Annotated in this window: 189 protein-coding genes, 4 tRNA genes and 1 other RNA gene (2 of these 194 only partly in view); 95 read left to right on the forward strand and 99 right to left on the reverse strand. The window is 59.2% G+C overall.

The features are described from left to right. On the reverse strand, nucleotides 1–885 hold the 5' portion of the coding sequence (locus SCM96_05805; GenBank protein ID MDW7760136.1) for a citrate (Si)-synthase, eukaryotic. Its footprint begins 432 nt before the window's first position; only the first 885 of its 1,317 coding nucleotides appear in the window; it begins with the start codon at nucleotides 883–885; the stop codon falls past the left edge of the window. A 221-nt stretch (nucleotides 886–1,106) separates the two neighbouring features. On the opposite strand from SCM96_05805, the gene SCM96_05810 reads away from it, so the two are divergent. The 15 genes from SCM96_05810 (at nucleotide 1,107) to frr (ending at nucleotide 14,143) form a co-directional block, all read left to right on the forward strand. Continuing rightward, complete coding sequence (locus tag SCM96_05810) at nucleotides 1,107–1,661, forward strand: LemA family protein (protein ID MDW7760137.1); 555 nt, start codon at nucleotides 1,107–1,109, stop codon at nucleotides 1,659–1,661. Nucleotides 1,662–1,769: 108 nt separating this feature from the next. Continuing rightward, on the forward strand, nucleotides 1,770–2,660 hold the full coding sequence (locus SCM96_05815; GenBank protein ID MDW7760138.1) for a M48 family metallopeptidase: 891 nt from the start codon (nucleotides 1,770–1,772) through the stop codon (nucleotides 2,658–2,660). Between the two features lie 421 nt (nucleotides 2,661–3,081). After that, a tRNA-Asp gene (locus SCM96_05820) sits at nucleotides 3,082–3,159 on the forward strand. A 92-nt stretch (nucleotides 3,160–3,251) separates the two neighbouring features. Continuing rightward, nucleotides 3,252–3,598, forward strand: a transfer-messenger RNA (tmRNA) gene (ssrA, locus tag SCM96_05825). 12 nt (nucleotides 3,599–3,610) lie between these two features. Further along, a complete protein-coding gene (locus tag SCM96_05830; protein MDW7760139.1) occupies nucleotides 3,611–4,828 on the forward strand; it encodes an N-acetylmuramoyl-L-alanine amidase in 1,218 nt (405 codons plus the stop codon). Between the two features lie 15 nt (nucleotides 4,829–4,843). Continuing rightward, complete coding sequence (locus tag SCM96_05835; protein ID MDW7760140.1) at nucleotides 4,844–5,437, forward strand: GerMN domain-containing protein; 594 nt, start codon at nucleotides 4,844–4,846, stop codon at nucleotides 5,435–5,437. Beyond that, the gene (gene der / locus SCM96_05840) at nucleotides 5,438–6,769 is read left to right on the forward strand and encodes a ribosome biogenesis GTPase Der (protein MDW7760141.1); all 1,332 of its coding nucleotides are present in this window, start codon (nucleotides 5,438–5,440) and stop codon (nucleotides 6,767–6,769) included. A gap of 92 nt (nucleotides 6,770–6,861) precedes the next feature. Then, nucleotides 6,862–7,848, forward strand: a complete 987-nt coding sequence (locus SCM96_05845) for a tetratricopeptide repeat protein (GenBank protein ID MDW7760142.1) — start codon at nucleotides 6,862–6,864, stop codon at nucleotides 7,846–7,848. 35 nt (nucleotides 7,849–7,883) lie between these two features. Further along, nucleotides 7,884–10,442, forward strand: coding sequence for an alpha-L-rhamnosidase C-terminal domain-containing protein (locus tag SCM96_05850; protein ID MDW7760143.1), 2,559 nt, complete (start codon nucleotides 7,884–7,886; stop codon nucleotides 10,440–10,442). A gap of 99 nt (nucleotides 10,443–10,541) precedes the next feature. After that, a complete protein-coding gene (gene rplM, locus SCM96_05855; GenBank protein ID MDW7760144.1) occupies nucleotides 10,542–10,970 on the forward strand; it encodes a 50S ribosomal protein L13 in 429 nt (142 codons plus the stop codon). An 8-nt stretch (nucleotides 10,971–10,978) separates the two neighbouring features. Further along, nucleotides 10,979–11,383, forward strand: coding sequence for a 30S ribosomal protein S9 (rpsI, locus tag SCM96_05860; protein ID MDW7760145.1), 405 nt, complete (start codon nucleotides 10,979–10,981; stop codon nucleotides 11,381–11,383). 14 nt (nucleotides 11,384–11,397) lie between these two features. Next, entirely contained in the window at nucleotides 11,398–12,195 is a 798-nt protein-coding gene (gene rpsB / locus SCM96_05865) for a 30S ribosomal protein S2 (GenBank protein MDW7760146.1), read from the forward strand. Nucleotides 12,196–12,208: 13 nt separating this feature from the next. Beyond that, entirely contained in the window at nucleotides 12,209–12,805 is a 597-nt protein-coding gene (tsf, locus tag SCM96_05870) for a translation elongation factor Ts (protein ID MDW7760147.1), read from the forward strand. Between the two features lie 33 nt (nucleotides 12,806–12,838). Further along, on the forward strand, nucleotides 12,839–13,561 hold the full coding sequence (gene pyrH / locus SCM96_05875; GenBank protein MDW7760148.1) for a UMP kinase: 723 nt from the start codon (nucleotides 12,839–12,841) through the stop codon (nucleotides 13,559–13,561). Nucleotides 13,562–13,585: 24 nt separating this feature from the next. Next, nucleotides 13,586–14,143: a ribosome recycling factor gene (gene frr, locus SCM96_05880; GenBank protein MDW7760149.1), complete on the forward strand. Its 558-nt coding sequence runs from the start codon at nucleotides 13,586–13,588 to the stop codon at nucleotides 14,141–14,143. Nucleotides 14,144–14,158: 15 nt separating this feature from the next. On the opposite strand, the gene SCM96_05885 is transcribed toward frr, so the two are convergent. Genes SCM96_05885 through SCM96_05900 form a run of 4 tightly spaced genes read right to left on the reverse strand, consistent with a single transcriptional unit; the run spans nucleotide 14,159 to nucleotide 16,966 of the window. Beyond that, entirely contained in the window at nucleotides 14,159–15,106 is a 948-nt protein-coding gene (locus SCM96_05885; GenBank protein MDW7760150.1) for a hypothetical protein, read from the reverse strand. Between the two features lie 2 nt (nucleotides 15,107–15,108). Then, entirely contained in the window at nucleotides 15,109–15,681 is a 573-nt protein-coding gene (locus SCM96_05890; GenBank protein ID MDW7760151.1) for a zf-HC2 domain-containing protein, read from the reverse strand. Beyond that, nucleotides 15,678–16,235 (reverse strand): sigma-70 family RNA polymerase sigma factor, encoded by a 558-nt coding sequence (locus SCM96_05895; protein ID MDW7760152.1) that lies wholly within the window; start codon nucleotides 16,233–16,235, stop codon nucleotides 15,678–15,680. Before SCM96_05895 ends, SCM96_05890 begins: the two co-directional genes overlap by 4 nt. 23 nt (nucleotides 16,236–16,258) lie before the next feature. Further along, nucleotides 16,259–16,966: an outer membrane lipoprotein carrier protein LolA gene (locus SCM96_05900; GenBank protein MDW7760153.1), complete on the reverse strand. Its 708-nt coding sequence runs from the start codon at nucleotides 16,964–16,966 to the stop codon at nucleotides 16,259–16,261. A 139-nt stretch (nucleotides 16,967–17,105) separates the two neighbouring features. Between SCM96_05900 and SCM96_05905 the strand changes: the two genes are divergently transcribed. Genes SCM96_05905 through SCM96_05915 form a run of 3 tightly spaced genes read left to right on the forward strand, consistent with a single transcriptional unit; the run spans nucleotide 17,106 to nucleotide 20,061 of the window. After that, a complete protein-coding gene (locus SCM96_05905; GenBank protein ID MDW7760154.1) occupies nucleotides 17,106–18,521 on the forward strand; it encodes a sodium:solute symporter family protein in 1,416 nt (471 codons plus the stop codon). 48 nt (nucleotides 18,522–18,569) lie between these two features. After that, the gene (locus SCM96_05910; GenBank protein ID MDW7760155.1) at nucleotides 18,570–19,247 is read left to right on the forward strand and encodes a lysophospholipid acyltransferase family protein; all 678 of its coding nucleotides are present in this window, start codon (nucleotides 18,570–18,572) and stop codon (nucleotides 19,245–19,247) included. 22 nt (nucleotides 19,248–19,269) lie between these two features. Continuing rightward, nucleotides 19,270–20,061 carry a hypothetical protein gene (locus tag SCM96_05915; GenBank protein MDW7760156.1) on the forward strand — a complete coding sequence of 264 codons (792 nt, stop codon included), beginning with the start codon at nucleotides 19,270–19,272 and terminating at the stop codon, nucleotides 20,059–20,061. 20 nt (nucleotides 20,062–20,081) lie between these two features. Here SCM96_05915 and amrA read toward each other — a convergent pair whose 3' ends face one another. Then, nucleotides 20,082–20,651: an AmmeMemoRadiSam system protein A gene (gene amrA, locus SCM96_05920; protein ID MDW7760157.1), complete on the reverse strand. Its 570-nt coding sequence runs from the start codon at nucleotides 20,649–20,651 to the stop codon at nucleotides 20,082–20,084. Nucleotide 20,652: 1 nt separating this feature from the next. Then, nucleotides 20,653–21,051: a hypothetical protein gene (locus tag SCM96_05925; protein MDW7760158.1), complete on the reverse strand. Its 399-nt coding sequence runs from the start codon at nucleotides 21,049–21,051 to the stop codon at nucleotides 20,653–20,655. A gap of 85 nt (nucleotides 21,052–21,136) precedes the next feature. Here SCM96_05925 and SCM96_05930 point away from each other — a divergent pair, with 85 nt between their 5' ends. The 3 genes from SCM96_05930 to xerD are packed head-to-tail and all read left to right on the forward strand — an operon-like array spanning nucleotide 21,137 to nucleotide 23,508. Next, a complete protein-coding gene (locus SCM96_05930) occupies nucleotides 21,137–21,973 on the forward strand; it encodes a methyltransferase domain-containing protein (GenBank protein ID MDW7760159.1) in 837 nt (278 codons plus the stop codon). 15 nt (nucleotides 21,974–21,988) lie between these two features. After that, complete coding sequence (locus tag SCM96_05935) at nucleotides 21,989–22,609, forward strand: MBL fold metallo-hydrolase (protein MDW7760160.1); 621 nt, start codon at nucleotides 21,989–21,991, stop codon at nucleotides 22,607–22,609. After that, a complete protein-coding gene (xerD, locus tag SCM96_05940; GenBank protein MDW7760161.1) occupies nucleotides 22,606–23,508 on the forward strand; it encodes a site-specific tyrosine recombinase XerD in 903 nt (300 codons plus the stop codon). Before SCM96_05935 ends, xerD begins: the two co-directional genes overlap by 4 nt. 1,004 nt (nucleotides 23,509–24,512) lie before the next feature. On the opposite strand, the gene SCM96_05945 is transcribed toward xerD, so the two are convergent. After that, nucleotides 24,513–25,190 carry a hypothetical protein gene (locus SCM96_05945; GenBank protein MDW7760162.1) on the reverse strand — a complete coding sequence of 226 codons (678 nt, stop codon included), beginning with the start codon at nucleotides 25,188–25,190 and terminating at the stop codon, nucleotides 24,513–24,515. A gap of 83 nt (nucleotides 25,191–25,273) precedes the next feature. Between SCM96_05945 and SCM96_05950 the strand changes: the two genes are divergently transcribed. The 3 genes from SCM96_05950 to SCM96_05960 are packed head-to-tail and all read left to right on the forward strand — an operon-like array spanning nucleotide 25,274 to nucleotide 30,831. Next, nucleotides 25,274–26,626 carry a TolC family protein gene (locus SCM96_05950; protein MDW7760163.1) on the forward strand — a complete coding sequence of 451 codons (1,353 nt, stop codon included), beginning with the start codon at nucleotides 25,274–25,276 and terminating at the stop codon, nucleotides 26,624–26,626. A 12-nt stretch (nucleotides 26,627–26,638) separates the two neighbouring features. Continuing rightward, on the forward strand, nucleotides 26,639–27,757 hold the full coding sequence (locus SCM96_05955; GenBank protein MDW7760164.1) for an efflux RND transporter periplasmic adaptor subunit: 1,119 nt from the start codon (nucleotides 26,639–26,641) through the stop codon (nucleotides 27,755–27,757). Then, nucleotides 27,754–30,831, forward strand: coding sequence for an efflux RND transporter permease subunit (locus SCM96_05960; protein ID MDW7760165.1), 3,078 nt, complete (start codon nucleotides 27,754–27,756; stop codon nucleotides 30,829–30,831). The genes SCM96_05955 and SCM96_05960 overlap by 4 nt, the downstream gene beginning before the upstream one ends. 44 nt (nucleotides 30,832–30,875) lie before the next feature. On the opposite strand, the gene SCM96_05965 is transcribed toward SCM96_05960, so the two are convergent. The 9 genes from SCM96_05965 to SCM96_06005 form a co-directional block, all read right to left on the reverse strand. After that, nucleotides 30,876–32,417: a serine/threonine-protein kinase gene (locus SCM96_05965; GenBank protein ID MDW7760166.1), complete on the reverse strand. Its 1,542-nt coding sequence runs from the start codon at nucleotides 32,415–32,417 to the stop codon at nucleotides 30,876–30,878. A gap of 5 nt (nucleotides 32,418–32,422) precedes the next feature. Then, nucleotides 32,423–33,019 (reverse strand): roadblock/LC7 domain-containing protein, encoded by a 597-nt coding sequence (locus SCM96_05970; protein ID MDW7760167.1) that lies wholly within the window; start codon nucleotides 33,017–33,019, stop codon nucleotides 32,423–32,425. After that, nucleotides 33,016–33,594, reverse strand: a complete 579-nt coding sequence (locus SCM96_05975) for an ADP-ribosylation factor-like protein (protein ID MDW7760168.1) — start codon at nucleotides 33,592–33,594, stop codon at nucleotides 33,016–33,018. Before SCM96_05975 ends, SCM96_05970 begins: the two co-directional genes overlap by 4 nt. Beyond that, the gene (locus SCM96_05980; GenBank protein ID MDW7760169.1) at nucleotides 33,591–34,049 is read right to left on the reverse strand and encodes a roadblock/LC7 domain-containing protein; all 459 of its coding nucleotides are present in this window, start codon (nucleotides 34,047–34,049) and stop codon (nucleotides 33,591–33,593) included. The genes SCM96_05975 and SCM96_05980 overlap by 4 nt, the downstream gene beginning before the upstream one ends. Before the next feature lie 18 nt (nucleotides 34,050–34,067). Next, on the reverse strand, nucleotides 34,068–35,156 hold the full coding sequence (locus SCM96_05985) for a hypothetical protein (protein MDW7760170.1): 1,089 nt from the start codon (nucleotides 35,154–35,156) through the stop codon (nucleotides 34,068–34,070). Further along, nucleotides 35,153–35,557: a hypothetical protein gene (locus SCM96_05990; protein ID MDW7760171.1), complete on the reverse strand. Its 405-nt coding sequence runs from the start codon at nucleotides 35,555–35,557 to the stop codon at nucleotides 35,153–35,155. The genes SCM96_05985 and SCM96_05990 overlap by 4 nt, the downstream gene beginning before the upstream one ends. A gap of 115 nt (nucleotides 35,558–35,672) precedes the next feature. Then, nucleotides 35,673–36,044: a hypothetical protein gene (locus SCM96_05995; GenBank protein ID MDW7760172.1), complete on the reverse strand. Its 372-nt coding sequence runs from the start codon at nucleotides 36,042–36,044 to the stop codon at nucleotides 35,673–35,675. A gap of 156 nt (nucleotides 36,045–36,200) precedes the next feature. Continuing rightward, a complete protein-coding gene (locus tag SCM96_06000) occupies nucleotides 36,201–39,641 on the reverse strand; it encodes a hypothetical protein (protein MDW7760173.1) in 3,441 nt (1,146 codons plus the stop codon). Between the two features lie 84 nt (nucleotides 39,642–39,725). After that, nucleotides 39,726–40,871 (reverse strand): hypothetical protein, encoded by a 1,146-nt coding sequence (locus SCM96_06005; protein MDW7760174.1) that lies wholly within the window; start codon nucleotides 40,869–40,871, stop codon nucleotides 39,726–39,728. A gap of 181 nt (nucleotides 40,872–41,052) precedes the next feature. Between SCM96_06005 and SCM96_06010 the strand changes: the two genes are divergently transcribed. Together SCM96_06010 and SCM96_06015 are read left to right on the forward strand one after the other, a co-directional pair. Continuing rightward, nucleotides 41,053–41,139: transfer RNA gene (locus SCM96_06010), tRNA-Leu, on the forward strand. Between the two features lie 92 nt (nucleotides 41,140–41,231). Continuing rightward, nucleotides 41,232–42,170 carry a GWxTD domain-containing protein gene (locus SCM96_06015; GenBank protein MDW7760175.1) on the forward strand — a complete coding sequence of 313 codons (939 nt, stop codon included), beginning with the start codon at nucleotides 41,232–41,234 and terminating at the stop codon, nucleotides 42,168–42,170. Here the strand turns inward: SCM96_06015 and SCM96_06020 are convergent. From SCM96_06020 to tatA, 4 genes are all read right to left on the reverse strand, one after another. Beyond that, nucleotides 42,159–45,230, reverse strand: coding sequence for a carboxypeptidase-like regulatory domain-containing protein (locus SCM96_06020; GenBank protein MDW7760176.1), 3,072 nt, complete (start codon nucleotides 45,228–45,230; stop codon nucleotides 42,159–42,161). The two genes, SCM96_06015 and SCM96_06020, sit on opposite strands and share 12 nt — an antisense overlap. A gap of 92 nt (nucleotides 45,231–45,322) precedes the next feature. Further along, entirely contained in the window at nucleotides 45,323–46,237 is a 915-nt protein-coding gene (locus SCM96_06025) for an ROK family protein (GenBank protein ID MDW7760177.1), read from the reverse strand. Continuing rightward, nucleotides 46,234–47,301 (reverse strand): methyltransferase domain-containing protein, encoded by a 1,068-nt coding sequence (locus SCM96_06030; protein ID MDW7760178.1) that lies wholly within the window; start codon nucleotides 47,299–47,301, stop codon nucleotides 46,234–46,236. Before SCM96_06030 ends, SCM96_06025 begins: the two co-directional genes overlap by 4 nt. Nucleotides 47,302–47,303: 2 nt before the next feature. Then, entirely contained in the window at nucleotides 47,304–47,507 is a 204-nt protein-coding gene (tatA, locus tag SCM96_06035; protein MDW7760179.1) for a twin-arginine translocase TatA/TatE family subunit, read from the reverse strand. A gap of 146 nt (nucleotides 47,508–47,653) precedes the next feature. Between tatA and lepA the strand changes: the two genes are divergently transcribed. The 3 genes from lepA (at nucleotide 47,654) to tsaD (ending at nucleotide 51,590) form a co-directional block, all read left to right on the forward strand. After that, nucleotides 47,654–49,444 carry a translation elongation factor 4 gene (lepA, locus tag SCM96_06040; protein MDW7760180.1) on the forward strand — a complete coding sequence of 597 codons (1,791 nt, stop codon included), beginning with the start codon at nucleotides 47,654–47,656 and terminating at the stop codon, nucleotides 49,442–49,444. A 78-nt stretch (nucleotides 49,445–49,522) separates the two neighbouring features. Further along, a complete protein-coding gene (gene mtnA, locus SCM96_06045; protein ID MDW7760181.1) occupies nucleotides 49,523–50,566 on the forward strand; it encodes an S-methyl-5-thioribose-1-phosphate isomerase in 1,044 nt (347 codons plus the stop codon). Nucleotides 50,567–50,585: 19 nt separating this feature from the next. Continuing rightward, the gene (gene tsaD, locus SCM96_06050; protein ID MDW7760182.1) at nucleotides 50,586–51,590 is read left to right on the forward strand and encodes a tRNA (adenosine(37)-N6)-threonylcarbamoyltransferase complex transferase subunit TsaD; all 1,005 of its coding nucleotides are present in this window, start codon (nucleotides 50,586–50,588) and stop codon (nucleotides 51,588–51,590) included. 324 nt (nucleotides 51,591–51,914) lie between these two features. On the opposite strand, the gene SCM96_06055 is transcribed toward tsaD, so the two are convergent. After that, nucleotides 51,915–54,266: a hypothetical protein gene (locus SCM96_06055; protein MDW7760183.1), complete on the reverse strand. Its 2,352-nt coding sequence runs from the start codon at nucleotides 54,264–54,266 to the stop codon at nucleotides 51,915–51,917. Nucleotides 54,267–54,371: 105 nt separating this feature from the next. On the opposite strand from SCM96_06055, the gene SCM96_06060 reads away from it, so the two are divergent. From SCM96_06060 to SCM96_06070, 3 genes are all read left to right on the forward strand, one after another. Continuing rightward, a complete protein-coding gene (locus SCM96_06060) occupies nucleotides 54,372–55,118 on the forward strand; it encodes a glycosyltransferase family 2 protein (GenBank protein ID MDW7760184.1) in 747 nt (248 codons plus the stop codon). Nucleotides 55,119–55,222: 104 nt separating this feature from the next. Beyond that, nucleotides 55,223–56,779, forward strand: a complete 1,557-nt coding sequence (locus SCM96_06065; GenBank protein ID MDW7760185.1) for a TolC family protein — start codon at nucleotides 55,223–55,225, stop codon at nucleotides 56,777–56,779. Nucleotides 56,780–56,818: 39 nt separating this feature from the next. Then, nucleotides 56,819–57,637: a phosphatase PAP2 family protein gene (locus tag SCM96_06070; GenBank protein MDW7760186.1), complete on the forward strand. Its 819-nt coding sequence runs from the start codon at nucleotides 56,819–56,821 to the stop codon at nucleotides 57,635–57,637. On the opposite strand, the gene SCM96_06075 is transcribed toward SCM96_06070, so the two are convergent. Further along, on the reverse strand, nucleotides 57,630–58,181 hold the full coding sequence (locus SCM96_06075) for a hypothetical protein (GenBank protein MDW7760187.1): 552 nt from the start codon (nucleotides 58,179–58,181) through the stop codon (nucleotides 57,630–57,632). The genes SCM96_06070 and SCM96_06075 overlap by 8 nt on opposite strands. Nucleotides 58,182–58,291: 110 nt before the next feature. Here SCM96_06075 and SCM96_06080 point away from each other — a divergent pair, with 110 nt between their 5' ends. Further along, the gene (locus tag SCM96_06080) at nucleotides 58,292–60,334 is read left to right on the forward strand and encodes a S9 family peptidase (GenBank protein ID MDW7760188.1); all 2,043 of its coding nucleotides are present in this window, start codon (nucleotides 58,292–58,294) and stop codon (nucleotides 60,332–60,334) included. Between the two features lie 13 nt (nucleotides 60,335–60,347). On the opposite strand, the gene arsB is transcribed toward SCM96_06080, so the two are convergent. From arsB to SCM96_06135, 11 genes are all read right to left on the reverse strand, one after another. Further along, a complete protein-coding gene (gene arsB, locus SCM96_06085) occupies nucleotides 60,348–61,436 on the reverse strand; it encodes an ACR3 family arsenite efflux transporter (protein ID MDW7760189.1) in 1,089 nt (362 codons plus the stop codon). Nucleotides 61,437–61,469: 33 nt separating this feature from the next. Further along, nucleotides 61,470–62,249: an NAD(P)-binding domain-containing protein gene (locus tag SCM96_06090; protein MDW7760190.1), complete on the reverse strand. Its 780-nt coding sequence runs from the start codon at nucleotides 62,247–62,249 to the stop codon at nucleotides 61,470–61,472. A gap of 24 nt (nucleotides 62,250–62,273) precedes the next feature. Further along, entirely contained in the window at nucleotides 62,274–62,963 is a 690-nt protein-coding gene (locus tag SCM96_06095; protein ID MDW7760191.1) for a cytochrome c biogenesis protein CcdA, read from the reverse strand. A 15-nt stretch (nucleotides 62,964–62,978) separates the two neighbouring features. After that, nucleotides 62,979–63,464, reverse strand: a complete 486-nt coding sequence (locus SCM96_06100) for a thioredoxin family protein (GenBank protein MDW7760192.1) — start codon at nucleotides 63,462–63,464, stop codon at nucleotides 62,979–62,981. Nucleotides 63,465–63,494: 30 nt separating this feature from the next. After that, complete coding sequence (locus SCM96_06105) at nucleotides 63,495–63,737, reverse strand: thioredoxin family protein (GenBank protein MDW7760193.1); 243 nt, start codon at nucleotides 63,735–63,737, stop codon at nucleotides 63,495–63,497. A 21-nt stretch (nucleotides 63,738–63,758) separates the two neighbouring features. Beyond that, nucleotides 63,759–64,931 (reverse strand): permease, encoded by a 1,173-nt coding sequence (locus SCM96_06110; GenBank protein MDW7760194.1) that lies wholly within the window; start codon nucleotides 64,929–64,931, stop codon nucleotides 63,759–63,761. Next, a complete protein-coding gene (locus SCM96_06115; GenBank protein ID MDW7760195.1) occupies nucleotides 64,928–65,326 on the reverse strand; it encodes a metalloregulator ArsR/SmtB family transcription factor in 399 nt (132 codons plus the stop codon). Before SCM96_06115 ends, SCM96_06110 begins: the two co-directional genes overlap by 4 nt. Continuing rightward, on the reverse strand, nucleotides 65,317–66,648 hold the full coding sequence (locus SCM96_06120) for an SPASM domain-containing protein (protein ID MDW7760196.1): 1,332 nt from the start codon (nucleotides 66,646–66,648) through the stop codon (nucleotides 65,317–65,319). Before SCM96_06120 ends, SCM96_06115 begins: the two co-directional genes overlap by 10 nt. Before the next feature lie 111 nt (nucleotides 66,649–66,759). Next, nucleotides 66,760–69,864: an efflux RND transporter permease subunit gene (locus tag SCM96_06125; GenBank protein MDW7760197.1), complete on the reverse strand. Its 3,105-nt coding sequence runs from the start codon at nucleotides 69,862–69,864 to the stop codon at nucleotides 66,760–66,762. Continuing rightward, nucleotides 69,861–73,001, reverse strand: coding sequence for an efflux RND transporter permease subunit (locus SCM96_06130; GenBank protein ID MDW7760198.1), 3,141 nt, complete (start codon nucleotides 72,999–73,001; stop codon nucleotides 69,861–69,863). The genes SCM96_06125 and SCM96_06130 overlap by 4 nt, the downstream gene beginning before the upstream one ends. Beyond that, nucleotides 72,998–74,188 carry an efflux RND transporter periplasmic adaptor subunit gene (locus SCM96_06135; GenBank protein ID MDW7760199.1) on the reverse strand — a complete coding sequence of 397 codons (1,191 nt, stop codon included), beginning with the start codon at nucleotides 74,186–74,188 and terminating at the stop codon, nucleotides 72,998–73,000. Before SCM96_06135 ends, SCM96_06130 begins: the two co-directional genes overlap by 4 nt. Before the next feature lie 146 nt (nucleotides 74,189–74,334). On the opposite strand from SCM96_06135, the gene SCM96_06140 reads away from it, so the two are divergent. From SCM96_06140 to menC, 4 genes are read left to right on the forward strand one after another with little or no spacing between them, the layout of a single operon-like run. Beyond that, a complete protein-coding gene (locus SCM96_06140) occupies nucleotides 74,335–75,108 on the forward strand; it encodes a glycosyltransferase family 2 protein (GenBank protein ID MDW7760200.1) in 774 nt (257 codons plus the stop codon). Continuing rightward, nucleotides 75,089–76,204 (forward strand): glycosyltransferase, encoded by a 1,116-nt coding sequence (locus SCM96_06145; GenBank protein MDW7760201.1) that lies wholly within the window; start codon nucleotides 75,089–75,091, stop codon nucleotides 76,202–76,204. The genes SCM96_06140 and SCM96_06145 overlap by 20 nt, the downstream gene beginning before the upstream one ends. After that, nucleotides 76,179–77,024, forward strand: coding sequence for a GNAT family N-acetyltransferase (locus SCM96_06150; GenBank protein ID MDW7760202.1), 846 nt, complete (start codon nucleotides 76,179–76,181; stop codon nucleotides 77,022–77,024). Before SCM96_06145 ends, SCM96_06150 begins: the two co-directional genes overlap by 26 nt. Nucleotides 77,025–77,042: 18 nt before the next feature. Further along, a complete protein-coding gene (gene menC, locus SCM96_06155; GenBank protein MDW7760203.1) occupies nucleotides 77,043–78,152 on the forward strand; it encodes an o-succinylbenzoate synthase in 1,110 nt (369 codons plus the stop codon). A 17-nt stretch (nucleotides 78,153–78,169) separates the two neighbouring features. Here menC and SCM96_06160 read toward each other — a convergent pair whose 3' ends face one another. Both SCM96_06160 and SCM96_06165 read right to left on the reverse strand, forming a co-directional pair. After that, on the reverse strand, nucleotides 78,170–80,299 hold the full coding sequence (locus SCM96_06160) for a response regulator (protein ID MDW7760204.1): 2,130 nt from the start codon (nucleotides 80,297–80,299) through the stop codon (nucleotides 78,170–78,172). Between the two features lie 131 nt (nucleotides 80,300–80,430). After that, nucleotides 80,431–82,026, reverse strand: coding sequence for an AbgT family transporter (locus tag SCM96_06165; protein MDW7760205.1), 1,596 nt, complete (start codon nucleotides 82,024–82,026; stop codon nucleotides 80,431–80,433). Between the two features lie 354 nt (nucleotides 82,027–82,380). On the opposite strand from SCM96_06165, the gene SCM96_06170 reads away from it, so the two are divergent. Continuing rightward, nucleotides 82,381–82,456 (forward strand) — tRNA-Ala (locus SCM96_06170). A gap of 15 nt (nucleotides 82,457–82,471) precedes the next feature. Beyond that, nucleotides 82,472–82,948 carry a Mut7-C RNAse domain-containing protein gene (locus SCM96_06175; GenBank protein ID MDW7760206.1) on the forward strand — a complete coding sequence of 159 codons (477 nt, stop codon included), beginning with the start codon at nucleotides 82,472–82,474 and terminating at the stop codon, nucleotides 82,946–82,948. Nucleotides 82,949–82,954: 6 nt separating this feature from the next. Here the strand turns inward: SCM96_06175 and SCM96_06180 are convergent, their stop codons facing one another. Both SCM96_06180 and SCM96_06185 read right to left on the reverse strand, forming a co-directional pair. Continuing rightward, complete coding sequence (locus SCM96_06180; protein MDW7760207.1) at nucleotides 82,955–84,667, reverse strand: calcineurin-like phosphoesterase family protein; 1,713 nt, start codon at nucleotides 84,665–84,667, stop codon at nucleotides 82,955–82,957. A gap of 56 nt (nucleotides 84,668–84,723) precedes the next feature. Then, complete coding sequence (locus tag SCM96_06185) at nucleotides 84,724–87,867, reverse strand: glycosyl hydrolase (protein ID MDW7760208.1); 3,144 nt, start codon at nucleotides 87,865–87,867, stop codon at nucleotides 84,724–84,726. 159 nt (nucleotides 87,868–88,026) lie between these two features. Between SCM96_06185 and SCM96_06190 the strand changes: the two genes are divergently transcribed. From SCM96_06190 to SCM96_06200, 3 genes are read left to right on the forward strand one after another with little or no spacing between them, the layout of a single operon-like run. Continuing rightward, entirely contained in the window at nucleotides 88,027–89,121 is a 1,095-nt protein-coding gene (locus SCM96_06190; protein MDW7760209.1) for an AIR synthase-related protein, read from the forward strand. A 9-nt stretch (nucleotides 89,122–89,130) separates the two neighbouring features. Beyond that, on the forward strand, nucleotides 89,131–90,261 hold the full coding sequence (locus SCM96_06195; protein MDW7760210.1) for an AIR synthase-related protein: 1,131 nt from the start codon (nucleotides 89,131–89,133) through the stop codon (nucleotides 90,259–90,261). Then, entirely contained in the window at nucleotides 90,258–91,001 is a 744-nt protein-coding gene (locus SCM96_06200) for a heparan-alpha-glucosaminide N-acetyltransferase (protein MDW7760211.1), read from the forward strand. Before SCM96_06195 ends, SCM96_06200 begins: the two co-directional genes overlap by 4 nt. Nucleotides 91,002–91,044: 43 nt before the next feature. On the opposite strand, the gene SCM96_06205 is transcribed toward SCM96_06200, so the two are convergent. Beyond that, on the reverse strand, nucleotides 91,045–91,743 hold the full coding sequence (locus SCM96_06205; GenBank protein ID MDW7760212.1) for an aspartate/glutamate racemase family protein: 699 nt from the start codon (nucleotides 91,741–91,743) through the stop codon (nucleotides 91,045–91,047). A 218-nt stretch (nucleotides 91,744–91,961) separates the two neighbouring features. On the opposite strand from SCM96_06205, the gene SCM96_06210 reads away from it, so the two are divergent. Beyond that, nucleotides 91,962–94,382 carry a glycosyltransferase family 39 protein gene (locus SCM96_06210; GenBank protein MDW7760213.1) on the forward strand — a complete coding sequence of 807 codons (2,421 nt, stop codon included), beginning with the start codon at nucleotides 91,962–91,964 and terminating at the stop codon, nucleotides 94,380–94,382. Here SCM96_06210 and SCM96_06215 read toward each other — a convergent pair. The 7 genes from SCM96_06215 to SCM96_06245 all read right to left on the reverse strand — a co-directional run bounded on the left by SCM96_06215 (nucleotide 94,379) and on the right by SCM96_06245 (nucleotide 104,925). Then, nucleotides 94,379–95,134: a glycosyltransferase family 2 protein gene (locus SCM96_06215; protein MDW7760214.1), complete on the reverse strand. Its 756-nt coding sequence runs from the start codon at nucleotides 95,132–95,134 to the stop codon at nucleotides 94,379–94,381. The two genes, SCM96_06210 and SCM96_06215, sit on opposite strands and share 4 nt — an antisense overlap. Before the next feature lie 4 nt (nucleotides 95,135–95,138). Continuing rightward, a complete protein-coding gene (locus SCM96_06220; GenBank protein MDW7760215.1) occupies nucleotides 95,139–96,098 on the reverse strand; it encodes an NAD-dependent epimerase/dehydratase family protein in 960 nt (319 codons plus the stop codon). An 87-nt stretch (nucleotides 96,099–96,185) separates the two neighbouring features. Further along, nucleotides 96,186–97,145, reverse strand: a complete 960-nt coding sequence (locus SCM96_06225; GenBank protein ID MDW7760216.1) for a polysaccharide deacetylase family protein — start codon at nucleotides 97,143–97,145, stop codon at nucleotides 96,186–96,188. Beyond that, entirely contained in the window at nucleotides 97,142–98,848 is a 1,707-nt protein-coding gene (locus SCM96_06230) for a carbamoyltransferase (protein MDW7760217.1), read from the reverse strand. The genes SCM96_06225 and SCM96_06230 overlap by 4 nt, the downstream gene beginning before the upstream one ends. A 169-nt stretch (nucleotides 98,849–99,017) precedes the next feature. Continuing rightward, the gene (locus SCM96_06235) at nucleotides 99,018–102,344 is read right to left on the reverse strand and encodes an efflux RND transporter permease subunit (protein ID MDW7760218.1); all 3,327 of its coding nucleotides are present in this window, start codon (nucleotides 102,342–102,344) and stop codon (nucleotides 99,018–99,020) included. 29 nt (nucleotides 102,345–102,373) lie between these two features. After that, a complete protein-coding gene (locus SCM96_06240) occupies nucleotides 102,374–103,528 on the reverse strand; it encodes an efflux RND transporter periplasmic adaptor subunit (protein MDW7760219.1) in 1,155 nt (384 codons plus the stop codon). Between the two features lie 11 nt (nucleotides 103,529–103,539). Beyond that, nucleotides 103,540–104,925 carry a TolC family protein gene (locus SCM96_06245; GenBank protein MDW7760220.1) on the reverse strand — a complete coding sequence of 462 codons (1,386 nt, stop codon included), beginning with the start codon at nucleotides 104,923–104,925 and terminating at the stop codon, nucleotides 103,540–103,542. 189 nt (nucleotides 104,926–105,114) lie between these two features. Here SCM96_06245 and SCM96_06250 point away from each other — a divergent pair, with 189 nt between their 5' ends. The 5 genes from SCM96_06250 (at nucleotide 105,115) to SCM96_06270 (ending at nucleotide 114,407) form a co-directional block, all read left to right on the forward strand. Next, nucleotides 105,115–106,290: a gamma-glutamyl-gamma-aminobutyrate hydrolase family protein gene (locus SCM96_06250; protein MDW7760221.1), complete on the forward strand. Its 1,176-nt coding sequence runs from the start codon at nucleotides 105,115–105,117 to the stop codon at nucleotides 106,288–106,290. Between the two features lie 240 nt (nucleotides 106,291–106,530). Next, nucleotides 106,531–108,669 (forward strand): DUF5916 domain-containing protein, encoded by a 2,139-nt coding sequence (locus tag SCM96_06255; protein MDW7760222.1) that lies wholly within the window; start codon nucleotides 106,531–106,533, stop codon nucleotides 108,667–108,669. 346 nt (nucleotides 108,670–109,015) lie between these two features. Continuing rightward, nucleotides 109,016–112,453, forward strand: a complete 3,438-nt coding sequence (gene mfd, locus SCM96_06260) for a transcription-repair coupling factor (GenBank protein MDW7760223.1) — start codon at nucleotides 109,016–109,018, stop codon at nucleotides 112,451–112,453. Then, on the forward strand, nucleotides 112,435–113,445 hold the full coding sequence (locus SCM96_06265) for a peptidyl-prolyl cis-trans isomerase (protein MDW7760224.1): 1,011 nt from the start codon (nucleotides 112,435–112,437) through the stop codon (nucleotides 113,443–113,445). Before mfd ends, SCM96_06265 begins: the two co-directional genes overlap by 19 nt. Beyond that, a complete protein-coding gene (locus tag SCM96_06270) occupies nucleotides 113,442–114,407 on the forward strand; it encodes a peptidyl-prolyl cis-trans isomerase (GenBank protein MDW7760225.1) in 966 nt (321 codons plus the stop codon). Before SCM96_06265 ends, SCM96_06270 begins: the two co-directional genes overlap by 4 nt. Nucleotides 114,408–114,410: 3 nt before the next feature. Here SCM96_06270 and SCM96_06275 read toward each other — a convergent pair whose 3' ends face one another. The 15 genes from SCM96_06275 to SCM96_06345 form a co-directional block, all read right to left on the reverse strand. Then, on the reverse strand, nucleotides 114,411–114,962 hold the full coding sequence (locus tag SCM96_06275) for an arginine decarboxylase, pyruvoyl-dependent (protein MDW7760226.1): 552 nt from the start codon (nucleotides 114,960–114,962) through the stop codon (nucleotides 114,411–114,413). Continuing rightward, entirely contained in the window at nucleotides 114,959–115,525 is a 567-nt protein-coding gene (locus tag SCM96_06280) for a hypothetical protein (GenBank protein MDW7760227.1), read from the reverse strand. The genes SCM96_06275 and SCM96_06280 overlap by 4 nt, the downstream gene beginning before the upstream one ends. Before the next feature lie 66 nt (nucleotides 115,526–115,591). Further along, nucleotides 115,592–116,536, reverse strand: a complete 945-nt coding sequence (locus tag SCM96_06285; GenBank protein ID MDW7760228.1) for a divergent polysaccharide deacetylase family protein — start codon at nucleotides 116,534–116,536, stop codon at nucleotides 115,592–115,594. Between the two features lie 5 nt (nucleotides 116,537–116,541). Next, complete coding sequence (locus SCM96_06290; protein MDW7760229.1) at nucleotides 116,542–117,681, reverse strand: S41 family peptidase; 1,140 nt, start codon at nucleotides 117,679–117,681, stop codon at nucleotides 116,542–116,544. 23 nt (nucleotides 117,682–117,704) lie between these two features. Next, nucleotides 117,705–118,865 (reverse strand): peptidoglycan DD-metalloendopeptidase family protein, encoded by a 1,161-nt coding sequence (locus SCM96_06295; protein MDW7760230.1) that lies wholly within the window; start codon nucleotides 118,863–118,865, stop codon nucleotides 117,705–117,707. Beyond that, nucleotides 118,862–119,833, reverse strand: coding sequence for a lysylphosphatidylglycerol synthase transmembrane domain-containing protein (locus SCM96_06300; GenBank protein MDW7760231.1), 972 nt, complete (start codon nucleotides 119,831–119,833; stop codon nucleotides 118,862–118,864). The genes SCM96_06295 and SCM96_06300 overlap by 4 nt, the downstream gene beginning before the upstream one ends. A 2-nt stretch (nucleotides 119,834–119,835) precedes the next feature. Further along, nucleotides 119,836–121,692 carry a DUF2207 domain-containing protein gene (locus SCM96_06305; protein ID MDW7760232.1) on the reverse strand — a complete coding sequence of 619 codons (1,857 nt, stop codon included), beginning with the start codon at nucleotides 121,690–121,692 and terminating at the stop codon, nucleotides 119,836–119,838. 15 nt (nucleotides 121,693–121,707) lie between these two features. Beyond that, on the reverse strand, nucleotides 121,708–122,337 hold the full coding sequence (locus SCM96_06310) for a CDP-alcohol phosphatidyltransferase family protein (GenBank protein ID MDW7760233.1): 630 nt from the start codon (nucleotides 122,335–122,337) through the stop codon (nucleotides 121,708–121,710). Then, nucleotides 122,262–123,581, reverse strand: a complete 1,320-nt coding sequence (locus SCM96_06315) for a tetratricopeptide repeat protein (GenBank protein ID MDW7760234.1) — start codon at nucleotides 123,579–123,581, stop codon at nucleotides 122,262–122,264. The genes SCM96_06310 and SCM96_06315 overlap by 76 nt, the downstream gene beginning before the upstream one ends. Beyond that, nucleotides 123,575–124,843: a GTPase HflX gene (gene hflX / locus SCM96_06320; protein MDW7760235.1), complete on the reverse strand. Its 1,269-nt coding sequence runs from the start codon at nucleotides 124,841–124,843 to the stop codon at nucleotides 123,575–123,577. Before hflX ends, SCM96_06315 begins: the two co-directional genes overlap by 7 nt. Before the next feature lie 7 nt (nucleotides 124,844–124,850). Further along, complete coding sequence (gene miaA, locus SCM96_06325) at nucleotides 124,851–125,750, reverse strand: tRNA (adenosine(37)-N6)-dimethylallyltransferase MiaA (GenBank protein ID MDW7760236.1); 900 nt, start codon at nucleotides 125,748–125,750, stop codon at nucleotides 124,851–124,853. Nucleotides 125,751–125,837: 87 nt separating this feature from the next. Further along, on the reverse strand, nucleotides 125,838–126,947 hold the full coding sequence (locus tag SCM96_06330) for a hypothetical protein (protein MDW7760237.1): 1,110 nt from the start codon (nucleotides 126,945–126,947) through the stop codon (nucleotides 125,838–125,840). A gap of 57 nt (nucleotides 126,948–127,004) precedes the next feature. Continuing rightward, the gene (locus tag SCM96_06335) at nucleotides 127,005–127,712 is read right to left on the reverse strand and encodes a YIP1 family protein (GenBank protein ID MDW7760238.1); all 708 of its coding nucleotides are present in this window, start codon (nucleotides 127,710–127,712) and stop codon (nucleotides 127,005–127,007) included. A gap of 2 nt (nucleotides 127,713–127,714) precedes the next feature. Next, a complete protein-coding gene (locus SCM96_06340; GenBank protein ID MDW7760239.1) occupies nucleotides 127,715–128,413 on the reverse strand; it encodes an ABC transporter ATP-binding protein in 699 nt (232 codons plus the stop codon). Then, on the reverse strand, nucleotides 128,410–129,642 hold the full coding sequence (locus SCM96_06345; protein ID MDW7760240.1) for an efflux RND transporter periplasmic adaptor subunit: 1,233 nt from the start codon (nucleotides 129,640–129,642) through the stop codon (nucleotides 128,410–128,412). The genes SCM96_06340 and SCM96_06345 overlap by 4 nt, the downstream gene beginning before the upstream one ends. 120 nt (nucleotides 129,643–129,762) lie before the next feature. Between SCM96_06345 and SCM96_06350 the strand changes: the two genes are divergently transcribed. Together SCM96_06350 and SCM96_06355 are read left to right on the forward strand one after the other, a co-directional pair. Next, nucleotides 129,763–130,569 carry an inositol monophosphatase family protein gene (locus SCM96_06350; GenBank protein MDW7760241.1) on the forward strand — a complete coding sequence of 269 codons (807 nt, stop codon included), beginning with the start codon at nucleotides 129,763–129,765 and terminating at the stop codon, nucleotides 130,567–130,569. Further along, nucleotides 130,566–131,111, forward strand: a complete 546-nt coding sequence (locus SCM96_06355) for a hypothetical protein (protein MDW7760242.1) — start codon at nucleotides 130,566–130,568, stop codon at nucleotides 131,109–131,111. The genes SCM96_06350 and SCM96_06355 overlap by 4 nt, the downstream gene beginning before the upstream one ends. Here the strand turns inward: SCM96_06355 and accC are convergent. Then, nucleotides 131,059–132,423 carry an acetyl-CoA carboxylase biotin carboxylase subunit gene (gene accC, locus SCM96_06360; GenBank protein ID MDW7760243.1) on the reverse strand — a complete coding sequence of 455 codons (1,365 nt, stop codon included), beginning with the start codon at nucleotides 132,421–132,423 and terminating at the stop codon, nucleotides 131,059–131,061. The two genes, SCM96_06355 and accC, sit on opposite strands and share 53 nt — an antisense overlap. A gap of 6 nt (nucleotides 132,424–132,429) precedes the next feature. Then, the gene (accB, locus tag SCM96_06365) at nucleotides 132,430–132,942 is read right to left on the reverse strand and encodes an acetyl-CoA carboxylase biotin carboxyl carrier protein (protein MDW7760244.1); all 513 of its coding nucleotides are present in this window, start codon (nucleotides 132,940–132,942) and stop codon (nucleotides 132,430–132,432) included. A gap of 341 nt (nucleotides 132,943–133,283) precedes the next feature. Between accB and ffh the strand changes: the two genes are divergently transcribed. The 9 genes from ffh (at nucleotide 133,284) to SCM96_06410 (ending at nucleotide 140,710) form a co-directional block, all read left to right on the forward strand. Beyond that, complete coding sequence (gene ffh, locus SCM96_06370; protein MDW7760245.1) at nucleotides 133,284–134,609, forward strand: signal recognition particle protein; 1,326 nt, start codon at nucleotides 133,284–133,286, stop codon at nucleotides 134,607–134,609. Between the two features lie 7 nt (nucleotides 134,610–134,616). Next, nucleotides 134,617–135,681 (forward strand): lipid A deacylase LpxR family protein, encoded by a 1,065-nt coding sequence (locus SCM96_06375; GenBank protein MDW7760246.1) that lies wholly within the window; start codon nucleotides 134,617–134,619, stop codon nucleotides 135,679–135,681. A gap of 98 nt (nucleotides 135,682–135,779) precedes the next feature. Next, nucleotides 135,780–136,043, forward strand: coding sequence for a 30S ribosomal protein S16 (gene rpsP / locus SCM96_06380; GenBank protein MDW7760247.1), 264 nt, complete (start codon nucleotides 135,780–135,782; stop codon nucleotides 136,041–136,043). Between the two features lie 19 nt (nucleotides 136,044–136,062). Then, the gene (locus SCM96_06385; GenBank protein ID MDW7760248.1) at nucleotides 136,063–136,296 is read left to right on the forward strand and encodes a KH domain-containing protein; all 234 of its coding nucleotides are present in this window, start codon (nucleotides 136,063–136,065) and stop codon (nucleotides 136,294–136,296) included. Continuing rightward, nucleotides 136,286–136,807 (forward strand): ribosome maturation factor RimM, encoded by a 522-nt coding sequence (gene rimM, locus SCM96_06390; protein ID MDW7760249.1) that lies wholly within the window; start codon nucleotides 136,286–136,288, stop codon nucleotides 136,805–136,807. The genes SCM96_06385 and rimM overlap by 11 nt, the downstream gene beginning before the upstream one ends. Continuing rightward, nucleotides 136,797–137,510 (forward strand): tRNA (guanosine(37)-N1)-methyltransferase TrmD, encoded by a 714-nt coding sequence (gene trmD, locus SCM96_06395; GenBank protein MDW7760250.1) that lies wholly within the window; start codon nucleotides 136,797–136,799, stop codon nucleotides 137,508–137,510. Before rimM ends, trmD begins: the two co-directional genes overlap by 11 nt. After that, the gene (rplS, locus tag SCM96_06400; protein MDW7760251.1) at nucleotides 137,507–137,848 is read left to right on the forward strand and encodes a 50S ribosomal protein L19; all 342 of its coding nucleotides are present in this window, start codon (nucleotides 137,507–137,509) and stop codon (nucleotides 137,846–137,848) included. Before trmD ends, rplS begins: the two co-directional genes overlap by 4 nt. Before the next feature lie 79 nt (nucleotides 137,849–137,927). Next, nucleotides 137,928–138,602: a ribonuclease HII gene (locus SCM96_06405; protein ID MDW7760252.1), complete on the forward strand. Its 675-nt coding sequence runs from the start codon at nucleotides 137,928–137,930 to the stop codon at nucleotides 138,600–138,602. After that, the gene (locus SCM96_06410) at nucleotides 138,599–140,710 is read left to right on the forward strand and encodes a tetratricopeptide repeat protein (GenBank protein ID MDW7760253.1); all 2,112 of its coding nucleotides are present in this window, start codon (nucleotides 138,599–138,601) and stop codon (nucleotides 140,708–140,710) included. The genes SCM96_06405 and SCM96_06410 overlap by 4 nt, the downstream gene beginning before the upstream one ends. Nucleotides 140,711–140,731: 21 nt before the next feature. On the opposite strand, the gene SCM96_06415 is transcribed toward SCM96_06410, so the two are convergent. Both SCM96_06415 and SCM96_06420 read right to left on the reverse strand, forming a co-directional pair. Then, complete coding sequence (locus SCM96_06415) at nucleotides 140,732–142,480, reverse strand: alpha-L-fucosidase (GenBank protein ID MDW7760254.1); 1,749 nt, start codon at nucleotides 142,478–142,480, stop codon at nucleotides 140,732–140,734. Nucleotides 142,481–142,484: 4 nt separating this feature from the next. Continuing rightward, a complete protein-coding gene (locus tag SCM96_06420; protein MDW7760255.1) occupies nucleotides 142,485–143,111 on the reverse strand; it encodes a GWxTD domain-containing protein in 627 nt (208 codons plus the stop codon). On the opposite strand from SCM96_06420, the gene SCM96_06425 reads away from it, so the two are divergent. Together SCM96_06425 and SCM96_06430 are read left to right on the forward strand one after the other, a co-directional pair. Beyond that, on the forward strand, nucleotides 143,110–144,543 hold the full coding sequence (locus tag SCM96_06425) for a sigma-54-dependent Fis family transcriptional regulator (GenBank protein MDW7760256.1): 1,434 nt from the start codon (nucleotides 143,110–143,112) through the stop codon (nucleotides 144,541–144,543). The two genes, SCM96_06420 and SCM96_06425, sit on opposite strands and share 2 nt — an antisense overlap. 65 nt (nucleotides 144,544–144,608) lie before the next feature. Beyond that, a complete protein-coding gene (locus SCM96_06430) occupies nucleotides 144,609–144,881 on the forward strand; it encodes a hypothetical protein (protein MDW7760257.1) in 273 nt (90 codons plus the stop codon). Nucleotides 144,882–144,891: 10 nt separating this feature from the next. Here SCM96_06430 and nhaC read toward each other — a convergent pair whose 3' ends face one another. Further along, nucleotides 144,892–146,319 carry a Na+/H+ antiporter NhaC gene (gene nhaC / locus SCM96_06435; protein MDW7760258.1) on the reverse strand — a complete coding sequence of 476 codons (1,428 nt, stop codon included), beginning with the start codon at nucleotides 146,317–146,319 and terminating at the stop codon, nucleotides 144,892–144,894. A gap of 268 nt (nucleotides 146,320–146,587) precedes the next feature. Here nhaC and SCM96_06440 point away from each other — a divergent pair, with 268 nt between their 5' ends. From SCM96_06440 to SCM96_06450, 3 genes are read left to right on the forward strand one after another with little or no spacing between them, the layout of a single operon-like run. After that, nucleotides 146,588–147,796, forward strand: a complete 1,209-nt coding sequence (locus tag SCM96_06440) for a glycosyl transferase (protein ID MDW7760259.1) — start codon at nucleotides 146,588–146,590, stop codon at nucleotides 147,794–147,796. A gap of 22 nt (nucleotides 147,797–147,818) precedes the next feature. Next, complete coding sequence (locus SCM96_06445; protein MDW7760260.1) at nucleotides 147,819–148,589, forward strand: lysophospholipid acyltransferase family protein; 771 nt, start codon at nucleotides 147,819–147,821, stop codon at nucleotides 148,587–148,589. Then, nucleotides 148,586–149,278, forward strand: coding sequence for an HAD family hydrolase (locus tag SCM96_06450; protein ID MDW7760261.1), 693 nt, complete (start codon nucleotides 148,586–148,588; stop codon nucleotides 149,276–149,278). The genes SCM96_06445 and SCM96_06450 overlap by 4 nt, the downstream gene beginning before the upstream one ends. A 14-nt stretch (nucleotides 149,279–149,292) precedes the next feature. Here SCM96_06450 and SCM96_06455 read toward each other — a convergent pair whose 3' ends face one another. Then, complete coding sequence (locus tag SCM96_06455) at nucleotides 149,293–150,492, reverse strand: radical SAM protein (GenBank protein MDW7760262.1); 1,200 nt, start codon at nucleotides 150,490–150,492, stop codon at nucleotides 149,293–149,295. A gap of 174 nt (nucleotides 150,493–150,666) precedes the next feature. Next, complete coding sequence (locus SCM96_06460) at nucleotides 150,667–152,571, reverse strand: hypothetical protein (GenBank protein MDW7760263.1); 1,905 nt, start codon at nucleotides 152,569–152,571, stop codon at nucleotides 150,667–150,669. A 123-nt stretch (nucleotides 152,572–152,694) separates the two neighbouring features. Here SCM96_06460 and SCM96_06465 point away from each other — a divergent pair, with 123 nt between their 5' ends. Beyond that, nucleotides 152,695–154,794, forward strand: coding sequence for an adenosylcobalamin-dependent ribonucleoside-diphosphate reductase (locus SCM96_06465; GenBank protein ID MDW7760264.1), 2,100 nt, complete (start codon nucleotides 152,695–152,697; stop codon nucleotides 154,792–154,794). A 247-nt stretch (nucleotides 154,795–155,041) separates the two neighbouring features. On the opposite strand, the gene SCM96_06470 is transcribed toward SCM96_06465, so the two are convergent. Together SCM96_06470 and SCM96_06475 are read right to left on the reverse strand one after the other, a co-directional pair. Next, nucleotides 155,042–156,121, reverse strand: coding sequence for a uroporphyrinogen decarboxylase family protein (locus SCM96_06470; protein ID MDW7760265.1), 1,080 nt, complete (start codon nucleotides 156,119–156,121; stop codon nucleotides 155,042–155,044). Nucleotides 156,122–156,137: 16 nt separating this feature from the next. Continuing rightward, nucleotides 156,138–157,568, reverse strand: coding sequence for a helix-turn-helix domain-containing protein (locus SCM96_06475; GenBank protein ID MDW7760266.1), 1,431 nt, complete (start codon nucleotides 157,566–157,568; stop codon nucleotides 156,138–156,140). A 60-nt stretch (nucleotides 157,569–157,628) separates the two neighbouring features. On the opposite strand from SCM96_06475, the gene SCM96_06480 reads away from it, so the two are divergent. The 7 genes from SCM96_06480 (at nucleotide 157,629) to SCM96_06510 (ending at nucleotide 164,619) form a co-directional block, all read left to right on the forward strand. Continuing rightward, nucleotides 157,629–158,285: a hypothetical protein gene (locus SCM96_06480; GenBank protein ID MDW7760267.1), complete on the forward strand. Its 657-nt coding sequence runs from the start codon at nucleotides 157,629–157,631 to the stop codon at nucleotides 158,283–158,285. Nucleotides 158,286–158,288: 3 nt separating this feature from the next. Next, nucleotides 158,289–159,650, forward strand: a complete 1,362-nt coding sequence (locus SCM96_06485; protein ID MDW7760268.1) for a (Fe-S)-binding protein — start codon at nucleotides 158,289–158,291, stop codon at nucleotides 159,648–159,650. A 109-nt stretch (nucleotides 159,651–159,759) separates the two neighbouring features. Beyond that, complete coding sequence (locus tag SCM96_06490; GenBank protein MDW7760269.1) at nucleotides 159,760–160,227, forward strand: Fur family transcriptional regulator; 468 nt, start codon at nucleotides 159,760–159,762, stop codon at nucleotides 160,225–160,227. Then, on the forward strand, nucleotides 160,224–161,411 hold the full coding sequence (locus SCM96_06495) for an aminotransferase class I/II-fold pyridoxal phosphate-dependent enzyme (GenBank protein ID MDW7760270.1): 1,188 nt from the start codon (nucleotides 160,224–160,226) through the stop codon (nucleotides 161,409–161,411). The genes SCM96_06490 and SCM96_06495 overlap by 4 nt, the downstream gene beginning before the upstream one ends. A 108-nt stretch (nucleotides 161,412–161,519) precedes the next feature. Then, nucleotides 161,520–161,780: a hypothetical protein gene (locus tag SCM96_06500; GenBank protein ID MDW7760271.1), complete on the forward strand. Its 261-nt coding sequence runs from the start codon at nucleotides 161,520–161,522 to the stop codon at nucleotides 161,778–161,780. A 219-nt stretch (nucleotides 161,781–161,999) separates the two neighbouring features. Then, a complete protein-coding gene (locus SCM96_06505; protein ID MDW7760272.1) occupies nucleotides 162,000–164,027 on the forward strand; it encodes a glycoside hydrolase family 127 protein in 2,028 nt (675 codons plus the stop codon). A gap of 208 nt (nucleotides 164,028–164,235) precedes the next feature. Further along, nucleotides 164,236–164,619: a desulfoferrodoxin gene (locus SCM96_06510; protein ID MDW7760273.1), complete on the forward strand. Its 384-nt coding sequence runs from the start codon at nucleotides 164,236–164,238 to the stop codon at nucleotides 164,617–164,619. A gap of 10 nt (nucleotides 164,620–164,629) precedes the next feature. Here SCM96_06510 and SCM96_06515 read toward each other — a convergent pair whose 3' ends face one another. Both SCM96_06515 and SCM96_06520 read right to left on the reverse strand, forming a co-directional pair. Continuing rightward, nucleotides 164,630–165,271 (reverse strand): bifunctional 4-hydroxy-2-oxoglutarate aldolase/2-dehydro-3-deoxy-phosphogluconate aldolase, encoded by a 642-nt coding sequence (locus tag SCM96_06515; protein MDW7760274.1) that lies wholly within the window; start codon nucleotides 165,269–165,271, stop codon nucleotides 164,630–164,632. 12 nt (nucleotides 165,272–165,283) lie between these two features. Continuing rightward, nucleotides 165,284–166,312 carry a sugar kinase gene (locus SCM96_06520; GenBank protein ID MDW7760275.1) on the reverse strand — a complete coding sequence of 343 codons (1,029 nt, stop codon included), beginning with the start codon at nucleotides 166,310–166,312 and terminating at the stop codon, nucleotides 165,284–165,286. Between the two features lie 269 nt (nucleotides 166,313–166,581). Between SCM96_06520 and SCM96_06525 the strand changes: the two genes are divergently transcribed. From SCM96_06525 to xylB, 3 genes are all read left to right on the forward strand, one after another. After that, on the forward strand, nucleotides 166,582–168,291 hold the full coding sequence (locus tag SCM96_06525; GenBank protein ID MDW7760276.1) for an amidohydrolase: 1,710 nt from the start codon (nucleotides 166,582–166,584) through the stop codon (nucleotides 168,289–168,291). Nucleotides 168,292–168,305: 14 nt separating this feature from the next. Then, nucleotides 168,306–170,003, forward strand: coding sequence for a M20/M25/M40 family metallo-hydrolase (locus SCM96_06530; protein ID MDW7760277.1), 1,698 nt, complete (start codon nucleotides 168,306–168,308; stop codon nucleotides 170,001–170,003). A gap of 167 nt (nucleotides 170,004–170,170) precedes the next feature. Then, a complete protein-coding gene (gene xylB / locus SCM96_06535) occupies nucleotides 170,171–171,667 on the forward strand; it encodes a xylulokinase (protein MDW7760278.1) in 1,497 nt (498 codons plus the stop codon). 282 nt (nucleotides 171,668–171,949) lie between these two features. On the opposite strand, the gene SCM96_06540 is transcribed toward xylB, so the two are convergent. The 4 genes from SCM96_06540 to SCM96_06555 form a co-directional block, all read right to left on the reverse strand. Continuing rightward, the gene (locus tag SCM96_06540; GenBank protein ID MDW7760279.1) at nucleotides 171,950–173,014 is read right to left on the reverse strand and encodes a polyprenyl synthetase family protein; all 1,065 of its coding nucleotides are present in this window, start codon (nucleotides 173,012–173,014) and stop codon (nucleotides 171,950–171,952) included. Continuing rightward, nucleotides 173,011–173,868: a phytoene/squalene synthase family protein gene (locus tag SCM96_06545; protein ID MDW7760280.1), complete on the reverse strand. Its 858-nt coding sequence runs from the start codon at nucleotides 173,866–173,868 to the stop codon at nucleotides 173,011–173,013. The genes SCM96_06540 and SCM96_06545 overlap by 4 nt, the downstream gene beginning before the upstream one ends. A gap of 207 nt (nucleotides 173,869–174,075) precedes the next feature. Then, nucleotides 174,076–174,930, reverse strand: a complete 855-nt coding sequence (ispH, locus tag SCM96_06550; protein ID MDW7760281.1) for a 4-hydroxy-3-methylbut-2-enyl diphosphate reductase — start codon at nucleotides 174,928–174,930, stop codon at nucleotides 174,076–174,078. Continuing rightward, nucleotides 174,927–175,403 carry a sterol desaturase family protein gene (locus SCM96_06555; protein MDW7760282.1) on the reverse strand — a complete coding sequence of 159 codons (477 nt, stop codon included), beginning with the start codon at nucleotides 175,401–175,403 and terminating at the stop codon, nucleotides 174,927–174,929. Before SCM96_06555 ends, ispH begins: the two co-directional genes overlap by 4 nt. 360 nt (nucleotides 175,404–175,763) lie before the next feature. On the opposite strand from SCM96_06555, the gene SCM96_06560 reads away from it, so the two are divergent. From SCM96_06560 to SCM96_06575, 4 genes are all read left to right on the forward strand, one after another. Then, nucleotides 175,764–176,342: a rubrerythrin family protein gene (locus SCM96_06560; protein MDW7760283.1), complete on the forward strand. Its 579-nt coding sequence runs from the start codon at nucleotides 175,764–175,766 to the stop codon at nucleotides 176,340–176,342. Nucleotides 176,343–176,386: 44 nt separating this feature from the next. Then, nucleotides 176,387–177,307, forward strand: coding sequence for an EamA family transporter RarD (gene rarD / locus SCM96_06565; GenBank protein MDW7760284.1), 921 nt, complete (start codon nucleotides 176,387–176,389; stop codon nucleotides 177,305–177,307). A gap of 231 nt (nucleotides 177,308–177,538) precedes the next feature. After that, nucleotides 177,539–178,264, forward strand: coding sequence for a PaeR7I family type II restriction endonuclease (locus tag SCM96_06570; GenBank protein ID MDW7760285.1), 726 nt, complete (start codon nucleotides 177,539–177,541; stop codon nucleotides 178,262–178,264). A gap of 4 nt (nucleotides 178,265–178,268) precedes the next feature. Beyond that, the gene (locus SCM96_06575; protein MDW7760286.1) at nucleotides 178,269–179,177 is read left to right on the forward strand and encodes a site-specific DNA-methyltransferase; all 909 of its coding nucleotides are present in this window, start codon (nucleotides 178,269–178,271) and stop codon (nucleotides 179,175–179,177) included. A gap of 2 nt (nucleotides 179,178–179,179) precedes the next feature. Here SCM96_06575 and hutH read toward each other — a convergent pair whose 3' ends face one another. The 4 genes from hutH to SCM96_06595 form a co-directional block, all read right to left on the reverse strand. After that, nucleotides 179,180–180,691, reverse strand: a complete 1,512-nt coding sequence (gene hutH, locus SCM96_06580) for a histidine ammonia-lyase (protein MDW7760287.1) — start codon at nucleotides 180,689–180,691, stop codon at nucleotides 179,180–179,182. A 140-nt stretch (nucleotides 180,692–180,831) separates the two neighbouring features. Beyond that, on the reverse strand, nucleotides 180,832–182,199 hold the full coding sequence (locus SCM96_06585) for a permease prefix domain 1-containing protein (protein ID MDW7760288.1): 1,368 nt from the start codon (nucleotides 182,197–182,199) through the stop codon (nucleotides 180,832–180,834). Further along, entirely contained in the window at nucleotides 182,196–182,543 is a 348-nt protein-coding gene (locus SCM96_06590; GenBank protein ID MDW7760289.1) for a helix-turn-helix transcriptional regulator, read from the reverse strand. Before SCM96_06590 ends, SCM96_06585 begins: the two co-directional genes overlap by 4 nt. A gap of 348 nt (nucleotides 182,544–182,891) precedes the next feature. Further along, nucleotides 182,892–182,964, reverse strand: a tRNA-Val gene (locus SCM96_06595). Nucleotides 182,965–183,062: 98 nt separating this feature from the next. Between SCM96_06595 and SCM96_06600 the strand changes: the two genes are divergently transcribed. Continuing rightward, nucleotides 183,063–184,223 (forward strand): zinc ribbon domain-containing protein, encoded by a 1,161-nt coding sequence (locus SCM96_06600; GenBank protein ID MDW7760290.1) that lies wholly within the window; start codon nucleotides 183,063–183,065, stop codon nucleotides 184,221–184,223. A 256-nt stretch (nucleotides 184,224–184,479) separates the two neighbouring features. On the opposite strand, the gene lptB is transcribed toward SCM96_06600, so the two are convergent. The 9 genes from lptB to SCM96_06645 form a co-directional block, all read right to left on the reverse strand. Next, entirely contained in the window at nucleotides 184,480–185,211 is a 732-nt protein-coding gene (lptB, locus tag SCM96_06605; GenBank protein ID MDW7760291.1) for an LPS export ABC transporter ATP-binding protein, read from the reverse strand. 70 nt (nucleotides 185,212–185,281) lie between these two features. After that, nucleotides 185,282–186,415 carry a glycosyltransferase family 4 protein gene (locus tag SCM96_06610; protein MDW7760292.1) on the reverse strand — a complete coding sequence of 378 codons (1,134 nt, stop codon included), beginning with the start codon at nucleotides 186,413–186,415 and terminating at the stop codon, nucleotides 185,282–185,284. Further along, on the reverse strand, nucleotides 186,412–187,395 hold the full coding sequence (locus tag SCM96_06615) for a radical SAM protein (protein MDW7760293.1): 984 nt from the start codon (nucleotides 187,393–187,395) through the stop codon (nucleotides 186,412–186,414). The genes SCM96_06610 and SCM96_06615 overlap by 4 nt, the downstream gene beginning before the upstream one ends. Beyond that, nucleotides 187,392–188,618: a glycosyltransferase gene (locus SCM96_06620; GenBank protein MDW7760294.1), complete on the reverse strand. Its 1,227-nt coding sequence runs from the start codon at nucleotides 188,616–188,618 to the stop codon at nucleotides 187,392–187,394. The genes SCM96_06615 and SCM96_06620 overlap by 4 nt, the downstream gene beginning before the upstream one ends. Beyond that, nucleotides 188,615–189,871 carry a polysaccharide pyruvyl transferase family protein gene (locus SCM96_06625; protein MDW7760295.1) on the reverse strand — a complete coding sequence of 419 codons (1,257 nt, stop codon included), beginning with the start codon at nucleotides 189,869–189,871 and terminating at the stop codon, nucleotides 188,615–188,617. Before SCM96_06625 ends, SCM96_06620 begins: the two co-directional genes overlap by 4 nt. A 6-nt stretch (nucleotides 189,872–189,877) precedes the next feature. Then, entirely contained in the window at nucleotides 189,878–190,618 is a 741-nt protein-coding gene (locus SCM96_06630; protein ID MDW7760296.1) for a metallophosphoesterase family protein, read from the reverse strand. Between the two features lie 3 nt (nucleotides 190,619–190,621). After that, entirely contained in the window at nucleotides 190,622–191,530 is a 909-nt protein-coding gene (gene lipA / locus SCM96_06635; protein MDW7760297.1) for a lipoyl synthase, read from the reverse strand. Nucleotides 191,531–191,584: 54 nt separating this feature from the next. Beyond that, the gene (gene rpsU / locus SCM96_06640; protein MDW7760298.1) at nucleotides 191,585–191,791 is read right to left on the reverse strand and encodes a 30S ribosomal protein S21; all 207 of its coding nucleotides are present in this window, start codon (nucleotides 191,789–191,791) and stop codon (nucleotides 191,585–191,587) included. A 62-nt stretch (nucleotides 191,792–191,853) separates the two neighbouring features. Beyond that, nucleotides 191,854–192,573, reverse strand: coding sequence for an amino acid racemase (locus tag SCM96_06645; GenBank protein MDW7760299.1), 720 nt, complete (start codon nucleotides 192,571–192,573; stop codon nucleotides 191,854–191,856). A gap of 101 nt (nucleotides 192,574–192,674) precedes the next feature. On the opposite strand from SCM96_06645, the gene pgeF reads away from it, so the two are divergent. From pgeF to SCM96_06685, 8 genes are all read left to right on the forward strand, one after another. Then, nucleotides 192,675–193,394, forward strand: a complete 720-nt coding sequence (gene pgeF / locus SCM96_06650) for a peptidoglycan editing factor PgeF (protein MDW7760300.1) — start codon at nucleotides 192,675–192,677, stop codon at nucleotides 193,392–193,394. A 111-nt stretch (nucleotides 193,395–193,505) separates the two neighbouring features. Further along, nucleotides 193,506–194,399: a phosphoribosylaminoimidazolesuccinocarboxamide synthase gene (locus SCM96_06655; protein ID MDW7760301.1), complete on the forward strand. Its 894-nt coding sequence runs from the start codon at nucleotides 193,506–193,508 to the stop codon at nucleotides 194,397–194,399. Then, the gene (locus tag SCM96_06660; protein ID MDW7760302.1) at nucleotides 194,396–195,283 is read left to right on the forward strand and encodes a PHP domain-containing protein; all 888 of its coding nucleotides are present in this window, start codon (nucleotides 194,396–194,398) and stop codon (nucleotides 195,281–195,283) included. Before SCM96_06655 ends, SCM96_06660 begins: the two co-directional genes overlap by 4 nt. Beyond that, nucleotides 195,280–195,825: a CvpA family protein gene (locus SCM96_06665; protein ID MDW7760303.1), complete on the forward strand. Its 546-nt coding sequence runs from the start codon at nucleotides 195,280–195,282 to the stop codon at nucleotides 195,823–195,825. The genes SCM96_06660 and SCM96_06665 overlap by 4 nt, the downstream gene beginning before the upstream one ends. Continuing rightward, nucleotides 195,809–196,051 carry a helix-turn-helix domain-containing protein gene (locus SCM96_06670; GenBank protein ID MDW7760304.1) on the forward strand — a complete coding sequence of 81 codons (243 nt, stop codon included), beginning with the start codon at nucleotides 195,809–195,811 and terminating at the stop codon, nucleotides 196,049–196,051. The genes SCM96_06665 and SCM96_06670 overlap by 17 nt, the downstream gene beginning before the upstream one ends. A 115-nt stretch (nucleotides 196,052–196,166) precedes the next feature. Continuing rightward, a complete protein-coding gene (locus tag SCM96_06675) occupies nucleotides 196,167–196,457 on the forward strand; it encodes a co-chaperone GroES (protein MDW7760305.1) in 291 nt (96 codons plus the stop codon). Nucleotides 196,458–196,468: 11 nt separating this feature from the next. After that, nucleotides 196,469–198,088 carry a chaperonin GroEL gene (groL, locus tag SCM96_06680; protein MDW7760306.1) on the forward strand — a complete coding sequence of 540 codons (1,620 nt, stop codon included), beginning with the start codon at nucleotides 196,469–196,471 and terminating at the stop codon, nucleotides 198,086–198,088. 158 nt (nucleotides 198,089–198,246) lie between these two features. After that, complete coding sequence (locus tag SCM96_06685) at nucleotides 198,247–200,604, forward strand: LptF/LptG family permease (protein MDW7760307.1); 2,358 nt, start codon at nucleotides 198,247–198,249, stop codon at nucleotides 200,602–200,604. Between the two features lie 481 nt (nucleotides 200,605–201,085). On the opposite strand, the gene SCM96_06690 is transcribed toward SCM96_06685, so the two are convergent. Continuing rightward, nucleotides 201,086–201,571: a bifunctional nuclease family protein gene (locus tag SCM96_06690; protein ID MDW7760308.1), complete on the reverse strand. Its 486-nt coding sequence runs from the start codon at nucleotides 201,569–201,571 to the stop codon at nucleotides 201,086–201,088. 506 nt (nucleotides 201,572–202,077) lie between these two features. Between SCM96_06690 and SCM96_06695 the strand changes: the two genes are divergently transcribed. Continuing rightward, the gene (locus SCM96_06695) at nucleotides 202,078–205,116 is read left to right on the forward strand and encodes a TonB-dependent receptor (protein ID MDW7760309.1); all 3,039 of its coding nucleotides are present in this window, start codon (nucleotides 202,078–202,080) and stop codon (nucleotides 205,114–205,116) included. A gap of 232 nt (nucleotides 205,117–205,348) precedes the next feature. Here SCM96_06695 and SCM96_06700 read toward each other — a convergent pair whose 3' ends face one another. From SCM96_06700 to SCM96_06725, 6 genes are all read right to left on the reverse strand, one after another. After that, the gene (locus SCM96_06700) at nucleotides 205,349–207,490 is read right to left on the reverse strand and encodes a sulfatase-like hydrolase/transferase (protein MDW7760310.1); all 2,142 of its coding nucleotides are present in this window, start codon (nucleotides 207,488–207,490) and stop codon (nucleotides 205,349–205,351) included. A gap of 17 nt (nucleotides 207,491–207,507) precedes the next feature. Further along, complete coding sequence (locus SCM96_06705) at nucleotides 207,508–208,491, reverse strand: tetratricopeptide repeat protein (protein MDW7760311.1); 984 nt, start codon at nucleotides 208,489–208,491, stop codon at nucleotides 207,508–207,510. A gap of 49 nt (nucleotides 208,492–208,540) precedes the next feature. Further along, complete coding sequence (locus tag SCM96_06710; protein MDW7760312.1) at nucleotides 208,541–209,449, reverse strand: GWxTD domain-containing protein; 909 nt, start codon at nucleotides 209,447–209,449, stop codon at nucleotides 208,541–208,543. Further along, entirely contained in the window at nucleotides 209,446–211,533 is a 2,088-nt protein-coding gene (locus tag SCM96_06715; GenBank protein ID MDW7760313.1) for a GWxTD domain-containing protein, read from the reverse strand. Before SCM96_06715 ends, SCM96_06710 begins: the two co-directional genes overlap by 4 nt. A 137-nt stretch (nucleotides 211,534–211,670) precedes the next feature. Continuing rightward, nucleotides 211,671–214,034, reverse strand: a complete 2,364-nt coding sequence (locus tag SCM96_06720) for a sulfatase-like hydrolase/transferase (protein ID MDW7760314.1) — start codon at nucleotides 214,032–214,034, stop codon at nucleotides 211,671–211,673. A 252-nt stretch (nucleotides 214,035–214,286) separates the two neighbouring features. Then, nucleotides 214,287–217,061, reverse strand: coding sequence for a carboxypeptidase regulatory-like domain-containing protein (locus SCM96_06725; GenBank protein MDW7760315.1), 2,775 nt, complete (start codon nucleotides 217,059–217,061; stop codon nucleotides 214,287–214,289). A gap of 495 nt (nucleotides 217,062–217,556) precedes the next feature. On the opposite strand from SCM96_06725, the gene SCM96_06730 reads away from it, so the two are divergent. The 6 genes from SCM96_06730 (at nucleotide 217,557) to SCM96_06755 (ending at nucleotide 228,049) form a co-directional block, all read left to right on the forward strand. After that, a complete protein-coding gene (locus tag SCM96_06730) occupies nucleotides 217,557–219,587 on the forward strand; it encodes a GWxTD domain-containing protein (protein ID MDW7760316.1) in 2,031 nt (676 codons plus the stop codon). Continuing rightward, nucleotides 219,584–220,495, forward strand: coding sequence for a tetratricopeptide repeat protein (locus SCM96_06735; GenBank protein ID MDW7760317.1), 912 nt, complete (start codon nucleotides 219,584–219,586; stop codon nucleotides 220,493–220,495). Before SCM96_06730 ends, SCM96_06735 begins: the two co-directional genes overlap by 4 nt. Nucleotides 220,496–220,785: 290 nt before the next feature. Continuing rightward, nucleotides 220,786–223,950, forward strand: coding sequence for a carboxypeptidase regulatory-like domain-containing protein (locus tag SCM96_06740; protein ID MDW7760318.1), 3,165 nt, complete (start codon nucleotides 220,786–220,788; stop codon nucleotides 223,948–223,950). Nucleotides 223,951–224,069: 119 nt separating this feature from the next. Next, nucleotides 224,070–224,993 (forward strand): tetratricopeptide repeat protein, encoded by a 924-nt coding sequence (locus tag SCM96_06745; GenBank protein MDW7760319.1) that lies wholly within the window; start codon nucleotides 224,070–224,072, stop codon nucleotides 224,991–224,993. Between the two features lie 37 nt (nucleotides 224,994–225,030). Continuing rightward, entirely contained in the window at nucleotides 225,031–225,933 is a 903-nt protein-coding gene (locus tag SCM96_06750; GenBank protein ID MDW7760320.1) for a GWxTD domain-containing protein, read from the forward strand. Between the two features lie 40 nt (nucleotides 225,934–225,973). Beyond that, entirely contained in the window at nucleotides 225,974–228,049 is a 2,076-nt protein-coding gene (locus SCM96_06755; protein MDW7760321.1) for a GWxTD domain-containing protein, read from the forward strand. A gap of 356 nt (nucleotides 228,050–228,405) precedes the next feature. On the opposite strand, the gene SCM96_06760 is transcribed toward SCM96_06755, so the two are convergent. The 3 genes from SCM96_06760 to ruvX all read right to left on the reverse strand — a co-directional run. Then, the gene (locus SCM96_06760; GenBank protein MDW7760322.1) at nucleotides 228,406–229,440 is read right to left on the reverse strand and encodes a hypothetical protein; all 1,035 of its coding nucleotides are present in this window, start codon (nucleotides 229,438–229,440) and stop codon (nucleotides 228,406–228,408) included. 162 nt (nucleotides 229,441–229,602) lie between these two features. After that, a complete protein-coding gene (gene mltG, locus SCM96_06765; protein ID MDW7760323.1) occupies nucleotides 229,603–230,613 on the reverse strand; it encodes an endolytic transglycosylase MltG in 1,011 nt (336 codons plus the stop codon). Beyond that, nucleotides 230,594–230,686 carry the 3' end of a Holliday junction resolvase RuvX gene (ruvX, locus tag SCM96_06770; GenBank protein ID MDW7760324.1) on the reverse strand. The gene runs 348 nt beyond the window's last position, so 93 of the gene's 441 nt are visible here — the last part of the coding sequence; its start codon lies off the right edge, out of view — the gene reads right to left on this strand; the stop codon is at nucleotides 230,594–230,596. The genes mltG and ruvX overlap by 20 nt, the downstream gene beginning before the upstream one ends.

Genomic DNA, 230,686 nt, shown 5'->3' on the forward strand with positions numbered 1-230,686 from the left:
GGTCGGAACGCCGCCGAGGTCTTTCATCAGGTCCATGATCCAAAGGAGAACTTCCTGGTTGGCCAGGCCGTGAAGCGGTCCGGCCAAGCCGTTCATGCCGGCGGACAGGGAGTAATAGGCGTCGGATAGGGCCGAGCCGACGAGGTGGGTCGTGTGGGCCGAGACGTTGCCGCCCTCGTGATCGCTGTGGATGACCAGGTAGAGCCGCATGAGTTCCTTGAAGGCCGGGTCGTCGGTGATGCCCAGCATGTGGGCCAGATTGCCGCCCCAGTCGAGCTTCGGATCAGGAGCGATATGCTTGTCATCCATGTACGTTCTGCGGAAAATGTAGGCGCAGATGTTGGGAAGCTTGGCCAGGAGGTTCATGACGTCTTCAAACGTGGCATCCCAGTAGTCCGTTTTGGCCATTTTTTCGCGATAGCGCTGGGCGAAGACCGATTCCTTCTGGAGCTGGAGGATGGCCAGTGAGAACTGGGTCATCGGGTGGGTGTCCTTCGGGACGGCGTTCATGAAGTCGATGAGATACTGAGGGAGTACACCGCGCTTCCGCCATTCTTCGGTGACGGCGGCGCAGTCTTCCTCCGTCGGGACTTCACCCATGAGGAGGAGATAGAAAATTCCCTCAGGCAGGGGTTCCTTGCCGCCGGGGGCCTTGGGGAGCTTTTCACGAAGCTCGGGGATGGTGAATCCGCGGAAACGGATGCCCTCAACCGGATCGAGGTGGGAACAGTCCCAAAGCATGGAAATAATGCCGCGAGCGCCGCCGATAACCTGGCCGACGTTGGCTTCGCTGACTTTGACGGTCCCGAATTCCTTGTTGAGCTTGCGGACGCGATCCTGCATCGGTCCGAGTTGGGCCGCAAATTTTTCTTTCAGGGATGGCATGAAACAGAACCTCCTAAATTGATTATAAGGGTGAGCTAAACCCTTCAAAAACCTTATATCACGCCGTTTGACTCCATGTCAATCTCTATCTCAATCCCTTCTCTTGATTTTCACCCCAATGACCGATATGCTTATCAGCGGTTTCTTAACGGCTGATTTGGTTGATTCCGGCGCCGCGGATCAAGGCGTCGATCGGACTTGAAACAAAGGAGAGAGCCGAAATGGGAGCTTTAGTCATCTTTCTTATCATCGTCGGCGGGGTGATTCTGTTTGCCGTCGGCATTTATAACAGTCTGGTCACCCTGCGGAACCGCTGCGAAAACGCCTGGTCCCAGGTGGATGTCCAGCTCCGGCGCCGTTACGACCTCATCCCCAACCTGGTCGAAACCGTCAAGGGCTATGCCAAGCACGAGCGCGAAGTTTTCGAGAAGGTCACCCAGGCCCGGAGCCAGGCCATCGGCGCCAAGACCGTGGGAGAACAGGGCCAGGCGGAGAACATGCTGACCGGCGCCCTGAAATCCCTTTTCGCCGTCTCGGAAAACTACCCCGATCTCAAGGCCAACCAGAATTTCCTGATGCTTCAGGAGGAACTGGCCGGAACCGAGGGCAAAATCGCCTATTCCCGGCAGTTCTACAACGACAACGTCATGAAATTCAACATGAAGCAGCAGGTCTTCCCTTCGAATCTCATCGCCGGGATGTTCGGTTTCAAACTGCGGGAATACTTCGAGATCGAAGAGCCCGCAGCGCGCGAACCGGTCAAGGTCAGCTTCTGACGCCGCTGAACGATTTTCCCGAAGCTGAAGATAGGATGCGGATCCCGGGGAAGCTGTTGAAGATCGGATTCCGACCCGGCCGTGAGTTTAGAAATCGGGGAATAGGGAATGTATGAACAGATAACCCGGAACAAGTGGAAATCATTCGCTCTGGTGCTGTTCTTCATGGCTTTCATCTTTCTCCTGGTTCTGGTGTTCCGTCTGGCCACGGGCTTCGAGGGCGGATGGGTGATCCCGGCGGTCGTCATCGCCACGGTGATGGCGGTCGGCGGCTATTACAACAGCGATAAGATCGTTCTGGCCATCAGCCGGGCCAAACCCGTAACCAAAGAGGAATACCCCTATCTGGCCAATGTTGTCGAAGGCCTGTCTATCGCAGCCGGGATTCCGGCGCCGCGATGCTATGTCATCCAGGATTCCGCACCCAATGCTTTCGCCACGGGACGAAACCCGAAGAACGCCGTCGTCTGCGTCACGACGGGTCTTCTCGAGAAGCTGAACCGGGTGGAACTCGAAGGCGTCATCGCCCACGAACTGTCCCACATTAAAAATTATGACGTCCTCCTGCAGACCGTGGTCGTCGTTATGGCGGGCGTCGTTGCCCTTTTAAGCGACTGGATTCTCCGCAGTTTTCTCTGGGGCGGCCGCCGAAGAGGCCGCAGCCGCAGCGGGGGCAAGGCCGACGCCGTGTTCATCGCCGCCGGACTTGCTCTGGCTCTCCTGGCGCCGGTTGTCGCCAAGATCATCCAGCTGGCCGTGTCCCGAAAAAGGGAATATCTGGCCGATGCGAGCGCCGCCCTCATGACGCGATATCCTCCGGGTCTGGCCTCGGCTCTGAGAAAAATCTCCGCCGATGCCGAACCTCTCAAGGCGGCGAACAAAGCCACGGCCCACCTTTACATCGTCAACCCGCTCCGAAACACGAAGGGCTTTGCCAACAAGCTTTTCAGCACGCATCCGCCGATTGAGGAGCGGATCGCCGCCCTCGAAAAAATGTAACTCATGGCCGGGGCTGTGCGTTAAAAGAGCCGGGTATTAACTTCTTCTCTTATTCCGGCTCTTTTAACCCTTCGGGCGAGCCGATCTCACCACATCGATTTCGTCCCGGCCTGCTCGACGTAGCTGAACTACGCCTGCGCAGTCCGAGACTCATCGCTGCGGCAACCTCGACTCGCGCACAGCCCCGGCGCCTCGGCTGTGCGGAAGAAGCGCTGAATTTTCTCTTTTCTTACAGCGCTTCTTCCCCTACGGGCGAGCCGATCTCACCACATCGATTTCGTCCCGGCCTGCTCGACGTAGCTGAACTACGCCTGCGCAGTCCGAGACTCATCGCTGCGGCAACCTCGACTCGCGCACAGCCCCGACACTTGATTTTTAAGAATGGAGTGGATATAATTTCCGAGCCTTTCGGCAGTGCTGCGGGGCCGTAGTTCAGTTTGGTTAGAACGCTGGCCTGTCACGCCAGAGGTCGCGAGTTCAAGTCTCGTCGGCCCCGCCACTTTAATCCTTCCCCTCTTCGGATTCATTCAAAGGCCTGCGAGTTTGACAACTCTCGCGGCCATTCCCTATAATGACATTGTGAAAGGAGTTGGGGGCGAACTGGTTTCGACGGAGGCAATGAGTCGGAAGCCGCACGCCGAGGTCCCACCCACCTCGTTAATCCGGTGGACAAACAACTAACTGCAGAACCTTTCGCAGTCGCTGCTTAATTAGAGCAGCCGTTTTCCGGGATCTCTCCCGCGGGTCCCGGAAAGCGCCGACCAGCGGGATAGCGAACCGGATCCGCCCCGATACCGGCTAGCGAAGTTAATGGGGCTGGCTGCGCGGCCGCCTTCCTTTTCGGGGACCGCGCGGCGAGATAAACGAAAAGGATAAGCGTGTAGACGTTTCACGGCGAATGTCTTCGGACGCGGGTTCGATTCCCGCCGCCTCCACCATGGATTTCAATGATGTTGAGAATACGCCCGGTCGCTCTGATCGCCGCCGCAACGGCGTTCTTTTCGTTTTTCGGCGTCCCTGCCGCCGCGGCCCAATCGAGGGCCGCCTTGAGGCTGGCCGTCAAGGATTATCCCACATTCAGCCGGGCGACCCTGTCCGCCTCTTTCCCGCTGGCCTACACCCTTGAAAAGAAAGGGGCGTCCGTCATCGTTCACATCGAAACCCGGTCTTCATTCCGCGTTCAGAGAGAACCCCCTCAAAGCCGGTTCATCAAGTCCGTGAGTTGGGCCAAGGAGACAAAGGGCTACAGGGTCATGATCGACACACTTGACGAACGCTTTCATGTCGACCACTATGCCTTGAACAATCCCTATCAAATCGTCATCGAGGTGAGACGGGAGGCCGAGCGGCTCACTCCGGAAATCGAGACGGAGGACGCCCCCCCCGTATTGGAAACCATCGATAAGACTGCCGCCGCAGAGGAAAAGGACCCTCCCGTTGTGGATGCCGCCGTTCCCGAACGATCTCCGGCCGTTCCGACCCGGGAACGGATGAGGACCATTGTCATCGATCCCGGGCATGGGGGCATGGAAGCCGGAGCCAGAGGCCGGTTCGGGGCCCTGGAAAAGGATGTGACCCTGGGAATCGGCCTCAAGCTCAAGGCGGCGATCGAGAAGTCTCTGGCCTTCCGGGTCTTCATGACCCGGGAGCGGGATGTCGAGGTCTCGCTCGAGAACCGTTCGGCTCTGGCCAACACGCATAACGCCGATCTTTTCGTCAGCATTCACGCCAACAGCTCGCGCCGGAATAATGCTCAGGGATCGGAGACGTTTTTCCTGAGCCTGAACGCCACGGACGAAGAGGCGCGCCGTCTGGCATACCTTGAAAACAACGCCGGAGCCATCGAAGAGCAGGTCGATCACGGCAGCCTTGACGACATCAAAATGATTCTCTGGGACATGGCCCAATCCTCTTACATCAAGCAAAGCAGCCGGCTGGCCGAAATCATTCAGGGGGAATTGAACAGTCTTCTCGGCACTCTGAATCGCGGCATCAAGCAGGCGCCGTTCAAGGTGTTGACCGGCGTCGCCTGTCCGGCCGTGCTTGTGGAGGTGGCGTTCATTTCCAACCCCGAGGAAGAGAAAAAACTGGTCAGCGACAATTTCCAGCAGAGCGTGGCGGAGGCGATTCTCCGCGGAATCGTGAAGTATCTCCAGATGTATTCCTGACGGCGAGGATTTCCGATGACCCGAAAAAAAAAGAGCAACCCGAAAGGCCTGTTCCTGGTCGGACTGACGGCCGCTTTGATCCTTCTTGCGATCGTTTTCTTCCGGGGCGGCGGCGGTGAAAGACTCCGCCATCTGACTGACCCTCTTCCGATCCATCCTGCGGATTCGGACGAGGAGGCTCCCGAGCTGAAGACCGTCACTCTTTTCTTCCTGTCGGAGGACGACAGTCTTCTTCACGCCGAAGAACGGATCATCCGGAAAGGAGACAATGCGGTTGTTGAAATGCAGAGTCTGGTGGAAGAACTCATCAAAGGCTCCCGAAGCCGATTTCTGGCGCCCCTGCCCCCGGAAACCCGAGTGAGGCAGGTTTTTTTAACCCGGGATGGAACGGCCTATGTGGATTTCAGCTCGGACGTCATCGACAAATACGCCTATGGGTCCTCCTCGGAACTGACGACCGTCTATGCCGTCGTAAACACGCTGTCTTTCAATTACCCCGAGGTCAAGACAGTCTGTATTCTCGTCGAGGGGGCGGAAAAGGAAACGCTGGGCGGCCATATCGATCTCAGTCGTCCTTTCGTTCCCCAGCTTTCTCTGGTCGCCAGGTAGATGCGGGCGCACGCTTCCTCTCCGCGCTTGGTCATCATCGGCTTTCCGAATGTCGGGAAATCCACGCTCTTCAACCGGCTTCTCGGCAGGCGGAAAGCCCTTATCCATTCCCTGCCGGGGATGACTCGGGACATCGTGTCCGCGCCGGGTGTGATCGAAGGGAAGCCGTGCCTTCTGGTCGACACCGGGGGGATTTTCGGCGCCGCGGATGAACCGCTCTCCGCCGAGGTCCGGGAAAAAGCCTGGGAAGCGGCCCGCGAAGCCGATGCCATTCTGTTTATGCTGGACGGGAAACGGGGTGCAGCACCGGCCGAGGAAGAGCTTTACCGCGATCTCAAGAAGCTGGGAAAACCCCTTTTTCTGGTTGTCAACAAGATCGACGGTCCGGGCCGCGAGCACGAGGCGGCCGAATTCCACCGCTTGGGAGAGGAGAGGGTTTTCGCGATTTCGGCCGAACACAAATTCAACATGGATGCTCTCATCGATGCCGTGGCCGCCATCCTGCCTGAAGCCGATTCCCAAACAGCGACCCCGGCCGAAGCCTCAGCCCTGCGTCTGGCCGTTATCGGCCGTATCAATGTCGGCAAATCCTCCCTCATCAACCGTCTCTGCGGGGAGGACCGGCTTCTTGTGAGCGAGGTTCCCGGAACCACCCGCGACAGCACGGACACCCTCATCTCCCGAAACGGCCGGATGTTCTGGCTGGTGGATACGGCGGGGATCCGGAAGTTCGCCGGAACCCGGGACGACAGGGAAAAAGCCGGGATTCTGCGGGCGAAACGCAACATTCGGGATGCCGATGTTCTGGTCCTCGTTCTTGACGCAACGGAATTTCCCACGCGCCAGGACGCCCATATCGCCCACCTGGCCGCCGAATCGGGCAAGCCTCTGGTTCTGGCCCTCAACAAATGGGACCTTGTGGATAAAACGCCTGTCCGTCCAGCGGATGTCCGGACTCATGTCCATTCCCGGCTTGAATTCGTCTCCTATGCGCCGGTGCTGCTTGTTTCCGCGAAATCAGGACAACGGGTCGTCAAGATTCTGGACGAAGCCCTGAAAGCCCGGGCTTCGAGTGAAATCCGGGTGGATACGGCGCGCCTGAACCGATTTCTCTCCCGGGTTGCGGAGGCCCATCCTCCCCGTTCGAAGAGCGGCGCCCCCATGAAAATCAAATACATGACCCAGGCCGACATCCTCCCGCCGACCTTCATTCTCTCAGCCCGGGGCCGGGGATCTCTGGCCCCGGCCTACGAAAAGTTTTTTCTAGCCCGGATTCGGGAAGAATTCGGCTTTTCCGGCACCCCCCTCCGCCTCTTTCTTAAGAAAAGGTAAGCCCTCTTTATCTTGACATTCCCGGCGGCATCGTTTATAAAATAGGTCTCATACATCCGCAAGAAGACCGCAACGGACGATATAAGGAGGTCATGATGTTCAGAGGAAAGATCAACGGCTTGATGGCAGTCGCACTCGCCGTCGTTCTTGTTTTCGCCTTGACCGGCTGTGAAAAGCTGCGTATTGAAAACCTGAGGGCCAACTATCACTTTGAGAGAGCCAACCATCTGTTTACGGAAGGCAAATACCGTCAGGCCATTACGGAGTATGAAGCCGTTCTGCAACAAAACCCTGATTTGGTCCAAGCCTACAGATTCCTGGGAGAGAGCTACAAGAGCATGTACCGCCCGGGAGTCGACTCCGCTCTCAACAAAGAGCTTCAAGTCAATGCCCTCAATGCCCTTAACAAGGCCTATGAATTCGAGCCCAACAACAAGGAAATCATCTTTTCTCTGGGCGACATGTACGACAAGATGAGGGATTTCGAGCAGGCGGAAAGACTCTATCTGCGGATCCTCGAACTCGAACCCGAAGTCATGGACAACTATTATGTCCTGGCCGAGTTCTACAAGAGATATGCCGTCGAGAAGGAAGAGCTGGCCGAGAAGGCCGAGTCCATGTACCTGCGCCGCATCGAAACCGATCCGGAGAATCCTCAGGGCTATGCCTATCTGGCCAGTTACTACGAAGGTATCCTTCCCGTTCCCGAGTTCGACAAGGCCCATGCCATCCATGACAAGAGAATTGCGCTTCAGCCGGAAAACGCCGAAGTCTGGCTGGCCAAGGGCATCAACCGCTGGTCCAAGTCCTATCGTCTGGCCAACCTTCCGACTCCGGAGCGGTTGGCGTTGGCCCGTGAGAGCCTGGCGGCCTTGGAAAAAGCCCGGGATCTCGATCCGAACTATCCCGAACCCTACAGCTGGTTGAGCGTTCTGTACCAGAGCGTTCTGGCCAAACTCGAGCCGGAAAGAGAAGCCCGCTACATCGAGGAAGGCCGGCGGAATATCGAAAGATTCCAGGAATTGAGAAAGAGAGCCCTCGAACGGAAGAGGCTCGAGGAAGAGCTGAAGAAAATCTGACGCTCGGCCGCCGGTCTCGCGGCCCGGTGTTCTGAATGACGCGGCGGCCCGATTTTCCCCGGCGAATCCGGGCCGTCTTATGCCTTGCGGTTGCCGTTCTCTGCGCGGTTCGTCAGGCCGGGTTTTCCGGAGAGACGGCCTGGGAGGAAAGCCCGCGACAGGCCCGGCTCGGCCTGGCCTCCATCGCCCAGCCGTATCCCTATTTGCACGGCGGCGACTTCACCGATCCCGCCGTTCCCGAGTCTCCCGATCCTCTGGTCTCCTATCGCTGGGAGGAAACCTCAGCTTCCGACGGATTGCAGGTCTATTTTCTTGAACCCGCATCCGTCCGGACGGATCCGCCTCAATCGTTTCGAAATGCGGAATCGCTGACCGGCGAAAACCCCCGTGTGGACGTCGTCGGAACGGGCTCGATCCGTTTGGACTTCGGCGTCGTCAGCGCCGCCTGGCTGGAAATGGACAGCCCGGATCTCTCCGGCGACGTCGAAATGAGCATCAGCGAATACAATGAACCCGCCGTCGTGAATTTCGGGCCGCCGAACCCGGTCAAGACGCGAAAACCGGAAAAATACGGGAACGTTTACCGGCTGGAACTCAACAATCTGCTTTATGAGGGCGTGCGTTTCGGCTGGATTCATGTCCGGTCTTTCAGCCGGCCCTGGACCATCACCGGCATCCGTCTTATCTGCCAGATCAAACCCGCCAATTACAACGGCCGGTTCTCGAGCGCCGATCCCTTGTTGACACGGATCTGGTACACGGGCGCCTATGTCGTCAAGCTCAATCAACTGAAGGATCAGTTCGGCGCCATTCTCATGGACAGGGGAGACCGGCATTCCTGGACGGGAGACGCCTATCCGTCCCAGGCCGCAGCTCTGGCGGCCTTCGCCAACTATGATTTTGTGAAGATGAATCTCGAAAGAACGGCCGACGACGACAACGGCATTGAGAGTTACTCGCTCTACTGGATTCTCAGTGTCGTCGATTATTACAGATACACGGGCGATCACGCGACGATCAACCGTTTCATTCCGAATATTCAAGGCAAGCTCGACCGGGCCCAGGCGATCTATGACAATCTCCCGAACCTGGTGTTTTTCGGTTGGGACGAACGCCTGGGCGCGGGATTCGAGAATCCGAACACCGAGGAAAGCCGGAGAGCCTATCGCATGGTTTTCATCCGGGCTTGCCTCGAGTTCGCCTGGGCGATGGACCAGGCCGGACGGCCGGACCTCGCCCGTCATTATGAGGAGATGGCCCGGGACCGGATGGAAGGATTCCGAAACCGGCCGCGATGGCATGAGGATTTCGGGCTCCATGCCGGCGCCGATGCCGTCAACACCGGGCTTCTCAACAGCGAAGAGCAACGGGAGATCTTCGAGCGGGAATTCACGGGCCCGGTCCATCACATGTCCTATTCGCCGTTCAATCAGTACTTTGTCATTCAGGCTCTGGCCCGAATGAACCGGCATGATGAGGCCTTGGATCTGATCCGGGCTTACTGGGGAGGACAAATCGATCTGGGCGCCACGACGTATTTCGAAGTCTATCGTCCGGATTGGAACACCGTTCTCGGCCGAAACGATCCCGTTCCCAATAACCAGTGCGGATATACCAGCCTGGCCCATCCCTGGGGGGCGGGGGTCACGAAGTGGCTGACCGAGGAAATTCTGGGGATCAAACCTGTCGAACCCGGCTTTTCCCGCTATTCCATTCTCCCCCGTTTGGGTTCCGGTGCGACCGCCCTGGAGGGCCGCGTATCGACGCCTCATGGAGAAATCAGGGTGTCTTACAATCTGTCGACGGGGAGAGGACGTATCCTGTCGCCTCCCGGTACCACAGGAAGGATCGGAATTCCCAAGGCGGGAAAGCAAATCACCTCGATTCTGGTTGATGGAGAGGTGATTTGGGAAGGAGAAGAGGACGGGGATTATGTCTATTTCGACTCCGTGAAACCCGGACAGTACGAGTTTTCCGTCGCCTATACCGGATCATCCGCCGCTGTGAATAACCCGATCTCCTTCCCGGCCAAATTGATCGGCTTGGACTCCACAACTCAAGGCAATTGGGGCGGCGTCTACGGCAAGGACGGCCATATTCTCTGTAACTACCACGGCACCGGAATGGATGTCAGAAATCTGCCTTCCTATGTCAGCTTTGTGACCGAAGGAAAGACCAGACATGCTCAGTGGTCGGACAAGACATATGATCCTCGGGCGCCGGCACCCGATCCGTCCAACGAATTCCCCCGCAAAGTTGGTTGTTATCACACAGGAGATCCCATCGCGACCTATCAGACCATGACCGTGGATATCGGGCTGACCCACGAAAGGGAATTCCAGGTCGCGCTCTATTTCATCGATTGGGACGGCGCCGGCCGCCGGTCGGCCGTGGAAGCTTTCGACTATCAAACAAAAAAGCTCGTCAGCCCTCTCGCCGTCGTTTCGCATTACCAAAACGGTGTCTATCTTGTTTATTCCTATACCAAATCCCTCCGATTACGAATCAATCAGATCCGAGGGCCGAACGCCGTTCTCAGCGGAATTTTTTTCGACAGCTCTCCCGGAACGGGCCTGATCCATGGGAACCGATGATCATGATCCGGGAATTCCGGCCGGAAGTTGACAATTTCTCCGGGATTTAGTATTTTAAAGCATCTCTAAGTCCATTTTTGTTTATTAAGGTTGGAACGCATGAAGACGTATACTTTGAAAAAGGGCGATATTGAAAGACAGTGGTGGCTGTTTGATGCCGACGGCAAGGTTCTCGGGCGGCTGGCCACGGAAATCGCCGTCATTCTTCGGGGCAAGAAGAACCCCCGGTTCGTCCCTCACATGGATTCCGGAGATTTCGTCGTCGTCATCAACGCCGAGAAAGTCCGGGTGACGGGCCGGAAGACCGACGATAAGGTCTATCATTCCCATTCTCTCTACCCCGGAGGCTTGAAAACGGAAACCCTGAAAGATCTCCTGGAGAAAAAACCCGAGGAGGTCATCCGCCGGGCCGTCTGGGGGATGATTCCCAAAAACAAACTCGGACGAGCCGTTTACAAGAAGCTCAAGGTCTACAGCGGTCCCCACCACCCGCACGAAGCTCAAAACCCCCGGGAATACCGGTTTTAGGAGGCACATTGAGTCTCATTCAATACTACGGAACGGGAAAAAGGAAAACGTCCATCGCCCGGGTCTTTCTCAGATCCGGAAAAGGGGATGTCACCCTTTTCGTCAATCAGCGGTCGCGCCCCTTCAGTGACTATTTCAGCCAGGATGCCTATAAATATATCATCCGGCAACCCCTGATGATTACCGAGATGGAAAACAAGTTCGATCTTTTCCTCCGGGTCAGCGGCGGCGGCGCTCATGCCCAGGCCGAAGCCATTCGCCTGGGGATCGCCCGGGCGCTCGTGGAGTTCAACAGGGAACTCAAGCCGGTCCTCAAGGCGGCCAGCCTGTTGACGCGGGACGCCCGCATCAAGGAACGCAAAAAGTACGGTCTGCTCGGCGCCCGCAAGTCCCCGCAGTACCACAAGAGATAGACAGGGAGGACATGTTGGTTTCCGTCACAATGAAAGAACTTCTCGAAGCGGGGGTCCATTTCGGCCACCAGACCCGGCGATGGAATCCGAAGATGAAGGAATTCATCTTCGGGCAGAGAAACGGCATCTACATCGTCGACCTTCAGAAAACCATCAAGAACTTCAAGGAAGCCCTTCAGTTCATCCGCTCCGTGGCCGAAGCCGGCCGGGGCGTTCTGTTCGTCGGCACAAAAAAACAGGCTCAGGATATTATCCGCGACTATGCCTTGAAATGCGAATCCTGGTATGTCAACCAGAGATGGCTGGGAGGACTGCTGACGAATTTCAACGTCGTGCGCAGCAGCGTCGATCGTCTGGTTGAGCTCGAGGAAATGCGCGAGGATGGGCGTTGGGACCTGTTGTCCAAAAAGGAACAGTCCCGGATGGAAAAGGTCTTCAGGAAGCTGTCCAAAAATCTGGGCGGCATCAAAAATATGTCCGAAACCCCGGGCGCCTTGTTCATCATCGATTCGTCCAAGGAAGGAATCGCCATCAGCGAGGCCCGGAAAATGGGCATTCCGATCGTCGCGGTGGTCGACACCAACGGCGATCCCGATGAAATCGATTATCCCATACCCGGAAACGATGACGCGGTCCGGGCCATCGAACTGTTCACCTCCAAGGTGTCCGAAGCCATCCTCGACGGCCGGAAGAACCGGATGGAAAAGGACCTCCTTGATGAAAAGGCGGCCCAGGACGATGCCGCCGTTGAGGGACAGGAAGACATGGGATTCGTCCCCGACATGGAACTCCCGGCCGAAAAGCCGGAGTGAAAAGGATACGGTCATGGATATATCCGCTGAACAGGTCAAGGAACTTCGCCTCAGGACGGGAATCGGCGTCATGGAGTGCAAGGAAGCTCTTGCGGAAAGCGGCGGAGATGCCGAAAAAGCCATCGAGATCCTGAGGAAAAAAGGGTATGCCCGCGCTCAGGACAAGGCCGGGCGCGCGGCTTCCGAAGGGATCGTCGGGTCCTATATTCATATGAACGGAAAAATCGGCGTTCTTGTCGAACTCAATTGCGAATCCGATTTTGTGGCCCGCAATGTGGAGTTTCAGGAGTTGGCCAAGAACATCGCCATGCAGATCGCCGCTTCCAAGCCGAAATACGTCTCCCCCGATGATGTGCCGGCCGATGTTCTCGAAAAAGAGCGGGAGATCATCCGGGCCCAGATGCAGGACACCAAAAAGCCGCCCGAGATCATGGACAAGATTGTCCAGGGAAAGCTTTCGAAATATTACGAGGACGTCTGCCTCCTGGACCAGCCGTATATCCGGGACGACAAAATGAAAGTCCGGCAGCTCATTGCCGCCGCCGTCGCCCGGATCGGGGAGAATATCAAGATCGGTCGTTTCGCCAGGTTTGAAATCGGACAGCCCTGAGTCTGCCGGACTCCGGGGAAAGGGGAACCGGATATGCCGCAACGGAAGCCCGTTTATGAGCGCATCCTCCTGAAAATATCCGGCGAAGCCCTTCTGGGAAACCGCGCTTACGGCATCGATCCGGAAAAACTGGAAGCCGTCGCCCGCGAAATCAAGGACGTTCATGATCTGGGTGTCGGCATCGCCGTCATGATCGGCGGCGGGAATATTTTCCGCGGCATGGTCGGCACCCGGGCCGGGATGGATCGGGCCTCCGCCGACCAGATGGGCCTCCTGGCCACGGTTATGAACGGCATCGCCTTGCAGGATGCCCTGGAGAGGGAGGGCGCCGTCACGCGCCACATCTCGGCCGTCGAAATCCGTTCCATGGCCGAGCCCTTCGTCCGCCGCCGGGCGCTCCGGCATCTGGAGAAGAACCGGATCCTCATTTTCACCGCGGGCATCGGCAGCCCTTATTTTACGACCGACACCGCCGCCGCGCTGCGGGCCCTTGAGATGCGGGCTCAGGTCATTCTCAAGGCCACCAAAGTCGACGGCGTTTACTCGGCCGATCCGATGACGGATGCCTCGGCCCGCAAGTTCTCGACCATCAAGTACATCGATGTCATCAAAAAAGGTCTCAAGGTGATGGACATGACGGCCATATCCCTGTGCCGTGACAACGACATGCCCATCATCGTCTTCAATTTGAATGTCAAGGGAAACATCCGCAAGGCCGTTCTCGGCCTGAGCGTCGGCACGAAAGTGTCTTCCTGAATCCATCCGACGGGAGGGACGGACATGGTCAAAGATGTTTTAAAAGAGGCCGAAAAAAAGATGAAGGTTTCCCTGGAGCACTTTCGCAGGGAACTCAGCAAGCTCCGGACCGGCCGGGCCAATATCGGCATTTTCGAGGATATCAAGGTTCAGGCCTACGGAAGCCTGATGCCCATCAATCAGGTGGCGACGCTCGGCGTTCCCGATCCGACGCTGATCTCCGTCCAACCCTGGGATCCTTCGATCTTGGAAGCCATCGACAAAGCCATCCGGGGCGCCGACCTCGGATTCAACCCCATCAATGACGGGAAAACGCTCAAAGTTCCCATTCCCCCCCTGGATGAAGAGCGCCGCCGGGAAATCGCCCGCAAGATCGGCCGCATGCTGGAAGACGAAAAAACCGCTCTGCGCAACATGCGCCGGGAAAACAAGGATTTTATCGAGGAACTCGAAAAAGCCAAGGACATCACCGAGGACGAAAAGTTTTCCGGATTGGAGAAACTCCAGGGGTTGCTCGACGACCTTGTCCGCCAGGCCGAGGACATGGCCAAGGCCAAGGAAAAAGACATTCTCGGCCGCTGACGCGGCTCTCTTCCCTCAGGATTCCGAAAGTCCGTCGACGGCGGGCTTTCTCTGAAACCAGTTTTCCGTCGTCCCGAACTTCGTCCGGAGGACGATGCCCCAGCCGATGACACTCAGGACGAACGACAGCAGAAATCCGATGACCGGGATGATTCCGCCCAAAGTGACGAAAACCAGACCTGCCAGGGAGGCTGCGGCCACGCTGATTTTTTTTGCGCCGACCGCGCGGAAAAAGCTTTCACCGAGAAAATAGAAAATGACAAGCCGTCCGAAGATCTTGACGGCCAGCCCGGCCGTGATCAGGGCCAGCAGGATGGGAATGCCGATGATCAAAAAGCTCAGGAGAGCCGAAAAAAGAACCAGGGCGGTGAAAACGACGATGGAGGCCAGGCCGACGGCGAAGACCGGCCAAAAGGACTTCCGGATACCCCCGGCCGCAAAGACGATCTGACGGGGAAAAAGAGCGGAGCCGGCCAGGGCGGCGAAGGCCCAGAGAATGAAGGACATGAGCTTGACGACAATGAGAAACGGGAACAGGGACAGGGAGAAAGCGCCTTTCAGCCAGCCGTCCTTGAGCACCTTTTGGCTGAATTCCGATGTTCTGAAATAGACCGTATCTCCCGCAATCAGCGATCCGGGTTCACGATCCAGGCTGCCGCCGAGAGCGATGACATCCCCGGTGACACTCGCGGTGCTTTTGAGGGTGACGGAGGATCCGATGCCGACGACGTCTTCGCCGACCCGGCCGGAAATGACGATCGACCCGCCCACCGCGACGACGCTTTGCCGGACGACGCCTTCGATAAAGACCGAACCGCCGATCACAAAAACGTTTTCCTGGGTTTCATCCGGGGCGACATGGACGTCTTTCTGGACGGACAGAGTTTGTCCTTGAAGGAACAGGGCGCCGGACGAGAACAGCAAGAAGAAAAGACAGGGGATCGCGAAGCGACGGGTGATCATGATTATTCTCCCGGAAGATATCGTTTTCGAAGTCCATAGGCCAGGAGCCCGGAGAGAACCAGGGCCAGCGCGGCCAAGGCCGCGATTTCGTCGGAGAAAGATAGGGCCAGAGTTGAAAAGCCGGCGAGAAAATGTGCGACAAGGTCACCGGTCAGGCTGAGAACGGCCGCGGCGGTCTTGAGGATTTTGACGCCCAGAACCAGGCCGTGGCTGAAGAGGCCGAACAGAGACCGATTCAGTCCGGTGACGAGGGACACCTGAACCGTTCCGACGAGGCCCAGGGCCCCGAAGACAACCACGGAAAGAGCGCCGAGAGCGGAAAGCCCGGCGACGATCCATGACCAGAGTTTGGGCCGGGACTGGGTCGAGATCCGGCGCATGACCGTCGAGGCGAAATCCGAAGGCACATCGAAGGGCGGCAGCGCCGTCCAGGCCGCCTCGAGGGTTTTCCGTTCGTCGAGAGCCTTTCGGCAGGCCGCACACTCCGCTGTGTGGGTTTCGATGTCCCGCCGTTCTCCGCCGGTCAGTCCGCCCTCCAAAAAGGCGTAGATTTGCTCCGGCTGAAGATGTCTCATGTTTCTCCCTCCAGAAGGGTCCGGACGGCTTCCTTGGCCTGAAAAACTCTGTTTTTGATCGTTCCCACGGGCAGGCTCTTGATGGCGGCAATGTCCTCGTAGGAAAACTCATTGACATGTCTCAGGATGAAAAGCTCCCGGAGGGATTCCGGGATTCGGCGCAGGGCGTTTTCGATTTTTTTTCTCAATTCGGCCAGTTCGTAGGCGCGGATGACGGAAGGGCCCGGGTCCGGAGCCTGGGGAGTCGCCCCGTCCTCGTTGAGACTCCGATCGAGGGATATGGCCGGGATTTTCTTTTTCCGCCAGAAATCGATCATGTGGTTGGAGGCGATGCGGAACAACCAGGTGCTGAACTTGTATTCCTCGCGGTAACTGTTCAGGGATGAGTAAGCCTTCATAAAAACGTCCTGGGCGAATTCCAGAGACTGTTCCCTTTCTCCCAGCATGCGTCCCAGGTAATTGAGCAGCGGCTGCTGATATCTTTCCACAATCGCGGCGAAGGCCTCCCTCTCTCCCTGGAGTACGCGCCGGACAACGAGTTTGTCATCATGCATGGAGGACATCCGCCCTCGGGTTGTTATACGGTTTCCGCGGCAAAGGGTTTAACCGGGCTGCGGATGATGTCGTCTTCTTCGAGAATCTCGGTTCCCGGGGGAACGTCAAGAATGAAGGTCCCTTCGGGAAAGCGTTGGTTGGTCCGGATGCGCCGGAAACGGAATTCCTGCTTGGTCCCGGCCCAGTCGAATAGAACGGCTTTGAGAATGTTCCGGGTTTTGCGATCGGTTTCGAGCAGAAGATAAGCCAGTTCCCCGTCGTCTTCGAGCGGCGTCAGCATGATTTGGTCCGCGCCCCGGTTCTCGGTGGGAAAGCCGGCCTCTTCAATGCGGTAGGTTTCGGTGAGGCGCCGTGTTCCCGTGAAAAGGGCCAGAATTTCCGACTCGAATCTCTCCCGGGAGACACGGCTTCGGATCAGACGGTTTTCATCGGGGATATAGAATTGGAAGACGCCCTCCGCATAGAGAAACACCTGTTTTTCGGGCTCCTCGTATTCCCAGCGCATGAGGTCGGGTTTCTGAAAATAAAAACTCCCCTTTCCGCGCATGGGCACGGAGACGCTCATGGAAAAATGGAGTTGTTCGAATTCGGCCTGGATGGATGACACCGCCCGGAGCTTCTGTTCGACGGCCCGGGCGGTCGCCTCGGGCGTCTCTCCGGCCGCTCCGGGACCTATAAACACCAGGCCGGCCAAAGCCGCCGCAGCGAGGATTTTCCACCTTTCGATCATAAGCGCCATTATAACACGGAGGACGTGTCCATTCGATCAGCTTCCGCTTTATGGGCTCGGGTGAATCCTGAAGCAAGCCGCCGGTTCTTGTCAGAGATGGGTCCATCTGATATTCTGGCGGGACACCGGATGATCCGCAATGACCGAAGTTCTCCTTCTTCTCGGGGTGTCCGCGGTCCTCGTGCTGGCCGCGGGAATGCTGTCCGTCCGCAAAGCGGATGATCTTGAGGCGTTTTTTCTGGCGTCCCGTTCTCTGCCCTCCCTTCTTGTCGCCCTCTCGCTTTGCGCCTCCTGGATCGGGGCCGCATCGGTCCTCGTTTCGGCGGATTCGGCCTATGCGGACGGCCTCAGCGCATTCTGGATCATCGGTCTGCCGGCCCTGCTGACGCTGGCCGTTTTCGGATTCGTCCTGGCCCGGCCCATCCGGTCTCTGCCGTTCATCAGCCTGCCGGATCTCCTGGAAATCCGGTACGGACGGACGGTCCGTCATATCGCGGCCGTCCTCATTATCGGGTATATGGCGCTTTTGGCGGCGTCCCAGATGGCCGCGGCCGGCCTGTTTTTCAAGTCTTTCCTGGAGTGGCCCTACGCCGCGGGCGTTGTTCTGGCGACCGGACTGGTGATCGTCTATGCGGCGGCCGGGGGTTTTTTCTCCGTTGTGGTCACGGACGGGCTTCAGTTCATTCTGATCTCGACGGGCATCCTGGGAATTTTTGCGTCTTTGGGCGGATTTTCCAGGTTGGACGAGGCGGCGGCCGCCGCGGCCCGGGCGGGCCGGGACGGTTTCCTGGATTTTTTCAGTGGATGGGAAAAAAACATCCTCATGGTTTTCTCTTTCACTCTGGCCTGGATCATTTCTCCCATCGTCTGGCAGAGAATTCAGGCGGCCCGAAGTGTGGGCGGCGCGAAGAAGGGTCTCCTGTTGGCCGCGATATTTCTTCTGGCCTTTTATGGATTCATCGTGATCTCGGGCATGAACTTCCGGGCCGTTTTTCCTGAAGGCTTCCAGGATCACAATCTTCTGGCCGCCTATGCAAGAACATTCGCCGGACCTCTTCTCCGGGCCGTGGTGTTCGCGGCCGTCGCGGCGGCGGTGATGTCCACCATGGACACGGCGATCAACGCCGGCGCCCTGTCTCTGACACGGGATGTCTATCAGGTGCTTGATCCCGGAGCGGCGCCGAAAAAGGTTGTCATGGCCGGACGGGTCTCCACACTGATTGTGGCCGGCGCCGCCATGGCCGCGGCCTTCGCTTTCCGGGATATTCTGAAAATATTGGGCTTGGCCTCGGCCGTCATGGCCCAGGGACTTTTCATCCCCGGCGCGGCCATGATTCTCTTCCCCCAACGCCGTCCGCGCGCCGGTCTCTTCGCCCTTTTGCTGGGCGGCGGGTATGCGGTCGCCGGCGTTCTGGGTGAGGCGCTCGGTTTGAAGATCGGCATTCCCGAATGGCCGCATTCCGTTCCCGCGGGCGTCGGACTCAGCCTGCTCGGCTATTTCGTCGGTTTTGGGCTTGACCGAAAATCAGCGGCCGGGTCGCCGGAGATCCGTTGATTCCGGAAGCGCTTTATTCGCAGGACGGATTAGGATATCATGGGCGCCGTGACAAAAGGAATCGGAGTTCGGGGCGAGGCCGTCGGCATTTTCGGCAAGGCGATCCTCGGCTTGTGGGCCTGGACCCTGCGATTCCATGTCCGGGGCGAGGATCATTACCGGGATCTGAGGAAAGCCCGGCGTCCGGTGGTCTTTCTTATCTGGCACGGCCGCATTTTTCCGGCCCCCTATTTCTTCAGAAAAAGGAACATCATGCCCCTTGTCAGTCCGAGCGGAGACGGAGAAATCCTGGCCCGTATTCTTCACCGTTGGGGATACAAGGTTCTGCGGGGATCCGGATCCCATTCGGTGGTCGATGCCTGGAAGGGCATGACCCGGGAGCTTCAGGCGGGAGGGGAATTGATCATTGTTCCCGACGGACCCAAGGGGCCTGAGAGGAAACTGAAGGCCGGCTGCCTGAAGCTGGCTTCGGAAACCGGTGCGGCCCTCGTTCCCGTGGCCTTCGCGGCGGCCCGTGGAAAACATCTCACGAGCTGGGACCGCTTTCTGATTCCCCGTCCGTTCACACGGGTCGCCGTCATTCTGGGGCGGCCCGTCGAAGTGGCGCCCGGACTGCGGGGCCGGGATCTGGAGGACAAACGGCTGATCGTCGAAAACGAGATGCTTCGGCTGGAAGCCGAGGCCGATCGGATATGCGCATCGCCGAAGTCGCGGAGCGCAAGCTAACCTCATGAATCGGGAGGGAAAAATGAGAATCGGAAAGGGAATTGTGGGTGGACTGGCGATGATGGTTTTGGCGGCGGGAATCTGCGCCGGCCAGGATGCCGCGGAACATCTCCGTATGGGCGACGAATTTTATGCCCGGTTCGACGATGTCCGGGCCCTTGAAAACTACCGATTGGCCCTGGAAGCCGATCCGGACAATTATGAGGCATTATGGAAAGCGGCCCGAGCGTCGATCGATATCGCCGATGTTTTGGATCCCAAAGCCAAGGATACACCCGCGATGCAGACGAAATATTTCACTGAAGCCGAAGCTTTCGCCCGGAAAGCCGTCCAAGCCGACCCCGGCGATACCTGGGGGCATTTCTACCTGTCTTCGGCCATGGGGAAGCGGGTCCTCCTGCTCGGCAAAAAAGAGCAGATCAACGCGTCCAGGGAAATCAAGGGCATTGTCGACAAGGCTCTCGAACTCGATCCCGAAAATGACCTGGCCTGGCACGCTCTCGGCCGCTGGCACAGACGAATGGCCGAAATCGGCGGCGCCAAGCGCGCCCTGGGCAGCATTCTTTACGGATCGATTCCCCGGGGATCGATGGAAGAGTCCGAGCAATACCTGAAAAAAGCCGTTGAGCTGCATCCCGAACTCCCCATTCATCATCTGGAGCTGGGACGGACTTTTGCGGCGTTGGGCAAATATGCTCTGGCGGCCGGATCTTTTCAGCAGGCTCTTGATCTTCCCAAGATCACATCAAAAGACGACATGGTGAAGAAGGAGGCCGCGGCCGAGCTCGCCGATGTCTCCAGAAAAATCAAGTAACCCCGACGATCGGCGTTGTTTCAGGATCCACCCGGTTCCACGGAAGTCTCCGAAAAAACCCGGGCGGTGAAGACTTCGATCCGGGCGTCCCGGGTCCAGGCATCCGGCGGCAATCCGGCTTTGAGGCAACCGTGACGGAGGAAGGTCTCGCGGTCCCAGCCGTGCTCCTCGGCGACTTGAGGAAGAAGAAGACCTTTGGCCCCTCCTCGGGAAATGATGATGCCGTGGCGCCCCGGCTCGACGTCGTCCGATGAGTGGACGGCGCAGGGCGGGCTGAGAACGGAGATTTCTATCGTCGTATTGGAAAGCTCATCCGGCGTCAGAGGTGCGAAGCGGCCGTCCCGGCTGGCGGCCGCGACGGCCATTTCAACCACGGCCTCGTTCAAAGGCTTGACGGGCAGGGGATAGCCGATGCATCCGCGAAGCTTGCCCGCCGTCTTCAAGCTGACGAAAACTCCCCGAGCCGCCCCGAGGTCCGGGCGGAGAGGGGATTCGTCGAGCATTTCGCCCGTCTCAAGGTAATGCTTGATGGCCCGGCGGGCCAGACTGAGCAAATGAACGTCGTCTCCGGGTTTCAGGATATCGGTCATGTCAGAAATCCGCCGGGGGTCCGGCCAACGGGATGGCGGTCAGGCGGAAACGTCCCGTGAACTCCACGTTGAAAGCCCGGATGGGACGCCGGGTGCGCGAGCCGGATCGAATTTCCAGAACGAGTCGTTCGGTGCAGGCCGGGGCCAGAAAGCGTTTTTTATCCTTATCGGCGGGGTTGAACAGGAAGAACCCCAGGATGCGGCCGTCAAAAACCGTCTCAATATCTTGAAGCCGGGACAAGAGCCCGGCTGAAGACGATCCGGCCGGAAGAATGCTCTCGACAATCCGCCGTCCCCCCCGGATATGTCCGATGAGATAGCCTTTCATCTTCCGACCGCCTGAGGTCAGGGCGAGAGCTTTGAGGTGGTGGGCGGCTTCCGGCGCCAGCCAAGCATCCATGACCGTATTATAATCCAACCCGCCGGGCCCGACAACCCGATCGCACTCCTTGTCTTTTTAAAAGGGACCTCCTATAATCCGGAGAATGACGGAAACGCCCTGGCAGCTCAAAGTTCTGAAAAAATCGCTGAAAAAAAAGGAAAAAATCCGGATCCTGGACCGGATCCTGTCTGAGAATCCCGGCCGCACCGCGCTCGATCTGGGGTGCGCCCAGGGCACATTGAGTTTTTTCCTTCGCCGGAAGGGCGGGTTCTGGGTCAGCACCGATCAGGATTTCGTCAATCTCGAAACATCCCTGCCCCTTCTCGGTGATAACCTCGTTCAGATGCCTCCGGATGTCCTGCCTTTCCGGACGGAGTGTTTTGATGAAGCGGCCTGTCTGGATTATCTGGAACACGTCGAAAATGACGAGGCCTGCCTGGCCGAAATCGCCCGTGTTCTCAATCCGGGGGGAGAATTGATTCTGATCACGCCGCGCACGGGGAAATACGTTCTCATCCACAAATTGAGAGCGGCTTTGGGTTTGACCCTGGATTATTTCGGCCACAAGAGGGAAGGATATGTTCCCGAGGAGCTCGATCAAAAGCTTCTTCGGGCCGGACTGCGGCCTTTCCATCGGACATCCTACTCCAAGTTTTTTTCCGAATTTTTTGAACTTCTTCTGAATTTTGTCTACATCCGGTTTTTTTCAAAGGCGCCGGCGGCCGGACGCCGCGACGGCCGCATCAAGCCGTCCACGAAAGAGGAATATGCCGCGCAAGCCGGGAATCTCCGGGCCTATGCCGCGGCCTATCCTTTCCTCTGGCTGTTTTGCCGGATGGATCATCTTCTCTTTTTTCACAAAGGGAATGCCCTGGTTGTCCGGGCAAGAAAGACGGATCCGGCCGGCCTTGACAGCCCGGCGGAGGGAAGATTATCATAATGGCCGGGGCCAACCATGAATTATGAAACCGTCGTTGTCGGAGCGCTCGAAACAAATTGCTACCTGATGTTTTGTGATGAAACCCGGGAATGTGCCGTCATCGATCCCGGAGCCGAACCCGAAAAGATCTTGTTTGCGCTGTCCTCCATGGATTTGAAGCCCGTTGTGATGCTCAACACGCACGGCCATGTGGATCATATCGGCGCCAATGCCGATATCAAGGAGAAGTATGGCATCCCTCTGGGGCTCCATTCCGCCGATCTCCTCATCTTCGAAGCCGGCCCCGGCATGGAGTTGGGCCTGATTCTGTCCGCCCGGCCCTCCCCGGCTCCCGATCGATTTCTTGAGGCCGGAGACACGATTGAAGTCGGGCGCAAAAAGCTCCGCGTCATCCATACCCCGGGGCATTCGCCGGGGAGCGTGAGTTTCCTGGGTGACGGAATTTTATTTTCCGGAGACACCCTGTTTTCCGGCGGCGTCGGCCGGACCGATCTCCCCGGGGGATCCCAGAGGGTTCTGGAATCGTCCATCCGGGAAAAAATATTCACCCTGCCGGATGACACGGTTGTCCTGCCCGGTCACGGTCCCAAGACCACGGTGGTCGAAGAGCGGGAATCGAACCCCTTCCTTCTATGATGCGCGGATCCTCCTCCGCCGGGAGCGTTCTCTCCGAATTTCTGGATTACCTGGCCGTCGAAAGAGGTCTGTCCCGAAACACCCTTCTGGCCTACGGCCGGGATATTGAGCAACTCCTGGTTTTTCTCAGCCGCGAAAAAACACCATGGATCGGGGCGACCGAAGAGCTTCTGGCTCGATTTGTCCGCAGCCGGAGCCGCGCCGGAGCGTCGGCCCGGTCACTGGCCCGCCAGGTTTCGGCCGTCCGGGCTTTCTATAAGTACGGATTAATGGAAGGCCGCATTTCGGAAAATCCGGCGGCTTCTCTGGAAACGCCCGCGGCCTGGATGCCGTTGCCCAAAGTTCTGTCCTTTCGCGATGTCGAGTCCCTGATTTCCAAGGCGGACGGAACGGATCCGCTGTCGATCCGCGACCGGGCCATGCTGGAAACCCTCTATGCCTCAGGATTGCGGGTTTCAGAACTTGTCTCGCTGAAAATGGGCGACATCAATCTCCGGGAAGGATTCCTCATCTGCCGGGGAAAAGGGGGGAAAGAGCGCATTGTCCCGGTCGGGGCCTCCGCCCGAACCGCCGTGGATCGCTATATCCTGGAGGCGCGTCCGCTTCTGGAAAAGCGATCGACGGATGTCCTGTTTCTCACGCGCCGCGGCCGGGCGTTCACGCGGCAGGGCGTCTGGAAGATCTTCCGGCGCTACGCCCGGGAATCCGGACTTCCGGACAAAACCAGTCCGCATGTCCTCAGGCATTCCTTCGCCACCCATCTTCTGGAAAGAGGAGCCGACTTGCGATCCGTCCAGATCATGCTGGGGCACAGCCAGATCACGACGACTCAAATTTATACGCATGTTTCGAGGGAGAGGTTGCGGGTTATCTACAACAAGTTCCACCCCCGCGCCTAGCATGATCCATTCATCATAATGCCGGACTGGCTTTCTTTTTCTATTATCCGGCATTATGACCCTCCGGGCGAGGCGATCCGGCCGTATCTGCTGCGTTGCGCAGGGTTCGCAGTACCTAAGAGTACAGCTTCACCCTCCGCGCCTTGCATCTACAACCGTCTCGACTCGTGAATGAATCATGCTCCGGGGCTGTGCGTGAAAATGCCCGAATTTGCTCTTTTTCCAATCGGGCATTTTCACCCTCAGGGCGAGCCGATCTCACCATTCCGACATCGTTGCAGCCTGTTCGACGTAGCTGAACTACGCCTTCACAAGCTGCTTCCTCGCCGAAACGGCAATCTCGACTCGCGCACAGCCCCTCCTACTGAAGGAATCCGGCATTATGACCCTCCGGGCGAGGCGATCCGGCCGTATCTGCTGCGTTGCGCAGGGTTCGCAGTACCTAAGAGTACAGCTTCACCCTCCGCGCCTTGCATCTACAACCGTCTCGACTCGTGAATGAATCATGCTCCGGGGCTGTGCGTGAAAATGCCCGAATTTGCTCTTTTTCCAATCGGGCATTTTCACCCTCAGGGCGAGCCGATCTCACCATTCCGACATCGTTGCACCTTTATGTTTCTTGCGAGGAGGCATCCGCGGGGCCGGTCGGGAACGGCTGCAGCGACCATGGGCGGGTTTAGCCTTCCCTCGCCGTTCCGGACGGAAACCCGGATTTTGGGCGCCGAGGATGTCTGAGCTTGAACAATCTTGGGGGTAGGCTCGGAATGTGAGGAACGTTCCGCAGAGTAACAATCCGCCGTGCGAGTTCCGCAGGCGCCGAACGGAACGGTGAGGGAACGGCGTTAAAAACCCGAGCGGAAGCCAGGCCGTTTTCGAACGGCCCCATACGGAAGCCGACGAAGCATGTACGGCAATCTCGACTCGCGCACAGCCCCTCCTACTGAAGGAATCCGGAATCATGATGAATGAATCATGCTCCGGGGCTGTGCGTGAAAATGCAGGCTTCAGCGAAGATGAGCGATGGTGACGGTCACCTCGGCTTCGTGCCGGGAAAAGAACTCCACGGTGCGATCCCGCAGGGGCAGCCAGTCATGCCTCTGCCATGTCCAGGCGAAGGATTTCTTTTTGTCGGGAGCTTTCAAGTCTCTGTTCCGCAGAAAGATCCGGTTCGAACCCTCGACAATCGCTGCGTCATAGGCGGCTTTGGGCAACCGGTTGGAATCCGCGCGGGATGACGGCAGCGGGAGCGCGAAGGACACGTCCGCGGCATGGAGAGGGACCTCGAATCCGTGGACGGACAGGCGAATGTCGACAATGTCGCGATCCCGGAGAATATAGCTGATGTTCAGAGCGGGTCTTTCCGGAATGTCGTTTTCCGTTAGATAGGACGGCGTGGGATTTTCTGATGCCTGTTCCCGGATGGTCCAATCCAGAACCTCGGATTGCGCATGGATGAGAAGAAAATCGCCGTCATCGTCCTCGAGAAAGCCGCTCCAGGACAGAACCCCGGAAAAATCGCCGTGGACGGCGGCCGGACCCAATCGAACGGTATACCGGCCTTGCATCTCAACCTGAATGTCGATCTTCCAACGGCCGCCGGATGCCGAAATGAAATTCGGGGAGAGGACCGCCAGAATCGCCGCCGCCGAGGCGGAAACTTTCAAGGCCGTTTTACGTATCATATATCTATTTTATCCTCACCCGAGGCGATTGACAACGGAGAAGAGAAAAGCGCCGTTTCTCGATATGATCAAGGAGCAAAACGATGAGAAGAATCCATGCCGTCGGCCTGATGGCCGGGTTCGCCGTTTTTCTTGCGGCCGCCGGATCGACTGTTGCCGCCCCGGAAAAAGCCGTTCTGACACTCGATACCTGTCTGGATCTGGCCCTGTTGCGGAATCCCCAACACCTGGCCGTCCTCGAAAGAGAAACCGCCGCCGAAATGCAGGTCCGGGAAGCGGCCGCCCGGTTTTTTCCATCCTTGAACGCCCAAGGGACGCATATCCTCGACGAAAAGCTTTTCACTCTGGAGTTCCCGTCATTCATTCCGGGAGAACCTCCGCAAAGAGTCCAGGTCCGCTTCACCAAGGATTACCAGTTCAATGTGAATTTTTCCCTTCCCCTGTTTGCCGGGGGACGGGTGGTCTCCGGCTACAAGGCCGCCTCTTTCGGTCTTGATGCCGCCAGGGAAACCGTCAGGGAGTCCCGTCACGAAACCCTTTTTCGAGTCAAACAGGCTTTCTACGGTTATCTCCTGGCCCGCGATTTTGAAGCGGTGGCCGGAGAGGCCCTGGCCCTGGCTGAAAAACACCTGGCCAATGTCCGGGCGCTTCATGAGGTGGGCATGGCTTCGCGGTTCGACCTGTTGAGAGCCGAGGTTCAGGCTTCCAATCTCAAGCCCCAGGTCATCCGGGCCCGCAACAGCCTGCAGATCGCCGATCTCGGCTTGAAAACGGTCATCGGCCTCGATCTGGACCGGGACGTCGAATTCAGCGGAAATCTGACCTTTGCGGAACTCGATAGGGACGCCGAGGCCGCCGTTGCCGAAGCGCTGTCCCGTCGCCCGGAAATCCAGCGCCTCGCTTATCAGCATCGCATGGCCGGGGAGATGGTGAAGACCGCCCGGGCCTCCCGCCTCCCGACGTTGGCTCTCGGAGGAGCCTACAACATCTGGGCCGACCGATTCGACTTTTCCAAAAAGACCTGGCAGAATTTCTATTCCATCAATCTGGTGGTGAATATCCCCCTTTTCAACGGCTTGTCCTCGCATGCCGAAGTCGGCCGTTCCCGAGCCATGCTCCGTGAGCTTGAACACCTGCGCAAAGGACTGTCCGATTTGGTTCGGTTCGAAGTGCGGCAGGCGCTGTCGAATTACTCCCAGGCGAAAGAAACTCTTCTTTCCCAGGAAATGAACGTCGAGCAGGCCCGAGAAGCCGTCCGGATCGCGGAACTGAATTATTCCGAAGGCTTGGCCACAAGCCTTGATGTGAGCACGGCCCAAGTGGCTTTGAGCCAATCTCTGACCCATCGATCCCAGGCCCTCTATGACTGTGCCGTTTCCCTGGCACAATTGGAAAAGGCCGTGGGCGCCGGGCGCGAAGAGAAGCCCCGGAAATAATGGAGGATCCCCATGACATCGCATAGCAAGTCCGGAATGTTCGCCGCCGCCGCAGGACTCTGTCTTCTGATTGCGGCCGGCGCCTGCCGAAAGGGAGCTGATCGCCCTGAGGATCGGGAGGAGTTTTTGGCGTCGGCGCCCGTCAAGGCCGTTCGGGCGGCCCGCGACACGATCTCCGAGCGGCTGAAATACACGGGAACCGTTGAAGCACGGAAAAGCATCACCATCACCCCCGATGTGGGCGGAAAAATCGCGCGGATCCATGTTCAGGAGGGCGACAGGGTCTCGCGGGGTCAAATCCTGGCCGAGCTCGAAACCGAAGCCCTCCGGCTCCAGCTCAAACAGGCGGAGGCCGGAACGGCCGTCGCCGAAGCCGGATTCAACGACGCTTTGAAAAACAAGGAAAGGATGGACCGCCTGCTCAAGGAAAATGCCGTTTCCGATCAACAGCACGAAAAAGTCCATCTGGCCTATGAGGCGGCGGAGGCTCAGAGACGTCAGGCCCAGGCCGCCCTCAGCCTGGCCCGTCATGCCCTCGATATCTCCATTATGCGTGCGCCCTTTGACGGCATCGTGGCTTCCAAAAACGCCGATGTCGGTGATGTCATCAATCCGATGATGGGAGGATACGGGGCGGCATCGGGCGTGCTGACGATCGTGGACTTTTCTCAGGTCAAAATCGTTGTCGATGTCATGCAGACCGACGTCGTGAGGCTCCGCAGAGGCCAGGCGGCCTCTCTGACGGTGAGCTTCGCGCCGGGCACATCTTTACCGGGAGAAATCTCGGTTGTCAACATGGCTGCGGATCCGATGACGAAGAAGTTCCGCGTCGAGGTCACGGTCAACAATCCCGGCTTGGTCGTTCGCCCGGGAACCTTCGGCGAGGTCTTTTTTGAAGTCACCACGCATGAGAACGCCCTGGTGGTGCCCCAGAGAGCCGTCGTGGATAATGCCTATGTCTTCGTGATTGAGAACGGCCGGGCGGTGAAGCGAACCGTTTCTCTGGGACTCGAGAATTCCCACCGCGTCGAGATCCTTTCCGGCCTCGTCGAAGGGGAGTGGGTCATCGTGGAAGGCAATTTCGGTCTGGAGGAGGGAACGCCGGTCGTGTTTGAGGAGGGGAGGTCATGAAACTCCCGGAATTCGCCGTTTCCAAAAAAGTCACGGCCACGATGATGGCCATGATTCTGGTCGTCATCGGGATGATCTCCTTTTCCCGGCTTGGCCTGGATTTCTTTCCCGACCTCGAGTTTCCGACGGTTTCGGTTGTGACGACCTATCAGGGCGCCTCGTCGGAGGATATCGAGAATACCCTGACCAAGCCCCTCGAGCAGGTGGTGAGTTCGGTCAACCGCGTCAAGAAAGTCAGTTCGATGACGTCCGAAGGGGTGTCCGCCATCATGGTGGAATTCGAATGGGGAACGAACCTTGATTTCGCAGCCCAGGACATCCGGGACCAGATCGGGCTTTACAAGCAGTTCCTTCCGGAAGCGGCAGCCGATCCCCTGGTCTTCAAATTCAACCTCGGGCAAATGCCCATCATCTTCTACGGCATCACTGCGGACATGCCGATCAGAGAATTGAAGAAACTCATCGAGGACGAGATCGTTCCCCGGTTGGAACGGCTGGACGGAGTTGCGGCCGCCCAGGTTTGGGCCACCGATGAACGCGAGATCCTGGTGGCTGTCGATAAATCCGCCCTTGAGGTCATGGGATTGTCTCTTGACCGGGTCCTGGGGGCGCTGGCTGCGGAAAACATCAATCTGCCGGCCGGAAGCCTTGTCGAGAGACACTCCGACATCCTCGTCCGGACTCTCGGTGAATTCAAGACGCTGGACGACATTCGCCGGACGGCCGTCGGAGCGACGCCCCAGGGGATTCCCATCACCGTCGGCGACATTGCGGACGTCCGGGACACGCTGAAGGAAACCCGATCGGAAGGCCGGATCCAGCGCCAAAAAGGCGTGTATCTCATCATCAATAAGCGGTCCGGGGCCAACACGGCCATTGCCGGCCGATCCGTGAAAAAAGAACTGGACAAGATCCGGACCACTCTCCCGGCCGATGTCGAGTTCCATGTCGCCATGGACCAGTCGGAAATGATCCAAAGCGTAACCCGGGGAACGACGCAGAACGCACTGCTCGGAGGAATCTTCGCCATCGGCCTGATCTTTCTTTTTCTCCGCAACTGGCGGCCGACACTGATCGTCGCTCTGGCCATCCCGCTGTCCGTCATCACCACATTCATCGCCTTTTATCTTGCCGGATACACGTTGAACCTTCTGACGCTGGGCGGTCTGGCCCTCGGCGTGGGAATGCTGGTCGACAACGCCATCGTCGTGATCGAAAATATTTTCCGACATATCGAGGAAGGCAAGGAAGCCGATGCCGCGGCGAGCGGCGGAGCCTCCGAGGTCGGCATGGCCATCACGGCCTCCACCCTGACGACGATCGCCGTGTTCTTCCCGATGGTCTTCGCCTCGGGCATCACGGGAAAAATGACCCAGGGCTTGGCTCTGGCCGTTGCCTTCTCTCTGATTTCATCTCTTTTTGTCGCCTTGACCCTCGTCCCCCTGTTTTCCTCGATCCTCTTCGGCTCGCGACACGGAACGAAAATCATGGGGAGAGGCCGGGAAACCGGGCGGTTTGTCCGTTTCCGCGATGCCTACCGACGCCTTCTCGAGACGGTTCTGCGCCGGCGCCGCCTGGTCCTGTGGGGAACCCTGGCGGTTTTTATCCTGTCTCTGGCCCTCATCCCGTTTATGGGAACGGAGTTCATGCCCGAATCGGACAGAGACATGATCCTGATGAAGGTGAAAATGCCGGTTGGGACGTCTCTTGAAGAGACCGACCGCGTCGTGGCCGTGATCGAGGACCGCCTGGCTCGCGAACCCCACGTGAAGATCGTCGCCGCCCAGGTCGGGTCTCAGGCCGAGCAGGACGCCTCGGATGCGGCCTCGCCCATGGCCAACTCGGGCACGCATGAGGCCATCCTCTGGGTGGGTCTCGATTCTCAGGATGAGCGCGATGTCACGGACAAGGAGATCCTGGAAAGGATTCGGGCCGACCTGCCGAAACTGCGGGACGTCAAATACGAGTCCATCGATATCAGCCAGTCCTTCTCGGGGACCACATCTCCCGTCGAGATCAAGATCTTCGGCCGAGACCTCGACATGCTGAAGGAAGTCGCCGACGGCGTTACGGCCAGCATTCGGGATGTCGAGGGTTTGCGCGACCTGACCCACACCCTGGCCGAGGGCAAGCCGGAATACCATATCCGCGTCGACCGCGAGAAGGCCTACCGGATGGGCCTGTCCGTTTTCCAGATTTCCGGCGCCGTGCAGACGGCGACCCAGGGCCGTGTGGCCACGCGCTATCGAGATGGAAGCGAGGAAGTCGATGTCCGCGTCCGCCTCCAGGAAAGGTTCCGGAACTCGATGGACGAGTTGAGAACGCTGCCTCTGCTCAATCCGGCCGGCCGGATGGTTCTTCTGGACCAGGTGGCGGAGATCGAATCCGGCGCAGGTCCGATTCAGATCACGCGGGATAACCAGGCCCGCCGCGTTTCCGTCACGGCCAACATCGTCGGCCGGGACCTGGGAAGCGTCGTCGGGGAGATCAAAAAAAGGCTCGGTCCCATGGAACGCCGGCTTCCGCCCGGGTATTTCATCGAGTATGCCGGCGCTTACGAGCAGATGCAGGAAGCCTTTGTCATCATGATCGGCGCCTTTGCCCTGGCCGCGCTTCTCGTGTACATGGTCATGGCCTCCCAGTTCGAATCCCTTCGCCATCCGTTCATCATCATGTTCACCATTCCCCTCAGTTTGGTCGGCGTCGTTCTGGGATTGTTTCTGGCCGGCCGGGCCATCAGCCTGCCCGTTCTGATCGGTTTCATCGTCCTGTCGGGCATTGCCGTCAACAACGGCATTGTCATGATCGACTACATCAATCAGCTCATTCGGCGGGGTGTGGAGGCCCGCGAGGCGATTCTGCAGGGCGCGGCGACGCGTCTGCGTCCGGTCCTGCTCACGGCTCTGACAACCATCCTGGGGATGTTGCCCATGGCCCTGTCCACGTCGGCGGGATCGGAGTTTCGGGCCCCGATGGCCGTCACCGTCGTGGGGGGGTTGATGGCCACGACGTTCCTGACCTTGTTTATCATCCCCGGCGTCTACAGCCTCGTCAACCGCGTCAAGTTCAAGTGAATCGGCATGCCGCCGCGGCGGCGCCGGGAAGGACGCGACTCCGTTCAGACGGGCGGAATCAACAGCTGGCGCGTTTTTTCTGCGAGATCCACGGACTTGACGGGCATCTGGACGAGAAGATCGTAATTGAGGAGATTGAGACGGCGGTCGTCGACTTTTTCGAATTCCTTGCGGATCAGAACGACCTTGGTTTCTTTGAGGTCGGAGCTTCGCTTGATGACGTCGCAGAGATCGTAGCCGTTGATGTTCGGCAGATCGATTTCGAGGATGACGGCATCCGCCTTCGTCCTCAGGGCGGCTTCCAGCACGTCCCGTCCGTCGGCGACGATCTCGCTCTCGAAGTCCTCCCGATTGAAGGCCATTTTTACGATTCTCTGGGTGAGCGCGTTTTGAATGCCGATGACCACCCGGTGTTGCGTGGGCAGCACCTCCAAACCCGCCTCTTCGGGCGGAGGAGCGGGTTCCGGCTCGACCTCGGCCGGCACCGGAGCTGCGCTTTCGGCTTCAGGCGGAGAGGTTTCGTCGAAACCTGCCGTCAAGAACTGCGACGTCTCCGTCTTGTCCCAAGGCTCGCCGGCTTCTTCCAGCAAATGGCGTTTCAATTCCTGCCGGAAATGATCCAGGGAGGCATGGCGTTCGCTGGGATCGTAACGCAGGGCCTTCAGAATGCCGTTCTTGAAAATCTCCGGGGCTTCGAAATCCGTGCTGAAGACAGGGATGACCTGCCCATTAAGGATCTTGGCAACAAGAGAAAGGCCGCTGTCCCTGGGAAAAACCGGATCGCCGCCGGCCATCTCGTAAAGAACGGCCCCCAGAGCATAAATATCGGCCCGAAAGTCGATCTCTTCACCACGGGCCTGCTGGGGCGAGAGATAGGCGATTTTTTTCCTCAGCAGTCCGGGTATCTTGCCATATAACGTCTTGGCGGTCCTGAATAAGCTGAAATCCGTGAGCTTGACCTTGCCGGAGAAGGAAATTAAAAGATTGGAGGGAACGATGTTGCCGTGAACCTCCCCGGCCGCAGTCAGGGCGTCGCAGACCCGGATGCCGATATAGGCCAGAAAAGGAAACGGGAGGCGGCGGTTCAAAGCCCGGAGCCGGGCCGAGAGAGATTCGAGATCCATCCCGTCGACGTATTCCTTGACGAGGTAAACGTAGTCGTTGATTTTGCCGTAATCCGTTACGGCGACGATATTGTCATGGTGAAGCCGGGAAACCCGTTTCACGTCTTCCAGGAAAACCCGGGCCAAGTCCTCATTTGGGGATTCGATCCGGATCCTTTTCAGAATGCGGCGTTTTCCGTCCCTGTCATCCATGCGGCTGGTTTTGAATGTCTCGGCCATATTGCCGAAACCGAGTTTCTCCAGGAGAAAATAGCGGCCGAACCTGGACAGGAATTCCTCCTCACCGGCCGATTCTTCCGGGGAGGGGGCTCCGGAGGGGACGGCACTTTTTTCCGGCGGAAACCCGGACAGCAGGGAGGTGAGTTCGTCATCAACGGATGTCTCGGACGGCCGGAGAACCCTTCGGGACTCTTTGCGGATTTCTTCGATGATTTCGGTCAGACGCCGGTCGAATTCTTTCATGACGGTTATTCTTGGGAAATGTCGATCTTGGCTTTCGATCGCAGTTTGTCCATTTCCCTCTGGACGGCCTCTTCCGTGGCCCGCTGTATTCTCCTTTCCACCATCTGTTCCAGAATATCCCGGAACAGCTTGCGACTGACCTGTTCGCTCAAAGCCTCCAGGGATTCCGGCGGCAGCGGACCTTCAAGAACGGCCGGGGTTTCGACCGCCGCCGCGGGCCGATCCGGCTGTTCCGGTGTCTCGGCCGGGGGCGGGCCTTCTTCCATGGGGACGAGTTCAGAAAGCGCGGGAGGCGGGGCCGAGGTTCCCGGAGAAAGAATGATCAGGCAAAAATCCGTGGCGTTGACGGAGAAAAAACTCATGGTGATCCGCAGCTTCCGGCCTATGGTCCGCAGCGAGAGTTCCTTGATTTTCTCGATGCCCAGCGTGTCCTGAAGGTTGCGGAGGACTTCCTGCAGGGGAAATGCGAAAGCCGAAAGAATCTCCGGATCGAACATCTCGCCGCGGGCGTCGACGGGCAGACCTTCGCTATCCACGACCACGGCCTGATAGAGTTTGCCGTCATGAATCATGTCTTCGACGGTCTTGGATATAAATGTCATGGCCGGGCCTCCTGTTCCATGCGTTCAAGCATCCTGCGGATCATCGTGATGAAAGCTTCCCGAAGGTTTGTTCCGAGGAGAGAGCTGACGGAAAAAGACGGGTATTTTTCGAGATTCAACATCCGGGCCAGGTCTTGAGCGGAATGAATATCGTCCATGTCGTTCTTGTTGAAGAGGATGATGACGACGGCGTTGTTCAGCCGGGGCAGGTTTTCCAGATACCGGTTAAACTCCTCCACGAATTCCCGGTTGTGCTCCAATTCCTTTTTCTGGCTGTCGATGACGAAAAAGATTCCGTCCACATCCTCGAAAAGCATTTTTCGGGTGCTGAGATAGTAGTCCTGGCCCGTGGCGGTGAAGATGCGGACGTGGATGTTGGGACTGAGCTGGATCGGCGTGAAATCGAACAGCAGAGTCTGGCCGAAGGACGTCTCGATGGACTTGATTTTCGGGGTGACCTTCATGTCGGTTGGGATGACATGATTGAACAGCCAGCGGAGCGATGTGGTTTTCCCGGCCAGGGCGGTTCCGAAGAAAAGAACCTTGAAGTAGATTTTTCCGTTGATGATTCTCACTGGCTCTCTTTCTCAAACCGCGCGAGAATGTCGGCGATGCTGCGGCTGTCGGGCAGGCGGAATTTCATTTCCTTGACCAATTCCCCGCGCAGATCCATGGTGTCCCGCATGATCTTGGTCAGATTGTCGATGGCCCGCTTGGCCTCGAGACGGATCATCCCGATATAGGCGTTTTTCCCGGCGATGATGGTCAGAAGTCCGCGGGGCATCCTGTTCTGGCAAAGCTTGAGATCGCCGTATTCCACAATGATGTTGTCCAGGGTTTGTCCGAGTTCCGTTCCCACCTGGGAATAGGAGTTGTAACAGGCGGCGAGAAGGGCACCCAGATCTTCGGGCTTCATGTCGAAGCGGCCCGCCATTTCAATCGGAATTCCGTCGATGTCGATCAGGATGACTCCCACGACCTCGGGAACGCGCGTCATAATGCCTTCAACGATCTCTTTGATGTTGGCCATGGCACTCCTTCAATGCGGCTAGGCGCCTCCCTTGTCGGAAAGATCGCTTTTCCTTTTGAGAAGATCTTCAAGAGAATCTTCGACCCGGTAACGGACCATCAGGGGATTGGATCCGGATTCCAGGACGAAACCGAACAGATTGGCAGAGGGGTTGAGAATGATTTTGATATTCCGGGTATTGATCTCCACGAATTTGAGCTGGCCCGAGTCGCCGGCGGCGGCGGCCAGGGCCTCAAGTTCGTCCAGGATCTTGAAAAAGCTTTTTGTGGGAAAATGGATGTCCCGGTATTTGGCGTAGCCGACAAGGTCTTTGCCCTCGAAGATGCAGGCCAAATACAGCTCCTTGAAGGTTTCCATATCCTTGAGAAACCCGATGATGTCGGGAGTCGTCCGCCGGATATAGGACGATAGATCCATGCGGCGCTCCCGCTTCCCGATCTCAATGATTTTTTCCAGGGTCCGATGCCGGATATTCAGCATTTCGGAGATGTAGGATTCGCTCAGCGAACTTCCGGATTCCAATTCGTTGAGAAGGGCTTTGAAGCCGAGGTGGACCTCGCTCTGCTTCACCTGGACCTTGAATTCCTTGATGCCGGGACTGCAGCTTTTGGTTTCATCGATGATCATTTCCTCGATGAGCATGTTTTCGGGGACGGGATCGAGGAGAAAAACCTGGACGCCGTCGAATTTCAGATCGTATTGGATCTTGAGGTTTTCGCCTTTCCACAAATCGGGTTTGCAGGATGTGGTGGCCATCCAGCCCTGGGGCATGACGCCGAGCACGTTCCGCAGGGTTTTCGGACCGGCCCGGAAGTAGACGACTTGGACGGGGGGCGACCCCAATTCCTCCTCGGCATAGGACTGCATGAAGGCCTCTCTCTGGACATCGTCTTCCCCGGAATCGATAAACTTCGCTCCCTGGATATAGCGCAATTCCTTGGGGAATTCGCCGCAGAGGACAATGGTTCTGTAGAGCGGGATGAAGGGCTTGAGGCGAAAAAAAACCCGTTGGGAGGCTTCCGGTTCGGTGGAATAGATGACGATCCGGTTCCGGTGCCAGATTGAAGCCAGGAGCGCCGCTTCCTCGTAGTCCTTGAGGCCGCTCACATCTTTTCCTTTCCGGCTTGCGGGGCCTTATTGGTGTTCAGATATCGCTCCAGGGCCTGAGATAGATCCTTGATCAGAATCTTTGCCAACCCCAGGTTCATGGTCTTTTTTCCGATCAGGACGATGTAAACACTCTTGTCCTTTTGCCTCTTGATCAGAAGGACGCGTTCCTCCCATTCGACCTGCATCTGTTCCACAACGCTGGAGCTGGACAGAGACGTGACGGCGTTGGTGGAGCTGAGAAGCCGAGCGGCGTGATCCAGAACCTTGTCGGGCGTGGGACCGGCGAACTTGGCGAAGAGGACGGTTCCGTCCGGAACGATCAGAGCGAACCCATCCTGGTCGGCGACAAGCGGGAAACGATCGGCGACCTGAGCCAAAGCGGTCGGAGGAATGCTCATCTGTGCTCTATCCCTCTCGACCGGTCATCCTGAAAACGACCACGCTTCCTCCCCTGAACGTCGCTCCTTCGACCCGGAGGCTCTCCCGCCTATCCGGCGGCGATCGATATGCGATCTACTGGGCCAAAGCTTCCTTGAACTTCAGAACAATATCCGGAAGAATGACGTTCAAAAGAAGACCCATCTGGACATTCCGGCTATCCACCAACATGCCCCACTGATACTCTTCCATGGGGATGATCATGACCATCTTGTGGTCCGTCAGGTCGATGATATAAAACTTACCGAGAGCGGGAAAGTTGCTTGTTTTCAAGGATTTGTTAAGGAACGTTGTGACTTGGTTGAAGAGTGCGGTGGCTTTGGGCTGGGGATTGTAACCACAGATGCTCTGGCCGTCGGCAACCATCCAGATATCCGAAGCGATCAGACCGTCTCCTAGGTCTTCCTTTAATTTGTCAACGGCTGAACGAAGTTTCTTGATATTCATGATGATCCTCCTAGTGGAATTTTGGCGGCTTTTCCTGCGGGGCTTCCTTTTTCCGGCCATTCTCCTTTGCCTTGGGGCTCTCGAATCAGGCTTCACTATTAAATGGTCAATACTTGTCCCGGTCAATCACCCCTGAAGATGATTCCAGGGGTGATATTAGTTCGGGGGCCTTTCCGGGTCCTCAATCACCTGAAGCTCCGCCGAGCCGGCCTCCGTGTCGCCGATCATGAGTGCCACGGTATATCGTCCTGCCTCGGCCGTCGGAGCGCCAAAGGCTCCCATACGGGCCTGCTGCCCCGGTGTCCCGGCCGCGTCCTCTTGAGGCGGCCGCACCCGAAGGTTCCAGAAAATCTTGTTCAGCCCCGATTTTCCGGATGCATTGAGCTCTTGAACCGTTCTACCGGAGGTGTCCCTGATCAGGATCTTGACCCCTTTGGCTTCGCCTTTCAGCCAGTAATAGAGATTGGCCCCGTTCGGGGGATTCAGGGTTTTGGCGAATTCCCCGTAGGTCTGGCCGCGTCTCTCAAACATGTTCCACTTGACGACCCGCTGAGGCTCGAAGAGATGAGCGTCCCGGTCGAAGGTTTCCTGAGAAAATTCCTTGAAAGGCTGGATATCCACGATGTAGAATCCCCGTCCGTATGTCCCAACGGCCAGATCCCTCTCCCGCTTCTGGATATCCATGTCCATGACGATCGCATCGGGTGCGGATTCCGACATTTTCACCCAGTGGCCGCCTCCGTCGATGGTGATGAAGACGCCGTATTCGGTTCCGAGATAGAGGACGTTCGGATTGTCGGGATCCTCCTTGATGTCCCAGACCGGATTCATCATTCCGCCGCTGAGATCCTCCCAGGTCCGGCCCAAATCCCGTGTCCTGAAGACATAGGTCGTGTCTTCATTGTGAGTCCGGTATCCGGAGTAGGCGACATAACAGACATCGGAGTCGTGGTGGGACGGGGTCACGCGCTGAACCCATCGATCCCAGGGAAGGACGGCTCCGCGGGGGGCGTTGGCCCGGAGTTTCCCCGTTGCGTCGTAAAAGGAGGCTGTGACGTTCCTCCAGGTGTTGCCGTGGTCCGTCGAAACCTGGAGATTTCCATCGTCGGTTCCCGCCCAGAGAATGCCGGGCTTTTTCGGCGATTCGGCGAACGTGTAAATCGTCGCATATTGAAGATTCGTCAATTTCGATTCGGCGATTCTCTTCGGATCGGCCCGGGACAGATCGGGCGAGATTTTTTCCCATGACCCGGGTTCTCCCCGGCTCAGGGAACGGAAGACGTGTTGTGAGCCGATGTAGACGATTCCCGGATTGTGCGGAGAGAGCACGATGGGGGCGTCCCACTGGTAGCGTTGTTCGGGAACTCCGGCGGCTCTCTCCTCATCCGTGTTTCGATAAGCCAGCCCGATCATTTCCCCGGTCCGGAGGTTCATCCGCCGCGAGGCGCCGAACTGGCTCTCGAAATAGATCCAATCCGGGTTCCACCAGTCGCGGACGACCGTGAAACCATCGCCCGAGGGCAGGTAAGTCCAGTCGGCCGGATAGACGCCGTAGACGTTTCGATTCTGGGACGGTCCCAGCCAGGAGCCGTTGTCCTGGGTTCCTCCCATCACGTTATAAGGCATCTCCTGATCGACGGAGATTTTGTAGAATTGCTGGGCCGAGATGGTGTCTTTCTGGGACCAGTGTTTTCCGCCGTCCCAGGTTTCGCTGACCCCGCCGTCGTTGGCGTTCAGAATGTGGTCGGAGTCCAGAGGATCGATCCACATCCCCCGGGTGTCCACATGGCACTGGTGAGGGCTGTTCCAGGGCAGGGCCTTGAACGTCACGCCTCCGTCTTCGGATTTCATGACCCTCACCTCGACGGCGTAGATCACCTTGTCGCTGTTGGGATCGACATAAATGCGGCCCGAATATCCGGCTTCGATCTGGTTGACGACGGCGCTTCCGCCGACCAGGCGGTAATCCGTCATGCGCGTCCAGCTCTCGCCCATGTCCTCGGAACGATAGATAAAGCCGGCCTTGACGACCGGAGCCATCCGGGCCAGGGCCTGACCGTAGAGGACTTGAAGAATATAGCGGTTGACGGTCTGGTAGCGGAAACGCACCGCTTCGAGATCCTTGAACGCCGCTTCCGTTTTTTCCGTGGTTTCGAGACCCGCCGGGTCATCCTTGTAAATCTTCCGCGCGGCGGCGGCGAAAGCGGCCGGTCTCAATCCGAGTTTTTCCAGGAGATCCGGATCAGCGGCCCAGCGTTCGGCGTTCGTCCAGAGTTCCGAGGCGGCCGGGACTTTATCGGCCTCGAATTTCACGCTTTTCTCAAAATCGGGGTGAAGAGCGCCCTCCGGGGCCCCTTTTTTCAGGGTTTCCAGGACGAACCGGTTGGCTTGGTCAGCGGTTGCCCGGTCCGCCTCGATGCCGGCCAGCGTCTTCTCGAATTCGAGAACGGTTTCCATCATGTCCTTGTCCCCGGCGTAGATCTTTTTCGCGGCGGCGTTGAAAGTCTTGAAATCGACGCCGGTTCGGGAGGCGAAGTCCTTGTCGCGGATGAGTTCGTTGAGCTTTTCGGTGAGATCCCGTTCCGATTCGGCCTTAAGGGGTTCGAAAACAACCAGCCGGGCCAGGTCCCGGGGGATGGCCAAAGTTTTGAATCTGTTGAAATAGAATCCGTCGCGGAAAAGACCGCGCCGGAACAGGTAGCGATCCTGCAGGATGTCAAGACCCAAATTGACCTCTTCGTCCAGCCGGGCGTAGACGATATTGGGATCCCTGGGATACATGTCGAGACCGTTCCAGCCCATCCGGGCTTCGAGCGGCAGGCCCTGTGTCAGCTTGTTCCAGGTCCGTCCTCCGTCCGTTGTCTTGTACAGATGGTTGCCCGGCTGCCGGTCGATGAAGGTCCAGGTCCTGCGGTAGGTTTTATAGGCCGCGGCGATCAGAATTTCGGGATTCAGGGGATTCATGACGAAATCGCCCACGCCGCGGTCGCCGAGGTCGAGCGACAGCGACCAGGTTCGGCCGCCGTCCGTGGTCATGTAAAGGCCGCGCTCGCAGTCCATTTCATTGTCGTAGAGTTTCCCTTCGGCGGCGACGTAGACGATATCCGGATTTTCCGGATGAACGGCGACTTTGGCGATGAAGAAGCTCTTCTCCAGGCCGATCGGCGCCCAGGTCTTCCCGGCGTCCGTCGATTTCCACATCCCGTTGCCGTGGGAGCTCGAACGGGCGTGCATGGGTTCTCCCGTCCCAAGATACAGAATATCGGGATTGGACGGCGCCACGGCCAGAAAACCGATGCTGAGCGTGCCGTATTTGTCGAAAATGGGCCGGAAACTGATGCCGTGATCCTCCGTTTTCCAGACGCCTCCGGACGCCGTGGCCGCGTAATAGACCTTGTTCTGACCCGGGGGCACGGCGAAGCTGGTGATCCGGCCGGAAAATGTCCAGGGGCCGATGTGGCGCCAGCTGAAAATGTCCAGGTCTTTGACGGTCAGGGGAGCCTGGGCTCCGGCCTGGAGGCTCAGCCCTGAAAACAGGGCGAGCAGGACCAGGATGGGCATGACCGGAGAGAATAAACCGGTTTTCGGGGTCGTCATGGAAAACTCCTTATTTCTGGGTTTGCGGCCGGTAATATAGTCCAAAAGCTCTCTTCAGGACAAGGCGGTGAGTCCGCACGGAAATCAGACCGTGTATTTCAGAAAGGCGCCGATTTTGCCGTAACGGTCGAGCTTCGACGGCGGCGTGATGTGATTGACCGGAAGATTCCGGGTCATGGCCTGTTCGATGGCTTCGTCCACAATATCCGCCGTTTTGTCGGTCTTCACCTCGCAGGTGGGACATCTCAATTCGCCCACATATAGAAATCGGCAGGACGGGCAGATGCGGCCTTCCGCGGAAAAACCGTGGGTGACGACGAGGGTTTGAACTTCGTAGACATTGAGCTTCCGCAGGGTTTCCAGAAGTCCGGAACAGGCGCGGCCGCCTTTCTCGAGAATGCCGACGAGGCGGAGAACGATATCGTCCTCCTCCGCCTTCTTGAGCCGTTTCTCAAGATCGGCGGCTTCCTGGAGGACCCTGTCCGCGCCGGTTCCCGGGCGGGCTTTCATCCGGGCGGAGAACTTCTGCTTCAGGTAGTTATGGAGCAATCCGTCGAGAGCCGAGAAAAGCTTGTCGTCACATCCGATGAAAAGCGAGTCGTAGCCGTTTTTTTTGTCGATCTGAAAGGTTTTTCCGGCCGCCTTTTTGAGATGGGCCAGGACATGGGCTTCAATCTGGCGTTCGATTTTTTTGGTCTCGTAGCCTTTAAAAGTGCGGCCCTTGGACGGAGGAGGCTCATCGCTTTCCAGCTCGGCCAGTTTGTTCAGGACGTTCATGGTCGATTCGTACCAGACGGCTTCCCGGCTGTCGAGCAGGCAGATGAGGGATTTCCGGTGCCTGTCGAAGATGGCGGAAAGAGGCCGGACATAAAAGCTGCGTTCGAAAAGAATACGGGGCCGAGGCCCGTGGGGAAGTTCGAAATCCCGGAAAAAACCGCGGCTGCTGCAGGAGAACAGGGCCAGTCCCGGCGCCCCCAGGGTGTTGAGACCGGTCCGGCAGAAGTCTTCGATCGCCGAAAGGTCTTCAGACAGAGAGTCCTTGATCTTGGCGTTAACATCGAGATTTTCAAGCCCGGCCGCCGCCCGGCTGAGAAGGTTTTTCAGGTTCAGCGTGATCTCTTTTTTCATCAGGCGGCTTTTGTCGGTGTCCAGGAAAAACGACGTGGTCCATAATCCCTTGGCATCGAATTTCGCCAAAGCCTCGATCTGGGAACGCTCGGAAAGTTTCATGTCACCTCCAAAAAAAATGGCGGACTCCGGCGTCCTGTTCGACGTGGATATCCGCGAGATGGGCCAACGCCTACAAAATAGGCGTCCTGATCCCGTTTGTCAAGAATCGCGCCGACCTGTTTACAGAACGGTTCTTTTCCGCATATAATGGAATCCCTCAAGCGAGGCTTTTTCGCCCGGTGCGGAAGTGGCGGAATCGGCAGACGCGTAAGCCTCAGGAGTTTATGGCCGAAAGGCTGTGTGGGTTCGAGTCCCACCTTCCGCACCATCTCCACTCTCCTCCCAGTCCGCCGCGCCTTGATTTCTTTCTCCGGGCCGGGTAATGTGGATCTGAGAGACATCCCGCGGACGGAGGCGGACATGAGAAAAAAAAATTCCTTTTGGGCATCCGCATCGCTTGTGATTATGGGCCTTCTTCTGTCGACCTGCCGTCTGCAGATGTTGGAGCGCAGCCTGGCGCCGGAAGACGCGGATTTTCTGTCCAAGGTTCGCTACATCATCACCCGGGAGGAGAGAAAGATCTTTCTGGAACTTCCGGAAAGCGAACGGCCGGCGTTCCGGGAGGAATTCTGGAAACGCCGGGATCCCGATCCTCAAACGGAGGACAATCCGTTAAAGGAGGAATATTTCCGTAGACTGGACAGGGCGGAAGAGCTCTTTCGCGGAGAAGGGCGCCCCGGTTGGTTGACCGACCGGGGCCGGATCTTCATTCTGTTCGGTCCTCCGTCCGAGCGCGTGACGTATCCCATGACGGCGGGAACGAACTGCCGGGAGATCTGGTATTACGGCGCGTTTCCCGTCGTCTTTATCGACCAGTATTGCTCGGGGAATTATGTTCTGACAGCCGTCAATCTGGAACATCTCCAGCAGCTCAATATCGCTCAGGGACAGTTCCAGAAACAATTCACCGCCCGGAAAAGCCTGTTCGATTTCGATGTCGGCGTGCGGACCCTTCGCGCGGATGAAGCCGGATACGAAGCCGCCGTCTCCGTCGAAGTGCCTTTTGCGGCCATCTGGTTTCGTTACCGGGACGGGTTTCTCGAGGCCGTCTTCGATGTCCGTCTGGAACTTGCCGATCCCGAAGGCGGGATCCTGTGGACCGCGGCGGAACGATTCGAGTTGTCCCTGACGGAAGGCGAACTCAAAGAGAAGAGAACGGAACGATTCCGCATGGAGATCCCCATGATTTTGGGCCCGGCCCGGGATCGTCTCTCCGGGACGAGCCTGACCGTTTTCGTCAAGCTCGATGCGGAGGGACAAGAGCAGAAAAAGGTTCTGCTTATGAAACTAAAACCTTAGGCCCAGTCCAAGCTGGGCGACCCGCGTCCCATAGGCGTCGAGAGTCATTTTGTAGGTGGGGCTGAGAACCCTCCGGCCGGTGGCGCTGTTCTCCGCGTCGGGAAACCAGAGCCCTCCGTCGTCGCCGTTGATCAATCCGTAGGTGTTTCCGAGAAGATTCAATCCGTCGACAAAAACCCGCAGGGAGGATTGCCGGCCCAGGGCGAGCGTCTTTTCCAATCTTAAATCCAGAGTTTCGTAGAAGGAATGCCGCCGGGTCCCGTGCTTTTCAAGGAAGACCGTCACCGGCAAAACCTTCGCTCCCGTCTGTGCGGACCAGGAATCGGGCGGGACGATGGTCACGGTGCGGGCCCACGGCGTTCCCCCGATGTGATGGAAATACAGGGTGAGGTCGAACTTCAGGGGAAGCCGGACCGTTCCCAGGAGCTTGATGACGAAGGGGCGGTCCAGGTCGAGCAGCGAGTCGCCCGGACGGTTGACGAAGGCATTGGGCGTCCAGGTCGTCCTGTGGAAGAAAACGTTTCTCATGTTGAGGTCGGCGTTTCCCGAGGATTTTCCCCAGACCAGAGAGCCGTAGAATTGCCAGTTGTTCGACATGCGTTTTCGGAAGACGAATTCCAGGCCCCGAAAGGACCGTTCCAGCTCGGGGATGTTCTGGATCCGCTCGAAGAAGGCGGGCGCCGATTGCGACGGCATGTAAACGGTCACGGAGGTGTCCGGATAATCGTCCACTCCGGGAACCACGGTCGAAAAAGGAACCCAGAGATCGAGCGTGTAGGGATTGAGGCTGTACCACTCCCGGCCGGAATCGGGATCGAAGAGAACGCTGCCCAGGATATTTCTGCGGGACATGTTGATGAACCCCACGGACATGGAAAAGTCCTTGAAAATCTCTCCGTGGAGGCCTACCGCCCACTCCTCCGTGTGAGGCGCCGAGGCATCGTTCGCCACGCGCGTTTTGAAAAGGCCCGGACTATAGATGCGAAAATCCTCGTCTTGAAGAGCGAAGGTGTCCGAAGCGTCGACGACGCCGTCCTTGTTTTCGTCGTACCAGGTGAATCGGTGGAACCGATCCGAGCCCAGCGGATGGAGAAAACGCCCGATGTCCGGACTCAGATATTCCGGGTAGCGGGAGAAGGAAGCCTTGAGCATGGCCGTTCCCGATGAGGAGAGATCGACGTTGAGTCCGGCTCGAGGGGACAAGGTGTTCCAGGTGACGACGCCCTCCCATTCGGGAACGACGAACCGGTCGAAAGGATTCAGACCGATGACCGGCTGGATCAGATCCGCGCCGGTTTTCAGCGAGGCCTCACGGGCCGCCGGGCCCTTCGTTGCCGCGGGAAAACGCATTTCGGATCGGTCGAACCGCATCCCCAGGGACAGGGACACCCGTCCGGCGAAGGTCAGGGTATCCTGAATAAAGAATCCCAGGCGTTTGACTTCGCTTCGAAGGAACAGATTGCCTCTTTCCGCTCCGGTGACGAGAAAGCCCACCAAACCCTTTCCGACCTCGGCGCCTGTTGCCGGAGAAACCCCCGATCCGTAGAAATACGGGCTGCCGTCGGCCGCAAAGATGAGAAGGTTGTCTTCCTTCCAGGACGTCCTGTCGGACGATATGTCCTCATAGTCCCCGCCGGCCTTGATTTCGTGATGGGCCCCGATCAGGTTTTCCTGGATATGAACAAGGGCCGCCCCGGCCTGAAACCGGCGCCGATCCGAGATGTCATTGATAAATCCGCTTCCCCAGATCGCGCCCGTCGACAGGTCCTCATAGCGGGGAGCATTCTGCCCGGCCCTGTTGACGAGGAGCGGCCGCGAATATTCGGCATAGCCGGCTTTCATGTCGACGAAGGTGTTCTGGTTCATGATATGGGTGACGCCTCCGGACACATAAAACAGCTTTTCGCCGTCGAGGTTCCGCGTGGCCGCCTCCGGGGTCAGGAACGCCACATCGCGCTCATAAATCGGCTGAGAGTGGCGGTTGATCCCGACCTCGGCAAAACCCAGGAAATCGGAGGTGGCCTGAATCCTGAGTCTTAAGAAACCGGAGAATCGGCGGGCGCTCCAGTCGTAAGGTTGGTGGAGGCTTCCTCCCGGATCCTGCCACCGTGTGTTAAAAGGCGTATCCTGAGAACGGAAGGTCAGCCGGGCATTGCTGAAAAACCAGGCCCGGTCGGCCATCAGGGAGCCGCCCATGGAGAGAGAGGCATCCCAGAAATTTTTGTCCGCTTCCGACGGAGCGTTGACGACGCGGGTCAGGTCTTCATCCGACCAGAAAGACCGTGAGAGGCCTTGGCCCGTATGAAAGACGGACAGCTCGCCTTTGAACCGGCTTCCTCCCGGACGGGTCAGAATATTGATGAAACCTCCTTCGCCGGGGTAGGCTTCGGCCGGCAGGGCGGTGGTCACAACCTGGATCTCTTCGATGAGATCGATGTTGAGGGGCATCATCGGTGAGGCGGTGGCCGGATCCGTCAGGTTGAAACCGTCCTGAATCCAGGTGTTGGCGTTGGTCGCCGACCCGAAAACGGCGAAAGATTTCGGATTCCGGGGGGCGTCTCCGACAAATCCCGGAATCAATCCGAGAATCAGGGTGAGGTCGCGCGGACCGGGGAGGCGGGTCAGGACATCGTGGTCCAGCCAGAAGGCCCGCTTCGGGGAAAGCGCGTCCAGCATCGGAGACGGCCGCTTCTGAGTGATTTCCTCTTCGATATCCGTAGCCTCCATCCGGACGGACAGGGAGACGGCTTTCCCCGCCCGGATGCGAATGTCGTTGATGTGGATCGTTTTAAAGCCCGGCATATCGATGGACATCCGATACAAACCCGGAAAAAGGCGGAGAAAATAAAAGCGTCCGGTATCCGATGTGATGTAGTTTTCGACTCCCAGGAGGGTTGATGACGAGACATAAACAAACGCGCCGGGGAGGGGGAAGCCCTGCATATCCGTGATTTTTCCCGTCAATGTGCCTGCGGGCCTTTCGGCGGACAGCGGCGGCGCGAAAGCGAGATGAATGGCGATGACGATGACGATGACGATCAAGATAAATGTCTTTGGCACGGTTGCCTCCTCGGCTCATTATACATGGTATTCCCCATGGGATGTCAAAGATTTCAACCACGTTTGCAGGGTCTGCGTTGCATCCGGGGCGTCTATTTCAGGTTGCGGGCCCGGGCCGCGGCGCCGAGAACTCCGGCGTCATTCCCCAGAACGGACCGCTCGATGGTGCAGCGCGCGAATGCGAAAGGGTTGGTCCGGCGCCGGGTTTCTTCGACGGCCGGGCGAAGAATGTAATTCCCCGCGGCCATGACACCTCCTCCCAGAACGATCCGCCCGGGATCAAAAAGACTGATGACGCCGCCCAGGCCGATCCCCAGATAGGTGCCGCTGCGCTCGAAGCTTTTAAGAGCGGCGGGATCTCCTCGGCGGGCCCGAAGATAAACGTCCCGGGACGTCAGGGATTCCTCCGACCGGGCAAAATACCGGTAGTCGGCGGCGATCCGGCCGGCGGACACTTCGGTCTCCAGGCATCCCCGCGAGCCGCACGGGCAGCGTTGTCCCTCGGGATTGACGATGAGATGTCCGAGCTCGCCTGCGAAACCGTTGTCTCCCTGCCACAAGCGCCCTTCCAAAATGATTCCTGAGCCGATTCCGGTTCCGAGGGTGAGAAAAACCAGGCTGTTTTGGTCCTTGCGGGGTCTTCCGGACCATTCCCCATATGCCGCCATGTTGGCGTCGTTGTCGATCAGGACGGGGACGCCGAGAATTTTCTTGAGAGGAGAGAGGAGCTCGATGCCGTCGAGTAGGGAGTAATTGGGGGATTGGAGAATGATCTGTTCCCGGCGGCTGAAAAATCCGGCGATTCCGAAGCCGCAGGCGGCGATGCGGCCCGGGGCTTTCCGTTTCATGTCCGCCCAGAGGTCGGCCACGAGAGAAAAGAAAGCGCCGGCCGATTCCGGGCTGGCTTTCCGGCCCTTGACGACGAGCCGCCCGCCGGCGTCCGCCACTCCGTATTTGATCTTTGTCCCGCCGATATCGAAGCCGGCGGTGAAGGACCTCTTCGTCATGTTTTCCGGCCCGTGACGGCATAGTTCGGAGGTCCGAAAAGCAGCCGGTTCAAGGCGTCGATGTTGGCATTGAGGAGGGCCGACGATTCATCCGCGCCGGGCAGGGTTCGGAGTCGTTCCTCGCCCAGGGGATCGGAAAACAGGATTTTCACGTCTTCGTAACCGGCACTTTCCACCAGAAACCGAAGGGCCTGGGGATGGATGGGTTTCTGATGGGACAGATCCAGGAAGAAAATCTGAACAAGCGCAAAGACGGATGTCGGGTTGACCGTCTCCAGGACAAGAACGCCTCCGGGCTCGAGCTTGAGAAAGGCGGTTTCGACAAGCCGCTTGAGATAGGCGGGAGGCAGATGTTCGATGACCTGGGAGGAAAAGACTCCGGCCAGGGATCCGTTGTCTTTCCAGGCCAGCTTTTCGAACAGGTCGCCCTGTTCACAGATCAGGCCCTTGTCCAGGCAGATATCGATCATCTGACCGTTGAGATCGACACCTTCTCCCGCAAGGCCGTTGTCTCTCAGGAGTTCCAGGAATTCCCCCCGGCCGCAACCCAGATCCAGAACGGCGCCGCCCTTCCGGAAGAGGGGAAGATAGCGGCCTTGCTGGCGGCGGACTTCTTCCTCGTAGCCGCGGAACCGGTTTTCAAATCCGGCGTAGCGCCAATCTTCCAGAGGTCCGAAGACGGCGCGAACGGTCTCAGGAGAGGGTTGGGCCGCGCCTTCCAGGGCGTTGAGCAGAGCGTCGAGTTTTTCCCGCAGGAGAAACAGTTTTTTCAGCAGAATGTTCGCGTCGGCGCTCTCGGCGGCCAGCTTGTCCACCCGCCATTCCATACTCTTGAAGATCATGGCGACGTGGTTGGAGGCCAGCGCATCCCATTCCCTGTCGCGGGCGTCGGCGAGTTCGGATTGACGGCGGACAAGGTCGAGAAGTGAGGCGAGGGCGTCCCGGATTTCGCGGGCATCCAGACTTTCGCCCGCAAGCCGGCGTTCAAGTTTTTCGGATTCTTCCCGGAAAAGGTCTTCCTTCCGTTTCCGGGCCTCGGTCAGATTCTCGAGGGTCCGGCGCATGATCAATTCGTGGGTGGTTCGTCCTTCGGCGAGGCGGAATCCTGGTCCTCGCGGTCCTTGTGACTCATGGATTTCTTGAAGTTCTTGATTCCCTCGCCCAGGGATTTTCCGAGATCGGGGAGCTTTTTGGCGCCGAAAATGATGATGACGATGAGCAGAATGAGAATGAGTTCCGTAGGTCCGACGGGGCCGAGAAGAAACATCATAAACCTCCTTTGAGGGCCGGTTTTCGGGGGGATCCGATCCTGTCCGCGATATGAACACGTTACCTTTTCCCCTGGAAAAAGTCAAGGCTGCGGTGGGAAACCGGGGATATGGACAGCGCGTTCCCCAGGCTGTATCATAGCGTCCCATGGACAAGATCCGGAATTTTTCGATCATCGCCCACGTGGATCACGGGAAATCCACGCTGGCCGACCGTTTTATCGAAATGACCGGAGCTCTGTCTTCGCGGGAGCTCAAAGCCCAGGTCCTGGATACCATGGATCTCGAACGCGAGCGCGGCATCACGATCAAGGCCCAGACCGTCCGCCTCCATTATAAAAGCCGCTCCGGGGAGACCTATGTTCTCAATCTCATCGACACCCCGGGGCACGTGGATTTCTCCTATGAAGTGTCGAGGAGTCTTTCCGCCTGCGAAGGAGCGGTTCTGGTCATCGACGCCTCCCAGGGCGTCGAGGCCCAAACTCTGGCCAACACCTACCTCGCCCTCCAGAACGATCTCGTTCTCGTCCCGGTGATCAACAAGATCGACCTGCCCCAGGCCGATCCGGAGCAGACCCTGGAACAGATGGAAAACATCATCGGTCTCGGCCGCGAGGAGGCCCTTCTCGTGAGCGCCAAAAAGGGGATGGGCATCGAGGATGTCTGCGAGGCCGTCGTCCAAAGGATTCCTCCACCCAAAGGGGATCCCAAGGGGCCGCTCAAGGCGCTGCTGTTCGACTCCTGGTTCGATTCCTACCGCGGCGTCATCGTCCTCGTCCGCATTGTGAACGGGGAGCTTCGCCGGGGGGACGGCCTTGTTCTCATGGCCTCGGGCGCCGAGTACGAGGCCGAGGAAATCGGCTGGTTGACCCCCAAGCCGGTCAAGGCGGACGTTCTGCATGCGGGCGAAGTCGGATATCTCATCGCCGGAATCCGCAAGCTCAGCGATGCCCGGGTCGGCGACACCGTCACCCACCGAAAGCGCCCGACGGCCTCGGCTTTCCCCGGATTCCGGGAGGCCAAGCCCATGGTCTTCTGCGGGCTTTTTCCGGCCGGAGATAGCGGGATCGAAGATCTGAGGGAAGCCCTCGAGAAACTCCGTCTGAACGACGCTTCGGTCACCTACGAACCGGAAAACTCCCCGGCCCTGGGGCTGGGATTCCGGGCGGGTTTCCTGGGGCTTCTCCACCGCGAGATCGTCCAGGAGCGCCTGGAGCGTGATTTCGATCTCAGCCTGGTCACCACCGCCCCGAGTGTCGGTTACCGCGTCACCCGAATCTCCGGGGAGGTTCTGGAAATCCATAACCCGTCCGGACTTCCCGATACCGCCGAAATCGCCAAAATCGAGGAGCCCTACATTGAGGTGATCATTCTGACGCCCGACAAGTATATCGGGGCTTTGCTCAAAATCCTCGAGACCCGCCGGGGCGAGCAGAAAAAGATGGAGTACGTCAGTCCGAAGCGGGTTCTTCTGGCTTATCTCATGCCTCTGAACGAGGTGGTCTTCGATTTCTTTTCCCTGCTCAAGTCCGTATCCCAGGGCTACGCCTCGATGGATTATGAATTCCACGGCTATCGCGAATCTCCCCTGGTCAAGCTGGACATCCTGATCAACCGCGATGTCGTGGACGCGTTGTCCCTTATCGTTCATAAGGACAAGGCCTATGCCGTCGGCCGGGCCCTTGTCGACAAGATGCGCCGGGCCATCCCCCGCCAACAGTACGAGGTCGCTCTCCAGGCGGCCGTCGGCAAGAGAATCATCGCCCGCGAGACGGTCAAGGCCTTCCGCAAGGATGTCCTGGCCAAGCTCTACGGCGGGGATTACACAAGGAAGATGAAGGTCCTGGCCAAACAGAAGGAAGGCAAAAAACGCATGCGCCGCATCGGCCGGGTCGACATTCCCCAGGAAGCCTTCCTGGCCATCCTTGAAGTCAAGTGAGAAGTGAAATATTATGCGGAATTCTATCATCAATTGCCGAGGCTGCCGGGCGAGACCGCGGCCGGAAAGAAGTGACTTATGCTGCCGACCATAACCTGGAAAAACAACACGGTCGTCATGATCGATCAACGCAAGCTTCCGGCCCGGGAGGCCTATATCGCCTGCCGGACCGTCGAGGCCGTCGCCCGGGCCATCGAAAGCCTGGTCATCCGGGGGGCTCCGGCCATCGGCGTTGCCGCCGCTTACGGGGTCGCTCTGGGAATGCAGGGTTTGCGGAAATCAGACGCTTCCCGCATGGACGCCCTGTTCGAACGCGTTTTCAGGAGAATCGAACGGACGAGGCCGACGGCCCGGAACCTGTTCTGGGCTCTGGAGAGAATGCGGGGGACCTATGATGCGGCCAAACCCTCGGGTCCGGCGGCGGTTTCCCGAGCCTTGCTGGCGGAGGCCAGGGCCATGGACGCCGAGGATGCCGAGATCAACCGAAGGATCGGCTTCCACGGCCGGGCCGTGGTCGACGACGGCATGAACATCCTCACCCATTGCAACGCCGGCGCTCTGGCCACCTCGGATTATGGAACGGCCCTCGGCGTTGTCCGGGCCGCGGTCGAGGAGGGGAAGTCCGTCCGCGTCTTCGCCGATGAAACGCGGCCGGTTCTCCAGGGCGCCCGCCTGACCTGCTGGGAGCTGCTGCGGGACCGGATTCCGGTCGTCCTGATTACGGACAACATGGCCGGCTGGCTGATGAAAAACGGAGAGATCCATCTTGTCGTTGTCGGCGCCGACCGCATCGCCGCCAACGGGGACACCGCCAACAAGATCGGCACCTATTCGGCGGCCGTTCTGGCCCGGGAAAACGGTATCCCGTTTTACGTGGCCGCGCCGTTCAGCACCGTGGACTTGAGCCTGCGGACGGGCCGGGATATCCCCATCGAGGAACGTGACGGGGATGAAGTGCGGTGCTGGGGCGGTCGTTTGACGACCATCGCCGGCGTCCCGGTGCGCAATCCCGCTTTCGACGTCACCCCGGCCCGCTACATCAGTGGGATCGTCACGGAAAACGGCATCGCCCGGCCGCCGTTCGGAAAAAATCTGCGCCGCCTGGCCGGGACGGGAAGCTGAGGAGAGGGAGGACGCCGAAGTGCCTGAACCTGTCGTCCTGGGGATCGAGACCTCATGCGACGAAACGTCGGCCGCCGTTCTCCGCGGCCGGACCATCCTCAGCAATATCGTTCTGTCCCAGGACGAGATCCACGCCCCCTACGGAGGCGTCGTCCCCGAGCTGGCCTCGCGCCAGCATATCCGGAACATCGAACCCATCGTCCGGGAGAGTCTTGACCGGGCCGGAATCGGACTTGAAGAGATCAACCTCTTCGCCGTGACCCGGGGACCCGGCCTCATCGGCTCGCTTCTCGTCGGCCTCTGCTTCGCCAAGGGACTGGCCTATTATTTCAAAAAGCCGCTCATCGGCATCAACCACCTTGAAGCCCACTGCGAGGCCGCTTTTCTTGAAAACCCCGACATCCCTCTGCCCGCCCTGGCTCTTCTGGTATCCGGAGGGCATACGTCTCTCTACATCATCGACGCCCCCCTGTCCTTCCGCATCCTCGGAAGAACCCGCGACGACGCCGCCGGAGAGGCTTTGGACAAGGTGGCCAAGTTTCTCGGACTTGGCTACCCCGGCGGTCCGGCCATCGAGAAGGGCGCCCGCGGCGGCGACAATCGAGCCTTCGCCTTCGCTTTGCCCCGGACAAAAGACAGGAGTCTGGATTTCAGTTTCAGCGGTTTGAAAACGGCGGCGCTCAAACATATCCGCGAGAAATCCCTGACCGCCGATTCTCCGGCGTTGGCCGATTTCCTGGCCGGCTTCGAAGAGGCCGTTGCCCGGGCCCTGATTCGGAATTTAACGGCGGCGGCCGACGCCTGCGAACCCCGGGCCCTCATCCTCTGCGGCGGCGTCGCCCGCAACACCAGGCTCCGGACCCGGTTCCACGAGTATGCCGGACGTGCCGGGCTTCCGGCCTTTGTTCCCTCGCCCCGCCTCTGTACCGACAATGCGGCCATGATCGCCGGCCTGGCCCTGAAAAAATTCGAGGCCGGCGCGGACGGCGGGTCCGCCCTCGAACTCGACGCCTTCGCCCGCTGAAGGCGGAGGCCGGCCGTCGAGGATCCGTGCCCGCTCGACCCTCCAACGGCTTGTTTTTCCGGAGTTGTGCGCGAAAACGCTGGAATTGTGAAAGGGGGAAGAAAAAATCAGCGTTTTCACGTACGGCCCCGGCTCCGGGTTCCGGAGCTGTGCGCGTGTCGAGATTGCTGTTTCGACAAGGAAGCAGCTTGCGAAGGCGTAGCAAGCCTACGTCGAGCAGGCTGCGACGAAGTCGGAATGGTGAGATCGGCACGCCCGAAGGGTGAAAATGCCTGATAGAGAAAAAAGTGGAAATTCGGGCATTTTCACGCACGGCTCCGGGGGTTAGCGGGAGGGGATGAGGTGGATGAGATAGGGATGCACCTTCAGGTTTTCGTCCGACAGGTGTTCGAGGTCGACCGTGACCTCGTAGAGATAAAGATGGCGGGCGACGGTATGAACCGGAATATCGAACTCGAATTCGCCGATCGTGCGCTGCGTGTCCGGGGCGAAGAGCGGCAGATCGAAAACCTTCACGGCGGCGCGGAAATTCCCTTCCTCGGACCCGTAGAAAATCTTCAGGCGTTCGATCCTGCGCTTCGATCCGAAAAGGATGCGATAACTTTTTTCCTCGTGGAGGTAAAGAGCGCCGTCGGGTTTGATGACGACACCCCGGCCCAGGGAAAACGGATAGAGGCCGAGTGGACGGCCCGATGCGGGCTCGAAGGTCCGGACGGGATAGAGCGCATCGCGGGGATGCAGGACCCAGAGAAAGACCGCCGCGGCGCAGAGACCAAAAACGGTTAGATGGCGAAGAGCGGGTCTCGGCCGAACGCCGGGCCATACGTTCCTCGCCCCATAGGCGGCGATGAAAGCCGCGACGGCCAGAATCCAGACATAATTGGGCCAATAGCCGAGGTTGTTGACCTTGATGAACGACGGCAGGATCGACGGCAGGAAAAAGCGCATGTTGCTGAGGAACACGAACAGGTCGCCCGGACGCTCGGTGAATTCGTGGGTTGTCGGCTGGTAAAGAAAAGAGGGGTGAAAAAGAAGAAGAACGGCGAGAACGAAACTCACCCCGGCCAGAAGACCGAAAGCCCGCGTGAAGAACGGTTTTCGATTGTAAACGAGAAAATACCCGATGCCGATTGCGGCGATCCAGGACAAAGGCGCCAGGACGCGTCCGGGGGGTGCGTATCCTTGCCTGTGGGTGAAAAAGGCATAGTTGAGGATGAAAGGCATGGCCGTGATCCCGAGGGCGAAGAATTCGCGCCGGGCGCGGCGCCAGATCTCGACGAAACCGGCGAAAGCGAAGACGAAGACCGGGGCGTAAAGCAGAAGGCCGTCCCGCTGGTCGAGGAAATAGTTGAAGAACGAGTCCACTCTGTAATACAGCGGAAGGCTGAAGAAGCTTTCGAGGACGGATGTCGTCTGTTCGGCCGTCATGACGCCGTCGTAGATGGAAAACGGGTTGACGGAGCCGTACAGCCGCCATGTGAATGCGGCGAAAAGTCCGGCCGAGATGGCGGGAAACGCCAGGAAGGCGACCAGCCCGCCTTTCAGGCCGTGGTCCCGCCGAAGATGGAAGAGGCAGACCAGGATCAGGGGCCAGAGGATGATGTTGAATTTGAGTCCGAACCAGGGGAACAGGGATAGAAGAAATCCCATTCCCAAAAGGGCGCCGGTCGAGAGCCGTTCGGGAGACGTCACCTTGCGGTAGACAAGCAGGGAGAAAAAAGCGATCGGGATCTCGGGATAAAGGTGGATGGAATAGAAAATGACCGGAACCGTAAATCCGTAAACCGCCCAGAGCGTGAGCGCGGTATCTTCGCGCTTCCAGCGGGTTGCGGCCAGGAGATAAACCTGGATGCCCAGAAGCGCGGCCCATAGCGACAAGCTGCTTTTGAGGATGAACGTCCTGGCGGTGCCTTCCAGGAAATGGCTGACGGCATAGTGGGGCAGCATAAGCACGGAAATCCCCGGAAGGTTGATGGGATAGATATAGTCGTGCCCTTTCTTTCCGAAGCGGCCGTATATCCCCAGACGCAGGTGGGGGTTGTCTTTGCGCGAATAAAAGTGGAAATAGTCGCGGTCGTCGAATTGATTCCGGAGATTGATGTCGCGGTCATGGAGCAGACTGTGGGCGGAAAGCAGATAGTTCGGCTCATCCCCGGAAAAGGTGACTCCCTGCCCGACAAGGACTCCTCCGGCCAGGCTATAAACGAGGAAAGACACGGCGAAAAGCAGAGCGGTCTTTTTCCGGCGGGATAATGTCTCGAACCGGGCCAAGACCCTGCGGAGAATCGGTCTTCCCGTCTCTCCAGCCGGGCGTTCCCGGGTCAAGGCCAGATAGGCCAGAGCCGCCCCGACGATGAGGAGAAGAATGTCGAGTCGCCGGATCAAGTCTCCACGCGTGAAGTAGCGTCCGGTGAGGACAGGCGCAAGGGCAAGCAGGAAAAGCGGCCAGTAACCGAGGCTTTGGAGACTCGCGGGAACGGCGGGTCTGAAAAACAGCAAGGCCGCTGCGAAAAACAGCGCGGCCACGGCCGGGAGCAGAACGACCGGGTCGGGGCGATAGGCATGGTCGAGCACCGTAAAACGAACGACCTGGATACGGACATCCAGGAAAACGGCGGCCGAGGCGGCGCAGAGGAAAAGAAAGCCCGCCGCCGGCCGCTGCGCTTTCGTGATCATGGTCAAGAGTATTCCGCACCTCCGCCCGGGTGTCAAGATCGCGGTGTGACGCGGGATGCGCTTGACTTCCCCCCGTCCGGCCGTTATCCTTCTTCCGAGTTCGCCATGGACCCGCGTCGAAAAGATAAAAAGATCATTGTCGTCATGCCGGCCTACAACGCCGAAAAGACGCTGGAGAGAACTCTGGCCGATATCCCCCGGGACTGGGTGGACGACATCCTTCTCGTCGACGATTGCAGCCGGGACGGCACGGTGGCTCTCGCGCGCCGTCTCGGTCTCAAGGTTTTCGTCCATGACCGGAACCGCGGCTATGGGGGAAACCAGAAAACCTGTTATCGACGCGCTCTCGAACTCGGCGGCGACATCATGATCATGATCCATCCGGACCACCAGTACGATCCCCGGGTGATCCCCGGCCTTGTCCTCCCGCTTCTCGAGGGCGACTGCGATGCCGTCTTCGGATCACGGATGTTGGGCGGCCATCCTCTCGAGGGCGGCATGCCGAAGTGGAAATACCTGGCCAATATCTTCCTGACGGCTTTCGAGAATGCGACATTCTATATGTATCTCACCGAATATCACTCGGGGCTCCGGGCCTATTCCCGCCGCTATCTCGAGACCGTGAAATTCGAGCTGAACTCGGACGATTTCGTCTTAGATTCGGAAATCATCGCCCAGGGCGTCGTTCACGGCCTGCGAATCCGGGAAATTCCGATCGAGACGCGCTACTTTCCCGAGGCCTCCCAGGTGGGGTTTTGGCGCAGCACGGTCTATGGACTGTCCATCCTCAAAACCCTTGTCAAGTTCAAGCTCCACAAAAAAGGGATCCGGCGCTTCGCCCAATTCGCCTAGACGGAACCCGGTTCATCAACACCAACACCTCCTCAGATGAACTTGTTGTGGATTTGTTCGTATGATCTTCAGGGCTGATGTTCAGCCTATGACTGGAGGTTTCCATGAGAATCCGCATCGCCATGATTCTTGCCCTTGGGGCGATTTTGACCGTCGCACCGGCAGCCCGGGCGGCTGGAGACAAGACCGGAACGGCCTTGACACTGGACGACTGCATCGCGCGGGCGGTCCGGCACAATTTGAACGTGGCCGTTGAGGTCGTCGGTCCGGAGCTGGCCGCGGCGTCGCTGGCCCGGACCCGGGAGAAGTACCTGCCTCAGCTGGATCTGCGTTTTAACGGCGACAGCCAGGAACAGCCGTCTTACTGGTTTCTCCAGGGCGAAGAGACCATCGTTTCCCGCTTGAACACTTACGGATTTTCAGTCGTTCAGCAGGTGCCGATGGGCGGCCAGGCCTCCCTTTCGCTTCAGTCCTACATGTCGGACACGAACCAGGCCTACCAGCTCATCAATCCCCGATACGGAAGCACGCTCCGGTTCGACTTCAATCAGCCCCTTCTCCGAAATTTCGGCGCCGCGGCAAGCCGCCGCGAGATCCTCGTCGCCCGCAACAACCTGGACATTTCAGAAAGCCGGTTCAAGACCGTGCTGGCCGATACGATCTATCAGGTTCAGGAAGCCTATTGGAACCTGGTTTACGCCGCGGACAACCTGGCCGTGAGGCGGCAGACCCTGGAACTGGCCCGCGACCTTCTGGCCAAAAACCGGAGGGAGGCCGAGATCGGCACCCTGGCCCCGATCGAAGTTTTGAACGCCGAGACCGTGGTCGCCCAGAGAGAAGCGGACATTCTCCAGGCCGAAGCCATGGTCAGCCGAGCCGAGGATGTCCTCAAGGCTTTGATCAACCTCGGTGGGGACGGAGGGGCCGAGGAAACCCAAGTCGTTCCGACGGATCGACCTGTTTTCCGGGAAACCAAGGTGTCCACGGAGAACATTCTGGCCGGAGCTCTGGCCGGAAGGCCCGAACTCGAATCGTCCCGGGCGGGACTGGCCAACAGCCAAGTCAACTTCGGTTTTGCCAGAAATCAGCTTCTGCCCCGCCTGGACTTCACGTTGTCCTACTGGAGCCCGGGGATCTCGGGCGACCGCATCCTCTACGCCGGCGACAATCCCTTTCTCGGCATCATCATCGGCAAGGAAAAGGGCAGTGCCGCGGATTCAATCCGCGATGCCTTCAGATTCCTCTATGAAAACTGGACGTTGGGGTTGACCCTTTCGGTGCCCGTTGCCGATCTCGTCGGCCGGGCCAATTATGCGACGGCGAAACTCGAGTTGGAACAGAGCCGGGCCGGACTCAAGGCTCAGGAACAGCAGATCGAACTCGAGGTGCGGGACGCCGTCCGGAGCGTCGAAACCGATGCCAAGCGCGTCGCCGCCTACCGTATGGCCCGCGAATTGGCCGAAAAAAGACTGGAGGCCGAAAACAAGAAGCTCGGCGTCGGACTGTCCACGAATTACTTCGTCCTCCAGTTCCAGGAGGAGGCGGCCAACGCCCGGGCGATGGAAATCAAGGCTCTGGTCGATTATAATCTGAGCCTGGCCCGGATCGACAAGGTCTCGGGACGGAGCCTGACGGCCCACAACATCACCCTCATGCGGTGACGAAGCCGGTCAGCCGGTTCGGGAAATCCTTGACGGATCATGAAGGAGACATTACGGACGCTGGGACGTTACCGCTGGCAGTTGTTTGTCTTTCTGGTGATGCTGGCGCTCAAGGATTTCGTGGACACCATCAATGATCCCGTGCGCCACGCCCTCCGCCTGAACTTCACGCCCTGGATTCACGCCCTGGAGGGCGACGCGGTGCGGCACATCCAGCAGGCGTTCAAGAACGACATCCTGACCGTGATCCTGGGCTACAACTACATCATCGGCTACATCGCCATTGCCTTTTTCGGACTGGTGATTTTCGCCTGGAAGAACAACTGGCGGCTGGCCTCCCTCACGGCCATGAATTTTTTCATGATCTATCTGATCACCATCCCGTTTTATCTCTTCTTCCCCGTGGATGTGACCTCGGACTACCTGCCGTCCATGGAACCCCTCATGTATCGTCTTTCCCCGTGGTTTCATGAGTTTTTTGTGGGCAGCGATCCATTCGATAACTGCATTCCCTCGCTTCATATCGGACTGCCCCTGGGACTGTACCTGTGCCTGGCCGCCGAGCTTAACAGGCAGAAGGCCTGGAAAATCCGGATCTATAAGGCTTTCATGATCTTCACGGCTGTTCAAATCGCCGTCTTTGCCTTCTCCATCCTCTATCTCGGCATCCATTGGATCACCGACATTTTCGTGGGCATAGCCTTCGGCTTGGCCGGGGCCTGGGCCGTGGACTATTACACCGACGGGGTCTTTTTCAGGCTCGACAGACTGGAGAGAACCCACATCCGCAGGTTGTTGAGAAAACTCCCGGGATTCCGGAAAATCAGACTCGAGACCGGGAACGAAAACGCTATTTAAAGCGCTTTTTCAGGGCGCGGACGGCGGGCATAAGAAAGACGGCGATAGCCGGCAGGGACAGGATGATCCCGGCAACCAGGGAGGCGGCCCGGACTCCCTTGGAGAACGATAGGGATACGCCGACTTTGCGGTCGCTTCCCGACACATCGGGGCCGTCGGTATTGATCATGATCAGGCAAACCTTGTCGATGGTCTTGTCTTCCAGGATCTCGGGATGATCCTCCGGCGTGTAGATGAAATCCTGAAAACCGGAGATGCCGGGCCAGGACGTGAGAATGGTCAGAGTTACCCGGTCGTCGTTGAACAGCATCCCATCCTCGATATCGGCGGCATAGGCTTTGTCCATAGCGACAAGAAAAGCATCGATGGTTTTGCCGTCCTCGACCTCCAGGGTGAGGGTGACGGGAAGTTTCTTGTCCAAAGCCATGATTTTCATGGACGTTTGCCCGGCCGTCGAAAGCCCGTAATCCTGGTGTCCGCCGGCCGGAATGGAAAGACATGCGGCCAGGAGGATCGGAGCGATAAGGACGCCTCGATGACGCATGGAGGCATTAAACACCATTTCCGCCGTCTTGGGAAGCCCTTCCGGCATGTCGCCGGGGCTTGTCGGGGGAGCCTTCCTTGGCATAGGATAGAAGAGCGAGGAGGTTTCCCATGAAGCGAAAATGCCTTGGAATTGCCGTTCTTCTTTTAGTTTTTACCGTGCTGAGCGCTCCGGGTGCGGTCCGCACGGATACCGCCAAGCGCGTCCCGGCGATCGAGGACCTGTTGGTGCTCAGGACTCTGGGCGGCGTGCGCATCTCCTCCGACGGGACGCGGATCGCCTATACCGTCACGGAAGCCGATCTTGAACAGGATGCGTATGTCACGCAGATTTGGCTGGCCGACATCGCCTCGGACCGGACTTTCCAATTGACCCAAGGCAAGGCCTCCGGTGGGAATCCCGCCTGGTCTCCCGACGGCCGACGGCTGGCCTTCACGTCGAGCCGGGCCGACGACAAATCCCAGCTTTTCGTGATCAGTCCGGAGGGAGGAGAGGCCGTTCAATTGACCAAGGCGGAAACCGGCGTTTCGAATTACGTCTGGTCGCCCGACGGAAAAACGATCGCTTTTACGGCCACAGACCCTGTTTCGCAGGAAGCCAGGGACCGCAAGGACCGTTACGGCGACTACGATCTTGTCCGCCGCGAATACAGGCATTCCCACATCTGGACTGTAAATGTCGCCGAGGCTCTCCGTTCCCCGCAGCCGGGCCTTCGTCGTACGAGCGGCCGGGACTTCACGGTCGGCGGCTTCGATTGGTCCCCGGACGGCCGAAAGATCGCCTTCAGCGCCCCCATCAATCCCGATCTCATCAACAGCGGGACCTCCGATATTTACGTTCTCGATCTGGCCGATGACGCGGTCAGGAAAGTTGTCTCTCAGCCCGGACCGGACTCTTCCCCTGTTTGGTCGCCCGACGGCCGCTTCATCCTGTTCTCCTCCGTCATGGGCCGGACCGATTACTATGCCCTCAACTCCAGCCTGGCCGTTGTCCCCGTCGAGGGGGGCGAAGTCCGCTCCCTGACGGATGCCTTTGATGAAAATCCTTTCGCCGCGGTCTGGATCGAAGACGGGATCTATTTTACAGCCTCGCAAAAAACGGCCACGCATCTCTTCCGCCTTGATCCCGACAGTCTGGATATCCGCAGGGTCAGCGGGCCGGATGACGCCGTCGTTTCGGGCTTCTCCTTTTCCCGCGATGGAAAACAAGCGGCCTTTACGTCTCATTCGGCAACAACTCTCGGTGAGGCCGGCGTTTCCGGTTTTCCCTGGGCGCCGCGCCTTGTGACCCGGATGAGTGAGCAAGTCGAAGATTTCGTTCTGGGCTCGCGCGAGGTCATCTCCTGGAAAAGCAAGGACGGGACGGAGATCGAAGGTGTCCTCATCAAGCCGGCCGGCTTCGATCCGGGCAAAAAATACGCTCTTCTCTGTGTCATCCACGGGGGCCCGACGGCCGTCGACCGGCCAATCCTGGCCGCCGATCTCCGCTATTACCCCTCCGACATCTGGGCCGGCCGCGAAGCGCTCATTCTCAAGGTCAACTACCGGGGAAGCGCGGGTTACGGCGAAGCGTTCCGGAGGCTCAATTATCGAAACCTCGGTGTCGGCGATGCCTGGGATGTCGTATCGGGCGTCGAGCACTTGGTTCAAAAAGGCTGGGTCGATCCCGAGCGCGTCGGTTCCATGGGATGGAGCCAGGGCGGCTACATTTCGGCCTTTTTGACGACATCGACGCGTGTCTTCAAGGCGATATCGGTCGGGGCCGGGATTTCGAACTGGGCCACGTATTATTACAACACCGACATTACGCCCTTCACCATCAATTACCTCGGCGCCAACCCGGCCGACGACCCGGAGATCTATGCCAAGACTTCACCGATGACCTACATAAAGAATGCGGCGACGCCGACTCTCATCCAGCATGGCGAGTTCGATCGCCGGGTGCCCGTCCCCAACGCCTATGAATTGCGCCAGGGACTGGAAGATCAGGGTGTTCCGGTCGAGATGATCGTCTACAAGGGATACGGGCACGGCATCACCAAGCCCAAGTCCATGCGGGCCGCCATGCAGCACAACATGGCCTGGTTCGGCCACTACATCTTCGGCGATCCCATGCCCGACCTGGCCGCCCCTCCGCTTCCCGAGAAGAAATAATGGGCCAAGCAAGCTAATCAGCGGCCGGGAAATATTTCCGCTTGAATTTCAACGAAACATTGACCAGGGTGATGAGCACGGGGACCTCAACAAGGGGACCGATGACCGTGGCGAAGGCGATCGGCGAGGCAATCCCGAAAACGGCGATGGCGACGGCGATGGCCAACTCGAAGTTGTTTCCCGAGGCCGTGAAAGCCAGCGTGGCGCTCCGGCTGTAGTCGGCGCCAAACCTCCGGGCCATGAAGAAGCTCACCAGAAACATCAGGATAAAATAGCTGGTCAGCGGGACGGCGATCCACAAAACGTCCAGGGGGCGGAGAATAATCTGCCGGCCCTGGGTGCTGAACATGACGACAATCGTGAAAAGCAGGGCGATGAGCGTGATGGGAGAAATCCTGGGCACGAACACCTTGTCGTACCATTCGTGTCCCCGCATGGGGATGAGGATGACGCGGCTCAGGATGCCGGCCGCAAAGGGGATGCCGAGGTAGATGATGACGCTGACGAAGATGTCGCCGATCGTCACATCCACCACGGTGCCCTGAAGCCCGAAAAGCGGCGGCAGAATCGTGATGAACACATAGGCATAAACGCTGAAGGTCAGAATCTGGAAGATGCTGTTGAGAGCCACGAGTCCTGCGCCATACTCGCTGCTGCCCTTGGCCAATTGGTTCCAGACCAGGACCATGGCGATGCAGCGGGCGATGCCGACAAGAATCAACCCCACCATGTAGAGTCCCCAGCGCGGATCGGGACCGAAGAGGGCGGGCGCCGCGAACCCGAAAAAGCCCACGGCCAGCGTGAACATGAGGATTGGTCCGACGATCCAGTTCTGGACAAGCGAAAGTCCCAGGATTTTCGTATCCGCGAAAACTTTCGGCAGCAACTCGTATTTGACCTTGGCCAGGGGCGGGTACATCATCAGGATCAGACCCGCGGCGATGAGAAGATTGGTGTGTTCGCCGACAGTGAGAGCCTTGTTGAACGCTTCGATCGGCTTCTGGAAAAGAAAACCGATCGCCACGCCCAGGGCCATGGCCGAGAATATCCATAAAGTCAGATAACGGTCCAGGAAGCTCAGCCGTACTTTTTCCGATGTCATATTGTGTCTCCTTGCTGTTGAAAGAGATGCCTTTCAGGGCCTGATTTTCTCGTAGAGTGGAACAAGACGTTTTCGGAATGCATCGCGGATTCCCTCTTCGTCGTCTTTGAGGGGTTTGACGGGGATAAGGTCCATGACCTCGGGTCCGGCAAGCCCGGAACTGAAGTAGGTCCGTCCGGCCCCCTCGATCATGGCCGAAAGGGCCTTCCGGAGAACCTCCCGGTCCAGGCCGAAACCGGCGCCCAGAGCTTCGAGCTCCTCCCACTGGAACCAGAAATAGGTCGGGCCCATGGCGGCCAGAACGGCATAAGCCTCGAGATCCTTTTCGGGGACTTCGGGACATTCGCCGAGCGCCGAGAAAAGGGAGTGCAGATGCTCTCTCTCCTCTCTTCCGAGAGCCGGGGAGAAGACGACCGGATTGTAGCCTGCGCCGACGATGGACGGCGCATTGGGGATCATCCGGGCGATTCGGGAAAATCCGCCCAGTCTCTCGGACATCCGGTCCATGGTGATTTTCGGGGCCAGCGAGACCAGGGCGGCGCCGGGTTTCAAGCTTCCCTTGATTTCATCGAGGACCGCGGGACAGGCTGGGGGGTGAAGGGCCAGAAAAACAAGGTCACATCCGGCCGGGGCTGTGTTGTCGTTGTGTGCCGTACGGATCCCGGGAAAAATATCCCGGATTCGGGCGAGAGCCGCCGGGTCGATGTCGCTCGCGACGACCTCCGGGAATTCGATCCCTTTCCTGTGGAATCCCTCGAGGATGATCCGGGTGACCCGGCCTCCTCCGATGAATCCGAGGCTTTTGTTAATCATGTCAAATCCCTCCTTTTTTATTTTTTACCTCCCGAACAGGAAAAACAGACCGATGCCGATGATGACGACACCGGCCGCTTTCTGGAGGACGCCGTGGGCGGCGCGCAGACCCTTCGATTCGAGAAGGACCTTGGCCGCGCCGACCGATGTCCCGGCCACGAGAATCAGCGCCGAATGGCCGAGTGCGTAAACAAAAAGAAGAAACGCTCCATAGGCTGCGTTTCCCTTCTCCGCCACGAAGGTCAGGAGCACGGCCAGGATGGGCACGGCGCAGGGTGTCGAGACGATGCCGAACAGGAGCCCCAGCAAGAAGGCTCCGGCATATCCTGTTTTCGTCACCCGAAGACCCGAGGGCATGGGCAGGTTCCACTTGAAGACACCGAGGAGGTGCAAGCCCATGATCAGGCAGACGGCTGTGACGGCATAGGTCCAGAATCGACCGACATCGCCCATCATCCGCCCCATAAGTGCCGAAACAAGCCCCAGGGCGGTGAACATCAGCGACAACCCGACGATAAAGACGAGCGAGAAGATGAGCGAACGGCGGACGGTCGTTGTTTCGGAACGGCCGGCGACGACGCTCATAAGCAGCGGGATCATGGCCAGAACACAGGGGTTCAGGGCCGTGGTGACACCCCCGGCGAAGACGGCGGCGACCGCAAGTCCGGGGTTCTGCTGGATCAAAAGCGCGACGTCGCCGAAAATACCACTCATGGCTTTTATATCCTTTTAAAGGACCCCTTTGTCCTTCAGCATTTTCAGGATGTCGTCCTTGGCGAAAAAGCCGACGTTCCGGTGGATTTCGCGGCCCTCGCCGTCAATGAAGACTTGGGTGGGAATGAGCTGGATGCGGTACTTGCGGGCCGGAGCGGAGTCCTTCCAGACGTCGTAAAAGACAACCTGGATCTTGTCGGCGTACTCTTCGGCGATCTCCTTCATGATCGGCTGCATGGCCACGCAGGGGATGCAGCGATCGGCGCCGAGTTCGATGAATGTCGCCTTGAATTTCGAAAAATCAATGTCCAGGCTGTTTGTGGCGAGAACCTTGCCGCGCGCCGCGGAGACCGGTTCCGCCGGGGACGAAGCCGAGACTCCGGGTTGGGAAACAGGCGGCGGCGATGAGACGTCCCGCTCGGCGTGGGATTCATGCCCGCACCCGGTCGCAAGGCCGAGGTAACAGAGCAACAGAGTCAGGGCGATCTTGTTTCGTTTCATGCGTCAATCTCCTTGTTTCCGTGATTTATTTCAGCCTTGCGCCTCATGGATCCAGGCCTTGATCTCTTCGGGGCGGGGGATCTTGCCGGCCGACACGACTTTCCCGTTGATGACCAGGCCCGGCGTCCCCAGGATCTTGTACTCCATGATCTTCCTGATGTCGCTGATCTTTTCCACGTTGGCGGCGATGCCGAGTTCGGCAAGAACATTCATGACCCGTCGTTCGACCTCTCCGCAGCGCGGGCACCCCGGACCGAGAACCTTGATGTCCATTTTTCCTCCTTTGTTGCTTGGCTAACCCGCCAAGGCTCCATAGATCAACCCTGAAATCGTGGCCATGACCACGACAAGCAGGACATAGACGCCAGTTTTCTTTGTGCCGATGACACTCCGGATGACCAGCATATTCGGCAGCGACAGCGCGGGTCCGGCCAGAAGAAGGGCCAGGGCCGGCCCCTGCCCCATCCCCGACCCGATCAGGCTCTGAAGAATGGGGACTTCGGTCAGCGTGGCGAAATACATGAAGGCTCCGGCCAGCGAGGCGAAAAGATTGGCCCCAAGGCTGTTGCCGCCGACAAGGCGGGCCACCCAATCGCCCGGGATGATGCCTTCATGGCCGGGCCGGCCGAGAAGAAATCCGGCGACCAGGACCCCGGCGAAAAGAAGAGGCGTGATCTGTTTGGTGAAGATCCAGGTCGAAAAGGTCCATTCCTTGAGCTCGTCCTTTTTGAACCAGCGGACGATCATCCAGGCCAGAACAACGGCCAGAATGCCGCCGATCAGCCACTTGGCCCGGTATATGGCATACCAGACCGTCAGAGAGGGATCGGATTTTCCCCAATTGATGACGACAAGGATACCGATCATGACCGCAAATTGCAGAGCCGTCTTCCAGAGCGGACGATCGTCCTTTCCGGCCTCCTCGGATACGAACCCGTTCTCGTCCTCCCCATCGCGGCATTCCCGGCCGAAGACGGCCTGCATGATCAGCCCGATAGCGACGGCAAAGACGACGGCCCCGACGGCCCGGGCCAGGCCCAGCTGCCAGCCGAGGATCTTGGCGGTCATGATGATGGCCAGAATATTGATGGCCGGACCCGAGTAGAGAAAGGCCGTGGCCGGCCCGATCCCGGCGCCCCTCATGTAAATTCCCGCGAACAGCGGAAGGACGGTGCAGGAACACACTGCCAGAACCGTGCCGGAACAGGAGGCGACCCCATAGGACAGGATTTTATTGGCTTTGGGTCCCAAGTACTTGATGACGGCGTCTTTCGAAATGAAAACGCCGATGGCTCCGGCGATGAAAAAAGCCGGGATGAGGCAGAGAAGGACATGTTCCCGGGCGTATTCCTGGAGCATGAGAAAAGCTTCGAGAAGGGCGTTTGAAACCACGGCATTCGAAAACGGGACGAAATACGCAACCAAAAATATGGACAAAAGAATCAGCGCGATCTTCTTATCGTTCATCGATCAGTCTCCTGAACTTCCGTTCTCATCCTAGAATTACAGGAACGGCCGCGGATGTTCCCGCGAATGCAAGCCTTGAGCTTGCGGGAGTCCTCCGCCGTTTCCGGAGCGTTTTCCAAGTGGCCCCCGAGCGTTCCCGCGAAGAGATCCTCGATCAGGGGCCGGACCGGCTCGGAGATCCGGTAGTTGATCCAGCGCCCTTCCCGATTGTCCTCCACGAGGCCCGCATGGCGGAGGATCCTCATCTGGTGGGAGACCCGGGACTGCTCCATGCCCAGGACGTGCATGATCTCGCAGACGCACAGTTCATGTTGCCGGAGAAGAAGGAGGACGATCCGGAGGCGGGTGGGATCCGAGAGGGCTTTGAAGGCGCCGGCGATGTCTTTCACGGACATTGGATCACTCCCTGAGCCCAGAGACAGCCGCCGCAGGCGGGGAAGGCGTTTCCATAGCAGTCCTCCTCGTTGTTTTCGAACAGGGTGCAGCCGCCGCAGACGTGGCACGGCGAATAATCGAAAGCCCGCACCTTTTCCCGAAACTCCGCATAGGCCGGGGACTCCCAGACGGCGGCGAGATCGTCCGCCCGGACATTTCCGAAGTCATGGGCCCGGATGCGGCGTTCGCCGCCGTAGAGAAAGGTCTTGTGAGAGTGGAGAAGCGCCATGCAGGGACTCACCCGGCCGTCCCAGCGAATAAAGGTTGTTCGGTTGCGGACGAACCGGCAGTGCGGGGCATCGACGGCGATGCGGTTGCCCATGAACGTCAGGTTCTCGAATCCCTGGAACAGGCTGAAAAACGCGTCTTTCGTCAGGGCGTTGACATCCGTCCGGGGCAGGCTGAGTTCGACTTTCCCGGGGGCGAAGGTGAAGGTGTCGAGAGTCAGCGTCTGGAGACAGAGCATCTCTTTTTCCATCTCCGCACTGTAGGGAAGAACATGACTGACGAGAACGCGGCGGGCGCCGAGAGAGCGGGCCAGGCGATCCAGGTCTTTGAGATCGCCGAGGTTCGTCCTCATCAGGACAAAGGCGATGCCGATTTCGGGAACGCTGCCGTCCCCGCCGTTGCCCCGGCGGAGGCGTTCGAGATTCTCGATGACTTCGCCGAAGCGTGCCCCTTTGCGGACGGCCTCGTAGCTTTCGCCGCTCGTTCCGTCGAAGGAAATCCAGAGCCGGTCGAGGCGTTCCCGGAGAAGGCCGTCGAGCCGTCCGGCGTCGAGAAGAGTCGCGTTCGTCGTCAGTTCGGCTCTCAGGCCCACGGCCTTGACCTCGCGGATCATATCGAAAATCCGCGGATGAACGGTGGGTTCGCCGAAGCCGCCGAACATGACGCTTTCGAGATGGGGAAATCTCGGCAGAGCGCGGGCGATGGCGGCGAAGGTTTCGTCGTCCATGTCGCCCAGGGGTTCGTCCCAGGTGTTGCGGATGCAGGTCCGGCAGGCGAGATTGCAGCGCGTCGTCGGCTCCACATAGAGGCGGTTGAGACTGTGGATGTTGGGCAGGATCTCCACGCGCCCCTCGGAAACGACAAGATCCAGATCGGCGCCGGGGGAAAGTCCGAGTTTTTTTGAGACTTCGGGAGAAACAGCGACATGACCATCTTCGGCGACGCGGGCAACGTTTTTTTCACGCGTTTCCTGATCGAGAATCGGGGAATCTAAATGCGGCGCCTCCGGTTCGGATTTGATCAACACGTTTCGCGAGGTTTTGATTTCCGCCATCGATTTCTATCCGCGCTGTGTCAACTCATGAATATATGAAGATATATTCATATATCAAGATCCGGCCCTTGTCAAGCCCGTTTTTCCCGCTACTGAGGCTGCTGGATATTCCTAATATGTGGCGCTTTTGAGTCCCAGAAAGGCCTTGACTCGCGCTGTCACCGAATCGGCGATGGAGTAGAACGTCGGCAGGAAGATGAGGGTGAAGAACGTCGAGGTCATGAGCCCGCCGACGATGGCCACGGAGATCGGCGCCCACATCTCGGCCCGCCGTCCGGTGGCCTGGAAGAATTGCGGCAGCATGTAGGGGAGCGCGAGCGGCAGGACGCCGAAGATCGTCGTAAAGGCCGTCATGATGATCGGCCGCAGGCGGTCCTTCCCGCCCTGGATGATGGCCTCGTTTTTGGCCAGCCCCGAGATTCTCAGTCCGCGGATGTGATGGATGAGGATAATGCCGTTGTTGACGACGATCCCGAAGAGCGTCAGAAGTCCCAGATATGACGTCGTATTCAGCGTGATCTTGGTGAGAATAAACAGCACGGCCACACCGAACAGCGCCGGCGGAATAATCAGCAGAATCGTGAACGGATGAACGAAGGACTCGAACAGCGACGACATGATGATGTAGATGAAGAGCAGGGCGAGCACGATGGCCAGGGTCGATTCCCCCTGCGATTCCTGGAAGCGCCGCCAGCCGCCTCCGAGCGCCCAACTGTAGCCTTCCGGAAGATCGATCGTGTCCATGACCCTGCGAATCTCCTCCGAGATGCCCACCATGCCCTGGGCCCGCGAATTGACGTAGATCTGGAGTTTGGACTTCTTGTTTTCCTTGCGGATCGAGGTCGATCCCATGCGGTAAGTGATGTCGGAGATCGCGGATATGGGGACGGGTTTGTCGCCTGTCCGGAGACTGATGTTTCGGAGGTCCTGCTCGTCGAACCCGTCGGCGCCCTGGATTTTCAGGATGATGTCGATCTCGCGGTTGTCGGCCTTGAACTTGCCCACGGCCCGGTCGGAGAGCGAGGAGGAGATCGTCTGGGCGATCATGCGGCTGTCGACACCGATGTTTTCGGCCTTTTTCCTGTCGACCTCGATCATGAGCTGGGTGTCCCCGCCTTCGAGATCCGACGTGACCTCCTCGACGATGGGGATGGTCCGCAACCGGTCCATGACTCCGGGGGCGAGTTCGGTGAGGAGCGTAAAATCCATGCCGATGAGTTCGACCGTCATGCCCCGGCCGCCCATGCCGCCCCGGCCGAAACGCTGGCCGTGTTCGTAGCGGACCCCGGCCCGGCGCGGCAGGAGAGCGGTGACCTGATCCCGGATCTCGGCCACCGACATGCCCTTGTCTTCCAAAGCCAGCTCAATCCGGCCCCGGTATTCCCCTTGCCTCAGGTTGCGGATTCCGAAATCCGTCGAGACATGCTTCACGGCCAGTTCCTCTTTCCTCGGAATGAGAGTGTCCTCGATGCGCTGAAAGAGACCCTGCATATCTTCGAGGGTGAAGCTCCGGGGCATCAAGACCGAGATGTTCACCTCCCGTTCGTCGCTCGTGAACATGAATTCCTGCTCGATGCTTCTCAGCATCGCGAAGGAAATCAGGAAAATCCCCACGGCCAGGACGACGATAAGCAGCTTGCTTTTCCAGTTGCTGATGGAGAAGCTCACGACTTTTTCGTAAACCCGCGTCAATTTGACAAGCCAGGGCGCCTTCTCCCGCGCCTTGCCCTTGAGAAACCGGCTTCCGGCCAGGGGGATGAAGGACAGGGCGACAAGAAGAGAGGCGATGAGAGCCATGGACATGGTCATGGCGAAGTCCTTCATGAACCGCCCGAAGCCCGATTGGGACAGAAAGCTCAGGGAGACGAAGACGACGAGCGTCGACATCGTGGACGCCGTCACGGCCGTCGCCACCTCGGAGGCGCCCTTCCGGGAGGCCTCCATCGGTGTCATTTTCTTTTCCTGTCGCAGGCGGAAGATGTTTTCCAAAACGACGACGGAGTTGTCCACCAGCATGCCCACGGCCAGCATCAGCCCGCTCAGGGAGATGATGTTGATCGTGATGTTGGCGCCGAAGACGCTCCGGGCCAGATACATCAGGCTGAAGGTGAAGACCATGGCCATGGGGATGGCGACCATGATGATGGCCGTGGACCGCCATTTCCTGAGAAAAAACAGAAGGATGAGAACGGCCATGATCCCGCCGATCACTCCGGAAACGGCCAGGTCACGCAGGCTCTTTAAAATGTCCTCGGATTGGTCACGGGAGAAAATGATCGTGATGTCGCGGAGTGCGGGTTCCCCGTCTCCGATCCGGCCCATGGTTTCCCGGACCGCGCGGCAGACGTCCACAATATTGGCGTTCGATGCCCGGTAGATCTGGAACTGGACGGTTTCCTTGCCGTCGAGCCGATCGAAGTTCTCCTTGGGCGGATAGTCGTAGCTGACGCGGGCGACGTCGCCGATCGTCAACCCCTGAGTATTGACGGGCAGAGCCTGAACATCCTCAAGGATCTTGAGTTCGCCGGGAATCCGGGCCATGTAGCGCATGGGCCCCTCTTCGATGAATCCGGCGGAAATGTTGATATTGTTATTGCGGAGGGTGTTGATGAGATCGTTGATGCGGATGGAGGACGAGTAGAACACCTCGGGTTTGAGGTAGATGTTCAGGACCTTGTTCCGGATTCCCCGGATGTCGACATTGGCGACGCCCTCGATCCGCTCCACCTCATGAAGGATGTAATTTTCCGCCCAGAAATACAGGTCGTCGAGACTCCCGGGCAGGGACACGCTGAAATTGATGACCGGGCGGTCGTTCATGGAGAACCGGCGGATCCGGATGTTTTCGATGTCCGAGGGCAGGGTCGAGCGGACCTGGTCGATCTTGTCCCGGATCTGCATCGAGGCCATGTCCATGTTGGTTCCGGTCTTGAACTGGAGGTGGATCATGGCCGACGAGGACGAGGACGTGGAACTGAGACTGTCCAGATTATTGACGGTGGCCAGGACATCCTCGAGAGGCCGGGTGATCGTCCGCTCGACGTCCTCCGGCGATGACGACGGATAGGGGACCTGGACCATGAGTCCCGGAAACGACGTGTCCGGCATCATTTCCAGGGGAAGGCGGAAAATGGAGATCAGGCCGATCGTGGTGAAGATCAGCATGGCCACAATGATGGACACGGGTTTGCGGATGGCGAATTCCGGGAGGCTCATGATTCCTGCGCTTTCCTCCGGTCGACGGCGAGGCTCTTTTTGACACGTTTCATGAGGCGCATGAGCCGGCTTTCCGACTCATCGCTCTTTTCGCGAACCACGTAGTGGTAGACAAGCGGGATGAAAACCAGGGTGAGGAAGGTGCCGAAGGTCAGACCGCCGATCAGGGTCAGGGCCAGGGGAATCCGGATCTCGAACCCCTCGTTCCGGTCCAGGGCCATGGGCAGAAGGGCCAGGATCGTTGTGATCGACGTCATGAGAATGGGACGCCAGCGGACCTGGGCGGCGGTTCGGATGGCCTCCGCCTTGGACAGCCCCTCATCCTGAAGCCGGCCGGTGTAGTCGACAAGAACGATGGCATTGTTGACGATGATTCCGGCCAGGATGATCAATCCGATGAGCACGATGACATTGATGGACATGCCGAAAACCAGTCCGACGGCCACGACGCCGATGATGCCGAGCGGGATCGTGAACATGATGATCAGGGGTTTCTTGAAGGATTCAAACTGGCTGGCCATGACCAGATAGACGAGAAAGACGGCCAAAGCGATGGCGAAGATCATCGAGGAAAAGGCCACGTCCTGCTCCAGGCTTTGGCCGGCCAGATAGACCGATGTGTCGGCCGGTTTTTCGAGGTCCGCCTGGGCGGCCATGACAATCGGCTTGGCGTCATCGAGGGAAATCCCCGAAAGATTTCCGGTGATGACGGCTGCTTTCTGTTGGAGGATGCGCCGGATCTCGGCCGGGCCCTCCACGATCCGGATCTCGGCCAGGGACCGGAGAGGCGTCATCACGCCCAGACCGTTCCGGACCGTGATCCGGCTGATTTTGTCGATGCGGTCCCGCTGGGTCTCCGTCAGTCGAACACGGATGTCGACCTCCCGGTCGCTCTCGATGAACCGCGTGGCCACTTCGCCCTCGATCTTGTTTCGGATCTGGGCGCCGACGGAATTGATGGTCATGTTCTGGGCGGCCAGGACGGCCCGGTTGAAAAGGATCTGGATCTCCGGGTAACCCTCCTCCATGGAGGACTTGAGGTCGATGAGGCCGGGGACATTCCGCAGCCGGGCCAAAAGGTCATCGGAGACGCGTTTGATGGCGTCGAGGTCGTTGCCCGAAACGACGACTTCGAGCGGCGCCTTGAAGGAAAACAGCCGGGGCTTGTAGACTTTGATCTCGGTCGTGGGGAACCGTTCGAGGCCGGCCCGGACCCGGTCCATGATCCGGTCTTCCTGTTTGCCGAGAATTCCCGGCTTGAGGCGGACGGTGAATTCCGTCAGGTTTTCGAGTTCCTCCTGGAAGGAAATCCCGCCCCGCGATCCCTTGCCGACGAGTTCGTAGACGCTTTCGATTTCTTCATAAGCCGCGAGCTGTTCGGAAATTTCGGCGGAAACGGCGGCGTTTTCCCGGAGAGAGGTTCCCGGCTGAAACTCGACGTTGATCAGAAATTCTCCCTGAGAAATCGTGGGAATCAGCTCCTGACCCATGAAACGGACGCCGACGACGGCCAGAAGGAAAGCGGCGGCCACGGCGGCGAAAATGACCCGCCGCCGCCGGAAAGAGGCTTCCTGAAGCTTTTTGTAAGCATCGAAGACCCGGTCATAAACCTTGTCCACGGGCCTGAAGACGAACTTCAGGACACCCGACAGGATCTCCCGCGGATTCTCGCGCCGCATGGACGCGCTGAGCATGGGAACGAGCGTCAACGATACGACAAGAGAGGCCAGGAGAGAGAAGGTGACGGTCAGGGCCATGTCCTTGAAAAGCTGTCCCGCGATCCCCTCGACGAAGACGATGGGAAAAAACACCGCCACGGTGGTGAATGTCGAGGCGGTCACCGCCCCGGCCACCTCGGTCGTTCCCTTCATGGCGGCATCGAACGCGTTCGCGCCCTTTTCCCGGTATCGCTGGATGGCCTCCAGGACGACGATGGAGTTGTCGACAAGCATGCCGATCCCCAGAGCCAGGCCTCCGAGCGAGATGATGTTCAGGGAGATCTTGGCCGAAAACATCAGGAAAAACGTGATGATGACGGAGACGGGGATGGCCGCGCCGATGATCAGGGTGCTGCGGGCGTTCTTCAGAAAATAGAGGAGGACGAGAACGGCCAGAATGCCGCCGTAGAGGGCCGTACTTTTCACCTCCTCGATGGTGTTGCGGATGAACTTCGACTGGTTGGTGATAACGGTGTGATTCATGCCGCGCGGACCCAGGATTCCGGCCTGAACGGTCTTCAACCGATCGGCGACGGCATTGGCCACGGACACCGTGTTGGCGTCGGCCGCCCGGTAAATCGCCGCCTCGATGCATTCCTCGCCGTCGATCCGGGAGATGACCTTGCGTTCCTTATAGCCGCGGAAGACTTCGGCCACGCTGCCCAGCGTAACCAGAACGTCGCCACGCCGGTCGATGATGATGTCCCGGATCTCCTCGACGGTTTTGAATTGGTTGACCGTCCGGACAAGGTACTGGCTGTCCTGCTGTTTCAGGATCCCGGCCGAGAGGTTGACGTTTTCCTGGGCCAGGCGGTTGGCCACGGTCGATATCGGCAGGTTCAGAAGACTGAGTTTCTGCTCGTCGAGGTCGATGTGGATCTCGTCCTCGAGTCCGCCGGAGATCGTGCAGGCGGCCACGCCTTCGATGCTCTCCAGAGCCTGTTTGAGCTCGCGCTCGGCGATGAAGCGGACGTGGGCGAGATCCGTTCCTCCGGTGATCCCCAGCTTTATGATGGGTTCCTGGTTGGGATCGTAGCGAAGGATGACGGGTTTCGTGGCGCCCTGGGGGAGGCGGATGAGATCGAGTTTTTCGCGGAGCTTGAGGGTCGCGAAATCCATGTTGGTGTGCCAGGCGAATTCGACCGTGACTTCGGACATTTCGGCCCGGGAGACCGACGAGATGCGGACGACGTTGTCCACGACGCCGCAGGTTTCCTCGATGGGCTTGGAGATGATGTTTTCGATTTCGGAGGGCGCGGTTCCCGGGTATTCCGTGCGGATGGTCAGGGTCGGGTAGGAGATATCGGGCAGCAGGTTCAGATTCAAACGGGAGTAGGCGATAAATCCGAAAATGACCGCGGCGACGGTGAACATGAACACCGATACCGGACGGCGAAGCGAAAAATGGACGATTTTCATCGGATGACTTCGATCGCCTGGCCGTCTTTGAGCCCGTCGACACCGACGGTGACGATGACGTCGCCCTCGACCAGTCCGTCCGTCACCTCGACCTCGTCCTCTTCCATCAGGCCGATTTGGATTTCTCGTTGGACGGCTCTTTTTCCGTCAACGACGAAGGCGTAAATCTTGTTCTGGCGGAAAAGGAGGGCGCGGCGGGGGATGGCCAGAACATCGGCCTTGTCGCCGATCGAAATGCGGACTTCAACGAACATGCCCGGCTTGAGGCGCAACGTTTCATCGAAAACCTCGACCGTGACCTTGATCGTCCCTGTCTGGGTGTCGATCCGGGGGTTGATCAGCTTGACTTCGCCCGTGAAAGCCGTGCCGGGAAGAACCTCGCCTGCGCTGACACCGGCGGGCAGGCCGGTCTTGAGCTGCACGGCATCCGTTGTGGGGACGAAAACACGGACGAGAAGAGGCTTGAAGTCCTCGATGGTGAAGACCTGCTGGTTGGCGTTGACGCGGCCGCCGACCTCGACCAAGCGTTCCGTGATGAAGCCTTCGGACGGGGCGCGGAGCCGGGTCCAGCCCAGTTGAAGCTCCAGGTTTTTGTAGTTTTCCTGGCGGGTCCGGAGTTCGAACTGTCTCTGCTTGAATTGGGCTTCCTGGGCCTGGAATTCCTGTTCGGAAATCAGGTTTCTTTCGACCAGGGTCCGGCTCCGCTCGTAGTTCTTTTCGGCCTCATCCAGGCTGACCTGAGCCTGGTCGAGGGCGATCCGGGCCTGCTCGTAACTGATTCGGACTTCGATGTCGTCCAGGACGGCCAAGACTTCGTTTTCCCGGACGTAATCGCCTTCCTCCCGGACGAGCTGCCGGACATAGGCGGGGAGGCGGGAGAAAACCTGGATTTTGCGAGACGGTTCGACGATGCCGTTCAGAACGAGATAAGATCTGAGGCTTTTTCGCGGGACGCGCATGACGTTCACGGGGACGGCCTGTTCTCCGCCGCCCGGCATTTTCATGCCGGGGCGGACGGCCGCATCGGGCCGTGTTTTTTGGGCCGTAGCCTCTTCAGGCGCGGACTTATCGGTCTGGACTTTCGCAGGGACCTGGGAGGCCGGATCAGGACGGGGGTCGCCGCTCCCGCTGCAGGCCCAGGCCAGAGCGGTGAGAGCCGTCAGGATGAGAATGAAGTTTTTTTTCATCGTTGTCACCAATCGCACTTTACACATCGTCTCTGTTAATTTCTCTGCTTTAGACGCACACGGAATACTTTTCTTCCCTGAATCCTTCGATCGGGCCGATCCGGGCCGATATGGACGCCGCCGGGGCGATGTGTTAGTATTTTGCCGTGAAAATCTCGGCGGTCCTCATCACGCTGAACGAGGAAAAACGTCTTGAACCGGCCCTGAGAAGTCTTCGCGATGTCGCCGATGAAATCATCGTCGTCGACAGCGGCAGCAAGGACGGCACGGTCCGCCTGGCCAAGAACTACACCTCCCGCGTTTTCGAACGCGCCTGGGCCGGCTACGCCGACCAGAAAAACTACGCCAACGGTCTGGCCTCTCATCCCTGGATCCTTTCCCTCGACGCCGACGAGAGGTTGTCTCCGGAGCTTCGCCGGGAAATTCTGGACCTTAAGCCGGTGGATCCGGCCTGCAGCGCATTCTCCATGCCTCGGCGCGTCCATTATCTGGGGAAATGGATCCGTCATTCGGGCTGGTATCCGGACCGCAAAATCCGCCTCTTCAGGATGGACAAGGCCCGATGGGACGGTGCTTTCGTCCATGAGAGCCTGGTCGTCTCGGGCGAAGTCCGCAAACTCAAAGGCGACATCCACCATTTCACCTACCGGGGCATCGACGACCATGTCGCCCGCATCAACCGCTTTTCCGAACTCGGCGCCCAGAAGCTCTATGCCGCCCGGAAAAAAAGCCGTTCCGGCCACCTGGTCTTTCTTCCGGCCGCCCGGTTTTTGAAATCCTACATTCTCAAACTCGGATTTCTCGACGGTTTCCCCGGCTTCGTCATCGCCGTTCTCAACGGCTATGCGGTTTTCATCCGCTATGCCAAGCTGCGCGAGATCTGGAAAAAGGGAGAGCGCATTGAGCCTTTTCCATATTGACGCCGGCCGGGAATGGCGGGGCGGACAGCGGCAGGTCCTTTTTCTGGCCCGGGAACTGGCTGCGAGGAACCTCGATTTCCGGCTGGTCGTTCAGCCCGGCTCTCCTCTTCACGACAAGGCGGAGGCCGAAGATCTTCCCGTGCTCCCCGTGAAGATGCGGAGCGAGTTCGATCTTGCGGCCGTCCTGCGCCTGGCCTGGGCCATGAAGAGGCAGGGTTGTGTCCTGGCCCATTGTCATGACGCTCACGGCCTGGCCGTCGGCAAAGCGTCCGCTCGTCTGGCCGGTGTGCCTCTCCGGGTGGTGTCGCGCAGGGTGGATTTTCCTTTGAGATCGCGGCGCAAGTACATCAAGAACATCGATGCCGTGATCGCCATCTCCGAAGAAGTGAAACGCGTGTGCCTCGAAGGCGGCGTTCCGGATTCTCTTATCGAGGTTGTCCCTTCGGGAATCGACTTCACGCCGTTTCGGGATGTCAAGGATCGGGATTTTCTGAGGCGGGAGTTCGGATTCGCGGCCGAGGATTATTTGGCCGGAATCGTCGCCCAGCTCGAGGACCACAAGGGTCACCGCTATCTCATCGAAGCGGCGGGTTTTCTCAAGGAATGTGCGCCGCATATCAAAATCATCGTTGTCGGGGAGGGATCCCTGAGAATGGAGCTCGATCGCCGGGCCCGGGAACTCGCTGTCGGGGACATGGTCTATTTCCTCGGGTTCCGCGAGGATGTCCCCCGGATTCTGGCTTCCCTCGACCTGTTTGTTCTCTCCTCGCACATGGAAGGTCTGGGGACTTCGCTCATGGATGCCATGGCCTGCCGCCTGCCCATTGTCGCCACTCAAGCGGGAGGGATTCCCGAGATCGTCATCCACCGGAAAACGGGGCTGCTTGTTCCTCCCCGCGACCCGGACACCTTGGCCCAGGCGATTTTGAAGCTGTATCTCGACCGGTCCCTGGCCGGCCGCCTGGCCCAGGCGGGATACGACCTGGTTCACCGGAAGTTTTCGGCCGAGTCCATGGCCCGGAAGATCATCGAGATTTATGAACGCCTGGCCGCTCAGAAAGGAGTCCGCCTTGCCGAGACCCGGGAAAAGGATTAGAGTCCGCCCCCTCGAAACCTTCGAGGATTTTCATAAACTCCTTCCCATTCAGAAAGCGGTCTGGGGCCATGCGGACATCGACCTGACGCCCGTCCACCAATTCTGCGTGTCGTCGCATCTGGGCGCCATGATCCTCGGCGTATTCCTGGGCCGGGATCTCGCGGGATTCGTCTATTCCTTCCCGGGGATCCACAACGGAACGGTTTGTCAGCATTCCCATCTTCTGGCCGTCCTTCCCGAACACCAGGGATTCGGTCTCGGGAAATGTCTCAAATGGGCCCAGCGCGAAGAAGCGATCCGGCGCGGTTTCGATCTCATCACCTGGACCTTCGATCCTTTGAAAACGCGAAATGCCCGGCTCAACCTGCAGACTCTGGGTGCCGGGTCTCGGACCTATCTCCACAATTTTTACGGTCTGACGCCGGCTCTCTGCCCAGGACCCGGCATTCCGACCGACCGCCTCTTTGTGGAATGGCGGATTCGGGGCCGGCGGGTTCGAGCGTTGGCCGGGAAGGGCGCGACGAAGAGAGAGCCGGATCCCTTGCCGTTCCCCAAAGCCCTCGAGCGAAAGGCGAAGCCTGAGGCGGGATCGGATCTTTTCGCGCCGCGCCGGCCGAGCTTGGACATCGACGCTCCCGCAATCCTTGTCGAAGTGCCGCGGGACATCCGGGCGGCGGGAGCGCCGCCCGATCTGATCGCCCGCTGGCAGAGCGCCTTGCGCCGCGTCATGACCCGCTATTTCGCCCGAGGTTTTTATACCGGAGGATTTCATTTCGGGGATCGCTGCTTTTATGTCCTGCGGCGCTCGCCCAAGTTTTAATTTTTCTTGGAGGACGATATGGCCATCGAACGCGTCGAGTTGCAGCTTCTCAAGCTTCCCTATGTCCATTTTTTCGAGACGAGTTTCGGGAGAGCTTATGACAGGACCTTCATCATCTCCCGCGTCTTCTCTGAAGGGGTTTCAGGCTGGGGAGAGTGCACGGCCGAGGAACAGCCGCTTTACAGCGGAGAAACGACCGAGACGGCCTGGCATATCCTGAAAGATTTCCTCGTTCCTCTTCTATTGGAAAAGAAACTGGAGGATCCGGCGGACTTCGCCGCCGCCGCGGGCGTTTACCGCGGCAACCGCATGGCCAAGGCCGGTCTGGAGCTGGCCCTGTGGGATCTCAAGGCGAAAAAGGCCGGCCGGCCTCTTTCCCGTCTTTACGGCGCCTCCCGGGAAACCGTCGAAGCCGGGGTGAGCTGCGGCATCGAGGATTCCCTGCCCGACCTCGTCGCCCGGGTCGGCGCCTACCTGGCCGAAGGTTACCGTCGCGTCAAGATCAAGATCAAGCCGGGTTGGGACGTTGCGGCCTGCAAGGCTTTGAGATCGGCTTATCCCGATCTCATGCTTCAGGCCGACGCCAACGGCGCTTACGCCGTGTCCGACATTCCGCGTCTCCGGGAACTCGACGCGTTTCATATGATGATGATCGAACAGCCCTTCCCTCCCTACGATCTCTGGGATCACGCCAAGCTCCAGCGGGAGATGGAGACGCCGCTCTGCCTTGATGAAAGCATCCTCTCCCTGGACACGACCCGGGCCGCCCTGGAGATGGGCGGCTGCCGCATCGTCAACATCAAGGTCGGCCGCGTCGGCGGCATTGTCGAAGCCCGGAAAATCCATGATCACTGCCTGGCGGCCGGCGTTCCCGTCTGGTGCGGCGGAATGCTCGAGTCGGGAATCGGGCGAGCCCACAACCTCCACCTGGCGGCGCTTCCCAATTTCAAGTTCCCCAACGATCTGAGCGCAAGCCGCCGCTACTATCAGGAGGACATCATCGATCCGTTCATCGAACTCTGCGGCCCCGGTCTCATCCGGGTTCCCGAGGGTCCCGGGATCGGGGTCAACCCGGTCGAATCCCGGATCCGGAAAGCCGCTCTGAGGAGAGAAACCTTCAATCCCTGATCGGTCCTGTTTACATTTTACGGGAATGCCTTGCGCAGGCGGGCGGTCAACTGGCGAATCTGGAATTCCAACTGACTCACCCATTCGGAGAGATCCCCGCTTTTTTTTCCTTTGGCCGCCTTTTCCAGTTGAAACGCGGCGGCGCTTGCAGCCATGCCCCCCATATTGGCCGTCGCCCCCTTGATTTTATGGGCCTGAAGGGCGATTCCCTCCGGGTCTTCCCGCTCGACGGTATTTTTCAAGATATCCATCTGTTCAACCATATCCTCAATAAATCCGGGTATGATTTTTGCGGCCAGCTCTTCATCGTTCATGAGGCGGGCCATTAAGGCTTTCTTATCGAACACCGGGCCGGCTTGATGCGACGGCGGAGACTTGGGCGCCGACGATTCCCGGGGTGCTCTCCTTGTTGAACGATCCAGCCATTTTGCCAGGGCGGTTTCGAGATCCTGAGGCGCGATCGGTTTGGCCAGGTAATCGTCCATGCCCGCGGCGAGACAGCACTCGCGGTCGCCCTGCAGGGCGTGCGCCGTCATGGCGATGATGGGGATGGCCGGATCGGTGATCTTGGTGTGCCCGGAGCGGATGATGTGCGTGGCTTCGAATCCGTCCATAACGGGCATCTGCACATCCATGAAAACGAGGTCGTAGGAGACGCGTTCGAGAGCCCGGACGGCTTCTTCCCCGTCGGCCACGGCATCGACGCGATAGCCCATCTTTTCCAGGATTCTCAAGGCGACTTCCCGGTTGATGGCGTTGTCCTCGGCCAAAAGGATCCGCCCTTTCCTCCGGCGGGACTCCCGGATCGTAAATCGGGTGATCAGGGAGGGTTCTCCGGACGGAGAGAGGTGCGCTCCGGATAGAACGGCCGTCAGGCAGTCCCGAAGCTGAGCCTGTTTCAGGGGCTTCGTCAAATAGGCGGCGAAGCCCAGGGCTCTCAGTCTTTTAACGTCGCCCCGGCGACCGACGGAGGTCATCATGACGAGAAGCGTGTCTTTCAGCCGGGCGTCGTTCTTGATCGCCCGGCCGAGGGCTTCACCGTCGATCCGGGGCATGTGCATGTCGATGATCGCAATGCGAAAAGGATCGCCGGCCGCATGGGCTTGGCGCAGGATCTGGAGCGCCCGGACGGCGCTTTCGGCCTCGGTATGCCGGACGCCCCAGGAAGACATCTGTTCGGCCAGGACCAGGCGGTTGGTGGCATTGTCGTCGACAGCCAGGATTCGAACGCCGCGAAGATCCGGATCGGCGGCATCCTCCTCCGGGAGTTCCGGTTGTTTTATGAAGGAGACGGAGAATCCGAAAACGGATCCCAAGCCGACCGCACTTCGAACGCTGATCGTTCCCCCCATCAATTCGACGAGGCGCCGGGCGATGGCCAGGCCGAGGCCCGATCCCCCATACCGCCTTGTGCTTGAGGAGTCAACTTGGTGGAAGGCCTCGAACAACCGGTCCATTTTGTCGGCGGGAATGCCGATTCCCGAGTCACGGACTTCGAAACGGATGTGTGTTGTGTCTTCCGTTTCAGATTCGAGCGCGGCGGACACCACAATCTCCCCTTCGTCCGTAAATTTGAGGGCGTTTTCGCCCAGGTTGAGGAGCACCTGGCGCAGCCGGGCCGGATCGCCCCGAAGCCGCGAGGGGAGGCGAGGATCGATCCGGAGGATGAACTCGACGTTCTTTTCCTGGGCCCGCGGTCCGAGGACTTCCGTGAGATCTTCCAGGGTGATCTGCAGGGCGAAGTCCACGCTTTGCAGGTCGAGATCCTCGGATTCGATCATGGAGAAATCCAGAATATCCTCGATGACGTGAAGCAGGGTATCGGCGCTCGATTTGAGGGTTTCGGCGAAACGGCGCTGCTCATCGGACAGATCGGCGTTCAGCAGCAGCTCCGTCATGCCCATGATGCCGTTGAGCGGCGTCCGGATTTCATGGCTCATGTTCGAGAGAAAACGCGTTTTGGCCATATGGGCGGCGTGAGCTTCCGAAGCCATGGCGTCGGCCTGCCGGACGGCCGCTTCGAACCGCCGCCGGAGTTCATCATCTGTTTCTTCGGGCGGCTTGCGGATGATCCGGGACAGACTTCGGAGGGCCTTGCCGGGAAGGCCGGCAAATCCTTTGATCAGGCGGCGCAGTCTCGAATTCATGATGAAATGTCCGTCCCTCCGAGGGACGCCGACATCTGTTTGTCATCCGGTCTCGGCCTGCCTGAAGGATAGTGCAGATTCTCCGGGGGTGTCAAGGCGGCGGGCCGGATGCCTGGATTTCTCCGGCCTCCTCAGCGGGACATGTAAACGGTCTCGCCAACGCCGATCGGCAGCCCGGTGAAATACCAGACGAACATCAGCGCCAGCCAGAGAATCAGAAGCCCGATGGCGTAGGGCAGAAGAAGTGTGACCACCGTCCCGATCCCGGCGCGCTTGTCGTATTTGTGGATCCAGCCCAGAAGCAGAGGAAAGTAGGGATACATGGGGCTGATGCCGTTGGTCACCGAGTCGCCGATGCGGTACATCAACTGCACAAAGGCGGGGCTGTAGTTGAGCTGCGCCAGCATGGGGATAAAAATGGGCGCAAAGATGGCCCACTTCGCCGAACCGCTGCCGATGAAAATATTGATGCCCGCGATCATGATGACGAAGAGGACGAACAGCAGCGGACCGGTCAGACCGGTGGTTTTCAGAAACTCCGCTCCGGAGATGGCGAGAATCGTGTCCAGGCGACTCCAATTGAAGAAGTTGATGAACTGGGCTACGACCACCATGAGCACGATGTAGCCGGCCAGATCCCGCATGCCCTGAGTCATGAATTCGAGCACATCGGCGGATTTTTTTATGGTTCCCGCGATTTTGCCGTAGACCGTTCCGGTGATGGTGAAGAAGAAGAAAAGGATCGGGACCAGACCCCGAAGGAGCGGCGAGGGCACGATGCCCCCGGTCTCCGGATCCCGAAGCGGCGCCCCCTGGGGAGCCGAAAGAAGAACGATCAACCCGACATAGAGAAGGCCGAAAAGCAGGGCCAGAACCAGCCCGCGCCGCTCTCCCCGCGTCAAGGGAGTTCTGGAGGCGACTCCATTTTCTCCCTCCGGGACTCCGTTCTCCCCCGGACTGTAAGTTCCCATTCGGGGGATGGTGAAGCGGCGGGCGATGAAGGCCCCGACGAAGCCGAGAGCCACGGTGGAGACGATCATGAAGTACCAGTTGGCGGTGGCGCTGACTTCCCGAACTCCCGGCATGTGGCTCACGACCTCGGAGCTGATGCCGGCCAAAAGGACGTCGGTGCCGGCGATGAAAAAGTTGGCCGTGAAGCCTGCCGTGGCGCCCGCGTAGCCGACCACCAGGCCGGCCACGGGATGAAGCCCCATTTTAAGGAAAATGATGGCGGCGATGGGGGGAATGATGACAACGCCCGCGTCGGATCCGATGTTGCCGCAGGCGCCCAGGATGAAGATGACGGGAAGCACGATGCCGCGGGGCACGCTGAAGGCGATGGTGCGCATCAGAACCGGGAGAAACCCGCTCTTTTCCGCGATGGAAACGCCCATGAGCATGACCAGGACCAGGCCGACGGGCGCAAACCCGGAAAAATTCGTCACCATGCGTTCGACGAAAAGCCGCAATCCGTCGGCCGAAAGCAGGTTGACGGCGTGAACCGTTTCCTGAGTTTGCGGGTTGACGGCCTTGAGGCCGATCACCGCGGCAGCCCCGCTGGCCGCCAGCATGAAAAGCGAGATCCAGACGAAAAGCCAGAACGGATGGGGGAGCTTGTTGCCCAGACGCTCGATCAGATGAAGAAGCCGGCCCGCGCGGGCTTCCCCGCCTTTGGGCTTTCCTGTCGTTTGTCCGCCTTCCGCCGCGTTCCGATTCCGTTTCGCCATCTCTCGGCCTCCATTTCCGAAATCCGTGCTCCCCGCCACGCGCCTGTCGATCTCCTGCGATCATCGGGGCCAAAAAACACCCTTGGGAACAACGGGGACTCAAGAGCGCGGGTGTCGGCAGATGGGCGTCTTTGAAGCGACGCCGGCACTCAACAACGGTATCGTGAATTATTGAAAAAGAATCATACCATAAATTCTTCCTGAAATATTGATCAATCGGCGATCCATGAAGGATTGACAAGAATTCATGGAAACGCCTATGATGTGTTGCGCCGGCCGCCGGATGACGGCGACCTTTCGCGCGCGGCGGATTCCCCCGGACATGGGAGATTCAACAACGCAACGGACAAATGTGGGCGGTTAGCTCAGTTGGGAGAGCGCGGCGTTCGCAACGCTGAGGTCGGGGGTTCAAGTCCCCTACCGTCCACCATTTCTCCTCACGCTCATGATCTTCATCGCCGATGGCATGCTGGGCAAGCTGGCCCGCGGGCTTCGCCTTCTCGGCTTCGATGTTCTCTTTTTTCCCCGGGCTTCGGATGACGAGATCCTGGCCGCGGCCCGTAAAGACGGCCGCATCGTTTTGACGCGCGACACCCGGATGCCCCGGAGAAAGGATGGACCGGCCGTCCTCCTTGTTCACAGCGAGTGCTGGGAGGATCAAATCGCCCAAGTCCTTGACGAGCTTGATCTCCGGGATCATGTGCGGCCCTTTTCGCGCTGTATCTCCTGCAACGGCGAAGTCAAACCCCTGGCGCCGCCCGACGCCCGAAATCTTGTCCCGCCCTTTATCTTGGAGAATTCGGAATCGTTCGCCCTCTGCCCGTCCTGCGGCCGGGTGTTTTGGAAGGGGTCCCATTATCAGGACATGGAGACCTGTATCGAACGCCTGCTCGGCCGCAATAAATCCTGCGACCCGGAATAGCCCGGTCTAATCGACGATGCGGATGATGTGAATGTCCGTATAGATCCGGCCGTGCATGTCTGTCGCCCGGGCTTCGACCGCATGGTAGCCGGCCGGCCAATCGGCCGGGATTTCGGCCTGCCAGAGATGCCGCGATATGGTCGCTCCCGGAACCTTGCGTCCGGGAGGCTCAATCTCGAGCAGTTCCGGATGGTCCCTCCACGTTTTTTCAAAGCCGATAAGGTCCAGGCGCTCCCACCTTGTGACGAGGTCCAGGTAATAGGGATCGTGGGCCTCCACCTTGTCCATTCGCCGCCATTCCGGATCGTCCTTTTTCCTGAACTCGACCGTGCAGCGCTCGGAGCCTTTGAAGAAATTGACGGAAAGCACAGCCGGCTCTTCCGAACCGCGAGAAATTTCCGCCGGAGAGTGGATGTTCATCTGATCTTCGGGGCTGCGTCCCGCAGCCTTGAAGTCGATCCGATAATCCGGTCCGTCGAAATGGATCCGAAGATAGCCGTTCGGTGTCCCGTCCCACATCATGGCGTGGGGAATGCCCGTCTCGCCCTGAAGGCCGCTCCACCAGCTTCCGCAGGTTGTCCCTGCATTGAAGTGATGATGCGGGCGATCGTGGATCCATCCCGGAGTGCCGGGTCCGAAGAACAGGTGTTGCTGCATGTGGCTGTGGGCGGATAGCGACAGGGAGAGGGGGTGGCCGGCCAGAAGCTCCATGAGGTCTTTTTGAAAGCCGGTTTCATAGGCTTCGCCGTCCGGCCGGAAGTTGATGTGCATGGCCAGGACGACGAGGTCTTCAGCCGGCACATGGGACAGAAAGTTCCGGATGAAGGATTTCTGACGCGGTCTCAATCCCGCCGAGTAGCGGGCGGGTTCTTCCCCTGCGGCCGGATGCAGGATGATGTTGTTCAAGACGAGAAAATGGACCCGTCCCCGGGAGAACGCATAGGTGGAAGGACCGAATACGCGCTGAAAGGTTTCGTCGGCAAACGCGTCATCGGCCGCGTCCACGTTCATGTCGTGGTTGCCGATGACATTGTGCCAGGGAATGCCGATAAGGGAGAGGAGTCGGGCGGTCGGCTCGAAGAGGTCGAGATCGTCGAACGTGATGTCGCCGAGCGTCAGGCCGAAAGCCGCATCCCGGCAGCCGGCCTGTTCCCGGACGATGTCCCGGGCCAGGTAATCGAGTTCCCTGAGGTTGCGCGACTGGGTGTCTCCGAAGACAAGGATGGAAAACCCGTCCGATCCGCCGCAGCGGTGCAGCGGAAAGTCGATCGCCTCGGGGAGCGGTCCGGTCGGCGGAACGCCGGCGTATTTTAAAGGAGGTGAGCCGGCCGGTTTATGAATGACATAGTGTTGGGGGAGGTTGGAGGGGTTGGCCGGAACTTGCCATCCTGAAGGCTGAATGACGAAAACGATCGTATCGTCGTCGACGGGAAGGGAATAGCGCCCCTCTTTGTCCGTTTTGACGACGTCTTCGCCGTTCGAAACGAGGACGTCCGCAATACCCGGCTCCCCGGGGTCGAGGCGGCCGTTTCCGTTCAAGTCCTCGAACACCATGCCCCGGGCCGTCGGAAGTTCCGTTGCGGCAGCGGATCCGAGACTCCAGACGCAGAGGAGGATGAACCCGATTGCGTAGGCCGCACGTCTCCAGGCGCCGGCCGCACCTCGGCTGAGAGCTTTCGGTTTTTCATGGGCGGGGTTGTGCTCTTTGCGTCTCGTCATTCCGATCTCCTTGCGGCAGACTCCATCGCTCCTGTCCTGATTCGGCATCCCGCCGTCTAACGCTTCGGAACGGCGACGGCCGGAATGTCTTTTTCGCGGGCCAGGCGGTTAAAGGCGGCCAGGTCCTCCTGAAAAATCTGATTGAGCCGGGCCAGTTCCGTATCGATGAGAGCCGTGAGTTCCGCCCTGACGGCCCGGGCCTGTTCGGTCGGCGGATAGTCCCCCCGGGCGACGACGCCCGAAAGTGCGGCCAGGCGGTTGTTGAGCTTGATCGGGTAGTTGAGCGGGTCCTGGGGGCTCTGGTTTTTCGTTTGATAGAGCTCGTTTTCAACGGCCGTGAGGCGCGAATCGATTTCCCGGCCCAGCCGGACAAGATCCTCCGTGTCCTTCCGATCGCCGATCCGGCCGAGAACATCCTGAATCCGGCTCCGAATTTCGCGGATCGCGCGCACGGCGCGGTGGGTTTCCGTGACCTTGTCCCGGACGCCGATCAGAAATTCGAATTGGGCTTGGAGGTCCTCCGGCGAGGCCGAAGCGCGCGGGTCCATGAGAATTTCAAACGGAGCGGTCAGGGTTTTTTCGCCGGCCGTCAAGCGGACCTGATAGGTTCCGGGCGCCGCCTGCGGACCGGACAGCCCGGCCGCCCACATGATAAGACCCGGAAAGCCCTCGGCATCGGGATAGCGCATGTTCCAGACGAAGCGATTCATGCCCTTGCGGGGCTCGATTCTCTCCCCGCGTCCCGAGGCCCGGTTGGAGAATTCACGGATCACGGTCCCGTCGGATTCGAGGACGGCCAGGCGGACCTCCGCGTCCGGTCCCGGATCATCCTTGAGAAAGTAACGGATGACGACGCCCGCCGGGGCGTTGGCTCCGGTCGTCGGCGTGGCCGGGCCGCCGAATCCGGGAATCCGGTAGGCCGGACGCGGCGTAAAGAGCCGAACCGAACTTGTCGCAACCTCATCGCTCAGGGCATGAAGAGGCGTGAGGTCGTCGATCATCCAGAACGAACGGCCCTGCGTCGCGACGATCAAGTCGCTGTCCCGGACGACGATGTCGGTAATGGGAACGACGGGAAGGTTGAGTTGGAAGGATGTCCAGGACAGCCCGTCGTCGAACGAAATATAGATCCCCGCTTCAGTCCCGGCGTAGAGCAGGCCCTTCCGCCTGGGGTCGGCGCGAACGACTCGGGTGAAATGTTCGGCGGCGATGCCGCGGTCGATGCGCGTCCAGGTCCGGCCGTAGTCTTTCGTCCGCAGCAGATAGGGCCGGAAATCGCCGGACTTGTAGCGTGTGGCCGCGATGTAGAGGCCTCCGGCTTCAAACGGGTCGGCTTCGATGCTGTTGATCTGAGCCCATTCCGGAAGAAGGCCGGCGGCCGGTGTGACGTTCGTCCAGGCGGCGCCGCCGTCCCGGGTGATATGGATCAGGCCGTCATCCGAACCCGTCCAGATGACGCCGGGTTCGAGGGCGCTTTCCGCCAGCGCGAAGATCGTGCCGTAGTATTCGACGCTGGTGTTGTCCTTGGTGATGGGGCCGCCCGAAGGGCCCATGCGCGAGCGATCATCCCGGGTCAGGTCGCCGCTGATCGCCTGCCAGAAATGACCCTCGTCCGTCGTTTTAAACAGCACGTTTCCGGCGGTGTAGAGAATCCCGGGATCGTGGCGCGAGAACAGAATGGGAAAATTCCACTGGAAGCGGTATTTCAGGTCGGCCGCCCCGTGACCCATGGGATTGTCCGGCCAGACGTTGATCATGCGCGACCGTCCGGTGCGATGATCGCGGCGTTCCAGAAGACCGCCGTAGGATCCGCCGTAGACGATCTCGGGATCCCGGGGGTCGGGAGCCAGCCAGCCGCTCTCGCCGCCGGCCGTCACCTCCCAATCGTTCTCCCCGATGCCGAAACCGCTCGATCGATGGAGGATCCGCACGGTGGTGTTGTCCTGCTGGGCGCCATAGATCCTGTAGGGGAAATGGGCATCCGTCGTCACCCGATAGAATTGAGCGGTCGGCTGGTTGTGATAGGTCGTCCAGTTGGCCCCCGCATCGAAGGAGACCTGAGCCCCACCGTCGTCGGCGATGACCATCCGTTGGGGGTTCTCAGGTGCGATCCAGAGGTCGTGGTGGTCTCCATGAGGGGTGCGGATGCTCTCATAGGTCCGTCCGCCGTCCCGGGAGCGCCAGAAAGAGACATTCAGGACATAAACCGTATCCGCGCTTTGGGTGTCGGCATAGATGCGCGTGTAATACCAGGCTCTCTGGCGGAGGTTGCGGTCCTCGCTCAGTTTCCGCCATGTGGCGCCGCCGTCCTCCGACCGGAAGACACCGCCGTCAGCCGCCTCGACGATGGCCCAGACCCGCTCCGGGAGGACGGGCGAGACGGCCACGCCGATGATGCCGAGAGTCCCCTTGGGAAAACCGGGCTTTTTGGAGAGTTCCTGCCAGGTCTCGCCTCCGTCCGTCGATTTCCAGAGCGCCGATCCATCGCCGCCGCTTTCGAGGCTGTAAGGGGTGCGCCGGACCCGCCAGGTCGATGCGTAGAGAATGCGGGGATTGGTCGGGTCGAAAATGAGATCGACGGCGCCGGCCGCATCGTTGGCGAAAAGAATCCGCTTCCATGTTTTTCCGCCGTCCGTCGTCCGGTAGACGCCCCTCGTTTCGCCGGGACGATAGAGGTCGCCCATGACGGCCGCATACACGAGGTCGGGATTTTTCGGATGGATCCGGATGCGGGAGATGTGGCGGGAGTCGGCAAGGCCGATGGCGGTCCAGGTCTTTCCGGCGTCGACCGATTTGAACATCCCGAACCCGGACGAGACGTTGCCGCGGACGGTCTTTTCGCCGCCTCCGGCATAGATCACATTCGGGTCCCACTCGCTGACGGCCACGGCGCCGATCGAACCGCCGAAGAAACCGTCCGAGACGTTCAACCAGGTTTGACCGGCGTCGGTCGTCTTCCAGACGCCGCCTCCGGTTGCGCCGAAATAAAAGACCATCGGTTGTCCGGGCACGCCCGCGACGGCCGCCGACCGTCCGCCCCGAAAAGGCCCGACCAGGCGGTATTCGAGCCCGCCGCGGTAGAGGGATTCGTCGTAGGTGACGGGTCTCTGGGCTTCAAGAGGAGCGGCGAAGAGCGCCGCAATCAGCGCCGCGATGGCTGCCAGCGCGAATTTTCGGGAAGGGGTTTCGGGGTGTTTCATGATTGGGCCTCCGTCAAGTCGGACAATGTAAAAATTAAAAATATCACGGGACAACACCCGGGTCAAACACTTCCGCCGCTTGCGCCGCGGGCCGGGATGGGTTATTTTTATCGCATCCCATCGGCGGGGAAACGAGAACTTCATCGAGGAGGGCGGAGAATGAACAGAATCGAAAAAGCGCTGATGCACGCGCTGTTCGTGCATCTGCATCACAACATCGACAAGGCCGTCGACTTCAAGGCGATCGACGCCCTGAACAAAAAGGTCGGGAAGCTCTTTCCCAAGGCCCTGATTGTCGGTCCGGGCGACGACGCCGCCGCATTCAAATTCCCCCGCACAGAGGGAACCTATGTGGGCAAAATGGAGAGCCATTGCTCCCCCTGTGTGCCCCGGCCTTACGACGCCGCCGCGACGGGCGCCGGCGGGGCCATGCGCGATGTCGTGGCCATGGGCGCCCGTCCGCTCTTCCTGATGAACTTCATCGGCACCAAGCCGCTCGACGAAAAGGTCCTGGTCGGGCCCTGCGGGTTCGACGGCAAATGCCGCTGCGGACAATGCGTCGAAATGACCAGCGGGGAGAGGGTCAACCTGATGTTCAAAGGGCTTAAGGACATGTGCAGGGCCATGGACGTCTTTATCGTGGGCGGCGGATTCTCGACCTCGTTCTCCGATATCGTCCCGGCCTGCGTCGTGTCCGTGATCGGCAAACTGGCCGCGCCCAAACCGCTGACCAAACCGGCCAAGTCGGCCGGAGATCAGATCATTCTTTTCGGCCGGACGGGAAGCGACGGGAACGACACCCTGTACCGGGCCGGACTGGTCAAGGAAATGAAACCGGCCTTGGCGCTTTTCAAAGACGAACGGAAAGTGATGGAGGCCTCCCTGGCCGCTTTCAAAACCGGAAAGATCAAGGCCTGCTCCGACCTGGGAGCGGCCGGGGTCGGCGCCGCCGTCTGCGAGTCGGCCCGTTACGGCGGTTTCGGCGCGCATGTCGACCTGGCCAAGGTTCCCCTCCGGGAAAAGAACCTGATGCCCGAGGAGATCCTGATCTGTGAATCCCAGGCGCGGATGGCCGTCCAAGTCAACAGGAAAGATGCGGCCCTCGTTCTGAAAACGATCCGGGCCAAGGGCGTCAAGGCTGAGGTCATCGGCGAGATCAACACCGACGACAAGGAGGTCTTCGAATACAAGGGCAAAACCGTGGCCGTCATCCCCAACCGCCCGACGCCGGCCCAGATGAAGGCACTGGAATAGGAAACGCCCGTGTCGAAAAAACAAGCGGGATCCGAATACGCCCGGGCCGGCGTGGATTACACAAAGATCGAGCCGTTCAAGATGGCCATGGTGGATATCGGGAGAAGGACGCTGGCCTTTCCGAACCGGCGCGGGGTTTTTATTGAGGCGGACAGTCTGGGCGCCCACGGCGTCGTCTATCGGTATCGCGGCGGCGAAGCCCATTCCTGGTGCATGACTCAGGAAGGCCTGGGAAACAAAAACTGGATCGCGGAGTGGATGTATCAGCATGCCGGAACCGGGCGAACTTATTACGAAGGCATCGGAATCGATACGGCCCTGATGGCGGCCAATGACGTCATCTGCCAGGGGGCTCTTCCGGTGATCTTTACGGACGAGGTGGCGGCGGGCGACAGCGATTGGTTCAACGACGAAAAGCGCAGTCGCGATCTGGCGGAGAGCTTCTTCAAGGCCTGCGAGATGTGCGGCATGGCCCTTCCGGCCGGAGAATCTCCGGCTCTGCGGTATCTGATCAAAGCCGAGCCGCCCGTCCGGAGCGCGCCCTCTCTTTCCGGTTGCGTGACCGGAATCATCGCTCCCCTGGACAGAATGGTGACGGGCGATAAGCTCGCAGCCGGGGACCGGATCCTCGGCGCGCCGTCCTCGGGGCTTCATGCCAACGGGGTGTCCCTGGTCATCAAGCGGGCGCTGGAACTCAAGGAGGCTTTCCTCCATGTCCTGCCAAACGGCCGGACCCTGGGTGAGGAGGCTCTCATTCCGACGCGGTCGTATGTCGCGCTCGTCGAGGCTCTCCAGGAAAGCGGCATCGGGATTCACGGCCTGCTCAACGGCACGGGCGGCGGGATTTCCAAGATCGCCTACGCCAAGAATCCGTTCACGTATCGCGTGGAGCGATGGGTGGAGGATATCCCGCCGCTTTTCGAATTCATGCGCGGGATCGGCGTCGGGCTGGAGGATTGCCTGACGACCTTCAACTGGGGGATCGGATTCTATGTTTTCGTTCCCGAAGCGGAGGCCGGACGAGCGCTGGATGCGGGCCGAAAGGCCGGCTATGATCTTCTTGACCTCGGCGGCATCGAGGACGGCCCGCGCCGGGTGATTTTCGAACTGGAAGGCCTGACCCTGGCGGCCATCGAGTGACCCGGATCGTGAACAAACCGCCGGTGGCCCAGCGCATCTGGGAGATCGATTTTCTGCGCGGCCTGTCCATCCTCCTGGTTGTCGGCTATCACCTTCTTTACGATCTCGGCGCGTATGCCGGAGTCGAGAGATTTCTCGGATTCACGACCGATCTTTCCACGTCGGCCTGGACCGTCGCCCAGAGATTCTTCGCCGGTCTCTTTATTCTTCTTTCGGGAATCAGCGGCACGCTGACGCGCAGCAATGTGCGGCGGGGGCTGAGGCTTCTGGCCGTGGCCCTCGTCATCACCGCGGCGACCTTTGTCTTTGATTCCCAATCGGCGGTCTGGTTCGGCATCCTTCATTTGCTGGCGGTTTCGATGCTGATCTATGGTGCGGCGTTTGAAAAGGTCAAAGCCATGGCCTGCGCAATCGGAGGCGCGGCCGTTCTCGGCCTCGGTGCGGCGCTTCCCGTGCTGAAAAAAGGGGTGGCCGTCCGCTTCGATTGGCTGCTTCCGTTGGGAATCCACAGCCCGTGGTTTCAGTCCTTCGACTATTTTCCGCTGATCCCGTGGTTCGGGGTTTTTCTGATCGGCGCCGCTTTGGGAAAATCGGTCTATGCCTCCCGGCGCAGCCTCCTGCCTTGGCGCCTGCCTCAGACGTTTCTCAACGCCGCCGGACGGCATTCCCTGATCATCTACATCGTCCACCAGCCGGTGATCCTGGGCGTCCTTTACGTCCTGGGTCTCATGAGGGGATGAAATGGGCGGCATTCTCCCGGGCGCGCCAGGCGCCGAGCCTTTGTCAGCCGATTCCCAAAGCCAAGTTCACCGCCGCGCGGGCGTGGAGGGTCGTGGTGTCGAAGAGGGGGATGCCGCCCGGTTCCTCTGAGACCAGGAGCGGGATTTCGGTGCATCCCAGGATAACGCCCTGGGCTCTCTTTTTCTCCAGTTCGCCGATAACCTGCTGGTAGCCCTCGCGGGAATTCGGATTGATGATTCCCCGCGACAGCTCGTCCATGATGACCTTGTGGACCAGATCCCGGCCGTCCTTGTCCGGGATCACCGTGGCCAGACCGTGTTTGTCCCGTAGACGGCCGCTGTAGAAATCCTCTTCCATGGTGAAGCGCGTTCCCAGAAGGCCGACGGTGTGAAGGCCGCGTTTCCTGATCTCGCCGGCCGCGGCATCCACGATGTGCAGGATCGGGATGGCGATCTCCCTGCCGATCTCTTCGGCGAACTTGTGCATGGTGTTGGTGCAGAGCACCAGAAAATCGGCACCGCCGTGCTCGACGGCCCGGGAGGCCTCGATCATGTGTTCCAGCACCCGGTCCCATTCCCCTCGTTCCATGTAAGGTTCGACTTCGCCGAAGTCGACGGAGACCATGACGCTTTTCGCCGAATGGCTGCCGCCGAGCGCCTCCCGGGTCATGTCGTTGATCAACTTGTAGTAGACAAGGGACGACTCGCAGGTCATCCCACCCAGAAGCCCGATGGTTTTCATGTCGGTTCTCCTTTTCGTTTCCGGCCTCCGTCCGGTGAAACGGAGGTCCTTGGTGCAGGTCCGGGAAACTTCATAGATGACAGAAAAAAAGTATAGATTTCGATTCGGGGGCATGTCAAGGACACATGATCTCATGAGCTGCCGCCGAAGACAAAAGGAAGCCTGAGAAGCCCGCCCGATAACTGAAATTGACATCCATACCAAGCCGGGATACTATCATGAGCCTGGATTCTGAGATGTTCAATGACCGGAAGCGAAAGACTTTTGGGATTGTCGTTTTTGTCCTCATTCTGATAACAGCCTCGATTCTGCGCCTGTCCTATCTCGGCGCCCGGCCTCTTTACGATGATGAGCCTTATCACACGGTCGTTCCGGCCTGCCAGCCGTTACCGGTCATCCTGTCCCATAATTTAGGAAGCCTTCTGTATCCGGCGATTCTGCATTTCATCCTTCATCTCGGCCCTCTTGAATTCATGGCCCGTTTGCCCTCGGCCGTTTTCGGAATTATCTCTATTGCGATGGTTTATCTTCTGGCCGGGTTGGTCTTCCGGCGGAGACGAGAAGCGGTTATCGCGGCCGTCTTCAGCGCTTTTTCCGGAGTGCTGATCTATTATTCCCAGGAGGCGCGTGGATACTCCGGAATGTTGCTTTTTTCCCTTCTCGCGCTCTATTTTTTTCTCCTCGCGGTGAGAAAAGGCCGGACTGTTTTTTGGGCCTGTTATGCGCTGTCTCTGGTGGTCGGCGTTTATATGCATTTTTTTATGTTGATTATCCTGCCGGTCCATGCCCTCTACATCGGATATCTGGCGGCATTGCATTGGAAGAAAAAAAGGAGGATCCAAACGGATCATCCGGCGTTGCGCCTTTTTTTCCGCTTCGGGATTGCCGTGGGGGGGGCTCTTCTTGTCATCTTTTTGCTATACTTGCCGACTCGCAACCCTCAGGTCGGTGAAGTGAGCTTTTTCCATGCCATTCAGAGCGTTGCCTTAGGCTTTCTCAAAGGCGAAGTCGAATTATCCATGTTGTCTTATTCGAAGAATGTCATTCTTCGGTTGCTGGACTATTATGCCTGGCCGCTTCTCTTCTTTTTGAAAATTCTGCTTTTAATTATCGGGTTGGCCGCCGGCTTGAAAAACAAAATGCGGGAAATCGTTCTCTTCATTCTTTATCTTACGGTCCCATTCGTGCTTTTCGTTCTCTCCAACCCGGCGTCCAATTTCCAAACCATCCAAACCAATAAATTCATCTTTCTGCTGCCGATAGTCTTTCTTCTCATCGCCCGGGGGTTGGGGACCGTGGATTCCCTGATTGAGGCCGGGCCTGTTTCCATGAGAATTGTTCTGCGGGGTCTATTGGTCTCTGCGGTTCTGGTCGGAGAGATTCTGCTGGTCCGCGAGTTTCGGTTCACGATTTGGGAAATGCGATCATTTCCCAGAAACGGCGCCCTTGTCGATTACATGAAAGACCGGGTGGAGGACGAAGAAGTCGTCCTGTCTGATGCCGCCATCAGTCAATTGGCCTATGTCTTCGCAAAACCCATGCATCTGCCGCGAACTGGCCGGCCGAGCCTTGCGTTCTTCGAGGGGGGGAATGTTTATTTCATGTGGAATTATCCGCGACCGATGAAACTCTGGATGGTCTTGGAGACCGCGTCTCTCGACGAAGCCGATGCACAGCGTCTTCGGGACATCTCCGGCGAAATTTCTGTCATGAGATTCCCGCCCTTCACATTGATCTCCTATCCCGACATGGATCAGCCTCTGGGAGTGAAGATCTCACGCTTGATGGAATTCCTGAAGTCGCTGGAGATTGGGGAGGCCAAGCGTCTCGAAATCGATCTTTTTCTGGCCCGGACCGCACTGATAACCGGGAAAAACGAGGAGGCTTTGGCTATTCTGGATTCCCTGAACGGGGCCGGACTGAAGAAGCGTCTCCCAACCCGGCGGGTCGATGCCATGCTCCAAAAGCTGGGCTATGCGCGTCTGAACGCCCATGCGCATATTCTGGAAAATCTTTCCGACGGTATCGACATGTTTTTATTTCACAATGCCGCCGAGGCGATCCGGCAGGATGCGGCGCGGGACGCCCAGGCGTTGCTCGGGAGAATCGGTGACGGAAACCGCCATGATTCTTCATTTCGACTGCATGTCCATGCCGCCGAGAGCGATGCGCTTCTTATTGAAGGCCGGAGTGACGAGGCGGAAAAGAAGCTGATTCAGGCTTGTTCCCTGGCGGAGACGCCGGAAGAGGAAGTTGAACTTGTCCAAAGAATCGGCCGGATCCGAAACATGGATTCAGGTTTTTTTATCCGCCAGGATGGCCGGTGGTGTCGCATCTATTGGTGGAGCCGTGAGAGGGGGAGGTTTTCCGGTCTTATCCGTTCCTCCCGCAGGATCGGCCGTGTGCGGGAATTCCGGATTCGCGAGGCGGACGGATTTTCCAAAGCCGGGCGTCATCTCGGCTTTCACGGGATTTCCAGGAACGGTTGGGTCAAAGGATTGATTCTGGATACGCGCCGGCCCGCCCGCCTCGAAATCCAACTCAGAATTGAGGGCGTCCGGTCTCCTCAGGATTTCGTGATCCTGATTCCGGACCGAAATAATCCCGAAGGCCTGAACATCATCGAACGGATTCCCTAGAACTTCCGGTAGCCCCGGGTGAGGACATAATCCAGCATGAGTTCAAGATAACCGCGGACGGTTCTCGAGATCTTGATCCCCGACCTTCCGGATTTCAGTTCGAAACGGAGTACCGAAGGGACTTCGGAAATATGCGATGTCAGGGCGGCCGTTTTTAAAAGCAATCCTCCCGCTGCGGCAAATCCTTTCCCCGAAAGAAGCCGATCGCCGTATCGATCAAAGGCCTCGATCAGGATGCTGACGCGAAAGGCCCGATAAAAGGTTGAAAAATCCCGGACTCCGGGTAGACGGGTCAATGTTCGCATAAACAGGGAAACGGCGTTGCTGAACAGAACCCGCTTCCAGGGACAGCCGATCATCCCTCCCCCTCTTCGGAAACGTGAGGCGATGACGATGTCGGTACCCGACCGAATTTTCTCCACCATAGCCGGGATCTTTTCGGGATCCTGCGTGTTATCGGAATCCAGAGTTATGCAGATATCCCGCTCAGGGGTCGGGCTGCTTGCGCAAATGGACCGGAGCCCTTCCCGGAACGCGTCTCCTACGCCCCTGTTCCGGTCGAATCGGATGAGATGGACGTCGAAACGATCTCTAAAGGACGTGGCGACCTCCGCCGTGCGATCCCGGCTGCCGTCATCGACCACAACGACCCGCCAGGGCTCGGTCGAGAAGGCCATGACGGCGGGAAGCCGTGATAAAAGAGCCGCGAGTCCTTTTTCCTCGTTGTAAGCCGGAAGAAAAATGTGGATCACGCCGTCACCATGCGAATGTGCGCTCGTCCTGCTTAATCAACCAATCCCGATAGCGCGCCAACCCCTCTTCCAGACATATTTCCGCTTGGTAGCCTAGGATCTTGCGGGCCTTTCCGACGTTGGCAACACGACGAAGAACCGAATCCCAGTCCCGTTTCGGCGCGAAAACCGTTCTGGAATGGGATCCGGTGATGTCGAGAATCATTCGAACCATGTCCAGAATTTTCGTTTCCCGGCCCGAGGCGATATTGAAGACGTGTCCGACAGAGGATTCCGATCGTGCGGCCATGAGAATCGCGCGAACCGTGTCCTCGACGAAGTTGAAGTCCCGGGTTTCTTCGCCCGTTCCCGTGATCGTGATGGTTTCACCGCGCATGGCTTTGAAGAGGAAATTGGCGATCACGTTGCGATATCGACCGGGACGCTCGTTGGGCCCGTAGACATTGAAAAAGCGGAGAATGACGATGGGCAGACTGTGATGCCGGTGGAAAAAATGCATGTAATGTTCGCCGAGAAGCTTGGTGATGGCATAGGGAGTGTCCAGGCTGAACTCGCGGAGTGTTTCGCTCAGCGGCTCCACTCGATGTCCATAGACGCAGGAGGAGGATGCGTAGATCAGCCGCCGCAGTTTATGTTCGGTCGCCCGCTGAAGGAGCTTGAGCGTGCCCATCCCGTTGACTTGAAGATCCCTCTGCGGGAAGTCCACGGAATTCTGGTTGGCAAAGTTGGCGGCCAGGTGATAGATGTCTTCGACCGGGGCCTCGAACACCCGATCCAGATCTTCTTCGGAATCGACGCGCCCCTGGATGAAACGTATGCGGGTTGAAAGCGGAAGATTTTCGAGATGTCCCGAGGAGAGATCGTCGAGAACGATGATTTCATTGTCGGGATCTTCCAGAAGACGGTTGACAAGGATGCTGCCGATGGCACCGGCGCCCCCTGTGACGAGGATGCGGTGGGACATGGCAGACTCCTTTTTGGAAACCAAAACATGCCCATAGTGCCACAGAATGTCTTTTTTTTCTAGAGCGAAGCCTGCCGTTCCCGCCGGTCAGGTCTTCCCGCCTTCAAAGAGACGCACAGCGTCCTTCAAGGGCAGGACGCGTCGCTCCGACGAAATCGACTCAAACGCCGTTCTCATCAGATCGACTTTCTTTTGAATCGGGACGGTGGCCCGTTCCAAGAGGGACAGCGGGATGCCGTCGACATCCCGAAGATCTTTGTCCGGGTCCAAAATATCCAGAGGATGGATCACGTAATATAAGAAATCCTGCCGTCCTGAACACCGGCGTAACAGAGATTGAAACAGCCTTTTCCCGAGAAAAAAAGCCATGGTGTGGTAACAGGGAATTGCCGAAAATCCATTTGTTGGGACGGGGATCTCCCAAATCCCATTTGGATCGCTGCGCCATAAGGAGGTATCACCGAGCCTGTGCGGCTCCGAATGTCCCAGAAAATTAGCGCTGAGATCGGATCTTTTCAAAATCGGAAACCGGCTTTTTTGCGGGGAGCGGAGTTTGAGCTTCAACATCATCGGGATCTTTATCCAGGAAGGAAAAAGTGACGCGTCATAGCTGTACCCACGCTTGATCAGGACCCGGATCAGCCGGCGGCTGAGGCTCCAGGCCGGGGCGGCGAATCCCTTGGGTTTGGTCCCGGTGGTCTTTTCGATCAGAATTTCCGCCTCGACGACCTCCCGCGTGATGCTCTCCTGAGATCGATCTCCAAGATTGTGATCATGGGAATAGCTGTGATTGGCGATTTCGTGTCCCTGCTGCTGCCATGCCCGGACCTGATCCGCGACGGCCGGATCCTCGAGGTCCCGGCCGATGACAAAGATGGTCAGCTTGATCCCGTAGTCCTCCGCGATCTCAAGAAGCCTTGGGGCTGTTTTGAGAAAAAACGGATCCGGTTGATGAAACGTCCGGTCGCGGAGGCCCATCAGGCCCATGGATTCCCGGAAGGAATCAAAGTGCAGACCGACTCCGGCCGAAGACGATAAGCGGCTCATCCGTTTTTGGATACCAGATAATCCGCCATGATCAAATGATCCATGCCGGAATTTAAAAAGCACTCCAGAGCGTCTTCGGGAGTGCAGACGATCGGGTCACCTCGAACATTGAAGGACGTGTTCAGGACGACGGGCACCCCCGTGATTTTCTCAAACTCCCGGATGAGGTCGTAATACAGAGGATTTTCTTTTTTTGAAACCGTCTGAACGCGTCCGGACCCGTCGACATGCGTGACCGCAGGGATGACGGCCCTCTTGTCCGGAAGGACATCATAGACCAACAGCATGACGGGAGTGGGATAGGCGTAGTCAAAATAATCACCCAGGCGCTCCTCCAGAATGGTGGGGGCAAAGGGCCGGAAGGGTTCCCGGAATTTGACCCGGGCGTTGATGATGTCCTTCATGTCCGCTTGGCGCGGATCCGCCAGAATGGACCGATTCCCCAGGGCCCGAGGCCCGAATTCCAGTTTCCCCTGGAACCAACCGACGATCTTCCCTTCGGCGACCAATCGTGCGGCTGTTGACGCGGCGGGGACTTCGCGATAGGCCAGGCCTTTTTTTTCGATTGCGGCGGCCATTTCGGCTTTCTGGAATTCCGGACCCGTAAAAATATAGGGGCTCGGACTCTCCCGGCGCAGCGCGTTGTATCGATAATAGACGGCCAGCGCGGCGCCCACGCTTGTCCCCCCGTCTCCGGCGGCCGGTTGGATGAAGACGTCGCGAAAAGGACTCCGGCGAAACGCATAACCGTTGGCGACGGAGTTCAGAATCACGCCGCCCGCCATGCAGAGATTGCTTTCTCCGGTCATGCGGTGCAGGGCGTTGACCATGTGCACGAAAACCTTGTTGAAAGCCGATTGCAGGGCCGCCGCGATATCCTCATGCCGCTTTTCGATTTGGGATTCCGGTTCCCGCATCGCCCCGAACCGGTCAATGAATTTCCGGGAAACCCATCGTTTGCTGTTTCTGATGGAGGCCGCGTTCCGGTGATAGTCGAAATATGTCAGGTCGATATGGTATCGGCCGTTGTCATTGTAGGATAGAATTTTCTCGAATTCGGCCTCATAGGTCCTGGGATCGCCGTATGACGACAAGCCCATCACCTTGCCTTCACCGCTGTTGGGTCGAAATCCCAGGTGCTGTGTGACGGCGGCATACAGATAGCCCAGGGAGTTGGGAAAACATTCGCGGTGCAGGCGGGTGATGCGGGTGCCTTGGGCGTGCCAGAAAGCCGTGTTTTCCCACTCTCCGGCTCCGTCCACCGTGATCACGGCGCTTGAATCAAAAGGGGACAGAAAAAAACTGCTGGCGGCATGGCAGACATGATGCGAAACATTGTGAAACTTGAACTTGGCTCTTTCCGCGTTAAAAGTCCTGCGGAGGAAGGACTGAATCCTCAACATCTGCATCCATTCGCTTCCGTGAGACCCGAGAAAATCCAGTGAGCCGGGCAAGTGCCGCAGAATGAGCGGAATGCGGTGCCAGAGAGCCGGGAGAGGCTTGAAAAAGAAGGCGACGTGGTCGATATCCTCAAAAGTGACGCCTTCCTCGGTCAAAAGGAATTCGATCGCCCGGCGCGGGAACTCACCGGTATGCTTTTTTCGGACCAGCTTTTCTTCCTCGATGGCTCCGACCAGGACACCATCCTTGACCAGAGCGGCGGAGCTGTCCGCAAGATAAGCGGAAATCCCTAGAACGTACATGCCATCCTCCACCTGTCTTTCCCCTGCTCCTGCTCACCAGGACTCATGAGAACACCGGCCGTGTTCGGAGAGGAGACGCCGGAATCTTTTACGGATCAGCGTGATAATATACCGATCTTTGTTTGGCGATGTCAATGACAAGATAACCGGACGAAAGCTTGGCCCTTCTTTACAGCCGTCGTTTCCGGAAGACGATCGTGTACATGGCCGGGACGACGACCAGGGTCAGGATCGTCGTGAAGGCCAGACCGAAGATGATCGTCCAGGCCAGGGGATTCCAGAACGCGGCGTTGTCGCCTCCCCAGGAGATTTGCGGGTTGAGCCGGGTGAAGAACGTCTGGAAGTTGATGTTCATGCCGACGGCCAGAGGCAGGAGGCCGAGAATCGTGGACAGGGCCGTCAGGATGACCGGCGTCAGGCGCGTGGACGCGGCGTCGACCACGGCGGCGGAAAAATCCCCCCCCTCCCTCAGCAGCTTGTCCATGTAGTCGATGATGATGATGGCGTTCTTGACGACGATTCCGGCCACGGCGATGATCCCCATGCCTGTCATGATGATCGAAAACTCCAGCCGGAAGAGGGTGAAGCCCAGCAGGACGCCGGTGAAACTGAGAAAGATCTGGGCGATGATGATGACCGGCTTGGACAGGGAGTTGAACTGGGCGACCAGGATGATGAAGATCAGGAACATGGCGATGACCAGAGCCTTGCCCAGGAATTCTCCGACCTCCCGCTGGAAATCCTGCTCCCCCGTGAAGGCCACGGTGTAGCCCGGCTCGATCTCGAAGCGCGGCAACTCTCCCCGAATCCGCCGGATGATTTCGTTGGCGTTCGCGCCCCGGAAGACGTTGGCGCTGAGAGTGAGGACCCGCGTGTTGTCGATCCGGGTGATCCCGCCGTAACTTGTGAGCGTGGAGATTTTCGCGACGGCGGAGATGGGGATGTCTTTGGCCGGGTTTCCTCCCCGGGCCGGCACCGATAGGGTCTGGCTGAGAAGCGCGGGAAGATCGTCCCGGTAGCGGCGTGAAAGCCGAAGCTGAATGGGGAACTCTTCCTCGCCTTCCTTGAAACGGGATATTTCGCTGCCGTAGATCGAAGTCCGGAGAGCGCCGCCGATCTGGGCCGTCGAGACGCCCAGTTGATTGGCTTTTTCCCGGTCGATCTCAAGAATGATCTCGGGTTTGTTGACTTCCATGCTGGCCTTGAATTTCTCCAGTCCGCGGATGCCCAGACCCTCGATAAACGTCTCCAGCCGGCCGGCGATGTCGAGCAGGGCGTCGATGTCGTCGCCGCTGATTTCGATGTTGACGGGAGCGCCTGACGGCGGACCCATGGCCGCGCCCTCGATGCGGATCTCGGCTCCGGGGATGCCCCGGAGCTCGCGCCGCAGATCCTCCATGATTTCCGCCGTCGTGCGCGGTCCGCGGCGGTCTTTGTATTCCACGAAGTTCAAGGTCACCTTGGCCAGCTTGTCTTGGGCGAATCTTTCGAACATGCCGCTTCCGGCGTTGACGGCCACATTGGAGACCATGGACTCCACGTCCGGATTATCGTGGCCGATGATCCCGGCGATCCTGTCCTCGACCTGGCGGCAGATGCGGTCGGTCACATCGATATGCGTTCCCTCCGGCATGGTGATATAGACGTAAACGGAGTTGGGGTCGCCGCTCGGGAAAAAGACGACCCGGGGCGGGCGAAGCCCCATCAGGAAAAAAGAGGAAAAGAACAGCAGAATGACGGCGACGACGACGGCATAAGGCCGCCGGCCCCTGAGGAAAAAGGCCAGTCCTCTCCGGTAGAAAGCCATCAAGGCCGGCAAGACGCGGCATTGGAAACGGTCGATCAGGCGGTCGGTGACGTACTTGGTCAGGTAGTAGCCGAGGACGCCGAAAGCCAGGATATTGGCCGGAAGAATCCGTCCCGAGGCGTAAAGGATGGCGGCCAGGCCGATCGCCGCGCCCGTCAGAATCAGGGCTTTGCGGCTCGGTCGTCCCGGCTTGGCGTCGGGTTCCCGCGGGATATATTTCATGAAGGCCACGGCAAAGACCGGATTGATGAAATAGGCCACGAACAGCGAGGCGGTGAGAGCGATGATGACCGTGATCGGCAGGTAGGACATGAATTTCCCGGCGATACCGGGAATGAAAATGAGCGGGAAAAAGGGGGCGATCGTCGTCAAGGTGCCGGTAAAGACCGCCAGGGCGACCTCGCCCACGGCGCGCTTGGTCGCGGGGATGATGGGCAGGTTTTCCGTGGTCATGAAGTGGCGGTAGATGTTCTCGACGACGACGATGGAATTGTCGACGACGATGCCCAGAACCAGGATAAAGGCCATGAGAACCACTCGGTTCAGCGTGAATCCGACCACGGGGAAAAAAATGAAGGCGATGATCATGGAGAGGGGGATGGCGACGCCGACGAAGAGGGCGTTGATGCGGCCCATGAAAAACATCAGGACGAAGAAGACGACCAGGAATCCCAGGATGATGGTGTTGAAGAGATCGCTCACGGCGTTCCGCGTTCTGGCGCTGCTGTCGCCCGAGAGAGTCACGACCAGGTTGGCGGGGGCGGAGGACTCGAATTCCTCGAGGATGACCTGAATTTTTTCGACCGCGCTGATCAGGTTTTGGCCGCCCCGTTTGATCACGTTGAGTGTGACGACGTCCTCGGAGTCGAGCCGGGAAAAGCTTTCCCGGTCCTTGAACCCGTCCCGGACTTCGGCGATGTCCTTGAGGGCGATGCCGTCCTGAAGAATGATGTTCCGGATCTGATCGACCGAGCTGAACTCCCCGACGATCCGCAAGTTCCGCCGAATCCCGTCCGAGGCGACCAGGCCGCCCGAAAGGGTCAGGTTTTCCGAGGCGATCGCACCCCGGATGGAGTTGAAACTCAGTCCCGCGGCCTGCATCTTGTAGAGATCGACATCGATCTGGATCTCCCGATCCAGGGCGCCGACGATATTCACCCGGGTGATTTCCTCCAGGCTTTCGATTTTGTCCTGGAGATCGTCGGCCAATTGTTTCAGCCGGACCAGACCGAGATCGCCGGTCAGGTTGATGTAGAGAATGGGAATTTCGGAGAGATCGATCCTTCTGACCTGGGGCTCCTGGAAGAGGTCGCTCGGAAGTTCTCCGCGCGCGTCGTCCACGGCTTGCCGCACATCCAGGTAGGCTTGGGTTTCGTCCACACCCAGTTGGAACTCGACGAAGATGGACGAGTAGTCCTGGATGGAGTTGCTGTTGATGTGCTTGATCCCGTTGATGCCCTTGAGACGCTTTTCGAGGGGACGGGTGATGAGGTTTTCCACGTCGGCCGGGGAGGTTCCCGGATAGATGGTCCCGATCATGTAGTAGGGGAAGACGATCTCGGGCATTTCCTCCTTGGGCGTGGCCTGGTACTGCATGATTCCGAAGAGAACCAGCAGGATGGTCAGAATGAAGATCGTCGTGCGGCCGTCGACCGCCCGGCTGGAGGGTTTGAATTCGCGATCCTTCATGGTTGGCGTCCTTCCGTCGCCGGATTCGGCTAGCGGGAGTCTCCGTCGACGGCGATGGGACGGCCGTCGGCGACGAGTTGGAATCCGAATGTCACGACCCTGTCGCCGGACGTGAGACCTTCGAGAATCTCCACCCGGTTGTCATAGGTTTGACCGATCCGGACGGTTCTCTTTACGGCGTTCATCCGCCCTCCCTCGTCCACGGCGATGAAAAGAAATCTCTCTGCGCCTGTTTCCTGGACGACGTTCTGGGGAATGGTCAGGGCGTCAGGGTTGGTGTAATCGTTGATCGTCAGAACGGCCAGCATATTGGGCTTGATTCCCGGCTCGCCGGCCGGGAGGAGGACTTCGACATGGAACGTCCGGTTCCGGGCGTCGATGACCTGGGAGACGGTGTCGATCCGGCCCTCGAATTCACGGCCGAGGACGGGGATGGAAATACCGACGGGGTCGCCGCGAAGCACCCGGCCGACGTAGTTTTCGGACAAAGAGGCCTTGACTTTGAGGCCGGACATCCGGACGATGCGGAAAGCCCCGAAACCGGCCGGAGCCATTTCGCCCTCCTTGATCATGATCTCGTCGACGACGCCGTCGATGGGGGCCGTGATCCGGGTGAGATTCAACTGTTCCTGAAGCGTGGCCAGCTTTTTCTCCAGGCCCTCCTTGTTGTTTTTGGCCTGCAGAAATTCGATCTCGCTGCCGATCTTTTTCTCCCAGAGGCGGGCTCGGCGTTCGTAGATGGTTTCGGCCAGGACCAAGCCGTGCTCCACTTCGGCGATCCCGCTTTCCAGAACGGCGGCGTCGAGTTCGGCCAGGATCCGGCCTTTGGCCACGCGGTCGCCGGTTTTGACGCGGATGGTTTTCACGAGGCCGGGAGAAAGAGGCGGGACCAGGATATTGGCGTCGGATTCGACGACGCCCTGGACGGTGATGAAATGCCGGAACACGCCCGGGACGACGGTTTCGACCCGGACGGAAATCGGCGCCTCGGCCGTTCGGCCCGAGGTTGTCTGCGGTCCGGAGAGGCGGGCTTTCAATTGATCGATCTCTTGGGTCAGGGCGTCGCGCTGTTTTTCCAGTTTTCGGATGCGGTTCGAGGGATCGCCGGGGCGGCAGGATAGAGCGAGGGTCGTCCCGAGGATTGCGGCGATCAGGGCGAAAGATGCGGTCTTGTTTCGTTTCATGGCGTTGTCCTTCAATAGGCTTGTCGGATCCGGTCCAGGCGGTTTTTGGCGTTCAGAAGGTCCAGAAGGGCCTGGATATAGGACGATTGGGCCTGGAGATGTTTGTCGGAGGCCTGGGTCAGTTCCAGGCTGGAGGCCAGGCCCTCCCGGTATTTTTCTCGTGTCACGTCGTAGACCCTTTCGGCCAGGGCCAGGTTGGCTTCCATGGTCCGCCGATTGTCCAGGGCGGAGGACAGGCGGGTCCGCGCCTGCTCATCCTCGAGTTCCAAACCCCGGGCGGCCTGGAGCGCGGTATTGCGGGCCTGCTCCGCGGCCAGACCGGCCTGTTGGATACGGGCGCTCTGAGCACCGCTCCGGAAAACAGGCAGGCTGATGTTGATTCCCAGGATCTGGAAGGGGAACCAGTTGCGGTCGAAATTGAAGAAGTCGAATTGGGAGCGAAAGGCGTTCTGCTGGTAGGTGAAAAAGGCGGAGACGGTGGGGAGGGATTTGACCTTTTCATTTTTCAGGGCCAGCTCGGCCAGCCGGGCCTGACCCTCGACCAGCTTGAGGTCCACGCTCTCCGCCGGGTTGAATTCCGAGTCGAGTGCGGAGGCGATGTCGACGTTTCTGATGATGGTCTGGAGGCTGTCGGTCAGGGTGATGTCTTCCTCCAGATCGAGGCCCATCTGAAATTTCAGGAGCTTTTCGGCGATGTCCCGCTGCTTTTCCAAAGTCCGAAGCGTGTTTTCGATCTGGTTGACCGTGATCTGGATGAGGTCGGCGTCGGTCTCCGAGAGAAAGCCTTCGCGGTGGAGTTCCCGGATTTCGCCGGCGGTTTTGGTGATGTTGTCCAGGGTGGATTTAAGGATGCGTTCGTTTTCCGCAGTCACGAGGATGAGATAGTAGGTTCCGGTCACGGTTTCCCGGACTTGGAGCCGGGTTCTCTCCAACCCGTGATCCGCGACCTGTTGGTAGAGTCCGGCGGTTTGCAGGCCGACAAAATAGCTGCCGTTGAAAACGAGCTGCTGGATCTGGACATTGGCCGTGGCGTTGTGCTGGGTGCCGAACTGGATGGGGATCTTCTCTTCGGGCTTGCCTTCGAAGAAATTGGGGATCAGGCTTGTCGGCAGCCTCAGGTTGTTGTTGTAGGTGACGGCTGAGCTGATCTGGGGGAGGCCTACGGCCACGGTTTCCTTGAGCTTTTGGCGGGCCGTCTGGACGTCGATTTGGGAACGGCGCGCCTCGAAGCTGTTCTCGACGGCGAATTCGCGGGCGGCCTGCAGGCTGAAGGCGCGGACTTCGCCGGCTCGAGACGTCGAGGGTAAGAGGGGGATAGCGGCCAGGAGCAGGCCGCCGATCAACCGGAGGCGTTTCCGGCGTCCGGATATTCTTCCGCCGGTGAGGTTTACGGTCATGGGATCGTTCCTTCTTTATAGAGTTAGGTTTATTCTACGAAAACCATCTGAAATCGTTGCCTTGCCTCTGCAGCCGGCTCGACTTGTGAATAGATCAACTGAATTATAGCACATTGGAAAAAGATGTTTAAATCGTATGTATAAAACTTCTTGAAGACAAATCAGGTATAATGCCTCCGAGGTGGAGACATGAAGAAATGCGTGTTTTTCGGGCTCTTCCCGTTCTTGCTGGCGGTTGTTGTCGGTGCCCTGGCTCAACCGCAATCCGGGACGGCTGATCACCGGTATCTCGATTCGGCGCCGGAGCCGCGAACGGAAATTCGTCTGGCCGTGTTCAATCCTTCGGTCTTCACACTCCGGGCGCTGTCCGGGCTTATGAAGCACGGCCTCCTGGATGTTCCCGGACTCACGGTTGTCGGGCTCTACCATGCCAAGGAAAAAACGGATTATGAGGAATCGCGGACGCACGCCGCGGAAAACGGCATCGATTGGATCCGTTTCCATGAACTGGAGGCCGAAGTGCCCGCGGACGTGCTTTACAGCCGGAACGACTGGACGCCGGTTTTTGAAGCCGTCGTTCGGAAAACCGACGGCGTCATCTTTTTCGGCGGTCCGGACCTTCCGCCCGCAATCTATGAGCGCAAGACCCATCTTCTGACCGTCATTCAGGATCCCTGGAGACATTTTCTCGAAGCCTCGGCGGCCTTTCATTTCCTGGGAGGATTCCAGGACGAACGCTTCGATCCACTTCTGGTCTTGCGGCCGCAATTCGCGGTTCTGGGGATCTGCCTGGGCCTCCAGACACTTAACGGCGCCACGGGCGGGACTCTGGTCCAGGATATCTGGATGGAAACTTACGGCGTGAAGACCTTCGAGGATGCGGAAGCCTTGGGGCGGGAGCAGTGGCACAACAATCCTCATATCCGACTTCATCCCGCAAGCGGTCTGACGGGATACAACTTTCACGCGCTGCGGTTGGAAAAGGACGGAATCTTCGTCCGGGTTATGGGCTTGGATCCCGCCTCCGAGCCGTGGATCCTGAGCTCGCACCATCAGGCGGCCGACAAACCGGGCAAGGGATGGGTTGTCGCGGCCCGGTCCCGGGACGGCCGGGTGGTCGAAGCCCTCGAGCACGGCGTTTTTCCGAATGTGCTGGCCGTACAATTTCACCCGGAGCACCCGCTTCTCTGGGAGGACGAGCCGAAATTCCGGCTTTCTCCGGACGACCCGGAACCGATCAGCTACAAGGAGAGAATCGAAGAAACGGCCGGGAGCCTGGAGTTTCACCGGAAAATCTGGCATTGGTTCGGGGCGGCATTGAAGGAGTCATTTGCCGCGCTGGACAAGAGTCGACAAATAAGATAGTATATGTATGAAATAAGCAAAGGAGAGTGCCATGAAGCGCTACATGACGCCTCGCGTGGCCCATTGTAAAGACGGCTGCCCATTGTCCTCCTGAGCAGGAGGCTAAAAGGCTCACCGGCTGTGAAAAGCCCTTCTTTCGGCTTTGGCTCGGAGGAAGGGCTTTTTTTTGCCGCGATGAACTTTTCCGGTCTGACCTGCGTCTTTATGAGTGTGAAGTGAAATCGAGGCAGGATGAAGACAATGAATAATGGATGGATGATCGTGGCTTTCCTTTCGGCCCTGATGGTTTCGGCGGCCCCTGCGGCGGCCGAAGAGACCGCTCAGCGGCTGGTCATACCCCGGCTTCCCGAGGCCCCGAAAATCGACGGGACGCTGGATAATCCCGTCTGGGATCACGCGCTCAAGATCGAAAATTTCGTCCAGCTCTCCCCCAAGGAAAACGGCGTTCCCTCGGAAAAGACCGTGGCCTACCTCGGCTATGACGAGAAGAACTTTTATTTCGCCTTCCGCTGTTACGATTCCCAACCGGACAGAATCCGGGCTTCGATCACGACGCGCGACAACATCATGGAGGACGACTGGATCATCGTTTTCCTCGACACCTTCAACGAGAAGCGCCGCGCCTTTTCCTTCTTCCTCAATCCTTACGGAATCCAGATGGATGCCATGCGGATGGAAGAGGGTGGAAACGACAATATGGATATCAGTTGGGATGCCGTATTTTTCTCTGATGGAAGAATCGATGAGAACGGTTACACCGTCGAGGCCGCCATCCCCTTCAAGAGCCTCCGCTTTCCCCCGGGAGAAACCCAAATCTGGAACATCACCCTCGGCCGCACCGTGCAACGGACGGGCGAGGTGATTCTCTGGCCGACGTTTTCCCGAGAAATCCCCGGCCTTCTGACCCAGGGGAGGTCGTTTGTTATCGAAGGTCCCGTGGAAAGAGGCAAAAATCTGGAGATCATGCCCGTGCTGACCTCGCTCAAAAGAGAGGGTGACGCCATGGACGTCCAGCCCGGGGTCAATGTCAAGTACGGGGTCAGTTCCAACATGACCCTGGACTTCACGCTCAATCCGGATTTCAGCCATATCGAAACCGATGCACCGCAGATCGACTACAACCTCCGTTACGCCTTGCGATATCCTGAAAAACGCCCGTTCTTCCTCGAAGGCATGGAGATCTTCCAGTTCCCTGAAATCGAAATGGTCTACACGCGACGGATCATCGATCCTCTGTGGGGCGTCAAGGCCTCCGGCAAAACGGGTCTCTTCACCTATGGCCTGATCTCCGCCTGGGATCGCACGCCGACCGAAAGCCTCTGGGATGTCCATAACGGCGGCTCGGAGACGCATGACGCCGCCTTGTTCAATATCGCCCGCATCAAGGCCGATGTCGGGAAGGGCTCCTACATGGGATTTTCGCTGGCCGACAAGCAAATCAACGGGTCCTGGAACCGGGCCGCCGGACTCGACGGGCAGTTCCGATACAGGGACAGGATCTTCTTTTCCTTCCAGGCCCTGGCGTCGAAAACGAGCTATGACGGCGATCAGACGGACCTTGCGCCCGCTCTCTACGGCGAGCTCTATTACTTCACGAAAAACTGGAGCGTGGGCGGCTTCTGGAAATCGCTGCATCCGGATTTCGAAGCCTCATCGGGCTTTATCAACCGCGTGGACTATCGGAGCGCCGGCGGCTTCGCCTCTTACAGAATTTATACGGACAAGCCCTATTTGAACCAAGTCCAGCTGCGGCTCCAGGCGGGCCGGAGGTTCGATTATTCCGGGCCCGGCGTTCAGGACGATTGGCTCCGGGCCAATGTCCAGTTCCGGCTGACGGAATTCAACCAGGTCTTTCTTCAGTTCGAAAACGGAATGGAGCGTTTTGCCGGCATCGATTTTCAGAAGACGGGCTTTTCGGCCAACGGCCAGCTCATGCTCATCCGCTGGATGCCGTTTTACTTCTTTTTTCGGACCGGTAACAGCATCAATTACGATCCCGACGACGCTTTCCTCGGCTGCAGCAACACGTACGGGCTGTCGCTGAACTTCAAGCCGAGCCAGCGCGTTCAGGCCGGGCTCGATCTGACCAAACAGACGTTCTGGAGAGAATGGGGCGGGGAACAGCTTTGGGATTACAACGTCATCCGCCAGAGGACGACGTACCAGCTTTCGAAATCGCTTTCGCTCCGGGCCATTGTCGACTACAACCACTTCCACAAGAAAATGTTCGGCAGCTTTCTCGTGAGCTATGTCCTCCGGCCGGGCACCCTGTTCTTCCTCGGCTTTGACAGCAACTATATCCGCGAAATGCCCGGCGCGCCCTACGACCGGCAGAATTATAGTGTGTTTCTCAAGTTCTCCTACTGGCTCCGCATTTAGCTGGGGTCGTGCGTTAAAACACCGGAGATTATCACTCTTTTCTTTTTCCGGTGTTTTAACCCTTCGGGCGAGCCGATCTCACCATTCCGGCTGCGTTGTACCTTTATGTCTCCAGCAAGGAGGCTTCCGCGGGGCGCAGGGGGGATCCCGGAACAAGCCGTTGGAGGGTCGAGCGGGCACGGATCCGAAGCCGGAGGCTGAGGAGAGCGAGACCCGGAACCGGAGTGGACGAGACTCGCCGGGGCTCGGACACGTCTTGTGAAGGGATTCACCCGAGCCCGAAAAGCGGGTGCCGATGCATTTCACCATTCCGGCTGCGTCGAACCTAATCGGGTATAATGGCGGGGTGAGCCTTGGTTTTCTTTTCGACTCCCCGGAATACAGGGAACTGGTCCACTTTGTCGACAAGGGCGAAAGCGGCGTGTCCATCCGGGGCGTGGCTGCGGCCGCCCGGCCTTATCTTCTGGCGGGCCTGGCCCGAACGACCGGGCGGACCGTCGTCATCGTGCAGGCCTCCCGGCGGGCCCTCAAACCGCCGGCCGAGTCCTGCGCCTTCTTCCTTTCGCTTTTCGGGCCCCATCGTGGAGCGGTCTCTTTTCCGGAACTGTCGGACAGCCCTTACCAGGAAATTCCCCCTTCACTCGAGGCCCGATCCCGGAGGATGCGGTTTTTCCATTCTCTCACCGGCCCCGGACCTTCGGTCTGCGTCACCAACCTTCCGGCCTTGCTCAAACCCTTCCCTTCGCCGGAAGATCTGGAAAAATCTTTTCTCGATCTCAGCCCGGAGACGTCCGTTTCGCGCGAATCTCTTCTTGAAACCCTGGAAGCCTGGGGATACGCGCGCGAAGACATTGTCGCTTCCCCGGGCGAATACGCCGCGCGCGGGGGCATCATCGACGTCTTCTCGCCCTGGCTCGACAATCCGGTCCGGATCGAGCTCTCGGCCGACCGCGTCGCCTCTCTTCGCGAATTCGACTCCGCAACCCAGAAGTCGATCCGGCGCGCATCCCGCATCATCGTGCCGTCTCTCCGGGAATTTCCGGGCGATCCGGTTTTTTTCCGGGAATGGACGCAGGAGGCCCGCAGGCTGTCCTCCGGAGCACGGCGCGATTTCGAAGCCAAGGTCGAAGCTCTGGCCGGCGGAGAGATTATTCCGTCTTTTGCATATGCGGCCGTCTTGAAGAAGGACCGCTTCGCCCCGTTCTCCCGCTTTCTCTCGGATGCCGTCTTGATCGTCGATGATCCGGACGCTTTGGAGCAGGACTGGCGGGAAAGAACAGAAGAGTGGAACAGCCAATACCAGGGGCTTCGGGACGCGGGGATGTTCGCCCTTTCGCCCGATGACATCTTTCCTCCCCCGCTGCGGGATCTACTCATGGCCCGGGCCTTCCACTTCGAAGACCTGTCCCGGGACGAGGAAGGTCCGGCGGTCTCCTTCATTTCCCAGCCCGTCCCCCGGTTCGCCAACCGCATTCCGTTCTTCCTGGAATACCTGGCCCGGCTTCACAGGGAGCGCGACCGATGTTCCATTTTTCTCCGGGATCAGGGGACGCGGCGGCGCCTGGGCCTTCTGCTTGAAGAGCACGGCATTCCCGCCGTGGAGTCCGATGCTCCGCTCGAATCCTCGGGACGGAGCGATGTGCGCCTGCTCCTCGGCGCGCTGTCGCGCGGATTTTCTTTTCCCCGGGACAAGGTCGTCGTTTTCGCCGAAGGGGATATTTTCACCGAGGAGAAAGTCCTTGTCAGCCGGGCCGTCCGGAAATCCTTTGTTTCCCAGTTCCAGGATCTCAAATCCGGCGACACCGTGGTCCACGTTGACTACGGCGTCGGCGTTTTTCAGGGCCTGAGAAAACTCGCCGTCGAGGAAAAAAACCGCGAATTCATCGAAATCGGTTATCGGGACGGAGATACGCTTCTCGTGCCCGTCGAGGACCTGAATCTCGTTCAGAAATTTTCCTCCTCCGGAGAGACGCGGCCCGATCTGGACAAACTGGGCACGCAGACATGGGAAAAAACCAAAACCCGGGCCCGGAAGGCGGTGGAGGCCGTGGCCCGGGAGCTTCTCGATCTCTATGCCCGCAGAAAAGCCGCCAAAGGATTCGCCTTCAGCCCGGGCGGAGAGTGGGAGACGGAGTTCGACCGGATGTTCACCCACGAGGAAACGGACGACCAGCTGCGGGCCATCCGGGAGATTCGGCGGGACATGGAATCGCCGCAGCCGATGGACCGGCTCCTTTGCGGTGATGTCGGATACGGCAAAACCGAAGTGGCCATGCGGGCCGCTTTCAAGGCCGTCATGGACGGCAAGCAGGTCGCGGTCCTGTGCCCGACGACCGTCCTGGCCGGCCAGCATCTGACGACCTTCCGAAGCCGCATGGTCCTGTTTCCCGTCCGCATCGAAGCCCTGTCCCGTTTCCAGTCGGCCGAACACCGGGCCGAAGTTCTCTCGGATCTTCGCCGGGGATTCGTCGACATCGTCATCGGGACTCACCGCCTTCTTTCGGGAGACGTGGCCTTCAAGGATCTCGGCCTGCTCATTGTCGATGAAGAGCAGCGGTTCGGTGTCCGGCACAAGGAAAAAATCAAGGAACTCAAAGCCCAGGTCGATGTCCTGACCATGACGGCGACGCCCATCCCCCGGACCTTGAACATGTCCCTGGCCGGACTCCGGGATATCAGCCTCATCGAGACGCCGCCCCGGGACAGGCTGGCCGTCCACACCGTGGTCACGCCCTTCAATACGGATCTCGTAGCCTCGGCGATCCGTCACGAACTGGGGCGGGGGGGACAGGTCTATTACCTCCATAACCGCGTGGAGGATATCGACAAGGCCGCGGCCCTCATGCTCCGGCTTGTCCCCCAGGCCCGGGTTTCCGTGGTTCACGGCCGGATGGCCGGAGCCCAGCTCGAAAAGCGAATGATGGATTTCGTCGAAGGCCGATCCGACATTCTGGTTTCGACGACCATCATCGAAAACGGCATCGACATCCCCCTCGTCAACACGCTGATCGTCGATCGGGCCGACCTCTTCGGTCTGGCCCAGCTCTACCAGCTCCGGGGTCGCGTCGGGCGTTCGGCCCGGCAGGCCTTCGCCTACTTCCTCGTCCCGGCCGCCCACGAGTTGACGCCGGCGGCCCGCGAAAGGCTCACGGCACTCAAGGAATTCAGCGAACTCGGCTCGGGATTCCGTCTGGCCGCACGGGACCTTGAAATCCGCGGTGCGGGGCATCTTCTGGGGCACCGCCAGCACGGCGTGCTGGAAGCCGTCGGTTTCGATTATTTCATGCAGCTTCTGGACCGCTCGGTCCGGGAGCTCAAGGGAGAAACCGTCGAGGATGTGAAATGCGTCATCAACCTCCGGGTGGACATCCGCGTCCCGGAAGACTATCTGCCTCAGGTCAATCTCCGCTTGAATCTCTACAAACGGCTGTCCTCGATCGAGGACCCGGACGAAGTCGACCGGATCCGCTCCGAAATCGCCGATCGCTTCGGCGAACCTCCGGAAACTGTCGAATGTCTCCTGCGTTTCGGTGCCGTCAAGCTTCTTTCGCGGCAAATTCTGGCCGAATCCGTCGACCGAAACGGGGATCGGATCCTGATCAAGCTGTCTCCTTCGACACCCGTCGAGCTGACCCGGCTTTCCGGCATCCTGAAGGCCCGCAGCGGCTCGTTTTCTCCCCAAGGCGTCATGTCTCTCCGAATTCGAGTGCACAGCGACCGCGAGATTCTGGATGAAACCATCCGGATCTTGAAGGAGTTATCCGGTTGGGCTATAATGAATTGAAATTGCTGAAGATGAAAACCCTGAAACCGAAATGGCGTTGGATTGCCGCGCCGGCCGCGGCCTGTTGTCTCCTGGCCTTTTCCGTCTGCGGGAAGCCCGATTCCGGAATCCCGGATCGGAAGAGTCTCGAGACCCTTGTCCCCGAACAAGCCCAAAAGATCATCCTTGTCGTCGAGGGTGTATTTTTCAACAATGGGGATTTGGAGAATTACATCCGGAGAATTCCGGGAGGGAATTCCACCGCCTTGTCCCCCGAGATCCTGGCCCGCCTTTTCGACATGTTCGTCGAAGAAAAGCTGCTCCTCCAGGCCGCCCGGAAGAGCGGTTTGACCCTGTCCTGGGAAGAGAAACGCGATTTTTTGGCCAAATCCGTCGGTGGATCTCCGGAAGAAAGTCCGGTTCTGGACAACACGGACGAGGAAAGGCTTTATGACCGGCTCCTCGTGGAAAAATACACCTACGAAGTCATCAAGGATATCCCTGTCGACGATGAGGAAATCCGCGAATATTATCAGGCCAACAAGAAGGAATACCTCCTGTCCGAACGCGTGCGGGTGAGCCAGATTCTTGTGGATACCGAGCAAAGGGCGGTTTCCATCCTTCGCCGGGTGGAAAACGAGCCTGAAGACGTCTTCCGCAGGCTGGCCCGGGAGGAATCTTTCGGTCCGGAGGCTTTTAAAGGAGGCGAAATGGGCGTTTTCAAGCCCGGTGACCTCCCGTATGAAATGGAAAGAGTCGTTTTCGCCCTCGAGGAAGGCGCCTTGAGCCGCGTTGTGGAATCCTTTTACGGCTTTCATATCTTCCGCCTCGACAAGCGCTACCCCCCGGAATTGCTTTCCGAAAGCGACGCCGCGCCGTCCATCCGATTGAAAATCCTCGAAAGGAAATACAAGGAGGCCATGGCCTCTCATATCGAGGACCTCCGGACGGATATGGAATGGACGGCCTATCCCGACAATCTGTTTTTCGCCGACCCAAAGGATGAATCATGAAAACGAAACGTGCCGCCACCGTTCTGATCCTCGCCGCCGCGGTTGTGTCTTTCGCCGCGCAGGACGTCGTCGAGGAGATCGTCGCCGTCGTCAACGACGACATCATCACCCTGTCGGAATACCGGCAGGAATTCGAATCCACAATGGCCCTCATGAGGGCCCAGCTTCAGGGAGAGGCTTTTGAGAGACAGTACGAGAATCTCAAGAACGAGCTTCTCAACATGATGATCACCGATATCCTGCTCATGCAGAAAGCCAGGGAAGAGGCAATCAATGTCGGCGAACAGCTGAAAATGACCATCGAATCCATCAAAGAGGAAAACAATATCCCGACGGACGAGGATCTGCGCCGGGCCCTTCAGCAACAGGGCATCGGATACAACGAGTGGATCGCCGAGATGGAGGAGAATCTGAAGAAGCAGGCGGTGATCTTCACGGAGGTCGACCGATCCATTGTCCTGGACGACTCCGAGATCGTCCAGTATTACCGCCGCTTTCCCGATGAATTCACGGAACCCGAGGAGTTCCAGATCCGGGCCGTTTATTTGGCCCCCGCCTCCGCGGATGAGTTGGAAGTCAGAAAGCAGGCCATCGACGCCGCGATCGAGGCCGGAGAATCTCTGGCCGCCGTAGCCGGGACCCATTCCGATCCCCCGCTCAATGAGGTCGAGGGCGATCTGGGTCGATTCAAGAAGGGCGAATTGGACCCTGTGCTTGAAGATGTCGTCGCGACTCTTGAAACGGGCGGAATCAGCGGCTGGGTCGAGACGAAAAACGGCTGGTATCGCCTCCATGTGGAAGAGAAAACGCCCAGCCGCCTCCGGCCCTTTGAGGATGCCCGGAAAGACGTTGAGGAAAACCTCTTCATGGAAAAGAAACAGAAGAAACTGGATGAGTTTCTCAAGAAACTCAGAGAACAGAGCTATATCAAGATTCTCAAACCGAACCCCCTGAATCTCTGAACTTCAGGCGATCAAAACGGCGGCGGCGACGGTCGTCGTCCAGAGTCCGGCGGCACCCTTCGCGGTTTGCGAAATACTTTTCGTGCGGAGGGAAAGCGAAGGAGAAAGCCGGCGTTGCGGACGGCCGCCGCGGGGAGTCGAACGGCCGCTCAGGGTCATGCCGAGCTTGGTGGCCAGCATTTCGGCCGCAAGATCTTCCGTGTGGCGTCCGGCCTCCTTTTCCGTCACTCCGAAGGCTTCGTGTTCGGCCAGATAACCGTAAAGATCCGGATCCTCGGGAACGGCCATGCCGATGGAGGAGGAGATGAGCCGGTGGGGTTCGTCTGTCGCGTTTTCGCTCATGACCAGGAAAACGATCTGTCCCGGCTTCAGGAGTTTCAGCCCGGCCTCGCGCGCTACGATGCGGCACCGGGGCGGAAAGATGCTCGAGACGCGGACGAGGTTGAAGGAGGAAATCCCGGCGTCTCGAAGAGCGATTTCGAAACTGACGAGTTTTTCGGCATGCCGGCCCATGCCCCGCGTCAGAAAAACCTTGCCGGGAAGGATGGCGGTCATGTGTCCCTGTCGGGTTCCGATGCGTCTGACTTGATCTCCGTCGGGTCTTCGGGTTCCTGAAAATCGATGTCCCGCGAAACGTCCCATTCCCCCAGCAGAGCCGGGCGCGAACCTTTGGAACTGGCGAAAAGGCGCACTTCGGTGGGTTTCCACATCGGGCTGCCCTTGATGTGTTCGAGATTCCGTCCTTCAACTCCGAAGTTGCTGGTCAATGTGATCGGATCATAGGTCTCGCCGGGCTCCAGGGCCCGGTCCCGGATCGTGGCCAGAAAACCGTCTCCCAGGTTTTCCTCGTCGCCCTTGAATTTGAAAACGGCATTGAAATTGACGAAACGCAAGGGTTGGTCGCCCACGTTCTTGACGCTGAAGGTGATCTGCGGAACCAGGATCAACCGCGGCGGCCAGGGCTGATAATACTTGGAAACCCAGACCGTCCGGACGTCCGTGACTTCCAGGGCGTTTTTCAGATCATCCGCCGTCATTTGTTTGCAGGCCGGCACAAGGAACACGGCGATCAACGCCGCCGCAATCGCCGGCGCGGATTTGGTTTTCGGATGCATCATCGGATTCCTCCTGACTTTCCCGCTTAATATAGCGGATGATCGGACATATTGCAATCGCTCCGGGCCTCAGCGGCTGACGATGTCCGAGACGAAAACGGCCTCGAGGCCGAGTTCGCCGAGTCCGCGGAAGCGCTCTTTCAGAACCTCAAGGGTCTGCGGGTAAGGATGGCAAATCCCCACGGCGATGCCGTGGGTTCGGGCTTGACGGAACAGTTCGTTCAAGCGATCCCGCACGGACAGGGGATCGCCTCCGTCATCGAGAAAAACACTGCGTGTCGCGGCCGGAATGCCCATCTCCCGGGCCGTGGCCGCCGCGATCGATCGGGGGCTGGTCATGCTGTCCAGAAAAAAAAGATTACGTTCTTTGAGGGGTTCCAGAACCAGGCGCATCAGAGCGTTGTCCGCCGTTCCGCGGGAACCCATGTGATTGTTGACGCCCCGGATGTGGGGCACCCGGGTCAGATAATCTTCCATCATCCTCCGGATGGTCATCCGGCTCATGTCCGAGCGGATGATTCCCTCCGTGCCGTCGCCGGATTCCTGGTTGTTCAGGGGTTCCAGAGGAAGATGAAGGATGATCTCGATGCCGTTCTTTCGGGCGATTTCGGCGGTTTGCACCGCGTACCGGCTGTCCGGAAGAACGGCGACGGTCAAGCGTTCCTCGAGACCGATCAGGACATCGAGCGCGCTCAAATCGTGGCCCATGTCGTCGACGACCAGAGCCACCCGGCCGGGGCGCGGTGCCGGAGCCTTTTTCACCGCAACAACAGGGGATTCCGGTTTTTTTTCAGGTTTTTCCGCCGGAACATCTTGAGGCAGGGAAATGGGGCTTTCCCGCGGCGCCTCTTCGACAACCGGTGCCCGGGAGAAAAAATAGGACGGCTCCCCCCGCCGGCCTTGCAGGACATCCAGGGCCGCCGCCGACAACGCGGCGGCGGCGATCAGCCAGACGGCAATCCTGCGCGGCTTCGCCGGAACATCCGGCCGGCGGTCCGGGGACGGGTTTTTCATCGGGCTCAATGTTCGGAGAAAAAGGGCTTTGTCTTTTTCAGGTAATCGTCATCGCCCGGCTTTTCGGATTCGCAGACGGCATCGGGGGAAAGGCCTTTTTCCCAAAGCGTCCGGCCCGAAAAAGGAACGAAGATGCCGGCTGTGAGAAGAACGGCGCTTTCGTCGGGTAGGGGGAAGATCTCCGTCAGGGCGAACAGGCCGGGCGTGGGCGTGCCGATCAGTCTGGCGCCGCGCGATTCCTGGAGCACCGCGGCCAGTCCCTCGGCCGGCCCCATCGTTCCGGAGTTGACCCAGACGGCCAGGGGAATCCCGGGAAGATCGGATTTCTCCGGACTCCCGAGGATGTCTTTTTCGCCGCCTTTCTTTTCCATCCATCCGATGGTTTCGGATTGGTGGAAAAGATTGAGAAAGGCCAGGGTTTCCCGGAGATCTCCCTCGTGGCAGTTTCTCAAGTCGAGGATGAGATATCCGCTCAGGGCTTTCAAGTCATCCAGGATGTCCGTTCGAACTTGTTCCGTCAGCGGGGGAAAGAGATGGCGAATCCGGAGGATGGCGGACGAGCCGGGCAGAGGTTCGAAATCGAAAGGATCTGCGAAGAGTTCGGCCCGCTTTACGGTTTTTTCCAGGGTCGCCGTTCCCCGGAGAATGCGGAACTTGACGGGCGAAGCGTCTGCACCCTTGAGATGCAGGCGGATTTCCGTCAGGCTCATGGACAGGGTCGGTCTGTCGTCGACGGCGCTCAAGAGATCGCCGGGGAGAATCCCGGCTTTTTCCGCCGGAGAACCCGGAATGACGCCGGCGACCTGGGGAAAGTTGCCGTATTTTTTATTGAGGACGAGGCCGGGATCCATGCGGTGGCGGCTTCGTTCCAGGAGTTTGGACGTCAATTCCCTGTCCAGATAGCTGGATAGACTGTCGAGAGAGTTGACAAGACCCTTGAAAGCGCCGTCGGCCGTTCGGCCGGGATCCCGTTCTTCAATGTAATCGTGGCGGATGAGATACATCACGTTCCGCAGGATGCTCAGACCCCGGGCTGCGGTCATCCGGGACGAGACCCCATCCAGCACATTGCGCTGGAATGCGAAAAAGAGAAGAACGGCGATGAGAGCCGTCAGAACGACAATGCGGATGCGTGCGGTTTTCATTTCAGGACGCCTGAGCCATTCTATCATCTTCGATTTAACCATTGCAAGGGATCCAGGGCTTTGGCCCGGTGCCGGATTTCGAGATAGAGACATTCTCCCTTGAGCGAACCCGAATCCCCGACGACGGCGATGGGCTGACCCTCGCGGACGATGTCACCCTTGGCGGCCAGGAATTCGGAACAATGCCCATAAAGCGAGAAATAGGCCATGCCGTGATCGATGATGAGCAGCTTGCCGTATCCTTCGAAGGCGTCGGCGTAGACGATTTTTCCGGCATGCAGAGCCAGCACGACGGCCTTTTCCGAGGCGGGGGCGATTTCGATGCCGTTGTTCATGGTCGTCGTCCTGAAACGCGGATGCTTTTCCGGTCCGAAACGCGTGATGACCTTGCCCTCGACCGGCCAGGACAGGCGGCCCTTCCGCTCGAAGAACGGAACAAAAGGCGAGGGAAGGGTCCATTCCTGATCGGCAATCTTTTTCATCATGATCTGAAGCTGGCGGGCGTTTTCCTCAAGCTCCTGCAGAACCTGAAGGTGTGTGGCCCTGTCGCGCTGGATCCGACGGATGAGATCCTGCGTTTTCCGTTCTTCGGCCTCGAGCTCCCGTTTCTTTGCGGCGGCGAGATCCCGGAGTTTCGAAAGGTCCCGCCGCTTCTCTTCGAGACGGGCTTCCGTTTCCCGGATCTCGGTCAGGGTCTTCTGGAATCCGGAAACCAGCTCATCCTGGTAGCGGGCGAGAATGCCCAACCGCTTGTTTTCCACGATCAGGGATTCCAGGTCTTCCGAACGGAGGGCGAACTGCAGAAAATCGATGCGGCCGAATTTGTAGAGGGTGACCAGGGTTCTCTGAACGGCCCGCCGCTGTTCTTCCAACCGGGTCCGCATTTGATCGGCGGAGTCCTTTAACACGGCCAGTTCCCGGTTTGTCTGTTTCAACTGGAGGTCGACCTCGGCCATTTCGTTGCGAATCAGCCGCTGTCCCAGACGGAGCTTTTGAAGCGAAGACAGGAGCGAGGCTTCCCGCTTTTCCTCCTCGCGGAGCCGGGTCTTCAGGTCGTCGATCTGCTTCCGAACCCGGGCCAGCCGGTTTTCGAAGTCCTCGATATCGGCCTCCTGCCGGCCCGATCCCGAAGAGACGGCGAAGACCAGCAAAATGCAAAGAACGAGACGGACGGGCCGCATCATTTTCGCACCGCGAACAACACTCCGCCGGCCAGGCCGAGCAGCAATCGGAACCCGACATCCACAATGGAAAAGGAAAAAGCCGTGTGGGGGGAGATTCCGTAGAATGCGAAGATCTGGATGTAAGACCCCTCCCGCAGGCCGAGCCCGTTGATGGTGACGGGGATGATCTGGATCAGGAGAACGATGGGGATGAAAATGAAGTAGTCCAGAAAGGCGATGTCGAGCCGGAAAGCCAGGCCGATGAGATAGAAGAAAACCACAACGTTGATCTGAAGAACAAAGGCCCAGATCAAGGCTCGGAGAAACGGCCGGGGCTGGGTTTTGTAATGGAGGACGGATCGCCGGAATTCGCCGATTCCGATCCGGATTTTCGAAGGCAGGAGACGGCCCGGGAATCCCTCTCTCAACCGTTCGGCCAGGGGAAGGAAAAACACGGTGACGGCGGCCAGGCCGAAAAAGCCCAGAACAAGGGAAACCCAGATCACAGGGAGTTCGGCGGCCATGTCGAGGCGCAGAAGAGAAGCCAGAAAGGCGAAGCCGAACAGAACGGCGATTCCCGTCAAACGCTCGACGATGACGACGGCCGAAGATCGGGCCAGCGACCGGGAATACTTGGACCCGTCCCAGATGCGGACCGCGTCTCCCCCGAAACTCGACGGCAGAAACTGGCTGAAAAACGTTCCGACGAGGTAGGACTTGACCAGAACGCCGAGCGGGATGTCATCGCCCTGGGCTCGGGCCAGGATCTGCCAGCGGTAGGCGCTCACGAGGAGCCCCACGGCGTGCAGCGACAGGGCGATGCCGAGCAGCCCGATGTCGACTCCGGCCAAAACACCCAGGATATCCCGCGGGGAAGCCTTGACGGCCAGGAGAAATCCGATCAGTGTCAGACTGAAGAGAAGCTTGAGGAAAAAAACGATCCGCTTTTTTCCCGCGGCCGCCGGGTTGAACTCTTCACGGATCGGCATGGTTATCCCGCTCGGCCTCCTCCTCCTCCTCCTCCTCCCCCGCCGCCTCCGCTGAATCCTCCGCCCCCGCCGGAGGAATAGTGAGCGGCGGATGTCGATGCCTGCTGGATGGTCGAGGCCGTCTGCTGGATCGACCGGATCAGGCCGTCAAGCCGTCCGGGGCTCAGCAGAGCCGCCCGGTCGGCGCCGTGATACCAGCGGACGGGGGCGGCCCGCTCGTCCCCGAGAATCCGCGGCAACATTTTGAGAATATTTTTGGCGTTTCCGAAGACGATGCCGAAGACGAGATAGTGGTCCCACAGCTTGTAGGCTTCGGGAGGCAGTTCCTTGAAATCGGAGAAGTGGTCCAGAAATCGGGCCAGCGATTTCCACAGTCCGTATTCCCGGGCCCAATGCCGTTCACGCCGCTTGAGCGTGGGCACAAGGGTCACGGAGAAGACGATCAGGATCGGATTGGCGATCAGGATGCCGGCGGCCAGGGTGATCCAGAGAAACCGGTTTTTCATTTTCAGGCTGAGCGGCTCGACGAAGCCGAGTTTTTTCGCTTCCCCATCGATGGATCCGACCCAGGCATTGAACCATGTTTGAAAGGCCCGGGGATTTTTTTTCAAGGCCGCCTGGAAATCCCGGAGCGCGACGGCGTCTCCGGGAACGCCGGCCTTTTTTGCCGTGGATATGAAAACCCGGTCCAGGAGGCTGATTTCGTAAGGAAGAAGAGACGCATCCTTGCGGTAATCTTTCCTGAGGACGAGGGTTGTTTCGACACGGTCTTTCATTCCGAAGAGGCCTCGTTTCTCGACCCGGCGGTCGTCGAGTTCGAGATATCCCCTGCGGGCCAGGTCGAAAAGCGTGGCCGTGAAAGAGCGCGGCGTCGCCTTGCCCCCTTCCCGCATCAGGACTTCGACGAGTGCGGGCCGCAGGTCGGACGGCGGCTCTCGAAAATATTCCGGAATGTCGTCGAAGCGATAATCCCGGCCCGTTTTCGACCACACCGAATGGAAGACAATCAGCCAGATTGCGGGCAAAAGGACAAGCGAAGCCAGCCAGGTCAGACCGAGGAAAATCATGAGGCGTGCGACGCGTTCCCGGGCGGCCTTTTCCCGTTCGGCCCGGGCGATGGTGTCCCGGACGAATTGCGCTTCCTCCTTCCGGATCGAATTGCGGTCATGGCGGTCGGAGGGGATTCCGGCGACGATTCCCGAAGGCCAGACAAAGCGGATCTCCACGAACTGAAAGGGCGGAACCCTCTGGGCGGTGAAACGGGCCGTCCGTTCGTCCACGATTTCAGACCGGCCGGACAACGGACCGTGGCCGTAGACGAGGAGTTCATCGCGCCCGGCCGCGGCTTCGGGCAGCGTGACGACGATTTCGACCCGGTCGGTCCGCTTGTCCCAGTCGTCTCCCACCGCCTGCCAGTAGAGTTCCGAGACGTCGGGATAGCTGAAAATCCCGTTTCTCACACGATAGCGGAAGCGAAACGTCCGGCGCTCGTTCCGGGCCCGGTAGAAATATTTGGCTTCGAAGCGGCCGCCGCCGGCGGAACGCTCGATGCGGAGCGGCGCTCCCTGTTCGTCCAGGACGGTAAAATCTTCGACGGCGATGTTGAAGACGGTTTTCCGGCGCTCCACCTTGAGGGGGATCCAGTACGTCGCCCAGCTGAAATCCCCGCGGAAATCGAAGGTCCGGTGCTCCTCGACGGTGAACGAGCCGTCGGCTTCGACGGCAATGGCCATGCGGACTTCGGGGAAATGATAGTCCTTCGATTGTCCTTCGAGCCGGCCTGCTCCGGTCCACAGGACCCCCAGAAGACAGAATCCGAGAAGCCCGAGGACGCGGCGGCGGGACGAGGGTTTTTTCATGAGCAACATGTTCTCCTATGGCCGGCGCATCATGCCGAGTCCGATCATAAAGTAATGGACGGCGGAAACTCCTGTCAGGGCCAGGGTCAATGCGTAAAGCCAGGACAACTCCGGGACGGCGTGTCCTGTGGCGTTGAAAAGGAGGACAGCCAGAATCGTCGATACCTGGCCGACCGTGCTGGTCTTGCCGACCAGCGAAGGTGGAAACTGTTTGACTCCCCTGAGAAGAAGGATGACCAGGGAACCAGCCACGAGAAGGACATCGCGTCCGATAACCGCGAGCGTCAACCAGAGAGGGAGCAGGTTGGGTCCTATTCCGCCGGGCAGGCTGAGGGTGATGAACGCGGCCGTCAGAAGAATCTTGTCCGCGGCCGGATCGAGCCACACACCCGTCCTGCTCCGGAGATCAAGGCTCCGCGCGGCCCACCCGTCCAGAACGTCGGTGATCCCGGCCGTAAAAAAAATGATCAGGGCCGTTCGGGGGCGTCCGGCCAGAACTTCCAGAACGAAAAACGGGACGAGGATGATCCTCAGGAAACTGATCAGGTTGGGCAGGAACCGCAGCGTTTTCAGCGGATCAACCTCTTGATGATATCCAGGGATCGGACGGCATCCGGTCCCGAAACCGGACGATCCGGCAGAAATTGCCTGTCGGGGGAAAGATCCATGATCTGGTAAGCGATGACTTCCGTGATGGGCTGATGGAATAAATGCTCCGGCCCGACGTCGGAAATTTGGATCCTGTCGGGGGGGATGAGCTTGACCAGGCGATGGCCCCGGGTTTCCAGATGCCGGATAAGCCGCATGAGCGTGTCGGCCATTTCGGCCCGGCTGACCGTTTTTCTCGGCTGGAAGGTGTGGTTGTCGTAAATGTCCTGAAAGCGCAGGGCCGTCGTCTGCATGATGAATCGGGAAGCCCAGGAGGTGGCGATATCGACAATGATGGGAGGCTTGAGATCGGACCGAATCTGGTCCGAGAAACGGACGGAGATCAGGGCCGCGACGTCCTCCCGGGCCACGGCCTCTTTGGCGGGGATGGCGTCATACATGCTGGGAAGCTCGAAAATGCCCAGGCGGGTTTTCAATGTCTCGATCCTGGCCGCCGTCTCCTTGTCGCCGGGATCCAGGGTCCGGATCTTTTCGTAGGTCTCCAGGCTTCGGCCGAGATGTTCGGCCTGAAACAGGGCTTCGGCATAGATTTTCAGAAGGCCCGTATGACCCGGCTCAAGAGACAGGACGGACTCGAGATGGAGAATCGCGCTTTGCGGATTGTTGTCTTTCAAGTACAGGCGGGCGAGTTCCATCTGGGCCTCGGTCGACTCCGGATGGTAGAATAGAAGACGCAGCAGGGATTTTCTGGCGGCCTCGGTTTTTCCGGCCGCGGCGAATGTCTCGGACTCGCGGAAGAGATTGTCCGTGATCCGCCGGCGAAGCGACTCAAAACGCGGCACGACCCAGGGATGGTCCGGACTGACTTTCAAAATTTCCCGGTATTGGGAGAAAACCTCTTCGTCCCGGCCCTGAATTTCGTAGATTTGGGCCAGCCCGATGCGGGCGGGGATCATGTCGGGGTCCGATCGGGCGGCGGCCTCGAAAAAATCCGCGGCGGCGGCGAGGTCCTGATGGAGGAAATAGACATACCCGATGCCGACCCCATAGATCGGACTCGAAGGATCGAGGCGTCTCAGGCTGCGTTCGGCCCGGACGCCCTGACCGTTGCGAAGATCCCTCCAGGCGTCTTCAACGATGATGCGCTCATCGAGGCTCATGCGGGACGTGATTTGCGAAGGAATGCTTTCGATATGGAACGACGGCGGCTGGACGGGCACGGAAGCGCAGGACCAGAACAGGCCCGCCGTCATCATCACACAGGCTGTTTTTTTCACCACGGAGACTTCCCCCTTTCAAGATAGGGTAGATAATTGACGATGACGGCCGGATCGGCCATGACCTGATAGTCGGCATACCCGGGTGATTCCCGGTGCTTGAGAATCAAGGCCCGGCGGGCCAACGACCGCCGGGCCTGGTCCGCCTCTCCCGGAATGCGGAGCGTGTAGATGCGGAAATCGCCGAACAGGATTTTCCGCAGTCCTTCAAGAAGATCCGGGAGCCCCCGGCCCGTCAGCGAGGACACGGCCACGGATTTGTCCGGAGCCGAGGCATTGCCGTCCAGCAGGCGCGATTGTTCTTCGGCCGGAAGGAGGTCGATTTTATTGAAAACCCGGATGACCGGAATCTCCGAGGCGCCGATATCCGCAAGAATGGATTCCACGGCTTCCATGCGATTCTGGGCATCGGGAAGCGCGGCGTCAATGACATGAATGAGAGCGGAAGCCTCCCGGACGTCCTCAAGCGTGGTTTTGAAAGACGTCACAAGTTCGACGGGAAGCTTCCGGATGAAGCCGACGGTGTCCGAGAGGAAAAAATAGGCGCCGTCGGAGAAGGAGACACGCCGCAGAACGGGATCCAGCGTTGCGAAGAGCGTCGGCGAGGTGAACCGGCTTTCCTTGCACAATGCGTTGAAAAGCGTGGACTTCCCGGCGCTCGTGTAGCCGACGAGGGCGGCCGTGGGAACAGGGCTTCGGCTCCGGCTTTGCCGCTGATTGTTCCGACGTTTCTGAAGGCTTCGGATCTCTTTCCGGATCTTGGAGATTCTGTCTCCGATCCGCCGCCGGTCCTCCTCGAGTTTTTTTTCCCCGGGGCCGCGCGTTCCGATCCCCGCTCCGAGCTGGGAAAGAGCGATGCCCTTCCCCGAAAGCCGGGGCAGAAGATAGCTCAATCGGGCCAGTTCGACCTGAAGTTTTCCTTCGCGGCTCACGGCTCGCCGGGCGAAAATATCGAGGATGAGCTGGGTCCTGTCCACAACCGGGACTTTCAGGGACTTCTCCAGGTTTCGCTGCTGGGCGGGAGAAAGGTTCCGGTCGAAGATGACGCCGTCGACCGCCGACTCCGCCGCCAGGGCGGCGATCGTTTCGATCTTGCCCTTTCCGAGAAGGTATCCGGCATGGGGGCGGGCGCGGAATTGGCAAATTTCCCGGACGGCCGAAATGCCCGCGGCGGCGGCCAGGCCGGCCAGTTCACGGAGAGATTCCCCGGCGTCGACTCTTTCTTCCGAACTCACGGCCAGATTGACGAGAATCGCTTTGTTCATAATCGTCTTATTGTATGACGGATTCCAGGCATCGCTCAAGTCCGGCGATGTCTTCTGCGGCGAACCAATGGACATCGGTCGTCTTTCTGAACCATGTCATCTGCCTTTTGGCGTACCGGCGCGTGTCGATTTTCGTTTGCTCGGCGGCTTCGGCCGCCGTCATCCGGGCCTTGAGGACTTCCAGGGCGTGGCGATAACCCAAAGCCCGGAAAGGCGGCGCGGTCTCCGGGATGCCCCGGGCCAGAATCCCCCGGACCTCCTCGACCAGACCGGCGGCGAACATTCGGTCCACGCGTTCGTCGATCCTCCGGCGGTGCGGCTCCTTCTCCCTATGCAATCCCAATTTCAGAACCCGGAATCCCGCGAGATAAGAGCGGGTCTTTTTAAAATGTTCGGATAGAGGAATCCCCGTGGTTTCGTAGACCTCGAGGGCCCGGATGATGCGCAGCCTGTCCCGCCGGCCGAGCGTTTGCGCGTAATCCGGATCGGCGCGTTCGAGCCTTTCGTAAAGAACGTCGAGCCCCTGCGTTTCGGCGTCGCCGTTCAGGCGGGCTCTCAACTCGGGATTCCGGCAGGGTCCCGGAAAAAGTCCGTCCACGAGGGCTTTCAGGTAGAGCCCGGTGCCGCCGACGATGAGGGGAAGGGCGCCCCGGGAAAGAATATCCTTGACCGCCGCCTGAGCTCCGGCGGCGAAGTCCGCCGCCGTGTACTGGTCCCGGGGTTCGGCGACATCGAGGAGATGGTGGGGAATGCGCCGCCGGTCCTCCGGGGACGGCTTGTCCGTTCCGATATCGAAATCCCGATAGACCTGCATGGAGTCGGCATTGATGATTTCACCCCGCCGGAGCGAGGCCAGATGCATGGCGGCCGAACTTTTTCCCACGGCCGTCGGCCCGAGAAGAATCACGACAAAGCGGTTAAAGGCTCATTCTCCATAAAATCCAGACGGCCAACAGCGACAAAACAACGAGGGCCGCCCGGATTTGCCGGCGATTCATGGGAGTTCCCCCACTTTTTCCAGGTTTCTGACGATGTCGGCTTCATGTTCCGAACCCAGGGTTTTCTTGACGGCCAGGACTCCGGCCGACAGTATCTCGTCGAGACTTCTCAGGAAAGCCCGGCGCCGGTCTTCCGTAGCGACGTTGATGTTCATGCGCAGGAAAGGACGGAATTCGACTTTTCCCTCCGGGGTCAGCGAAAAGCTTTGGAGAGCCGGATCGATGCGATCCCGGATGTCGGCGAAGGCCTTCTCGATGACGTTCATGGCCACGGGGCCGAGTTCCTTGGAGATGTACTTGTAAATGTAGGAGCATCGATCATTGAAAATGCCGAACAGCCGTTCCATTTCGGTCAGGGACAGGTCCTGGGCCGTCCGGGCGGCGTTCTGTCCCGGAGATCCGGTTTCGACGGCCGCCCCGAGACACATGAGGGCGAAGAGAATTTTTCGCGTTTCCCCGACGCCGAGCAGGCTGGCGGCGCAGAGTTCCTTCGGCGTCCGGGGGACGGCGAGGAGATCGAGAACATAGAGGACATGGGGCTCGAACTCGGAATGCGGCAGCCGATAAGGCGAGAGACTGCGGATTTTTCGATCGTCTCCGGAAAGACAGGCCACGATCCGGGCGGTGTCCTTCATGCGGCGGATGCCCTCCACAATGATCGGAGGAAGAGAGAGCGGGCGGACCAGCGAAACGGATGTTTTCGCTTCGGGGGTTTCAAAATGATAGGCTCCCCGGGCCCGGTCGAAAACGGGATAAAGACGTTCTTTCCAGAAAAGTTCGAGTTCCTCCCAGAGCTCGGCAGGCGGCAGAAGTCCGCTCTCGAGGATTCCGCGAAGAGGAGGCAGGTTGTTCCTTGAGCACAAGGATCGGAAACAATCGAGGATCGAGGCGTTGAGACGTTGCCTGCGGGACAACCGGTCGAGAAACTCCGCTCCGGGGAAGCTTTCCTGTTCGATGCCCATCCCGCCGCGTTCAAAAGACAGGATGAGAGTTGCTCCGTCGAGATCCAGGGAAAGCCGTCCCGAGGCCTGCTTGCTCCAGATTCGACCCAGAAGGGCGGCGAAAGGCAGGCTGGAGAGGTCCCCCCGGAATTCGGCGTTTTCCATGAGGATAATTTATCGGTAGAGCCTGTTTCTGTCAACACACAGGAGGAAACGCGGACCTCACTGCATAAAACTCCGTCCAAGGATTCCGAAACCGATATAAACCAGGCTTTTGAGAAGCCAGAACCCGTAGGACAGGATCAGGCCCTTGCGGATGTCGACCTTAAGGACGGCCGACAAGCCCCATCCCAGCACGCCGAACATCCAGAGTTGGAAGAAATCGAACTGGCTGAGGACGATATACGCGGTCGAAGTCACCTCGAGATCCGGGAAAAACAGGGGCAGCCCCGTGGAGATCTTCATCACGGATTTTTTGGATTGGATCAGGATCAACCGAACGGCGTTCCCCAGAAGCTTGTCCACGAAGCTGGCGTGGAGGAGAACCGCAAAAATCTGCATGTAGCGGCCCTCGGCCGAGACGAAGCGCCCGAAAACAAACAGCATCAGGGTGGAAAAGAAAAAACCGATGACGGAGGCCACGGGAACCGTGACAAAGGTCTGGATGATGCGGCTGGCCGGAGTCGGGTTTTCCATCCTCCGGATCATTTGATTGAAGCCGTCGTCGCCCAACCGTTCCTTGAGCTTGACGTTGTCCCGGAACATCTCCAGTTGATCCTGCTGAATGTAAGGCGTTGTGATGAAGGAGAAGGCGATGACGGCGACGAGAAGGAGAATGAAGGCATCGATCCAAACCGGTTTTTCGGCGATTGCGGCGAACGTTTCCCGGGGACTGAAAAAGACGCCTTCAAGACGCTTGAAGAGATTCATCGTCAAAGCTCCTTTCTTTCATCGCGTTCGATCAAGCCGTCGCGGAGGTAAATGATCCGCTGGGTTTCTGCGGCCACGTCGTGATCGTGGGTGACCAGAATGATGGTGTTTCCGGCCGCGTGAATCTTATGGAACAGTTTGAGAATTTCCGCTCCCGTCCGGGAATCCAGGTTGCCGGTCGGCTCGTCGGCGAGAAGCAGGGACGGTTCGTTGACCAGAGCCCGGGCGATGGCCACGCGCTGGCGTTCTCCGCCGGAAAGCTCCGAGGGGCGGTGGTGGATCCGGGCCGTCATTTCCACCATGTCCAGGGCGCGCCGCGCTTTGTCTTCGCGCTCTTTCTTTTTGATTCCCCCGTAGATCAGGGGAAGTTCGACATTCCGGAGTGCCGACGTCCGCGACAGGAGATTGAAGACCTGGAAGACGAACCCGATGTCCCGGTTCCTAACGGCGGCCAGCTCGTCTTCCGTCATGGAACTCGCAAGGCGTCCGTTCAGGCGATAGGTTCCCGCCGTGGGAGTATCCAGGCAGCCGATGAGGTTCATCAGCGTCGATTTGCCTGATCCCGAAGGTCCCATGACGGCCAGAAATTCGTTTTTTTCGACGGTGAACGTGGCCTGTCTCAGGGCGTGGACTTCCTGACCTCCGAGGGTGTAGACCCGGGCCAGGTTTTCGACGGAAATCACGGGATCGGACGGCATCATCTTTGCCCGGCCTTTTTCTCCTCGGCCCGGATCAGGACGCCGTCCTTCAATTCCCGGAGGACGCTGTAGGGGCCGGATATGAAAGAGGCCCCCTCGTCGAGTCCGGAGACGATCTCCAGCATCATGCCGCCCATGATGCCTTTCACGATGGGCTGGAACCGGGCTCGTCCTTCCTCGACGACATAGACGCCTTCGGTCTCACCCGCCTCCGGCCGCTCCGATTCGGATTCGATATCCCGGATGACGACGGCGGAGATGGGGACGGCCGGGACGTTCTCCCTTTCAGCGGCGATGATGTCGGCGGTCGCCGAAAGACCGGGTTTGAGTTTGGCCGGCGGATCGTCGAGCGTGATCACGACCTTGAAGTCCCGCGATTCCCGGACCGCCGCCGCCGTTCTCTGGACGGCGGAGCTGCCGACCTCCGTCACGTGGCCCTTGAAGGTCATCTCGGGAAAAGCGTCAACCCGGACATCGGCCTTCTGGCCGACGGTCACGCCGACGACGTCGGTCTCGTCGACGTCCACTTCGACCTGCATGACGGAAAGATCGGCGATGGTCAACAAAACCGTTCCCGGGTTGTTCATCGTGCCGATGACCGCGACCTCGCCCTCCTCGACCCGCAGGCTGGTGATGATGCCGTCGATGGGCGCGCTGTAGGTTGTCTTGGAGAGGTTGTCCAATGTGCTTTTCAGGGAGGCTTCGGCCTGGGCGATTTGGTGATGAATGGATTTCAACTGGGCTTCGGAAACCTCGAACTGAACACGGGCGGTCTCCATCTGTTCCTTGGAAATCAGATCTTCCTCGAAGAGCTGCATTTGGCGTTCGTAGGAATTGCGGTCCCGGCGGTGGCGGGCCTCGGCCTGAATGAGCTCGGCGTTGAACGTTCGGATATAGGCGCGGTCGCGTTCGGCATTGGCTTCATACTGGGCCGCATCGAGCTGCAGAAGAAAGTCGCCCGCCCGAACCTCTTCGCCCTCGACGACGCCGATCTTGATGATCCGGCCGGGGACATGGGCGCTGATGTTGACGTTTTTCTTCGGCTTGATTTCTCCCGATGCGGAAATCAGGGCCGTCAGGTTCCGGCTGCGGACGGTGTCCACAACGGCCCGGACGGTTTTCTCGCGCTGGGTCCTCATGTTCACGAAAATGAGAATCAGAATGGCGGCGCCAACGCCCGCGAGGATCAGAATTTTTTTTCTTTTTTTGAAGAATCCCTTTTGTTCCGCCATGGATCATATCCTTCCATTCCAGGTTGTCGCGCCGGAGGCTGCTGTATTGTACGCATCGAGGCGCGAAAAGTTCTGGCGGTCGTTGCGCCGGACCCTGAAGATTGATAAGATGATTCGGCTATGACGTCCGGCCTGAAAACGACTCTTTTGGAAGAAGCCGTGAAGGCGGCCCGGGAGGCGGGCCGCTATCTCCGCGACAACATCGAGGCCGAACGTGAGATCACCTACAAGAGCTCCCTGGATCTCGTGACCAATTTCGACCGGGGGGCTCAGAGCCTCATCTTCGAACGTCTGTCCCGGGCCTTTCCGGAACACGGTTTTCTGGGCGAGGAAGATCTCCGGCGGACCGGCCGTTCCGATTTCCGCTGGGTCATCGATCCCCTGGACGGCACGACGAATTACGCGCACGGATTCCCCGTTTTTTCCGTCTCGATCGCTCTTGAAGAACGGGGCGACGTGCGCCTCGGCGTCGTTTTCGACCCCATGCGGAACGAGCTTTTCCAAGCTGTCGCGGGAGAGGGCGCTTTCCTCAACGGCCGAAGAATCCGGGTGTCCGCCGTCGAGGACCTGGAGCACAGTCTTCTGGCCACGGGTTTCCCCTATGACGTCAGAAACAGCCCATCGAACAACATCGGCCATTTCAATCGTTTCCTCGTCCGCGCCCAGGCCATCCGGCGATGCGGATCGGCAGCCATCGACCTCTGTTATGTCGCCTGCGGCCGGTTCGACGGATTCTGGGAATTGAAATTGAAACCGTGGGATACGGCCGCCGGGGTTCTCATGATCCGGGAGGCGGGCGGGATCGTCACGGATTTTTCGGGCGGGGAATACCGGCTCGGCGATTTGGAAACCCTGGCTTCGAACGGAAGGATTCATGCGGAGATGAAAAAAATTCTTGATTTTCCGGATCGGGAGACCGCGCCGTGAAGAGAGACCCGGCCGCGGTTCGGTTTTGGCTCTGTGTCGTGTTCGCGGTTCTTTCCGCGGAGCATCCGTTGTCCTCTCAGGAAATCCTCGAGCCTCCGGGCGAGCCGGAATTCCTGACACGGGTAATTGTTCCGGGCGCGGCCGGATGGGTCGACACCGGCCGTGACGTCGAGGAGGACGACGACATCGTTTTTTCCGCGACGGGTCGCATTTCCCTGCAGGTCGGGAATCCTGTGGCCGTCTGCGGGCCCGACGGCTACGATATGCGCTCCGTCCAGCAGCCTCTTCCCGATGAAAACATCGGGGCCCTGATCGGCAAGGTCGTTCAATTGGTGGGGATCAAGAAAGATGAGGAAACGGGAGAGGAAATCCGGGAGGAAATCGTCCGTTATTTCAGGATCGGAGCCTCGGCCCGGGTCCGCATGCCCCTGGCCGGACGGCTGCATCTGGGCATCAACGAAAACGTCTTCGAAGACAACGCCGGCGCGTTTACGGTCGATCTGGCCCGTTCCCGTCGGGACCGGCCAGAAACTTCTCCATAAACTGGGTGTCGATGTTTCCGGCCAGGAAATCCGAATGGGAGAGGATTTTCAAATGGAGGGGGATGTTGGTGCGAATGCCGACGATGGTCGTCGTTTCCAGGGCGGCCCGCATTTTCCGGATGGCCAGCTCCCGGGTGGGGGCCGAGGCGATGATCTTGGCCACAAGCGAGTCGTAGTCCGGCGGAATCGGCCATCCTCCGTAGGCCGCCGAATCCACCCGGATGCCTTCTCCTCCGGGAAGAACGAGAAAGTCGATTTTGCCCGGCGAGGGAATGAACGTCTCGGGATCCTCGGCGTTGATGCGGCACTCGATGCTGTGGCCGCGCATCGCCATGTCCGCCGGGAAATTGAGGTGCGTGCCCTCGGCGGCGTTGATCTGCGATTTGATCAGGTTGATGCCGTAGACGACTTCGGTGATGGGATGTTCGACCTGCACCCGGGCGTTGGCTTCCATAAAGTAAAACTGCTTCTGGGCGTCCATGAGAAATTCGAAGGTGCCCAGACTCTGGTAACCGATGGACGACGCCGCCGATTCGACGGCCTTGATCATCTTTTTCCGAAGCTTTTCATCGACGAAAGGCGAGGGCGTTTCCTCGATGAGTTTCTGGTATTTCCTCTGAACGGAGCATTCGCGTTCGCCGAAAGCCATGACCTTGCCGTGCTTGTCGCCGATGGCCTGGATTTCGATATGCCGGGCCCCGGAGATGTATTTTTCCAGGTAGAGCGACATATCCCCGAAGGCGGCCATGGACTCTCCCTGGGCGATCGGGAACTGTTCGTCGAGCTGGGCGGAAGAGTGGCAGATGCGCATGCCTTTGCCCCCGCCTCCGGATGAGGCCTTGAGAATGATCGGAAAACCGATTTTCTGGGCGACCTTACGGGCTTCCGCGACGTCCCGGACGGTCTGCTCGCTTCCGGGGATGATGGGCAGCCCGGCTTTTTTCATGGCCTGACGGGCCTGATTTTTATCTCCCATGAGCCGGATGATGGAAGCCGGGGGGCCGATGAAGGTGATTCCGGTCGTTTCGCAGATCTCGGCGAACCGGGCGTTTTCCGCGAGAAACCCGTATCCGGGATGGACGGCATCGGCCCGGGTGATTTCGGCCGCGCTGAGGATGGCGGCGATGTTGAGATAGCTTTCGGAGGCCTTGGCGGGGCCGATGCAGACACTCTCGTCGGCCAGAAGAGCATGGAGAGACTGCCGGTCGGCTTCCGAAAACACGGCCACGGTCTTGATGCCCAGCTCCCGCGCCGAACGGATGATGCGGAGAGCGATTTCTCCGCGGTTGGCGACCAGAATTTTGGAGATCATCGGATGTCAGAGTTGGGGCTGGATCGAGAACAGCTTTTGTCCGTATTCGACCGGCTTGGCGTTTTCGACGAGGATGTCCGTGACGATGCCGTCGATATCGGCTTCAATCTCGTTCATCAGTTTCATGGCCTCGATGATGCAGAGCGTCTGCCCTTTCTTGATGACGTCCCCGATCTCAACGAAGGGAGAGGCCGTGGGGTTCGGAGCGCGGTAAAACGTGCCGACCATGGGCGAAGCGACGATGTGTCCGCCGGAGTCCCTGTCCGGGGCGGCGGTCTGTTCGATCGGTTGGGCGCCGGATGCTGTTGATGATTGCGGTCCGACGGGAACGGCGGCGACAAGCGCCTGTGGGGAAGCGACGTTGCGGCTGATCTTGATTTTGAAACCCTCGATTTCCAGTTCGAAATGGGAGAGATTGCGTTCCTCAAGGAGGGTGATGACCCGCCGGATTTCATCGAAATCGATACGGGGGTCCGGGCGCGCGTCTTCCGAAGACGAAGGGTTGGCGTTATGACTCATGTGTTGTTTCCATTCCTTAAAGTAGATATACCTTAATGGCAACCCCTCTAAAAGTCAAGATTCCTGCGGCTTCCGCTTTAAGGGCTCGGGTGAATCTCTTCGAAAGACGTGTCCGGGCCCCGGCGAGTCCCGTCCACTCCGACTCCGGGTCTCGCTCTCCTCGACCTGCGGTCTCGGATCCGTGCCCGCTCGACCCTCCGACGGCTTTCTCCGAGATCCCCCCTGCGCCCCGCGGAAGCCTCCGTGCATGATTAAGAGTGCAGATAGGCTTTGTTAGAATAGATTAGGTTGAATTTGGGAGGGGTTTGCCGTAGTCTGAAGGAGAAGCGGAGAATTGCACGATGTTTGACCAGATATCCGAGCGCCTGGGCGCGATGATGCGGTTTCTCAAGGGAGAGGGCAAGGTCACGGAAAAAAACATGGCCGAGGCCCTGAAAATGATGCGCCTTGCCCTCCTCGAAGCGGATGTCAATTACCGGGTGGTGAAGGAGTTCGAGGAAAAAGTCCGGACCCAATCCCTGGGCGAGGACGTGCTTCGCAGCCTGACGCCCGCCCATCAGGTCATCCGGATCGTCAGGGACGAGCTGGCCGTCGTGCTCGGCGGGACGGAAAAACCTCTGGTTTTCGCCTCCCGCCCCCCTTCGGTTTTTATGATCGTCGGGCTTCAGGGAAGCGGAAAAACAACGACATGCGGCAAGCTGGCCCGTTTCACATCGAAAAAAATGAGCAAAAACCCGCTTCTGGTGTCCACGGACTTCAAAAGGCCGGCCGCCCAGGACCAGCTCCGGACCATCGCCGAAGGGCTGGGGCTGCCTTTCTATGAGAGGCCTCGTGAAAGCGGCGAAAGCCCGGAGAAACTTCTGGATGGGTGCCTCCGGTATGCGTCCAACAGAAGCTTCGACCCTCTGATCGTGGATACGGCGGGACGCCTTCATGTCGATGCGGACCTGATGGATGAGCTGCGGCGCGTCAAGGCCGCTCTCCGGCCCTCCGAAGTCGTCTTTGTCGGCGATGCGCTGACCGGCCAGGATGCCGTCAAAAGCGCCCGGGCTTTCGACGAGACCATCGGTTTGACTTCGATCATCCTGACGAAGCTCGACGGGGACGCCCGCGGCGGCGCCGCCATGTCCATCGCCTCGGTCACGGGAAAACCGATCAAGTTCTGCGGCGTCGGAGAAAAGCCCGATCAGCTCGAAGTCTTCCATCCGGAAAGAATGGCTGCCCGCATTCTGGGCATGGGCGATATTCTGGGACTGATCGAAAAGGCCGAAGAGCAGGCCGATCTTCAGGCCTCGGAGGATGCCCTTCAAAAAATCCGCCGCCGGGAATTCACACTCGAGGATTTCCGCAGCCAGATAGTCCAGATCAGGAAAATGGGCTCTTTATCCCAGATCCTGGGTTTTCTTCCCAAGTCCGGGCTTTTCAAGGAAGCGGCATCTCTTCCGGACGACGACCGGAAAATCCTCCATTTCGAAGCCATCATCAACTCGATGACACCGGAGGAGAGGAGGAATCCCCGGATCCTGAACGGCCGGCGAAGGAGCCGCATCGCCCGAGGAAGCGGCCGTCCGGTTCATGAAGTCAACCAGCTTCTCAAGCATTTTGCCGATATGCAAAAGATGATCCGGGAGCCCCGCTTCCGGAAACTGATGTCCCGTTTCGGCTGAGACCTTGATGATATCCAGGGATGTCTTTGCGACGGCGGGCCTTCTGGCCGTCCTGGCTTTCGCAGCGATTCCCGGCACGGCCGCAAGCCCGGAGTCGGCAAAAGGGACATCCCGCAAGGCCTCCGGAACCATCGGACTCCATGTGGAAAACGACATTTTTGCCGGAACCGACCGCGGCTATACGAACGGTTTCAAACTGGTCTGGCTTTCACCGGAGATCGGCCCGGGACCCGGCCGCCTGCCTTTGACCGGGTTGTTGGGGAATCTGGCCCGCAGACTGCCTTTTTTCGCAACTCCCGTGTCCCGCCGTTATTTGTCCTTGAGCTTCGGTCAGAACATTTTTACTCCGCATGACATCTGGCGGCGCAATCTCATCATCGATGACAGGCCCTATGCGGGCTTCATTTACGGAACACTGGGCTTCTACGCGCGGGGTCCTTCCGTTCTGGACGGATTCGAAGCGACGATCGGAGTTGTCGGCCCCGCCTCTCTGGGCGGGGATGTGCAGAAATTCCTCCACAGAACCTTCGGTTGGACGCGGCCCGAGGGTTGGTCGAACCAGATCAAGAATGAGCTGATCCTTGGATTCGGCGCCGACCGCAAATGGAAGGTCCGGAAGCCGGATCCGACCGGGGTTTTCGACTGGGACGCCATTGTCAGGGCGCATGGCCGGATCTCCAATGCCGTGACCGGCGCCGGAGCCGGCTTCGAAATCCGGGCCGGCCGAAATCTTCCCCGGGATTTCGGGTCGTCCTTCATCCTGCCGGGCGGCGGCGGTACCGGAATCGGCGAAGAAAACGGGTTTCGGACATCCGGCGCTCCCGGCGCCGTTCATGCGTTCGCGGTTTTCGAAGCCCAGGCCGTGGCCCGGGATATCTTTCTCGACGGCAACACCTTCCGGGAAAGCCACAGGGTCGTCAAGCGGCCTCTCGTCGCCGATATGGCCCTTGGGCTGGTCTTCCGGAAAGACCGGGTGCGGGCGAGCTTCGCCTATGTCCTCAGAAGCCGCCGGTTTGTCGGCCAGACCTACCTGGAGATTTTCGGGGCTTTCAACCTCTCCCTCAACCTCTGATTGCGCGGATAGGGCCCTATGACGAATCGACCGGTGTTGACTTGGCGGGCAAATTTGGCTATGATTTTCAATCATTTCAATAAAAAACAGGTTGCACAATGATCACAATGAGACTGATGAGATTTGGCGCGAAGAAGAGTCCCTGCTACAGGATCGTCGTCATGGATTCGAAAAAGGCCACGCGAAGCCGGGCCTTGGATACGATCGGAACTTATAATCCCTTGACGGATCCGGCGGATGTCAAGATCGACGTCGAAAAAGCCCGGAATTGGCTGGCCAAGGGCGTCCAACCGTCCCCCACGGTTCGATCCCTCTTGAACAAAGTCATCAAACCCGAAAAAAAAGGTGCTCAGGAGTCATAAGTAAAAGAAGGAGGCCACCGTGAAGGAACTCGTTGAATTGATCGCGAAGGCTCTTGTCGACGACCCGGATAGAGTCCTGGTTTCCCAGCTCGAGGGAGAACAGACCACTATCCTGGAACTCAAGGTCGCTCCTGAAGATCTCGGCAAGGTCATTGGAAAACAAGGCCGGACGGCGCGGGCCATCCGGATCATTCTCGGCGCCGCCGGGATGAAACTCAAGAGACGTTTCAATCTCGAAATCATTGAAAAATGATGACATTGTCGGCATAGGCCGGATACTCAGGAGCCAGGGGACCGAAGGCGAACTCAAGCTCAGACTCTATGCGAAAGACTCCCTGAAAGCCGGCTTGTCGTCGGTTTTTGTCGAGGAAAAAGAGGGGGTTGAGAAATATCGTATCGAGAGTCTCCGCCTCGACCGGAATGTCCCGATCCTGAAACTCGAGGGCGTTGATAATCTGGCCCAAGCCGACGCCTTGGCGGGACGACGGATTTATGCTGAAGCCACGGACTTTCTCCCTCCCCGGGAGGGATGTGTTTATGATTTTCAGGTTATCGGCGCCGGCGTCGAAACGGTGTCGGGCCGGTCTCTCGGCGTCGTGAAAGGATTGATTCCCGCCGGATCCTCGGATCTCCTTGTGATCGAAGGATCCGGAAGGGAGTATCTGATTCCTTTCGTGGAGGACATCTGTGTCGAGATCGATCCGGACAACCGGAGAATCCGGATCGATCCGCCCGAGGGACTTTTGGAGCTGAATGAGATTTGATATAATTACCATCTTTCCCGAAATCTTCACGGGGTTTTTATCGGGAGGGATTATCCGGAGAGCCGTGGCCGAAGGCCTGTTGGAGATCTGTGTGCATGATTTGAGAGATTTCGCCGCCGGCAGACACCGCCAGGTGGACGATCGTCCGTTCGGCGGACTCGAGGGCATGGTGATCAAGCCCGAGCCGGTTTTTTGCGCCGTCGAATCGCTCCGCCGGGACGAAGAGGCGGCCGTTTATCTTCTGTCGGCCCAGGGCACCCTTTTTTCAGCGGAAACGGCCCGGCGGATGGCCCGGCTCCGCCGCGTCATCCTGATTTGCGGGCGGTATGAAGGCGTGGACGAAAGAGTGGCGGAGCATCTGGCCGACGAAGAAATCTCCATCGGCGATTACGTTCTGACCGGCGGGGAACCGGCGGCCATGGTCGTTGTCGATGCCGTCTCCCGGTTTGTTCCCGGCGTCGTCGGCAAAACCGGTTCCGTCGAGAGGGACTCGTTCAACGACGGTCTTCTCGATTATCCCCAATACACACGCCCCCGGGATTTCCGGGGCCTGGCGGTTCCCGATGTCCTCCTCTCCGGAGACCATGCGGCCATTGAGGAATGGCGCAGGAAAAAAGCGATGGAAAAAACCGCCCGGACGAGACCGGATTTGCTGAAGAAGACAAACATGGATAACATCGATAAAGAAAGGACGACATCATGAGCCTGGTTAAACTGGTCGAGGATAAACAGAAAAAGAGCGATATCGCGGAATTCAACGTCGGCGATACCGTCAAGGTTCACGTCATCATCCGGGAAGGCGAAAAGGAGCGCATCCAGATCTTTTCTGGGGATGTGATCGGCCGGAAGGGCGAAGGTCCCAAGGAAACCTTTACAGTCCGGAAGATCTCCTTCGGCGTGGGGGTCGAGCGCGTTTTTCCCCTGCACTCGCGGATGATCAGCAAAATCGAAGTGGCCCGGAAGGGGAAGGTCCGCCGGGCCAAGCTCTATTACCTGAGAAATCTCAAAGGAAAAGCCGCCCGCCTCAAGGAAGCCCGCTGAGCGGGAGTGCCTTCGGAAGGCCCGGAGGGTCCGGCTTCCGGGGGCCGGCACATGCGGCGGAAGGCGAACAGACCCGGAAGTGGCCGATTTTTCCTTCGAAAAAAAAGTTCTGGAGAGCGGGCATCGATCCGTCGCCGGTGTGGATGAGGTCGGCCGGGGTTGCCTGTTCGGCCCCGTCGTCGCCGCCGCCGTCGTTTTTCCGTCCCGGATTTACGCCGGGGCCGCTCCGGAATGGATGGCGGATATCGATGATTCCAAACGTGTCCGTCCGGCCGAGCGGGAGAGGTTGGCCGGATTGATTCTCCGGGAGGCGGATATGGCCGGCGTCGGTCAGGCGACAAACCGGGAGATCGACGCCCTGAACATTCTTCAAGCCGTAAGGCTGGCCGTGTTGAGGGCCGTGGCCTCTCTTCCGCGGGCTCCGGACATTCTCCTTGTTGACGGGTTTCCCCTGAGAGATGTAAAATATCATCACATGGGGATCTGTGGAGGCGATCGTTTGAGTGTATCCATTGCCGCGGCGTCTCTGGTCGCCAAAGTGTTTCGCGACGGACTGATGCGGAAGATGGATCCGCTGTTTGACGGATATGGGATCGCCCGGAACAAGGGATACGGAACCCCGCAGCATTTCCTGGCTCTGGAGAAAGCGGGGCCGACGCCTTTGCACAGACGAAGTTTTTTTCTCGGGCCGAATCCTGCCGGCGCCGGGGCCGCGACGATCATGGCTGTCAAGAGGGGGTCCAGGCGAACATGAATGCCAAATTGGACAGAATCCGGGTGTTGGAATCGGCTGAAAAACTGATCAAGGGGGGAAAGCTCCGCGAGGCCGCGGCCGAATACGAAAAGCTGGCCGAGAGCGATCCGTCCGATATCGGGGTTTTGAATACCATCGGCGACCTCTATGTCCGCATCGGACATGAGAGCCGGGCGATCGAGGCTTATCAACGGGTCGCCGCGGAATATGAAAAAAGAGGTCTGTATTCGCAGGCCCTGGCCATTCATAAAAAAGTCTTCAGGATGAAGCCCGACGATCCCGAGATCGCCCTCAATCTGGCCGATCTCTACGGGCGGCAGGGATTCGTTTCCGATGCCAAGGACACTTTCGCCAAAGCCGCCGAACGGTTCCTTCGCAATAACAAAGTTCCGGCCGCCGTTTCCGCCTACGAAAAATCGGCGCGCATCGACCGGGAGGATATTCCCGTTCGCGAAAAATTGGCGGCGCTCTATAAAAAAGAGGGCCGCATCGAGGCCGCCGTCGAAATGTTCGCCGACATCGCGGAAAAACACCTGGAGAACGGGTTTGCGGACAAGGCGGAAAAGGTTCTGCTCGAAGCCCGGGGGATGCTGCCGTCGTCTCTGCGCATCATCACCGACCTCATGGAGGTTTACAAAAGGAAAAACGACCGGATAAAGGCCGTGCAGATTCTTGAACAGGGACTCAAGGCGGATGAGAACAACCCCCAGCTCCTCAATCTTCTCGGCAACCTGCATTTCGAGGACGGCGATTTCAAAAGGGCCGAGAAAGCTTTTTCGGACATTTTGGAATCGAACCCGATGAACGTCAACTCCCGGATCAAGCTTGGCCGCCTGGCCATCCTCCGCGGCAATCCGGATCGGGCCTTCGACTTCTTTGAACCTCTGGTCAACAACCTCGTCAAGAAAAACAGGGAAGAACAGGCCGTGGGCCTGCTGGGGCTCATTCTGGCCGACCAGAGGATTTATCTCCCGGCTCTGGAGAAGCTTGCTTCGATCTACAGGGCTTCCCGGGATTTCGATCGTCTCGAAATCGTCGACCGGACCATTCTAGGAGAATTGAGCAAGGAGCCGCCGACGGAAAAAACCCTGGCCGTTCTCGAGGAATTGATCCAGATCCGGCCCGAGGATGAAGACCTTGCGGAGGCCTATCATAAAACCAAGCAGGACATCGGTCGAACGGAAGAAGAGGAGGCTGCGGAGCCGGAACCCGTACCTCCTCCCGAAAAGGACAGCCTGCTCATCGAATCCACGTTGTCCCAGGCCGATATCTATATCAAACAGGGTCTTGTTCGCAACGCCCGGCGTATTCTGGAAACCCTGAAGATGACCTATCCCCGGGATACCCGGATTGCCGAAAAGCTCGAACTCCTCGATCAGGCCCAGACACAGCTCGACGAACAGGAAATCCTCAACAGGGTTCATGAGACGACGTCCATCGACGCCGGGATTCAGGAGGCTCGCCGCCGGGTGTCCGCGCCTGTTCCTGAAACGGACTCCGTGGAAGAAAAAGTCGGGGCGATGGAGGTTTTCTCCGACATCAGCGAAATCGTTCCTCTGGACGGCCGCGGAGCGGAGACCCAAGCCTATTTTGATCTGACTCAGCGGCTGGATGATGAGCTGCGGCTCATCCAGGCCGTCCGGGACCGCCAGACCAAGGGATTGACCATTCAGTTCGAAAAAGATCTGTCCCAGATCGTCGATGATTTCCGGAAGGACGTCAAAGCCAAGGTTCCCGAAGAGGACGCCGAAGTCCGCTTTCAGCTCGGCGTCGCCTTCATGGAACTCGGACTGATTGCCGAAGCCGTCGACGAGTTTCTTCTGGCCGCCCGGGACAAGGAACGGGCCATGGAAAGCTACCATGCTCTCAGCCGCTGCCATCGCAAAAACAAGAACTTTCCGGAAGCGGAACAATGTCTGACCCGGGCCATGAAGCTGACCCGCGAAGGGACGGATGTTTATCATGCCCTCGAGTTCGATCTGGCCGGACTCATGGAGGAGAGCAAAAACCCGGACAAGGCGCTCTGGATCTACCGGAAAATCCGGGATTGGAACCCGACCTTCCGGAACGTTTCCACGAAAATCAAGAGGTTGGAAAAGACCCCCTGATCCGTGTTCCCGGCCGGATCGTCACCGGGAAAGCGGCACGAGCACGACGTTTTCGAGTTTCAGGGCGTTGTTGTTGACCACGCAGGTGATCCGAAAGCGAAGCGTGTGCCGGCCCGGATCCAGCCGCACCGTTCCCAGGGAAAATGTCGCGGGATAGTAGATGCTCGGCGAATCTCCGCTCGTACCGGGAATTCGGATCTCATCATTGATCTCGACGACGAAGGAACTCCGGCCTCCCCACTGGCTGGCATAGGACGCCTGAATTTCGTAATGTCTCCCGCGCTTCAGGGAGAAGGTCCATTCCGGATAATCGCTGATGTTCTGCCAGTTCGCCAGCATGACCCTTCCGAAAAAATCGTCCAGGTAGGCCCGCTGACCCATGCGCGATTGCAGATCGGCCAGATAGACCGGGAGCTCGATCCGGCCCGTGTTGTCCGGCTCGATCTCGTAGGGATCGACGCGGGGTTCGCCCTGGAATTCGAGAACCAGGACCGAAACGTCGGGATCGGGAAGCGGCGAAGGAAGGGTGACGACGATATCATTCCGGATGCGCCGGAAATTGAGATTCTTTTCCGGCTTGTCCAGCATGGTGACTTTTTTGAGGTACGACTTCAAACCGGGCAACCGGATCCGGTTGTCGGGCGGACGGCCCATGATGTGGATGTAGACGGTGTTGTCCTTGACTGTGGAACTGCCGAAAAAGGGGAGTCTTTCAAAAACGCCGGGACCGGTGTCATAGACGGCCGGGCCGTTTTTATTCAGCCACTCGCCAACGCTTTTCAGGCGCGAGACGAATTCCGGCTGAATGGTTCCGTCGGGAGCGGGGCCGATATTGAGGAGGAGATTGCCGCCCTTGCCGGCGATTTCGGCGAGCTTTCGGATGATCTGGGGCGCGCTGTGAAATTCCGTTTCATAACGGTTGTAACCCCAGCCGTTATAATTGATGGTGGCGCAGGCTTCCCAAAGCCGGGGCGTGCCGTCCTCATCGCGCCAGCCGGTCGCGGGGACGAAATTCTCCGGAGTCCCGAAATCCCCCCGGCCGGGTTCTCTTCGGAACAGCCGGTCATTGATCAGAATGTTCGGATTGAGATCGAGGATCAGGCGCTCGAACTCGTCGGCCCGCTGATCCTCGTTGGAATGCTCCCACTCCCCGTCGAACCAGAGGATGGCGGGGTCGTATTTTTCAATGAGCTCCCGGATCTGGGCCTGGGCGAAGTCGATATAGCGATTGAAATCCGCGTTGCCGGCCGGCCGGTCGGTTTCCCAGTCCCGGCGGGGCAGGTAGTCGGGATGATGCCAGTCCATGATGGAATAGTAGAGACCCAGAGGCATGCCGTTTCGGCGGCAGGCCGCGGCCAGCCCGGCCAGAATGTCCCGGCCGTAAGGCGTGTTCATGATGGTGTTCGTGGTGTGGGCGCTGTCGAAAAGACAGAAACCGTCGTGGTGTTTGGCCGTGATGACGATGTACCGGGCTCCGGCCTCCGCGGCCAGGCGGACCCAGGCGTCGGGGTCGAAGTGGACGGGATTGAAGCCGGATGCGATTCTCTGGTATTCGGCGTGGGGGATCCGCAGAAGCTGGCGGGCCCATTCCTCGCGTCCGATCATGGCGTAGGGGCCCCAATGAATGAAAAGGCCGAACTTGGCGTTGCGGAACCATTCCGTCCGGTCCGGATCGACCGCGGGCCGCTCCCGCCCGGAGACGGAGAGTGCCGTCCCGGCCACAAGAAGAAAGGCGGCGATCAACCGCCGTTGCCTGAAAGATGGCCTCATGATATCACCTCGGGTTCTTTTTTTTCTCCGCGGCAAGATGTTCGAGTTCGATCCTGTAGGTTTCGATGTCCGGGATGCCGAAGAACTCCTGCCGGCTGCGCGCTTCAAGATCGCGCAGGAGGACGTCGTTGTAGGTTCCGGGACCGATCCGCCATTCGTTCGGCGGGCGAAAAAAAAAGTGGTAGACGATAAAGACGTTTTCGAAGAGATAGAGCCAGGACTCCACGGAGATGCCGTCCACGGATTCCTCGAAAACGTCGGCCGAAATGGGGGCCGAAACCGTTTTTAAGGATTCTCCGTAGATGATTTCCAAAGGCGGCCCGTTCAACAGATAAATGCGGGCTCTGTCCGTATCCCAGGGACGGGCGCTGTTCTCCCGGCGGAAGGCCTTGGAGATCAGTGCCATGCGCTCTTCGAAAACATCCTGCGCGCCCGGGGCGCGAGCCTCCCAGAACAGCGTTTGGAAGCGCCTTTTTCCTTCCGGGCGGAGGCCGGCATAGGCGGTTTGTTCGAAATCCTCCATGATCACAAAGTGGCGGGCCAGCCACGCGTCTCTCGGGGGGAGCCAGACGGGAGTGCAGGAGGAAACGGCCGCGCAAAGGACGATGGTGAAAAGAGGCGCGACCTTCATGAAAAACCGCAGCCCGAGACTATCACAGCCCGTCCGGTGTGTCAAAAACGCCGTCGTGAGAAAAAGCCGGATCGGCGAGCGTTTTTTTCTTTGCGCAAGGAAAGCGCGAGGTGCGATGAACACCGACCTGATTCAACGTCTTTTCGATGTGATCGTCGATCATGTTCCGTCGGAACGCTGGCGGCTTGTTCTTTTCAATGGGCGGGAGGAGGCGATCTTTCTGAGAACCGGCCCGCCGGGAATCGAGACGATCAACGGCCCGGACGACGAGCCGGTCGAGCGGGCCCGGGCCGTGCGGCAGCCTGTTCTTGACGGAAAGCTTCTCTGTCATCCTCTTGTCGTCGGAGACAGAGCCGCCGGAGTGATCTGCCTCGATCGCCGTCTATCCGGCCGGCCGTTTCTGAGACAAGACCTGGAATTCGTTGCAGCCGCCTCGCGTCCGATTCAAGCGATTCTTCGGGAGGACGTGGAGCGATACGGGGGCCGGCCCGCCCACGGTGAATCCCCTCTTTTCGGCCGGGGATGCGAGTTCGAGCGCATCCGTCTCATGATCGAACGGGTCAAGAACGCCGAGGCCCCCGTGTTCATCGGGGGGGAGAGCGGAACCGGCAAGGAGCTTGTCGCCCGGACCATCCATGAGACCGGACGGCGGTCCGAGCATCCCTTTGTGGCCGTCAATTGCGGCGCCATTCCGGATGCCTTGATGGAAAGCGAACTCTTCGGCTATTCGAAGGGGGCCTTCACCGGGGCGATCCGGGACCGGTCGGGTCTGATCGAGGAAGCCCGGGCCGGCACGTTTTTCCTCGATGAAATCGGAGACTTGTCCCCCGGTCTCCAATCCAAGCTTCTCCGGGTTCTCGAGGAGAGGCGGATCAGGAGGGTCGGCGAAAATCAGACCCGGGCGGTGGGCGCCCGTTTCATCAGCGCAACGAACAAGGATCTGGAAAAAGAGGTGGCGCGCGGGGCCTTTCGGGAGGATCTTTTTTATCGTCTGAAAATCATCGCCATCGAACTGCCTCCGCTCCGGCGCCGGCGGGAGGATATTTTGCCTCTCGCCGCGTCGTTTGCCGCAAAATATTGCCGGGAGGAGGGCCGGGATGTGCCCGTGTTTTCTCCGGGAGTCCAGGAACTTCTGGAATCCTACGATTGGCCGGGGAATGTCCGGGAACTTCAGAATGAAATCCGCCGCTGTGTCATCCTGTCCGGATGCGAAGAGATGATCACGGAGGACCATCTGTCGCCGCGTTTGAATCCGCGCGGAGAGTCCGCTCCCGAGCGGCCGGCATCGTTCATCGAGGCCCGGGCGGAGTTTGAAAAACGGTTCCTCCGCCAGGCCCTCGACCGCTGCCGCGGCCGGAAAACGAGGACGGCGGCCGAGATCGGACTGACGCGCCAGGGGTTGTTTAAGCTCATCAAGAAACATGGTCTATAACGCGCCCGTGCCGGGAATGAGGCCGCAGGCTTGTCGATTGCGGGCGAGTTTGGTAAATTGTTTCCATGATGGCTGAAGAGAAAAAAGGCGACGGCATCATCCAGGTCGAGTGCCCCTGCTGCTCCGCCCTTCTGTGGGTCGACGTGCGGACGGCGGGCGTCATTCAGTCCGAAAAAAAAGAAAAGAAAAAAGGCAGTCTGGACGATCTTCTGCTGGACCAGAAGAAAAAGTCGGAGGCGATGAAGGGCAAGTTCGAAGCGACCTTCGAACTCCAGAAGAAAAAACTCGAACAAGCCAAGGAAAAATTCGCCAAGGCCCTCACCGATATCGAAGAATAATCCCGTCCGGTCAGCTGCCGATCCGGGTCTCGTCCTCGCGCTTGCGGGGGGCCATGGAAAACCCGGTGAATCCAAACGCCACCAGAATAACGACCGAAACATAGTTCATAAAAGCCCAGGGCAGGTAGGAAAACGTCGGGACGCCGATCGTGCCCGTGATATAGACGCCGGCCATGCTCCAGGGGATGAGGGGGACGATAATCGCGCCGCTCTCCTGGATGATCCGCGAGAGATTCTTGGCGGCCAGCCCTTTTTTCCGGTAGACGGGCGCCAGGAGATCGCCGGGGATGATCATCGAGAGGTAGGAGCTGCCCGTCACCAGGGCGGTCAGGACGGAGGCGCCGACCGTGGTCATGACGATGCTCCAGACTTTGTCGGCGAACTTCATGACCCGGTCGAGAATCACGGAGAGAAGGCCCGTCGCCTGCATGATCCCGCCGAAGCTGAAGGCCGTAAAGGCCACAAGGAGGGTTTCCATCATGCTCATCATGCCGCCGCGCGAGATCAGCCGATCCACGGCCTCGACTCCCGTATGGCCTTGGTAACCTGTATTGACGGCCTGGGCGATCTCCGGGATTGAGGCTTTCTGAAAGATGACGGCCAGCCCGGCGGCGACGATCGAACTCAGCAGCATCCCGGGGATGGTCGGCTTCTTGGCGAAGGCGAAATAAAAGACGACGGCCATCGGCAGGAGAAGCAGGACATGGAAACGGAAATTCGTGCGCAGGGTTTCCAGGATGAGGGTCATGATTTCGGATTCGACGGCGGCGGCCCGGAAGCGGAGTCCGACGAAGAAATAAACGGCCAGTCCGAAAAGCCAGGCGGGAACGGCCGACCAGAGCATGTGGCGGATATGGTCGAAGAGATTTGAACCTGCGGCCACGGGTGCCAGGTTGGTGACATCGGAGAAAGGCGACATCTTGTCTCCGAAATACGCCCCGGCCACGACGGCGCCGGCGGCCGGACCCAGGGGAATGCCGAGTCCCATGGCGATGCCGATGAAGGCCACGCCGAGAGTGCCGATCGTTCCCCAGGAGGTCCCCGTGGCCAGGGACGTGATGCTGCAGACCAGACAGGCCGTGAACAGGAAATACTGAGGAGAAATGAGCTTCAGACCGTAATAAATGACCATCGGGATGGTTCCGCAGGCGATCCAGGACCCGACCAGGATGCCGACGCAGAGCATGATGAGGATGGCCGGCATGGCCTTGTGGATGCTGTCGACGACGCCCCGCTCCATGTCTTTCCAGGAGAACCGGAGGGCGAACCCGGTCAGGGCCGTAATGACCGCGGCGGCGACCAGGAGAACCTGGGGCCGGATTTGATAAACCCCGTATCCCACGCCCAGAAGAAGGCCCATGGCGATGAGAGGAATGAGAGCAACGCCGAAGCTCGCCCGGCGGGGGGGCTTGTCTGTGAAAGCTGGGGGTTGCGTCATGACGTCCGCCCCAGATTACCATGCTTCGAAGGGCGATGACAAGAAAAGAAAAACCCGGCCGGGAGACGAGCCCGGCCGGGCCATCAACCCTCCTTGGGAAAAACCTTCGGAGTCCATCCCCAACATGAATGTTCTGAAAAACCCTGTCAAGAGATTCGGGGTAAATGTCCTTTTATGTCGTTTTATGTCGTTTTATGTCGTTTTTCCGCCTCTTAAGCCGGGTTTGACAGATCCGTTTTCCTGGCATAATCTATCTGAAGGAGGAACCATGTCGGACTTTTTTCAAAACGGCGTGATCGCCACATTCCATCGCCTGGGAAAGCCCAATCTCAAGAGACTGGAGGCGGATTTGGCGGATTTCAGCCGCCGCAGGCCCATTTCCCTCGTTCTTCCCTCTCTTTTCCGTGAATTCTCCAGCGGTACCCTGCCGCACATCATGAAGGATCTGAAAAAGGCGGAATACATCAACCAGATCGTCCTCTGTCTGGATCGGGCGACAAGGACGCAATTCCTCCAGGTCCGGAAAGCTTTCGCCGACATGGACAACCTGGTCATTCTCTGGAATGACGGGCCGAAAATGAAGTCCCTCTACCGGCGTCTCGACGCCAACGGCTTGTCCGCCGGAACCCAGGGCAAGGGCCGCGCCGTTTGGATCGCCTTCGGATTCGTTCTGGCCGAAGGACGGAGCCGGGTCATCGCCCTTCACGACTGCGACATCGTCGATTACGATCGCAGCCTTCTGGGCCGGCTGGTTTATCCTGTGGCCAATCCTCATACCACCTACGAGTTCTGCAAGGGTTACTACAGCCGGGTGACCGACCGGATGCACGGCCGGGTGACCCGGCTGTTTTTCACCCCATTCATACGTGCCCTTATGAAAATGCTGGGCCCCCTGTCTTTTCTGAGCTATATGGACAGCTTCCGCTATGCCCTGGCGGGAGAGATGGCCCTCCGCCGCGATCTGGCCATGGCCATGCGCATCCCCGGGGATTGGGGACTTGAAGTCGGGACGCTCTCCGAGGTCTACCGCAACATGTCCCTGAACCGGATCTGCCAGGTCGACATCGCCGATTCCTACGAGCACAAACACCAGGAGCTCATCCCCGGAGAGACGGAAAAAGGACTGATGAAGATGACGGTGGACATCGCCAAATCCATTCTCCGCATTCTGGCGGGGGAGGGTGTGCAGTTTTCCGAGGGGTTTTTCAAAACCCTGAGCAACATTTATCTCAAAGTGGCTCAGGATACCGTCGTCCGCTACATGAACGATGCCGAGATCAACGGTTTGAAATTCGACCGCCACGCGGAATCCTCGGCCGTCGAAACCTTCAGCGAGGCCATCCGGATCGCCGGAAACGCCTTCTGGAGGAATCCTTTCGAAACCCTGCTCATCCCGAGTTGGCACAGGGTGACGGCCGCCCTGCCCGATGTCTTCGCCAACCTCCAGGAAGCCGTTCACAAGGACGGCCGTTCCTGAGCCCGGCCGCGGACAACCGGAAATGGAGTCCTTCGAAAAAGAGCTCGAAAGCATGCGCCGGTCCATCCGCGCGCTGTCCGAGCTGGCCCTCTTCCCCAAGAAGATCGAGATCCGCGGGGCGGAACATTTCGTGCGTGAAGGGCCGAATGTCATTGTCGGCAACCACATCGGCAGCTATAAGGATGTCGGACTTCTGTTCAAGATCGCACCGCGTCCCATTTTTTTTACGGCCAACATCCTGATCTTCGACCGGGACGATTTCAGCCGCCTGGTGCGGAAGCATCTGGTGCGGCACATGAAAAAATTCGGCGTTTTTCTTCACCTGATCATCAACCCTCTGATCGCCTATATCGTCCATTTTGTGTCCTCGAATATCGCCAGGATCGGAAGCATTCCCGTCCGGTTGGACGGCAGCCGGGCCGAAGCCATTCGCAAGTGCGAAGCCTACCTGCGCAAGGGACGGGCGGTCATCGCCCTTCAGGGCCGCGGGCGTGTCCGGTCCCGGGAGCCCAATCCCTACGTCGCGGCGTTCCGGAGGGGTCCCGCGGTGATGGCCTTCAACCTCTTGAAAACGGACGGTCTGGATTTGCCCGTGACACCGGTTTCGTTTTTCGGCACGCATATCATGTGGAGTGTTCCGGCGACCATTCGGGTCCACGTCGGGCCGCCGATGTACATCCGGGATCACCTGAAGGGAGATGATTCCGCCGTCATCGAGGCGTTTCGCGCGGCTCTTGAAGCGACCGTCGATTCCCTTTTCCGGGAAAGTCTCCATTGGAGGAAAACACCATGATGCGGTCCGCGGTCATTTTTGATCTGGACGGCACGCTCCTTGATACGATCGAGGACATCGCGGCGGCCCTGAACCGCGTGTTGGCCCGAAGAGATCAGCCGCCCTGTTCCATCGAAGAGTGCAAGGCCATGGTCGGCGAAGGCATGGAAACTCTGGTCCGGAGGGCTTTTCCCGGAGAGTCGGGCGCTGCGGCCGTCGAGGATTTCGTCCGGCAGTTCCGCGCCGAATACGCGGAGGTCTGGAGGGATCACAGCCGGCCCTACCCCGGCATTCCGGAGCTTCTGGCCGAATTGGAATCGCGGAATGTGCGAACGGCCGTTCTGTCCAACAAGTCCCACCCATTCACCGAAGCCATGGTCCGCGAGCTCCTGCCGTTTTCTTTTGAAGTCATCCGGGGCGCGATACCCGGCGTTCCCCACAAGCCCGACCCTGCGGCGGCCTTTCTCATCGCGTCGCAGATGGCTCTTGAACCCCGACAGTTTGTCTTTCTCGGCGATACGTGGATCGATATGAGGACGGCCGTCGCGGCCGGGATGTTTCCGGCCGGGGCGCTCTGGGGTTTCCGGGACGCCGCCGAACTCTCTGATGCGGGCGCCGCCGTTCTTTTAGAGAAGCCCCTCGATCTCCTGGCCTGTTCGACCTGCAATTCCTCGGGTTTGTTCTCCGGCGGGTCACCGGAATCGTCCTGAATTCGATTTCGGGCTCAACCGGTCGAATCGACTTTGCCGCCGAATTTTCCCGCCGGAAGCCGCCTGCTCTCCATTTTGAGATCCCGGTATCCCTTTCGAAAGGAAGACCGATTTTGCATCGTCGCCATGAATCGGCGTGGATCCACTCGAACGGAGTGAATCATCTCATGAAATTTCCGGACCTCCGCGATCCGGATTCTCTGAAGCTCACAGGCATAAAGGGGGATCGATTCCAGGGGGCGGCCGAGTGTCGCCAGGCTCATCGGACAAATCGAGCAGTCTTGGTTGTGGGAACAAAACAGACAGCTTTTTCCCCGGACGGAATAGGCATCCTGGGCCAACCGGGAATATTCCTGCAATACCATCGAATCCGGCGATGGGAAATGTCCCCGGATGTCTTTGATATGTCCCATGAGATACTTCCGTTTCTCCCGGGGGGGAATGGTTGTGCCATAATCGGCAAACAGGTGGCATCCCCAGATTTCCCCTCCCGTCGTCACGGCGATCCGGTTTTTCCCGGCTCCGCATTGGAAAAGACCGGGTTCCGGGTTCTCCCGGAAATTCAGGACGGAAACATGTCCCGTCCTGAGAAAAACTTCGGAGAGGCGCCGCCGGAGCCGCGAGAGGCCGCGGCGATAGGCCGCCCTGGCGGCCGGCTTCCAGGAAAGGTTCAGGGCCGGAGAAAGCCGGATATTCCGGGCGCCGAGAGTCCATAGAAATTGGACGGTTTCCATTAGATTTTCGGCACCTGCCGGAGTGACGACGGTATTGATTTCGAACTTGATTTTCCGGGATGATGTCATGCTCCGGACAAGGTTGGAGAGAGGACCGAAGCTTCCTTTGTGTCGGTGGATGTCCTGGGCGGGCCCGTCGAAACTCAAGGTCACGGAAAATCTTGAGTTTTCAAGAAATTCCAGAACATCGGGTGTGACAAGACTTCCGTTGGTTGTCAGGGCGAAACGCGGCCTACAGGATGCCATCCGGGATTCACCCTGAAGCCGTCCGACGATGTGCTTGAGAAGCTTGAACCTGAGAAGAGGTTCGCCGCCGTAGAAATTGATCGTCGGTGCCCTGGAGAAATTGGGAAGGAAACGGTCGAGGACGGCATCCGCCGTTGTTTTAGACATGTGGCGATTCTTCTTCCTTCTGAGACAGTACGAACACGAGAAATTGCAGGCATCGGTCAGGAACAGGGTCAGATGGCGGATGGTCATGGCCGGCCAGACAATACCGGCCTCAATCGGTTCACCGGATAATCGGGGTTTCTCTCGGACACCCTCGGCCTTTCATCGGCTGGGGTTCGCCGGCCATGGTTCGAACCAGGTAATCCAGGGCTTTACGCGCCCGCGTTTTCGGCTCTCCGGCGGGCATCGCCCGGACGGCCGCCTTCAGTTCTGAAAGGCATTTTTCGATGTTAGGAGTAACCCGGATGATTTTGCTTTGCGCCATGATGTCATTCCTTTCCGCAGGATTCTCAAAAAATCGGCATCCTCCCGCCATGCGTCGAAATTGCCGTCGAGAGCGATATGTTTGCCGTAAATGTAGGGAATTCGGCGCGCCAAGTCTCCCGAAAAAAACCGTTCGAGATACCGCAGGCCTTTCTCCTTGTTTCCTACGCCCAGGTGCATCGAGGCGAGCCGGAGAAGATCGGCGGAGAATTTATAGTCTCCAGGGGAAATCTGTTCGATTCGCGAGGAGAGAGTCTCCACGGCATCCTCGTCGCCGAGGCGTCCTGCGATTTGCCCCAGGTAGAGGAGAGACGGGATTCGATAGTCCAGGGGGTCTTCGAATTGCTCCATGACGGTTCGGGCGGTCTCCAAATCGTCCTGGTAATACAGGATTTCTCCAAACCGGAAAAGCGCCATGTCGGACGAATCCCGCTGTCGCAGGAGATTGCAGATATCGGCCGCTTTCCGAAACTCCCCGTTAAGCATCAGCAACTCTGTGTAAACGAGGTTGTCAAAGGAAAATGGATTCATCCAATAGCTTTTTTCCTTATACTCGAGAGCCTTGACGAAATCCTCTTCGTTTCCGTGTTCTCCGAATTTCAAGTAATAACAATAACCGACGATGGATTCGAGCCGGGGGTGATTGGGATAGTGTTTCAATCCTTCCTCGGCCAGTTCATAGGCCTTGTTGCGGGTTTCGGAATTAAAGCAGACATCCATGAGGAGATAAGTCTTAATGAGGGTGCTGAAATAATCCGGCAGATTGGGAGAGAGGCTTTGGGCCGTCATCAGCAGCTCTTCGGCTTTTTCCAGCCATTTCATCCGGGAATCCCATCCGAAATTCACATAGTTCAGAAAACCGGCGGCCAAGCCGATATGGGCATGGGCAAATGATCCGTCAAGCTCCAGCGCTTTGTTGAAAAACCGGATGGCCGTCTCGTTGGCTTCGCGCGAGGATTGCCGGACGTAATAGGTTCCCTTATCGTAAAGACGCCAGGAGGTTTCGGCGCCCCCGTCGGCGGCGCTGAGTTGTCCGAGAATGTGCGTGCCTTTGAGATAGGCTTCGTATGATTCGTTGTTTCGTGATTTCGGATTTCCGATCCGACGTAGCGGGCGAGCGTTTCTCCCGGTTGTTTCAGGTAACCCAAGGGCTTCGCCGATCTTTCCGCAGAGATTATCGACGGCTGCAAGCGGGTTGTCGGAGCTCTTGGAGATCCCAAGATCGAGAACGCGGGCACCGTCGTACCGGCGGTCAAGGCTGACGTTGAGGAAGAGGCTTCCCGAATCGCGGCGCAGGGCGCCTCGGAGCGTGAAATCAGGTTGCGGGCCGAAAGGAATGTCCTGCCCGGAAGTTTCCGGTATGGCTTCCATTGCCGGGATGATGCGGATGCCTTCGTAAAACGTCAGATAATTGATGATTTCGTTGGTGAAGCCTTCGGATAAATAGGCATTCCGGGCATGGTCGTCGAGAATTTCGATGGGAGCCAAGGCGATGGTCAGCTCTTTGGGTTCAACGGTCCGGCCGGAATGAGGCGAAACAAAAAGGAAGGACGCGACCGCAACGAATGAAACCGCCGCTCCCGCGGCGAGAATCCGCAAGGGGTGCCGGCGGAACATGGGGACTTCCGGGTTCTGCGCCGGAACGGACAAAGGTTTGTCTGCAAGCCAACGGTCGAGTTCCGATTTGTAGGCGAAGACCGAAGATCGGCGGGAATTTCTGTTGATTCTGTGGATGGGGAGTCCGAATTCCTTTTCCCAACGAAAACACGTGCGGAGGTTGACGTTCATGTGGACGGAGATTTCCTTCCACGTGCGAAGAATCTCCCTGGAATCCCTTTCAGCCATCGTCCTATTGAATTTCAGATAACACGAACCGGGCTTCCTGTCAACCCTCGAGATCTTGTTTACTTATCCTATCAATATGGTATAATCCGAGCCGAATAACCTGCCTGAACCGGGAGAAAAGCCATGCCCGAAGACGTTTCCGCAACCGACGGATTTACGCCGAATGCCCTCCGGATTCTGAAAGCCCGCTACTTTCTCAAGGACGAAAAGGGAGGCTTCCTCGATCGCTCGCCGTCCGATCTTTTCCGCCGTGTCGCATCCGCCGTATCCGAGGCGGAAAAATCCCCGAAGGAGCGGAAAGCCTGGGCCGAGCGTTTCTTTCGCCTGATGGTGGCCAGGGATTTCCTTCCCAATTCCCCGACCCTGACCGGCGCGGGCCGCGGCATGTGCCTGAGCGCCTGCTTCGTTCTGCCCATCGAGGACTCGCTGGAATCCATCTTCGGCACGGTCCGCAACGCCGCCCTCGTTCACAAGGAAGGAGGGGGCACCGGATTCGATTTCAGCTCTCTCCGCCCGAAGGGAAGCTTTGTCCGGCGGACCCAGGGCGTTGCCTCGGGCCCGGTGTCGTTCCTCAAGGTCATCGACGCCGCCACCGAAGCCGTCAAACAGGGCGGAACGCGGCGCGGCGCCAATATCGGCATCCTGCGGGTTGACCATCCGGACATCGAGGAGTTCATCCGCATGAAGCGCGGCGGAGAGGGCATTCCCAACTTCAATATCTCCGTCGCCCTGACCGACGCCTTCATGGCCGCCCTGGCCCGGGGCGCATCCTACCCGCTCCGGGATCCGCGGTCGGGAAAGAAGACCGGTTCCCGCAAAGCCCGGGACATTTTCCGCATGATCGTCGAGGCGGCCTGGGCAACGGGCGATCCGGGCCTCCTGTTCATCGACCGCATCAACCGGGGCAATCCGACGCGAAGTGTGGGGGACATCCGGGCCACGAATCCCTGCGGGGAACAGCCCCTTCATCCCTATGAATCCTGCAATCTGGGATCGATCAACCTGGCGAATTTCCGTCGGGCCGGGGCCGGGGACGGCGTCGATTGGGACAGGCTGGCCGCCGTCGCGACCGATGCCGTCCGTTTCCTGGATGACGTCATCGAGGTCAACCGGTATCCTCTCCCCCAGATCGAAGCCATGACCAAGGCCAACCGCCGGATCGGGCTCGGCATCATGGGATTTGCCGATCTCCTCCTGCAACTGGAGCTTCGCTACGATTCCCCCGAAGCCCTGCGCCTGGCCTCCCGCCTGGCCCGCTTTTTGAGAAAGACGGCCGACGAGGCCACCCGGAAACTCGGCCGGGAAAAGGGGAGTTTCCCGAATATCGACCTTTCCGTCTACAAGGGACAGGACCGGAGAAACGCCACCGTCCTGACCATCGCCCCGACGGGAACGATTTCCCGCCTTGCGGGCTGTTCCTCGTCCATCGAGCCGATCTTCGCCTTTTCCTTCACCTCACGCATTTTGGACGGCGAGATCCGCGATGTCCACCCTCTTTTCGAAAAGTGGGAGAATGAGCGTCCCGGAGAACCTCTTCCGCCCTGGTTCGTAACCGCCCATGACATTGCGCCGGAAGGCCACGTCCGGATGCAGGCCGCCTTTCAGAAGCATGTCGACAACTCGGTGTCCAAGACCGTCAACCTGCCGCACGACGCATCGGAAGAGGATGTCGAACGCGTGTTCCGCCTGGCCTGGGATCTCGGCGCCAAGGGCGTCACCGTCTACCGCGACGGCTGCAAGGCCGGACAGGTCCTGACAACCGATCCGGAGGGCGAAAAACGTTTTCCCCGCGAGAGGCCGATGTCGCTGCCGTCGATCACCGACAAGATCAAGACCGGGTTCGGCAACCTCTATGTCACGATCACGTTTCTCGAAGGAAAGCCGTTTGAAGTCTTCGCCTCAATCGGAAAAAGCGGCTACTCGACCATGGCCGACGCCGAGGCCCTGGGCCGTCTTGTATCTCTGGCTCTGCGAAGCGGTGTCGATCCCCGGGAGGTCATCTTTCAGCTCAAGGGCATCGGCGGCGCCGATCCGGTCTTCACCGAGGGCGGCCTCGTCCAGTCCATACCGGACGCCATGGCCAAGATCCTGGAGCGCCACGTCGGCGAGGTCCGGGAAAATCCCCGGGATTTTTTGAAGAACATCTGCCGCCAGTGCGGCGCCTCGCTGCCGGACGAGAAATGTCCGACGTGTCCAGCCTGCGGCTGGAACAAATGCAGTTGAAGGGTTGTGCGGAAAAAATGCCGGTTTTTGCTTCTTCTTCTCAATGCGTTTTTTCCCTTTCAGGCGTGCCGATCTCACCATTCCGGCTGCGTCGCAGCCCACTCGACGTAGCCTCACTACGCCTTCGTGGGCCGCTTCCTTGCCGGAACGGCAATCTCGACCCGCGCACAACCCCTCAAAGAACCCAATTTTATGACCCTCCGGGCGAGCCGATACGGCCCGTGAACAGATCGGGACTGTGAATCAATCAGAGGAGAAACGTGCGTTTGCGTTCGAGGTAATAGAGGTAGTTTTCGAAGGTGACGTCGGGGGGAACCCGGTGGTCGATGCAGGGGATGATGCCGCCCTCGGCGACAAGCGGCGTGAGGCGCTCGATTTCCCTGTCGATGGCCCCGCGTCCGGCGATGAGGCTCATTTTGTTCACGCCGCCGATCATGCGAACCCGGCTTCCGAAATCCCGCCGCAGGCGGAGGGGATCGGTGTGAATCGCCTCGACCGGGAACATGACGTCGATCCCGGCCCGAAGCCAGCCGGGGACAAGGGCATCGATCCGCCCGTCGCAGTCGAGGACGTTGACCTCGACGCCGTGCCGCCGGAGTGCGTCCGTGATGCGGCGGTAGCGTGGGACCATGAGGTCTTCAAAGAGCCGGGGCGAAAGCAGAGGTCCGTGGTTGTAGCACATATCCTCCCACCACCAGGCGGCGTCGGCCTCGACACCGGGCAGGGCGTCTTCGATAAGGCGGAGAGCCAGGCCGGTCAGATGTTCCATCATCTCCTCGACCCAGTCCCGATCGGTCATCAGGGCCAGCGAAAAATTTTCAAGACCCATCCAGTTCCGGAGTCGGCCGTAAAGGGAGCCGCAGTGGACGGTCACGGGCATGCCCGCGGCGTGGGCTTCATCGGCGGCCCGGCGGACGTCGCCGATCCGTCCGGGGCGGGCGGGATCGAGCCTTTCGTCCCGGAGACGTTCCCAATCCTCCCGGGTCTCCACGGCAAAGCGGATATAGCGGGGCATGGTCGAGTCGAAGTCCAGTTTTTCGCACAAGGCGCCTTCCCTGTCGACGACGAGGCGCCGGCCGTTCTTTTCCTCGATCACCCGCTCTTCGAAATCCGGAAAAAGCCCGATGTGCACGGGCAACTCGGGAATGATGGAGAGGCCCTCAAGACCCAGATGCCGCTCAAGGTCCGCGTTGGTTCGGATATCGCGGGGAAGGCCCTGCTCGTGCCAGACGGCGATCGTCTTGTCCCAATAGCCGAATTCCATGTCGGGGAGGGGATTGGGTCTTCCGCCCCGCAGGGTTTCGAGAAACCGGTCACGGACGGCCATGGGATTCGGCCGGATATCAGATCTCCGGCTGCCGGACGCCCGGCCGGGAGGCTTGTTTCTCCCGCCAGTATTTGGTCAGAGTCGGTTCCCGCGACCAGTTTTCGCCGTCCCACCAGAAGATATCCTCGCCGAGTTTCGAACGGAGGGCCTCTCTGTCGAATGGTTCGGCGATCCGGCCTTGTTTGAACAAATCGGAGTAGGTTATTTCAAACCCGTGAGAAATCCGCGGGGAAAAATTGTTCGATCCGAAGTTCAAGTTGTATTGAATCGTGGACGGTTCTAGCGTAACGATCAGGATCCGGTCGGCCGGTTGAATCATCAAAAACTGGACGGCGGAGATCCTGGTCAGGGCGTCGTCGATCGCGTTACGGGGAAAACGGACATAATATTTTTCTTTCCCCGGGCCCAACTCGAGATTGGTGTAATGGGGATTTTGCTGGGGAGATGCTCCCCCCATGTCCTCGGGATCCAGCGCGATCAGGACCGCCTCCCGGTATTCATTATTCATGGCACCCATGATGATTTCATTGCGTCCGTCGCCGTCGATATCGAACGCACCGATGTCTTGAATGTGTCCCGAGTTCCAGTATTCGCCCAGGAGCCGGCCTTCGGCGTCGAGAAGGGACGCGACAGTCGGGAAAAATCCCCGGGGATTGGAAATGAGCAGGATCTTGTGGCGGCCGTCGCCGTCGAGATCCAGAGAAGCAAATCGGCCGTAATACTCCGATCCGTAAGTTTGGGAACCGAACGTGACGGGCCGGCCGGGATCGAACGTCCAGAGAAGGCGGCCCCTGGCGTTGAAACAGAGGAGTCCCCCGGCCGGGCGGCCCGAGTCATCCGTCGGGTAAAAGAGGACTTCAGGCCGGCCGTCGCCGGTCAGGTCCCGGATTAACAGGCGGGGAAGGCTCTGCATTCCCTCCTTGTCGATAATCCGGCTGTTTGACTTCGGTCCGAGAAGGGGCGTTGTCAAGGGGTCGATAAGCGTTGTCTCGTAACGCCATAAATCCCGGCCCTCGGCGTCGAGCATTACAAGAACGGTCTCCTCAACCCGGTAATCGGCCGGCAGGCGTTTTTCCGGGAACCCGAGGAAAAGCAGAGCGGTCGCGGCGACGGCCAGGACGCCGCCGACAACCGGAAGCCGGAGGAGGGATTTGGATTTGAGTGACGAAGTTTGGGTTTGAGACGGACGAGCGTGACTGTGACTCTTTGAGATCGCACCCGCAATTTCTGCCGATAACGAGCTTGTCCCAAGCCGGGACTCCAACCAGGCGTCGATCTCCCGCTTGCGGGCGAAGACCCGGGACCGGGGACCGGCTCCCAATCTTCGAACCGGAAGGTCGAACTCTTTTTCCCATCTTTGGCAGGTTCGCTCGTCGCATCCCAGGTAAGAGGCGATTTCCTTCCAGGATTGAAGATCGGGGGGTGAACCGCTGTCTTTGGACGCCATTCGAAGTTTCTCCGTATGGATCTTCCGTTAAAAATAACATTTTTTCAAGAGACGTGCGCCGTGTCAAGGATATGCTATAATCCCGAACTCATGGACATCCTGAGATGGGGCGTTGTCGCGGCGGCCGTCTTCTCGATCACGGCGCTGTCATGGCATCTGGCCCGGACGCTGGCCTACGGCCGCACACCCCTTTTCTCGAAGCCGCGGGGATCGGTTCTTCGGGGGATCTTCTATGCCTTCGGGCCGGGGATGACGCCGTGGGAAAAGGAAAGCGCCCGCAAGCACCTGGCGACCTACGCCGCGGGCGTTATCTATCACGGCGGCATTTTCCTCGCCCTTTTGCATCTGGCTCTGTCCGTCATCGGCGTCCGGGTTCCCGGCCCGGCCCTTCAGGCGGCCCGATGGATATTCGCCGCCGCGTTTCTGGCCGGCTGCGGGCTTCTCGCCAAAAGAATCGTCAAGCCGGACCTTCGTGCCCTCAGTTGCCCCGATGACTATGTCTCCAACGGCATCGTCGGTTTGTTTCTCGCCCTCTCCTGGCTTGCCGCCGGGCGTCCGGAAACGGAGCCCGTTCTTTTCGCCGCCTCCATCCTGATGTTTCTTTATATTCCCGCCGGGAAAATCCGGCACTGCGCCTATTTCTTCTATTCCAGAATCCTGTTCGGCCGTTTCTTCGGCCGCCGGGGGACATTGCCCGGGAAAACGGAGCTCGGATAAGCCATGGCCGGAAAACAACCGCCGAAAATTGAAGATTTTCTGGAGAAACGCCTGATCGCTGCAACCAACGAGGATCTCGAAAAAGCCCGGGCCGCTTTCCGGGCGAAACTCGGCCGCGATGAGGCCGCCCTCCTCAACTCCTGCATTCACTGCGGACTCTGCGCCGAGGCCTGCCATTATTATCTGTCCGATCCGCAGCCGGAAAATCTGCCGGCTTACAAACTCGGGCTCGTCATCAAAGTCTTCAAACGCCATTTCACGCCATCCGGCCGTCTGGCCCCGGGCTGGGTGGGTGCCAAGGATCTGGACGCCGACAGGGTCCGCGAGTGGATCGATGCCCTCTTCGGCCGCTGTTCCCTTTGCGGCCGCTGCAGCCTGAGCTGCACCATGGGCATCGGGATCTCCTCTCTCATCCGCACGGCCCGCGGTCTTCTGACGTCTCTCGATCTTGTGCCTTCCGGGTTGGATTCCACGGTCAAAACGGCCGTCGAAAAGGGCAACAACATGGGGATCGACAGGGAAGACTGGGTGGAAACGGTCGACTGGCTGAGTGAAGAGCTGAGGACGGAAACCGGCGATCCTGAAGCGAGCCTGCCCATGGACAAGACCGGGTCGCGTGTTCTTTACACCGTGAATCCGCGGGAACCCAAATTTTTCCCGCTCTCCCTTCTCGCGGCGGCCAGGATTTTTCATGCCGCGGGCGAAAGTTGGACGCTGTCATCCGCGGATTTCGACGCCACGAATTACGGGCTCTACTCCGGAGACGACGAGGTCTCCGCGCTGCTGTCCGGACGGCTTCTGAAAACGGCCGTTGCGCTGGGCGCCGAAGCCCTGATTCTCCCCGAATGCGGCCACGGCTTCAATTCCAACCGCTGGGAAGCGCCGGAATGGATCGGCCGGGCCCATCCCGTCGATGTCCGGAGCATTCTTGAAGTCACGGTCGATTACGTGAAACAGGGTCGCATCCGGCTGGATCCGGCCCGCAATCCCAAGAAAACGACTCTCCACGACCCCTGCAATCTCGTCCGCCTCGGCGGCGTGGCCGAAGAACAACGGTTTCTCCTTAAGCGAGCCGCGACCGATTTCGTCGAGATGACGCCCAACAGAGAAAAGAATTACTGCTGCGGCGGGGGCGGCGGCCAGCTGTCCATGACCGCCTTCGCCGACCGGCGGATCAAAGCCGGAGGCATCAAGGCCGAGCAGATTCGGAAGACCGGGGCCCAGGTGGTGGCCACACCCTGCCACAACTGCATCGACCAGCTTCTCGAGCTCAACAAGTTTTACAAGCTCGGTGTCGAGATCCGGACGGTCTCTGAAATCGTCGCCGACGCCTTGATCCTTGACACGCCCGATCGCCGGGATTAGAGATCTCCGGAGATCCCGATTCCGGCTCGGAATTTTCTGTTGACAGCGCCCCGCTCAATGGGTATGTTTAAGATGATAATGAAAACCATTAACAGTCAGGTCTTTTGATATGCCCGGCCGTTTCGGAAAACGCAGCGGGTTCCGGGGGCAGGTTGCGCGCTGGACCGCCCCGAGGCAGGCGATCTACGACTGCCTCAGCCGCGAGAAGCGCCATGTCAGTGCCAAGGACATTTACGCCGCCCTGAGAAAAACCAATCCTGAGATCGGTTTGACCACGGTCTACCGGACGCTCGATCTTCTCTTTCGGTCAGGCGCCGTCGACCGCGTCAGTGCCGGAGACGGCCACTCCCGTTACGAACTCAAAACCGGCTCGTCCGAAGATCACCACCACCATCTCATCTGCACGTCCTGCGGCCTGATCATCGATTACATGGATTTCGAGGCCGAGGAACTCGAACTCGTAAAAAAAACCGAGGCGGTCCTGGCCCGGAAGTACGATTTTCAAATCCGGGACCACAACATCGAATTTGTCGGCCTCTGCGGCCGATGCCGAAAACAAAAAGGAGAAAACCCGTGAAGTCCCATCTTTCCAAGCACGCGGCGACCAACGTCATCCACGCCGGACAGGAGCCGGATCCGATCTACGGCGGGGTGTCCGTCCCCATCTACCAGTCTTCGACGTTTGCGTTTCGTTCGGCCGAACACGGCGCGGCGCTTTTCGACGGCTCCGAAAAAGGCTACATCTACACCCGGATCGGGAACCCGACCACCCGGGCCCTGGAGGATTGCGTGGCCGCCCTTGAGGGCGGGTGCGGCGCTCTCGGCACGGCCACCGGCATGGCCGCCGTGACGACCATCTACCAGGCTTTTCTGGAGCAGGGCGCCCATGTCGTCAGTACGGCCTCGGTCTACGGCCCGTCGCGGACCGTTCTCGAAAAAGAATACTCGCGTTTCGGCGTCACGGCGGACTTCATTGACACCTCGCGCCTCGACCTGGTCGAAAAAGCCCTGCGGCCGGAGACGAAACTTCTCTTCATCGAAACCCCGGCCAATCCAACCCTGCTGATCTCGGACCTCCGGGCCTGTGCCCGACTGGCCCGCGAGCGGGGGATCGTCATGGCCGTGGACAACACCTTCGCCAGCCCCATTCTTCAGAATCCCCTGGCCCTCGGCGCCGACATCGTTTTCCACAGCTTGACCAAATTCCTCAACGGCCACAGCGATGTCGTCGGCGGGATTCTCATCGCCCGGGAGGAAGAGATCTTCAACCGCCTGCGCAAGGTGCTCATCCTCATGGGCGGCACCATGGATCCCCACCAGTCCTGGCTTGTCCTGCGTGGTGTCAAAACCCTGGCCCTCCGGGTCGAGCGGTCCCAGGAAAACGCCGAAAAGCTGGCCCTCATGATCAGGAATCATCCCAAAATCGCCTGGGTCAACTACCCGGGACTTGAAGATCATCCCCAGCACGCTCTGGCCCGCGAACAGATGAAGGGATTCGGCTCGCTGATCTGCTTCGGCCTCAAGGGCGGATTCGAGGCGGGCCGAAAAATGATCAATTCCGTTCGGTTGTGCACTCTGGCCGTTTCGCTCGGCGGCATCGAAACGCTGATCCAGCACCCCGCCTCGATGACCCACGCCGGCGTCTCCTCCGAGGAGCGCCAAAAAGCCGGAATCACCGAAGACCTGATCCGGCTGTCCGTCGGCTGCGAGGCCTGGGAAGACATTTGGGAGGACCTGGAACAAGCCCTGTCCAAGGCCTGATGTTCTCACGGAAGAACCGGGGGCCGTGCCCTCGGCCAAGGTTTTTCCGATAGCACGTCTCTAACGAGATAGCCGGGACATTGAGGTTTTGGCCGGAGGCCGGCGTCAATGCCGTTGACGATCGGCGGACGTGCCCGCGTGAGAAAAGAAGGCGGGATTCTCATTACCGGCCAGATGACCCTGCGGGAGATATCCGCATCCACCGGAGTTCCGGTCGCGGCGATCCTGGAAAAGCTCGGCCTGTCCTTGTCCGTTTCCCCGAACGAAACCGTCGGCCGCCTTCGGAGACTTTACGGATTCTCCATCGTCGATCTCCGGGACGCCGTCTCGGCCCTGATCAAGAACCGCGAAAAAGACCAGCAGTCCTGATCCGAAGGCGATAAGAGAAATCATTTCCCGGCCATGTCCTGACAAAGATGTCGACGGTTTGATAATAGAACTTCCGATCCAATCCCATAGAGTGATCGATAGCCGGAACTTGTGAGGGTTGACAATTCTTTCTCCATATTATGGAATGTTTCCCGAACATCGATTTCTACACATGTCACGTCGATAGGCAGGGATTTCAATCTGGATATGGAGGTGAATATGATCAGACGGAGAGATTTTCTGACTTGCATGAGTGTCGGCACGGCGGCCGCGGCCGTTCCCTTTTGGGCCTCGATGCGAATGTCTTCGAAGAGCTCAGGACGGGCCGTGGAGAACGACACTCCGCCCGCCGGGCTCCATGACCCCGCCTTCCGTCCCCTCCCCCTGACCTCCATCCGCCCGGAGGGCTGGCTGCGCCGCCAGCTCCGGATCCAGGCCGACGGTCTGACCGGCCATCTCGACGAGTTCTGGCCCGATGTCGCCCGCAGCCGCTGGTTCGGCGGCGATGCCGACGGCTGGGAGCGCGCCCCCTACTGGATGGACGGGGCCATCCCGCTGGCCTGGCTTCTGGACGACGCGCCCCTCAAGACAAGGCTTCAGGGATATGTCGAGCACATCCTTGCTCACCAGAGGGAGGACGGCTGGTTCGAGCCGTTCCCCGAGGATTGGAGGAAACCGCGAGACGGGCGTCCTTACGATCTCTGGGCCATTCAACTGGCCGACAAGGTCCTCGGCCAGTATGCCGAGATCACGGGAGACGAGCGGGTTTGGGCGGCCGTCGAAAAAAACCTGAAGGCCATGAATGCCCTGATCGACCACCAGCCGCTCTTCAACTGGGGCCGGTTCCGCTGGTTCGAGGCGCTCATTCCGATCTTCGCCCTTTATGAAAGAACGGGCGCGGCCTGGCTTCTCGACCTGGCCCGAAAGCTCCACGACCAGGGCTTCGACTACCCCGCCTTCTACCGAGGCGAAGACGTTACGGTTCCCAATCCCCGCCGCGGCCTGTGGAAATGGACCAAACACGTCGTCAACACGGGGATGGCCGCAAAAGCCCAGGCTCTGTGGTGGCGCGCCTCCGGCCGGGCGGAGGACCGCCGTTTTCCTTATGCCATGCTCGAACTTTTGGACCGGCATCACGGCCAGGCAACGGGCGTTTTCACGGGGGACGAGTGTCTGGCCGGAAAGAATCCGATCCAGGGCACCGAGCTCTGCGCCGTCCTCGAGTTTATGTATTCTCTCGAACATATCCTGGCCGCCTTCGGCGATCCGGTCTTCGGCGACCGCCTCGAGAAAGTCGCCTTCAACGCCCTCCCGGCCACATTCTCGCCGGACATGTGGGCCCACCAGTACGACCAGCAGGCGAACCAGGTCCAGTGCACGATCAACCCCGACCACCTGTTCACGACCAACGGCCAGGAATCCAACATTTACGGCCTGGAGCCGAACTTCGGCTGCTGCACGGCCAACATGCACCAGGGCTGGCCCAAGTTCGCCGCCCATTTGTGGATGCGGGGGCCGGCCGGTGAACTCGTCGCCGCGGCCTATGCCCCGAGCACGGTCGACTTCGAGGCGGCAGGCGTTCCCGTTGCCGTGACCTGCGACACGGACTATCCCTTCCGGGACACGCTGCGGTTCAAGGTCCGGGCCGAGCGTCCGGCGCGGTTCCCCCTTCTCTTCAGGATTCCGGCCTGGGCCGAAGGCGCCGTCCTCGAAGGCGTGGGGATCATGACCGAACATCCCAAGCCCGGCGGCTTCCACCGGCTGGACCGGGAATGGACGGGAACGACGGAGCTTTCGCTCACACTGCCGATGCGGCCCGTCGTCACGCGGCGCTACAACGACGCCGTCGCCGTCGAAAGAGGACCGCTTGTCTACGCTCTTCGGATCGGAGAAAAGTGGACCCGGGTCAATGAGGACAAGCCCCACCGCGAACCGCCGCATGCCGACTGGGAGGTCAGGCCGGAGACGCCGTGGAATTACGGCCTTCTCGTCAACGAGAAGAATCCGGAAAAAAGCCTCCGCTTCGAGGAGCGGCCGGTCGGAGAACGGCCGTTTTCTCCCGAGGGCGCAGGGATGGCCGCATGGGCCAAGGGCCGGAAGCTCCCTGATTGGCGGCTTCTCCACGGTTGGGCGGGCGAGATCGTCCCCGGCGACCGGGAGTCGTCCGAGCCTCTCGAGGACATCGAGCTCATCCCCTACGGCTGCACGAACATCCGGATTACGGAATTCCCGAAACTCAAATCGTAGCCCTGTAACGTATGGCTCCGGCCTTACCGCCGAGAAGCTGTCGATTACAGGATTAACGTTCCGTCTTCCGGGATTTCCCTCAAGCCGGTGGAATATCGATCAGGTGGAAAACCGATCTGCAGATGAGCCGGCATCAGACAAAGTGGGGGGCTTTAGGGAATTTGGCGACCCGTATATAATGGTAAAAGATCAAAAAAAGGAGTCGATTATGACGAAAAGAGCCCAAGTTTGGAAATGCGACATCTGCGGCAATATTATCGAGGTCCTGCATGCCGGAGCCGAAGCCCTGGTCTGCTGCGGACAGCCGATGATCTTCATGGAGGAGCACAACGCCGACAAAACCGTCGAAAAGCATGTCCCGATCATCGAGTCCTCCGGCACAGGCGTCAAGGTCACCGTCGGTTCGACGCTGCACCCCATGACGGACGAACACTACATCGAATGGATCGAAGTCATCAACGGCCCCTACATTCAGAGAAAATACCTGAAGCCCGGAGACCCGCCGGTCGCCGAGTTTTACGTGCCCTTCAGCGACAAGCTTGTGGCCCGGGAATACTGCAACATCCACGGCAATTGGACGACACAGAATTAAATCCGGGCGGTCAGGTTTTTCTGAGGCTTTCGACCAACGCTCGGGTCTTGCGGGTCAGTCCGTCCCAGTCCTCGGCCGTGAGAGTTGCGGCATCCAGGAGTGCTGTTCCGATCCCGACACAGCAGGCCCCGGCGCGGATGAAGTCCGGGGCGTTTTCCGGGGTGACGCCGCCCGTGGGCATCAGCCGGGCGCCGGGCAGAGGACCCCGGATGTCCTTGAAAAACTGAGGCCCGAGTGAGGTCGCCGGAAAGATCTTGACGATGTCCGCGCCGGCCCGCAGGGCTTGAACGATTTCCGTCGGCGTGAAGGCGCCGGGTGCAACCAGGCATTCGGCGCGGCGGCCCACTTCAATCATCCCCGTGTCCGTAATCGGCGAGACCAGGAATTCCGCGCCGGCCCGGACGGCCTCTTCGGCCGACGCGGCGTCCAGAACGGTGCCCGCCCCGACCGTGAACTCCGCGGCCTTTCTTTCCTCGATCAGGGAAGCGACGGCCTCCAGCGCTCCCGGAGTTGTCAAGGTGATCTCGACGGCTTTGATTCCGCCCGCGCGCAGAGCCCGGACGGCGGATTCGAGTTTTCGGCGTTCCTTCATGCGGACGACCGCGACGATTTTCGTTTCCAGAAGGATGTCGAGGACGGTCTGTCGATTCATCCGCACGGCCCGCTACCTCCGAATGCGGCCGGAACAGTCGCCCCGCATCAGACGGAGAACCTCGCTTTCGTCTGCGAGATTGAAATCCCCGGCGATCGTATGCTTGAGGCAGGAAGCGGCGACGGCGAAGGCCAGGGCCGCCCGGTCGTCGTCGAGCGTGTCCAGGCCGTGGATCAATCCGGCGGCAAAGGCGTCCCCAGCCCCGATACGGTCGACGATGCCGCGGATGTCGTAATCCGGACCGGTGAAAAACCTCGCCGGCGTTCTCATGACGGCGGTCCAATTGTTGTCGCTTGCGCTGCGGCTGCGCCGCAGCGTGACGGCCAGACGGCCGAGGTTCGGAAACCGGTTCATGACGCGGGCCGTCAGGTCCTCGTAGACTCGGGGATCGAGGGCATCGCGGCCCGGGACGGCGGCGGCCTCGATGCCGAGGCATTTTTGGCAATCCTCCTCGTTGGCGATGAGCAGATCGGCCTGCCGGACGAATTCCGGCATGACGTCGAGGACGGTTTTTCCGTAAGTCCAAAGATTGGCCCGGAAATTGAGGTCGAGGGAGACTTCGAGACCCTTGTTTCGGGCCGTTTTCACGGCTTCGAGGGCCGCGTCCGCGGCGCGGGCGCTCAAGGCGGGAGTGATGCCGGTCATGTGAAACCGGCCTGCGCCTTCCAGAGCGTTCGGCCATTCCACGGCGCCCGGCGCGATAAGGGCCAGGGCGGAGTTTTCGCGGTCGTAGACGACCTGGGACGGTCTATGGGCGGCCCCGCCTTCCGCGAAATACAGGCCCATCCGTCCTTCGCGACGGACGATGAAGGAGGTGTCGACACCGAAGCGCCGGAGCTCTCCGGCGGCCGCGTCTCCAAGCGGACTGATCGGAAGCACCGTGATGCAGCGGACGGCGCGGCCGAAGCGGGCCAGAGAGACGGCGACATTGGCCTCGGCTCCGCCGAATCGGGCGGATAAAACGGGGGACTGAAGCAGCCGTTCGCCCGGAGGCGGCGACAGGCGCAGCAGGATTTCACCGAAAACGGCGCAGGTTTTCATGAGTGTCCCAACTCCCTCATTCGAATTCATTCCTTTTTTTCAAACATACAATAAAAACCCGTCGCCTGTCGATACCTGTTCACCCGCCCGGCTTTGAATGACCATCCGGATATGCTATGTTTCAGGGGATCCAATGGGGCTTGCCTCTTTGGTCGCGGTTCGGTCTTTGAGTTCCGTTTGAGAAAGAAAAGCTTGGTGCCCGGAGAACGTTGGAAGAGGGAGAACGGAACTGCCGAAGGATCAGGGAAATCGGCAAGAGGAGGTGTCCGTTGGCGAAAAAAATCATCGCATTGATTTTTACGGTTGGATTGGCTCTGGGCTGTGGCGGCGGAAAACCGTCCCCGCCCGCAGATCTGGTCCTCATCGGAGGCGTTGTGGCCACGGTGGATGCCGGGTTTTCTCTGGCTGAAGCGGTGGCCGTCCGGGGCGAACGCATCATGGCCGTCGGCACCCGCGAGGAGATCTCTCCCTGGATCGGTGACGCAACGACCGTTCTGAACGCTGAGGGGCATCTCATCCTGCCGGGGTTGATCGATGCTCACGCCCATCTCCACAGTCTGGGCGATGCGCTGACCTCGCTCGACATCTCGGGAACAAAGAGTTTCGAGGAGATCGTCGACCGCGTCGCCGGTCGCGTCCGTTCTTCCGCACCGGGCGAATGGATCGTCGGAGGCCGCTGGGATCAGAACGCCTGGGCCGACAGATCCTTTCCCATTCATGACAAACTGAGCGACATATCACCGGATAATCCCGTCTTTCTCATTCGGGTCGACGGCAACGCCGCGTTCGCCAACCGAAAGGCTCTGGAGATCGCCGGGATCGATCGCTCGACTCCCGATCCGGCGGGCGGCGTCATTGTCCGCAAGCCGGGCGGCGAGCCGACCGGAGTTCTCGTCAACAGGGCCATGAATCTTGTCCAGGACCGCATTCCGCCGGATTCGGACGAGCGGTTCCGGGAAAAGTTTCTTCTGGCCGTCGAGGCCTGCCTCGATGCGGGCCTCACTGGCGTTCACGAAGCGGGTGTCGGGCCCCGGGCTCTCGCGCTTTACAAGAGTCTGATCGACGAGGACCGCCTGACTCTCCGGCTCAACGCCATGTTCGGCGAAGAGGTGGACTTTCCGATCGGGCCGGACCTGGCCGATTTTTTCCGGAGTCACCGGGTCGAGAACTACGGTGGGCGCCACTTTCTGTCTGTCCGAGGCATCAAGCTTTATTTCGACGGTGCCCTGGGTTCGCGGGGGGCCGCCTTTTTCGAGCCTTACGACGACGACCCCGGTAACACGGGGCTTCTCCGGGTGACGCCGGAGTATGTTTATGAGATCGCCAAGGCCGCCCTGGAAGCCGATATGTCCGTCAACACCCACTGCATCGGCATCCGCGGCAACCGTCTGTGTCTCGAAGCCTACGCCCGGGCTTTGGCGGAGCATCCGAATCCCGATCACCGCTTCCGCATCGAACATGCCCAGTTCGTCGAGAGGCGGGATGTCGAACGTTTCGCCGAGCTGGGCGTCATCCCCTCGATGCAGCCCATTCATGCCGTATCCGACATGCGGTTCGCCGAAGACCGGGTCGGGGCCCGGCGGGCCGGAGGCGGCTATGCCTGGCGCTGGTTTCTGGACGCCGGGCTTTTCGTTCCCTGCGGATCGGATTTTCCCGTCGAACCGGTCGACCCGCTTCTCGGAATTCACGCGGCCGTGACCCGGCAGAATGTCGAGGGCCGGCCCGAGGGGGGATGGTTTCCGGAACAGAGGATGTCGATCGAGGAGGCCGTCCGTGGCTTCACCATCTGGGCGGCCCGTGCCGCGTTCCAGGAGGATGTCCTGGGCTCGATCGAGGTCGGCAAGCTGGCCGACTTTACGATCCTCGACCGGAACATTCTGGCTCTGCCCCCCGAAAACATCCTCAAGACCGAGGTCGCGGCTGTTATTATCGGCGGCCGAATCCTCCGTAGCTTGGCTTCAATAAAACAAAGAAAATAAATAAAGGGGCTCTCATGAATCATCTCAGAATCATTTCAGCCGTCGCCGTGGCCCTTCTTCTTCTCAGTCTCAGCCCGGTCCCGGCCGCGGAGACCCGAGCGCCCGTTCCCGAAAGAATGCGGCCGGGTTTCGAAAGCATCACCGCCGTCGACTCCGCCGCTTTTCTTGAATTCATCGCCGCCGACGAACTCGAAGGCCGGGATACGCCGAGCCGCGGCCAGAGCATCGCCCGCAAGTATATCCGAAGCCTCTACAAATCCTGGGGCGTCCTGCCGTTCGGCGATACCCGCGGCTCCGGACCGCGATCCTACGAACAGGCTCTCCCCATGTTCGTCAAAACCTACGGTCCGGGAACGGCCATGACGGTTCGTTCCGGCGGTGTGACCCGGACGTTCAGCATGGGCGGCGATTTTACATGCAGCAACGGCGCGGATTGGAGCGGCGCGATCGAAGGCCGCGTCGTTTTCGCCGGATACGGCGTCTCGGCTCCCGACCTGGGATACGACGATTTCGCCGGGATCGATGTCCGCGGCAAGATCGTTCTGGTCGCTGCAGGCCGTCCCGGCGGAGACGAGCGGAAAACGATGTTCAACAGCCCCGATCATTGGGCCCGCTTCGCGGGACGCCGGACGCCGGTTGAAAACTGCGCCCGGCTCCTGGCCGGCAAAGGGGCTCTGGCCCTCATCGTAGCCGACCCGTCCTTTGATCGTCCCGCCCGGCCTCACGGCTATGTCCAGGGCGCAAGAATCCCCTCCGCCTCGAACCGGATCTATTCCCCGGCGATTGCAGCCGTCGATCCGATGACGCCGACCTTCTGGGTCTCGCCGCGTGCGGCCGACGCCCTTCTCGCCGCCGCCGGAACATCCCTTGGCAAGAGGACGCGGAGAATCGACACCGCTCTGAAACCGTCATCTCTGGATCTCCCGGGCCTGACGATGACGATCGATATGGATGTTGCGCTTCAGTCTTCGCCCTGCGCCAATCTGCTCGGCATCATCGAGGGCTCGGACCCGGACCTCAAAGACGAACATGTGATCGTCGGAGCCCATCTGGACCACGTCGGCCTGAACGATGACGGCTATGTTTTCAACGGCGCCGACGACAATGCCTCCGGGTCGGTCGGGGTTCTCCAGATCGCCAAAGCTCTGGCCCACAGCCAGGTGAAACCCCGCCGCTCCGTGATTTTCGCGCATTGGACGGGCGAGGAAAAAGGCATTCTGGGTTCCCTGGCATTCGTCAAGAATCCCCCGGTTCCCTTGGAAAAGATCAAGGCCTGCGTCAACCTTGACATGATCAGCCGCGATACGCCGCATCAGGCCGTGAAAAGCCAGGCCGCGGAATTCCATCTTTCCGCGGAAGTACAAGCCAAAATCGGCGACGATCCCCGGCGCCTGCTCATGGCCTATGTCCCGCTTTTCGCCCGGGAATTCGGAACACTCATTGTCGATTTAAGCGAAGCCCACGTGGGATTGAACGTCGTGCCCCTGCCTTCCACGCCCATGATGGGGAACAGCGACCACTATTTCTTCGCCCTTGAGGGCATCCCCTCGGTTTTCCTGTTTACGGGCGGCCATGCCGATGCCCACCAACCGACGGATATGTCCGACAGGATCAATGCGGAGAAAATGGCCGACGTCGTCCGGCTTGCTTATCTGACGGTCTTCAACGTCGCCGATGCTCCCGACAGTCCGGAACGTCTCCGGCTGCCGTGAAGGAGCTGCGAGCGTGAGACTTGAAACAGAATGGTTGTGCAGCATTCGAGGAAATATCATCCGGAGGGTGCCGTCATTGTAGGGGGTCGTGAGGAAAACAAGATGATCGGGAATGTCGGAGGCTTCACGAGTACCGTCGGCGATGCCCGGTTGAGAGGTGAAGAAACATGATGTATGCCGTGGGCATCGATTCCGGAACTCAGGGGACCAAAGCGCTCGTCGTCGATTTCTCAGGGAAAGTCCGGGGCCGGGGGTATGCACCCCATCGTTTCGTGAAGAACCTCAAGCCCGGCGAGAGCGAGCAGGACCCCCGCGTCTGGATTCAGGCCATGAATGCCGCTCTGGCCGAGGCTCTTGTATCCTCCCGCATCAATCCCTGCACCGTCGTTGCCCTGGGCGTTTCCGGACAACAGCACGGATTCATTCCCCTGGACGCCGGGGGCCGTCCGATCCGGCCGGCCAAACTCTGGAACGACACCTCGACGGCGGCCGAGACGGAGGAGATCATCGCCGCGCTTGGCGGAAAATCGGCCTGCATCCGCAAACTCGGCCTTGTCCCGGCCGTGGGTTTTACGGCCTCGAAAGTTCTTTGGCTCAAACGCCGGGAGCCGCAAAATTACGACCGCTTGGCGACCGTCCTCCTTCCGCACAATTACCTGAATTTCCATTTGACGGGCGATGCGGCCATGGAATACGGCGACGCCTCGGGCACGGGTTTTATGGACATCCGCCGCCGCCGCTGGCATCCCGCAGCCCTGGCCGCAGTCGATCCCGGACTGGCCGATCGCCTGCCGCCGCTCCTCCATCCTCGGGAACCCTTGGGCCATATCCGGAAAGCCGTCGCCTCCCGTTTCGGATTCGGCCGCGTCCTCGTTTCGAGCGGCGGCGGGGACAACATGATGGGCGCGATCGGCACCGGTAACACGGCGCCCGGCGTCTGCACGTTGAGCCTCGGCACCTCGGGCACGATCTATGCCTATTTCCCCGAACCGTTCGTCGATCCGGCCGGAGAGATCGCTCCCTTCTGCGACAGCACGGGCGGCTGGCTGCCTCTTCTCTGCACGATGAATGTCACCAACACGACCGAGGCCTTCAAGTCGCTCCTCAAGCTTTCCAATCGCAGCCTCGAGACCCTGGCGGCCATGGCCCCGGAGGGATCCGCCGGACTTTTATTCCTGCCCTTTATCGATGGAGAGCGCGTGCCGGTTCTGCCTCATGCCCGCGGCGTTTTCTTCGGCCTCGACAGGGCGACATTCGGCGCGTCCCACATGGCCCGTTCGATCATGGAGGGAACGATTCTCAATCTCGGTTATGGTTTCGCCCGGATGCGTGCCCTGGGACTCGACCCGTCCGAAATCCGGGCCACGGGCGGCGGAGCGAAAAGCCGGACCTGGCTTCAGATCGCCGCCGACGTTTTCCAGACGCCCGTCGCCGTTCCGGCCGAGAGCGAAGCCGCCGCCCTCGGAGCCGCTCTCCAAGCAATCTGGAGCTATGAGCGGAAAAGCGCCGGGGAATCCGATATCGCCGCGCTCACGGCCCGGACCGTCCGGCTGGGGAAGACAACCATCAAGCCCCGGAAGGCCTTGGCCGGCCTTTACGGCGAACTCCAGGAGCGCTTCAACCGCCTCTGGAAAACCCTGGCCCCCGAGTTCCTCTCTCGATGAAGCCGCTCATCTTAAGACGTTCGGAATGTGTTTTCAGGCGCAACTTCGGTTCCGGGGTTATGCGTGAAAGCGCTGTTTTACTTCTTTGGCTTTTTTCCTGTTGCTTTCACGCATAACCCCGGCCGAGGATCCATTTGTTGCGGACGGAGAGGAAAGCGAGCAGATAGAACGACAGCATGGAATAGTTATAGAAGACGTCCTCAAACTGAAAAGAAAAGGAATGCTGAGAATGGCCAGGTTGATCGCAAGATATCAGCTCATACGCCCCTCCCCGGGGATGTTTTATTTTTTTCGTGCGATGCTGTAGGTCAGGAGTTCGTGAAGTAACGTCCGATAGCGTTCGGCTGCGGGAAGACGATGGATTCCGGTTTTGGCCTTCCGTCGCAAAACTTCGATTCTTCGGCCGACCTCTTCCCGGACCCCGAGGGCTTCCACCCTGTCGCGAACCGCCCGGATGTCCGCCTCCGACGCATCCGCGCGGCCGAAGATCTTTTCCAGTTTCCGGCGTTCCGCCGCCGGCGCCCTCTCCATGAGCAGATGGCGATGAAGGGTTTTCTTGCCCTCGCGGATGTCCGATCCGACCGGTTTGCCGATCTCCTCCTCACTTCCGAACATGCCGAGATCGTCATCGCGGAGTTGAAAGATCAACCCGAGGTATTCGCCGCACTGTTCGAGCCCTCTCCTCAAGGCCGGGCTTCCTCCGCCGATCAGGCAGCCCATGGCCAGGGGCAGAGAGAAGGAATATCGGGCCGTCTTGTGAAGGTAGAGTCCCAGGATGTCCTTTTCGCCGATATGTTTCGAAGTCGCTCCGGCGTAGAGATCCTGCATCTGTCCCAGCCCGACGAGTGTCAGCTCGCGGGCGAACAGGCGAACCGCGGCCGGGGTTTTGCGGTTGGCGGAGCGCATCCCGGCCAACACCTCAAAGGCCAGAAAAATGGCGATGTCGCCGCCGCAGAGGCCCATCGACAGCCCGAAATGATCGGCTTCGGCGATGTTTTCGCGCCTGCCCAACGCCGCATACCGGCGGTGAAAAGACGGCTCGCCGCGCCGGAGAGTGTCGTTGTCCATGATGTCGTCGTGAATGAGCAGAGCGGATTGGACGAGTTCCATGGCCGCCCCGGCCCGGACGGCATCCTGTGTGATCCGGCTTCCAGCCGCCCGGCAGCCCAGAAGGACAAGGGCGCCCCGAATCATCTTTCCCAAAACCGTGTAGGCCTTTAAACGATCCGTGATATCCCGGCCCCAGGCATTGACGCCGGCCGTTTCCGACTTCTTGGCATCGAGGAATTCCGTCAGAAAACAGGCCAGCCGTTTCCGGGATCGGGATAAAAAATCATCCAGGTTCATGCCCTCAATCCTTTTCCGGAGAGTTGTGCCCGCAATCCGGTCCAAAGGATGCGGGGACGGGACGGTTTGACCTTGCGGCGAAAGACGATAAACGGATCGGCGGCGATCTTCCGCGCCGTCCAGTCATACATCGCGGCCGCGGTGCGGATGGGGTCAAGAAAGCGGCGGGGGATGAAGGCATAGCCCTTCTCGGCGCCGATCTGCCAGACCTGGTAGCGCCTGATCTCTCCGCGAAGAAAAATCCGGAAGGCCTCCGGCTTTCGGTGCGCCTCGTCCTCGGTGAGCGAGTCCAGCCCCCGCATTTTCATGGCATCGGCCGGAAGGTAAGTTCGCCCCAGGCCGCCGTCCTCGCGGATGTCGCGGATGAAGTTGATGTACTGCATGGCCCGTCCGAGAAGCCTGGCGAAGGGGAACGCTTCGCGGCGAAGATCCATCACGGCGGCCATCATCAAACCGATGACTTCGGCGGAGCCGTAGATGTAAGAGAGCGTGTCGCTGAGTGTCGCATAGTCTTTCCGGGTGAGATCCATGGCCATGGAATCGAGAAAGGCATCGACCCAGGCGGGATCGAAGCCGCGCCGCCGGGCCAGCTCACAGAAACCCGCGATGACGGGGTCGGCGTTGTTTCCGGACGTCTCCCCGGAATTGCGGCAGGTCTCATAGGCTTTCCGGAAGGCCTGAAAGCCTTCCCGATCCTGGGGGATGCGGTCGACGAAATCGTCGGCCGTCCGGACGAACCCGTAGAGGCAGGCGACGTCGCGCCGCGTTTCGGCCGGGAAAAATCGCGTGCTGTGAAAGTAAGTCCGGCTTCCGCGCCGGAAGATCCGGCGGAGGAGGGGATCAACTCCGCTCACGGGCGATCCTTGCGGCGGTCAGTTCGGCGGCGATCATGATCATCGGCATGCCGACGCCCGGATGGGTGTACTGGTCGCAGAAATAGAGGTTGGGAACCCGCCGGCTTCGGCTTTGGGGGCGGAAGGCGGCCGTTTGGAAATCCGTCCCGGGCCATGAGTGCGGCCGCGGCCAGCCCTCCGAGCCCGGCGCCGATTACGACGGCTTTGTCATGGGACATGGCGTCTCTCCTCGAGCCGCCGGACGACTTCGATGATCTGGTCTTCCGGCGTCGACGCGCCGGAGGCGATGAAGACGGCGGCGTCCGGCGGGATGGGCAGGCCGTCGACGTCCATGGGTTTGTCGACGAAATAGGTGCAGGAATTGATGTTCCGGGCGATCTTGAAAAGGTGGCGCGTGTTGGCGCTCGTCGTCGAACCGACGATGATGACGCAGTCGGCCGACTTCGAATGTTCCTCGACTTCCCGCTGCCGGGTCCGTGTGGGTTGGCAGATCGTATTGTGAAAATCGACCTGGGGAACGATTTTTCGGATGCGGTCCACAATGCGCAGGGCCTCTTCGGTGACAAAGGTCGATTGAACGACGATTCCGGCATGTTCGACACCGGCGAAAAGTTCGGGAGTGGCCTCGTCATCGGTTTTGAGAACGACGGCGCGCTTCACCTGACCCTCGATCCCCCGGACTTCCTCGTGACCCTTCTGTCCGATGATAACGGGGAGAGCGCCCTGCTCTTCGATTTCGCGGACGCGTTCGTGAATGACGCGGACCATGGGACAGGTGGCGTCGACATAGTCGAGATTTCTGTGAGCGAGGTCCTCGTAGCGTGAGCGGGGAGACCCATGGCTCTGCAGAACGACGACACCGTCGGGGTCGGCCTCGTCAAGGCTTTGGATCAGGCGGAGTCCCCGGGCCTTGAGATTGCGGATGACGCACTCATTATGGACGACCTCTCCGAGCATGAAGACGGGCTTCTCGCCGCTCTCGGCAAGGAGCTGTTCGATGGTCTGAAGGGTTTTCCGAACGCCGAAACAGTAGCTCAGCGTTTCCGAAAGGAGGATCTTCATCCCCCGGCACTCTCCACTTCCGGAGTGTTGTAGTGGGGCGGGGCGTAGAGAAACCCGAAGGAGATGCCCCGGCTTTTCCCCGAGTTCTGGTGGTGGACCTTGTGGGCGTTGATGATCCGCCTGAGATAAGGCGTGCGGGCCGGAATGCGGAAGCCGGGGATGCGCTTGTGGAACATGACGTCGTGAAAAAGGAAGTCGCCGAGCCCGTAGAGCATTACACCGATGGCGACGGATGTAATGACCCAGAGTCCGGTTATCCGGCCCAGCAGAAAAATCGAAACGGCGGCGGCGCTGAAGAAAACGGCGAACAGGTCGTTTTTCTGAAAGCCCTTTTTCTTCGGCCGGTGGTGGTCTTCGTGAAGAAACCAGAGGGCGCCGTGCATGCCGTACCTGTGCAGAGCCCAGGCGACGCCCTCCATAAGCACGGCCACGGCAAGTGTCAGGGCGGCGAAAGCGATAATTTGAATGGCCACGTGAATCTCCCCCGGATCCATCGGCTTCCGGGCTTGAACTTCCCCGCTCCGTTTCCGGCCGGAAATGGTTCCGAATGAACGGTTTTCGGGGAGTTCTATTGTTACCACACGGGGCCGGAGGGTGTCAATCTCGACCCGCGCACAGCCCCGGCTCCCGGGCTGTGCGTGGCCTCCGGCTGCTTTGGCTGCTGTAAAATATACATAATAAATAAAATAAAAATTTTTTGCTCCAAAAAAAGCTCTTTTATCACCTAAATGCATTTTTTTCAGCAACATCCAGCAGCCAGAGCAGAATGAAGTCTTGACAGGTCGGCGTCCGGCCGCTAATCTGGTATCTCGACATCAGGAAAGGAGCCGAATATGCCGAAATCCATCAAAGGCACGGAAACCGAAAAAAACCTTCTCGCCGCATTCGCCGGCGAATCCCAGGCCCGCAACCGTTACACGTACGCCGCCGGCGTCGCCAAGAAAGCCGGGTACGAACAAATTGCGGCCGTCTTCACGGAGACAGCGGACAACGAAAAAGAGCATGCCAAGCGCTTCTTCCGTCTGCTTGAGGGCGGCGAGGTGACCATTACGGCCGGATACCCGGCCGGAATCATCGGTGACACGCCCGCCAACCTCGAAGCCGCGGCGGAAGGCGAACGCCATGAGTGGACGACGCTTTACAACGATGCGGCCTCGGTCGCTGAAAAGGAGGGCTTCCCCGAAATCGCCCATCAGTTCCGCGAAATCGCCAAGGTCGAAAAAGAGCATGAGGCGCGCTATCGCAAGCTTCTTGAAAACATCCGTCAGGGAAAGGTTTTCAAGAAGGATGCTCAGGTCCGCTGGCGCTGCCGGAACTGCGGCTTCGTCCACGAAGGTCCGGAAGCCCCGTCCCAATGCCCGGCCTGCGCCCACGCCCAGGCTCACTTTGAAATCGCGGCCGAAAATTACTGATTCCGGACGATCCGCGTCCCCTCGGTTCTTCCGAGGATGATCCATTGAAGACTTCTTCGGATAACAGGCGGGCGGGCATCGGCTTTGTCCTGGCCGCTTATGTGGCCTGGGGCATTCTGCCTTTTTATTGGAAGGCAATCAAGAGCATCCCGCCCGAAAACATCCTGACCTTCAGGGTGTTTTTATCCTTTCTTCTGCTTGCGGCCGTGGTGATGCTGAGCGGCCGGGCGGGCGAATTCCGCGCGGCTTTCGCCTCGCGCCGCAGCCGGTTGTGGACACTGCTGACGGCGGCCGTCATCGGATCCAATTTTTTCGTCTATGTCTGGGCCGTCAACACCGATCATTTGGTTGAGGCGAGTCTCGGGTATTTCATCAATCCCCTGGTCAGCGTCTTCCTCGGTGTTGTTTTTCTTCGGGAAAAGCTCGACCGGCCGCGTCTTGTGAGCCTCGGGCTGGCCGTCGCCGGCGTCGCCTTCCTGACCGCGTCATTCGGCCGCCTGCCCTGGATCTCTCTTGTCCTGGCTTTCAGCTTCGCTTTCTACGGTTTGGCCCGCAAAATCGCCCGCGTGGATGCTTTGAACGGACTTCTTGCCGAGACGGCCGTTCTGTCTCCCCTATGCCTGGGATTCCTGGCTTTCCAGGCCTTCCGGGGCCGATTTTTTACGGGCTGGGACTCGCTGACGTTTCCGCTTCTTCTCGTTTCGGGGTTGGTCACGGCCGTTCCCCTGTTGTGGTTCATCCGCGGCGTTCGCCGCATCCCTCTTTCAACGGCCGGATTCATCCAGTATGTCTCGCCGACGCTTCAGCTCCTGATCGGAGTCGTCGCATACGGCGAACCCTTCACGCGGACCCACTTGGCGAGTTTCGGCCTGATCTGGGCGGGCCTGGCCGTTTTCACAGTCTCTACGGCCCGATCGCTGGCCGAGCGAAGAAACGGGCGTCTGTCGAATCCCCCAAAGGGATAGGATTCCCGCACGGCGGCATGATGAGCGCTTGGCTGTCGGCGGGGTCGCGAGTCAGGAGTCGGTACCTTTCGGAGGCTCCCCGGACCGGATAGAAACGGGAGAGGTGGGAAATCGCAGATCTTTGTTTTGAGAAGATATGTCCTTCGATGACGTCTTTGTTGTTGAAGAAGAAGGGATATCGAGATCCATTGAAATCGGGATGACTTGAAATCTCATCGTGATCCACATAATATGAAACCAATGATTCCAGACTTGTCGGAACGAATTTCCCGGGCGGTTGCCCATTACTGGAAGACAAGGGCCGCCCAGAGGGAACGGCAGCAAAAAATTGGAAAATTGGATCAGGGCCTTCGCAGTGCCGTGACCGGGGGCGGCCAAATGGACGGCGTTATCGATCTTTTCAAAGGGCTTATCAGCGCTGCCGGTGTTTCCGACGAATTCATTTTCAAGAAAAAAGCCGTTGAATTGCCGGGATATTTCCGGCCGACCAAAGAGTGGGACTTGCTGGTTGTCCGCGATCATACTCTGATCGCCGCCATTGAAGCAAAATCTCAGGTCGGTCCCTCTTTCGGCAATAACTTCAACAACCGGACCGAAGAAGCGATCGGGAGTGCCTTGGATCTATGGACGGCTTTTAGATATCGTGCCTATCTCGAAAGCCCCCAGCCGTTTCTTGGATACTTTTTCATGCTGGAAGATTGTGAGGCATCCAGAAGACCCGTAGGCGTTCAGGAACCCCATTTCAAGGTTTTTCCGGAGTTTTCGGGCGCTTCCTATTCACGCCGTTATGAGCTTTTTTGCCGAAAACTTGTCCTTGAGCGCCACGACACGGCTTCGGCATTTATCATGTCTCAAGCCGAGTCCGGAATTCATGGGAGATACGAAACCCCGGCTGAGGATATATCTATTGAACGCTTTGTAAAAGTCCTCGCCGGACACCTGTCGGCTTTCTTTTAATGCCATGAATAAATCCATTCACAGATTGATCAACGGGGATGCAAGGCATTTATCATTCCTCAAGGAGTCGTCTGTTCATCTTGTCGTAACCTCGCCACCCTACTGGAACCTCAAACAGTACAACGACAATCCCGGTCAACTCGGTCATATTGATGATTATGAAGAATTTCTCGGTGAATTGGAAAAAATCTTGCGCCAACTCTATCAGGCTCTCGTTCCCGGGGGGCGATTGGTTTGTGTTGTCGGCGATGTCTGTGTGGCGCGCCGCGACTTTGGACGGCACCTGGTCTTCCCTCTGCATGCGGATATCTGTGTCATCTGTCGTCGAATCGGTTTCGACAATCTCAATCCCATTATCTGGCATAAAATCGCAAATGCCTCTTATGAAGTCCCGAATGGATCGAAGTTTCTCGGGAAACCCTACGAACCGAATGCGATCATTAAAAATGACATCGAATTCATTCTCATGCAGAGGAAACCGGGAGGATACAGGAAACCGACAGAGTCTCAAAGAGAATCCAGTCGAATCGGAAAGAAGGAATTCGACATGTGGTTCCAGCAAATATGGAACATCACGGGGGCATCGACAAAATATCATCCGGCGCCCTTTCCGCTTGAGCTGGCCTCGCGTTTGATTCGGATGTTTTCTTTCACGGACGATTGGGTTCTGGATCCTTTCTGCGGATCGGGAACAACCATGATTGCGGCAATGCGCGCGGGACGAAACAGCATTGGAATCGAGATTGACCCTGAATATTGCCGAATGGCCGCCCAATATTTGAAAGCCGAAAACGCCGGCCTGTTTTCTTCTTCGGAACTGAAATTCGAAAGAGCGCTTATCGGGACGCCGGGTTCAGTCCAGGAGGACTCCTCTTTATACGATGTCCGCCCTGCAAAATCGCCGCTTGTGTAGGACTAGATCGAGTCCAAGTCAGCGGCGCGGACGATGTCCCCTTTCCGGATGAGCTCGCGGACGCGACTCAAATCGGGTTTGAAGTAACGGTCGCGTTCGAGATGGGGGACATGGGCCCGGATCAGGGCGTGGACGGCGACGACGCCCCGGCCAGGCTTGAGAGGCTTGTGGAAATCCAGGGCCTGGGCGGCCGAGACAAGTTCGATGGCCGTAACCCACAGGGCATTTTCGAGGATCAGCCGGGCTTTCCGGCAGGCCGTCGTTCCCATGGAGACGTGGTCCTCCTGGTTGGCGCTTGTCGGAATGCTGTCGACCGAGGCCGGGTGGGCCAGGATCTTGTTTTCCGAAACGAGACTTGCGGCCGTGTACTGAGAAACCATGAGTCCGCTGTGAAGGCCGCCCTGTTCGGCCAGGAAGGCCGGCAGGCCGCTGAGCGCCGGGTTCAGCATCTGTTCGATGCGCCGCTCGGAGATGTCGGCGAGTTCGGCGACGGCGATTCCGGCCAGATCGGCGGCCAGGGCCAGGGGCTGGCCGTGGAAATTGCCGCCGCTCAAGACCCGTTCGTCCTCGGCGAAGATCAGGGGGTTGTCGGTCACGGAATTCATTTCGATGTCCAGGACGCCTCGCATCCAGCGCAGGGCGTCGCGTGTTGCGCCGTGAACCTGGGGGACGGCCCGCAGGGAATAGGCATCCTGGACCTTGGCGCAATCCTCGTGGGATGCCCGGATTTCGGAATCCCGGAGGTGTCGGCGCAGGTTCGCCGCCGTCTCAGCCGCGCCGGGATGGGGACGAACGCGGACGACGGCCTCGTCGAACGGTGCGTGGCTGCCCTTGAGAGCTTCGACGGTCATGGCCGCAGCAATGTCGGCCGTATCTGCGAGAACGGCGGCGTCGGCCGCGAAAAGGGCCAAAAGGCTGGTCATTGTCTGGGTGCCGTTGATCAGGGCCAAACCCTCTTTGGCCTCGAGCACAAGGGGCGAAAGGCCGAGTCCTGCCAGGGCTTCTACGGTACGCCGGACGCGGCCGCCGCACTCGACATCGCCGGCGCCGATGAGGGCGAGCGCCATGTGGGCGAGAGGAGCCAGATCGCCGCTTGCACCGACCGAGCCCTGTGACGGAACGACGGGATGGACACGGCGGTTGAGGAAGGCGAGAAGAAGATCGACGACCTCCTCGCGGACTCCGCTGTGTCCCAGGGCCAGACTCTGGGCGCGAAGGAGAAGCATGCCTCGGACGACTTCGGCCGGGAAGGGCTCGCCGACGGCGATCGCGTGGGAGAGGACGAGATTGCGCTGGAGCTCGCGCAGGCGGTCCGGCTCGATCCGGGTGTTCTGGAACTTGCCGAACCCGGTGTTGACGCCGTAGACGGCGTCGCCGCGGCGGAGGAGCTCCTCAATGAAGGCCCGGCTCCTGCGGATGCGCACCCGGGCGGCGTCGGCCAGGCGCACTTCTTCGAATCCCCGGACAACGCGAAGGAAATCGTCGAGCGTCAAACGGTTGTCGAGCGTGATCATGGCCTCCAAGGTAATCCACCGCCCCGATTCAAGTCAAGTTCTGTTGCTTGGCTTTGGGAAATTGAAGAGCTTAGAGGCGGCATTTTTATATGAAAAACGACGCTCCAAGAATCGGGCGGGATGGCGGATTGATGAATCGTCTACCGGTAATTGAAAATCACCGGAAAGATCGCCGCGACGAACCAGGCCCAGGCCGCAAACGCCGGCATATAGGTTGTCTGCCAGCGCTCGATGTGAGCGAAGGGGATGCGCCGGAAAAGAAAGCGTGCATAAAGAACGGCCGACCAGGCCAGATTCACGAACAGAAGCAGGTTCAAACCGAGCGCGGCCGTCTTGTTGGGACTGAACCCGAACGAGGAGATGCGCGCGACGATCGCCCACAGAGCGAGCGCGTCGACGATAAGAGCGCATGTCACAAGCAGAAGCTGGAGTGCATCGAATCGTCCGGGAGGCGCTTGCGGGTCGCGGGCCGAAACGGCGTACAGGAGCAGACCCAACACAAGGACCAGCAACAGGTCGAATCCGATGAGCACCTCCCGCTCGACGCGGATGGGGTTGCCCGTCCAGATCATGACCGCAATGAAAATGATAAGCAGCGCCGTGAAGAGCGGGGTGAAGAGCCATGTGAGGACGGGCGCCATGTTCTCGATGACGCTTTGCTTGTGTTCCACGAGCCACGCGGCGATGATGACCGCTCCCAACGCTCCGCACGGCAGCACCCATCCTCCAATCGCCTGCTCCGAGTCGAGACCGATGGCATTGAAGATGAAAAGCGTGAGACCCGTCAGAATGCCTCCGCCGAGGGCTATGAGCGTATAGTAGATGAACCACTCGCCGGAAAAGCGCACGTAGTTCATGCGATGTTCATGGCTTTGCCACCGGCCGCCGGCGTACGCGTAAAAGACCGTGAACCACAACGCGATCGGAAGATGGATCGCGGTCAGCGCCTCGGTGTGGGCGCCGGATTTGAACGGCAAAAGGTTGACAATCAGCCCTGCCGCAATGAAGGGAGCGGCAAGCCCGAACCATCCGCTCCTGTGAAGTCCGCGTTTCAGCGCAAAGAAAACGGCCAGGAGCGGGAGGACAAAGAGGCTGAAATTGCGAAGGTAGAACGATACGTTTTCCGAGGGTCCCGAGATGCGGAGACCGAAGAGTTCAGGGATCTTGACGGCAACAGCCGCGGCGATGGCCAGTCCCACGGCCGCGACGGCATCGCGTGAATGGGTCGGCGATGAAACATCGCCCGCCGGTGAAACCACAAGCTGCTTCCAGAGGCGTTCGGAATATTCGATGGCGAATTCGCGCGAAAGAGTATCCAGGGCCCCCAGGCGCTTGACGGCCACGAGGAAGGCTTCGTCCTCGTCCAGGCCCGCCTTGCGCAGCGCATCGATCTGATTGCGAAGGTGGTCCTCGAGCTCGCTGACGTCGGCGGAGTGAATCGCTTGCCGTCTCCTCAGATACTGTCGCCACTGACCGATGCGTTCTTCCAGTACTGTTTTACTTGTCACGATAGGACTCCTGTCAAGGCCATATGCCGGATTCCCTTCATCGTTTGATTCACGACTTGCCACTGGCGGCAATGGTCCTCGAGCTGCTTCGAGCCGGCACGGGTCAGCCGGTAGTACTTGCGTCGCCGTCCTGTTTCCGACCGGGCCCAGAGCGCCTCGACAAGGCCGTTGCGCTCGAGGCGGTGAAGAAGAGGGTAGAGCATGCCGTCGGTCCATTGCAGTTCGCCGCCGGACAGTTCGCCGACCCGCTTGATGACGGCGTATCCGTAACTTTCACCTTCGCTCAGGATGGCGAGCACGAGCGGCGTGGCCGAGGCGGCGACAAGATCCTTGTCGATGTTCACGATGTCGGAATTCCTTTACCTAGAGGCACTATACATAACAGTTCTATGTAAGTCAAGACGCCTCCAATCTCCAACCTATTTCTTAACCCCCCTGTACGTTGCTGCTGCCGGAAACCCCTCATCTCTGCATATTCTATTTATCCCCCCAACCCCCCTTGGAAAACAAGGGGGGCAAGCGGACGGGGTTTCCGGAGTGGGATGCTGGAGACAGCCTCTCCTCTGCCATATTTCTTAACCCCCCTGTACGCTGCCGATGCCGAAAACCCCTTCATCTCTGCATATTCTATTTATCCCCCCAACCCCCCTTGGAAAACAAGGGGGGCAAGCGGACGGGGTTTCCGGAAAGGATGGGCGATACAGGAATCGAACCTGTGACTTCTACCGTGTGAAGGTAGCACTCTGGCCGCTGAGTTAATCGCCCACGGCTTTATTCTAGTCAACTCCCGCCGAATGTCAATTTTCCGGTTGTGGCGAGCGTTGAAGTTGACATCGGCCATCATTCTGATTATATAGTGATTAATGGCTATTACGCGATGTCCCTACTGCCGGGCGATCATCGACGAAAAAGACCAGTTTTGCACGAACTGCGGAACCCAGCTTCTTTTTCCCGAAGATGAAGCCGTCGAGGAAGACATCCCCGGTGACCGAATCATCGACGTCGCCGACGAAGAGAAAGACTACGAAATCCCTCCCCCCGGGATCGAAGAGAATGAGGAGGATGGCGACGGCGATTCCGTCGCTGAAAACGATCTCGAAGAAGAAGTCATCATCATCGACGAAATCGAAGAGGCCGTCCGCCGCGCCGCGTCCGACGATTCCGATCCATCGGTGACCGAAAAGCCCCCCGTCGAAGAGCCCCCCAATGAAGAACCTCCATTCAAGGATCCTCCAATAAAGGAACCTCCGGCCAAGGATCCTCCGATCAAAGAGCCTCCGAACGAAGACGCTCCCGGGATTCCCATTGACAAGGATCCGCAGGACGAGGAGCCGTCTCATCACCGGGATCCGGAGCTGTCCGATCATGCCTCGACCGCGTCCCGGCCTCTGACCTTCGATACCGGTGAACTCGAAAAGAGCGGGAAAACCGCCGCCGACTTGGGAAAGCTGGAGATCGACCGTTGGCTTGATGATCGCAGGGAGCAGGATCAGAAAAAAGGAGACACCCTCCCGCCTTGGGCGGGAGAAATGAAAAGCTCCCGCTCCGAGGAGGGTATTGCGGATTCGGGAATCGGCCTTCCCGAGCGCGTCACTCAGGCCGCTCTGCCCTTCGGTTCGACTCCCGAGACGCAACCGGAAGAGGACATCTCCTGGAAACCCGGCGAAGACGACGAAGAACCTTCGGATTGGGCCATGGACCGGGAAGAAGAATTCGATGATTCCGGCGAATGGGAAGAGCCCGTCGAGGATGAAGTCGCACCCGTCCCGGTCCGTTCCTCACGGATGACCGGGTTTCTCAAGTCCAAAGCTTTCGATCTTTTCTTTCTCGCCGTCGTCTGGCTGATTTCGGCCGTGCTGGCGGCCCGGCTCATGGACACGTCGATCTTTCGGCTCCTGCCGGCCGCACCCAAGGCTCTTCTGGGATATTATGCCGTTCTTGTGGCCATGTATTTCTTCCTGTTCCAGTTCTTCCTGGGAGAGACCCTCGGCGACCGCATGTTCCGCCGGAAAAACGCCGGCTGACCGGATCCGAATCCTCTGAACAATTCCGCAACCTTCGTCCTTGCCTGAAGGAATCCCGGCGATGCCCAACGATGCCTGAAATCATCGGGGTCGGCCCAGGAACAACAAGCCGCGGGATCAGCCGGGTTCGGGCCGGCGGAAGATCCGGTCCCCAAGTGTTTTCCCGAAGATAATCCGGGAAAGGAGAACGTACCAACCCGAGAGCGTGGCGGCGTAGCCCAATAACGGGGTGAGGGCGTCCGCCGGCAGCCGGGCATCAGCCGTTCGAGAAACGAAAAGAGGACCCGAGGAACTTTTCCCGCACGCGGGCATCGGCGGCCAGCCTTTCGGGTGGCCCTTCCATGAGAATCTCCCCCTCATCGATAATGCAGGCCCGATCGACGATTTTGAAGGTGTCGTAGACGTTGTGATCGGAGACGACGATGCCGATGTTCCGATTCTTGAGCCGGAGAAAAATTTTCTGAAGTTCAAGAATGGTCAGGGGATCGATCCCCGTGAAGGGTTCATCCAGGAGAAGGAAGCGCGGTTTGAGAACGAGGGCCCGGCAGATTTCGAGCCTTCGCCGTTCGCCTCCGGATAGAGTGTAGGCCTCCTGGGAAGCCAAATCCTGCAAACCCAACTCTTCAAGAAGAGCGTTCGCCGAGGCCGCCCGCTCACTTCTAGCCAGACCCTGAAGCTCCAGAACCATCAGCAGGTTGCCCAGAACGGATTCCTTGAGAAAAATCGATCCTTCCTGGGGAAGATAGGTGATGCCTTTTTCCGCCCGTTCGACGGTCGTCCATTTGGAGATGTCTTCGCCGTCAAGCGACAGGCGTCCTCCGTCGGGCCGAAGAAGCCCGGCGATCATCAGAAAAGTCGTCGTCTTGCCCGCGCCGTTCCGTCCGAGAAGCCCGACGATTTCGCCGGTTCGAATGTTCAGGCCGACATCCTTGACCACGGTTCGGCGGCCGAATGTTTTCACCAGATCGCGGGCTTCCAGTACGGACATGTCAATCACTGTAGGAAATCAGGCCCCCATAGTAGAAGCATTCCCCGGGCTTGTCAACGAATGAAACCGGTCAGGCCCTTGGCAGGGCCGCCTGGTAGACGCTCAATGTTTTCCGCGCGACATCCTCCCATCCGGGCCGGACCGAAAGGGCTTTCAGGGCCGCCGCTCCCATGGCTTTTCGGGTTTCTGGCTTATCAAGGAGATCGGCCAGCTTGTCCGATAAGTCCCCGAGGTCACCGGAGTGGAATAGGCGGCCGTCCTCCCCGTCCCGGATGGCTTCGCGGTGCGGTGGAATGTCGCTGGCCAGACAACACAGGCCATGGCTTCGAGCCTCGATAAGAACGATAGGAAAGCCCTCGAGAGACGACGGCAGCACGAAAAGGGCCGCGTTGCTGAGAAGCTCGTCTTTTTCCTTCCCGCGGACATATCCCGTGAAAACGACGCCGGGGATTTTATCAGCCTGTTCCTGAAGACTGCGGACATGGGCGTCGGTGGCGCTCGATCCTCCGGCGATAACAAGCCGTGGCCTGTCCGATGCCGGCCGATCCGCGACCGCCCTGCGGTAAGCCTCCAGGAGCCAGTCGACTCTTTTTTCCGGTGTCAGGCGTCCCATAAACAGAATGAAATCCCCGCCCCTGAGATGGTATTTTTGCCGAATGATATTGGGAGATTCACGCTGCGGCAGAGTGATCCCATGAGAGACATGGGCCGTCTCGCGGCGGTACTTGTTTCGAAAATAGGTTTGCAGATCCCTCGAAACGACGATGGTTTTCCGCGGAACATGGACGACCACACGTTCGGCGATCTTGAGCAGTCTCCTTGCCAGCGGACCCCATTTCCGGGTGGCCCAGTCCAGCCGGTGGACGGTGACCACAACGGTTTTTCCGGCCATGGCGGGAATGAAGGAAAAAAATGAGGGGCCCAGGGCATGAAAATGCACAATATCGAAATTGTTAAACGCAGCGTGAACGGCGGCCGTAAAACTGTGAACGGCTGCGTCGAGATGCTTGGTCCGGATCGTGGGCAGATGGACCAGACGCATACCGTTGTGGGTTTTGAGCCGCCTGGGCGTATACCAGCTCCGGACATAAATGGTGACTTCGTGGCCGAGGGCGGCCAGGTGCCGGCCGAGTTCGTCCACGTGGTATTCGACGCCGCCGAATGTCGCCGGAACGCCTTTTTGTCCGATGAAGGCGATCTTCATATCCGCCTCTGCCGGACGGCCCGGGCAGCCTTGCGCCGGGCGATCCAGGCTGTCGTCCGAAAGAGGTGTCGTTTCATGGCGGGGGCCGCAGTGCCGATCATCCAACAGTTTTTAGGACACGTGCGGACTTTTTCGCGGACACGACGGGCCTGTTCTGAAGACCAGATTTCGTCGAAAGCTTGCTCGAGAAGGTTACCCATGCTCTCGAACCAAAAGCGCTCCTCCATGCCGTTGCAGGGAAGAACTTCTCCCCGGGGGTCGATAAAAAAGATATCCCGGCCTGCACCGCAAGGCAGGGGCCGCGTCGCCCCCGACACATATCCGGCCAGCCCGGCGTTGAAATAAGCCCGATACCAGTCCTTGATCCGCCGGGACCGGAGTTGAATTTCAGCAAGCTCCATGAAGCGTCGGGCGACGCTTTCCGGATCGGAGATCCTGTTGTCGTCCATGTGAAAATAGAAGGAATTGTGGACGGCGGCCGTGGCGAAATCCACACGCATCCGGCAGGCCAGCCGATGAAGGGGAAGAAGATCGGCCGCATTGGTGTCGGAAACCGTGACGGCAAGTCCGATGTCCTTCAGCCCCAGTTCCATGAGACCCAGAAGCGTTTTCAGACCATGGTCGAAACCGTCCGCCATCCCGCGAAGCTCGTCGTTTCGTTTGGGAAGGCCTTCCAGGCTGATCCGAAAACCGATGTCGGGATGATTTCGCGCCAGGCAAAGGATCTGGTCGGTCAGATAACCGTTTGTGGAGACAACGATGCGCCGGGCTTTTTTCTTGAGGACGGCGACGATGTCCCCGATGTCTTTTCGGAGAAACGGCTCTCCCCCTGTGATATTGCAAAACGACAGCTCGGGAAGCCGCTCGAGAACGATTGGACGAATGTCTTCCCTTTCATCGATGCGATGTTTCCATATGCCGCACATCGTGCAGCGGCTGTGGCAGGCATAGGTCGTGATGACCGCAGCCTGGAGTTTCACCGGCGGTTCTCCGCAGCCGAACGATAGGCGGTTATGAGGCCGTCGTAGTGCCGGTTGGGATGGAAATGCTCTTCGGAGAACTTCCGGGCGTTTTTTCCCATGACGGGTATTCTTTCAGGATTTTCGAGAAAAGACAAGATCGACCTCTGAAGATCGAAGGCCGATCCTGACTTGAAAAGCCGTCCCGTCTCCCCGTTGCGTACGAATTCGGGAATGCCGCCGACGAAGGCGCCGATAACCGGTTTGCCCAGAGCGAAAGCTTCAACGACGGCATAAGGGCTGTTTTCCGGCCATATCGAAGGAACGACGATGGCCAGGGACCTTCGGATTTCTTCCCAAACCCGTTCCCTTGGCTGGTGTCCGAGGAAAGCGACGTTGGTTAGGCCGAGAGTCCGGGCCGTCCTTTCGAGCGCCGTCCTTTCCGGACCGTCGCCGAGGATTTTGACCGTAACCTCGACGTTCCGAACGGCTTCGAGGAGGAGACCGACTCCTTTTTCCGTCGACAGACGGCCGGCGAAGACGAGTGTTTTTTCCGCGGGGATTGAGCTTTCGGGAGGCGGTCCCGGGTCGAAGAGGTTGGGAAGATGGCGGATCCGGCCGCGGAATCCCATGGAACGAAATTGTTGGATGAGAAAGAGGCTTGGGCTGATGAAGAGATCGACATTGCGGAAAATGCCGAGAACAGTGCGATGAAAAACCGCCTCGGCGGCGCCGAGAAAGCCGGCGGCCGCGGAGTTTTTGAGACATCGCCGGAGAACGCCATGGTAATAGCGGCCGCCGCGGCACCGGTCACAGGGCTGTCCGCCGCTCAGCAAAATGTAGGCCGGGCAGACAAGCTGATAGTCGTGAAGGGTCATGACCGTCGGAATACCGTACCGGCGGAGCCCATGGAGAATGGAGGGAGAGATCTGGCGGTGGATATTGTGGAGATGGGCGACATCGGGACGGGCTCGGCGGATCAGAGCCTCGATTTTCCGGCGCGCTTCCAGGGAATAGAGAATCCGGCCGGCGGCTTTCAGCTTGGCACTCGGGCCTTTCAGGCGGTCGAAATCGATCGGGGACATGAAGTATCGGGAATCCGGATGAGTCTCGTTCCGGGGATGACTCATGGAGAAAAAACGAACTTCGTGGCCGTGTCGCCGCAGCAGTTCGGCCGTGTCGAAAAACAGAGTTTCGCTTCCGCCTTTGCGATAGAAGAACTTGTTGACGAGGAGAATCTTCACAGGGTCTCCCGTCCGCATGCCACAGCCATTCCGGCTTTGAGTTTGGTTCGGGCTTCCATGCGAAGCTTCTCTGTGGCGGCGCGCATCCTGTCGGATATGTCCCCGGCTTCGGCCAGGGCCTCGGCAGCCAATCCGGAGATTCGTTCCGGCGAAAGATCCCCGATGTCCAGGGAATATTTCTGCAAACCCAAAGACCGAAGAGTGGAAGAGCTTTTTGGCTGGTAACCGATGGAGACGACGGGGATTCCCCGGAGAAGGGCCAGAAGCGCGGAATGGAATCGGGTGGCGATGACCAGATCGGCGCGAGCCAGACGGTCCATAACAGCGTCGGGCGGATCCGTTGCCGCTCCTCCTCCGTAGATCGCCCGGTTTTCGGGAAGGACCGTGCATAAACGCCGGTAAAGGCGCCGCGCAATCTCCCGATCATCCTCGAAACGGCCGGGTCCGCGGACCCAGGGAAGAACCAGGATTGAGGCATCAAGTCTCCGGACGATTTCGCTGCAGGCTTTTTCCAGAGCCGCCAGATAAGCCCGGCTTCGATCCCGGGCATCCCGGCGGGGCAGGTTGGGAAAACTCCACCGGCGCGGGGTGACCGCGATCAAAGGGCGTGACCGATCCCTCGGCCGCCTCGGCTCAATCGGGGGCTCGAGAAAAACGGCATCAGGGCATATTCCGACCCGGTTCCGACCCGGTGACCCGGCCAGAAGCTTGCAAAGAAATGCGTGGGATTCGTCTTCGCGGGCGAAGATTTTCCGGACGCCCCGTCCCCCCAGAGCGTTTTTCAGAAGACGGCGGGCGGCCGTGCCGTCCAAGGGGCCGAACGATTGGGGAAAATGAATCAGGGGCTTTTTCATCCAGGATGCGATTTTCACGTGGAGAATGTTCTGGAGAAACATCGGTCCCGGCAGGCGTTTTCGCCCGGTCCAGAAATATCCCCCGCCGCTGCCGATGACGAGATCGGCGGTCGAAAGACACTTCAGGAGACGCAACTTGGCGGCCGGATTTCCCGTCTCGGTCAACAACCGGGCCGTCTTTCCCGGTCGACCGGAATAAGCCGAAGGCGCGGGAAAAAGGGGCGGGAAGACATCGACATTCCAGGCATCGTAAGCGATCCTGTCGAGGGAGGCCGTTCGCGAGGTCAGGGCGATATCCGCTCCCGGATAAACCTCTCTTGCAAAATCGAGCTGGGCTTTGACGATGGCCGCGTCGCCCGTGTTGAGAACGGAGTGGGTATTGAGAATGACAATTCTCACGGCGTCCTAAATGCCCAGGCTCAGCCGTTCGGCCAGCGCCGAAGGCAGTCCGGCCTTGAGAATCTTATCCTGAGTCATCTCGATTTCGTAGTCGACACGATAAAAATTGACGATCCGCGTCTGCGAATCATAGACGGCGAAGGCCGCCTTGCTGTTGCGGTCCCGGGGTTGGCCGACCGAACCGGGATTGATGAGATAAGCTTTGTCTTTTTCCAGTTTCACTTCGGTGGCTTCCCCCTCGATGAGCGTCCCTTCGGCCGAATGATTGTGCCGGGCGTAGACGAACGGGAAATGGGTGTGCCCGAAAAAGCAGACCGGGGTCCGGAAATAATCGAAGGCCTCCATGGCGTCGCCTTCTCCGAAGATGTAGTAGTCCTCGTCGAAGGGTGCTCCGTGGCAGACGGAAACATCCCCGTCGACGATCTCGGGACCCCGCGGCAGAGCGGCCAGGAGTTCGAGATTGTGTTTTTTTATGTTTGTCTTGGCCCACTCGATGGCCGCTGCGGCAATGGGATTGAAGGTCTGGATGGTGTCGAGATCGCAGACGGCCTTGTCGTGGTTGCCCCGGATGATGGACAGGGGCTTGAGGCCGAGGACTTTCTGCACGACCTCATTGGGCGATGCTCCATAACCGACGAGATCGCCAAGACAGAGGGTGCGGTCGATTTTCTTTCGCGCCGCCGTCTTGAGGACGGCATTCAGTGCTTCCAGATTGCCGTGAATGTCCGTCAACACCAGATAGCGCATGATTCATGCCTTTCGTTTCGACGAGAGGAAGAGTTTTTCCGCAAAATAGGAACTCCGGATCAGCGGGCCGGAGGCGACGTCCCGAAATCCGAATGTCAGGGCCGAGGTCCGCAGCCGGTCGAAATCGCCGGGAGGATAATACCGCGCGACGGGCGCATGAGCCTTTGACGGCCTGAGGTATTGGCCGATCGTCAGCAGATCACACCCGGCCGATCTCAGGTCGGCGAAACTTCGCTGAAGGTCCTCTTCGGATTCGCCGAGTCCGACCATAAGGCCCGACTTGACGAGGGCACCCCGCCGCCCGGCCGCGGCTAGGACCCCGAGGGATCTCCGATAGTTTTCCAGGGGCCGCAGGATGGCCGGGTAGAGGGATTCCACGGTTTCCAAATTGTGATTGAGGGCATCGGGCCCGGCTGCGAGTACGGTCTCCAGGGCCTTCGCATCGCCCCCGAAATCGGGGATCAGCGCCTCGATCCGCGTTTCGGGACAGGCCCTGCGTACGGCCCGAATCGTCGCGGCGAAATGCCCGGCGCCCCCGTCGGGCAGATCGTCCCGCGTCACCGAGGTGATGACGGCATACCGAAGTCCGAGGGTCCGGACGGCATCGGCGGTTCGGGCCGGCTCATCGGGATCGGGGGGCGCAGGAGATCCTTTGGCCACGGCGCAAAACGCGCAGGTGCGGGTGCAGACATCGCCCAGGATCATGAACGCGGCCGTTTGTTGGGACCAGCACTCGCCGATGTTCGGACATCGGGCGCTTCGGCAGACCGTGTGGAGCCCCTTTTTCCTCAGGAGTCCCGAGACTTCGGAGCAATCCCGGCCGAACGGCGGCCGGACCTTGAGCCAATCGGGTTTACGCGTCCCGACGGCTTTCGATGCTTCAGATGCAGGGAGAATGGCAAACGCTCCCAAAATTCAATTTTGCCCCGCGATAGGAAAAAGTTTCCAGGCCGGAGAAAGAATCCCTCAGTATTCGAAGTCGCGTTCTCTGCGGAGACGCCGTCTCATGCGCTTGCGCGCCTGGGCGGCTTTCATCCGCCGCTTCTCTCCGGGTTTGTAGAACACGGAATGCTTCTTGATTTCCTTGATGATGGCTTCCTGCTGGACCTTCCGTTTGAAGCGGCGCAGAGCGGCCTCGAGGTTTTCGCCTTCGTCCAAAATGACGAACGCCAAAAAAATCACCTCCTCACCTGGAAAAAAATACAAGGCTTTATACCCCGACTCCGGGTCCGATGTCAAGGAGAGCGCGGTTTGAGGCGCCCGCCGGCCTCACGAATGCAGGCCCTGGCCCCGGCCCTCATAGGCTCGACAAAAGGAACGGAGAGGTCGCCATCCCTGAGGACGAGAGGAATTTCCGTGCAGCCGGCCATGACGGCCTCGGCGCCGGCTTCGATCAGCCTCCCGGCCGCGGCTCTGATGATATCGCGGGGACGGCCTTCGATCGTTCCGGCCTTAACGCCGTCTTTCCCGAAAACCGCCGTCATGACCAGTGCTTGATCCTTATCGGAAGGTGTCAGAATCTTCAATCCGGCCGGCTCGAAGACGGCATGAACGACGCGGGACATCAAGGTTCCCGTCGTGGCCAGGAGACCGACCGTGCGGACTTCGGGCCGGATCTCCCGGAGTTCTCGGAGGGCCTCTTCCAGGATGTTGACGAAAGGCCGCCGGGTCCGGGCTGCGACCTGAGGCCAGAAATGGTGGGCTGTGACGCAGGGCATGACCAGGATGTCCGCTCCGGCCGCCTCCAAGGCGGTGATGCCTTGAATCAACCAGGGGGCGGGACTGTCCCCGCCATAAAGGATGGCCGCCGTTCTGTCGGGGACCTGGGGACGGCTGTAGAGAACGGCGGGGATGTGGTCCCTGTCGCCCGCCGCTTCCGTGTTCCGGATGACGAGTTCGAGAAATCGGACCGAGGCTTCGGGTCCCATCCCGCCCAGAATGCCGAGAGTTTTCATGCGCCCATGATAATCCCGCCAGTTCCCGCAGGCAAGCGGTTTGTGCCGGATTCGCGGGACGGACGGCATGTGGTATAAAAGATAGTGAAAGCGAGGCGCGAATGACTCCTGACCGGAACCGAATCTTGTGCGTGCCCCGCCTTGACGGCATCCCTTGGCTTGTCCATGGCTTTGGGACGGCGGCCTGGACGGAGGACGATTTCGCCTCAAGCGAAGCCTTGCGCGATTTCCGTCCGGTCTATCTCCGGCAGATCCACACGGATATCGTCCGCACACCGGACCCGGACGCCGACGAGTCGCCCGAGGGAGATGCCTGGGTCACCGACTCGCCCGGCTTTCTTCTTGTGATCAAGACGGCCGACTGCCTTCCCCTCCTTCTCGTCGATCCCCGTCGCCGTGCCGTCGGGGCCGTCCACTGCGGCTGGAGAAGCACGCGTCTCGGCATCGCCGCGAAGGCCGTTCAGGCCATGGCGGAGCGGTTCGGAGCCGACCCGGCCGCCTTAATCGCGGCGCTGGGGCCTTGCATCGGGACACCCTGCTACGAAGTCGGAACCGAAGTCGCCCGGGAATTCCGGGACGCAGGGCTGCCGGATGTTCTCCGCCCGCATCCTTCGAACCCGGAGCAAAGTTTTCTCGATCTCCACGAGGCGAACAAACGACAGCTGTTGAAATCCGGCCTCGGCGCGGACCATATCGTCTCCCTCGATCTCTGCACCCGCTGCGAGCCCGCCCTTCACTCCTGGCGCCGCGACCGCAACCCCGCCGCCCGCATGCTCAACTTCATCGGCCTCCACCCACCTCATCGGTCTCCCCCTCAATAAGAAAAATGCGGCTCACAGAAAATCGCCCATAACGCAAATTGACTTCCCCCGAGCCTAAACCGCGGAAACCGATTTGCATTTTATCCGCGTTTTCCTTATGATTCTCCTACTATGGAAAAACCCATCGGTGAAATGAATCTGACAGGTGTCCCGCTTTTTAATAAGGGAAAGGTCCGCAATGTCTATGAAGTCGACGACAAGCTGCTCATCGTGGCCACGGACAGGGTCTCGGCCTTCGATTTCGTTCTGCCTTCCCTGATTCCGCATAAAGGCCGTGTTCTGACTCAGCTTTCCCGCTTCTGGTTTGACTTCACATCCCTCATTTGTCCCAACCACCTCATCGAATCCGAAGCCGCGCAATTCCCCGAAATCCTCCAGCCGTTTCGCGACATCCTCGACAAGCGGTCCATGCTCGTCCGCCGGACCGAGGTCATCCCGATCGAGTGCGTCGTCCGGGGCTATGTTTCGGGTTCCGGTTGGAAGGAATACAAGGAATCCGGAAAAATCTGCGGCATCAAGCTTCCCAAAGGGCTGCAGGAATCCGATCGGCTGGAAGAGCCCATCTTCACGCCGGCGACAAAGGCCGACCACGGCCACGACATCAACATCACCTTCAAGGAGATGCAGAAAACCGTGGGCGCCGACCTGGCCGCCCGGCTCCGGAAACTGAGTCTGGAACTCTACACCAAAGCCTCCCTCCACGCCATTTCCAAAGGCATCATCATCGCCGACACCAAGTTCGAATTCGGGCTGGCCGGGAACGACATCCTCCTGATCGACGAAATCTTCACTCCCGACTCCTCGCGGTTCTGGCCGCTGGCCGAATATGCTCCCGGGAAGTCCCAACCCAGTCTCGACAAGCAGTTTGTCCGCGACTATCTGGAGACGACGGACTGGGACAAGAATTCAGAACCTCCCGTGCTTCCCGAAAACATCATCACCCGGACATCGGAGAAATACATCGAGATTTACCGGCTTCTCACCGGAAACGACGACCTTCCATGAGCGGCCGGGTCGACCTTCACGTTCACTCCGACCGGAGTTGTGACGGCGATTTTTCTCCGGCCGAACTTGTCCGGATGGCCGCGGACATTGGTCTCCGGACGCTTTCCATCACCGATCACGATTCCGTCGCCGCCTATCCCGAAGCCGTGGCTTTCGGAGACGAGGCCGGCGTGGAGGTCATCCCGGGCATGGAGATCACGACGCTCTACGATGAAAGAGAATTTCATCTCCTTCTGCCCTTTGTCGATTGGACGCGCGAAGCCGTTTTCCACATCGTCGACTGCATGTCCGTCGCCCGTGAGCATGAGGCGCGGGAACGAGTCTCGCGGCTTCAGGAGATCGGACTGCCGTTGACCTGGGAAGAAGTCCGGGCGGTCACGGACGGAGTACCGCCGCTCGGCGTCAAGATCGCCCAAATTCTTCTGGACAAACCGGAGAGCACCGCCGATTCGCGGCTGGCCGCGTATTTCAAATCCGACCGGAGACCCTACGCGCCTTATCATTTCTATCAGGACTATTTCGCCGAGGGAAAACCGGCCTACGTGTCCAAAAATCACATCGCTCTCGTCGATGTCCTGGCGCTGGCGCCGGCCACGGGAGGCGTTCCGGTCCTGGCCCATCCCGGGGCCTATTTCCAGAGGACGACCCGCGATGATCTTTGGGCGCTCAAAGAATCAGGGCTGGCCGGGCTCGAGGTCTATACAACCTATCACACGCCTGATCAGACGGCCCTCTTTCGGGATTTGGCAGAGGAATTCGACCTTGTGGCCACGGCGGGATCGGATTTTCACGGCCGCATCAAGCCCCGCGTGGTTTTGGGCGGGGTGAAACAGGGTGTCTACGGGATGGTCGATGCCCTGAGGGAGAGAAGGACGGCGCCGTGAATTGGCTGGATGTCATGATCCTGGCCCTTCTTGTCATCACGCTCGTTCTGGGCCTTGTCAAGGGGCTGGTCCGGCAGATCGTGGGATTGGCCTCCGTCATCGCCGGGCTGGTCCTGGCCGTTCTCTATTTCAAGCCGGCCTCTTCCCTGATCCGGGGATTCGTGTCGTCCGACCTCCTGCGGCATTTCATCGGATTTCTGGCCGTGTTCGCCGCCGTGTTGGCCGCCGGATCGCTTCTCGGCTGGCTGCTCGGCAAGGCCATGATCGGCCCTCTCCGGTTCCTCAATCATGCCGCCGGGGGGGCTCTTGGACTCGTTAAAGGCGTTCTCATTTCGGGCGTCGTTGTTTTGGCCCTTCTCCTTCTGGATGACGGGCACAATGCCCCGATCCGCAACACCCTGATGACGTCGCGACTTGCGCCGCCCTGTTATCATGCCGTTCGAACTCTTGTCCTTCTGATTCCCCAGGGGCTCCGGGAGACATTCACCCAATCGACCGACAAAATCCGGGGAGGCCCGGCCGGACATGGACAAAAAATTTGAAGCCCTGAACCTCCATCAGAAGCTGGAAATCATCATCCAGGAGATGGTGGATCGCGACCTGAGCCTCAAGGATTCCATTCGGGAATTTGAAAAAATCTATGTGGAGACGACGGCCCGAAAATACAAAGGCAACAAGACCAAGACGGCCAAGGCTCTGGGCATCCATCGCAATACGCTCCATAATCGATCTAAAACACTGAAAACAAAGAAAAAAAGAAATATTTAGCAATCCTTCGGCTTAACTGCTAAAAAATTTGTATTCCCCTCTTGACAAATCGCCGGAGTTTGTTCTATATTAGCATTCGCAGCAATTCACTGCTAATCTTTAAGGAGGTTCATATATGAAGGTTCAACCTTTGTATGACAGAGTGCTGCTCAAGAGACTTGAGCTGCAGGAAGTGAAGAAGGGGGGAATCATCATCCCCGACACAGCCAAGGAAAAGCCTCAGGAAGCCGAAGTCATCGAAGCCGGCAAGGGCCGCGTGACCGATGAGGGCAAGACCGTGGCTCTTCAGGTCAAAAAGGGCGACACCGTCCTGATCGGCAAGTACAGCGGCACGGAAGTCACCGTGGACGACGTCGAACTCGTCATCGTCCGCGAGGACGAGATCCTGGCCGTGATCACGAAGTAGGAGAAGCAGACATGGCAAAACAGATCATACTCGGCGACGACGCCCGGCAAGGCTTGCTCAAGGGCGTCAATATTCTCAGCAACCTCGTCAAGGAAACGCTCGGCCCCCGCGGCAAGAACGTTATCCTGGACAAGAAATTCGGCTCCCCCACGAGCACCAAGGACGGCGTCACCGTGGCCAAGGAAGTCGAGCTCAAGGATCCGTGGGAAAATATGGGCGCCCAGCTCGTCAAGGAAGTCGCGTCCAAGACCTCGGACGTGGCTGGTGACGGCACCACGACGGCCACAGTTCTGGCCCAGTCCATCTTTGCCGAAGGCCTGAAATACGTCACGGCCGGCGCCAATCCCAACATGATCAAAAAGGGAATCGAGAAAGCCGCCGCAGTCATCGTGGACGACCTCAAGACCCTGAGCCGCGAAGTCTCCGGCGAGATGATCGCCCAGGTCGGCGCCATCTCGGCCAACAACGACCCCGACATCGGCAAGATCATCGCCGACGCCATGGACAAGGTCGGCAAGGACGGCGTCATCACGGTCGAGGAAGCCAAGGGGCTCGAAACGACCATGGACATCGTCGAAGGCATGCAGTTCGACCGCGGCTACCTGTCCCCGTATTTCATCACCGATCCCGACCGCATGGAATGCGTCCTCAACAATCCGTTGATTCTTCTCCATGAGAAGAAGATCGCCAACCTGAGGGAACTCCTGCCCCTGCTCGAACACGTGGCCAAGATGGGCCGTCCGCTTCTCGTCATCGCCGAAGAGGTCGAAGGCGAGGCACTGGCCACCCTGGTCGTCAACAAGCTCAAGGGCACCTTCCAGTGCTGCGCCGTCAAGGCCCCTGGCTTCGGCGACCGGCGTAAGGCCATGCTCGAAGATATCGCCATTCTGACCGGCGGAAAGGTCATCACCGAGGACATCGGCGTCAAGCTCGAAAACGTCGGCGCCGACTGGCTGGGCGAGACCCAGAAGGCCGTCATCGACAAGGACAACACGACCATCGTCGAGGGCAAGGGCAAGACCCAGGACGTTCAGGCCCGGATCAAGCAGATCCGCACCCAGATCGAAGAGACGACATCCGATTACGACCGCGAAAAGCTCCAGGAACGCCTGGCCAAGATGGTCGGCGGTGTCGCCCTGATCAAGGTTGGAGCGGCCACCGAGACCGAGCTCAAGGAAAAGAAGGCCCGGGTCGAGGACGCCATGCACGCCACCAAGGCGGCCGTCGAAGAGGGCATCGTGCCCGGCGGCGGCGTCGCCCTGCTCAGGGCTCAGGCCGCCCTGGACAAGATCAAAGTCGAAGGCGACATGCAGATCGGCGTCAATATCGTCCGCCGCGCCGTCGAGGAACCTCTCCGCCAGATCGCCAACAACGCCGGCGTCGAGGGCTCCATCGTGGTCGAGAAGGTCAAGGACATGAAGCCCGATCACGGCTTCAATGCGCTCACCGAGAAATATGAGGACATGATCAAGGCCGGGATCCTCGATCCCACCAAGGTTGTCCGCACGGCCCTCCAGAACGCCTCCAGCATCGCCAGCCTGCTCCTTACCACGGAGGGCTGCATCGCCGAGCTTCCCGAGGAAGACAAGGGCCCGAAGTATCCCGTCCCTCCGGGCGGCGACATGTATTGATCGTGCATAGATCAGGCTGATCGCGAAGAGATCAGGGCCTGATCGGCTGAAGTTCGAAATCGAACACAAAGCCCCGGGCGCCCGGCGCCCGGGGCTTTTCTTTTTTCGCCCCCCGACTCTGTGCTATATTAGCCGGGACCGTTCCGGAGTCACGGCCTATGTTGAAGCGCGTCGACCGATACATCCTCAAGGAAATCTTTCCGCCCTTTTTCCTGGGGCTTGTCCTCTATGCCTTTGTCCTTATGATGAACCAGATCCTCATCCTGTCCGAGCTGTTCATCGCCAAAGGCGTCTCTCTCGGAACGGCGCTCGAGGTTCTGGGTTTGCTCCTGCCCTCGATCCTGGCTTTCGCCGTTCCCATGGCCGTTCTCATGGGAATTCTGGCCGGGTTGAGCCGCCTGTCCACGGACCTCGAGATCACGGCCTTTAAAACCCTGGGGATCGGTTACGGGCGCATCGCCCGCCCCCTCCTGATCTTCGCTTTTGCGGGCTGGCTTGTGACCTCCGGGCTTGTCCATTATGTGGCCCCTCGCGCCAACCACCGCTGGGTTCAGACTGTGTCGCAATCGGTCCTGGCCAAGGTCCGCATCGAGATCGCTCCCCGGACCTTCGATGAATCCATCCCCGGCATGGTGCTGTTTGTCCAGGACATCGCCCGGCGCGGGGAATGGGAAAACATCTTCGTCCACATGTCGCGGCCTCCCGACGAACCCAGAACAATCCTGGCCCGGCGCGGCCGGCTGAACATCTATCCCGAAAAGAAAAGAGGCGCACTCGAGCTGTTCGACGGCACCGTCCACAGCGTCAGCCTGACCGAACCCGGAACTTACGGAGTGACGTTATTTGAGCGTCTGGACGAAGAGGTCGACATCGAAGGCGTCTTTGCCTCGCTCGACACCGAAAAACGCGTCCGGGAGAAGGACATCGGCGAACTCCTGCACGACGTCCGGGCCCTGGAGGCGGAGACGACCGCCCTGAAGCGGGCCGCCGCCGAAGCGCCGTCCCCGTCCGCGGATCAGGCCCTGGCCTTGGCGGCCCGATCGGCCCGGGCCCACCAGGTTGAAATCCACAAGAAATTCGCCCTTCCCTTCGTCTGTTTTCTATTCGTTCTGATCGGCCTTCCCCTGGGTGCCACGACGCGGAAGGGCGGCCGAACAAGCGGATTCACGCTCAGCATCGGCATCATTCTGGCCTATTATGTCCTGATCACCGCGGGAGAAAAACTGGCCATGGACGGCCGGATCTCGCCCTTCTCAGGGATGTGGGGGGCGAACGCCGTCCTGTTTGCCGCGGGACTGATCCTCTATATCCGGTCGGTCCGGGAAAAGCCGTTTGCCTGGCCCGCCGGCCTCGTCCGCCGTCTGGTTCCGTCGCGGGAGGCCGGGAAGACTCCGAAGACCGGCCGGGTCCGGCTGCGGGCCAGGCTTCGGGCCTCCGGAATCCTGGACCGCTATGTCGCAAAAAAATATATGGCGGTGTTTACGGTTGTCTTTCTGGGCCTGGTCTCGGTCGCCGTCATCGTCACGTTTTTCGAGCGGATCGACAACGTCTATGCCCGGGGAAAACCCCTGTCCATGTTCCTGGAATACATCTGGTTTCGGATTCCGGAGTTTTCCTCCTTCGTTTTGCCGGTTGCGGCATTGACAACGGCCCTTCTCGTTCTCGGAGTGATGACGAAAAACAACGAGGTTACGGCGGTCAAGGCCTGCGGCATCAGCCTCTATCGCTTCGTCGTTCCCGTCATCGTCCTGGCCGTGGCCGTCTCCGGGCTGTCCTTCGCCCTGCAGGAAAGAATTCTTCCGGCCGCCAATCTTCGGGCCGAGGATATCTGGAACCGGATCAACGATGTCCCGCCCCGAAGCTACAGCTTCGTCAACCGGCATTGGATTCTGAGCCGCAGCAAGGACCGGATCTTCCACTACGATTTCTTCGATCCGATTCCCTCGGTTTTCAGCCGTGTTTCGGTATTCGACATCGACAGATCGTCATGGACCCTGAGCCGGCGCGCCTTCGGGGAAAAGGGCTATCTGGATGAGAAACGCATCATCCTTGTCAGCTCCTGGCTGAGGGATTTCCGGGAAGAGGGGCCCGAGGCCTTCCGGACGGCCCGTGAGGAGTCCGTGGCCATCGAGGAAAACCGGGATTATTTCCTCAAGGAATGGAAAGAGCCCTCACAAATGACCTACGGAGAACTGGATCTCTATGCCCGGGAGGCCCAGAGCATGGGGTTCGAGGCGACGCGGCTCCTGGTGGATCTGGGCTACAAGTTGTCCTTCCCGTTCGTCGCTCTAGTCATGACCTTTCTGGCCGTTCCCTTCGCCTTCGCCATGGGCCGGAGCGGCACGCTGGTCGGCATCGGCCTGAGCATCGGCATCGCCATGGTCTACTGGGGAATGATCGGCGTTTTCCGCGGCCTGGGTTATGTCGGTTATCTCGGCCCTTTCCTGTCAGCCTGGGGACCGAACCTGCTGTTTGGACTGGCCGGGATCTATCTCTTCCTCCGATTACGGACCTAGGCGGAACTGTGCGTCATAACACCGGAATTTCTTTCTTTGTCTATATTTCGGTGTTATGACCCTTCGGGCGAGCCGATCTTACCGCATCGATTTCGTCGCGGCCTGCTCGACGTAGCTCAACTACGCCTGCGCAGTCCACTCCTCATCGCTACGGCAACCTCAGCTCGCGCACAGCCCCGCCTCCGAACTTAGCCTGATCTTTTCACTCAATGTCCCTCATAAATCGGCATTTTGACCCTTCGGGCGAGCCGATCTCACCATTCCGGCTTCGTCGCACCTTTCAGCCTCTCGCGAGGAGGCTTCCGCGGGGGCGCAGGGGGGATCCCGGAACAAGCCGTCGGAGGGTCGAGCGGGCACGGATCCGAGGCTCTCAGCCTCGGAGAGTGAGACCCGGAGCCGGAGTGGACGGGACTCGCCGGGGCCCGGACACGTCTTGTGAAGGGATTCACCCGAGCCCGTAAAGCGGAAGACGACGCAGCGCCTACATTTTGTATTTGCCGAAATCTTCGGTGCCGAGGCTCTCCAGCCAGGTGCGGAGTTTTTCCGAGCCTTCGAGGCTTTCGTCGAACTTGAGGCTGTGGGCCTTGGCCACCACGTCCTCTTCGACGTAGATCGGAGAGTTCATTCTCAGAGCCAGGGCGATGGCGTCGGACGGCCGCGAGTCGATGATGATCTCGCGTGCGGCGTCCCGGCAATGGATGAGGGCATAGAAGGTGTTGTTACGAACGTCGCTGACGACGATTTTCTCGACGGAGATATCCAGTCTGTCCAGGAGATTTTTAAGAAGATCGTGGGTCATCGGGCGGGGCGTCGGGATGTTTTCGATGGTCAGGGCGATGGCGTTGGCCTCGAACACGCCGATCCAGATCGGCAGGATCTTTTCGGTTCGGGCGTCTTCGAGAACGACGATGGGCATCTTGGACACGGGGTCGACAACCAACCCCTTGATTTTCATTTCAATGGCCATGATACGTTCCGATTCTCTCTCTCTAATATAGGGACCGGACTGCGGGATGTCAAGAAAGCGCCCGCCGCCGCCGGCCCATTTCCATGCATAAAATTGGAGGAAATCCAAAAAAATGCATTTGCTTGAAAAAATCATCTTTGAATGTATTGATATTAAACAAAATAACATCGTGTTGATTTGGCACGGAATTTGCTTAAATAGAGGAAGAATTCGTAAGGTCATGCGATAGCAGCTAAATTGGAAAAAGGAATGAGTGGGAGATGTGTCTCATGCAGGCACATGCAAGCGGTTTTTCCTGAATGCCTGAAACCGGAGACCGTTTTAATTTTGGAAAGGGGGTGGAAGTCTACCAAAATCATCTTCATCGAGGTATGGGTTTGAGGCCGGGGCGGATTCCTTCGTTATCCGCTCCAGGGGTTATGCATGCGGCTCGACGCGGCTGGGAAACCGCGCCGGGCGAACACACCCCGCATTTTCATGGGGGAAAAAAGGAGTTTTGTTTGATCATGCAAAAAGCCAGAATCTTCCCATTAGTCCTCGCGGTCGTCCTCATCCTGTCCTGCGGTGTCGCCGTCGCTCAGGTTCCGACAGGAAGAATCGTCGGCCGCGTCGTGGACGACCAGGGCCAGGCCCTGCCGGGGGTCGGCGTCGTCGCTGAAAGCCCGCGCCTGGTCGGGAAAACCGAGGCTGTGACGGACGAGACGGGGACATTCCGTCTGTTCTCTCTGCCTTCGGGAACCTACACGATCACCTTCTCACTTCCGGGATTCAAGACCCTCGTTCGTGAAGGCATCATCCTTCAGCTCGAGCAGACCCTGGCGCTCAACGTGTCCCTGGACGCGGCGGCTGTCGAGGAGGAGATCGTCGTCACCGGCATGAGCCCGCTCATCGACGTCAAGAGCACGACCAGGGGCCAGACGATGACCCGGGAGGTCTTTGAAGCCCTGCCCAAGGGCCGCGACTTCAACGCTCTGATCAGCACCCTGGCCGGCGTCCATTATGAGGGCAACCAGGGCGGCCTCTCGGTCGACGGCTCCTCGGGCGCGGAAAACATCTTCTACATCGATGGAACGAACATCACCAACATCCACATCGGGACGCAGGCCCAGAGCGCGGTCTTCGAACTCGTCGACGAGGTCCAGGTCAAAGCTTCAGGCTACAACGCCGAATTCGGTGGATCCATGGGCGGCGTCGTCAATGTCATCACGCGCTCGGGCGGAAACCAGTTACGCGGCGAATTCATCGGCTACTACGACGACGAAAGCCGGTTGATGCAGGGCAAGACCCGTGATTACCTACGGCTCAATCCCCTGAATGCCGACGAACCCCAGTATGTCAACAACGACGACCTCTATTTCAACGGCGGCAAAGACCGCGATATCTACCAGAGGTTCGAGGGCATCGTCAGCCTCGGCGGCTACATCGTGAAGGACAAGCTGTGGTTCTACGGCTCCTTCAACCCGATCATCCGGACGGATAAGGCCGACCGATTCTTCCTGACGGACGCACAGCCGCGGCCGGTTACGTCCTTCGAGCGGACCCGCACCAACTGGAACGGAGCGCTGAAACTCACGGCCCAGCCGATGAAGAACATGCGGGTAACGCTCTCGGGCGTCAACAACTTCTACAGGTACCGGGGCGCCATTCCCTCCATCACAGGGGGAAGCAACAAGGCCTACGAATGGGCCAAGGAAGGGATGGACTATCCCAACACGAGCGCCAACGCCACGGTGGACTACAGCCCCGGCAACAATCTGTTGATCAGCCTCCGGGGCGGATATTTCATGCAGAACGAGACCAACCAGCAGATCTCCATGCCCGAAACGCGCTGGTACTTCAGCCGGGACAACTACATGTTTGCGAACGAGATTCCCGCCGAACTTCTTCGGGCGCGTTTGTGGAGGAATTGGGCCGGAAGCGTCTATGAAACGGTGAAGAGGAAATATGAGCGCATCAGCTCGAACCTCGATTTCACCTACTACATGAACCTCGGCGGCGAACATGCCTGGAAAGCCGGCATTCAATTCATCCGCCTCCGGGAAGACGTCGACCGGACCGCCCAGCACCCGTTGGTCTATCTCAACTGGAACGCGCCTTATTACCTCATGGATGGAACGAGAGTCCAGGGCAAATACGGATCTTACCAGATCCGGGGTTCCTGGACGTCGCCTTTCGGCTCGTTCTGGAATATCTACAGCGACAACTGGGCTCTCTACCTCCAGGACACCTGGACGATCGGCGAAAAGCTGACCCTGAACATCGGTGTCCGGACGGAAAGCGAATACATCCCCTCATTCTCCAAGGAACCGGGATTCGCAGATATGAAGCCCATCCAGTTCGGTTTCGGCCAAAAGCTGGCCCCCCGTCTCGGCGCGGTTTATGACGTCTTCGGCGACTCCAGCCTGAAGGTTTTCGGAAGCTTCGGCATCTACTACGACGTCATGAAACTCTACATGGCCGAGGGCGCCTTCGGCGGCTTCAAGTGGAAATCCGACTACTACACCCTGGACGACTATGATTGGACGAAGATCGCGGCCAGCGGCAAGATCGACGACCGGGCCAGCCAGAGCGCGGGTGGGACCTACATGGGCACGATCGACTGGCGCATACCGTCCTTCGATACGACCGATCCCGACCTGAAACCCGTCGCTCAGAGAGAAATCTCCTTCGGCGCCGAGCAGAAGCTCAGGGAGAATCTGTCGTTCTCCGTCCGTGTCGTCCAGAAGAGCCTGCTCCAGACAATCGAGGACATCGGTGTCGCCACCCCCGAAGGTGAGCTTTATTACAACGCCAACCCGGGCGGCAAGTACATCAACGACATCTACAGACAGAACCTGGGTCCGGAATATCCCGAATGTCCCAAGGCCACCCGCGATTACTGGGGGGTCAACCTGTCTCTGGAGAAACGCTTCAGCAACAACTGGCAGGGCGGCGTCAACTACACCTGGAGCCGTCTGACCGGAAACTACGGCGGTCTGGCGAGCGCCGACGAAGGCGGACGCGTATCGCCGAATGTCCTGCGTTACTACGACCTGTGGTTCCTGGCCTATGACCTTAACCTCAATATCCTTGACGGCCCGCTGCCTTCGGACAGGCCCCACTACTTCAAGGCCTACGGTTCCTACGCCTTCCCGTTCGGCCTGACGGTTGGTGCTGTGGGCTATGCCCGGACTGGTCTGCCTCTGACCACCGCCCTGAATGCGAACCACGTGGTCATCTATCCCAACAACCGGTTCGACACGGGCGAACGGCTTCCGTTCACGATGTGGGCCGACGTCTACGCCGAGTACAACCTGCGGATCGCCGGGCGCTACAGGGTGAACATCAACCTCAATATCTACAACATCACCAACACCTCGACCATCCAGGGCAAGAACATGACGGTCAACCGCAACGACATGTACATCTCGGACGCCAACCTCCTGTCCAAAAACTACAACTACAATCCCGATCTCCGGCAGACAGACCTCAACCCGCTCTACGGACTCTGGACCTCGAGAATGGGGCCCTGGTCCGCGCGCCTCGGCTTCAAGTTCACGTTCTAAGCACGCGCACACACGAATTGATTTTCAGGGCCCGTCCCCCCCGGGACGGGCCCTTTTTCCTTTACGGGGCTGTGCGTGAAAAGAGCCGGGGAGTTGGCTTTTTCTTATACCCGGCTCTTTTCACCCTTCGGGCGAGCCGATCTCACCGCATCGATTTCGTCCCGGCCTGCTCGACATCGCTTAAAGTGCCGAATGGGGGAGACATGTTGCGGAATAATTCGCGATCAGTGGGTCAGCGCCGTTCCCGTTCGAGGGCGGCGAGTTCGGCCCGGGCGGCGGCCACGGCGGCTTCGGATTCGCCGTGTGGATTTTCGAGATAGCGCCGCAGGCTGCGGATTGCGCCGTCGATATTTCCGGCGGCCTTGTAGGCCATGGCCAGGTTGATATAGAGCGAAGGCGAGGGCCGGATTCCGGCGGCCTTTTCCAGCGCGGCGACGGACGCCGCAGTGTCTCCCGCGACACCGTGGGCGACGCCGAGATATTCGAGAAGCACGGGGTCGCCCGGATGGTCGGCGACAAGCCGTTCATATTCGGCGACGGCCTCGGTCATCCGTCCGCTTGCGGCCTGGTTGGCCGCATAGTTCAGGCGGAGAAACCGGTTTTCGGGCTCGACGGCAAGCGCCCTCGCGTAAAGCGCCCCCGCCTCGTCCCGGCGCCGGGCCCCGTCCAGAATTCCGGCGGCGACCGTAAGGGCCTCGACGTGGCGCGGATTGATGTCGAGCACCCGGTTCATGGCTTCCAGGGCCTCGCCGGGACGGCCCATGACCAGGAGGGTATGTCCCAGCCGCGGAAGCAGGATTTCGGAATCCGGAATCCGCTCGACGCCGGCCCGGAGGACGGCCAGGGCGGATTCAAAATCCTTGAGCCGGGCCCGGCTGAGAGCCAGGTTGACGTAGACGGCGGGGGAGTCGGGGATGGACTCGACGAGCTCTTCATAGGCCGAAGCCGCCGCCGCAAAATCGCCCGAGTATTCGGCCGCCCGGGCATCCTGCGTCAGCCGAAGGACGTCCCGCATGTCTTTCGGGTCGGGGCGGTCCCCGGCGCGGCCGCTTCCCGCGAAACTCGCGTAACCCAGCGATCGGAGACGCTCCTCCTCTTCAGCCGTCATCCGCCGTGTTCCCGCATCCCCGGCGCCGGCCGCTCTCCGGACAATGTTCTCCAGCGTCCGGTTCATCCGCACGGCCGTTCCGCTCTCCGAAGCGATCCGGTCATGGTTTTCCCCGGGGTCGGAGGCCAGATGATAGAGCTCCGGCCGCGGCGCACGGATGAATTTCCACTCCCCCTCAACCAAGCCCGTCAGTTCCGACCAACCGTAGTTTTCCCGGGGATAGAACGTTTCGAGGTAGGCTGGGTGATCCGCCGCCCGCCGGCCTGCGATACTCGACAACAGACTTTCCCCGTGTGTGGTTTCCGGCGGCCGGAGGCCGAGCAGGTCGAGTACGGTCGGGAAGACGTCGATCAGACGGGCTCGGGTCCGCACCGTGCGGTCGCGGGGCAGGTTTTCCGGCGCGTGAAAAATCAGGGGGATTTTCATCGTGCCGTCGTAGATGAAAACCCCGTGCCCCGACTCGCCCTTCTCGCCGAAAGCCTCGCCGTGATCCCCGGCCAGAACGAGTATCGTGCTGTGGAGAAGCCCCTGTCTCTCCAGAAGATCGACGATACGTCCGACATGAACGTCCATATAGGCGATCTCGCCGTCGTAGAGATCGTCTGCGAATTGCTCCCTGTAGGGCGAGGGAGGGTCATAGGGAAGGTGGGGATCGAAGAAGTGGACCCAGGCGAAAAACCGGCCGCTTTCCCGTTGTTCCATCCAGTCCCGGAAGGCGTCGAACACCTCCCCGGCCTGCCGTTCGGAATTGATCGCCTTGAAGGGCGCGCCTTCCTGGAAGGTGTCGTCATAGACGTCGAAGCCGCGGTCGAGCCCGAATCTCGAATCGACCGAAAAGGACGCCGTGAAAGCCGCCGTTTCGCAACCGGCCGATTTTAGGATCTCGGCCAGAGTCGCAAGCTCCGGGCCGAGGACATAGGTCCCGTTGTTGTGCACCCCGTGGAGATAAGGATCGGTTCCGGTGAACAGCGAGGCGTGGGACGGAAGAGTCAGCGGTGTCGGGCAGTAGGCGTCTTTGAAAAGAACCCCCGCTGCGGCCAGTGCGTCGATGCGGGGCGTCCCCGCCTCTTCATAGCCGTAGCAGCCCAGCCGGTCGGCCCGTGTCGTGTCGAGGGTGATGATGAGGACATTGAGGCCTGAGTCGCGCCGGACACGTTCCCTCCCGGCATCATGACGGATGAAAAAAAAGACCGCTGCCGCGACGGCGAGGATCCCGGCCGCGAAGAAAGCGGAACGCCCCTTGGCCCGGCCCTTTTTCTTCCCCATCCCCGCCCCCGGCGCCTTCAGGCCGCCGGGCGTTTCCTGATGGCGTTCAGGATGTTTTGGGCCACGGCGGAACGCTCGGTCTCGGGTTCGAGCTTGAGGAATTTCTCGAACATTTCGACCGCCTTCCCCATGTCGCCCTTGTTGAGATAGACGTAACCCAGCTTGAGCCAGGGATCGGGCCAGTCGGGCTTGATCTGCGCGGCGATGAGAAAGTACTTTTCGGCCTGGTCGATGTTCTGCCCGGCGAAGAAAATTTCGGCCACATTGTAGGCCAGAGTTTCATCCTCGGGCAGCGTGTCCAGCGATTTCTGAAAATAAGCCTGGGCTTCCTCCAGGTTGTCTCGCCTCAGATGACAATCCCCGATTCCGGCCAGGGCCTTGGCGGCCATGGACTTGCCGAGGGCCTGATCGTCCTTCGCCTTGACCAGGATTTCATTGTAGATTTCCCCCGCCTTCTCCAGATCGCCCTTTTCCTTGTGGGCGTCGGCGATATTGATCCGGACTTGGTAAGCCTGGGGATTCTGCTCGATGAACGCCTCGAACATAGCGATGGCCTCGTCGTATCGGTCTTCCTTGAGAAGCGCATTGCCTTTTTCCAGAAGCTCGAACGTGGATTCGTCCTGGATGACTCCGGCCGTCCCCGCCCGGGCCTTCTCCATTGTCACCGTCACCTTGGGGTTGACCTGAAGCTGGCGGATATAGAGAGTCTGGCTCACGGGCGAATAGCCGTCGGCCGTGACCGTCAGGTTCCAATTGCCCGTCGCCAGGCCGATGAAAGCCCAGTCGCCCTTTTTACCGGTCGTCTCTTCCCGCCGGATTCCGGTATCGGCGGCGAAATCGATAACCACCCGGGCTCCCACGACCGGATTTCCCTCGATGTCGACGACGACGCCGGCGATGCGGGCCGTTCCGCGGCCGGCCTGGGCCGCCGCCTCGCCCGCCGCGCCCAGCAAAAGCGCCGCCCCAATGAAAATCAACATGGAATGCCTTATGAATCTCATGACTGCACCTCCCGGCGGACGGCGAGCCGTCCGCGGCCTATCGGAACGCTCACTCGAGCGTCACTTTCGCCGTTTTCCTTGCTTCATCGCCGCCCGTCGCGTTCTTGAGCGCCAGGGTCAGCAGATATTCCCCCGGTTCCGCGGACACCGGAATTTCGATTGTCCAGATCTCGTTCTTCCGCCGGGCGAATTCCTCGTCGGTCAGAGAGATCGGGTAGGTCTCCCGGAATGTCAAAACTTCCCGGTCCGAGAGATCCCGGAGTTCGAGATCGAGTTCGAACACGGTCTCCATGCGCCCGTCTTCGGCCCGCATCCAGATCGCGGCGTAGGGGATTTTGAGGATGACCCGAACCGCGCCCTCTCTTGCACGAAGGATGTCCAGGCCGAAATCCAGGCCCTGCCGGGCCGCCTCGTCCTGGGGAACTCTCCGGGGCTGCTGCTGGGCCCGCCCGATCTCCACGATATATTCCGCGCTCATGGGATCGACTCGGAAATCGTTCGTCCATCGCGGGTCCCGGAAGACGATGGGCGTAAATCCGTAATGCCAGATTTCGACGGGGTAGCCGTAAAACGACGTTCCGCGGGGATAGCTTTCGCGGTTGTCCGGCGGGCCGAGAAGGATGTAAATCCGGCCGCGGTCCTGAAGCCGGCCCGGCGTCGTTCCGCCCCTGAACAGGTGGTCGGCCTCCTCCATTCGCCGGAAATAGGTCTCTTTGAACTCGTTGATTTCGGTTTCGGGATTGGGATCCCGGGCTTTCCAGAAATCTTCGATGAAGGCGCCTTGCTCGCCGGCCGGAATCCTCAGGAAAGTCGCCCGTTCCTCGCGGCTGATGATGTAGCGGACGCGGGACAGGAATTCCCGGCTTTCCGGGTCCAAGGCCTTTTCGAGACGCGGTCCGGCGCAGGCGGCCGCCGCCAGCAGGCCGAAAATGACGATCGCGCCGCGGATGCCTCTCATGGCCGTTTTTTCAGGCTGTCGACGAGAGCCCGGATTTTCTCCTGGTTGGGTTCGATCTCGAGCGATTTTTTCCAGGCCGTCAGCGCCTCTTCCGTGTCCCCAAGACGATGATAACACTCCCCGACGGCGTTGAGGACGGCCAGATGAGTTCCGAAGTGGGCCAGGTGTTCCTTGTAATGAATGACGGCCTCCTCGTATTCGCCCAGAGCCTGGCAGGCCTGGCCCGCGATCTGCCGGAATTCAGGCCGCGGGGGATCGCCGAGAAAAGACAGGGCGACGGTTTTCGCCCGGGCGAAATCTCCGGCCGCAAGAAGCGCCCGGCTGGTGTCCATGGCGAACCGTGGATCGGCCGGGCGGCTTCTGTGCGCTTTTTCGAGAAGATCCAGAGCCCGGTCGATTTGCATGAGGTTCAGAAACTGGCCGCCCAGGATGTTTGCAATCTCCGGGTCGTGGCTTGCCGGGAGAGGCATCGACAGGACCCAGGGACGGGGGAGATGGGGGACGGATGCGATATAGAAATCCGCTTCGGCGGGAATGGGGTCGATTCCTCCGCCGGGATGAAGGACCGCACGAACCTTATAGTAGGCCGGTCCGAAATCCTGGAGCGGGAATTCCTGGACGATGTCCGCGACGCCGCCGATTCCGCTCAAGTCCCGGCTCGTGGTCAGAACCGGCTGCCCCTCTTTTTCGATCGTGTATTCCATCCGGGCCCGACCTTCGAGGGCTCGGGGCAGGCCGCGGACCTGGACATGGGCGACAAGGATGTCTCCCGAGGCGAAATCGTTTCGGGGCGAAGGCACGAGCTGGCCTCCGGTAACGAGGAAGGCCTTGTTCTGCCCCCGGTACTTGGAGTCCCGGGTGATGCGGTGGGCCAGGGTGATCGGACTCATGGAGAACGCCGCCGCGGAGGGAATGTCGATCTCGGCCTCGAAGGATGAGAATTCCCGCGACACGACGTTTTTGAAAAGCAGGCTCAGGCGATATCGGCCTTCGACGAGCGGAAAAATGTCCTGATAGCTGAAGAGTTTGTCCCGGATCATTTCGATGCGGTCCTGATCGAATTCGATGGGGATTTTTCTTTCGAACTGGTAGACCATCCTCCCGCCTGAGTCCGCGACATGGCCGTTGATCTCCAGAAGCGAGCGGTAGGCCCGTCCGGCCGTCTCGAACGTCAACCGGCGGGGCTCCAGAAGATAGTGGACGAAGGCCTGTCCCGAGGCGTCGTGGAGAACCCGGACCATGGCGTCGCTGTCGATGTAATTGGCCGTGTATTCGACATCGATGATGTCCTTGTAGCGCAGGAGCTTTTCGGCATAGGCGTCCTTGACCCTTTCGAGCGGTGCGTTCGGGATGCGGTTGGCGATCAGGATTTCGGAAGCCATGGACAACTGGGGCACGGCGGCCGCCGATTCGCCGGGAAGTAGGGACAGTGACACTTCGGCCACGGGAACGGCGATCCTCCGGAGTTCGAGATAAGCCTGGTCGAACATCGTCATGTCGCCCTTGTAATGGATGAGCAGGGACTGGGGTCCGTGCCGGACGGGCGAATAGAGTTCATAGGCGCCGATGCCGTCCTTTTTGAAAAAGGCGACGTTGAAGGAGTTGGGCAGCCCGAGGTCGGACATGCCGCTGTAAAACCAGATGATCACGGGATAGATCTCGGTCAGCGTGTCGTATCTTTCGACCGAGTGGGGTTCGCCGAGAAGGATATGGATGCGGCCCATGTCCGTGCGCCAGCCGGGTCCGGGAGCGTCGCGTCCGAACAGGCGGTTGGCCTGGGTGATCCGCTGGTAGTGCTCTTTCCTGAACTCGTTATCCGGGGAGTTGGGGTCGGGGTCGCGCTGCCGCCAGAAGGCCTCGATGAAGATCTCCCGTTCCCGGTCGGTTTCGAGCTGGAAAAAGACCTCCTTCTCCTTGGGCGTGATGATGTAGACGACCTCCTCCTCGAGCCATTTCCGGTAGCGGGGTTCGAGATCCCGGGAGGACTTTTTCTTCTGGGCGAAGACGCCTGCGGCGCCGAACGCCAACGCGCAGAGAAGCGCGAACACGGCGACTCTAAGGAGAGGAAAACTCTTGCGTCTCACGCCGCTATTATATGCCTAACCCTTGCGGCCTTCAAGTCAAGCCCGGCGAAATCGCCCTTGGCACAGCCCGGATTCCGGGTGAACCGGACTGTATCGATAAGACAGGGAATCGCCCGACGGCGTTTTTCCGGGAGGGTTTACGGACATGGAATGCGGTGTCCCGCAGCCTTGGCCAGCTCCTTCCCCCGCGCAGCATACTCGGCCGAACGGCGGGTGTCGCCCAGGCGGTTGTAGAGATCGGCCAGGAGGAAATAGCCGAGCGGAAGATCCTCGGCGCCGGGCTTGAGATCGAGGCCCGTCTGCACGAGATCGATCGCTTCGCGGTAGTTCTCGCCCCGGCGGAGATGGATGCGGGCGAGATAGAAATAGTTCAACGGGAAATTCGGATCGGCGGCCACCGCACGGCGGAGCGTTTCGTATTCCTCGGCTTCCCGTCCGGCCGTCCGGTAGATCCGGGCCAGGTTGAAGAGAGCCCGGAAATGCTCCGGAGAGTATTCGATTTCCCGAAGGTAACTGGCTTCGGCGGCCTTGAGATCGCCCCGCTTTTCGTGGAGCTGAGCCATGTTGAAATGGAGGTTGCTCAGCTTGGGGTTCATGGCCAGAGCCGTGCGGAGATGGGTCTCGGCCCGGCCGAGGTCGTCCCGGGCGATGGCGATCGCGCCCAGGGAGCTGTGGGAGGATGCGGAGTCCTCGTTCCGATTCAGACTCTTTTCGAAATAGAGCTCGGCCTTGTCGTAATTTTTCCTGGCGAAGTGCATGTTTCCGAGAAGGTGGTAGAGCTGGGCGTCTTCGAATCCTTTGGCCTGGAAATCGAGAATGAAGGCTTCGACATCGTCGAACCGGCCCATGCCCAGATAGGAGTTGGCGATGTTGATGGCGGCAAAGGTGTCGTCGGGCTTGATGTCGAGCGCCCGCTTGAAGGCGGCGACGGCTTTTTCGAACTCCTGGGCCTTGAAATAAATGTTTCCCAGCGAGAAATGGGCCTGGGCGATGTCGGGATCCTCGGCGATGATGGTCTCCATGATGGCGACGGCCTCTTCGGTTCGTCCGGCCATGCCGATTTCCCGGGCCCGGGACAGATCGTTGAAGACGCCGATCTTGTCGCGCGGATTGGCCAGACGGCGGCCGTGCGAGCGGGCCGGATCGACGAAGGCGCCGACATAACCCAGCGCGGCCAGTTTTTCCCGGGTTTCCTCGTCGATTTTCTGAAGGTCGACTTCGAGGGCGCCCTGACCGGCTTCTTCGATGTAGCGTTCGGCGTGGGCGGTGAAGGTCTCGAAGGTCGGCTTTTCCAGATAGACGAGGTTTTTCTGCTCCCGGGGATCGTTTCCGATGTCGTAAAGTTCGGGCACGGGCGCCAGGATGATCTTGAACCGGTCGTCCTGAATGCTTTTCAGTTCGGACCAGCCGTAGTGAAAACGGGGATAAAAGGTTTCCGAATAGGCGAAGGCGTGCTCGGTTTTGTCCGGCCGGAAAAATTGAGGCACGAGGCTTCGTCCCTGAACGTCGGCCGGAACGGGCAGCCCGGCCATTTCGCAGATCGTGGGCAGGACGTCGACCAGTCCGCTGACCTGGGAGGTTGAGACGCCCTGCAATTCGGGGAACGGCGTCACAAAGATCAGGGGCACGTGAATGGCGCCCTGATAGACGAAAAAGCCGTGGGTCGTCTCGTCGTGTTCGCCCAGGCTTTCGCCGTGGTCGGCCAGGAAAACGAGCAGGAGATCGTCGAGAAGGTCATTGTTTTCGAGATAGGCCCAGAGCCGCCCGAGCTGGGAGTCCGTGAAGGCGATCTCGCCGAGATAGGGATGGTGCGGGTATTTCGCATCGTAGGGCGGAGGCGGCTCATAGGGCGTATGGGGGTCGTAGAGGTGAATGAAGGCGAAGAACCGTTCGTCTTTGTTTTTTTCGATCCAGGCCAGGGTCTCGTCCATGACTTCGTTTCCCGGTCTCTGGACCATGGCCAGGGAAATTCTCTCGAAGCGGCTGAGATCGAACTGGTCGAAATAAGTATTGAACCCGCGGTCGAGCCCCCACTTGGAATCCAGAACATAGGCGGCGACGAAAGCGGCCGTCTCGTAGCCCCGGTCCTTGAAGAGTTCGGCCATGGTCGTGAGTTCAGGCGGCACGAGGAATCCGCCGTTGTCGCGGACGCCGTGGAAGATGGGCTGCGTTCCCGTAAACAGCGTGGTGTGCGAGGGAAGAGTCAGGGGCGTCGGCGCATAGCAGCGGTCGAACTTGACTCCGCGCTCGGCGAAAAGATCCATGGTGGGCGTTTTGATCCGGTCGAAGCCGTAACAGCCGATGCGGTCGGCCCGAAGCGTGTCGACGGAGACCAGGATGACGTTGAAATCGCGGTCGCCGCGGAGTTGGGAAAAATCCCGGGCGGAGGGGCGCAGCAGGAAAAAGGCGGCCGCTGCAAGGACGGCGGCTGCCGCTGCGGCCGGGAGAAGCCGGCGGAGAATTCGGGGCTTTGTCTTTTCTTGTATCTTTTTTCGGGCCATGTCCGCCTCCTTCATCTATATTACCAGAATCCCCGGCGGAATGCCGAATGCCGAAATCCCCCGAGCCCGACGAGCATAAGTCGATGCAAACTCCAGGCCTGCACAAACGGAGTCCTTGAAGCCGAGGCCGGAGAGGCCTCAATGCTTCTGTGGACCCGGTCAAGCGGCACGGCGCTGCGGACTCGGGTTCAAGAAAAAAAAAGGGGCGGCGGGTTGCCCCGCCGCCCCGTGAAATTCGGGCGTGCGTCCGGTTTAGAATGTGAAGCGGACGCCGATCCGCGCCTGGCGCGGCCGCACGACGCCGTAGAGTTGGTGACCTTCCGTGGAAGACCACTCGTCGGCGAACCAGTCGAAGCCGACGCGCGTCCCCCAGGACGTGATGGTGTCGGCGTTCAAGAGGTTGAAGACATCGAACATAAAGCCGATCCGGTATCTCTCGGCGATGGTGACCGTCTTCTCCAGCCTCATGTCAAGGATGCTCCGGAAGGGATAATAGTTGGAGCCCCGGGGTTCAATGCGGACGGTTTCAATGCCGTGCGCGAGCCGGGGGGTTCGGAGCTGTTTCGTCCAGGTGTATCCCGTGATTCCCTGGTAGCCGATGTTGAGGTTGATTCCCAGCGGGAGAAGGTAGCTGCCCTGGATCTTGATCATGTGGGTCGGGTCGTTGCTCAGGTTGCCGTCGGCATTGATCCAGAAGTTCGGGTTCGAGGAGTTGTACCAAGCGCCGCCGAGATCCGCGCCGAAGGCGTTGTCCAGGGTGCCCCTGGCCTGAGAGTAGACGTAGGAGGCAACCATCTGCCAGCGGTTGGAGAAGCGCTTGTTAAAGGTGAACTGAAGACCTCGGTATTGACGATAGGGATTGATATCGAAATAGGGAATGCGGGGATCGTTCTTTTCGAGGTTGGTGATCAGGAACTGGTTCTCACCGCGGTTCGTCTGCTGATAGACGGTAATGGTCTTGGTGGTTCCGTCGATGTCGGTGTAAGCGACATCCCGCGGCACCCAGTTCGCGACGAGGTCGACCCGGTTTTGGGGGTTTTTCCAGTCGCGGTGAATGTAGGCGATCCCGACCGAGGTGTCCTTGAAGAGTTCTCTCTCCAGGGCGACCGTGAACTGGTTCATGTGGGGATGCTTGATGTCCGGATCCAAAACGAAGCGCGTATCGTCATAAACATCCCGGAAGAATTCCACCCACTGTTCGCTTCCGAGATCCCAGTAATAGCCGACGTAGTCGCTGAAGTTCTCCGCCGGGCTCAGTTGCAAAACGGTTTGGGCCAGCATGGCCTCGGTGAACTGCCCGTAGTGGGCTTTGAGGACCGTGCTCTTGTCGCCCAAGAGGTCGAAGGTGAAGCCGAGGCGGGGCGCGATGCGGGAATTTGTGTAAACCGCTCCGGAAAGCCCTTCCACGGTGCCTCGCATCTGGGTGGCCCGGAGACCGACGCTGATGTTGAGCCGGTCACTGACGGCCCAATTGTCCTGAATGAACTGTTCGAACCGGGTGTAGCTCTGCTCGGTGTCGTAGCCCTCATACTGGTAGGCCAGGTAGGGTCCGGTGTAGCCCCATCCGGTGTAGTTCAGATACCAAGTTGCGTTCGTTCCCGTGTAACCGAACCTGTTTCTGGACGTGGCTGACTCGAATTCGACGCCGAACTTGAAGTCGTGGCTGCCCGTGATGAAATCTTCGGCGTAATGGGTCAGGCTGGCATTGGCCTGGTAGCGGGCCCGGTCGGCCTTGTAGAAGTAGTTGCTGTTTCCGTAGTGGAAGTTGTCGTTGAGGTCCCATATGGCGTTGACGTCCATGCCCATCTCGGGATCCAGATAATAGTAGCCGTCAAAGAAGGCGCCCTTGACGTCGAAGAAGGTCTTCGGACTGAGGATGTGGGTCAGGTTGAAGCTGCCCACCCAGTCGGGGGACGTCTGCCGGACCGTGGCTTCGGGATCCCGGTTGGCCGCGGCGCGCCGGTTGATGCCGTTGTAGGTGTCGTTCTCGATGAAGGCGCCGAGGTTCGTCCGCGGAGAGAGCTGGGAGTTCAATTTGAGGAAAAGCCGGGGCTGTTTGTATTCGACGTCCTCGGGGAAACCCGTGACTTTGGTGAAGGTGTGATACCACTGGGCTCCGGCGAAAAACCACAGCTTGTCCTTGATGAAGGGACCGCCGAGGTTGAAGGCGGCGTCATAGAGCTTCAAGCCGGGGGGAGTCAGGTTCGGGAAATCGTCCTGGTAGGCGCCCGTGTTGTCGGCCTGCCAGAAATTCGACTGGAATTTTCCCTCGTCGTCCTTCGTGCCCGCATCCTGGAGAATGCCCGAGAGGTAGCCGGAGAACTCGTTGCCTCCGGACTTCGTCACCAGGTTGAAGATGACCCCCGTGAAGTTGCCGTACTCGGCCGGAAGGCCAATGCCCATGATCTTGGCTTCCTCGACGATGTTAGGGTCGATGAAGACCCAGGCCGAACCGGCCTCGGGGTCCGAGACGTCCACGCCGTCGACCTGGTAGGAAACACCCGTGCTTGCCGTGGCCCCGTAGGCGGCATTCCCTGAAACGCCCGGCGCCAGGTTAACGATGTCCATGGCGAAGTTGCTGTAGGGGACGTTCTGAAGGATTTCCTTGCTGAGCGTGACCGAGGCCGTTTCCGTAGACCTCACGTCCACTGTGGGGGCGACGGCGATGATGGTCACTTCCTCGGTGATCGTGGCGGGCATCATTGTCAGATTGACGTTGATGGTCACCGTGGTGGAAAGGCGGACGTTCTCTTGGATTGTGGTGGAGAAGCCCGTGAGTTCGGCCCTGATGGCGTAGACGCCGGGAGGCAGGGCGGGAACACGGAATCTGCCGTTGACGTCGGTGACGACCGATCGGGTTCCCATGAGACTGGGTCCGGAGACCGTCACGGACACGCCGGGCAGGGGGGCCCGTTGCTCATCCATCACCGTGCCCTCGATGGCTCCCGTCTCCCTGCTCTGGGAGAAAGCCGCCGGGGCGAGGGCGATGAGCAACAACGAGGCCATGAAGATGGCTTTGATTTTCATCGAACCTCCTTGTTTGATTGCGATGCTTTGAGATGTGTAATGGTTTTGGCTCAAGGATGGGGATTTAATCGATTTTGCCTCCTTAGTAAAGATTGTTGAATTATAATACATAATAATAATAAATAGCAAAATATATGCCAGAATGGCCATCGGATGGGAATTTTTTTATCGTGTTGAAAACAATCATGATATACAAAATATTTGTTAATCCGGTGCGAGTTTATCCAAAAAAATGAATTTTCGTTTCAAAAAACCGCATGATCTTGGAGTTTTGAGAGAGGAACAAACATATGAGGGAAAATCCGGATGTCCGGGCGGGAATTTGATCGCCGGCCTGCTATTTGATATCCTATACTTGAGGTTTTCGGCAAGGACACGAGCATGGCTGTTTCAGTAAAACATGTTTTCACCCGGGCAATCACCTTGACCATAATAACCGCCTTTTTTGCCGCTGCCCCTGTTTCGGCGGCTCTTCCTGAGGCCGGTTCATCGGCCGTGCAGAAAGCGGGTGACCTGGATCCCCGGCACAAGGAGTGGCTGGGAATCGTCGATCCCATTATCACTCGGGGCGAGCGCGAGGTTTTTCTCAAGTTGCAGACCGACGCCGAACGGGACCGATTCATCGATCTTTTCTGGAAACGCCGGGATCCCTATCCCGACACCCGGGACAACGAATTCCGGCAGGAGTATATGAAGAGGGTCCGCTATGCCGACCTCAACTTCGGCCGTGGAACTCCTAAAAAAGGCCATGAAACCGAGCGCGGCCGGATTTACCTGGCGCTCGGTCCGCCGCTCGAACGTCAGATCTACGCCACCCATTCGGCTCTCTGGCCGCTCGAACTCTGGCATTACAAGGGCGAGCCGGAATACGGCCTTCCCCCGTACTTCTACCTGATTTTTTTCCAGCGCGACGGGCTGGGCGAATACCGGTTGTATTCCCCCGAAGTCGACGGACCCATGAATCTGGTCATTCCGACCATGGTTCAGGGGCCCGTCAACCGGATGACGGCCTTCCGGACCCTCAAGGAGATCTCGGCGGAACTCAGCGCCGCCTCCCTGTCCTATCTGCCCGGCGAGTCCAACGTCGGGACGACCTCCCTGACATCGGGAAGCATCGTCTCGGGAATCTTTGCCCTGGCCGAGAAAAAATATTCCGATGCCTATGCCCGGACATACCTCTTATATAAAGACCACGTCGAAGTCGACTATTCCCACAACTATATCGAAAGCAGCGGACGGGTGAACGTCCTTCTCCACGGCGGCCAGCCCTTTCTTCACTGGAGCCTCGAACCGTCGCAGATCAATTTCGCCGAGCGTGACGGCCGGTATTACGCCGGCTACCAGCTCCTTCTGAAACTCGAAGACCGGGATGGACGGACCCTGTGGGAAAGAGAGGAAGAGATTCCCTTGAGCATCACCCCGGCGGAATACGAAAAGCACGGCCGCCGCCGTTTCGCCTTCCAGGATGTGATCCCGGTGATCCCCGGCGAATTCAAGCTGTTTCTCCTTCTCAAGAACAGGACGACTCGGGATTTTACGTCTTTCGAGGCAACGCTCTCCGTTTCGAAGGAGGGCCGGGAGACGCGCCTCGGCCGCCCCATACTCTATCCGGCCCGTGAAGCCGTCTCGGCCGGTATGAAAAACGCCCTGCGGGCTTTCACAATTTCCGGCTATCATTACATGGTGAATGCTCGCAACGAATTTCTGCCCGGCGGCGAGATCGGCTGCCTCGTGCCTTATGCCGCATCCACCGTTTCCGGAGCGTCCGCTCCCGCCGAGGTCCGGCTTGAAATCCGGTCCACGGAAGGTCTGGAGGAAAAGGTCGTTTTCAGGCTGGACAAAGCCGTAGCTGATGTTCTCAGCCCCGGCGGAGAAGCCCTGGACTTCGGACTCTTGCCGGTCGCCGATCTGAAACCGGGCTATTACAGGGTGGACGTCGCCGTGACGGATTCTTCGGGCCGCCGCCTGGCCGCGGAGATAGATGTTTTTATCATTCTGTCCCGGCCGATCGCCGTCCTGCCCTGGATTTATGCCGCGGTCCATCCGCCTTTTCCCTCGCCTCGCCACCTCCGCGACCTCGGCTCCCAGCATTTCCTGGCCGGAAACTACACAGAGGCCCGTCGCTTTTTCGAACGGGCACTGGCCTCGGGCGACGATCCCGCCCTGCGGCTTCTTCTGGGTAAAACCCTCTATGCCCTCGGCGATTACCGCGGATCGCTCGCCTTGACGATTCCCGTGCACGAAGCGAACGGAGACAGGGAGGCGGCCAAGGTCATCGCCTTAAACTACGCGGCCCTCGAAGAATGGACCGAAGCCCTGGCCTATCTGGAATTCATCCTGTCCGAGGCCCAGGAAATCGCCGTTTTGAATTTGGCCGCCGAATGTCATCTCCGATTGGGCCGGCCCGAAAAGGCCCTGCCCCTGCTCCGAAAGTCCCTGTCCCTCCTTCCGTCCCAGCCGGCGATTCAAGATCTTGAGGAAAAGACGAGGAAGAGTCTGGATAAAAAAGAGGAGAACCGATCATGAAAAAAACAGCGCTGTGTCTTGCCTTAGCCCTCCTGATGATGTCCGGGCTTCAGGCCCAATTCCAGGGGAGAATCGACGGCGTGGTCACGGACGATGCCGGAAAACCGATCGACAGGGTCCGGGTGACCATCGTCTCCCAGCGGACGGCCTCGATCCAGTTCGAGGTCATAACCGATCGCCAGGGCCGTTTCCGCCAGGTCGGGCTTCATCCCGGCTACTACCAGGTGAGCTTTGTCAAAGACGGTTTTATGCTGTCGTCGACCGAGGTCCGGGTGAGCGTCGCCGGAGAGGAACGACTGGTTGTGACCCTGCATGCCGCCGAGCAGGTTCTCCTCAAGAGTCTGTCCGAGGCGGACGGTCTCTTCCTCAAAGGCAACAAACTTTATGCGGACAAGAAATTCGCGGAAGCCGCCGCCGTCTATGAAAAAGCCGTCTCTCTCAGTGCGGAGCATTGGGGCTATCATCTCAATCTCGGACTCGCTTATAAGAAATTGGACCGTCCCGAAGACGCCATGTGCGCTTTCCGCAGGGCCCTCGAACTCAACCCGAAGAGCTACAGCGCCAACAAGGAATTGGGCGAGATGCTGGCCCTCGGCGGGGATTTCGAGGCGGCCAAATCCTATTATGAAAAGGCCGTGGAGCTCAGCCCGGACGATCCCGACGCCCACTACAATCTGGGCGCCTGTCTGGTCAACACCGGAGAGTCCGAACAGGCTCTGGAGCATTTTCTCAAGACCATTGAACTCGATCCCCAATACGCCGACGCCTACTACCGGGCCGGAACGGCCCTCATCGGCCTGAATCGGATCGAGGATGCGATCGCCAACCTGGAGAAGTTTCTCGAGGTCGCACCCGACCACGCCCAGGCCGGGATCGCCCGCCAAATTCTCCAGGCGATCAAAAAATAATATCCAATTTTTTGAATAGACATCCAATATATCGAACGGTCAAGCTTGTAAAATCAGCGGCTTCTAACCGGAAAATCCCTGTATCTCGTTGATAGAATTCTGTTTAACAAATGCTTTTTTAACTGGCACGGAATTTGCATAATATTATAGCCAATGAGAAAGACATCTATAGATAAGGAGGTGAGAAACGGAAGAGGATTTCATCTTTTATCGAGAGGTCGGAGCGAAGGATTTCGCTCCAGGGCAATGGTAACAGCCCCTGACAAGGGGTTTCCAAAGGAGGAAAAAGAGTGCGAAAAGCTTTAATTGCTCTTTGCGTGCTGCTCCTTTCCGTATCCGCGTTCGCTCAGACGCGAACCGGTAACATTTACGGAAAGGTCGTCGATCCCGAAGGGAACGCGCTCCCCGGGGTCTCGGTCACGCTGACGGGCCAGTTTACGTCCCAGCAAACAGCGGTGACCAATGTGGAAGGAAACTTCCGCTTCCTGTCCCTTCCCCCGGCCAATGACTATGCCATCAGAATGGAGCTGTCCGGCTTCCGGAGCTCGATCGAGGAAGGCGTCGTCGTGGTCGTCGGCGGAAACACCAACCTGACCCTGACGCTCGCCCCCGGTGCGCTGGAGGAAGAGATCACGGTCACGGCGGTTACCCCCATGGTGGACTCGAAGTCGACCTCGGTGGGCACGAACGTCACGCAGGACATCCTGCAGTCGCTGCCGACGGCGCGCGACCCCTGGGTCATCCTGCAGATGGCTCCGTCCATCATCACCGACCGTGAAAACGTCGGCGGCAACGAGTCCGGCCAGCAGTCGAGCTACGTCGCCCGCGGCGCCTCGAACTACAACAACAACGTCTGGTCGATGGACGGCGTCGTCATCACCGACCCGGCGGCCATCGGCGCCTCGCCCAGCTACTACGACTTCGACGCCTTCGAAGAGATGCAGATCATCGTCGGCGGCGCGGACGTCACCGTGCAGACGGGCGGCATCGCCATGAACATGGTCACCCGCCGCGGCGGAAACCGGATCACCTTTGGCGGCCGTTTCTACGTCACGGACGAGAAGTTCCAGGCCCTGAAGGAAGACGAAGTCGCCAAGATCAAGGAAAAAGAGCCTCTCTTCCGGGGCGTCAATAAGATCAACCGGAACAAGGACTACGGCTTCAACATTGGTCTTCCGCTGATCAAGGATCGCGCCTGGTTCTGGGCCTCCTACGGCGAACAGGACATCAAGACGACGACGATCTTCGGAACGCCCGATGACACCCTCCTCCAGAACTACGCGGCCAAGCTGAACATCCAGCCCATCCCGCAGAACCGGATCGAGGTTTTCTTCCACATCGGCGCCAAGAACAAGTTTGGCCGGTCCACGTCGGCTTCGAACCCCGAAGGCCTCTACCAGGGCGGCCGCTACTACTTCGGAAGCCCTGTCGTCAAGATTCAGGACGAGCACATGTTCGGCGACAGCCTGTTCGTGTCGCTGAAGTACAACTGGTACGACGCCGGGTTCAACCTGACTCCGATGACCGACCGCCAGTTCAACCAGGTCCCGATCTGGGACGTCACCGATCAGCGCTACTATGGTTCGCAGGCCAGCCGCTACTATGTCGAGCGGCCGGTCACCCAGTACAACGCCCTGATCAACTACTTCAACGACAACCTGTTCGGCGCCAGCCACGACGTCAAGCTGGGTGTCGAATACGCCGACCGGAACCAGTACGTCGAATCCGTCTGGTCCGGAAACATGAGGCGTTACCGCAGATACAACACCCCGCAGATCGATCTTACGGGCGACGGCAACCGCAATGTCCCCGGAGCGAGCTGGAACTACTTCTCGTTCTGGCGGGGCTACTTCCGCGACCAGAACGTCAAGGCTCTGTCCGTCTTCGGTCAGGACACGATCAGCGTCGGCCGTTTCAACATTCTCCTCGGCCTGCGCTGGGACCAGCAGACTCCTTCGCTGAACCCCTTCAGCGTCCGCTCGCTCAATAACGAAAACGGAGCCGTGGACAAACTCATGACCCCCCAGACCGCGACCGCTCTTGAAGCGCTTCTCCCCGCCCTCGATATTCCCCAACAGAATCACTACTACACGGACGGCAGCAAGTACATGTGGTCCATCTTCTCGCCTCGCATCGGCCTGACCTGGGATGCGACCGGCGACGGCAAGACGCTCGTCAAGCTGTCCGCCGCGACCTACGGCGACTACATGGGCACGGGCTGGGCCGACTATGCCACCCCGGGCGGCGCCTCGGGCTGGATGGACATGTGGTGGAACGACGTCAACGGCAACGGCATGATGGATCTCAATGAGCTCTTCTGGCTGAACCGCCGCGGTTTGGTCGGAGGCACGCTCTATTCGCCGTACCGTCTCTTCAACGACGCCGGGCAGTTTGCCGGCAACTGGGATGATGCGGCCGGCCTCTACTGGGGCGGCTACGATTACCTCAATCCCGGCAAAACCACCGCTCCTCTCAGACAGTCGAACCCCAATCACGGCTCCACCCGCACCTCCGAAGTCATGCTGACCGTCGAGCGGGAACTCTTCCAGGACTTCGCCATGTCGGCTGTCGGAACCTACCGCAAGTACGATCAGTTCAATTGGAATCTCAAGATCTGGAAAGACGCCGCCGGGAACACGATCCTGACGGAAGATCAGTCCATGTATCTCTCGGCCGGACGTCCGCCGGCCACGATCCCCGGCATCGGCGACACCAAGGAAGCCAAGAATCACGACTGGTATTACGCGAACGCAACCTACACCACCTACTCCGCCTACTCCGAACGGATGGAACGGCCCGACTACAACATGGATTACATCGGCTTCGACATCCTGCTCAACAAGCGGCTCTCCAACAAATGGATGGCCAACGCCAACTTCACCTGGCAGGCCCAGGCCCAGAAATTCGGCTCCAAGGGTTACATGAACCCGACCAACCTGTGGGCCTATGAAGGCCAGCCGCAGGCGGCCTACGTCGGCGGCGCTTCCGGAAAGATCAACCAGCACATCTATTCCCGCTGGATGTTCAAGGCCTCCGGTCTCTACCAGCTCCCCTACGACATCAATGTTTCCGGAACCTTCAACATGCGCGAAGGCTGGGTTATGGACGAATACTTCGCCTTCTACAACTACACCCTGCCCAACCCGCTGTCCCAGTCCGCCAACCTGCGGATGAATGAATTCGGCACCAACCGCCTGCCCCTCTTCTACAATCTGGGGATGCGCGTCGAAAAGATGCTCCGCATCGGCGACACCGGCCGGATCTATGTCATGGCCGACATCTTCAACGTGCTGAACAAGCTCGTCGAAAACCGCCGCGAGCAGATGTACTACGGCGCCTACTACATGTACGCCAACCCCGCCCTGAACCGCTTCGTCCCCTGGCCGAACTTCAACTACCTGAACGAGGTTCTCAACCCCCGCGTCGTACGCCTGGGCGTCCGCTTCACGTTCTAGTTCCCCGCAGAGACACGCAGTCACACACGCCCCTCCCCCCTTCCGGGGGGGAGGGGCTTTTTTTTTGCCGGGGGGCATGCTAAAATAGATTTGATTTAAAGGATTGGAGGCGAACGGCGATGAAAAAAATCTTGCTACTGCTGGCCATGATTCTGCTTCTTGCTCTTTTCCTTCTTCCCCAGGAATACAAGGGGAAAGGGAGGATTCTCGGCATCGTCCTCGACGAAGACGACAACCCTATTGAGGGTGCGACCGTCAAACTGATCTACCCCAAATCCAGAGAAGGATTCTCGATCAAGACCGACAAGGAAGGCCGCTGGGTCGCCGCCTGGATCCGGGGCGGTCCGTGGGATCTCGACTTTGAAATGACGGGATATAAGCCCCACAAAATCACATTCAATGTGGATGAGTGGAAGAGAAATCCCGAAATTGTCATCAATCTCGAGAAGGTGGAAGGGCTTCTCATGACCGACGAGCTTCGCGATATGTTGAACGCCGGGAACGCCCTATTCGACGAGAAAAAATTCGACGAGGCGATTGAAGCCTACGTTGCGATCACCGAGAAGTTCCCGGAAACCTACGTCATCCATCTCAATATCGGCAACGCCTATTTCGCCCAGGAAAAATACGACCTGGCCGAGAAAAGCTATCTCAAGGTGATTGAAAAAGACGCCAAGAACGCGGACGCCCTTCTGGCCATCGGAAACACCTACGCCAACCGCGGAGACACCGAGAAAGCCCTCGAATGGTACGGCAAGATCGAATTCGAAAAGATCAAGGATCCCATCGTCCTCTACAACATCGGGACGGGCCTCTACAACAGCGGGCAGTTCAAGGACGCCCTGAAGTTCTATCAGCGTTCCGTCGAAATCCAGGAAAATTTCCTGGACGGCCTCTACCAGCTCGGCCTGGCCCACCTCAACCTGAACCACATCCCGGATTCCGTGGCCGCCTTCGAAAAGTATCTTCAGTACGACTCCGACTCGCAGAGAGCCGCCCAGGTCCGCAGTTTTCTGGATTATCTGAAAAAAAAGCAACTCTGAGCGAAAACGCGGGGTTTGAATCTCTAGGAGAGTATGAATGACGATACGTCGCCTGGTCGGTCTCGCGGCGGCCGGGTTTTTTCTGGTTTCCTGCGCCACGGGCCCGAAAGTCGTGCTGGACCCCGAAAGCCGGGATTTTTATGAGACGGCCCGGCTGATCATGTCCTCGGAGGAGCGGGCCATTTTCAACCATCTTCCCGACGCCGAGGCCCGCCGGGAGTTCATCGACGAGTTCTGGGCCCGGCGCGACCCGGATCCTCTGACCGAGGAGAACGAATACAAGATCGAATTTGAACACCGTGTCGACCATGCCAACAGGTTTTTCCGGGAGGGGGGACCGGGCTGGAATACGGACCGGGGCCGGATCTACATCCATATGGGTGCGCCCGACAAGATCGAGCAGTTTTACACCCACGACGATCCGGGAGTCCGCGGCGCCATCCTGTGGTGGGTCTACTACGCCTACGACCTGGGCATCGAATTCGTGGACGAGGCCGGATACGGCCAGTTCAAGATCCGTCAGATCTCGGGCGACTTCTTCGACGCCCTGGACAGCTTCAAGCTCGGCCAGTCTTTCGGCCGCGACGGGTTTTTTTTGAAGAACATCGTCCGATTCAAGCTGGATTATAACGCGGAACGTGGAGACATCACAATCCTCATCCCCGCAAACGCCCTAACTTTCCGCGACGAGGACGGCGACTTGGCCGTCGACCTGGAGTTCGACGTCACGATCTATCAGCGCGAGGGCGCATCCCGGGATGCGTTCCGGGAGGTCCGGACGTATCGCGCCTCCGAGCGGGACATCCGCGACGCCGGGGAGATCCCGTTCGTCTTTTCCAGGAATCTGCCGGCCGGAACGAACTATGTCGACGTCATCATCCGCGGCCGCGAGGGCGGATCCGGCCAGGCCCGAAAAATCTTCACCGTCAGGGTGAGATAATCCCGGCCCCGCCGAGGTGCCGGCTGAGAGGCATGTCAACATGAAACGACGTTTTTTGACTACGGTGTTTCTTCTTCTCATTTGTCTGCCGGCGCTTCTTGTCCCCGGACAGAAAATCGACGAGAGGGATCTTCATCCGAAATATCAGGAGTGGCTGAAGCTCGTCGCCTACATCATCCTTCCCGTCGAACGCGACGTTTTCCTGAAGCTGCAGTCGGACCGGGACCGCGACATTTTTATCGACACCTTCTGGAAACAGCGCGACCCGACACCGGGAACACCGGAAAACGAATACAAGGACGAGATCATCAAGCGATTCGCCCACGTCAACAAGTTCTACGGCCGCGCCACGACCCGCGAGGGCTGGCAGACCGACATGGGCCGCTTCTACATGATTCTCGGCGAGCCGTCCAGCATCGAACGCTTCGATACGTCCTGGACCGTTCCCGCCCAGGCTTGGTCTTATTATGGAGATCCCAGAAAGGGCCTGCCGTCCCAGTTCGTCCTTCTCTTTTTTCAGAGAGGCGGCATCGGCGAATACCGGCTTTATGACCCGGTCTCGGACGGCCCGACGGCCCTCATCGTCGACAAGAGGGAAATCGAGGATCCCTTCGATTACCTCGCTCTCTATGAAAAACTGCGACAGTTTTCGCCGATGATCGCCGAGTACGCGATCTCCCGGGTGCCCGGCGAGTACAACTACGACTTCAGCCCCTCGCCGCGAAACGTCATTGTCCTGGCCGAGATCATCGAATCGCCCAAGAAGGACGTCAATCCCTCCTACGCCACTCATTTCCTCGACTACAAGGGCATGGTGTCGACGGAGTACATGACCAACTTCGTCGAAAGCGACTCCAACGTTTCAATTCTCCAGGACCCGGGAACGGGCCTGCATTTCGTCCATTTCTCCATCGTCCCCAAGACGGTTCATGTCGACTACTACGATCCGACGAGCCAGTATTACTGCGCCTTCCGGCTCGATGTCAGCCTGCGGGTCGGCGATGACGTCATCTTCCAGTACAACCGCGATTTTCCTCTCTATTTCCCGGAACGCGACGTCGACCGGATCCAGGCCAACGGCCTGGCTATCGAGGATGTGTTCCCGGCGGCTGAAGGACAATTCAAGCTCATCGCGCTTCTCCAGAACTCCGTGGGCAAGGAATTCAGCCTGATGGAGAGGGACATCGAGATTCCCGCCGCGGGGGGCCCGCCCCGGCTTTCGGAGCCGCTGGTCGGCTACAGGATGGAATCCTATCCCCGGGACGTCCATGCGCCGTTCAAGCTGGGAACCGGAAAGGCCGTTCTTGACCCCAAGCGGACCTTCGGCTCTTCGGAGGACGTCCACTTCCTGTTCACCGTCAAGAACCTGACCGAGGCGCTGAGAAGCGGAGGAGAAATCCGCATTGCGGTCCGCGGCCTCCAGGCCGAAAACCCGATCCGAAAATCCTACCTCATCCGGCTGGGCGGCCAGATTTTCAGCCGGATTCTTCCGCTCAGCCACACCATTCCAGCCGCCGATCTCGCGCCCGACTATTACGAAGCGGACATCACTCTGATCGGGGATGGAGGGACCGTCATCGACGAGCAGAAGACACGGTTTGTCGTCTCCCCCCAGAGAATCGTGCCGCACCCGATCGTCCACGCCCGCGCTTTTCCCTTCGCCAACCAGTTCCTTTACTATTACATGCTGGCCCAGCAGTATGACAGGATGAACGACGTCCAGAAAGCCCGGGATCATTATCTCCGGGCCCACGGTTTCAATCCGGGGTATGGAGAAGGCGCCGCCCTCTTCGCCGATTTTCTCGTCAGGAGGGGCGACGTCGACAAAGCTCTGGAGGTTATCGAGGGACTCAAGGACGACGAGCGTTTCCAATTCGACTATTTTCTGCTGAGGGGATCGGCCCTGATGGCCAAGGCCCGGTATGAGGCGGCCATCGAAAGTTTTCTCGAGGGCAACAAGATCTACAACAGCGACATCCGCCTGCTGAACGCCCTGGGAACGTGTTATCGACAGACAGGGGAGACGACCCGGGCCGTCGAAACCTTCCGGGCGTCGCTCAAGCTCAATCCCGAACAGCCCGAAATCAAGGCCGCCCTCACCGCCCTCGAAAAGTAAGCCGTCTCAGGCGCGGAGATCTGCCGGGATCGCTCTCGCTCCCGATCGGGTTTTTCACGCCGTTCATTCGCTGTCCCGGAAGGCGCCTGCGGAACTCGCACACTTTATCGCCCCTCTGAAGAATGCCCGTCACATCCCATCTCTCTTTCGACATATCGATCATGCTCAGACATCCTCGGCGCCCAAAATTCGGGTTCCCTCCCGGAACAGCTCATGAAGGCTAAACCCTCCAGGTCGCTTCGATCGACCCCGGCAGACCCCCGTGACTGAGACCATGAGGAAAAAAAAAAGGAACCGGGCCCGAAGGCCCGGTTCCCGGATGTTTTGTGTTCGGCCGACGGGCGGCCGCCGTTCGGTTATTCCTTGACTTCGAAGGGGATGGTTTTCTCGAGGGTATTTCCGGCCAAGGTGTCCTTGATGGTCAAGACGAGAGTGTAGGATCCGGGTTCGAGATTTCTCTGTTCGGTGCGTTCACCGGATTCATCCGTAATGATGACGGTCTGTTTCATGGGCAGGGGCTGGCTGATCAGGGGGATCTCGTAGGACTGAGCTTCCCAGCGGATCTGGGTTTCCTCGCCCTTCATCACTTCGTAGCCGATTTCGAGGTTGACTTTCTGCTGGTCGACCGGGCGGGCGCCGAAAATGAAGAAAAAGATCTCGACGTCCTGGCCGGGGGCGATCACGCGCTCGACATTGGGAGTCATCTTGAGCACGGAGTAGGTGAAGTATTCCTTGTGGAGTTCGGCCCGCATTTCGACGGCCGGCATCTGCTCCATGGTTCCGACGAAAAGAATGGGCGTCGTATCGAGGGCGTTCTGAATGGCGGGATTGGGCAGGGTGATTTCCATGTAATCGATGCCGATTCTTTCCAGGTCGAGCGAAGTCACGGCCAGGCCCAGCAGGTAGTCGCCCGGGGGAAGGGGATAGCCGGCGCTGTACCAGGCTTCCGTTTCGGGATCGAAGGTCTCGGCATTTTCCTGAAAAACGGCGGGGATAAAGACTTCCCGGGCCACTTCGCCGGGACGGCCGTTGTCCATTTGGCGGAACTGCAGAAAGACGTTGAAACGGGCTTCGAGAGTGCCCTCAGGGCCCTCGGCCGGAATGAATCCGAGCTCGCCGTTTTTGGCCTTGAACAGAACGACCGTATGCAGGTTTTCCCGGGCTGGGAAAACGTAATACTGGAAGGCGTCAATGGCGATATCGCGGCGGCCTTCGCGCGACTCCAGCCCCTCCTCGATGACGGCTTGGACCGGTTTGGGGATGAAGATTTTTTCCTGCGGAGCTTCGGCCTCTTTCTTCTTTGCCTTTTTCTGGGCGTGTCCCACGGCGGGGGAAAGAACCAGGGCCACCGCGAGAACAAGAACAAGAGCGACGGTTCTTTGGATTTTCATTTATCCTCCTCGATCATGAAAAATGTATGTCCCGCATTGTTAATGCAATATCCATGCCATTTCGACAAGGCGGGCGGGCCGATTTCCGGGGGCCCGTCGGCCCGGAAGTGTAAAATTCATTTACTGTTTCTTCCGGTCCGAAAATCAATATATCAGAAAACGCTATTTTTTCAACTGGTATTTCCGAACGGCGGCCAGGTGTTCCCGATAGGTCCGGCTGAAATGGTGGCTGCCGTCGTTTCGCGAAACGAAAAAGAAGTATTCGGTTTCGGCCGGATAAAGGGCGGCGTAGAGAGAGTTTCGGCCCGGACTGCAGATGGGTCCGGGCGGCAGTCCGCGGTGGACGTAGGTATTATAGGGGGTTGGGTCGCGCATGTCGCGTGTCCGGAGGCGGCCCGTGAACCGCCCTTCTTTTTTCAGGGCGAAGATGATGGTCGGGTCGCAGTCCAGTTTCATGCCGATGCGCAGGCGGTTGTGAAAGACCGAGGCGACGACGTCCCGCTCCCTTTCGAGGGAGGTCTCCTTTTCGATAAGCGAGGCCAGAATGACGACGTCCCGGACCGACATCCCGATCTCGTCCGCCCGTTGTCGCCAGTCGTCGTTGAAAACCCGGAGGAACTGGCCGGTCATCATGCGCAGGATGGCCCGGGATGTCGCTTTCCGCGAGAGATGATAGGTGTCGGGAAAAAGATAGCCCTCCATGTCGAAGGCCTGGGGATCGACGGCGGAGATGAGATCCGGGTTTTGGGCGGCTTCGGCGAAATCGGAGGCCTGGAGAAATCCCTGGGCGATCACGGCTTCGGCCGTCTCCTCGATGATCAGCCCTTCCGGAATGGTCAAGGTCTGCAGCAGAAGCCGGCCCTGCGAAAAATCGATCAGGACGTCTTTTGTCGTCAGGGGAAAGGACAGACCGTAATCGCCGGCTTTGAGCGTTTCGGGATGAAAAAAAAGGCGGTAGGCGGCGAGGAAAACCCGGCGGTCGTGGATCATCCCCCGGTCCTGAAGTTCGCGGCCGAGGAGAGCGGCGCTCGACCCGCGTCCGGCTTCGAATAAAACCGGCGGGTCGCCCGGCCCGGCGACGGGACGGTAGAGCCCGGGAACGATCCAGGCCGAAAAACCCAGGATTCCCATCAGGGCCGCCGTCAGAAATCCTTTAAGAATCCGGAGAATCATGGTTATCGGACCGCCGGCTTTCCAGGTAGGCGGCGAGAATGATGACGGCCGAGACTTCGTCCTCGACGTCCTT

It is taken from the genome of Acidobacteriota bacterium (assembly GCA_033549365.1).
Taxonomy (GTDB): Bacteria; Acidobacteriota; Aminicenantia; order Aminicenantales; family Saccharicenantaceae; genus JAWSUF01.

What these genes read in the sequence shown, in the direction of transcription:
- SCM96_06755 (MDW7760321.1), top strand. Translation starts at nt 225,974, where the DNA reads ATGAAACGACGTTTTTTGACTACGGTGTTTCTTCTTCTCATTTGTCTG.
- SCM96_06070 (MDW7760186.1), top strand. Translation starts at nt 56,819, where the DNA reads ATGAAGGAGACATTACGGACGCTGGGACGTTACCGCTGGCAGTTGTTT.
- SCM96_06745 (MDW7760319.1), top strand. Translation starts at nt 224,070, where the DNA reads ATGAAAAAAATCTTGCTACTGCTGGCCATGATTCTGCTTCTTGCTCTT.
- SCM96_06205 (MDW7760212.1), bottom strand. Translation starts at nt 91,743, where the DNA reads ATGAAAACCATCGGGCTTCTGGGTGGGATGACCTGCGAGTCGTCCCTT.
- SCM96_05955 (MDW7760164.1), top strand. Translation starts at nt 26,639, where the DNA reads ATGACATCGCATAGCAAGTCCGGAATGTTCGCCGCCGCCGCAGGACTC.
- amrA (MDW7760157.1), bottom strand. Translation starts at nt 20,651, where the DNA reads ATGACCGATATCCTGAAACCCGGAGACGACGTTCATTTGCTCAGTCTG.
- der (MDW7760141.1), top strand. Translation starts at nt 5,438, where the DNA reads ATGCGGGCGCACGCTTCCTCTCCGCGCTTGGTCATCATCGGCTTTCCG.
- SCM96_06255 (MDW7760222.1), top strand. Translation starts at nt 106,531, where the DNA reads ATGAATAATGGATGGATGATCGTGGCTTTCCTTTCGGCCCTGATGGTT.
- SCM96_05930 (MDW7760159.1), top strand. Translation starts at nt 21,137, where the DNA reads ATGACGGAAACGCCCTGGCAGCTCAAAGTTCTGAAAAAATCGCTGAAA.
- hutH (MDW7760287.1), bottom strand. Translation starts at nt 180,691, where the DNA reads ATGATCACGCTCGACAACCGTTTGACGCTCGACGATTTCCTTCGCGTT.
- SCM96_06465 (MDW7760264.1), top strand. Translation starts at nt 152,695, where the DNA reads ATGCCCGAAGACGTTTCCGCAACCGACGGATTTACGCCGAATGCCCTC.
- arsB (MDW7760189.1), bottom strand. Translation starts at nt 61,436, where the DNA reads ATGACATCGGAAAAAGTACGGCTGAGCTTCCTGGACCGTTATCTGACT.
- SCM96_06685 (MDW7760307.1), top strand. Translation starts at nt 198,247, where the DNA reads ATGTTGAAGCGCGTCGACCGATACATCCTCAAGGAAATCTTTCCGCCC.
- SCM96_06645 (MDW7760299.1), bottom strand. Translation starts at nt 192,573, where the DNA reads ATGAAAACTCTCGGCATTCTGGGCGGGATGGGACCCGAAGCCTCGGTC.
- SCM96_06575 (MDW7760286.1), top strand. Translation starts at nt 178,269, where the DNA reads ATGAATAAATCCATTCACAGATTGATCAACGGGGATGCAAGGCATTTA.
- trmD (MDW7760250.1), top strand. Translation starts at nt 136,797, where the DNA reads ATGAGATTTGATATAATTACCATCTTTCCCGAAATCTTCACGGGGTTT.
- SCM96_06275 (MDW7760226.1), bottom strand. Translation starts at nt 114,962, where the DNA reads ATGACCGCCATCCTTCCCGGCAAGGTTTTTCTGACGCGGGGCATGGGC.
- SCM96_05905 (MDW7760154.1), top strand. Translation starts at nt 17,106, where the DNA reads ATGACCGAAGTTCTCCTTCTTCTCGGGGTGTCCGCGGTCCTCGTGCTG.
- SCM96_06210 (MDW7760213.1), top strand. Translation starts at nt 91,962, where the DNA reads ATGAGCCTGGATTCTGAGATGTTCAATGACCGGAAGCGAAAGACTTTT.
- SCM96_06245 (MDW7760220.1), bottom strand. Translation starts at nt 104,925, where the DNA reads ATGACCGTAAACCTCACCGGCGGAAGAATATCCGGACGCCGGAAACGC.
- SCM96_06655 (MDW7760301.1), top strand. Translation starts at nt 193,506, where the DNA reads ATGGAAAAACCCATCGGTGAAATGAATCTGACAGGTGTCCCGCTTTTT.
- SCM96_06225 (MDW7760216.1), bottom strand. Translation starts at nt 97,145, where the DNA reads ATGAGCCGCTTATCGTCTTCGGCCGGAGTCGGTCTGCACTTTGATTCC.
- SCM96_05995 (MDW7760172.1), bottom strand. Translation starts at nt 36,044, where the DNA reads ATGAATATCAAGAAACTTCGTTCAGCCGTTGACAAATTAAAGGAAGAC.
- SCM96_06490 (MDW7760269.1), top strand. Translation starts at nt 159,760, where the DNA reads ATGCCCGGCCGTTTCGGAAAACGCAGCGGGTTCCGGGGGCAGGTTGCG.
- SCM96_06540 (MDW7760279.1), bottom strand. Translation starts at nt 173,014, where the DNA reads ATGAACCTGGATGATTTTTTATCCCGATCCCGGAAACGGCTGGCCTGT.
- ffh (MDW7760245.1), top strand. Translation starts at nt 133,284, where the DNA reads ATGTTTGACCAGATATCCGAGCGCCTGGGCGCGATGATGCGGTTTCTC.
- accB (MDW7760244.1), bottom strand. Translation starts at nt 132,942, where the DNA reads ATGAGTCATAACGCCAACCCTTCGTCTTCGGAAGACGCGCGCCCGGAC.
- SCM96_06695 (MDW7760309.1), top strand. Translation starts at nt 202,078, where the DNA reads ATGCAAAAAGCCAGAATCTTCCCATTAGTCCTCGCGGTCGTCCTCATC.
- SCM96_06430 (MDW7760257.1), top strand. Translation starts at nt 144,609, where the DNA reads ATGATGGCTGAAGAGAAAAAAGGCGACGGCATCATCCAGGTCGAGTGC.
- SCM96_06135 (MDW7760199.1), bottom strand. Translation starts at nt 74,188, where the DNA reads ATGAAAAAAAACTTCATTCTCATCCTGACGGCTCTCACCGCTCTGGCC.
- SCM96_06075 (MDW7760187.1), bottom strand. Translation starts at nt 58,181, where the DNA reads ATGCGTCATCGAGGCGTCCTTATCGCTCCGATCCTCCTGGCCGCATGT.
- SCM96_06300 (MDW7760231.1), bottom strand. Translation starts at nt 119,833, where the DNA reads ATGCCGATCCGTGAAGAGTTCAACCCGGCGGCCGCGGGAAAAAAGCGG.
- xerD (MDW7760161.1), top strand. Translation starts at nt 22,606, where the DNA reads ATGATGCGCGGATCCTCCTCCGCCGGGAGCGTTCTCTCCGAATTTCTG.
- SCM96_05845 (MDW7760142.1), top strand. Translation starts at nt 6,862, where the DNA reads ATGATGTTCAGAGGAAAGATCAACGGCTTGATGGCAGTCGCACTCGCC.
- SCM96_06295 (MDW7760230.1), bottom strand. Translation starts at nt 118,865, where the DNA reads ATGATGCGGCCCGTCCGTCTCGTTCTTTGCATTTTGCTGGTCTTCGCC.
- groL (MDW7760306.1), top strand. Translation starts at nt 196,469, where the DNA reads ATGGCAAAACAGATCATACTCGGCGACGACGCCCGGCAAGGCTTGCTC.
- SCM96_06340 (MDW7760239.1), bottom strand. Translation starts at nt 128,413, where the DNA reads ATGATGCCGTCCGATCCCGTGATTTCCGTCGAAAACCTGGCCCGGGTC.
- SCM96_05970 (MDW7760167.1), bottom strand. Translation starts at nt 33,019, where the DNA reads ATGACATTTATATCCAAGACCGTCGAAGACATGATTCATGACGGCAAA.
- SCM96_05850 (MDW7760143.1), top strand. Translation starts at nt 7,884, where the DNA reads ATGACGCGGCGGCCCGATTTTCCCCGGCGAATCCGGGCCGTCTTATGC.
- rplS (MDW7760251.1), top strand. Translation starts at nt 137,507, where the DNA reads ATGAGCCTGGTTAAACTGGTCGAGGATAAACAGAAAAAGAGCGATATC.
- SCM96_05895 (MDW7760152.1), bottom strand. Translation starts at nt 16,235, where the DNA reads ATGCATGATGACAAACTCGTTGTCCGGCGCGTACTCCAGGGAGAGAGG.
- SCM96_05815 (MDW7760138.1), top strand. Translation starts at nt 1,770, where the DNA reads ATGTATGAACAGATAACCCGGAACAAGTGGAAATCATTCGCTCTGGTG.
- SCM96_05980 (MDW7760169.1), bottom strand. Translation starts at nt 34,049, where the DNA reads ATGGCCAACATCAAAGAGATCGTTGAAGGCATTATGACGCGCGTTCCC.
- frr (MDW7760149.1), top strand. Translation starts at nt 13,586, where the DNA reads ATGGTCAAAGATGTTTTAAAAGAGGCCGAAAAAAAGATGAAGGTTTCC.
- SCM96_06630 (MDW7760296.1), bottom strand. Translation starts at nt 190,618, where the DNA reads ATGCGCTATCTGGTGTTGACGGACATTCACGGCAATCTGGAAGCACTG.
- SCM96_06520 (MDW7760275.1), bottom strand. Translation starts at nt 166,312, where the DNA reads ATGAAAACCTGCGCCGTTTTCGGTGAAATCCTGCTGCGCCTGTCGCCG.
- SCM96_06250 (MDW7760221.1), top strand. Translation starts at nt 105,115, where the DNA reads ATGAAGAAATGCGTGTTTTTCGGGCTCTTCCCGTTCTTGCTGGCGGTT.
- SCM96_05950 (MDW7760163.1), top strand. Translation starts at nt 25,274, where the DNA reads ATGAGAAGAATCCATGCCGTCGGCCTGATGGCCGGGTTCGCCGTTTTT.
- SCM96_05925 (MDW7760158.1), bottom strand. Translation starts at nt 21,051, where the DNA reads ATGGATGCTTGGCTGGCGCCGGAAGCCGCCCACCACCTCAAAGCTCTC.
- SCM96_06080 (MDW7760188.1), top strand. Translation starts at nt 58,292, where the DNA reads ATGAAGCGAAAATGCCTTGGAATTGCCGTTCTTCTTTTAGTTTTTACC.
- SCM96_06130 (MDW7760198.1), bottom strand. Translation starts at nt 73,001, where the DNA reads ATGAAAATCGTCCATTTTTCGCTTCGCCGTCCGGTATCGGTGTTCATG.
- SCM96_06600 (MDW7760290.1), top strand. Translation starts at nt 183,063, where the DNA reads ATGGCTATTACGCGATGTCCCTACTGCCGGGCGATCATCGACGAAAAA.
- SCM96_05810 (MDW7760137.1), top strand. Translation starts at nt 1,107, where the DNA reads ATGGGAGCTTTAGTCATCTTTCTTATCATCGTCGGCGGGGTGATTCTG.
- SCM96_06000 (MDW7760173.1), bottom strand. Translation starts at nt 39,641, where the DNA reads ATGACGACCCCGAAAACCGGTTTATTCTCTCCGGTCATGCCCATCCTG.
- SCM96_06410 (MDW7760253.1), top strand. Translation starts at nt 138,599, where the DNA reads ATGAATGCCAAATTGGACAGAATCCGGGTGTTGGAATCGGCTGAAAAA.
- SCM96_06485 (MDW7760268.1), top strand. Translation starts at nt 158,289, where the DNA reads ATGGCCGGAAAACAACCGCCGAAAATTGAAGATTTTCTGGAGAAACGC.
- SCM96_06110 (MDW7760194.1), bottom strand. Translation starts at nt 64,931, where the DNA reads ATGAACGATAAGAAGATCGCGCTGATTCTTTTGTCCATATTTTTGGTT.
- lptB (MDW7760291.1), bottom strand. Translation starts at nt 185,211, where the DNA reads ATGTCCGTACTGGAAGCCCGCGATCTGGTGAAAACATTCGGCCGCCGA.
- SCM96_06700 (MDW7760310.1), bottom strand. Translation starts at nt 207,490, where the DNA reads ATGGGGAAGAAAAAGGGCCGGGCCAAGGGGCGTTCCGCTTTCTTCGCG.
- SCM96_06345 (MDW7760240.1), bottom strand. Translation starts at nt 129,642, where the DNA reads ATGGCGGAACAAAAGGGATTCTTCAAAAAAAGAAAAAAAATTCTGATC.
- SCM96_06660 (MDW7760302.1), top strand. Translation starts at nt 194,396, where the DNA reads ATGAGCGGCCGGGTCGACCTTCACGTTCACTCCGACCGGAGTTGTGAC.
- SCM96_06670 (MDW7760304.1), top strand. Translation starts at nt 195,809, where the DNA reads ATGGACAAAAAATTTGAAGCCCTGAACCTCCATCAGAAGCTGGAAATC.
- nhaC (MDW7760258.1), bottom strand. Translation starts at nt 146,319, where the DNA reads ATGACGCAACCCCCAGCTTTCACAGACAAGCCCCCCCGCCGGGCGAGC.
- SCM96_05945 (MDW7760162.1), bottom strand. Translation starts at nt 25,190, where the DNA reads ATGATACGTAAAACGGCCTTGAAAGTTTCCGCCTCGGCGGCGGCGATT.
- SCM96_06570 (MDW7760285.1), top strand. Translation starts at nt 177,539, where the DNA reads ATGAAACCAATGATTCCAGACTTGTCGGAACGAATTTCCCGGGCGGTT.
- pgeF (MDW7760300.1), top strand. Translation starts at nt 192,675, where the DNA reads ATGACTCCTGACCGGAACCGAATCTTGTGCGTGCCCCGCCTTGACGGC.
- mltG (MDW7760323.1), bottom strand. Translation starts at nt 230,613, where the DNA reads ATGATTCTCCGGATTCTTAAAGGATTTCTGACGGCGGCCCTGATGGGA.
- SCM96_06705 (MDW7760311.1), bottom strand. Translation starts at nt 208,491, where the DNA reads ATGAGATTCATAAGGCATTCCATGTTGATTTTCATTGGGGCGGCGCTT.
- SCM96_06005 (MDW7760174.1), bottom strand. Translation starts at nt 40,871, where the DNA reads ATGAAACTTTCCGAGCGTTCCCAGATCGAGGCTTTGGCGAAATTCGAT.
- ispH (MDW7760281.1), bottom strand. Translation starts at nt 174,930, where the DNA reads ATGAAGATCCTCCTTTCGGAAACGCTGAGCTACTGTTTCGGCGTTCGG.
- SCM96_06610 (MDW7760292.1), bottom strand. Translation starts at nt 186,415, where the DNA reads ATGAAGATCGCCTTCATCGGACAAAAAGGCGTTCCGGCGACATTCGGC.
- pyrH (MDW7760148.1), top strand. Translation starts at nt 12,839, where the DNA reads ATGCCGCAACGGAAGCCCGTTTATGAGCGCATCCTCCTGAAAATATCC.
- SCM96_06120 (MDW7760196.1), bottom strand. Translation starts at nt 66,648, where the DNA reads ATGGCGGAAATCAAAACCTCGCGAAACGTGTTGATCAAATCCGAACCG.
- SCM96_06445 (MDW7760260.1), top strand. Translation starts at nt 147,819, where the DNA reads ATGGAGTCCTTCGAAAAAGAGCTCGAAAGCATGCGCCGGTCCATCCGC.
- SCM96_06305 (MDW7760232.1), bottom strand. Translation starts at nt 121,692, where the DNA reads ATGAAAAAACCCTCGTCCCGCCGCCGCGTCCTCGGGCTTCTCGGATTC.
- SCM96_05990 (MDW7760171.1), bottom strand. Translation starts at nt 35,557, where the DNA reads ATGAGCATTCCTCCGACCGCTTTGGCTCAGGTCGCCGATCGTTTCCCG.
- SCM96_06285 (MDW7760228.1), bottom strand. Translation starts at nt 116,536, where the DNA reads ATGAAAAACCCGTCCCCGGACCGCCGGCCGGATGTTCCGGCGAAGCCG.
- SCM96_06095 (MDW7760191.1), bottom strand. Translation starts at nt 62,963, where the DNA reads ATGAGTGGTATTTTCGGCGACGTCGCGCTTTTGATCCAGCAGAACCCC.
- SCM96_06505 (MDW7760272.1), top strand. Translation starts at nt 162,000, where the DNA reads ATGATCAGACGGAGAGATTTTCTGACTTGCATGAGTGTCGGCACGGCG.
- tatA (MDW7760179.1), bottom strand. Translation starts at nt 47,507, where the DNA reads ATGATGTTTCTTCTCGGCCCCGTCGGACCTACGGAACTCATTCTCATT.
- SCM96_06030 (MDW7760178.1), bottom strand. Translation starts at nt 47,301, where the DNA reads ATGCGCCGGACCCTCGAGAATCTGACCGAGGCCCGGAAACGGAAGGAA.
- SCM96_06240 (MDW7760219.1), bottom strand. Translation starts at nt 103,528, where the DNA reads ATGAAACGAAACAAGACCGCATCTTTCGCCCTGATCGCCGCAATCCTC.
- SCM96_06165 (MDW7760205.1), bottom strand. Translation starts at nt 82,026, where the DNA reads ATGGCGAAACGGAATCGGAACGCGGCGGAAGGCGGACAAACGACAGGA.
- SCM96_06425 (MDW7760256.1), top strand. Translation starts at nt 143,110, where the DNA reads ATGAAAAACCGCAGCCCGAGACTATCACAGCCCGTCCGGTGTGTCAAA.
- xylB (MDW7760278.1), top strand. Translation starts at nt 170,171, where the DNA reads ATGATGTATGCCGTGGGCATCGATTCCGGAACTCAGGGGACCAAAGCG.
- SCM96_06450 (MDW7760261.1), top strand. Translation starts at nt 148,586, where the DNA reads ATGATGCGGTCCGCGGTCATTTTTGATCTGGACGGCACGCTCCTTGAT.
- SCM96_06230 (MDW7760217.1), bottom strand. Translation starts at nt 98,848, where the DNA reads ATGTACGTTCTAGGGATTTCCGCTTATCTTGCGGACAGCTCCGCCGCT.
- SCM96_05900 (MDW7760153.1), bottom strand. Translation starts at nt 16,966, where the DNA reads ATGATCGAAAGGTGGAAAATCCTCGCTGCGGCGGCTTTGGCCGGCCTG.
- SCM96_05960 (MDW7760165.1), top strand. Translation starts at nt 27,754, where the DNA reads ATGAAACTCCCGGAATTCGCCGTTTCCAAAAAAGTCACGGCCACGATG.
- SCM96_06515 (MDW7760274.1), bottom strand. Translation starts at nt 165,271, where the DNA reads ATGAATCGACAGACCGTCCTCGACATCCTTCTGGAAACGAAAATCGTC.
- tsf (MDW7760147.1), top strand. Translation starts at nt 12,209, where the DNA reads ATGGATATATCCGCTGAACAGGTCAAGGAACTTCGCCTCAGGACGGGA.
- SCM96_06460 (MDW7760263.1), bottom strand. Translation starts at nt 152,571, where the DNA reads ATGGCTGAAAGGGATTCCAGGGAGATTCTTCGCACGTGGAAGGAAATC.
- SCM96_06125 (MDW7760197.1), bottom strand. Translation starts at nt 69,864, where the DNA reads ATGAGCCTCCCGGAATTCGCCATCCGCAAACCCGTGTCCATCATTGTG.
- SCM96_06690 (MDW7760308.1), bottom strand. Translation starts at nt 201,571, where the DNA reads ATGGCCATTGAAATGAAAATCAAGGGGTTGGTTGTCGACCCCGTGTCC.
- SCM96_06560 (MDW7760283.1), top strand. Translation starts at nt 175,764, where the DNA reads ATGCCGAAATCCATCAAAGGCACGGAAACCGAAAAAAACCTTCTCGCC.
- SCM96_06735 (MDW7760317.1), top strand. Translation starts at nt 219,584, where the DNA reads ATGAAAAAAACAGCGCTGTGTCTTGCCTTAGCCCTCCTGATGATGTCC.
- SCM96_05965 (MDW7760166.1), bottom strand. Translation starts at nt 32,417, where the DNA reads ATGAAAGAATTCGACCGGCGTCTGACCGAAATCATCGAAGAAATCCGC.
- SCM96_06420 (MDW7760255.1), bottom strand. Translation starts at nt 143,111, where the DNA reads ATGAAGGTCGCGCCTCTTTTCACCATCGTCCTTTGCGCGGCCGTTTCC.
- SCM96_06015 (MDW7760175.1), top strand. Translation starts at nt 41,232, where the DNA reads ATGAGAAAAAAAAATTCCTTTTGGGCATCCGCATCGCTTGTGATTATG.
- SCM96_06530 (MDW7760277.1), top strand. Translation starts at nt 168,306, where the DNA reads ATGAATCATCTCAGAATCATTTCAGCCGTCGCCGTGGCCCTTCTTCTT.
- SCM96_06760 (MDW7760322.1), bottom strand. Translation starts at nt 229,440, where the DNA reads ATGAAAATCCAAAGAACCGTCGCTCTTGTTCTTGTTCTCGCGGTGGCC.
- SCM96_06180 (MDW7760207.1), bottom strand. Translation starts at nt 84,667, where the DNA reads ATGACGAGACGCAAAGAGCACAACCCCGCCCATGAAAAACCGAAAGCT.
- SCM96_06750 (MDW7760320.1), top strand. Translation starts at nt 225,031, where the DNA reads ATGACGATACGTCGCCTGGTCGGTCTCGCGGCGGCCGGGTTTTTTCTG.
- SCM96_06415 (MDW7760254.1), bottom strand. Translation starts at nt 142,480, where the DNA reads ATGAGGCCATCTTTCAGGCAACGGCGGTTGATCGCCGCCTTTCTTCTT.
- SCM96_06510 (MDW7760273.1), top strand. Translation starts at nt 164,236, where the DNA reads ATGACGAAAAGAGCCCAAGTTTGGAAATGCGACATCTGCGGCAATATT.
- SCM96_06500 (MDW7760271.1), top strand. Translation starts at nt 161,520, where the DNA reads ATGCCGTTGACGATCGGCGGACGTGCCCGCGTGAGAAAAGAAGGCGGG.
- SCM96_05885 (MDW7760150.1), bottom strand. Translation starts at nt 15,106, where the DNA reads ATGATCACCCGTCGCTTCGCGATCCCCTGTCTTTTCTTCTTGCTGTTC.
- SCM96_06175 (MDW7760206.1), top strand. Translation starts at nt 82,472, where the DNA reads ATGATCTTCATCGCCGATGGCATGCTGGGCAAGCTGGCCCGCGGGCTT.
- SCM96_06335 (MDW7760238.1), bottom strand. Translation starts at nt 127,712, where the DNA reads ATGAATCTCTTCAAGCGTCTTGAAGGCGTCTTTTTCAGTCCCCGGGAA.
- rpsP (MDW7760247.1), top strand. Translation starts at nt 135,780, where the DNA reads ATGATCACAATGAGACTGATGAGATTTGGCGCGAAGAAGAGTCCCTGC.
- accC (MDW7760243.1), bottom strand. Translation starts at nt 132,423, where the DNA reads ATGATCTCCAAAATTCTGGTCGCCAACCGCGGAGAAATCGCTCTCCGC.
- SCM96_06220 (MDW7760215.1), bottom strand. Translation starts at nt 96,098, where the DNA reads ATGTCCCACCGCATCCTCGTCACAGGGGGCGCCGGTGCCATCGGCAGC.
- SCM96_06725 (MDW7760315.1), bottom strand. Translation starts at nt 217,061, where the DNA reads ATGAAAATCAAAGCCATCTTCATGGCCTCGTTGTTGCTCATCGCCCTC.
- SCM96_06290 (MDW7760229.1), bottom strand. Translation starts at nt 117,681, where the DNA reads ATGAAAACCGCACGCATCCGCATTGTCGTTCTGACGGCTCTCATCGCC.
- hflX (MDW7760235.1), bottom strand. Translation starts at nt 124,843, where the DNA reads ATGAACAAAGCGATTCTCGTCAATCTGGCCGTGAGTTCGGAAGAAAGA.
- SCM96_06025 (MDW7760177.1), bottom strand. Translation starts at nt 46,237, where the DNA reads ATGACGAAGAGGTCCTTCACCGCCGGCTTCGATATCGGCGGGACAAAG.
- SCM96_06185 (MDW7760208.1), bottom strand. Translation starts at nt 87,867, where the DNA reads ATGAAACACCCCGAAACCCCTTCCCGAAAATTCGCGCTGGCAGCCATC.
- SCM96_06280 (MDW7760227.1), bottom strand. Translation starts at nt 115,525, where the DNA reads ATGATGCATCCGAAAACCAAATCCGCGCCGGCGATTGCGGCGGCGTTG.
- SCM96_06065 (MDW7760185.1), top strand. Translation starts at nt 55,223, where the DNA reads ATGAGAATCCGCATCGCCATGATTCTTGCCCTTGGGGCGATTTTGACC.
- SCM96_06675 (MDW7760305.1), top strand. Translation starts at nt 196,167, where the DNA reads ATGAAGGTTCAACCTTTGTATGACAGAGTGCTGCTCAAGAGACTTGAG.
- SCM96_05830 (MDW7760139.1), top strand. Translation starts at nt 3,611, where the DNA reads ATGTTGAGAATACGCCCGGTCGCTCTGATCGCCGCCGCAACGGCGTTC.
- SCM96_06115 (MDW7760195.1), bottom strand. Translation starts at nt 65,326, where the DNA reads ATGTCCGTGAAAGACATCGCCGGCGCCTTCAAAGCCCTCTCGGATCCC.
- SCM96_06090 (MDW7760190.1), bottom strand. Translation starts at nt 62,249, where the DNA reads ATGATTAACAAAAGCCTCGGATTCATCGGAGGAGGCCGGGTCACCCGG.
- SCM96_06440 (MDW7760259.1), top strand. Translation starts at nt 146,588, where the DNA reads ATGTCGGACTTTTTTCAAAACGGCGTGATCGCCACATTCCATCGCCTG.
- SCM96_05890 (MDW7760151.1), bottom strand. Translation starts at nt 15,681, where the DNA reads ATGAGACATCTTCAGCCGGAGCAAATCTACGCCTTTTTGGAGGGCGGA.
- SCM96_06455 (MDW7760262.1), bottom strand. Translation starts at nt 150,492, where the DNA reads ATGACCATCCGCCATCTGACCCTGTTCCTGACCGATGCCTGCAATTTC.
- SCM96_06710 (MDW7760312.1), bottom strand. Translation starts at nt 209,449, where the DNA reads ATGAGAGGCATCCGCGGCGCGATCGTCATTTTCGGCCTGCTGGCGGCG.
- SCM96_05915 (MDW7760156.1), top strand. Translation starts at nt 19,270, where the DNA reads ATGAGAATCGGAAAGGGAATTGTGGGTGGACTGGCGATGATGGTTTTG.
- SCM96_06350 (MDW7760241.1), top strand. Translation starts at nt 129,763, where the DNA reads ATGACGTCCGGCCTGAAAACGACTCTTTTGGAAGAAGCCGTGAAGGCG.
- mtnA (MDW7760181.1), top strand. Translation starts at nt 49,523, where the DNA reads ATGCTGCCGACCATAACCTGGAAAAACAACACGGTCGTCATGATCGAT.
- SCM96_05835 (MDW7760140.1), top strand. Translation starts at nt 4,844, where the DNA reads ATGACCCGAAAAAAAAAGAGCAACCCGAAAGGCCTGTTCCTGGTCGGA.
- SCM96_06105 (MDW7760193.1), bottom strand. Translation starts at nt 63,737, where the DNA reads ATGGACATCAAGGTTCTCGGTCCGGGGTGCCCGCGCTGCGGAGAGGTC.
- SCM96_06190 (MDW7760209.1), top strand. Translation starts at nt 88,027, where the DNA reads ATGAACAGAATCGAAAAAGCGCTGATGCACGCGCTGTTCGTGCATCTG.
- menC (MDW7760203.1), top strand. Translation starts at nt 77,043, where the DNA reads ATGGCCATCGAACGCGTCGAGTTGCAGCTTCTCAAGCTTCCCTATGTC.
- SCM96_06375 (MDW7760246.1), top strand. Translation starts at nt 134,617, where the DNA reads ATGATATCCAGGGATGTCTTTGCGACGGCGGGCCTTCTGGCCGTCCTG.
- SCM96_06055 (MDW7760183.1), bottom strand. Translation starts at nt 54,266, where the DNA reads ATGATCACGAAAGCGCAGCGGCCGGCGGCGGGCTTTCTTTTCCTCTGC.
- SCM96_06475 (MDW7760266.1), bottom strand. Translation starts at nt 157,568, where the DNA reads ATGGCGTCCAAAGACAGCGGTTCACCCCCCGATCTTCAATCCTGGAAG.
- SCM96_06100 (MDW7760192.1), bottom strand. Translation starts at nt 63,464, where the DNA reads ATGAAACGAAACAAGATCGCCCTGACTCTGTTGCTCTGTTACCTCGGC.
- lepA (MDW7760180.1), top strand. Translation starts at nt 47,654, where the DNA reads ATGGACAAGATCCGGAATTTTTCGATCATCGCCCACGTGGATCACGGG.
- SCM96_06470 (MDW7760265.1), bottom strand. Translation starts at nt 156,121, where the DNA reads ATGGCCGTCCGTGACCGGTTTCTCGAAACCCTGCGGGGCGGAAGACCC.
- rplM (MDW7760144.1), top strand. Translation starts at nt 10,542, where the DNA reads ATGAAGACGTATACTTTGAAAAAGGGCGATATTGAAAGACAGTGGTGG.
- SCM96_05935 (MDW7760160.1), top strand. Translation starts at nt 21,989, where the DNA reads ATGAATTATGAAACCGTCGTTGTCGGAGCGCTCGAAACAAATTGCTAC.
- SCM96_06720 (MDW7760314.1), bottom strand. Translation starts at nt 214,034, where the DNA reads ATGGCCCGAAAAAAGATACAAGAAAAGACAAAGCCCCGAATTCTCCGC.
- SCM96_06060 (MDW7760184.1), top strand. Translation starts at nt 54,372, where the DNA reads ATGGACCCGCGTCGAAAAGATAAAAAGATCATTGTCGTCATGCCGGCC.
- SCM96_06235 (MDW7760218.1), bottom strand. Translation starts at nt 102,344, where the DNA reads ATGAAGGATCGCGAATTCAAACCCTCCAGCCGGGCGGTCGACGGCCGC.
- SCM96_06160 (MDW7760204.1), bottom strand. Translation starts at nt 80,299, where the DNA reads ATGAATTCGAGACTGCGCCGCCTGATCAAAGGATTTGCCGGCCTTCCC.
- SCM96_06330 (MDW7760237.1), bottom strand. Translation starts at nt 126,947, where the DNA reads ATGGAAAACGCCGAATTCCGGGGGGACCTCTCCAGCCTGCCTTTCGCC.
- SCM96_06270 (MDW7760225.1), top strand. Translation starts at nt 113,442, where the DNA reads ATGAAAACGAAACGTGCCGCCACCGTTCTGATCCTCGCCGCCGCGGTT.